This window comes from Colwellia sp. MB02u-14, from assembly GCF_014076915.1.
Taxonomy (GTDB): Bacteria; Pseudomonadota; Gammaproteobacteria; order Enterobacterales; family Alteromonadaceae; genus Colwellia_A.
The window spans coordinates 288,358-519,043 of the sequence record NZ_JACGUX010000079.1; the positions used below are offsets into that span (position 1 = coordinate 288,358).

216 protein-coding genes, 2 tRNA genes, 5 pseudogenes and 2 riboswitches (2 of these 225 running past the window's edge) are annotated in these 230,686 nt (G+C 38.1%); of the genes and pseudogenes, 108 read left to right on the forward strand and 115 right to left on the reverse strand.

The window, feature by feature from the left end; genetic code table 11:
• The 16 genes from murC to H4J52_RS11710 form a co-directional block, all read right to left on the reverse strand.
• Positions 1 to 589: the start of a UDP-N-acetylmuramate--L-alanine ligase gene (murC, locus tag H4J52_RS11635; RefSeq protein WP_182177112.1), read on the reverse strand. Its footprint begins 872 nt before the window's first position; 589 of the gene's 1,461 nt are visible here — the first part of the coding sequence; its start codon is at positions 587 to 589; the stop codon falls past the left edge of the window.
• Between the two features lie 8 nt (positions 590 to 597).
• Positions 598 to 1,707, reverse strand: coding sequence for an undecaprenyldiphospho-muramoylpentapeptide beta-N-acetylglucosaminyltransferase (gene murG / locus H4J52_RS11640; RefSeq protein WP_182177113.1), 1,110 nt, complete (start codon positions 1,705 to 1,707; stop codon positions 598 to 600).
• Positions 1,694 to 2,989: a cell division protein FtsW gene (gene ftsW, locus H4J52_RS11645; protein WP_182177114.1), complete on the reverse strand. Its 1,296-nt coding sequence runs from the start codon at positions 2,987 to 2,989 to the stop codon at positions 1,694 to 1,696. Before ftsW ends, murG begins: the two co-directional genes overlap by 14 nt.
• Entirely contained in the window at positions 2,989 to 4,407 is a 1,419-nt protein-coding gene (gene murD, locus H4J52_RS11650; RefSeq protein WP_182177115.1) for a UDP-N-acetylmuramoyl-L-alanine--D-glutamate ligase, read from the reverse strand. Before murD ends, ftsW begins: the two co-directional genes overlap by 1 nt.
• A gap of 44 nt (positions 4,408 to 4,451) precedes the next feature.
• Positions 4,452 to 5,534, reverse strand: a complete 1,083-nt coding sequence (gene mraY / locus H4J52_RS11655) for a phospho-N-acetylmuramoyl-pentapeptide-transferase (protein WP_182177116.1) — start codon at positions 5,532 to 5,534, stop codon at positions 4,452 to 4,454.
• Entirely contained in the window at positions 5,528 to 6,940 is a 1,413-nt protein-coding gene (gene murF, locus H4J52_RS11660) for a UDP-N-acetylmuramoyl-tripeptide--D-alanyl-D-alanine ligase (RefSeq protein ID WP_182177117.1), read from the reverse strand. Before murF ends, mraY begins: the two co-directional genes overlap by 7 nt.
• Entirely contained in the window at positions 6,937 to 8,520 is a 1,584-nt protein-coding gene (locus H4J52_RS11665) for a UDP-N-acetylmuramoyl-L-alanyl-D-glutamate--2,6-diaminopimelate ligase (RefSeq protein WP_182177118.1), read from the reverse strand. The genes murF and H4J52_RS11665 overlap by 4 nt, the downstream gene beginning before the upstream one ends.
• Positions 8,513 to 10,291 (reverse strand): penicillin-binding transpeptidase domain-containing protein, encoded by a 1,779-nt coding sequence (locus H4J52_RS11670; RefSeq protein ID WP_182177119.1) that lies wholly within the window; start codon positions 10,289 to 10,291, stop codon positions 8,513 to 8,515. The genes H4J52_RS11665 and H4J52_RS11670 overlap by 8 nt, the downstream gene beginning before the upstream one ends.
• Entirely contained in the window at positions 10,291 to 10,602 is a 312-nt protein-coding gene (gene ftsL / locus H4J52_RS11675) for a cell division protein FtsL (RefSeq protein ID WP_259366602.1), read from the reverse strand. The genes H4J52_RS11670 and ftsL overlap by 1 nt, the downstream gene beginning before the upstream one ends.
• A gap of 16 nt (positions 10,603 to 10,618) precedes the next feature.
• Positions 10,619 to 11,560 (reverse strand): 16S rRNA (cytosine(1402)-N(4))-methyltransferase RsmH, encoded by a 942-nt coding sequence (rsmH, locus tag H4J52_RS11680; protein ID WP_182177120.1) that lies wholly within the window; start codon positions 11,558 to 11,560, stop codon positions 10,619 to 10,621.
• Positions 11,561 to 11,667: 107 nt separating this feature from the next.
• Positions 11,668 to 12,126, reverse strand: coding sequence for a division/cell wall cluster transcriptional repressor MraZ (mraZ, locus tag H4J52_RS11685; RefSeq protein ID WP_182177121.1), 459 nt, complete (start codon positions 12,124 to 12,126; stop codon positions 11,668 to 11,670).
• Between the two features lie 256 nt (positions 12,127 to 12,382).
• Positions 12,383 to 13,264, reverse strand: coding sequence for a sulfite exporter TauE/SafE family protein (locus H4J52_RS11690; protein ID WP_182224892.1), 882 nt, complete (start codon positions 13,262 to 13,264; stop codon positions 12,383 to 12,385).
• Between the two features lie 12 nt (positions 13,265 to 13,276).
• The gene (locus tag H4J52_RS11695) at positions 13,277 to 13,762 is read right to left on the reverse strand and encodes a YcxB family protein (protein ID WP_182224743.1); all 486 of its coding nucleotides are present in this window, start codon (positions 13,760 to 13,762) and stop codon (positions 13,277 to 13,279) included.
• Positions 13,763 to 13,853: 91 nt separating this feature from the next.
• A complete protein-coding gene (parC, locus tag H4J52_RS11700; RefSeq protein ID WP_182177123.1) occupies positions 13,854 to 16,163 on the reverse strand; it encodes a DNA topoisomerase IV subunit A in 2,310 nt (769 codons plus the stop codon).
• 140 nt (positions 16,164 to 16,303) lie between these two features.
• Complete coding sequence (locus tag H4J52_RS11705; RefSeq protein ID WP_182177124.1) at positions 16,304 to 17,605, reverse strand: GGDEF domain-containing protein; 1,302 nt, start codon at positions 17,603 to 17,605, stop codon at positions 16,304 to 16,306.
• The gene (locus tag H4J52_RS11710) at positions 17,605 to 19,512 is read right to left on the reverse strand and encodes a GGDEF domain-containing protein (RefSeq protein WP_182223627.1); all 1,908 of its coding nucleotides are present in this window, start codon (positions 19,510 to 19,512) and stop codon (positions 17,605 to 17,607) included. Before H4J52_RS11710 ends, H4J52_RS11705 begins: the two co-directional genes overlap by 1 nt.
• 183 nt (positions 19,513 to 19,695) lie before the next feature.
• Between H4J52_RS11710 and H4J52_RS11715 the strand changes: the two genes are divergently transcribed.
• From H4J52_RS11715 to H4J52_RS11750, 8 genes are all read left to right on the forward strand, one after another.
• Positions 19,696 to 19,772, forward strand: a tRNA-Arg gene (locus H4J52_RS11715).
• Positions 19,773 to 20,088: 316 nt separating this feature from the next.
• Positions 20,089 to 20,268, forward strand: coding sequence for a hypothetical protein (locus H4J52_RS11720; protein ID WP_182224745.1), 180 nt, complete (start codon positions 20,089 to 20,091; stop codon positions 20,266 to 20,268).
• Positions 20,269 to 20,506: 238 nt separating this feature from the next.
• A complete protein-coding gene (gene tkt, locus H4J52_RS11725; RefSeq protein WP_182224747.1) occupies positions 20,507 to 22,495 on the forward strand; it encodes a transketolase in 1,989 nt (662 codons plus the stop codon).
• 113 nt (positions 22,496 to 22,608) lie between these two features.
• Positions 22,609 to 23,646 carry an erythrose-4-phosphate dehydrogenase gene (gene epd, locus H4J52_RS11730; RefSeq protein WP_182177128.1) on the forward strand — a complete coding sequence of 346 codons (1,038 nt, stop codon included), beginning with the start codon at positions 22,609 to 22,611 and terminating at the stop codon, positions 23,644 to 23,646.
• 40 nt (positions 23,647 to 23,686) lie between these two features.
• Entirely contained in the window at positions 23,687 to 24,865 is a 1,179-nt protein-coding gene (locus tag H4J52_RS11735; RefSeq protein WP_182177129.1) for a phosphoglycerate kinase, read from the forward strand.
• Between the two features lie 420 nt (positions 24,866 to 25,285).
• The gene (gene fba / locus H4J52_RS11740; protein WP_182223626.1) at positions 25,286 to 26,350 is read left to right on the forward strand and encodes a class II fructose-bisphosphate aldolase; all 1,065 of its coding nucleotides are present in this window, start codon (positions 25,286 to 25,288) and stop codon (positions 26,348 to 26,350) included.
• 123 nt (positions 26,351 to 26,473) lie between these two features.
• Complete coding sequence (locus tag H4J52_RS11745) at positions 26,474 to 27,304, forward strand: mechanosensitive ion channel family protein (RefSeq protein WP_182177131.1); 831 nt, start codon at positions 26,474 to 26,476, stop codon at positions 27,302 to 27,304.
• Positions 27,294 to 28,079, forward strand: coding sequence for a YdiY family protein (locus H4J52_RS11750; RefSeq protein WP_182177132.1), 786 nt, complete (start codon positions 27,294 to 27,296; stop codon positions 28,077 to 28,079). Before H4J52_RS11745 ends, H4J52_RS11750 begins: the two co-directional genes overlap by 11 nt.
• Before the next feature lie 88 nt (positions 28,080 to 28,167).
• On the opposite strand, the gene H4J52_RS11755 is transcribed toward H4J52_RS11750, so the two are convergent.
• The 3 genes from H4J52_RS11755 to guaB form a co-directional block, all read right to left on the reverse strand.
• The gene (locus tag H4J52_RS11755) at positions 28,168 to 31,050 is read right to left on the reverse strand and encodes a hypothetical protein (protein ID WP_182177133.1); all 2,883 of its coding nucleotides are present in this window, start codon (positions 31,048 to 31,050) and stop codon (positions 28,168 to 28,170) included.
• Positions 31,051 to 31,253: 203 nt separating this feature from the next.
• Positions 31,254 to 32,831, reverse strand: coding sequence for a glutamine-hydrolyzing GMP synthase (guaA, locus tag H4J52_RS11760; protein WP_182177134.1), 1,578 nt, complete (start codon positions 32,829 to 32,831; stop codon positions 31,254 to 31,256).
• Positions 32,832 to 33,068: 237 nt separating this feature from the next.
• On the reverse strand, positions 33,069 to 34,541 hold the full coding sequence (guaB, locus tag H4J52_RS11765; RefSeq protein ID WP_182177135.1) for an IMP dehydrogenase: 1,473 nt from the start codon (positions 34,539 to 34,541) through the stop codon (positions 33,069 to 33,071).
• A 349-nt stretch (positions 34,542 to 34,890) separates the two neighbouring features.
• Here guaB and xseA point away from each other — a divergent pair, with 349 nt between their 5' ends.
• A complete protein-coding gene (xseA, locus tag H4J52_RS11770; protein ID WP_182177136.1) occupies positions 34,891 to 36,234 on the forward strand; it encodes an exodeoxyribonuclease VII large subunit in 1,344 nt (447 codons plus the stop codon).
• Here xseA and H4J52_RS11775 read toward each other — a convergent pair.
• The 14 genes from H4J52_RS11775 to iscX all read right to left on the reverse strand — a co-directional run bounded on the left by H4J52_RS11775 (position 36,231) and on the right by iscX (position 51,350).
• Positions 36,231 to 36,914: a PilZ domain-containing protein gene (locus tag H4J52_RS11775; RefSeq protein WP_182177137.1), complete on the reverse strand. Its 684-nt coding sequence runs from the start codon at positions 36,912 to 36,914 to the stop codon at positions 36,231 to 36,233. The genes xseA and H4J52_RS11775 overlap by 4 nt on opposite strands.
• Before the next feature lie 105 nt (positions 36,915 to 37,019).
• A complete protein-coding gene (gene der / locus H4J52_RS11780; RefSeq protein ID WP_182177138.1) occupies positions 37,020 to 38,480 on the reverse strand; it encodes a ribosome biogenesis GTPase Der in 1,461 nt (486 codons plus the stop codon).
• A 133-nt stretch (positions 38,481 to 38,613) separates the two neighbouring features.
• Positions 38,614 to 39,819, reverse strand: a complete 1,206-nt coding sequence (gene bamB, locus H4J52_RS11785) for an outer membrane protein assembly factor BamB (protein WP_182177139.1) — start codon at positions 39,817 to 39,819, stop codon at positions 38,614 to 38,616.
• Positions 39,820 to 39,836: 17 nt separating this feature from the next.
• Positions 39,837 to 40,475 (reverse strand): tetratricopeptide repeat protein, encoded by a 639-nt coding sequence (locus H4J52_RS11790; protein WP_182177140.1) that lies wholly within the window; start codon positions 40,473 to 40,475, stop codon positions 39,837 to 39,839.
• Between the two features lie 9 nt (positions 40,476 to 40,484).
• Complete coding sequence (gene hisS, locus H4J52_RS11795) at positions 40,485 to 41,759, reverse strand: histidine--tRNA ligase (protein ID WP_182177141.1); 1,275 nt, start codon at positions 41,757 to 41,759, stop codon at positions 40,485 to 40,487.
• Positions 41,760 to 41,893: 134 nt separating this feature from the next.
• Positions 41,894 to 43,012 (reverse strand): flavodoxin-dependent (E)-4-hydroxy-3-methylbut-2-enyl-diphosphate synthase, encoded by a 1,119-nt coding sequence (gene ispG, locus H4J52_RS11800; RefSeq protein ID WP_182177142.1) that lies wholly within the window; start codon positions 43,010 to 43,012, stop codon positions 41,894 to 41,896.
• A gap of 68 nt (positions 43,013 to 43,080) precedes the next feature.
• A complete protein-coding gene (locus tag H4J52_RS11805) occupies positions 43,081 to 44,106 on the reverse strand; it encodes a RodZ domain-containing protein (protein ID WP_182223624.1) in 1,026 nt (341 codons plus the stop codon).
• Positions 44,103 to 45,326: a type IV pilus biogenesis/stability protein PilW gene (gene pilW, locus H4J52_RS11810; RefSeq protein WP_182177144.1), complete on the reverse strand. Its 1,224-nt coding sequence runs from the start codon at positions 45,324 to 45,326 to the stop codon at positions 44,103 to 44,105. Before pilW ends, H4J52_RS11805 begins: the two co-directional genes overlap by 4 nt.
• A 235-nt stretch (positions 45,327 to 45,561) precedes the next feature.
• Positions 45,562 to 46,734, reverse strand: coding sequence for a bifunctional tRNA (adenosine(37)-C2)-methyltransferase TrmG/ribosomal RNA large subunit methyltransferase RlmN (locus tag H4J52_RS11815; RefSeq protein WP_182177145.1), 1,173 nt, complete (start codon positions 46,732 to 46,734; stop codon positions 45,562 to 45,564).
• Positions 46,735 to 47,074: 340 nt separating this feature from the next.
• The gene (ndk, locus tag H4J52_RS11820; RefSeq protein ID WP_182177146.1) at positions 47,075 to 47,506 is read right to left on the reverse strand and encodes a nucleoside-diphosphate kinase; all 432 of its coding nucleotides are present in this window, start codon (positions 47,504 to 47,506) and stop codon (positions 47,075 to 47,077) included.
• A 292-nt stretch (positions 47,507 to 47,798) separates the two neighbouring features.
• Positions 47,799 to 48,344: a hypothetical protein gene (locus tag H4J52_RS11825; protein WP_182177147.1), complete on the reverse strand. Its 546-nt coding sequence runs from the start codon at positions 48,342 to 48,344 to the stop codon at positions 47,799 to 47,801.
• Positions 48,345 to 48,906: 562 nt separating this feature from the next.
• Entirely contained in the window at positions 48,907 to 49,059 is a 153-nt protein-coding gene (locus tag H4J52_RS11830) for a hypothetical protein (RefSeq protein WP_182177148.1), read from the reverse strand.
• Positions 49,060 to 49,296: 237 nt separating this feature from the next.
• A complete protein-coding gene (locus H4J52_RS11835; RefSeq protein WP_182177149.1) occupies positions 49,297 to 51,006 on the reverse strand; it encodes an NAD-dependent malic enzyme in 1,710 nt (569 codons plus the stop codon).
• Between the two features lie 143 nt (positions 51,007 to 51,149).
• Positions 51,150 to 51,350: a Fe-S cluster assembly protein IscX gene (iscX, locus tag H4J52_RS11840; protein ID WP_182177150.1), complete on the reverse strand. Its 201-nt coding sequence runs from the start codon at positions 51,348 to 51,350 to the stop codon at positions 51,150 to 51,152.
• Between the two features lie 228 nt (positions 51,351 to 51,578).
• Here iscX and H4J52_RS11845 point away from each other — a divergent pair, with 228 nt between their 5' ends.
• The 3 genes from H4J52_RS11845 to H4J52_RS11855 all read left to right on the forward strand — a co-directional run bounded on the left by H4J52_RS11845 (position 51,579) and on the right by H4J52_RS11855 (position 54,325).
• A complete protein-coding gene (locus H4J52_RS11845; protein WP_182177151.1) occupies positions 51,579 to 51,824 on the forward strand; it encodes a DUF2164 domain-containing protein in 246 nt (81 codons plus the stop codon).
• A gap of 128 nt (positions 51,825 to 51,952) precedes the next feature.
• A complete protein-coding gene (locus H4J52_RS11850) occupies positions 51,953 to 53,158 on the forward strand; it encodes an NnrS family protein (protein ID WP_182177152.1) in 1,206 nt (401 codons plus the stop codon).
• 222 nt (positions 53,159 to 53,380) lie between these two features.
• A complete protein-coding gene (locus H4J52_RS11855) occupies positions 53,381 to 54,325 on the forward strand; it encodes a D-2-hydroxyacid dehydrogenase (protein WP_182177153.1) in 945 nt (314 codons plus the stop codon).
• An 81-nt stretch (positions 54,326 to 54,406) separates the two neighbouring features.
• Here the strand turns inward: H4J52_RS11855 and ahpF are convergent, their stop codons facing one another.
• Both ahpF and ahpC read right to left on the reverse strand, forming a co-directional pair.
• A complete protein-coding gene (ahpF, locus tag H4J52_RS11860; RefSeq protein WP_182177154.1) occupies positions 54,407 to 55,972 on the reverse strand; it encodes an alkyl hydroperoxide reductase subunit F in 1,566 nt (521 codons plus the stop codon).
• Between the two features lie 119 nt (positions 55,973 to 56,091).
• On the reverse strand, positions 56,092 to 56,655 hold the full coding sequence (gene ahpC / locus H4J52_RS11865; protein ID WP_182177155.1) for an alkyl hydroperoxide reductase subunit C: 564 nt from the start codon (positions 56,653 to 56,655) through the stop codon (positions 56,092 to 56,094).
• A gap of 292 nt (positions 56,656 to 56,947) precedes the next feature.
• Here ahpC and H4J52_RS11870 point away from each other — a divergent pair, with 292 nt between their 5' ends.
• Entirely contained in the window at positions 56,948 to 57,850 is a 903-nt protein-coding gene (locus tag H4J52_RS11870) for a hydrogen peroxide-inducible genes activator (protein ID WP_182177156.1), read from the forward strand.
• A gap of 242 nt (positions 57,851 to 58,092) precedes the next feature.
• Here the strand turns inward: H4J52_RS11870 and H4J52_RS11875 are convergent, their stop codons facing one another.
• On the reverse strand, positions 58,093 to 58,275 hold the full coding sequence (locus H4J52_RS11875; protein ID WP_182223622.1) for a hypothetical protein: 183 nt from the start codon (positions 58,273 to 58,275) through the stop codon (positions 58,093 to 58,095).
• 184 nt (positions 58,276 to 58,459) lie between these two features.
• Here H4J52_RS11875 and H4J52_RS11880 point away from each other — a divergent pair, with 184 nt between their 5' ends.
• The 5 genes from H4J52_RS11880 to H4J52_RS11890 all read left to right on the forward strand — a co-directional run bounded on the left by H4J52_RS11880 (position 58,460) and on the right by H4J52_RS11890 (position 63,947).
• Positions 58,460 to 59,866 (forward strand): YdgA family protein, encoded by a 1,407-nt coding sequence (locus H4J52_RS11880; RefSeq protein ID WP_182223621.1) that lies wholly within the window; start codon positions 58,460 to 58,462, stop codon positions 59,864 to 59,866.
• A 375-nt stretch (positions 59,867 to 60,241) separates the two neighbouring features.
• The gene (locus H4J52_RS20005) at positions 60,242 to 60,604 is read left to right on the forward strand and encodes a hypothetical protein (protein ID WP_259367852.1); all 363 of its coding nucleotides are present in this window, start codon (positions 60,242 to 60,244) and stop codon (positions 60,602 to 60,604) included.
• 30 nt (positions 60,605 to 60,634) lie between these two features.
• Positions 60,635 to 60,850, forward strand: a complete 216-nt coding sequence (locus H4J52_RS20010; protein ID WP_259367853.1) for a hypothetical protein — start codon at positions 60,635 to 60,637, stop codon at positions 60,848 to 60,850.
• 45 nt (positions 60,851 to 60,895) lie between these two features.
• Positions 60,896 to 61,396 carry a hypothetical protein gene (locus tag H4J52_RS20015; protein ID WP_259367854.1) on the forward strand — a complete coding sequence of 167 codons (501 nt, stop codon included), beginning with the start codon at positions 60,896 to 60,898 and terminating at the stop codon, positions 61,394 to 61,396.
• 535 nt (positions 61,397 to 61,931) lie between these two features.
• The gene (locus H4J52_RS11890) at positions 61,932 to 63,947 is read left to right on the forward strand and encodes a methyl-accepting chemotaxis protein (protein ID WP_182223620.1); all 2,016 of its coding nucleotides are present in this window, start codon (positions 61,932 to 61,934) and stop codon (positions 63,945 to 63,947) included.
• Between the two features lie 178 nt (positions 63,948 to 64,125).
• Here H4J52_RS11890 and H4J52_RS11895 read toward each other — a convergent pair whose 3' ends face one another.
• The 3 genes from H4J52_RS11895 to H4J52_RS11905 all read right to left on the reverse strand — a co-directional run bounded on the left by H4J52_RS11895 (position 64,126) and on the right by H4J52_RS11905 (position 66,644).
• Positions 64,126 to 64,377, reverse strand: a complete 252-nt coding sequence (locus H4J52_RS11895) for a hypothetical protein (RefSeq protein ID WP_182223619.1) — start codon at positions 64,375 to 64,377, stop codon at positions 64,126 to 64,128.
• Positions 64,378 to 64,397: 20 nt separating this feature from the next.
• Positions 64,398 to 64,688 carry a phage integrase N-terminal SAM-like domain-containing protein gene (locus H4J52_RS11900; protein ID WP_182224749.1) on the reverse strand — a complete coding sequence of 97 codons (291 nt, stop codon included), beginning with the start codon at positions 64,686 to 64,688 and terminating at the stop codon, positions 64,398 to 64,400.
• Between the two features lie 585 nt (positions 64,689 to 65,273).
• A complete protein-coding gene (locus H4J52_RS11905) occupies positions 65,274 to 66,644 on the reverse strand; it encodes an FAD-binding oxidoreductase (protein WP_182224751.1) in 1,371 nt (456 codons plus the stop codon).
• A gap of 109 nt (positions 66,645 to 66,753) precedes the next feature.
• On the opposite strand from H4J52_RS11905, the gene H4J52_RS11910 reads away from it, so the two are divergent.
• Positions 66,754 to 67,359, forward strand: a complete 606-nt coding sequence (locus H4J52_RS11910) for a GNAT family N-acetyltransferase (protein ID WP_182224753.1) — start codon at positions 66,754 to 66,756, stop codon at positions 67,357 to 67,359.
• Between the two features lie 435 nt (positions 67,360 to 67,794).
• Here the strand turns inward: H4J52_RS11910 and H4J52_RS11915 are convergent, their stop codons facing one another.
• Together H4J52_RS11915 and H4J52_RS11920 are read right to left on the reverse strand one after the other, a co-directional pair.
• Positions 67,795 to 68,742 carry a class I SAM-dependent methyltransferase gene (locus H4J52_RS11915; protein WP_182177167.1) on the reverse strand — a complete coding sequence of 316 codons (948 nt, stop codon included), beginning with the start codon at positions 68,740 to 68,742 and terminating at the stop codon, positions 67,795 to 67,797.
• 370 nt (positions 68,743 to 69,112) lie between these two features.
• Positions 69,113 to 70,666 carry an aminotransferase class V-fold PLP-dependent enzyme gene (locus H4J52_RS11920; protein ID WP_182224755.1) on the reverse strand — a complete coding sequence of 518 codons (1,554 nt, stop codon included), beginning with the start codon at positions 70,664 to 70,666 and terminating at the stop codon, positions 69,113 to 69,115.
• 307 nt (positions 70,667 to 70,973) lie between these two features.
• Between H4J52_RS11920 and H4J52_RS11925 the strand changes: the two genes are divergently transcribed.
• Both H4J52_RS11925 and H4J52_RS11930 read left to right on the forward strand, forming a co-directional pair.
• Positions 70,974 to 72,779: a DUF885 family protein gene (locus H4J52_RS11925; RefSeq protein WP_182224756.1), complete on the forward strand. Its 1,806-nt coding sequence runs from the start codon at positions 70,974 to 70,976 to the stop codon at positions 72,777 to 72,779.
• Positions 72,780 to 73,197: 418 nt separating this feature from the next.
• Positions 73,198 to 73,578 carry a hypothetical protein gene (locus H4J52_RS11930; protein ID WP_182224758.1) on the forward strand — a complete coding sequence of 127 codons (381 nt, stop codon included), beginning with the start codon at positions 73,198 to 73,200 and terminating at the stop codon, positions 73,576 to 73,578.
• Positions 73,579 to 74,054: 476 nt separating this feature from the next.
• Here the strand turns inward: H4J52_RS11930 and H4J52_RS11935 are convergent, their stop codons facing one another.
• From H4J52_RS11935 to moaA (H4J52_RS11980), 10 genes are all read right to left on the reverse strand, one after another.
• A complete protein-coding gene (locus H4J52_RS11935) occupies positions 74,055 to 74,804 on the reverse strand; it encodes a HesA/MoeB/ThiF family protein (RefSeq protein WP_182177175.1) in 750 nt (249 codons plus the stop codon).
• Between the two features lie 40 nt (positions 74,805 to 74,844).
• Positions 74,845 to 75,915 (reverse strand): molybdenum ABC transporter ATP-binding protein, encoded by a 1,071-nt coding sequence (gene modC / locus H4J52_RS11940; protein WP_182177176.1) that lies wholly within the window; start codon positions 75,913 to 75,915, stop codon positions 74,845 to 74,847.
• Positions 75,908 to 76,567 carry a molybdate ABC transporter permease subunit gene (gene modB / locus H4J52_RS11945; protein ID WP_259366615.1) on the reverse strand — a complete coding sequence of 220 codons (660 nt, stop codon included), beginning with the start codon at positions 76,565 to 76,567 and terminating at the stop codon, positions 75,908 to 75,910. Before modB ends, modC begins: the two co-directional genes overlap by 8 nt.
• Before the next feature lie 40 nt (positions 76,568 to 76,607).
• Positions 76,608 to 77,426, reverse strand: coding sequence for a molybdate ABC transporter substrate-binding protein (modA, locus tag H4J52_RS11950; protein ID WP_182224762.1), 819 nt, complete (start codon positions 77,424 to 77,426; stop codon positions 76,608 to 76,610).
• Between the two features lie 2 nt (positions 77,427 to 77,428).
• Entirely contained in the window at positions 77,429 to 77,905 is a 477-nt protein-coding gene (gene moaE, locus H4J52_RS11955; RefSeq protein ID WP_182224764.1) for a molybdopterin synthase catalytic subunit MoaE, read from the reverse strand.
• A 10-nt stretch (positions 77,906 to 77,915) separates the two neighbouring features.
• Entirely contained in the window at positions 77,916 to 78,164 is a 249-nt protein-coding gene (locus H4J52_RS11960) for a MoaD/ThiS family protein (RefSeq protein WP_182224766.1), read from the reverse strand.
• A 3-nt stretch (positions 78,165 to 78,167) separates the two neighbouring features.
• Positions 78,168 to 78,713, reverse strand: a complete 546-nt coding sequence (gene moaC / locus H4J52_RS11965; RefSeq protein WP_182177180.1) for a cyclic pyranopterin monophosphate synthase MoaC — start codon at positions 78,711 to 78,713, stop codon at positions 78,168 to 78,170.
• Complete coding sequence (gene moaB, locus H4J52_RS11970; protein ID WP_182177181.1) at positions 78,713 to 79,255, reverse strand: molybdenum cofactor biosynthesis protein B; 543 nt, start codon at positions 79,253 to 79,255, stop codon at positions 78,713 to 78,715. The genes moaC and moaB overlap by 1 nt, the downstream gene beginning before the upstream one ends.
• A gap of 167 nt (positions 79,256 to 79,422) precedes the next feature.
• Complete coding sequence (locus H4J52_RS11975) at positions 79,423 to 80,103, reverse strand: molybdenum cofactor guanylyltransferase (protein WP_182177182.1); 681 nt, start codon at positions 80,101 to 80,103, stop codon at positions 79,423 to 79,425.
• 1 nt (position 80,104) lies between these two features.
• A complete protein-coding gene (gene moaA / locus H4J52_RS11980) occupies positions 80,105 to 81,076 on the reverse strand; it encodes a GTP 3',8-cyclase MoaA (RefSeq protein ID WP_182223613.1) in 972 nt (323 codons plus the stop codon).
• Positions 81,063 to 81,213: riboswitch (molybdenum cofactor riboswitch) on the reverse strand. It overlaps the preceding gene by 14 nt.
• Positions 81,214 to 81,432: 219 nt before the next feature.
• Here moaA (H4J52_RS11980) and moeA point away from each other — a divergent pair.
• The 12 genes from moeA to ung all read left to right on the forward strand — a co-directional run bounded on the left by moeA (position 81,433) and on the right by ung (position 94,666).
• On the forward strand, positions 81,433 to 82,668 hold the full coding sequence (moeA, locus tag H4J52_RS11985) for a molybdopterin molybdotransferase MoeA (protein ID WP_182177184.1): 1,236 nt from the start codon (positions 81,433 to 81,435) through the stop codon (positions 82,666 to 82,668).
• A gap of 60 nt (positions 82,669 to 82,728) precedes the next feature.
• Positions 82,729 to 83,427: an alpha/beta fold hydrolase gene (locus H4J52_RS11990; protein ID WP_182177185.1), complete on the forward strand. Its 699-nt coding sequence runs from the start codon at positions 82,729 to 82,731 to the stop codon at positions 83,425 to 83,427.
• Positions 83,428 to 83,742: 315 nt separating this feature from the next.
• Complete coding sequence (gene dbpA, locus H4J52_RS11995) at positions 83,743 to 85,125, forward strand: ATP-dependent RNA helicase DbpA (RefSeq protein ID WP_182177186.1); 1,383 nt, start codon at positions 83,743 to 83,745, stop codon at positions 85,123 to 85,125.
• Positions 85,126 to 85,297: 172 nt separating this feature from the next.
• Complete coding sequence (locus H4J52_RS12000; protein ID WP_182223611.1) at positions 85,298 to 85,654, forward strand: YebG family protein; 357 nt, start codon at positions 85,298 to 85,300, stop codon at positions 85,652 to 85,654.
• Positions 85,655 to 85,696: 42 nt separating this feature from the next.
• Complete coding sequence (locus H4J52_RS12005) at positions 85,697 to 86,410, forward strand: M48 family metallopeptidase (protein ID WP_182224768.1); 714 nt, start codon at positions 85,697 to 85,699, stop codon at positions 86,408 to 86,410.
• A 507-nt stretch (positions 86,411 to 86,917) separates the two neighbouring features.
• Entirely contained in the window at positions 86,918 to 87,283 is a 366-nt protein-coding gene (locus H4J52_RS12010; protein WP_182224770.1) for a response regulator, read from the forward strand.
• Positions 87,280 to 87,888: a chemotaxis protein gene (locus H4J52_RS12015; RefSeq protein WP_182177190.1), complete on the forward strand. Its 609-nt coding sequence runs from the start codon at positions 87,280 to 87,282 to the stop codon at positions 87,886 to 87,888. Before H4J52_RS12010 ends, H4J52_RS12015 begins: the two co-directional genes overlap by 4 nt.
• Positions 87,888 to 88,835: a sensor domain-containing diguanylate cyclase gene (locus tag H4J52_RS12020; RefSeq protein WP_182224772.1), complete on the forward strand. Its 948-nt coding sequence runs from the start codon at positions 87,888 to 87,890 to the stop codon at positions 88,833 to 88,835. The genes H4J52_RS12015 and H4J52_RS12020 overlap by 1 nt, the downstream gene beginning before the upstream one ends.
• A gap of 322 nt (positions 88,836 to 89,157) precedes the next feature.
• Positions 89,158 to 91,614, forward strand: a complete 2,457-nt coding sequence (thrA, locus tag H4J52_RS12025) for a bifunctional aspartate kinase/homoserine dehydrogenase I (protein WP_182224774.1) — start codon at positions 89,158 to 89,160, stop codon at positions 91,612 to 91,614.
• Positions 91,614 to 92,561: a homoserine kinase gene (thrB, locus tag H4J52_RS12030; protein ID WP_182177193.1), complete on the forward strand. Its 948-nt coding sequence runs from the start codon at positions 91,614 to 91,616 to the stop codon at positions 92,559 to 92,561. Before thrA ends, thrB begins: the two co-directional genes overlap by 1 nt.
• 42 nt (positions 92,562 to 92,603) lie before the next feature.
• Positions 92,604 to 93,899, forward strand: coding sequence for a threonine synthase (thrC, locus tag H4J52_RS12035; RefSeq protein ID WP_182177194.1), 1,296 nt, complete (start codon positions 92,604 to 92,606; stop codon positions 93,897 to 93,899).
• Between the two features lie 80 nt (positions 93,900 to 93,979).
• A complete protein-coding gene (gene ung / locus H4J52_RS12040; RefSeq protein WP_182177195.1) occupies positions 93,980 to 94,666 on the forward strand; it encodes a uracil-DNA glycosylase in 687 nt (228 codons plus the stop codon).
• 75 nt (positions 94,667 to 94,741) lie between these two features.
• Here ung and rmf read toward each other — a convergent pair whose 3' ends face one another.
• A complete protein-coding gene (gene rmf, locus H4J52_RS12045) occupies positions 94,742 to 94,915 on the reverse strand; it encodes a ribosome modulation factor (RefSeq protein ID WP_182177196.1) in 174 nt (57 codons plus the stop codon).
• Positions 94,916 to 95,157: 242 nt separating this feature from the next.
• The gene (locus H4J52_RS12050) at positions 95,158 to 95,400 is read right to left on the reverse strand and encodes a DUF3820 family protein (RefSeq protein ID WP_182177197.1); all 243 of its coding nucleotides are present in this window, start codon (positions 95,398 to 95,400) and stop codon (positions 95,158 to 95,160) included.
• A gap of 126 nt (positions 95,401 to 95,526) precedes the next feature.
• Between H4J52_RS12050 and H4J52_RS12055 the strand changes: the two genes are divergently transcribed.
• The gene (locus tag H4J52_RS12055; RefSeq protein ID WP_182224776.1) at positions 95,527 to 96,645 is read left to right on the forward strand and encodes a DUF3083 family protein; all 1,119 of its coding nucleotides are present in this window, start codon (positions 95,527 to 95,529) and stop codon (positions 96,643 to 96,645) included.
• Positions 96,646 to 96,648: 3 nt separating this feature from the next.
• Here H4J52_RS12055 and H4J52_RS12060 read toward each other — a convergent pair whose 3' ends face one another.
• Positions 96,649 to 97,218, reverse strand: coding sequence for a response regulator transcription factor (locus H4J52_RS12060; protein WP_182177199.1), 570 nt, complete (start codon positions 97,216 to 97,218; stop codon positions 96,649 to 96,651).
• Positions 97,219 to 97,230: 12 nt separating this feature from the next.
• On the reverse strand, positions 97,231 to 98,478 hold the full coding sequence (locus H4J52_RS12065) for a HAMP domain-containing sensor histidine kinase (protein WP_182224778.1): 1,248 nt from the start codon (positions 98,476 to 98,478) through the stop codon (positions 97,231 to 97,233).
• Between the two features lie 160 nt (positions 98,479 to 98,638).
• Between H4J52_RS12065 and msrA the strand changes: the two genes are divergently transcribed.
• Both msrA and H4J52_RS12075 read left to right on the forward strand, forming a co-directional pair.
• A complete protein-coding gene (gene msrA, locus H4J52_RS12070; RefSeq protein ID WP_182224780.1) occupies positions 98,639 to 99,190 on the forward strand; it encodes a peptide-methionine (S)-S-oxide reductase MsrA in 552 nt (183 codons plus the stop codon).
• Positions 99,191 to 99,464: 274 nt separating this feature from the next.
• The gene (locus H4J52_RS12075; protein WP_182177202.1) at positions 99,465 to 101,423 is read left to right on the forward strand and encodes a hypothetical protein; all 1,959 of its coding nucleotides are present in this window, start codon (positions 99,465 to 99,467) and stop codon (positions 101,421 to 101,423) included.
• Positions 101,424 to 101,723: 300 nt separating this feature from the next.
• On the opposite strand, the gene H4J52_RS12080 is transcribed toward H4J52_RS12075, so the two are convergent.
• The 5 genes from H4J52_RS12080 to folB all read right to left on the reverse strand — a co-directional run bounded on the left by H4J52_RS12080 (position 101,724) and on the right by folB (position 105,715).
• Positions 101,724 to 102,572 (reverse strand): tetratricopeptide repeat protein, encoded by an 849-nt coding sequence (locus tag H4J52_RS12080; protein ID WP_182223610.1) that lies wholly within the window; start codon positions 102,570 to 102,572, stop codon positions 101,724 to 101,726.
• 134 nt (positions 102,573 to 102,706) lie between these two features.
• The gene (locus tag H4J52_RS12085) at positions 102,707 to 103,861 is read right to left on the reverse strand and encodes an acyl-CoA dehydrogenase family protein (protein WP_182177204.1); all 1,155 of its coding nucleotides are present in this window, start codon (positions 103,859 to 103,861) and stop codon (positions 102,707 to 102,709) included.
• Positions 103,862 to 103,976: 115 nt separating this feature from the next.
• The gene (locus H4J52_RS12090) at positions 103,977 to 104,795 is read right to left on the reverse strand and encodes an undecaprenyl-diphosphate phosphatase (RefSeq protein ID WP_182177205.1); all 819 of its coding nucleotides are present in this window, start codon (positions 104,793 to 104,795) and stop codon (positions 103,977 to 103,979) included.
• 48 nt (positions 104,796 to 104,843) lie between these two features.
• A complete protein-coding gene (gene folK, locus H4J52_RS12095) occupies positions 104,844 to 105,341 on the reverse strand; it encodes a 2-amino-4-hydroxy-6-hydroxymethyldihydropteridine diphosphokinase (protein ID WP_182177206.1) in 498 nt (165 codons plus the stop codon).
• Positions 105,341 to 105,715 (reverse strand): dihydroneopterin aldolase, encoded by a 375-nt coding sequence (gene folB / locus H4J52_RS12100; protein WP_182224782.1) that lies wholly within the window; start codon positions 105,713 to 105,715, stop codon positions 105,341 to 105,343. The genes folK and folB overlap by 1 nt, the downstream gene beginning before the upstream one ends.
• Positions 105,716 to 105,960: 245 nt before the next feature.
• On the opposite strand from folB, the gene plsY reads away from it, so the two are divergent.
• The gene (gene plsY, locus H4J52_RS12105; protein WP_182177208.1) at positions 105,961 to 106,539 is read left to right on the forward strand and encodes a glycerol-3-phosphate 1-O-acyltransferase PlsY; all 579 of its coding nucleotides are present in this window, start codon (positions 105,961 to 105,963) and stop codon (positions 106,537 to 106,539) included.
• A gap of 176 nt (positions 106,540 to 106,715) precedes the next feature.
• On the opposite strand, the gene tsaD is transcribed toward plsY, so the two are convergent.
• Complete coding sequence (tsaD, locus tag H4J52_RS12110; protein ID WP_182177209.1) at positions 106,716 to 107,774, reverse strand: tRNA (adenosine(37)-N6)-threonylcarbamoyltransferase complex transferase subunit TsaD; 1,059 nt, start codon at positions 107,772 to 107,774, stop codon at positions 106,716 to 106,718.
• 349 nt (positions 107,775 to 108,123) lie between these two features.
• On the opposite strand from tsaD, the gene rpsU reads away from it, so the two are divergent.
• The 5 genes from rpsU (at position 108,124) to H4J52_RS12135 (ending at position 113,458) form a co-directional block, all read left to right on the forward strand.
• Positions 108,124 to 108,339 (forward strand): 30S ribosomal protein S21, encoded by a 216-nt coding sequence (rpsU, locus tag H4J52_RS12115; RefSeq protein WP_011045067.1) that lies wholly within the window; start codon positions 108,124 to 108,126, stop codon positions 108,337 to 108,339.
• A gap of 36 nt (positions 108,340 to 108,375) precedes the next feature.
• A complete protein-coding gene (locus tag H4J52_RS12120) occupies positions 108,376 to 108,822 on the forward strand; it encodes a GatB/YqeY domain-containing protein (RefSeq protein ID WP_182177210.1) in 447 nt (148 codons plus the stop codon).
• Between the two features lie 194 nt (positions 108,823 to 109,016).
• Entirely contained in the window at positions 109,017 to 110,774 is a 1,758-nt protein-coding gene (dnaG, locus tag H4J52_RS12125; protein ID WP_182224784.1) for a DNA primase, read from the forward strand.
• Positions 110,775 to 110,888: 114 nt separating this feature from the next.
• Positions 110,889 to 112,724, forward strand: coding sequence for an RNA polymerase sigma factor RpoD (rpoD, locus tag H4J52_RS12130; RefSeq protein ID WP_182177212.1), 1,836 nt, complete (start codon positions 110,889 to 110,891; stop codon positions 112,722 to 112,724).
• A 104-nt stretch (positions 112,725 to 112,828) separates the two neighbouring features.
• On the forward strand, positions 112,829 to 113,458 hold the full coding sequence (locus tag H4J52_RS12135) for a hypothetical protein (protein WP_182177213.1): 630 nt from the start codon (positions 112,829 to 112,831) through the stop codon (positions 113,456 to 113,458).
• Positions 113,459 to 113,461: 3 nt separating this feature from the next.
• Here H4J52_RS12135 and H4J52_RS12140 read toward each other — a convergent pair whose 3' ends face one another.
• Entirely contained in the window at positions 113,462 to 114,622 is a 1,161-nt protein-coding gene (locus H4J52_RS12140; protein WP_182224786.1) for an MbnH family di-heme enzyme, read from the reverse strand.
• Positions 114,615 to 115,451, reverse strand: coding sequence for an MbnP family copper-binding protein (locus H4J52_RS12145; protein WP_182224787.1), 837 nt, complete (start codon positions 115,449 to 115,451; stop codon positions 114,615 to 114,617). The genes H4J52_RS12140 and H4J52_RS12145 overlap by 8 nt, the downstream gene beginning before the upstream one ends.
• A 142-nt stretch (positions 115,452 to 115,593) precedes the next feature.
• On the opposite strand from H4J52_RS12145, the gene H4J52_RS12150 reads away from it, so the two are divergent.
• The 12 genes from H4J52_RS12150 to H4J52_RS12205 all read left to right on the forward strand — a co-directional run bounded on the left by H4J52_RS12150 (position 115,594) and on the right by H4J52_RS12205 (position 129,725).
• On the forward strand, positions 115,594 to 118,353 hold the full coding sequence (locus tag H4J52_RS12150; RefSeq protein WP_182223608.1) for a choice-of-anchor B family protein: 2,760 nt from the start codon (positions 115,594 to 115,596) through the stop codon (positions 118,351 to 118,353).
• Positions 118,354 to 118,517: 164 nt separating this feature from the next.
• Positions 118,518 to 118,594 (forward strand) — tRNA-Ile (locus H4J52_RS12155).
• A 966-nt stretch (positions 118,595 to 119,560) separates the two neighbouring features.
• Positions 119,561 to 120,622, forward strand: coding sequence for a methyl-accepting chemotaxis protein (locus H4J52_RS12160; RefSeq protein WP_182177223.1), 1,062 nt, complete (start codon positions 119,561 to 119,563; stop codon positions 120,620 to 120,622).
• A 432-nt stretch (positions 120,623 to 121,054) separates the two neighbouring features.
• A complete protein-coding gene (locus H4J52_RS12165; RefSeq protein WP_182177224.1) occupies positions 121,055 to 121,423 on the forward strand; it encodes a response regulator in 369 nt (122 codons plus the stop codon).
• An 18-nt stretch (positions 121,424 to 121,441) separates the two neighbouring features.
• Entirely contained in the window at positions 121,442 to 121,777 is a 336-nt protein-coding gene (locus H4J52_RS12170; RefSeq protein ID WP_182177225.1) for a lipid asymmetry maintenance protein MlaB, read from the forward strand.
• Complete coding sequence (locus tag H4J52_RS12175; protein WP_182224789.1) at positions 121,767 to 123,947, forward strand: chemotaxis protein CheA; 2,181 nt, start codon at positions 121,767 to 121,769, stop codon at positions 123,945 to 123,947. Before H4J52_RS12170 ends, H4J52_RS12175 begins: the two co-directional genes overlap by 11 nt.
• A 50-nt stretch (positions 123,948 to 123,997) precedes the next feature.
• A complete protein-coding gene (locus H4J52_RS12180) occupies positions 123,998 to 125,626 on the forward strand; it encodes a methyl-accepting chemotaxis protein (RefSeq protein ID WP_182224791.1) in 1,629 nt (542 codons plus the stop codon).
• Positions 125,627 to 125,634: 8 nt separating this feature from the next.
• Positions 125,635 to 126,177 (forward strand): chemotaxis protein CheW, encoded by a 543-nt coding sequence (locus tag H4J52_RS12185; protein WP_182177228.1) that lies wholly within the window; start codon positions 125,635 to 125,637, stop codon positions 126,175 to 126,177.
• Entirely contained in the window at positions 126,177 to 126,995 is an 819-nt protein-coding gene (locus tag H4J52_RS12190; protein WP_182177229.1) for a protein-glutamate O-methyltransferase CheR, read from the forward strand. The genes H4J52_RS12185 and H4J52_RS12190 overlap by 1 nt, the downstream gene beginning before the upstream one ends.
• Positions 126,989 to 127,570: a hypothetical protein gene (locus tag H4J52_RS12195; protein WP_220459972.1), complete on the forward strand. Its 582-nt coding sequence runs from the start codon at positions 126,989 to 126,991 to the stop codon at positions 127,568 to 127,570. The genes H4J52_RS12190 and H4J52_RS12195 overlap by 7 nt, the downstream gene beginning before the upstream one ends.
• Complete coding sequence (locus H4J52_RS12200) at positions 127,563 to 128,618, forward strand: chemotaxis response regulator protein-glutamate methylesterase (RefSeq protein WP_182177230.1); 1,056 nt, start codon at positions 127,563 to 127,565, stop codon at positions 128,616 to 128,618. The genes H4J52_RS12195 and H4J52_RS12200 overlap by 8 nt, the downstream gene beginning before the upstream one ends.
• A gap of 870 nt (positions 128,619 to 129,488) precedes the next feature.
• The gene (locus H4J52_RS12205) at positions 129,489 to 129,725 is read left to right on the forward strand and encodes a hypothetical protein (RefSeq protein ID WP_182177231.1); all 237 of its coding nucleotides are present in this window, start codon (positions 129,489 to 129,491) and stop codon (positions 129,723 to 129,725) included.
• Between the two features lie 158 nt (positions 129,726 to 129,883).
• On the opposite strand, the gene H4J52_RS12210 is transcribed toward H4J52_RS12205, so the two are convergent.
• The 9 genes from H4J52_RS12210 to H4J52_RS12245 all read right to left on the reverse strand — a co-directional run bounded on the left by H4J52_RS12210 (position 129,884) and on the right by H4J52_RS12245 (position 139,808).
• Positions 129,884 to 130,156, reverse strand: a complete 273-nt coding sequence (locus tag H4J52_RS12210; RefSeq protein ID WP_182177232.1) for a hypothetical protein — start codon at positions 130,154 to 130,156, stop codon at positions 129,884 to 129,886.
• Between the two features lie 79 nt (positions 130,157 to 130,235).
• The gene (locus tag H4J52_RS12215; RefSeq protein ID WP_310649638.1) at positions 130,236 to 130,490 is read right to left on the reverse strand and encodes an HDOD domain-containing protein; all 255 of its coding nucleotides are present in this window, start codon (positions 130,488 to 130,490) and stop codon (positions 130,236 to 130,238) included.
• 352 nt (positions 130,491 to 130,842) lie between these two features.
• On the reverse strand, positions 130,843 to 130,965 hold the full coding sequence (locus tag H4J52_RS20020; RefSeq protein WP_259366601.1) for a hypothetical protein: 123 nt from the start codon (positions 130,963 to 130,965) through the stop codon (positions 130,843 to 130,845).
• 375 nt (positions 130,966 to 131,340) lie between these two features.
• Positions 131,341 to 131,420: riboswitch (cyclic di-GMP riboswitch) on the reverse strand.
• Positions 131,421 to 131,665: 245 nt separating this feature from the next.
• On the reverse strand, positions 131,666 to 133,210 hold the full coding sequence (locus H4J52_RS12220; protein ID WP_182177234.1) for an EAL domain-containing protein: 1,545 nt from the start codon (positions 133,208 to 133,210) through the stop codon (positions 131,666 to 131,668).
• 311 nt (positions 133,211 to 133,521) lie between these two features.
• On the reverse strand, positions 133,522 to 135,807 hold the full coding sequence (locus H4J52_RS12225; RefSeq protein ID WP_182224792.1) for a xanthine dehydrogenase family protein molybdopterin-binding subunit: 2,286 nt from the start codon (positions 135,805 to 135,807) through the stop codon (positions 133,522 to 133,524).
• 5 nt (positions 135,808 to 135,812) lie between these two features.
• On the reverse strand, positions 135,813 to 136,307 hold the full coding sequence (locus tag H4J52_RS12230) for a (2Fe-2S)-binding protein (RefSeq protein ID WP_182177236.1): 495 nt from the start codon (positions 136,305 to 136,307) through the stop codon (positions 135,813 to 135,815).
• 28 nt (positions 136,308 to 136,335) lie between these two features.
• Positions 136,336 to 137,364, reverse strand: a complete 1,029-nt coding sequence (locus tag H4J52_RS12235) for an XdhC family protein (RefSeq protein ID WP_182224794.1) — start codon at positions 137,362 to 137,364, stop codon at positions 136,336 to 136,338.
• Between the two features lie 240 nt (positions 137,365 to 137,604).
• Positions 137,605 to 138,390, reverse strand: coding sequence for an oxidoreductase (locus tag H4J52_RS12240; protein ID WP_182177238.1), 786 nt, complete (start codon positions 138,388 to 138,390; stop codon positions 137,605 to 137,607).
• 86 nt (positions 138,391 to 138,476) lie between these two features.
• Positions 138,477 to 139,808, reverse strand: a complete 1,332-nt coding sequence (locus H4J52_RS12245) for an aldehyde dehydrogenase (RefSeq protein WP_182224796.1) — start codon at positions 139,806 to 139,808, stop codon at positions 138,477 to 138,479.
• 133 nt (positions 139,809 to 139,941) lie between these two features.
• On the opposite strand from H4J52_RS12245, the gene H4J52_RS12250 reads away from it, so the two are divergent.
• A complete protein-coding gene (locus H4J52_RS12250) occupies positions 139,942 to 140,298 on the forward strand; it encodes a helix-turn-helix domain-containing protein (RefSeq protein WP_182177240.1) in 357 nt (118 codons plus the stop codon).
• Between the two features lie 111 nt (positions 140,299 to 140,409).
• On the opposite strand, the gene H4J52_RS12255 is transcribed toward H4J52_RS12250, so the two are convergent.
• Positions 140,410 to 141,288, reverse strand: coding sequence for a DMT family transporter (locus H4J52_RS12255; protein ID WP_182224798.1), 879 nt, complete (start codon positions 141,286 to 141,288; stop codon positions 140,410 to 140,412).
• A gap of 347 nt (positions 141,289 to 141,635) precedes the next feature.
• On the opposite strand from H4J52_RS12255, the gene H4J52_RS12260 reads away from it, so the two are divergent.
• Entirely contained in the window at positions 141,636 to 141,884 is a 249-nt protein-coding gene (locus H4J52_RS12260; protein ID WP_182177242.1) for a DUF3297 family protein, read from the forward strand.
• A gap of 232 nt (positions 141,885 to 142,116) precedes the next feature.
• Here H4J52_RS12260 and H4J52_RS20500 read toward each other — a convergent pair whose 3' ends face one another.
• Complete coding sequence (locus H4J52_RS20500; protein WP_310649957.1) at positions 142,117 to 142,203, reverse strand: hypothetical protein; 87 nt, start codon at positions 142,201 to 142,203, stop codon at positions 142,117 to 142,119.
• Here H4J52_RS20500 and H4J52_RS20275 point away from each other — a divergent pair.
• Together H4J52_RS20275 and H4J52_RS12270 are read left to right on the forward strand one after the other, a co-directional pair.
• Entirely contained in the window at positions 142,169 to 142,453 is a 285-nt protein-coding gene (locus tag H4J52_RS20275) for a hypothetical protein (protein ID WP_310649639.1), read from the forward strand. The two genes, H4J52_RS20500 and H4J52_RS20275, sit on opposite strands and share 35 nt — an antisense overlap.
• A gap of 302 nt (positions 142,454 to 142,755) precedes the next feature.
• Positions 142,756 to 143,031 carry a hypothetical protein gene (locus tag H4J52_RS12270; RefSeq protein WP_182177243.1) on the forward strand — a complete coding sequence of 92 codons (276 nt, stop codon included), beginning with the start codon at positions 142,756 to 142,758 and terminating at the stop codon, positions 143,029 to 143,031.
• A gap of 43 nt (positions 143,032 to 143,074) precedes the next feature.
• Here the strand turns inward: H4J52_RS12270 and H4J52_RS12275 are convergent, their stop codons facing one another.
• From H4J52_RS12275 to mlaF, 10 genes are all read right to left on the reverse strand, one after another.
• Positions 143,075 to 143,623, reverse strand: a complete 549-nt coding sequence (locus H4J52_RS12275) for a TrmH family RNA methyltransferase (protein ID WP_182224800.1) — start codon at positions 143,621 to 143,623, stop codon at positions 143,075 to 143,077.
• A 129-nt stretch (positions 143,624 to 143,752) separates the two neighbouring features.
• Complete coding sequence (locus H4J52_RS12280; protein ID WP_182224802.1) at positions 143,753 to 144,355, reverse strand: flavin reductase family protein; 603 nt, start codon at positions 144,353 to 144,355, stop codon at positions 143,753 to 143,755.
• The gene (locus tag H4J52_RS12285; RefSeq protein WP_182224804.1) at positions 144,345 to 144,794 is read right to left on the reverse strand and encodes an SMI1/KNR4 family protein; all 450 of its coding nucleotides are present in this window, start codon (positions 144,792 to 144,794) and stop codon (positions 144,345 to 144,347) included. Before H4J52_RS12285 ends, H4J52_RS12280 begins: the two co-directional genes overlap by 11 nt.
• Before the next feature lie 306 nt (positions 144,795 to 145,100).
• Positions 145,101 to 146,363, reverse strand: a complete 1,263-nt coding sequence (murA, locus tag H4J52_RS12290; protein WP_182177247.1) for a UDP-N-acetylglucosamine 1-carboxyvinyltransferase — start codon at positions 146,361 to 146,363, stop codon at positions 145,101 to 145,103.
• Positions 146,364 to 146,391: 28 nt separating this feature from the next.
• Positions 146,392 to 146,649, reverse strand: coding sequence for a BolA family protein (locus tag H4J52_RS12295; protein WP_182177248.1), 258 nt, complete (start codon positions 146,647 to 146,649; stop codon positions 146,392 to 146,394).
• 24 nt (positions 146,650 to 146,673) lie between these two features.
• The gene (locus H4J52_RS12300; protein WP_182177249.1) at positions 146,674 to 146,976 is read right to left on the reverse strand and encodes a lipid asymmetry maintenance protein MlaB; all 303 of its coding nucleotides are present in this window, start codon (positions 146,974 to 146,976) and stop codon (positions 146,674 to 146,676) included.
• A 37-nt stretch (positions 146,977 to 147,013) separates the two neighbouring features.
• Entirely contained in the window at positions 147,014 to 147,646 is a 633-nt protein-coding gene (locus H4J52_RS12305; RefSeq protein ID WP_259366600.1) for an ABC transporter substrate-binding protein, read from the reverse strand.
• A 29-nt stretch (positions 147,647 to 147,675) separates the two neighbouring features.
• Positions 147,676 to 148,143: an outer membrane lipid asymmetry maintenance protein MlaD gene (gene mlaD / locus H4J52_RS12310; protein ID WP_182177251.1), complete on the reverse strand. Its 468-nt coding sequence runs from the start codon at positions 148,141 to 148,143 to the stop codon at positions 147,676 to 147,678.
• A gap of 55 nt (positions 148,144 to 148,198) precedes the next feature.
• Positions 148,199 to 148,975, reverse strand: coding sequence for a lipid asymmetry maintenance ABC transporter permease subunit MlaE (gene mlaE, locus H4J52_RS12315; protein WP_220459973.1), 777 nt, complete (start codon positions 148,973 to 148,975; stop codon positions 148,199 to 148,201).
• Entirely contained in the window at positions 148,975 to 149,781 is an 807-nt protein-coding gene (mlaF, locus tag H4J52_RS12320; RefSeq protein WP_182223565.1) for a phospholipid ABC transporter ATP-binding protein MlaF, read from the reverse strand. Before mlaF ends, mlaE begins: the two co-directional genes overlap by 1 nt.
• A 326-nt stretch (positions 149,782 to 150,107) precedes the next feature.
• On the opposite strand from mlaF, the gene H4J52_RS12325 reads away from it, so the two are divergent.
• The 12 genes from H4J52_RS12325 to mgtE all read left to right on the forward strand — a co-directional run bounded on the left by H4J52_RS12325 (position 150,108) and on the right by mgtE (position 159,512).
• Positions 150,108 to 151,085, forward strand: a complete 978-nt coding sequence (locus tag H4J52_RS12325; protein WP_182177253.1) for a calcium/sodium antiporter — start codon at positions 150,108 to 150,110, stop codon at positions 151,083 to 151,085.
• 51 nt (positions 151,086 to 151,136) lie between these two features.
• Positions 151,137 to 152,102 carry a KpsF/GutQ family sugar-phosphate isomerase gene (locus H4J52_RS12330; protein ID WP_182177254.1) on the forward strand — a complete coding sequence of 322 codons (966 nt, stop codon included), beginning with the start codon at positions 151,137 to 151,139 and terminating at the stop codon, positions 152,100 to 152,102.
• 1 nt (position 152,103) lies between these two features.
• Entirely contained in the window at positions 152,104 to 152,649 is a 546-nt protein-coding gene (kdsC, locus tag H4J52_RS12335) for a 3-deoxy-manno-octulosonate-8-phosphatase KdsC (RefSeq protein ID WP_182177255.1), read from the forward strand.
• A gap of 1 nt (position 152,650) precedes the next feature.
• Positions 152,651 to 153,217 carry an LPS export ABC transporter periplasmic protein LptC gene (gene lptC, locus H4J52_RS12340; protein ID WP_182177256.1) on the forward strand — a complete coding sequence of 189 codons (567 nt, stop codon included), beginning with the start codon at positions 152,651 to 152,653 and terminating at the stop codon, positions 153,215 to 153,217.
• The gene (gene lptA / locus H4J52_RS12345) at positions 153,198 to 153,740 is read left to right on the forward strand and encodes a lipopolysaccharide transport periplasmic protein LptA (protein ID WP_182177257.1); all 543 of its coding nucleotides are present in this window, start codon (positions 153,198 to 153,200) and stop codon (positions 153,738 to 153,740) included. The genes lptC and lptA overlap by 20 nt, the downstream gene beginning before the upstream one ends.
• The gene (gene lptB, locus H4J52_RS12350) at positions 153,737 to 154,468 is read left to right on the forward strand and encodes an LPS export ABC transporter ATP-binding protein (RefSeq protein WP_182177258.1); all 732 of its coding nucleotides are present in this window, start codon (positions 153,737 to 153,739) and stop codon (positions 154,466 to 154,468) included. Before lptA ends, lptB begins: the two co-directional genes overlap by 4 nt.
• Positions 154,469 to 154,541: 73 nt before the next feature.
• Positions 154,542 to 156,050, forward strand: coding sequence for an RNA polymerase factor sigma-54 (locus H4J52_RS12355; protein ID WP_182177259.1), 1,509 nt, complete (start codon positions 154,542 to 154,544; stop codon positions 156,048 to 156,050).
• A 23-nt stretch (positions 156,051 to 156,073) separates the two neighbouring features.
• Positions 156,074 to 156,361 carry a ribosome hibernation promoting factor gene (gene hpf, locus H4J52_RS12360; protein ID WP_182177260.1) on the forward strand — a complete coding sequence of 96 codons (288 nt, stop codon included), beginning with the start codon at positions 156,074 to 156,076 and terminating at the stop codon, positions 156,359 to 156,361.
• A gap of 45 nt (positions 156,362 to 156,406) precedes the next feature.
• Positions 156,407 to 156,862 carry a PTS IIA-like nitrogen regulatory protein PtsN gene (ptsN, locus tag H4J52_RS12365; protein ID WP_182177261.1) on the forward strand — a complete coding sequence of 152 codons (456 nt, stop codon included), beginning with the start codon at positions 156,407 to 156,409 and terminating at the stop codon, positions 156,860 to 156,862.
• A 30-nt stretch (positions 156,863 to 156,892) separates the two neighbouring features.
• Complete coding sequence (gene rapZ, locus H4J52_RS12370; protein WP_182177262.1) at positions 156,893 to 157,747, forward strand: RNase adapter RapZ; 855 nt, start codon at positions 156,893 to 156,895, stop codon at positions 157,745 to 157,747.
• A gap of 13 nt (positions 157,748 to 157,760) precedes the next feature.
• Positions 157,761 to 158,036 (forward strand): HPr family phosphocarrier protein, encoded by a 276-nt coding sequence (locus H4J52_RS12375; RefSeq protein WP_182177263.1) that lies wholly within the window; start codon positions 157,761 to 157,763, stop codon positions 158,034 to 158,036.
• A gap of 117 nt (positions 158,037 to 158,153) precedes the next feature.
• Complete coding sequence (mgtE, locus tag H4J52_RS12380) at positions 158,154 to 159,512, forward strand: magnesium transporter (RefSeq protein ID WP_182177264.1); 1,359 nt, start codon at positions 158,154 to 158,156, stop codon at positions 159,510 to 159,512.
• Between the two features lie 95 nt (positions 159,513 to 159,607).
• Here mgtE and pmbA read toward each other — a convergent pair whose 3' ends face one another.
• Positions 159,608 to 160,975: a metalloprotease PmbA gene (gene pmbA, locus H4J52_RS12385; RefSeq protein WP_182223567.1), complete on the reverse strand. Its 1,368-nt coding sequence runs from the start codon at positions 160,973 to 160,975 to the stop codon at positions 159,608 to 159,610.
• 107 nt (positions 160,976 to 161,082) lie between these two features.
• Between pmbA and yjgA the strand changes: the two genes are divergently transcribed.
• Positions 161,083 to 161,607 carry a ribosome biogenesis factor YjgA gene (gene yjgA, locus H4J52_RS12390; protein WP_182177266.1) on the forward strand — a complete coding sequence of 175 codons (525 nt, stop codon included), beginning with the start codon at positions 161,083 to 161,085 and terminating at the stop codon, positions 161,605 to 161,607.
• A 145-nt stretch (positions 161,608 to 161,752) separates the two neighbouring features.
• On the opposite strand, the gene efp is transcribed toward yjgA, so the two are convergent.
• On the reverse strand, positions 161,753 to 162,322 hold the full coding sequence (efp, locus tag H4J52_RS12395; protein WP_182177267.1) for an elongation factor P: 570 nt from the start codon (positions 162,320 to 162,322) through the stop codon (positions 161,753 to 161,755).
• Between the two features lie 56 nt (positions 162,323 to 162,378).
• Between efp and epmB the strand changes: the two genes are divergently transcribed.
• Together epmB and H4J52_RS12405 are read left to right on the forward strand one after the other, a co-directional pair.
• On the forward strand, positions 162,379 to 163,395 hold the full coding sequence (gene epmB, locus H4J52_RS12400; protein WP_182177670.1) for an EF-P beta-lysylation protein EpmB: 1,017 nt from the start codon (positions 162,379 to 162,381) through the stop codon (positions 163,393 to 163,395).
• A 38-nt stretch (positions 163,396 to 163,433) separates the two neighbouring features.
• Complete coding sequence (locus tag H4J52_RS12405; protein WP_182177268.1) at positions 163,434 to 163,745, forward strand: hypothetical protein; 312 nt, start codon at positions 163,434 to 163,436, stop codon at positions 163,743 to 163,745.
• 86 nt (positions 163,746 to 163,831) lie between these two features.
• On the opposite strand, the gene H4J52_RS12410 is transcribed toward H4J52_RS12405, so the two are convergent.
• From H4J52_RS12410 to H4J52_RS12425, 4 genes are all read right to left on the reverse strand, one after another.
• Entirely contained in the window at positions 163,832 to 164,341 is a 510-nt protein-coding gene (locus H4J52_RS12410) for a DUF3016 domain-containing protein (protein WP_220459990.1), read from the reverse strand.
• A 418-nt stretch (positions 164,342 to 164,759) separates the two neighbouring features.
• Positions 164,760 to 166,658: a bifunctional diguanylate cyclase/phosphodiesterase gene (locus H4J52_RS12415; protein ID WP_182177269.1), complete on the reverse strand. Its 1,899-nt coding sequence runs from the start codon at positions 166,656 to 166,658 to the stop codon at positions 164,760 to 164,762.
• Complete coding sequence (locus tag H4J52_RS12420) at positions 166,651 to 167,781, reverse strand: FIST signal transduction protein (protein WP_182224806.1); 1,131 nt, start codon at positions 167,779 to 167,781, stop codon at positions 166,651 to 166,653. Before H4J52_RS12420 ends, H4J52_RS12415 begins: the two co-directional genes overlap by 8 nt.
• A 1,570-nt stretch (positions 167,782 to 169,351) precedes the next feature.
• Complete coding sequence (locus H4J52_RS12425) at positions 169,352 to 169,810, reverse strand: SUF system Fe-S cluster assembly regulator (protein ID WP_182177271.1); 459 nt, start codon at positions 169,808 to 169,810, stop codon at positions 169,352 to 169,354.
• A 448-nt stretch (positions 169,811 to 170,258) separates the two neighbouring features.
• Here H4J52_RS12425 and sufB point away from each other — a divergent pair, with 448 nt between their 5' ends.
• From sufB to moaA (H4J52_RS12505), 16 genes are all read left to right on the forward strand, one after another.
• Positions 170,259 to 171,701 (forward strand): Fe-S cluster assembly protein SufB, encoded by a 1,443-nt coding sequence (gene sufB, locus H4J52_RS12430; RefSeq protein ID WP_182177272.1) that lies wholly within the window; start codon positions 170,259 to 170,261, stop codon positions 171,699 to 171,701.
• A gap of 91 nt (positions 171,702 to 171,792) precedes the next feature.
• Complete coding sequence (gene sufC / locus H4J52_RS12435; protein ID WP_182177273.1) at positions 171,793 to 172,566, forward strand: Fe-S cluster assembly ATPase SufC; 774 nt, start codon at positions 171,793 to 171,795, stop codon at positions 172,564 to 172,566.
• A 2-nt stretch (positions 172,567 to 172,568) separates the two neighbouring features.
• Positions 172,569 to 173,891 (forward strand): Fe-S cluster assembly protein SufD, encoded by a 1,323-nt coding sequence (gene sufD, locus H4J52_RS12440; protein WP_182223568.1) that lies wholly within the window; start codon positions 172,569 to 172,571, stop codon positions 173,889 to 173,891.
• A 2-nt stretch (positions 173,892 to 173,893) separates the two neighbouring features.
• Positions 173,894 to 175,141 (forward strand): aminotransferase class V-fold PLP-dependent enzyme, encoded by a 1,248-nt coding sequence (locus tag H4J52_RS12445; protein WP_182177277.1) that lies wholly within the window; start codon positions 173,894 to 173,896, stop codon positions 175,139 to 175,141.
• 30 nt (positions 175,142 to 175,171) lie between these two features.
• Positions 175,172 to 175,528 carry an iron-sulfur cluster assembly accessory protein gene (locus H4J52_RS12450; protein WP_182177279.1) on the forward strand — a complete coding sequence of 119 codons (357 nt, stop codon included), beginning with the start codon at positions 175,172 to 175,174 and terminating at the stop codon, positions 175,526 to 175,528.
• A 70-nt stretch (positions 175,529 to 175,598) separates the two neighbouring features.
• A complete protein-coding gene (gene sufT / locus H4J52_RS12455; protein WP_182177281.1) occupies positions 175,599 to 176,171 on the forward strand; it encodes a putative Fe-S cluster assembly protein SufT in 573 nt (190 codons plus the stop codon).
• Entirely contained in the window at positions 176,171 to 176,629 is a 459-nt protein-coding gene (locus H4J52_RS12460; RefSeq protein WP_182177283.1) for a SufE family protein, read from the forward strand. The genes sufT and H4J52_RS12460 overlap by 1 nt, the downstream gene beginning before the upstream one ends.
• An 81-nt stretch (positions 176,630 to 176,710) precedes the next feature.
• Positions 176,711 to 177,121, forward strand: coding sequence for a glutaredoxin (locus tag H4J52_RS12465; protein WP_220461090.1), 411 nt, complete (start codon positions 176,711 to 176,713; stop codon positions 177,119 to 177,121).
• Complete coding sequence (locus H4J52_RS12470; protein WP_182177285.1) at positions 177,115 to 177,225, forward strand: hypothetical protein; 111 nt, start codon at positions 177,115 to 177,117, stop codon at positions 177,223 to 177,225. The genes H4J52_RS12465 and H4J52_RS12470 overlap by 7 nt, the downstream gene beginning before the upstream one ends.
• 60 nt (positions 177,226 to 177,285) lie before the next feature.
• Positions 177,286 to 178,257: a lipoyl synthase gene (lipA, locus tag H4J52_RS12475; protein WP_182177287.1), complete on the forward strand. Its 972-nt coding sequence runs from the start codon at positions 177,286 to 177,288 to the stop codon at positions 178,255 to 178,257.
• Positions 178,258 to 178,278: 21 nt separating this feature from the next.
• Positions 178,279 to 179,061 (forward strand): ferredoxin--NADP reductase, encoded by a 783-nt coding sequence (locus H4J52_RS12480; RefSeq protein ID WP_182176399.1) that lies wholly within the window; start codon positions 178,279 to 178,281, stop codon positions 179,059 to 179,061.
• A gap of 312 nt (positions 179,062 to 179,373) precedes the next feature.
• Positions 179,374 to 179,709 carry a BolA/IbaG family iron-sulfur metabolism protein gene (locus H4J52_RS12485; protein ID WP_182177289.1) on the forward strand — a complete coding sequence of 112 codons (336 nt, stop codon included), beginning with the start codon at positions 179,374 to 179,376 and terminating at the stop codon, positions 179,707 to 179,709.
• Positions 179,710 to 180,056: 347 nt separating this feature from the next.
• A complete protein-coding gene (locus H4J52_RS20280) occupies positions 180,057 to 181,289 on the forward strand; it encodes a P-loop NTPase (protein ID WP_182177291.1) in 1,233 nt (410 codons plus the stop codon).
• Positions 181,282 to 181,941 (forward strand): NifU family protein, encoded by a 660-nt coding sequence (locus H4J52_RS12495; protein WP_182177293.1) that lies wholly within the window; start codon positions 181,282 to 181,284, stop codon positions 181,939 to 181,941. Before H4J52_RS20280 ends, H4J52_RS12495 begins: the two co-directional genes overlap by 8 nt.
• The gene (locus H4J52_RS12500) at positions 181,938 to 183,689 is read left to right on the forward strand and encodes a YdiU family protein (protein ID WP_182224808.1); all 1,752 of its coding nucleotides are present in this window, start codon (positions 181,938 to 181,940) and stop codon (positions 183,687 to 183,689) included. Before H4J52_RS12495 ends, H4J52_RS12500 begins: the two co-directional genes overlap by 4 nt.
• Before the next feature lie 130 nt (positions 183,690 to 183,819).
• Positions 183,820 to 184,833 carry a GTP 3',8-cyclase MoaA gene (moaA, locus tag H4J52_RS12505; RefSeq protein ID WP_404851833.1) on the forward strand — a complete coding sequence of 338 codons (1,014 nt, stop codon included), beginning with the start codon at positions 183,820 to 183,822 and terminating at the stop codon, positions 184,831 to 184,833.
• Positions 184,834 to 184,945: 112 nt separating this feature from the next.
• On the opposite strand, the gene ilvD is transcribed toward moaA (H4J52_RS12505), so the two are convergent.
• The 6 genes and pseudogenes from ilvD to H4J52_RS12530 form a co-directional block, all read right to left on the reverse strand.
• Complete coding sequence (ilvD, locus tag H4J52_RS12510; RefSeq protein WP_182224810.1) at positions 184,946 to 186,652, reverse strand: dihydroxy-acid dehydratase; 1,707 nt, start codon at positions 186,650 to 186,652, stop codon at positions 184,946 to 184,948.
• Positions 186,653 to 186,821: 169 nt separating this feature from the next.
• On the reverse strand, positions 186,822 to 187,082 hold the full coding sequence (locus H4J52_RS12515) for a hypothetical protein (RefSeq protein ID WP_182177301.1): 261 nt from the start codon (positions 187,080 to 187,082) through the stop codon (positions 186,822 to 186,824).
• Positions 187,083 to 187,192: 110 nt separating this feature from the next.
• Positions 187,193 to 187,684 (reverse strand): annotated as a pseudogene (locus tag H4J52_RS19685) (GGDEF domain-containing protein); the annotation flags it as partial.
• 15 nt (positions 187,685 to 187,699) lie between these two features.
• Positions 187,700 to 188,107, reverse strand: a complete 408-nt coding sequence (locus H4J52_RS19690; protein ID WP_220461091.1) for a two-component system response regulator — start codon at positions 188,105 to 188,107, stop codon at positions 187,700 to 187,702.
• Positions 188,108 to 188,159: 52 nt separating this feature from the next.
• A complete protein-coding gene (locus H4J52_RS12525; protein WP_182224812.1) occupies positions 188,160 to 191,645 on the reverse strand; it encodes a response regulator in 3,486 nt (1,161 codons plus the stop codon).
• 62 nt (positions 191,646 to 191,707) lie between these two features.
• Positions 191,708 to 193,864, reverse strand: coding sequence for a TonB-dependent receptor (locus H4J52_RS12530; protein WP_220461092.1), 2,157 nt, complete (start codon positions 193,862 to 193,864; stop codon positions 191,708 to 191,710).
• 1,483 nt (positions 193,865 to 195,347) lie between these two features.
• Between H4J52_RS12530 and H4J52_RS20035 the strand changes: the two genes are divergently transcribed.
• From H4J52_RS20035 to H4J52_RS12555, 6 genes and pseudogenes are all read left to right on the forward strand, one after another.
• Positions 195,348 to 195,452 (forward strand): LysR family transcriptional regulator, encoded by a 105-nt coding sequence (locus H4J52_RS20035; RefSeq protein WP_259367855.1) that lies wholly within the window; start codon positions 195,348 to 195,350, stop codon positions 195,450 to 195,452.
• 138 nt (positions 195,453 to 195,590) lie between these two features.
• A pseudogene (locus tag H4J52_RS20040) lies at positions 195,591 to 196,009 on the forward strand (substrate binding domain-containing protein).
• Positions 196,010 to 196,365: 356 nt separating this feature from the next.
• Positions 196,366 to 196,761 (forward strand): DoxX family protein, encoded by a 396-nt coding sequence (locus H4J52_RS12540; protein ID WP_182177315.1) that lies wholly within the window; start codon positions 196,366 to 196,368, stop codon positions 196,759 to 196,761.
• A gap of 80 nt (positions 196,762 to 196,841) precedes the next feature.
• Positions 196,842 to 197,861 carry a glutathione S-transferase family protein gene (locus H4J52_RS12545; RefSeq protein WP_182177317.1) on the forward strand — a complete coding sequence of 340 codons (1,020 nt, stop codon included), beginning with the start codon at positions 196,842 to 196,844 and terminating at the stop codon, positions 197,859 to 197,861.
• Positions 197,849 to 198,838, forward strand: a complete 990-nt coding sequence (locus tag H4J52_RS12550) for a glutathione S-transferase family protein (RefSeq protein ID WP_182177319.1) — start codon at positions 197,849 to 197,851, stop codon at positions 198,836 to 198,838. Before H4J52_RS12545 ends, H4J52_RS12550 begins: the two co-directional genes overlap by 13 nt.
• A gap of 259 nt (positions 198,839 to 199,097) precedes the next feature.
• Positions 199,098 to 200,645, forward strand: a complete 1,548-nt coding sequence (locus tag H4J52_RS12555) for a glutamate synthase-related protein (RefSeq protein WP_182224816.1) — start codon at positions 199,098 to 199,100, stop codon at positions 200,643 to 200,645.
• A gap of 126 nt (positions 200,646 to 200,771) precedes the next feature.
• Here H4J52_RS12555 and groL read toward each other — a convergent pair whose 3' ends face one another.
• The 3 genes from groL to H4J52_RS12570 all read right to left on the reverse strand — a co-directional run bounded on the left by groL (position 200,772) and on the right by H4J52_RS12570 (position 203,460).
• Complete coding sequence (gene groL, locus H4J52_RS12560; protein ID WP_182177325.1) at positions 200,772 to 202,415, reverse strand: chaperonin GroEL; 1,644 nt, start codon at positions 202,413 to 202,415, stop codon at positions 200,772 to 200,774.
• Between the two features lie 120 nt (positions 202,416 to 202,535).
• Positions 202,536 to 202,829: a co-chaperone GroES gene (locus tag H4J52_RS12565; RefSeq protein ID WP_182177327.1), complete on the reverse strand. Its 294-nt coding sequence runs from the start codon at positions 202,827 to 202,829 to the stop codon at positions 202,536 to 202,538.
• Between the two features lie 118 nt (positions 202,830 to 202,947).
• Positions 202,948 to 203,460, reverse strand: a complete 513-nt coding sequence (locus tag H4J52_RS12570) for an FxsA family protein (protein ID WP_182177329.1) — start codon at positions 203,458 to 203,460, stop codon at positions 202,948 to 202,950.
• A gap of 158 nt (positions 203,461 to 203,618) precedes the next feature.
• Here H4J52_RS12570 and cutA point away from each other — a divergent pair, with 158 nt between their 5' ends.
• Together cutA and H4J52_RS12580 are read left to right on the forward strand one after the other, a co-directional pair.
• Positions 203,619 to 203,930 carry a divalent-cation tolerance protein CutA gene (gene cutA / locus H4J52_RS12575; protein WP_182224818.1) on the forward strand — a complete coding sequence of 104 codons (312 nt, stop codon included), beginning with the start codon at positions 203,619 to 203,621 and terminating at the stop codon, positions 203,928 to 203,930.
• 5 nt (positions 203,931 to 203,935) lie between these two features.
• A complete protein-coding gene (locus H4J52_RS12580) occupies positions 203,936 to 205,762 on the forward strand; it encodes a protein-disulfide reductase DsbD (RefSeq protein ID WP_182224820.1) in 1,827 nt (608 codons plus the stop codon).
• A gap of 50 nt (positions 205,763 to 205,812) precedes the next feature.
• On the opposite strand, the gene H4J52_RS12585 is transcribed toward H4J52_RS12580, so the two are convergent.
• From H4J52_RS12585 to H4J52_RS12595, 3 genes are read right to left on the reverse strand one after another with little or no spacing between them, the layout of a single operon-like run.
• Positions 205,813 to 208,278 carry a bifunctional diguanylate cyclase/phosphodiesterase gene (locus tag H4J52_RS12585; RefSeq protein WP_182177335.1) on the reverse strand — a complete coding sequence of 822 codons (2,466 nt, stop codon included), beginning with the start codon at positions 208,276 to 208,278 and terminating at the stop codon, positions 205,813 to 205,815.
• Positions 208,279 to 209,463 (reverse strand): hypothetical protein, encoded by a 1,185-nt coding sequence (locus H4J52_RS12590; RefSeq protein ID WP_182177337.1) that lies wholly within the window; start codon positions 209,461 to 209,463, stop codon positions 208,279 to 208,281.
• 1 nt (position 209,464) lies between these two features.
• Positions 209,465 to 209,851 carry a hypothetical protein gene (locus tag H4J52_RS12595; protein WP_182177339.1) on the reverse strand — a complete coding sequence of 129 codons (387 nt, stop codon included), beginning with the start codon at positions 209,849 to 209,851 and terminating at the stop codon, positions 209,465 to 209,467.
• Between the two features lie 420 nt (positions 209,852 to 210,271).
• Between H4J52_RS12595 and aroQ the strand changes: the two genes are divergently transcribed.
• The 5 genes from aroQ (at position 210,272) to H4J52_RS12620 (ending at position 213,161) form a co-directional block, all read left to right on the forward strand.
• Positions 210,272 to 210,727 carry a type II 3-dehydroquinate dehydratase gene (gene aroQ, locus H4J52_RS12600; RefSeq protein WP_182177341.1) on the forward strand — a complete coding sequence of 152 codons (456 nt, stop codon included), beginning with the start codon at positions 210,272 to 210,274 and terminating at the stop codon, positions 210,725 to 210,727.
• Between the two features lie 79 nt (positions 210,728 to 210,806).
• Positions 210,807 to 211,244 (forward strand): acetyl-CoA carboxylase biotin carboxyl carrier protein, encoded by a 438-nt coding sequence (gene accB, locus H4J52_RS12605; protein WP_182224821.1) that lies wholly within the window; start codon positions 210,807 to 210,809, stop codon positions 211,242 to 211,244.
• A 32-nt stretch (positions 211,245 to 211,276) separates the two neighbouring features.
• On the forward strand, positions 211,277 to 212,623 hold the full coding sequence (gene accC, locus H4J52_RS12610) for an acetyl-CoA carboxylase biotin carboxylase subunit (protein ID WP_182177345.1): 1,347 nt from the start codon (positions 211,277 to 211,279) through the stop codon (positions 212,621 to 212,623).
• A gap of 172 nt (positions 212,624 to 212,795) precedes the next feature.
• Entirely contained in the window at positions 212,796 to 212,960 is a 165-nt protein-coding gene (locus tag H4J52_RS12615) for an oxidoreductase-like domain-containing protein (protein WP_182177347.1), read from the forward strand.
• A 30-nt stretch (positions 212,961 to 212,990) separates the two neighbouring features.
• A complete protein-coding gene (locus H4J52_RS12620) occupies positions 212,991 to 213,161 on the forward strand; it encodes an oxidoreductase-like domain-containing protein (protein ID WP_182177349.1) in 171 nt (56 codons plus the stop codon).
• Here the strand turns inward: H4J52_RS12620 and elbB are convergent.
• From elbB to H4J52_RS12635, 3 genes are read right to left on the reverse strand one after another with little or no spacing between them, the layout of a single operon-like run.
• A complete protein-coding gene (elbB, locus tag H4J52_RS12625; RefSeq protein WP_182177351.1) occupies positions 213,158 to 213,811 on the reverse strand; it encodes an isoprenoid biosynthesis glyoxalase ElbB in 654 nt (217 codons plus the stop codon). The genes H4J52_RS12620 and elbB overlap by 4 nt on opposite strands.
• A 1-nt stretch (position 213,812) precedes the next feature.
• Complete coding sequence (locus H4J52_RS12630) at positions 213,813 to 215,015, reverse strand: multidrug effflux MFS transporter (RefSeq protein ID WP_182177353.1); 1,203 nt, start codon at positions 215,013 to 215,015, stop codon at positions 213,813 to 213,815.
• Positions 215,012 to 216,460 (reverse strand): PLP-dependent aminotransferase family protein, encoded by a 1,449-nt coding sequence (locus H4J52_RS12635; protein ID WP_182177355.1) that lies wholly within the window; start codon positions 216,458 to 216,460, stop codon positions 215,012 to 215,014. The genes H4J52_RS12630 and H4J52_RS12635 overlap by 4 nt, the downstream gene beginning before the upstream one ends.
• Before the next feature lie 353 nt (positions 216,461 to 216,813).
• Here H4J52_RS12635 and H4J52_RS12640 point away from each other — a divergent pair, with 353 nt between their 5' ends.
• The 3 genes from H4J52_RS12640 (at position 216,814) to H4J52_RS12650 (ending at position 219,939) form a co-directional block, all read left to right on the forward strand.
• A complete protein-coding gene (locus H4J52_RS12640; protein ID WP_182177357.1) occupies positions 216,814 to 217,716 on the forward strand; it encodes a DMT family transporter in 903 nt (300 codons plus the stop codon).
• A gap of 205 nt (positions 217,717 to 217,921) precedes the next feature.
• Positions 217,922 to 218,683 carry an ABC transporter substrate-binding protein gene (locus H4J52_RS12645; RefSeq protein ID WP_182223573.1) on the forward strand — a complete coding sequence of 254 codons (762 nt, stop codon included), beginning with the start codon at positions 217,922 to 217,924 and terminating at the stop codon, positions 218,681 to 218,683.
• A gap of 146 nt (positions 218,684 to 218,829) precedes the next feature.
• Positions 218,830 to 219,939, forward strand: a complete 1,110-nt coding sequence (locus H4J52_RS12650; protein WP_182177360.1) for a M28 family metallopeptidase — start codon at positions 218,830 to 218,832, stop codon at positions 219,937 to 219,939.
• Positions 219,940 to 220,285: 346 nt separating this feature from the next.
• Here H4J52_RS12650 and H4J52_RS12655 read toward each other — a convergent pair whose 3' ends face one another.
• The 7 genes and pseudogenes from H4J52_RS12655 to H4J52_RS12685 all read right to left on the reverse strand — a co-directional run bounded on the left by H4J52_RS12655 (position 220,286) and on the right by H4J52_RS12685 (position 226,972).
• Positions 220,286 to 221,164 carry a sensor domain-containing diguanylate cyclase gene (locus H4J52_RS12655; RefSeq protein WP_182224896.1) on the reverse strand — a complete coding sequence of 293 codons (879 nt, stop codon included), beginning with the start codon at positions 221,162 to 221,164 and terminating at the stop codon, positions 220,286 to 220,288.
• Between the two features lie 454 nt (positions 221,165 to 221,618).
• Positions 221,619 to 221,761: pseudogene (locus tag H4J52_RS20045) on the reverse strand (transposase); the annotation flags it as partial.
• A gap of 70 nt (positions 221,762 to 221,831) precedes the next feature.
• Entirely contained in the window at positions 221,832 to 222,140 is a 309-nt protein-coding gene (locus H4J52_RS12660; protein WP_182177362.1) for a transposase, read from the reverse strand.
• Positions 222,141 to 222,242: 102 nt separating this feature from the next.
• On the reverse strand, positions 222,243 to 223,589 hold the full coding sequence (locus H4J52_RS12665) for a TAXI family TRAP transporter solute-binding subunit (protein WP_182176796.1): 1,347 nt from the start codon (positions 223,587 to 223,589) through the stop codon (positions 222,243 to 222,245).
• A gap of 413 nt (positions 223,590 to 224,002) precedes the next feature.
• Positions 224,003 to 224,473, reverse strand: a complete 471-nt coding sequence (locus H4J52_RS12675) for a transposase (protein WP_182224823.1) — start codon at positions 224,471 to 224,473, stop codon at positions 224,003 to 224,005.
• A gap of 187 nt (positions 224,474 to 224,660) precedes the next feature.
• Positions 224,661 to 225,992, reverse strand: coding sequence for a DUF2235 domain-containing protein (locus tag H4J52_RS12680; protein WP_182224825.1), 1,332 nt, complete (start codon positions 225,990 to 225,992; stop codon positions 224,661 to 224,663).
• Positions 225,993 to 226,228: 236 nt separating this feature from the next.
• On the reverse strand, positions 226,229 to 226,972 hold the full coding sequence (locus H4J52_RS12685) for a hypothetical protein (protein WP_182224827.1): 744 nt from the start codon (positions 226,970 to 226,972) through the stop codon (positions 226,229 to 226,231).
• Between the two features lie 505 nt (positions 226,973 to 227,477).
• On the opposite strand from H4J52_RS12685, the pseudogene H4J52_RS12690 reads away from it, so the two are divergent.
• Positions 227,478 to 227,825 (forward strand): annotated as a pseudogene (locus tag H4J52_RS12690) (transposase); the annotation flags it as partial.
• A 40-nt stretch (positions 227,826 to 227,865) separates the two neighbouring features.
• On the opposite strand, the gene H4J52_RS20505 reads toward H4J52_RS12690, so the two are convergent.
• The 3 genes from H4J52_RS20505 to H4J52_RS20515 form a co-directional block, all read right to left on the reverse strand.
• Positions 227,866 to 228,714 (reverse strand): IS3 family transposase, encoded by an 849-nt coding sequence (locus H4J52_RS20505; RefSeq protein WP_404851985.1) that lies wholly within the window; start codon positions 228,712 to 228,714, stop codon positions 227,866 to 227,868.
• 124 nt (positions 228,715 to 228,838) lie between these two features.
• Complete coding sequence (locus tag H4J52_RS20510) at positions 228,839 to 229,129, reverse strand: transposase (protein ID WP_404851983.1); 291 nt, start codon at positions 229,127 to 229,129, stop codon at positions 228,839 to 228,841.
• A 14-nt stretch (positions 229,130 to 229,143) separates the two neighbouring features.
• On the reverse strand, positions 229,144 to 229,365 hold the full coding sequence (locus H4J52_RS20515; RefSeq protein WP_404851984.1) for a transposase: 222 nt from the start codon (positions 229,363 to 229,365) through the stop codon (positions 229,144 to 229,146).
• Positions 229,366 to 229,423: 58 nt separating this feature from the next.
• Between H4J52_RS20515 and H4J52_RS12700 the strand changes: the two are divergent.
• Both H4J52_RS12700 and H4J52_RS12705 read left to right on the forward strand, forming a co-directional pair.
• Positions 229,424 to 229,723, forward strand: a pseudogene (locus tag H4J52_RS12700) (ISAs1 family transposase); the annotation flags it as partial.
• A 336-nt stretch (positions 229,724 to 230,059) separates the two neighbouring features.
• Positions 230,060 to 230,686, forward strand: partial view of a hypothetical protein gene (locus H4J52_RS12705; RefSeq protein WP_182224829.1) — the start only. It continues 2,316 nt past the right edge of the window; 627 of the gene's 2,943 nt are visible here — the first part of the coding sequence; it begins with the start codon at positions 230,060 to 230,062; the stop codon falls past the right edge of the window.

Here is a 230,686-nt window from a genome sequence, read left to right on the forward strand (position 1 = left end):
CAATATTGGTGATCACGGAAACCATCGGTTGAAGGTGTAAAAATGATGCGTCACTTTCATCAGCTTCAGCAATTAAGTAGCGACTGGTGCCTAAACGTGCATTGGTACCCGCACTGTTCAATAGACCGCCAATCACAAATGTTGGGTCTAAGTCACCTTCAGCAAAAATACTCGCGATTAAACTTGTTGTTGTTGTTTTTCCATGAGTACCCGCAATGGCAACACCATGTCGAAAACGCATCAATTCGGCTAACATTTCAGCACGGCGTACTACTGGAATACGTAATTTTTGTGCGTTCAACAATTCTGGATTGTTAGCGTTAATTGCGGTTGAAACAACAATAACGCTAGCGCCAATGATATTGTCTTCACCGTGGCCTATAGTAATCTTCGCACCTAAGGCTATAAGACGGGTAACTACTTGGTTTTCACCAATATCAGAACCGGTAATTTGATAACCTTCATTTAACAATACTTCAGCAATACCTCCCATACCTGCTCCGCCTATACCGACAAAGTGAATACACTTTACTCGTCGCATTTCAGGTATTTTCATCGGTGAGGTGTTATTGGCAATTTTGTTTTTCATTACATTACTCATTTAGGAACTAACTCCGCGCAAGTATTCGCAACACAATGCGTTGCATCAGCGTGAGCAGCGTCATGCGCGGCTTTCACCATAGATTGCACAACACTGTCAGAAACAAATAGGCTGTTAAGCATTTGCGCTAAAGTTGTTCCGTTAAATTCTTTTTGTGGTAATAATTTTGCAGCACCACGAGAGACTAAATACATCGCATTTTTTGTTTGATGGTCGTCAACAGCGTGTGGAAGTGGCACAAATATAGCGGGTTTAGCCGCCATCGCTAATTCTGAGACCGTTAGGGCACCCGATCGACAAACAACGACGTCAGCCCACTGATAAGCAGCAGCCATATCTTCAATAAATTCTGTTACTTTTACTTTGTCTGCTGACAAGCCAAATTTTTTATAACTTTCAAGTACAGCCGTTTGATTATCACGACCTGTTTGATGCCACACATCAATATTTTGCAGCTGGATCTGCTTTAATGCCTGTGGCACTGTATCGTTTAAAATTTTAGCGCCAAGGCTACCACCCACCACTAGCACTTTTTTACTGCTGCTAGGGTTTGTGGGAACAACCGGCGTTAAGGCGGTTATTTCTTTGCGTAACGGGTTACCAACCACTTGAAAAATGACATTACTTGCAAAAGCACTAGGGAATGCGCTTAAGACTTTTGTTGCGATCTTCGCTAAGTAACGGTTTGTCATGCCAGCAACCGCATTTTGTTCATGTAGCACTAAAGGAATATGCATTAACCATGCAGCAAAACCGCCTGGTCCACTCGCATAACCGCCCATACCTAGGACAACATCAGGCTTTATCTTACGTAATAACCTAATTGACTGTAAAACTGACTGTAATAATTTAAACGGTATTTTAACGCGCTCAAATAAACTTTTATTGCGAATACCCGCAATATTAATAAAAGAAATGTCGAAGCCGTGTTGCGGAACAATGGTTGCTTCCATACGCTTTTCAGTACCAAGCCAATGTATCGTCCAGCCTTGTGCTTTTAGCATTTCTGCAACGGCTATACCGGGGAAAATATGTCCACCCGTACCACCAGCCATCACTAATAAAGTAGGTGATTTCTTGCTAGTTTTTTCTTCAAATCCAGTCATATTGTTCACCCTCCTTATCATGTTCTGTTTTGGGTTTTTCTGCTGTTTTATTGTTCAAGTTATTTTTCTTTATTTTGCTTTTTTTTAATTTTTTCTTAGTGGTTGCCTGAATACTTTGCAAGCGGATCTCATGATCAATTCTCATTAAGATAAACACCGCCATTGTCATGACTATCATCGAGCTGCCACCGTAACTTAACAACGGCATAGTTAAACCTTTCGTAGGTACTGCGCCGACACTAGCCCCGACATTAACCGCTGCTTGAAAGCTAATCCAAATACCAATAGCGTAAGCGAAAAAACCTTCAAAATATTTTTCTTTTTGTAAAGCAATTCTGCCAAGTAATAGTGCTTTAACCACTAACAACATGCTCAATAATAAGATCACGCTTATACCAACAAAACCAAATTCTTCTGCTACAACTGCCATCACAAAATCAGTATGTGCTTCAGGCAAATACTCTAATTTTTGAATGCTATTGCCTAAACCTTGCCCAAATATTTCACCACGGCCATACGCCATTAATGACTGTGTTAATTGATAACCACTACCAAAAGGGTCTTCCCACGGATCTAAAAAGCCAGTAACACGCGCCCAACGATAAGGAGAAAAATAAGCGAGCGCGGATAATAAACTAATGCCAACGCCAGATACACAAGCAAATTGCCAAAGTTTAGCGCCCGCTAAAAATAGTAAGCCGAAAGTAGTCACAAACATCACAATAATGGTGCCTAAATCGGGTTGCATTAATAACAATGCGCCGAGTACACCAAAGACAATCAGTGGTTTAGCGAACCCTTTCACGTTTTCCATAACTTCATCGCGACGACGTACTAAGTAAGCCGATAAATAGCAAAAGAAAAACAACTTTGCTGGCTCTGCCGCTTGCAGGGTGATCGGCCCAACAACAATCCAGCGTGTTGACCCATTAACAGTTCGACCAATCACTAAAACCACCATTAAAAGCAAAATACCCACGAGCAACAAATGCCCACTGTGTTTTTGCCAAAGGCTCATTGGTATACTCATGGTAATAAAAGCAACCATAAGGCTTATACAGATATAGATAAAATGACGTTCTATAAAGTGGAATGGGTCATTAAACAATCGCTCTGCAACTGGCATTGATGAACTTGCTACCATGATTAAACCAATCATATACATACTGATCGCAAGTAATAAGTAGCTACGATCAAACGTCGCGCTACTTTGACTTTGCTCTATTAATAACCATTGTGGCAATTTTATATTATCGAGGCGCGATAAAACGGATGTAGGCATTAGTTCACCTCTCCCAATAATTGAGCTTTACTTTGTAAAGCAATATTATTAACGGCGTTAACAAAAACATCGCCGCGCTCAGCAAAGTTTTTAAACATATCAATGCTGGCACAAGCAGGAGAAAGTAACACGATATCACCAGATTTAGCGATATCACCTAACGTATTGACCGCTTCTTCAATACTGATAACTTGAGTATTTTTTGTTTGAGCTTGCTTTGCTAACAAAGCAATCTCATTACCGTCTTTACCTAAGGTAAAAACGTGTTCTACATATTTCGCTATAACCGCTTGTAAAGGGGAAAAATCAGCACCTTTACCTTCGCCACCTGCAATAACATATAAGTTATTCGTTGCAGACATCATTGCAGCTAAGCCTTCTATTGCCGCCAATGTTGCCCCCACATTGGTTGCTTTAGAATCGTTAATCCATTGGACATTTTTATAGGTTGAAACGAGCTGACAGCGATGTTCTAAGCTTTTAAATTCAACAAGATGTTCTACCATTTCGTTTATAGACCAACCTGCACAGTGTCCCAAGGCTAATACGGCCAAACAGTTCAATGCATTATGTAAACCTGCTATTGGCAGCTTATTCACACCAATAATCGCTGTTGAGCCAAACATACATTGTGTTTGCCCATCAATGACATCAAGTCCAAAGTGACCTTGCGTTGCGGGCCCACTTCCAAATGAAATAACATGTTGCACGTTACCCTTAACATGAGTGTTTACATCGTCACGATTAATAACAGCTGTTTGACACTGCGGGTATATACCTTGTTTTATTGCTATATAATTTTCTAAGGTTTTATGACGATCTAGATGGTCATCACTAATATTTAATACCGCTCCTGCAATCGCTTGCATACTGCGTAACGTTTCTAATTGAAAACTAGAGAGTTCTAAAACTAAGCAGTCGAGTAATTTTTTTGATTGGTCAAGAACAGGGACGCCAATGTTTCCACCTAATTCAACTTTTTTACCCAGTTTTTGTCCAATAAAAGTTAATAAGGAAACAACAGTAGATTTACCATTTGACCCCGTAACCGCGAGAATGGGCGTATTATTGTTTTGACAATAAAGCTCAACGTCACCTGCGACAATGGTATTTTTATTTATCGTACCAGCGATATCGGCAATATGGGTATCAATACCTGGGCTGACTAATAGAATATCGGCTGAAGCGATAAGCACTTTGTCCCATCGACCTAAAATTAACGGTATTGATGGAAAATCTTGTTTGAAAACATCAACATTCAACGCGTTTTTTCGACTGTCATTTACCGAGCATGTTAGGCCATTTTCTTTTAAATAACGCACACAAGACAACCCTGTTAATCCTGCACCGAGGACAACAATTTTTTTGGCTGTTAACTGCGCTAATGCTAGCGGAGCTTGTGAGGTTTCTTGTGTCATTTTATACTTTTATACCTATATTTTTTCACTGAGTTAATAAATAATTAACGAAGTTTTAATGTTGCTAAACCAATGAGTACTAACACTAACGAGATGATCCAAAAACGGACAATAACTCTAGGCTCTGGCCAGCCTTTTAATTCGTAATGATGGTGAATAGGCGCCATACGGAAAATACGTTGACCACGTAATTTGTATGATCCAACCTGTAAAATTACCGACACCGTTTCCATCACAAAAACACCGCCCATAATAAACAAGACTAATTCTTGACGAACTAACACAGCGATAACACCTAAGGCGGCGCCCAATGCTAAAGAGCCGACATCGCCCATGAAGACCTGTGCTGGATAAGTATTGAACCAAAGAAAACCTAAACCTGCACCCACAATAGCGGTACAAACAACAACGAGTTCACTTGCCATGGCTATATGAGGTATATGTAAATATTCAGAGAAATTTGCATGCCCTGTCATGTAAGCAAATATCGCAAATGCGCCGGCAACCATTATTGTTGGCACTATCGCTAAGCCATCTAAACCGTCGGTTAAATTCACCGCGTTACTTGTACCTACAATGACAAAATAAGTCATTGCCACATAGAAAATACCCAGTTGAGGTAAGACATCTTTGACAAAAGGAATAAGGAGACTCGTTTCTTCTGGACTTTGTGCAAGAGAATATAAAAACAATGCGGTCGCTAAACCCGCGACAGTTTGCCAAAAATATTTCCAGCGAGCGATTAAGCCATTGGCATCTTTTCGGATAACTTTTCTGTAATCGTCAACAAAACCAATAATGCCAAAGCTGGTGATAACAAACAGCACGACCCAAACATAGGTATTACTTAAGTCTGCCCATAACAAAACACTAACGACAATCGCCGCTAAAATTAAAATCCCGCCCATGGTTGGCGTACCCGTTTTGACCAAATGGCTTTGGGGACCATCGTCACGAACCACTTGACCCACTTGCATATTTTGTAAATAACGAATCAGTTTAGGGCCAAAGTATAAAGAAATAATTAACGCTGTTAAGGTACTAACAATGGCACGAAACGTCAGATATGAAAAAACATTAAAAAAACTGTAATACTGTGTTAAATATTCACTTAGCCAAACTAGCATGAACTTTTCTCCGATGAATTGTGTTCTAAAGTTGACGAAGAGAGATCTGCATTTTTACGCCAGTTAATAATATCTTGCACTACATTTTCCATACGGGCGCTACGTGAACCTTTAACTAAAATAGAGATCGTTTGTTGTTCATTTTCCAACAAAGAAATTAAGCAACACATTAATGGTGTTCTTTCACTGAAGTGGTGTCCCTGAAAAGCATCTGCTGAGCTTTGACTCAACACACCAATGGTGAGTAATTCATCAATTTTACAGTGTTTAGCATACTCGCCCACTTCTTGATGATAACCACGCGCTTGCGCGCCTAATTCACCCATATCACCCAAAATAAGGATGCGACGACCAGAATAACTTGCCAGTAAGTCGGTGGCGGCTTTTATTGATTCAACATTCGCGTTGTAAGTGTCATCAATTAATTTAAACGTTGGTGTTAACTGATGTAAGTTCAATCGCCCTTTCACTGTCAACATTTCTGCCAGGCCCAAACGAATATCATCAAGGCTTGCACCAAATTCTAAAGCAATGGTTGCTGCCGCTACGGCATTACAAACATTGTGTTTACCGGGCACTGTTAATTCAATAAATGTATTGCCGTAATAGGTATGTAAAGTGAAGCTTGCACAACCGTTATCGTCGAGCACCGCATCACTAGAAAAGCAGTCAGCGGCTTGTTCGCATGAAAATGTTCTCACCTTTTTATCGGTTAAGCGCCATTGCCATTTATTAGCCAATTTACAATCTTGATTATAAAGTGCCACGCCATTACTGTTTAGCCCTTCGAAAATCTCACCTTTAGCGCGCGCAACACCAGATAAATCGCCAAAACCTTCTAAATGAGCCGCCGCAATATTATTAATAATGGCGACATCAGGCTTCACTAATGCTGTGGTATAAGCTATTTCACCCATGTGATTTGCGCCTAATTCAACAACGGCAAAGTCATGTTGTGGTTCAAGACGTAATAAAGTCAATGGCACGCCAATATCATTATTAAAATTACCGTTTGTTGCTAATACGTTGCCTAAACGCGACAAAATAGCAGCGACCATTTCTTTAACCGTGGTTTTACCGCTACTACCAGTGATAGCAACCGTTTTAGGAGCAACTTTTTCTTTTACATAAGCCGCTATTTTGCCTAATGCTATGTGGGTATCGCTTACAATAATTTGAGGGATGTCAATTTCACATTGATGATCAACAATAACGGCTTCACAGCCGAGTAAAATGACCTGTTCAAGAAAGCGGTGAGCATCGAAATTAGGTCCTTTTAATGCAAGGAACAATTCACCTTTAACTAAAGCTCGGCTATCAGTATTGATACTATTAATAGTAATATCTTTTCCAACAAGCTTGCCATCAACGGCCAGCGCTATTTCAGCTAAGCATAATGGGATCATAAAATAGCTCCGACAATTTCATTTTTTTGTTGGTAACGTTCATAAATTGATTTGATAAATTCACGTTCGTTATAGTTAATTTTTTCTTTACCCGCAACGATATACTCTTCATGGCCTTTACCGGCAAGCAAGACCATGTCATCAGCTTTAGCTTTTGCTAATGTGGCTACAATAGCCAATTCACGGTCAAGTAAAACGGTAACATCCTCAGGTTTAATACAACCTGCAAGCATATCAACGACAATATCTTCAGCTTGTTCTGTTCTTGGATTATCAGTCGTAAACACGAGATGGTCAGCACACTTTTCCGCGGCTTGCGCCATCAGTGGCCGCTTACCTTTGTCTCGGTCACCACCGCAGCCAAAAACCACCCATAAATCGCCGATACAATGATGACGACAAGCATCTAATGCACTTTTCAAAGCATCAGGTGTATGTGCATAGTCAACGATAGTGGTCGCCTTTTCATGGGCTTTGAAGGTTTCCATACGTCCAACAATGGGGGTTAACGATTTAACCGCAACGGCTATATCACTTAATAAGATATTTTTGCTCATTAAAACAGCAATAGCAGCAAGTAAATTTTCAATATTGAAATCGCCAATTAATACACTTTCAATTTTTTGTTCACCCAGATGCGTATTCAGTGTGAATTTAACACCACTCGCATCCGTTTTAATATTGCAAGCTTGTGCATAAGCTGAAAATTTCGAAATAGCTAACGATTTACCATAAACAATAGTAGTTTGTTTATTTGACCAATGGGCTAACCAATACTGAGCTTGCTCGTCGTCACCGTTTATAATCGCTATTTGCGCAGCATCATGGCTAAAAATCTTGTATTTAGCGTTAGCATAGTTGGCCATTGTTTTATGGTAATCAAGATGATCGCGTGACAAGTTAGTAAATACCGCAATATCGAGTAAGTTGGACATAACACGTTGCTGTTCAAGCGCATGAGAAGATATTTCCATAGCCACATTTTTGCAATGGTCAGCCGAAAACTCAGCCATTAACTGATGCAACTGTGTCGCAGCTGGTGTAGTGTTCTCAACTGCTTGTAGTGATTCAATTTGTCCAGCGCCATTCGTACCTATAACAGCCGTTCTTTGTTGGCAGCTCGCTAATAATTTTGAAATTATTTGACTGGTACTGGTTTTGCCATTCGTGCCAGTAATACCTATTACTGTCATCGTTTGTTGTGGATTTTGATAATAAGCTTTTGAGAAAGCAAAAAGTTGTTCATTGAGCTTATAAAAATAGACTTGTGGTATTTTTTTGGCTGAGTCTGCTTTGGTTAGATAAACAATCTGACCATGCTGCGCTGCATCTGTGCATTCAGCGATAACGAAAGCCCCCTTTAAAGAGACGGCATTAGCAATGTAATCATTGCCATTTTGCTGACTTCCTATCACCGCACAAAACACGTCGCCTGCTTTTAATTTACGCGTGTCGTTAACTAAATCGCCCAAGCTAAGAGGAAAGTCTGTTTGTTCTGCCAACCGTTCTGTCGGTAAATTAAACGCCTTTAAAACAGCAAAAAATTTCGTTTGGCTCAATGAAAAAGTAAAATCAGGCATCTGCTTGCTCCTGTTTCGCTTTCGCTACCAGTTTACCTTTACTTTCTGTCGGTCTATTTTCAGCAACACGTTTTGCGTCAGGTGCAATATTCAATACCCGTAGTGCGCCCTTCATGACTCTTGAAAAGACAGGAGAAGCGACTTCACCGCCGTGGTATAAATCACCGCCAGGTTCATTGATCACCACCACAACAACAATAGCGGGATCAGAAATAGGCGCCATACCCGCAAAGAGTCCAACGTACTCATTACCGTAACCACCCGCAAAAGCTTTAATAGCAGTGCCAGTTTTACCACCAACACGATAACCTTCTACTTTAGCATTTGAAGTATGTTCATCAACAACGTGCTCTAGCATCCCTACAACTTCTTGACTAGATTGCTGCGAGAAAACACGTACATCACGTAGCGGTATAGTATCAAGGGTACCTTGCTTAATAATAGTCAGTGGTTTTTTAATACCGCCATTAGCTAATGTTGAATAAAACCTTGCCAGTTGTATAGGAGTAACAGCAACCCCATGCCCCCATGACAAAGTGGCTAGTTCAAATTCAGACCAACGATGGCGATTATGCATAATACCAGAGCTTTCACCGACCAAACCCACGCCAGTTTGTTCGCCAAACCCTGCATCAAAAAACTTATTAAGTAAAAATTCTTTTGGTACAGAAAGGGCTAACTTAGTGGTACCCATATTTGATGAATGCACTAAAATATCAGTAACACTTAATTTTCCACGGTTAATCGTATCACCTACACGACGTCCGCCTAAGCGCATCCAACCTGGGCTGGTATCAATAATGCTATCCGCTTTAACTGAGCCGAACTCTAATGCAGTTAATGCGGTTAATGGTTTTAAAGTAGAACCTGGCTCATAAAAGTCGGTAATCGCTCGGTTTCGAAAACGATGAATTGCCGTATTTCGGCGATTATTAGGATTATAAGACGGGCTATTAACCAATGCTAAAATTTCGCCCGTATGAACATTCGTAACAACAACGGACCCTGACGATGCTTTAAATGCTTTTACGGCACCTTTCAATTCTTTGTAAGCAATCGCTTGTATTCGTTGGTCAATACTTAATACGATATCTTTAGGCTGAGTAGATGCTTGTTCAGAAAGAATTTCTATTTTGCGACCTTTCGCATCTTTACGGTATTTTTTTTCACCATCGGTACCGGTGAGTAATTGATCATAAACATGTTCAACGCCCTCAATACCTTTATCATCAACATTGGTAAAGCCCACAACATGAGCACTAATTTCTCCTGACGGATAAAAACGTTTTGATTCTTTACGTAAATGAATGCCCGGTATTTTAAGTTCTTTGATATATTTAGCCATAGCGGGCGACACTTTACGTTCAACGTAGACAAATCGTTTGCTTGGATTTTTAATGATCTGTTCAGTCAATTTATTTACATTACGCCCTAAAACATCAGCAAGTGCTTGCCAATGTTCTTTCATTGCGAGGGCATTATTTTCCATAACTATTTTAGGATCAGCCCAGACGGTTTCAACAGGTACACTTATTGCTAATTCACGGCCATTACGATCGACAATTGAACCTCGTTGTACCGTATGAGCTGCAGTGCGTAATGAACGCATATCCCCTTGTTTTTTCAACATGTCAGGTTCAATGATTTGAATATATGCACTACGGGCCAGTAATCCCACATAGACAAACACAATTAAGCCTAGCACCACGTAAAAACGCCATGCCACCGAAATTTGCTGTTTGTCTGGTTGTTTCTTCACTAACTTGCTCATTATAGTTGAATGATGACTTCCGAATTAATATTCGGTCTTTTCATCTGTAATAATTTACTGGCTTTGCTTTCTATTGTGCTGTGCTCAGCTAGGCTGTTTTGCTCTAATAATAAATTCCGCCATTCAATATCTAATTCATCTCGCTCTGTTAATAATATTTCCAAACCACTGGTGGTTTGACGATTTAAATGGGTAAAGTAAATCACCGAAAATGCTGACATCACGACCACCAGCAACAACAAATATGTAAATATATATCGTTGAATGTCATAAAGAATATCAAGTGGCAGTACCATTTTCGAGTTTGCCATAACTATAACAACCACATTAATGCGGTAATCTCATTGCAACCCGCATGACTGAGCTTCGTGAACGTTTATTTTCTTCCACTTCACTTTCACTAGGTTTTAGTCTTCGACCAATCAAGGCTAATTTTTTACCTTTATTGAGTTCCTCTTCACTAATAGGTAAACCCCGAGGAACTTTCTTTCCTTGAGAGTGCTTTTTCATAAACTGCTTCACAAGGCGGTCTTCTAAAGAATGGAAGCTAATGACCACTAAACGGCCATTTTCAGCAAGTACGGAAAGCGATGCAGCCAGCACTTTTTCAATTTGCTCTAACTCACTATTAATATAAATGCGGATAGCTTGAAAGCTACGTGTCGCGGGATGCTTTTTGATTTCGCGTTGTGGCGCAGTCGTTTGAATAATCTTCGCTAATTGGCTGGTACGGGTATAAGGTGTTTCTTCACGAGTATCAACAATTGCGTTAGCAATTCGCCAGGCATGCTTTTCTTCACCGAAGGTACGTAGTACCCAAGTAATGTCTTCAACATCAGCCACCGCTATCCATTCGGCAGCTGTTTGACCCCGTGTAGTGTCCATACGCATATCCAGTGGGCCATCTTTCATAAAGCTAAAGCCACGTTCTGCTTCGTCAAGTTGCGGCGAAGACACGCCTAGGTCAAGTAAAATACCGTCAACTTTTTCAAGTAACTGATGTTTTTCTGCAATGCTTTCTAAATCAGCAAAACCTTCGTGCTCAATAGTAAATCGAGCATCATCAGCAAATTTCTCAGCCGCTTTAATCGCGGTGAGATCTCTATCAATAGCGATGAGTCGCCCATTTTCAGAAAGCTGAGAAAGAATAAGCGCTGAATGGCCGCCTCGGCCAAAAGTGCAGTCGATATAGGTACCATTGGGGTTAATAGCGAGTCCGGCTACTGCTTCGTCAAGCAATACCGAGATATGTGAATTATCTAATTTCATTTTGGGTAACACCATCTTACTGAATACCAAGTGATCAATTCGGTATCGGGTTTATTAACTATTTTTAGTTTTAATTTTAATTTTAATTTTAATTTTAATTTTGCTATTTACAGTGATAAGTCTAACAAGCGGTCAGTCAACTCAATTTCACCTGACTGAATTTGGCTAATGCCTCTTTGCATTTGCGCTTGCCATGCATTTTCACTCCAAATTTCAAACTTTTTCAATTGTCCAACCAGCATCACACCTTTTTCTAAATTGGCATGAAGACGCAACGGACCATTAATCAATAAACGACCACTCTTATCAATTTCACAATCAGAAGCATTACCTAAAAGTACTTGCTGTAACAATCGCTCTTGTGAGTTCATGCTAGACAAACTACACAATTTCAATTCTATTTCTTCCCATTCAGGAAGCGGGTAAAGGAGTAGGCAGGGATGTTGAATATCGACGGTACAAACCATTTTTCCTTGGCAATCAGCAAATAGCTCTTCGCGGTACTTGGTCGGTACCGTGATTCTATTTTTGCTGTCGAGCGTAATTGCGCTAGTGCCTCTAAACATAATCCTGCTTTATTATTTTAGTAATCCCTTAAGATCCACTAATTCCCACTTATTCCCACATTGATGTAGTTTAGTGAGAAAAGTAAAGCCATGTCAAGCAAATATTAGTATAAATGAAAAGGCCTAACACCAATAAAATTAAGGCTTTGAGCAAAGTTGATGAATTTGTGGGGTTTTGTGGATCATCACCCCAATATCTGCGTTAAAATTAATTTTTAAGCTGTTTTTGAGGAAAACATAGGCAGTTAGCGACCACTTACGTGATACCAACCAGCCCTATTATTAACAACCAAAAAGCGAAGAATAATTTCAACTTAGTTGCGGAGAAACGGGTGACTAACGTCTTAGCAAAAATGCCACCAAGCACCGCGCCAGGGCCAGGGCCAGGGCCAGCAAAAATGACGACTTGCCAGTAAACGTCAAATTGAATAAAGGTATGCTGCCAAATAGCTGCCCACACTGTAAAAGCTGAAACAATTACCGCTGCGGCAACCGCCAAGCTGATATCAAAACGGCGTAAAATCAAATATATGGCCAACAACTCACCTACGCCTACTGATAACCAAGCGGTTAACGCCCCGCCAAAAAAACCTATTGTTATTAAGGCGAGCCAATCAAAAAGATAAAGTTGGCTGCATTCGCGATGCGCCTTTAAAAAGAACACCGTAACAATAATAAATACCCCAAGTACCAAAGAAAACCAGCTAAAGCTTTGATATAAAGAGGATGGTGATGTGATTTGGTTACCATAAACCCACCAAATTCCAACAATTGAGCTAGCTGTGGTGATGCTAATAATACGTTTAAAACCTTGCCATAAACGTAATTGCGTTTTTTCATGCTTATAATGAAACCACCACGTGAGGGCACCTGCGGTCATACCAAAACATTGAATAGCAAAGCTAGTCGCTATCGATTGTTGTTCAGTAAAGTTGAGTTGATTAAACAATGGAATAAAGACAACACCACCGCCCGCACCTGTCGAATTCGCAAAAATAGCGCCAAGAACCCCCATAAAACTAAATACCCCATATTCATTGATGCTTTCAAGTGTTAACGGAGACAGAAAAAGCATGCCAAGCCAGATAGCAATAAAGGTAAAAATGAAATTAGGATTGTTTAAGCGAAGGAAACTCATCAATAATGAATGCTAGCTTTGCTGATCAAGTTTTTCAGTTAGGAATAAAATCGCGGCTGCTGATAAGTTTTTATTAGAGATATAGCTGCGCCCTTTAGCGTGTTTTATTAACCAACCCAGCTGGGTCGTTTCAATGAATAGCACATCAGGCCACAATAACGTTAGGCTGGCATAAAATGATTTACTCACAATCCCCTGTTCATCTATCGTCAAGTCAACATTACCTTTTGCTGCTTTACTGAGCATTTGGCGCATAACCCACCAAGGTTTTTGATAATAAGTACTCACAGCTTCGAGAATACCTACAGCAAAAACAAACCAAGCGAAATAGGGATTCATTTGCGTAAACAACACCAATAACATGCCCGCAATAGTTAAAGCGATTGATTTTTTATAAGCATTAATAGGGGTAACAATGACAACAGATTCACTAAAACATTCTTGAAAGTGTGCTTTGTCTAGTTCGTAAGTTGTTGAGTAGGAAAACGGCTGCGACATAGTGGTTATAAACTCAGATAAAATAATGGTGTTATTTTACCTGAGTTTCTCTCAAATGATGAAGTAAATAGTCATTAATAGTCGTGACTATTTACCCTTCTTCATTGAATGTTGGATTAACAACGTCTAACGTGATGTTTACTTCTGCAATCATATCAACTTCGACCCGATCAACACGTTGTAATCCTCGTGGTAATTTGTTGCCTCGACGACCGCGTTCCCCAAAGTAATGTTCAACATCACTCGGTTTAAGGGTTAATTTACGTTTACCCGCATGTAACGTTACTGAACTGTCAGCTGAAATTACGTTAAGTAACGAAACAAATTCTTCACGACTTTTCGCTCGAGCAGCAGATATATTAATAATTTTATTACCTTTACCTTTGCTTAATACCGGTAGGTCTTTGACAGGAAATACCAACATTCTACCTTCAGACGTAATAGCGAGTACTAACATATTGTCAATATTGGTGATAGGTAATGGTCTATTCACTTTAGCGTTTGCTGGCAAGCTCAGTAATGCCTTACCATTTTTATTACGACTGATCATGTCAGAAAATTTCCCAACAAAACCATAACCAGCATCACTACTGAGTAAGTATTTACTTTCATCACTCGCCATTAAGCTCGTGACGAAGGTTTCACCTGTTGATAAGCTAAAACGGCCACTTAAGGGTTCACCTTGGCTTCGTGCGGTCGGTAAGGTATGCGCATCGGTTGTATAAGCACGCCCCGTTGAATCTATAAAAACTACCGGATTATTACTGCGCCCTTTTGATGAGCATAAATAACTGTCCCCTGATTTATAACTCAACGCTTCGGGTTCAATGTCATGACCTTTAGCACAACGCGCCCAACCTTTGTGAGACACAACAACAGTAACCGCTTCACTGGGCACTAAATCTTTTTCAGAAAGTGCTTTGGCTTCACTGCGTTCAATAAGTACCGAACGACGGTCGTCACCATATTTTTCAGCGGCTTCTTGAATTTCCTTTTTCATCAGCGTGTTCATACGCGCTGTTGAATTTAAGATTTTTTCAAGATATTCACGCTCTATATTAAGCTCAGCTTGCTCTGCTCTTATTTTTATTTCTTCAAGTTTAGCAAGTTGACGAAGCTTAATTTCTAATATTGATTCAGCTTGACGTTCTGATAAATCAAAACGGGAAATTAATTCCTCTTTTGGTTTATCAAAATTTCGGATAATTTCAATAACTTCATCAATATTTAAATAGGCGATTAACAAACCGTCTAATAAATGCAAACGTGCCAAAACTTTGTCAAGACGATACTGTAAGCGACGACGAACGGTTTCGCGGCGATACTCAAGCCACTCAGATAAAATTACCCGCAAGTCTTTTACAGCAGGTTTATTATTTAAACCAATCATATTTAAGTTAACACGGTAACTTTTTTCTAAGTCGGTACTTGCAAACAAATGATTCATTAGTTGTTCTATATCAACGCGATTAGAACGAGGAATAACAACTAAACGTGTTGGATTTTCATGATCAGATTCGTCACGTAAATCTACCACCATGGGTAATTTTTTCGCGTTCATTTGCCCGGCAATTTGTTCGAGTATTTTTCCTCCCGAAGCTTGATGAGGTAAAGCAGTAATAACAATATCACCCTGCACTACTTCATAAATTGCACGCATTTTTATGCTGCCTTTACCGGTACGATATATTTTTTCAATATCGGCTTTAGGGGTAATTATTTCAGCATCTGTAGGGTAGTCAGGCCCCTTTACATATTCAAGTAAATCACCAATTTCTGCTTTAGGTTGCTCTATAAGATGAACACAGGCATTGGCAACTTCACGTACATTATGAGGCGGAATATCAGTAGCCATCCCCACCGCAATACCTGTAATACCATTTAATAATATATGCGGTAAACGAGCGGGTAAGGTTTTAGGTTCATTCATGGTACCGTCAAAATTGGGTGTCCAATCGACAGTGCCTTGCCCTAATTCAGCCAATAATATTTCACTAAAGCGTGATAGTCGTGATTCTGTATAACGCATCGCGGCGAACGATTTTGGATCATCCGGCGCCCCCCAGTTTCCTTGTCCATCAACCAATGGATATCGATATGAAAACGGCTGAGCCATTAGTACCATCGCTTCATAACAAGCAGAGTCGCCATGTGGGTGAAATTTACCCAACACATCGCCAACAGTACGCGCTGATTTTTTATATTTGGCGTTAGCAGACAAGCCTAATTCAGACATGGCATAAACGATACGTCTTTGTACAGGCTTTAAGCCATCGCCTATATGTGGCAAAGCTCGATCCATGATCACGTACATCGAATAGTTTAAATAAGACTCTTCGGTGAATTGTCGAAGTGGCCGCTGTTCAATACCTTCTAGGCTAAAATTAAGCGCGTCTGACATGAATTAATTCCTGAGTTGTCACCCTGTTAAGCGATAGCCCTAAAGGTGACTTTGATTATTATTTTTAGATTGTATTCGCTGAGCTCTAGCTTATATGATTATACGAGAGGGGAAAATACTTCTTTAGCAATATGTCTAAATTAGTCGTTATTATCTTGAGTTTGATCCTTAAACTGACAAACTTGATTGCGACCATTGCCTTTAGCAGAGTACATTGCTATATCAGCAGCATTAAGTAAATCGTCAAAATTTGGCGCAACTTGCTCCAAACAAGCGACACCGATGCTTACAGTGAGATTTTGTTTAATGTTAAATTCAGACAAGTCTTTGTTTGCCACTTTTTCGCGTAAACGCTCAGCTATAGCTTTAGCTTCAGCACAACCGACACCAGGTAAAACCCCAACAAACTCTTCGCCGCCTAAACGAGCAAACAGATCCCGAGAACGCATAGTTTCACTACCTAACTGGGCAATTATTTTAATAATTTCGTCACCAACATCATGGCCATAATTGTCGTTTATATTTTTGAAAAAATCTATATCAAGCAAAATAACACTTAAGTTTTTTTTTGCATCTGTTGCTTTACCTACCGCTTGAGCACCCTTTTCAAATAAAGTACGTCGGTTGTATAAGTTCGTTAAACTGTCAATTTTTGCTAAATACCTTAATTTTTTCTTCGCTTTGATTTGTCTAAATAAAAGTATAAGAAAAACAATAACAGTAATAAGCAAAATTGAAATATTACGTTGTTGGGCAAACTTTTTATTTTCTGCGGCAATAATGTTTAAACGTTTAATTTTATTTTGGTTGGCTAATAGTTCATTCTGTTTAATTTTTTGATCTGTGGCATAGGTTTTATTCAGATCTTTGATCTTTTCTGCTCGGGTCCCATCAAAATATTGATAACCATTTCTTATATATTGTTTCTTATAATCGAATGCTTGCTTAAAATCTTTCTGAGCAGAGAAAGACTTAGCTAAAATAAGGTTTACTTCTGAAAACTCAGGTAAATACAACTGTTTTTCGGGAATTTTATCTCGTAAAACCAATGTTTTTTCAAGCCAAATTATTGCCTGTTTGTCCTTGTTTGAGTAGTGTTCGATTAAACCATGTATAAAAAATATTAAATATTTTTCTGCAGCGTTAAAGGTTGAGTTAATATCTTCGAGTTGCAATAAAACATCTTCAACTTTAGCGGTATTCGTTGTAGATTTTTGTTGTACGAGAGATAACAAAGATAAAATTCGGTCATTAACGGGTAGAAGTTCTTTATTGTCTAAAATATTTTCGGGACCTGCTGATACGCTTAAACTATTATTTTCTTTATCGCTTACTTCATCCGCACCTAAAAAAGGCCGAGCTATTGCAGAAAATGCAGCACTTGCAAAACAAAGGCTCAGCAAGAAATTCTTTGAAATACCCATGAAAAAAGTATATCTCATTAAAAGTACACCCTGTTTTTACCTAATTTTTTCGCTTGATACATATTAATATCCGCATCTTTTATGAGTTGAGCAAAGCTTTTATCATTTTCTCTTTGGTTAGAAGATATACCAATACTTACTGTAACACCTGCAAGGTCTTTACAAGACCAGACTTGATTATAAATACTTAAGCGCAACCGTTCAGCAATCTCGTAAGCACTTTGTGATGACGTATCAGGTAACAAAATAATAAATTCTTCACCACCAAAACGGCCAAAACTGTCATTTTTACGCATAATACTATTTGCTAACTCAGCAATATTTTTAAGTATTTTGTCGCCAGTATTATGTCCGAAATCATCATTGATTGCTTTAAAGTTATCAACGTCAAGCATAAGTAAACTAAAAAAACTTTGTTCTTTTTTTGCGTGAATAAGCATTTGTTCGCCCAATTCCATTAAGCGTCGGCGGTTAGCAACGCCGGTTAAATCATCTACTTGGCTAATGCGAACTAAATGTTTTTGACTTTGTACCATTTTAAACAAAAACCAGGCTAGTGATAATACGATCAAAGCCACAAAAAAAATCAAAAATTGTAAGTTTTTTTCATGGTAGGTTACATCGCTCAGTTGTATTATTTGTACAGAACGCTCCTGCTCAAGAATTTTATTTTTTAGGTCTGCTTGTTTACTTTCATAACGTAGCCTAAGTTCTTCAACCTTTTCCATATTTACGTTTAACTGATCGTTAAATAAACGAGTGAGATATTGGGACTGTTTTTCGTAAGCTTGTTTATATTTTTCTTTTTTATAATAAATTTCAGACTGCAAATACATTAAATTATAATGTGAAAAGGTATTTTTAGTTTGACTGTTTCGTGCTAATAATTTTTCAGAAATGTCTAAACTTTCAAGTGCTTCATCGTAGCGTTCCATTGCTTCAAGTACGTATGCCTTGTTTACATTAAAATACAATAACGCGTTATGCTGCTGTACGCCTTTAAGGTACTTTTCTGCAAGCGTAATATACTGATAGGCAACGTCTAAATCAGGCGTTTTTTTCATAGCGTGCGACATAGATAAACGCGTGTAAACACCACCAATAAGTTCGTTATTACTTAATTTACTCGCGCTCTCTATAACTTCTTCAAACAAGGGAATCGCTTGTTCATAACGATTTTCTTCCATGTGATTTATCGCTATATTTTGTAAACTATTTAGCGCATAAAGTTCCATGCCTGCTTTTTTATAATGTTCATAAGATGCTTGGTAAAATTTTACTGATTTTTGAGAATTAAACATATAAGAGTATAAAATACCCAACTCACTATTAACCGACCCTTTAAGCTCCTCATTATCGAGTGTATTCGCAATGACCAAAGCATTATTGAGCATAGTTAGTGATTTTTCGAATTGTTCTGTTAAGTAATAAACCGCGCCTAAATTTATAAAGCCATCAGCAATAAATTTTTCGGCATCTAGTGATTCAGCGACCTCTAAACCATTCAGATAGTTTTCGACCGCGCCATTAGCATCACCTAAGCTTTCTAAAGAAAAACCACGTAAGTAAGAAAGCTCTGAAATTAAAAGGGTTGGACTAGTTAAATGCTGTGCAATTTTTAGCCCTTGAGACGCTGCATTATGCGCTAACCTATACTGCGAGGTTTCAATATATATTTCTGCCATTACTTGAAAATATTTCACCTGATTTTCAACAGTAAGCACATTGATATTTGTTTGATAAGAATCTAGCAGCGCAAGTGCACCGGCAATATTGGTATTTTGTAAGTGTTCAACGCGTTCTACAAAAAAGATGAAGTCACTATTTATTTTTTCATCGTTGGCAAATGTTTGCATGGATATGAATAAATAATTAATCAAGAACCAAAAAATAAAGGTAACTTTTTTGTAACGTTTATTTAACAAATTCAACCTCTTATTTATAGTTTCTATGATCCTTAGATCAACTTATCTTGCAGTATAAAACGATTTAAACCGAATAATAAACCGTTATTTGTAATTAATTATTTTTCATTTATGTCTATAAAAAATAAAACTAGAACAACAACAAGTTTTAATATAAATTAGTAACGTTTTCAGTATTATAAAGTCCCTGTAGCTCAGTTGGATAGAGCAAGCGCCTCCTAAGCGCTAGGTCGGACGTTCGAATCGTCTCAGGGACGCCACCTCCAAAGTATGCAAATAATTTTAGCCAAGCATTGGCCGTAATTCTTATTTTGCATGAATATGTTAATAGCAAGATTAGTCGAGCTATTTACGCAGTTTTCTTGAACAACAAACTAATAATTCATTGAAGTACATAAATGCATTTATACTTTGAAAGCAGACTAATTGGAAAATTCAGGTTGCTTTCTACTTCGCTGTAACCCTGAATACCCCCTATATTTCAAACATAAAAAAGCCTCGTAAAACGAGGCTTCTAAAATATATACGCCCACCATCAAATATTATTCACTGGTTGACTTTTCTACTGTAACATCCTTGTCTCCTACGATTGAGTTACTACTCAATGCTGCTGAAACAGCTAATACGATTACCGCAAAAAGCACTGTCGTCAGCTTAATTCCTCGTGAAGATGACCTGTTCATAAATGTTCCTGTGTCAGGTGTTTTTGTTGTTATTTTGACATCTGTACAAAACTCAACCAATCTATACGATTAATATCGACAATTCAACCATTTATCAGCAATCAATTTTGATGAAATAGAAACGCCCTCCAATTACATCGTGTTAACATTAGTGTTGTTTTTAGTGATTTAATCTAACTAATATTAAAAAAAACACTTATTTGCATAATATCGTTTGCAGTTTAGTGGTGGTCTAGGCGAAAATGGCACCACTTTCACCCTCATATACTTAGTTAATATAAGTATAAATATAATAAAGATTTGGAGTCAATATGCCGTCTCGTCAAGAACTGGCCAATGCAATTAGAGCTTTAAGTATGGATGCCGTACAAAAAGCGAAATCCGGACACCCTGGAGCCCCAATGGGCATGGCAGATATTGCCGAAGTATTATGGCGCGATTTTCTCAAGCATAACCCAACTGATCCGAACTGGACTGACCGCGATCGTTTCGTTTTGTCGAACGGTCATGGTTCAATGCTTATATATTCTTTATTACACTTAACCGGTTATGAATTACCGATTGAAGAATTAAAAAACTTCCGCCAATTGCATTCTAAAACACCTGGGCATCCAGAATATGGTTATACCCCAGGCGTAGAGACAACGACAGGCCCGTTAGGTGCTGGTATTTCTAATGCGGTTGGTATGGCAATAGCTGAAAGAACACTTGCCGCACAATTTAACCGTGATGGTCACAATATTGTTGATCACTTTACGTACTGCTTCTTAGGCGATGGTTGTTTGATGGAAGGTATCTCTCATGAAGTATGTTCATTAGCCGGTACCTTAGGCTTAGGCAAACTTGTCGCTTTTTGGGATGACAACGGTATTTCAATTGACGGTAAAGTTGAAGGTTGGTTTACTGATGACACTCCTGCTCGTTTTGAAGCTTATGGCTGGCACGTAATAAGCGTTGACGGTCACGACTCAGCAGCTATAGCAGCAGCTATATCAGCAGCTAAAGCCGTCACTGATAAACCTTCAATGATTTGTTGTAAAACGATTATTGGTTTTGGCTCACCTAATAAAGAAGGTACACATGATTGTCATGGCGCACCATTAGGCGATGAAGAAATTGCAGCGACACGTAAAGCGTTAAATTGGCCACATGCCCCTTTTGAAATTCCAAGCGATGTTTACGCTGAATGGGATCAAAAAGAAAAAGGTCAATCAAGCCAAGTTGCTTGGAATGACCAATTTTCAGCATATCAACAAGCTCATCCAGAACTTGCCGCTGAATACGAGCGCAGAGTTATTAAGGGTGATTTACCATGTGACTTCGAAGAAAAAGCCAGTGCCTTAGTGCAAGCTTGCCAAGATAAAGGCGAAAATATTGCTTCACGTAAAGCGTCGCAAAATACTATTGAAGCTTTTGGCGCTATCTTACCTGAATTATTGGGGGGGTCTGCCGATTTAGCGGGGTCTAACTTAACGTTATGGTCAGGTTCAAAAGGTATTGAGAAAGACGCTGCGGGTAACTACATCTATTACGGTGTGCGTGAATTTGGTATGAGTGGTATTATGAATGGCGTTTCATTGCACGGTGGTTTCATCAACTACGGCGCAACGTTCATGATGTTTATGGAGTATGCGCGTAATGCGGTCCGTATGTCTGCCTTAATGGGTATTCAAAATATTTTTGTCTACACGCATGATTCTATTGGTCAAGGTGAAGATGGTCCTACACACCAACCAATCGAACAGTTAACTAATTTACGTACGACTCCGAATATGGATACTTGGCGCCCGTGTGATGCAACAGAATCTGTTGTTGCATGGAAGTCAGCAATTGAACGTAAAAATGGCCCTACGTCATTAATATTCTCTCGCCAAGGTTTAGCTGCGGTAGCACGTAACAATGAGCAAGTAGCAAACATTGCCAAAGGCGCTTATGTATTACAAGACTGTGACGGCACTGCTGACGTAATTTTAATTGCGACCGGCTCTGAAGTTTCTTTAGCGCTTGATTCAGCAAAACAATTAACCACTGAAGGTAAAAAAGTACGCGTAGTCTCTATGCCTTCTACCAACACTTTTGATGCTCAATCAAACGAGTACAAAGAATCGGTATTACCTTCATCAGTGATAAAGCGTGTTGCTATAGAAGCGGCGCACACTGATTTTTGGTACAAGTACGTTGGTTTTTCTGGCGCTGTTGTCGGTATGACAACCTTTGGTGAATCTGCACCGGGTAACGTATTACTCGAGCATTTTGGCTTCACTGTTGCAAACGTTGTTAAAACAGTAAACCAACTTTAAGTATTAACCAAAGTCTATAAGCTAACACCCTTAAGCGACATCAATCATCGCTTAAGGGATTGTTACTTTTATTAATATCATAAATAATACTATCAACCTATGCCAATAAACTTATGTCTGTAAACATTGCTATCAATGGCTTTGGTCGAATTGGCCGAAGTGTAGCTCGTGCTTTATATGAAAATGCTGATAACAGCTATTTAAAGCTTGTTGCTATTAATGAGGTTGCCGAGCCAAAAGGCATCGCCCACTTACTAAAATACGATACCACCCATGGTCGTTTTCCTTTTTCAGTTGAGTTAATCGATGATCAATTAGTGATTGCCGGTGATGTAATAAAACTGAGTCATGAGAAGTCACTTGGCGATATGCCATGGAAAAAAAATAATATTGATATCGTCCTTGATTGCACCGGTAAATTTGCTAATCAACATGATGGAAATATTCACTTAAGTCAGGGGGCTGGTAAAGTACTTTACTCTTACCCTGGAGAACAAGACGTTGATGCCACCATTATTTATGGAATTAATCATCGTCAGCTCAGTGAGAAAGATAAAATAGTTTCAAACGGCTCCTGTACAACAAACTGTATTGTCCCTGTGATAAAAGTAATTGATGAAGCTTTCGGCGTTGAAAGTGGCAGTATTACCACTATTCATTCCTCTATGCATGATCAACAAGTTATCGACGCTTACCATCCAGATTTGCGCCTTAGTCGGGCAGCAAGCCAATCTATTATTCCGGTTGACACAAAATTGGCGGCAGGCATTGAAAGAATACTACCCAAATTTGCTGGGCGTTTTGAAGCGATTGCCGTTCGAGTGCCTACTATTAATGTTACCGCGATGGATTTAAGCTTAACCTTGTCGACTGATGTTGATATTAACGCGATTAACCAAGCGATTATTGCTGCCCAAAATAATGGCTTACAGGGTATTTTAGGTTATACCGAAGAACCACTGGTTTCTGTAGATTTTAATCACGACCCACATTCTTGCATTGTAGATGGTAACCAAACGCGTGTTAGCCATAAACGTCTAGTTAAAATGCTGGTGTGGTGTGATAACGAATGGGGCTTTGCCAATCGCATGATAGATACAGCAAAAGCCATGGCAAAAGATATTCAGCTTAAAAAAATAAGAACGATATAAATACCCGCAACTTTAAAATTTATTCAATAGGAAACAGCAAATGTCAGTAATTAAAATGACCGACTTGGCACTCGCCAATCAACGAGTTTTGATCCGAGAAGATCTCAACGTACCTGTTAAAGACGGAAAAATAACCTCTGATGCTCGATTAAGAGCAGCTTTACCTACCCTTAAACTCGCTTTAGAAGCGGGTGCAAAAGTAATGATCATGTCTCACCTTGGTCGACCAACAGAAGGTGAGTACAACGAAGAGTTTTCTTTACAGCCCGTCGCTGACTATTTAGCAGCTACATTAAATGCTCCAGTACGCTTAGCGAAAGACTACTTAAACGGCGTTGATGCAAAAGTCGGTGAATTAGTTGTTTTTGAAAACATTCGTTTTAATGTGGGCGAAAAGAAAAATGATGATGTTTTGGCGAAAAAATTAGCGGCACTTTGTGATATTTTTGTTATGGATGCTTTTGGCACCGCTCATCGCGCGCAAGCGAGTACACACGGCGTAGCAAAGTTTGCCCCTATCGCTTGTGCCGGTCCTTTATTGTCAGGTGAATTAGAAGCGCTTGGAAAGGCACTTGATAACCCTGCACGTCCTTTAGTGGCGATTGTTGGTGGCTCTAAAGTCTCAACAAAATTAACGGTGCTAGAGTCGTTAGCTAATATTGTTGACCAATTAGTGGTTGGTGGTGGTATTGCGAATACCTTTATTGCCGCAAATGGTCATAATGTGGGTAAATCATTATACGAAAAAGATTTGCTTGATGAAGCGAATCGCTTAACAGCACAAGCAAAAACAAATAATGGTGATATTCCGGTACCTACCGATGTTATTACTGGCACAGAGTTTTCAGAAACAGCCATTGCAACAATAAAATCTGTGAATGATGTGACTGATGAAGATATGATTTTTGATATCGGCCCAGATTCAGCACAAGCATTAGTTGAGATAATCAAAAATGCTGGCACTATTGTCTGGAACGGACCGGTAGGTGTTTTTGAATTTGACCAATTTGGTCGCGGCACCGAAACTATTGCTAAAGCTATTGCTGAAAGTTCAGCTTTTTCCATTGCCGGTGGTGGTGATACTTTAGCGGCTGTTGATAAATATAATATCGCCAACAAAGTCTCTTATATTTCAACAGGTGGCGGTGCTTTCTTAGAGTTTTTAGAAGGTAAAAAACTTCCTGCTGTCGCTATTTTAGAAGAACGCGCTCAGTCGTAAGTGATTATCTACAAAAAAAACAACTAATTAATGTTATTCAAGCCCTGATTTATTTTATAGATCAGGGCTTTTTCATTTTTAGATAACTATCATTGTATTTTAACTAATAAAGTTTTTATAAAACAAAAATATCACTTCATCATAACTTCTGCTCTTTCGTTGTAAACTTACAAAACAAAAGTATAAATTTCTCTCAAAAAGTGAGTTAAATGGGATTCTTGACGGTAATTATCGAACATTATTTAAATCAGACATAAAACAAACAAATAAAAACCACTGAGGCGACATTTTTTTCTTTTGCCATGTCAATTTCTTATCTGATATACTTACGTTACGAAAGCTTAAATTTCATAATGAAACTTGCGTTTTGAAATTAAGTAAAAACACTATATAACATCTTAAATACTTAGGAGTAATTCAATGGCTTTAATTTCTATGCGCCAAATGTTAGATCACGCAGCAGAATACGGATACGGTATTCCCGCTTTTAACGTTAACAACTTAGAACAAGTCAGAGCAATCATGATCGCTGCAGACAAAACCAATAGCCCGGTTATTTTACAAGGCTCTGCAGGTGCTCGTAAGTATGCTGGTGCTCCTTTTTTACGTCACTTAATTCTAGCCGCAATTGAAGAATTCCCTCATATCCCTGTTGTTATGCATCAAGATCACGGCACCTCACCCAGTGTTTGTCAGCGTTCAATTCAATTAGGTTTTTCATCCGTCATGATGGACGGTTCTTTGATGTCTGACGGTAAAACACCTTCAAGCTACGAATACAATGTAGATGTAACACGTAGAACTGTCGAAATGGCTCATGCTTGTGGTGTTTCTGTTGAAGGTGAATTAGGCTGTTTAGGTTCTTTAGAAACCGGAGAAGCCGGTGAAGAAGACGGTATTGGCGCAGTAGGTATTTTAACGAAAGAACAAATGTTAACAGACCCTGAAGAAGCCGCGGACTTTGTTAAGAAAACTCAAGTTGATGCTTTAGCTATTGCTTGTGGTACCTCTCATGGTGCTTACAAATTTACCCGTCCGCCAACAGGCGATATTCTAGCCATTGACCGTATTAAAGCGATACATAATCGTATCCCAAATACCCACTTAGTGATGCACGGTTCATCATCAGTCCCGCAAGAGTGGTTAGCAATTATCAATGAATATGGTGGTAATATTCCTGAAACTTACGGCGTGCCAGTAGAGCAAATTCAAGAAGGTATTAAAAACGGTGTGCGTAAAATTAATATCGATACTGATTTACGTTTAGCATCAACGGGGGCAACTCGTCGCTTCTTAGCACACAACCCAAGCGAATTTGACCCACGTAAATTTTTAGCTGAAACCACTAAAGCGATGACTGAAATTTGTATTGCGCGTTATGACTCATTTGGCGCTTCAGGTAACGCAGATAAAATCAAACCTATTTCATTAGATACAATGTTTGATTTATACGATGCAGGCAAGCTTACTGCTATTGTAAAGTAGTTAACATCTCATCGATAAAAAAGGGCTTAGGCCCTTTTTTTATGGGCATTTTTTATAATATAATTAGAAATCGTTATACAAGTTAACTATAATCATTGGGCTATTTTTCCACGGAGTATAAAAATGGACAATATCATTAATTGGTTAAATGAAAATCAACCAATGTTACAAGAAAACCTAATAAAATTTATTATTGCAGTAGCTATCTTTATCATCGGTAGACTTTTCGCAAAACTCATCAGTTCAGCAACAAAAAAAGTATTAACGCATAAAAAATTCGATAATACCGTAATTTCTTTTATCGCTAGCTTAATTTATGGCTTAGTTGTGATGGTTGCCTTTATTGCTGCAATTTCTCACTTAGGTTTTAATACCACCTCATTAGTGGCAATTGTGGGTGCCGCTGGTCTTGCTATAGGCTTAGCATTACAAGGCTCGTTATCAAATTTTGCTTCCGGCATCTTACTTATTTCATTAAAGCCTTTTAAAGCTGGAGATTTTGTAGAGATCGCAGGTACCGCAGGTATTGTTGAAGAAGTCCATGTATTTTCAACACAGTTAAGAACCGGTGATAACAAAACAGTTATTATTCCTAATGGTGGCATTACAAATGGCACAATTACTAACTACTCAGCAAAACCTACGAGAAGAATAGATTTAGTGATTGGTGTTGGTTATAGCGCAGATTTAAAGCTAACAAAAAAAATATTAAAAGATGTGGTTAGTCGCCATGACTTAGTTTTAAAAGAACCTGCTATTACCATAGGTGTTAGTGCATTAGCCGATAGCTCGGTAAACTTTATTGTGCGTCCATGGGTTAAAACAGCCGATTATTGGCCTGTACATTTTGATTTATTAGAAGCAATTAAAATGGCCTTAGACGATGCTGGCATTGAAATCCCATTCCCACAACTTTCTGTACATGTTAATCAAGAGACCAAAAATGAACAATAAATTAGTAATTCTTGCCTTATGCGGCAGCTTATCACTTAATACCTTTGCCGAAGAAGTAGAAGCTCCTAAAGATCCATTAAGTATGTCAGCGGAATTAGGCGCACTATTTAAAACGGGTGACAATAAAAGTACTGATATAAAAGCAGGCTTCGATTTAGATCATCAATTAGGCGAATGGCGAAGTACGGTTCGCTTTGACTTGCTTGCAAGTAAAGCTGAAATTGAAGATGAAGAGGGTGTTGAACGCTCTCAAACAACAGATCAACAATGGAAAATAGTCGGTCAAACAAACTATACCATTGGCACTAAAAAAACCAATTACGTTTACGGAAATCTATCACACGACGACAATCGTTTTGGTGGATTTGAAACTCAAAGTTCGATTTCTGCTGGTTGGGGTCGTCGTTGGTATGAAAGTAAAATGGCTACCTTTGATGCTGATATTGGACCGGGTTACAAAAAAGACGTCGTGCGTTTAGAAGATGAAAACGGTAATGAGTACACTGAAAACAAGGGCGCTTTCATTATTCAAGCGCAAGCATTGTACACGCGTAAGTTAAACGAACATGTTAAATTTAAACAGCTATTTGTTGCTAAATACGCAACAAAAAGTGGCGAAAACAGTAATTATCAAGCTGAAAGCTCTATTACAACAAAATTGATTTCTACTTTACAGCTAAAAGTTAGCTTTAAGATTGATCATAATACTGATGTTGAAGAAGGCAAAGAAAACACCAATACTCAAACGGCGTTAACACTGGTTTATAGCTTCTAATTAACTTTACTTGGTTTGATTTAACTGAGTATGATCTAGCCTACGATCGTTTATTTATATTCGCAGGCTAGTTTTTCTATACTTTTACTTACTTAAATTGATAAGTACCTGAAAGATAAAACTGACTTTGATCTTCAATTAAGTCAGTAAAGGTATTTTGCTCTTCATACCAAGAAAATCCTGCCAGTAAGGTTAAGCCATCAAGTAATGGTGTCATGTTTCCTGTCATTGATATTTTTAATTCAACACCATAAGCAGCAAGAGTGTCATTTTCGTCAGCTTCATGTTGTAAATAGAACAGTGTAAAATCGTTTACGTCTACTTCAACATTATGCTGTTTGAAGTGAAAGCCTGTTTGCCATGCAAGTGGCACTCTTGGATCTACTTTATGACTTGTTAATACTTGGCTCGTTGTTGTTGCTAATTGTCCACCTTGAGTCAATAACGCATAGAATGGTGTGTCATCATCAACTTCACTGTCTTGATAGCTGTATTTCAATGCGTAATCTTCAATACTTATAAAAGCTCCAAGCCCAACATCATTTCTTTGCCACGTATGCTTTTCTTGTTTTGAACTTTCATAATCAATAAGTGCAGCATTGAATGAAAAACCATAGTTAATTCTGCCTATATTATGCTGAAAAGCATATTGGCCTTGTACGCGATAATGATTAATTTCATCGTCTGCTTGCGTGAGTAAACTATCAGAAAAATATTCAATATCATCAGTACCCACGCCAAGTTGTACTTTCAACTGACTGCTGTCTGATATTATAAATGTTTTCGCTAAATCTATATTGAATAACTGGTTTTTACGCTTCAAAGAATCATTTTCATATTTGCTATCAATAAACTCAGCAAACCACTCGATATTTTGCCAGTTACTCTTAATTGATATCGCGCCATGATCTTGCTGGTCTCCATGAGTAACCGCCGCTTGCCAACGTAAGCGTCCTAATGGATCGCCACCACGAATGACGAGATCCAGACCATTATCCTCATTACTGATATAGCCTGTAGTCAATGTTATAATCCCTGTTTGCGGGCCTATACCGTAATTTTTTGTCGATAAGTCACTTGCTAAACTTATTTCTGGTACCGGTTTATCAAGTGTTAACAGCTCATAGTTACCTGATGGTAGCTTTTGCTCTGTTATACTTTTATTAAGATCTTGGCTATAAGTATCTTGCCCTTGGCTAGTGGTAGATAAGTAAATTAACTGGTCATTAATAGTAAAGGCATTGGTGGCAAGTTTCTCCCCTTGGGTAAGTTGCTGCCAAGATTTTGTCTCGGGTTGTAAACGATAAACATCAACCGCAACATTGTCTTTAACCCCCCTACTTACTTCTTGAGTGATATTATTATGGCTTTGTGAAAAATATACCCCCTCTGTTTGCCAACGCAAATGCGAGGTATAATTTCCTGTTAACGGTAAGTTGACAACTTGCCACTTTTGCGTGGCTAATTGGTAAAAGTGTATCTGCCAATGCTTTTCATGAATAGCCATTAACGCAAGTGTTTCACCATCAGGACTCAACGTTAAGTTGTCCATCGGTTGATTAAGTCTTTTGCTATCAAGAGACTGATAACTTCCGTCACCTAACGAAATTTTTATCAGTTGATTAAAACCAGCAAAATGCGAGGTCGCGATCACTGACTTTTTATCGGGCGTAAGCGTAAAGTCATGAAGACGCAAAGATTGTGTTATTTTTTCAACCTTGCCTGTTGTTAGTTCAACCTTCACTAGTTCAAAACCCAACTCTTGATTGTCTTGTAACTGAGATTGCAATACCAAGGCGTGATTATCGTCTAACCAACGTGCTTGTCGCCATTGCGACTTTTTAGCTGATTTTATGACGATTTCAGCTTCTCGATTAAAGACTTCAGGCGTGCTATTAGCAACATCTTCTTTATCAGCTTCAAGCAACTTTTCGTTATCTTCGATAAATTTATCTTTCGCTTTGTTATTTTCTGCAAACGAGAAAATACTGAGTGTTGTATAACCTTTGTCGTCTACTTCAAGTTGCAATAACTTATCTTGTTGCGGAGAAGGTTCACTACTGATCACTTTAAAACTATTGTTTTGCCACACACTTCCGGTGTTATCCGTGATAAGTTGTGTTTGTTTAGCGGATACCGTTTGTTCAACAACAAACTTTTTATATAAAGTTCTTGGACTATCTAGAAATAAGCCGGTAAAAGCATCGTCAAAGTCACGGTATTTTTTTGCTGTACTACGTTTCCATAACTGCTGCAGTTTTTCTTGACCATAATTTGCCTGTAACCAAAATAAAAATGCGCTACCTTGATAATACGCCATACGGTTACCTTCATAGCTACTATTACCATTTAAGGCATCATAACTGGGTAATTGGCCTTCTGTAGCCCACTGCTGCAACATCGCTTTGATATAATCACTGTTTACTCGCCCTTGCTGAGTATATTCTGTTTCGATGACTGTTGCGTATCCTTCTGTTACCCAACGAGGATAGCGGGAAAAATTAAGTATGTCGGAATCAAGTACGCTTGAATCTAACATTGAACGCCAACTACGGCTTGGCTGTGACATGTGAATTTTATGGGTAAGCTCATGACTTATCACTAAATCTAGCCAGTCGTTATATGCGCCAAGCGCTTCTTCAGAACGCGGAGAACTGGAAAAGACTTTAACTATTTTCCCTGCTGTTAAGGGAATTGCATAGCCATTCGCTTGGTGAAAATCGTCACCAATAAGGAAATCTAATTTATCGTTTTGCTCAAAACCCACTCGAGCACTCACATCAGCATAAATAGGTTCAAACTTACTCGCGACTTGTTGTGCAAAGGCTTGGTAGTCTTTATGGAAATGAATGCGTGCATGTTCTGTTTCAATAGTTTGTAATGAATCTTCTGCTTGTACTAGCGGAGAAAAAAATGATGATACTACGGTGCTACCTAATGTAGCTAAAAGTGCGAGCGTTATTTTATTCATAAACGTAAATTCTTCCTTTAATTTTTTACTAACTGTTTATCAGCAATAAAGAGTTAGTCTTTCTTTTTACAATTTTATTACAAAAAATATTAAATGAATGTTTTAAAAGTGGGGATACGCTATGTGGCAGGAATATATGATAAAAAAAACCTTAACATTTTTAGAAAATATTAAGGCTTTTATTATTTATACAGTAGAGGGGGTTATTCCCACTCAATTGTCGCAGGTGGTTTACCTGAAATATCGTAAACAACACGAGAAATACCATCAATCTCGTTAATAATACGGTTAGAGACTACCCCTAAGAAATCATAAGGTAAATGTGACCAACGCGCGGTCATAAAATCAATAGTTTCCACACAACGTAGTGATACTACCCAGTCATATTTACGTGCATCACCCATAACGCCAACTGACTTCACCGGTAAAAACACCGTAAACGCTTGGCTTACTTTGGTGTATAAATCATGTTTGTGTAATTCTTCAATGAAAATAGCATCTGCACGGCGTAATAAGTCAGCATATTCTTTTTTCACTTCACCTAAAATACGTACACCTAATCCAGGTCCAGGGAACGGGTGACGATAAAGCATGTCGTAGGGTAAACCAAGCTCTAAGCCTATCTTACGTACTTCATCTTTAAAGAGTTCACGTAAAGGCTCCACTAGCCCTAATTTCATGTAATCAGGTAAGCCACCAACATTATGATGTGATTTAATTACATGTGCTTTACCCGTTGCAGAGGCCGCAGATTCAATAACATCTGGATAGATAGTGCCTTGTGCTAACCATTTAGCATTATCAAGCTTGTTCGATTCTTCTTCGAAAACATCAATAAAAACATTACCGATAATTTTACGCTTTGCTTCTGGCTCACTTTCACCCGCTAAACGGTTTAAAAATCGATCTTCTGCTTCAATTTTAATGATATTTAAACCGAAGTGGTCACCAAACATATCCATGACTTGCTGGCCTTCGTCTAAACGAAGTAAACCATTATCAACAAATACACAAGTCAATTTATCGCCAATAGCACGATGTAATAACATAGCAACTACTGATGAATCAACTCCGCCTGAAAGACCTAAGATAACTTCGTCGTCACCGACTTGAGCTTTCATTTTAGCGATAGCATCATCAATAATCGATGATGCAGTCCATAATTTTTCACACTGACAAATTTCAACAACAAAGTTTTCTAAAATTCGTAAACCTTGTTTAGTGTGAGTCACTTCAGGGTGAAACTGTACACCATAAAATTGCTTTTCTTCATTTGCCATTGCTGCATAAGCACAACTTGGCGTTTGTGCAACGCTAACAAAACCTTCAGGGATAGCAGACACTTTATCACCGTGGCTCATCCAAACGTCAAGCAAAGCATTACCATTACCGCCAATACTGTCTTCAACATTATTAAATAATGCAGATTTTGTAATAAGTTCAACTGCAGCATAACCAAATTCTTTATGCGTTGAACTTTGTACGCCACCGCCAAGTTGTTCAGCCATTGTTTGCATGCCGTAACAAATGCCTAATACCGGAACACCAGCGCTATAAACATATTCAGGTGCACGAGGTGAGTTTTCTGCAGTGACCGACTCAGGGCCGCCAGCTAGAATGATACCTGTTGGGTTAAACCCTTTTATTTGCTCTTCAGTTACATCCCAAGACCAAAGTTCACAATAAACGCCTATTTCACGAACGCGACGCGCAATGAGCTGGGTGTATTGAGAACCAAAATCTAAAATTAGTATTCGGTGATCATGAATGTCTTTACTCATGTTGTTTTCCTACTTTATTTAACTATTTATAAAATGAACAGGCTGAGTTGTTATCTCATTAAGATGTCAACTCAGCCTGTTTGAATTTTTTGTTTTCTTACATCAATAAAAACGTAAGAATAGTTGAGTTTGATGCTAGTTAATATTCTGGCAAAGAAGAGGCACGGAGTTGACGTTAGTCAATGAGTACCGCTGATGCAGTCATTATGTTAACTAGCAATAAAATCAGCTGTTCGATTAGCCCATACGATAGTTAGGTGCTTCTTTAGTGATTGCCACGTCATGTACATGTGACTCACCCATACCCGCAGAGGTTATTTTCATAAACTCTGGTTTCGTGCGCATTATCTCAATATCTTTAGAGCCCGTTAAGCCCATTGATGAACGTAATCCACCCATTTGTTGATGAATAATGGCTGAAACTGGGCCTTTATAAGCAACTCGACCTTCAATACCTTCAGGTACTAATTTGTCTGCCTCGCCATCTGTCTTTTGAAAGTATCTGTCGCTAGAACCATCTTTTTGAGCCATAGCACCTAACGAACCCATACCACGATAAGATTTGTAGTAGCGGCCTTGATAAAGCTCGACTTCACCAGGAGATTCTTCGGTACCCGCTAACATGCTACCAACCATAACGCAGTGTGCGCCAGCAACAAGTGCTTTAGCAATATCACCAGAGAAACGAATGCCACCATCAGCAATAACAGGAATACCTGTGCCTTTAAGCGCTTCTACTGCATTTGATATAGCGGTTAGTTGTGGTACACCAACACCCGTAACAATACGCGTAGTACAAATTGAACCTGGGCCAATGCCAACTTTTACCGCGTCGACGCCAACATCGGCTAAGGCTTTTGCGCCAGAGCCAGTTGCAACATTACCCGCAACAATTTGTAAGTCAGGGTATTTGTCACGAGTTTCTTTAACTCGGTCAAGAACACCTTGAGAGTGACCATGAGAAGTGTCAATTAATAGAACGTCAACTCCTGCGGCAACTAACGCGTCAATACGTTCATCAGTACCCGCACCAACACCTACCGCAGCACCAACACGTAAACGACCAAGGTGATCTTTACAGGCATTTGGCTTATTTTCAGCTTTTTGATAATCTTTAGCGGTAATTAAGCCAACTAATTTGAACGCATCATCAACCACTAAAATTTTCTCAATACGGTTACTGTGCATTAAGCCTAGAATTTCTTCACGAGCAGCACCTTCTTTCACCGTCACTAAGTTTTCTTTAGGTGTCATCAGTGCTGATACTGGCTTGGTTAAGTCAGTTTCAAAGCGTAAATCACGACCCGTAATAATACCGGTAAGATTGCTATTTTTATCAACAACAGGAAAACCAGAAAAACCTAGGTCATCAGCTTTATGCATAACTTCTTCAATCGTAAAATCAGCATTGACTGTCACGGGATCTGAAACAATACCACTTTCGTATTTTTTTACTTTTAATACGTTAGCCGCTTGTTCAGCAATGGTCATATTTTTGTGAATAAAACCTAAGCCGCCTTCTTGCGCCAGTGTAATAGCAAGAGGTGCTTCAGTAACTGTATCCATAGACGCAGAAACCATAGGTATATTCAAATTGATTTTACGGGTTAATTTAGTTTTTAAATCAGCCGTGTGTGGGAGTACATTTGAATGAGCAGGTACAAGTAATACGTCATCAAACGTTAGTGCTTCTTGGGCAATTCTTAGCATCGCAACATCTCTCTAAAAAGGTTGGTTAGGGAGTGAATATTGCGGCAGAATTTTAACCGCTTTGTTGTTTGAGAACAACTTAAATTTAACGATAAGCTAAAATAAATATCTCTAAGTAGTTTGTAGAAATATATAACACACACGTTGCTCTTGAATATGCGGGATTCAGCTCGAATGATAAACGGCTTTAGGCAAGCTATTGATTGAAGATAATAGTTATTCTATTTTTGAAATCAATAACGTAGAATAAAGTGTTTACAAAATAACCCTTCGGGGAAACCTGAGCAAATTCAAGTAGAGCGAGTATATCGATTAAAATCGCTTTCACATTATAAAAAGTAAGTGATTTATGGCTACGCAGCACATTTTACAAGTAAGTGAACTCACAAAAAAAGTAAAGTTCATGCTAGAAAGTGAACTTAATACCGTATGGTTATGTGGTGAAATATCAAATTTCATTGCGGCTAGCTCAGGTCATTGGTATTTATCACTCAAGGACAGTAAATCACAAGTGCGATGTGCGATGTTTAAAGGCAACAATCGACGAGTAAGGTTAACGGGAAGTTCAACACCACGCAATGGTCAACAAGTTTTAGTGCGTGCCAAGGTTTCTTTGTATGAGCCTCGAGGCGATTTTCAATTAATTATTGAAATGATGGAAGATGCCGGTGAAGGCATATTAAGGCAACAGTTTGAGCAGTTAAAAAGCAAGTTGAATGCACAAGGGTTATTCGGCCAACAATTCAAGCAAAAAATTCCTCGAAACATTACAACTGTTGGTGTCGTTACTTCACCAACAGGCGCAGCAGTAAAAGATATTATTTCTGTTCTGCAAAGGCGTAACCCCACTATTGCTGTCGTCATTTACCCCGCCCTTGTTCAGGGCAAGCACGCCAAAGGTGATATTGCTGATGCTATTGATATTGCCAATCAACGTGAAGAGTGCCAAGTATTAATTGTCGGTCGTGGTGGTGGATCTCTGGAAGATTTATGGCCCTTTAACGAAGAAGACGTAGTCAATGCTATTTTTCACAGTCGTATTCCTGTGATCAGCGCTGTGGGTCACGAAATAGACACAACATTAAGTGATCTCGTTGCTGATTTAAGAGCACCAACACCGTCGGCTGCTGCAGAGCTCGTTTCACAAGACAATAGTGAATTACAAACGCGATTACGTGAGTTGTCAAAGCGAGCTCAACATTTATTTACTCAAAAAGTTAAACAAGAAAATTTAACCTTACAGACTTTAATACATCGATTAACGCAAGTTCATCCCGAAAGGAAACTTCAACAGTACCAGCAAAAATCAGATGAGTTAAACATCCGCCTAGATAAAGTAATAAAGCATCAGTTTGAACGTTTTAGGCAAGCCCCCGAAAAACTAGCCAGGGATTTACAATATTGCGATCCAAGTAAAGTTATTATTCAACATCAAAAGACACTTAGCCACTTAGATGAAAAATTACAAAGAGATTTTCATCTTATTGTAAAAAACAAAACTGAACATTTTATCAGTGTCATTGAACAGCTTAATATTGTTAGCCCACTCGCAACGATTGCTCGTGGCTATAGTGTCAGTAGAAATAGTCGCCATCAAATTATAAGAACAAAAGATCAAGTGAGTGTCGGCGATGAAATATCAATTCAAGTGAACGACGGCAGTATTTTTACAAAAGTTATCAGCAATGTTTAATTTTCAGCAATAACGGCATGCTGAAGTAATTTTATTACTGAGGCTTTGCTTTTCTCTTCAAATTTTAGTCCAATACAAAGACCATTGGCTTGTGGTTTATAACTACACGTTTGGGCTAAAAACTTTAAGTTGCCAAGTCCTTGGAAGTCTTCAACGACTAATTCGACAGATTTATCTTTTTCCATCACTAAAGATTCACCATTATTAATCAATACTTGGCAGCCGTTCACTGAAATATCAATAATTGTCGCTTGCCAATATTCTTTGGCGATTTTTATCTTTGCAATAATGTCGGTATCAATGCGCATTGCTGACCGTAAACTTTGTAAGCTCACTGAACGAGGGAAATCAAGCACGATTAATCGAGAGGGAATTTGTAACGTTTGTTTCACATTACTCACAAAAGCCACTACAGCACCTTCATGTCCTTCAATTAAACCACGAACAGTAATTACCGTTCCTTGAGTAATATGTTGCGAAAAACTGCCTAATTTTTTAGGGTCTGGAAATTGTATCAACACATAATTTTTTGGTAAATAACCAATAAAGGTGCTGCGAAATTTTGCTTTTTGTCCTGCTGGTGTTGCTATATCGATCGTGATGGTAGAGCCTGATTGCAATAAACCGAGGTTTCGATTTAAGCGGTTAACCAACGCAATTTTTTGAGGGCGAGCAGCCATAATGTTAACATTTAAGAATAATTCTTTTAAATGTAGCACTTAGCAAAAAGCCAATCAAATGATTGGCTTCAGTAATACGCATTTAATTTTAGAAAGAATAAATAATTAGTCTTTTTTATAACCTTGAGTCGCTCTTGCCATTTTCTTTTGCTCGGTATAGGTCAACTTCTTCTTACCTGCAAATGGGTTACTGGTTTCTCTAAACTCAATTCTAATAGGCGTACCCATTATTTTTAATGATTTACGGTAGTAGTTCATTAAGTAGCGCTTATAAGAAATAGGCAACTTCTTCGCCAAGTTACCATGAATTACGATGATAGGCGGGTTATAACCACCGGCATGTGCGTATTTAAGCTTAACTCTACGTCCTTGATGCATTGGCGGTTGATGATCAAACGCAGCCATATCTAATATCTTGGTGACCATTGAAGTCGAAATACGTTTAGTTGCAGAAATAAAAGCTTCTTCAACAGACTCGTATAAATGACCTACGCCTGTACCGTGTAATGCTGAGATAAAATGGATACGCGCAAAATCGATAAAGCCTAAACGACGATCTAATTCAGTTTTAATACGATCTTTAACATGCTCTTCTAACCCATCCCATTTATTAACCGCTAGCACCAAAGAACGACCAGCTTCTAAGATAAAACCTAATAAACTTAAATCTTGATCAGAGATACCTTCACGAGCATCAATAATTAATAAACACACATTCGCATCTTCAATAGCACGCAAGGTTTTAATCACTGAATATTTTTCAACAACATCAGTGACGTTTTTGCGACGACGAATACCCGCCGTATCAATAAGCGTATATTCACGACCATTATGTTCCATAGGAATATAAACACTATCACGCGTGGTACCTGGCGCATCAAACACAACAACACGGTCTTCACCTAATATACGGTTAGTCAGTGTTGACTTGCCAACGTTAGGCTTACCAATAATGGCGAGTTTGATTTTATCATTTTCAAAAGGTGCTTCAGCGATTTTTTCTTCATCAGTTTTACCTGAGAATTCTTGTGCACCATCAAATTCATCATTTTCGCGGGCTTCACCCAATGCTTCTATGTGCGGTGTTAAGGCCAGCGTTAATAACTGGGTAACACCGCGGCCATGAGCCGCTGCGATTTTATGCACCGTATCACCCAGTGACAACTCATAAAATTCAGCAACAGCAGAGTCGGCATCTATACCGTCAACTTTATTCGCCACCAAAAATATTTTTTTATTTTGTTTACGAAGGTAGTCGGCAATACCTATATCCGCTGATGTTAAACCATCGCGCGCATCAACCATAAACAATACGGCATCAGCTTCTTCTATCGCCATCAGTGACTGTTCAGCCATCAATGCATCAATACCTTGCTCATTGCCATTGATACCACCGGTATCAATAACAATAAACGGATGATCTTCTACTTTCGCTTGACCATATTGGCGGTCACGCGTTAAACCCGGATAATCTGCTACAAGCGCATCACGGCTTCGGGTTAATCGGTTAAATAAGGTCGATTTGCCAACATTAGGACGTCCGACAAGTGCAACTACTGGAAGCATGTTTACCTCTATAAATTCATTTGTAGAGTAAACACCGCTCTGCAAAATGCAAAACTTTTACTCTATGTAATAACAAACAACGGCTCCAATGCATTTTGCAATGGAGCCGTTTAATTCTAGCCGATAAAAAAACTTATGGAATTTTTATCGCTTGTAAATCACCATTACGTGATTGTGCATAAATAATATTTTCATGAACAGTTGGCGTAATATTTAAACCACTGCTGTCTACTTCATGACGAGAAACAATATCTCCTGTTGCTTGGTCTATAAAGTGAAGATAACCTTCTAAATCACCAACAATAATATAGTTACCTAAAACAGCAGGTCCTGTAACACCACGATTTGTTAATGAAAGCTGACTCCATTTTTCAAAACCGTTTTGGCGATCAACCGCATAAACGTGACCTTTAACATCGGTTAAAAAGATAGTATTACCATCGATAGACAAGTCATGATATGACGAATATTGACGTTCCCAAAGCATACGGCCTGTACGTAAATCAACAGCGGTTAAGCGACCTTTTACAGAGATACTATAAACTTTGTCGCCAAAAATAAGCGGCGTAGAATCAACATCAATCACACGTTCTAATTGTGTAGAACCTAACGCTTCACCGACTTCTATAGTCCAGCCTTGCTGACCACTTTCAAGGATATAAACACTCAGCGTTCCATCTGCTGAGCCAACCATGACTCCGCCAGAAGAAATAGCAGGAGAACTTACACCACGTAAAGTTAAAGCAGGAACTTCTTGCTCAATTTGCCATTCGTCTTGACCATTCGATGCATTAAATGCCTTAATAACACCAGAAGCGGTATTTACTACCAATATCCCAGCATCAATGGCAGGAGCCGCAATAACTTCTCCCTTCACTTTACCTTGCCAGTCAAGTTTACCAGTATCAGAGTCTAGTGCGAATACTTCACCATTTTCACTACCAATAAATATTTTCTGAATACCCGTAATTGGGCCACCATTTAATAAAGCAGATTGGCGACTATCAAAGAATCCGCGGTCACCTTTTATATCACTTAAATCTGTTGACCAAATTTCGTTACCATTTTTAAGTTCAAGCGCAACAACGTCTCCCTCTCGACTGGCACTATAAAGCTTGCCATAAGCAACATTAGGTTTAATACGCGAAAAGTAATCGCTTACACCATTACCAACACTTGATTCCCAAAGCACATCAGCCTCAAATGTTTGATTAATTTCTGTTAATTCAGCAACTTTTGTCGCCTCATCTTCTTCATCAGTTGACGAGCAAGCACTTAGTCCTAAAGACAATAGCGCTATCGCTAACAACTTTTTATTAAAGCGTATTTTCTTAAGCATATTAATGATCAGCCTCTTTATTTAGCAATAGATGATAATTGGGCTAAATCATTTAATTTCATTTGTAACGCACTGTTGTTTGCTTGGCCTTCAACGTCAAGCGCTGCTTGATAAGCATTACGAGCAAGTTCTATTTTACCTTGTTTAAAGTATGCATCGCCTCTAGTTTCTTCAACAGTGCCTTTGAATGATTCAGGTAGCGTTACAGAGATTGTTGCTAAAGCTTCAGTGTACTGTTCAAGTTGTATTTGTACACGTGCTAACCGAACACTGGCAATAGCTTTAACACCTTGATTTGTAGCACTTTCAATAGCTGTAGTTAAGTGTTTAGCCACTTGAGTCCAATCTTTATGAGTAGCCGCTTCTTTTGCTAAAGCAAAAGCGGTTAATGAAGCGTAACTCGAGTCTTTATTTTCAGTAATAAATTTATTCGCACTTGTCGAAAAAAGCTTTTCCTTTTTACCGGCGCTTTCCATAACAGTTTGATAAGCATCAGAAGTTTCAACTTCGTTAGCTAACTGTGCTTCTTTATAATAATTAAAACCAATAAATCCAGCAAAACCTAATACTAAACCAGCAATAACGGCAGTACCATTTTCTTTCCAAAAACCTTTAATGGCTTCTACTTGTTGTTCTTCTGTTTGATAAACGTCCACTACTTCACCTTAAATTAAACTGTTTAATAAAGCTGGCACTTGTTCAAGCGACACCTTTTGCTGTTCATGTTGTCCACGCAAATACTTTATCGTTACGCTTTGCTCAGCAAGTTCATCTTCACCGATGATAATTGCCACTTGCGCACTCGATTTATCTGCCCGTTTCATTTGTTTTTTCATATTACCACCACCGCAGTGGTTTTGTATGCGAATATCTTTAACTTGATTGCGCCATTCTTCACTTAGTAGTGCGGCTTGAATATCAACACCTTCACCTAAACCAATAACATAAACATCAACTTGTGCGCGAATGTCATTGACTTTTTCCAAGCTCGTTAACATTAATACTAAGCGTTCTATACCTAAGGCAAAGCCAAATGCCGGCGTTGCTTTTCCACCCAACTGCTCGACTAGGCCGTCATAACGGCCGCCTGCACAAATAGTACCTTGTGCGCCTAAGCTGTCAGTTACCCATTCAAAGACGGTGCGATTGTAATAATCTAGACCACGAACTAAACGATCGTTAATCACATATTTTATACCTGCAGCATCTAAACGCTGACAAACACCCGCAAAGTGGGTTGTAGATTCTTCACCAAAATAATCACTTAGTTTTGGTGCGCCAATTAAAGCGGCTTGTACATCTTTGTTCTTACTATCTAAAACGCGTAATGGGTTGGTATGCATTCTACGTTTAGAGTCTTCATCAAGTTGATCTTCTTTTTCAGTCAAGAAAATCACTAAAGCGTCACGATAATTTGCACGTTCTTCATTTGAACCTAATGAGTTTAGCTCTAGTGTGACAAACTCATTGATGCCAAGTTCCCGCCAAAGACGAGAAGTTAACATAATAATTTCTGCATCTATGTCAGGTGTCGCAATGCCAAAGGCTTCTAAGCCAAATTGGTGAAACTGACGATAGCGACCTTTTTGTGGGCGTTCATGCCTAAACATCGGCCCCATGTACCATAAACGTTGTTCTTGGTTGTACAATAAGCCATGTTGATTACCGGCACGGACACAACAGGCAGTGCCTTCGGGTCGAAGCGTTAAACTGTCGCCGTTACGATCATCAAAAGTATACATTTCTTTTTCAACAATATCGGTAACTTCGCCAATAGAACGTTTGAAAAGCGTTGTAGATTCAACAATTGGCATACGTATTTCAGCAAAACCATAGCTACTAGCCACTCGACGTAAAACTGTTTCAACCATTTGCCAAATAGGAGTTTCAGTGGGTAAACAATCGTTCATTCCCCTGACGGCTTGTAATGTTTTACTCAAAGTAAGGTTCTCTCTTATCTACTGTAAAATAGGTAATTATAAAAAAAGGGAAAAATTAAATACAGCGCGCATTATAGGTAGTTTGAGACGAAACGTAAATAGTATTACGTTTCTCTCTTTTATGGTTTGCTCGACTATTCGATTTCTTTAACATCTATTTTATAAGCGGCGTCGAGGAGTCTCGCTTTTGCGCGAATTCGTTCTTCAAGTTGATCAACCAAGTTGTTATTATCAAAACGCTCTTTCTGTCGAATACCATCTAAGTAGTAACCACTTTTTCGACTACTACCGGTTAAGCCTAAATCAGAAATAATCGCTTCACCTGGGCCATTAACAATACAGCCGATAATTGACACATCCATCGGTGTTAAAATATCTTCAATACGTTCCTCTAAAGCGTTAACTGTTGCTATAACATCAAATTCTTGACGTGAACAGCTTGGACAAGCAATAAGGTTGATGCCTCGGCTACGCAATTTTAACGATTTTAGAATATCAAAACCGACTTTGATTTCTTCAATAGGGTCTGCCGCTAAAGAAATACGCAAGGTATCACCGATCCCTTCCGCTAATAATAAACCTAAACCTACTGACGACTTTACTGAACCCGAGCGTAAGCCACCCGCTTCAGTAATACCCAAGTGAAGTGGATTATCAATCTGTTTTGCTAATAATCGATACGACTCGACTGCAAGAAAGACATCAGAGGCTTTAACACTGACCTTGAACTGATTAAAATTAAGTCTATCTAGAATATCAACATGGCGCATGGCAGACTCAAAGAGGGCTTCAGGCGTTGGCTCAGTATATTTTTCTTGGATATCTTTTTCTAAAGAACCACCATTCACACCGATACGAATAGGTATATTCAAATCACGAGCACATTCAACCACACTGCGAACTCGGTCTTCACGGCCGATATTACCAGGATTAATACGTAAACAATCTGCGCCATATTCAGCAACTTTTAAGGCAATTCGATAATCAAAATGAATATCAGCAACCAACGGGACATTGACGAGTTTCTTAATTTCACGAAAGGCTTCTGCTGCATCCATGGTCGGTACACTCACACGGACGATATCAGCGCCCACCGCTTCTAATGCTTTAATTTGTGCAACAGTTGCGGCAACATCCGTGGTCAGGGTATTCGTCATTGACTGCACGGTAATCGGTGCATTACCACCTACAGGAACATTTCCCACCATAATTTGACGAGACTTACGGCGGATAATTGGGGATTCTTTAAACATAATAATTCACAATTTTTGTGGTTGATCACTTAAACGTGATTAACGTTATTTATACAAAATACCCATGACTAATTCGAAACAGGCAAAGTAAACTTAGCGATATTGCCCATGTTAAATTGGCTCATATCAATGACTTCATCAGCAAAATTTATTGCCACTAATTCAGGTTTACCTAAAGTAACATCAAAAGGTGCTTGTCCAGATATTGTCATGACGTAACCCAGTTTTTTAACACCCCAAGCAATGCGCTCGCCAGTTGCATCAGAAATATTTACCCAACAATCTCCTGAGAAAGTAAAAGTGACATTGGTTAAAGTCACGTCTGTCTCATCGGCTTCACTTACTAATGTAGTGTCAGCTCGAGTTTGCTCTGCAACTTTTATGCTTTCTGTGTCTGCTTCTAATGTTGATGTATCTATGATTTCTTGATTTAACACAATAGAAGGGGCTGCTGATGCTTCGCCAACATTATCATTATCGACGTCAACCTCGGCCACGAGTGACTCAGTGACTTGCGGCACAGCAAGACTATCCGGCTGTTCATTTTTTTCAGTGCCAGATTTTGTTATTTTTATTTCAACATCTTCTTGAAAGGTTTGGGGTTGACCTTGTTCGTTATTATTTTGCATCCACCATACGACAGTAGAGCCAATGAGAATGGCTAAAATAAAATAACTGATCCACATAATACGATTACTTTCTGCTAATTTTTCAGTACCTTTAGAAAAGCTTTGCAGTTTAGATGCCTCTGCTTTAGCAATATTTAATTGCTGATAACTAACGATGACATTTTCTTGGGATACATTGACTAACTTTGCATAGTTTCGTAAATAGCCCCGGTTAAAAGTTTCTGGCAAACGGGTATCAAATCGCTCACTCTCTATTTCATCAACTAAAGAGAGTCGAAAATTTAGTTTGTCTGCTACATCTTGCTGAGTTAATCCCGCCTTATTCCTAGCTTCGCTAAGAATTTGTCCTGGCCCCATGACGTCAACCTCTGCATAAGGCTCTTCTAGGACATTGTTATGCACTTCGTCTGACGCTGCATCTGTTTGTGACTTGTTAATGTTATTCGCCTTTTCAACATGGGTCATTGAGTTTTCTCTTGTTCGATACTTTTAGTCGCGTTGTGTGCTGGTGAAGTATTCATATGTTCAGGAGCAGATATATAAAGCTTTTGACCGAGTTTTAACGCATCGCTACGTGAAAAGTTATTCCAGTGTTCTAGTGTTTTCATATGAATATTGTACTGCGTTGATATACTAAATAAGCTTTCTCCCGGCCCTACCGTATGTATTATAGGATTAAGCTCTGTTTTTAAATCACTCACGGGATTTTTCATAGTAATAGTTTCGTCAACAAGATTTTTAGCGCCTATTATTATCTTATTTATTTTTTCAATACGCTTTTTTCGAGATTTATTGGGTGATAAAACAACAACACGTTTAGTTGAAGGTTTTACAGCTAAAACGAGTGTTGTAGTTTGGTAAGCCGTTGCTAAATCATCCGCTTCAATATGGGCAAGCGCATTCAAAATATATTGTTTAGCCTGGTAAGAGTTTGGAAACATTTTTACCAGCATGCTCGCGTAATTCTTAGCGATACGACGGTTACCTTGCTTTTCAAAAACTTTATAAGCTAAGGCAAGCGCTTGCGGACTAAAGCGACGTGTTTCTTTTTCATAGCGACTTAAATAATTTTGTGCTGTTTTATAATCTGCAAAAGCATACTGTAAACGCACCATTTGTAATAATGCTGACGCTCGATTAGGGCTATGCTGAATAGATTTTGTGAAGTATTGCTCTGCTTTAACAAATTCATTCGCTTTTAATTGACAGAGCGCTAGATTTTCGTAACTTTGCGATACCATCAAATAAGTAGGAATTTCTATCGCTTTTAACGTATATTTTTCAGAAGCTTGATACTTTTCGTGTCGGCAAAGAAAAACACCGTAGTTATTTAACGTGTCAGGGTTTTCTGGATCTATTGACAACGCTTTTTCATAAGCATTAGTCGCAAGCTCTGACTCACCGACGACATCATAATAGTGGGCAAAGGCCGTATAAACTTGTGACAAATTAGGAGAAAATCGCTTTGCTTTTTCTAAGTTTAATTTCGCTTGCGTCGTGTTGCCCATTTTTAAGTAACCAAGACCTAACGATATCCGAGTCATCGCCATTTCGTTATTACTAGAATCGCTTTCTACGACCGGTGTGGTGCTGTTATTCTCATAGCTTTGTGTTACACATCCAGAAAGGACTGTTAACAAAGCGATAACGCTCGTTACCAATAACCGCGGTATAAATTTAATCATATTGCAGAATGTCACTTATCTTAATGTAATAGTTACAGATTATACCTATACCCGCTCTACTTCAAGATGCTTGTTCAGGAACATGTATAACTTCGCGGTTAAGAATATCAATGAAGTCGTCGCGCACCCTTACAAATTATTTTATTGTAAAGGTGAAGCTATCAGTATAACGAGTATCTGCTTCCTTTGGCTAGCAAGACAATAGAACAGGTGCATATACCGCAAGTATAAGGCGTTAGACCAACTTAACTGAAATCTCTTGGTCATTAGACATTTCAGTTTTTGAAGAATTCATCGCTGTTCGCTTTGTTCTATCAAAAACATCACCCGCTAATTGGCCACAAGCTGCGTCGATATCATCACCACGAGTGCGACGTGTGATCACGGTTAAACCGTATGACTGTAAAACTTTATCGAAACGGTCAATTCGTGAATTACTTGAGCGTTTATAAGGCGAGCCTGGGTAAGGATTAAACGGTATAAGGTTAATTTTACTGGGTAAGTCTTTCAATGCAATTGCAAGTTCATGCGCTTGGTCAGTACTGTCGTTAACGTGATCTAACATCACATATTCAATTGTTGCTTGTTTATTCGCTTTTGAACCCTCGATATAACGCCCCGCTGCAGCAATAAATTCTTCTAACGGATATTTTTTATTGATCGGCACTAAGACATCACGAAGTTTGTTGTTGCCGGCATGAATGGAAATAGCTAATGCACAATCTATTTTTTCTTTCAACATATCAAGCGCAGGAACAACACCTGAGGTACTTACCGTTACACGACGTTTTGATAAGCCGTAGCCTAAGTCATTCAACATAGTATCAAGCGCAGGAATTAAATTTTTCATATTCAATAACGGTTCGCCCATCCCCATCATTACAATATTCGTAATCGGGCGTTTGCCAGCAATACGGGTCGCGCCAATATCATTAGCCACACGCCATACCTGACCAATAATTTCACTCATTGATAAGTTACGGTTGAAACCTTGTTGCGCTGTCGCACAAAAAGTACATTCAAGTGCACAACCTACTTGTGATGACACACATAAAGTTGCACGATCGTTTTCAGGGATCCACACCGTTTCAACTTCTTGACCCCCTTCTAGGCGTAAAGAGTATTTTATCGTACCGTCTGTTGACACCTGTTTTTCTGAAATTTCTGGTGCACTGATTTCGGTATCACGTTGGAGTTTTTCACGAAGTTTCTTATTTAAATTAGTCATTAATTCAAAATCAGAGTAACCAAAATGATAGATCCATTTCATCATTTGATCAGCGCGAAATGGCTTTTCGCCAATTGAAGCAAAGTATTCACGCATCCCTTGATGATCTAAATTTAATAGATTTACTTTTTTCTTTACCGCAGATACGGTTGGGCTTACTACTTCAGTCACTTCACTCATGATTCACTACTTCTCAAACAACAAAATTACAAAAAAACAATTGTACAACTTTCATACAAAAAATGACAATTTACAGATTAAATCATATCAAATCTTAACACTTTTAATTAAACTTCTCTTTATGTAAAACAAAGGCTTAGCAAACTAAAAATTTTAAGGTTTATTATAAGTCTAAAAATAACAAAAGGATTTTACTGAAAACAGTAAAACCCTTTCATATTTCGATTTCTACTTTAATCACAGCAAATGAAGTGAATTCAAGGAGATTGCACGGAGCTTACGTTAGTAAGTGAGTACATTCGACGAAGCATTCGCAAAATTTGTAAAGATTAAAATCAGATTAACGAGTGCGTGGGCAAATTTCGTCGTCTGAGAAGAAGTAAGCAATTTCACGTGCAGCAGATTCTAAAGCGTCAGAACCGTGAGCAGCATTTTCGTCGATGCTATCAGCAAGATCAGCACGGATAGTACCCGCAAGTGCTTCAGCTGGGTTAGTAGCACCCATGATTTCACGGTTTTTAAGAACAGCGTTTTCGCCTTCTAAAACCTGAACCATAACTGGACCAGAAGTCATGAAAGAAACTAAAGCGCCAAAGAAAGGACGTTCGCTGTGTTCAGCGTAAAAGCCTTCCGCTTTTTCTTGGCTTAAGTGAACCATTTTTGATGCAACGATTTTTAAACCGGCAGTTTCAAAACGGTTGTAAATTTGACCAATGAAGTTTTTAGCAACTGCGTCTGGTTTTACGATAGAAAAAGTACGTTCGATAGCCATGATAAGCCCTTATATATATTTTAAATAAAATAGGTGTATAAATTTTGGCGCGATTATAGACGAATTCACACAGAAAAACTAATATTATTCACGAATAAACGGTTTTGCTTTTAATGTAGCGAAAGCAGATAAGTATGGCATTAACCATTATATTACCGCTTAATCTTTAACAAGGATAAGGTGATAATAAGCAATGCAGCTATTCGTCGGTGGTCAACCTAGGGGGTAACCCATTAGGGCATTTCATCAACAGCGTTACTTAATTGTCACCCTCAAAAACAATGTACAACGTTTAGTTAATAGCAGCTCGCAATAAAGTCATATAATTTAGGTAGCCAACGTTATTAAAATTACTAGAGTGATGATTCATAAAACCATGTAAGTATTCAACTTGTGTTATTTTTACATTCGGTTTTTGTTCAAGCTTGTTGATGAGTTCAAACACATCAAAGTGTGATTCATGTTGAGGAAACACTAAATTTATTTTATAACGCGGCGTTATCTCTGTGAAATTCCTGATTTGTGAGCCATAAAAGCAATAGGCTTGTTTAACAAAGTGATGATTGCTTAGTGAAAGCTTCCAAATAGCAGAAGCCCCAATACTAAAACCAATCAGTGTTGTCTTAGTATCAAGTGAAGCCAAAACGTTTAAGACTTTTGAAAAGTAAGCGTCAAGCCCAACCGTCGCAATGAAATAATTATAGGCATTTTCTTCATTATTAAAGCCCATACTCTTCCCTTGGTATGGGTCAACAATAATATTCGCTCCGAGTTTATCTTTGAGTTTTATTAATTGAGGAGTGAGGCCAAAGACATCTGAAACGATAATGATATTCATAATTCTTTTGTGCTCCTGCGTCTATTATTCTGTTTGTAGTTTTATCTTGAATATATCCTTTTGGCTAAGAAGACACGATATCAATGACAAGTAGTACTAAATGCTCTGCTGACTTTTCCCAAAAGCCTTTTTCAGACTCTTTTTTTTGATAATGTTTCTCTAGACATGCTTTGAATAGATCATCACCAAGTTTACCTCATGCTTTTCTGCGGTATTAACGACATGAATGCAACGAGTGCTGTCGGCTAATTGCGTAGATGTGCAACCAGAGATAACACTTAAAGTTAACAAGATCCGTATTCATTTTTTTGCTTTGATCTAACCTTACATTTAATATGCGCTAGAGTGCCTAAGCCAACTGCATATTGACATCCTTGCGCAATAATTTCACTTGCGTTTATTATAATGGTCTAATTAAACACACAGTAAATATTGAAATAGTACTCTCCTGATAATAGGTACTTTGCCTGCTACAGGCGACTAGCTGTGGCTTTATCAACAAACTAAAAAAGATCAGTAGGGATAAATCCACGACAATAAGTGATGACTAAGCAACTCTTTATTAGTGGGGAAAACCAATTTCTAAATTGAATTCTTCAGAGCTTTTCCAAAGGTTAAGCAGTATGTAAAATTCTTCTATTTCACTTGTGGAGGCGGTTAAGGTAAGTACTGTTTCAGAGAGGGTATTCATGCGATTAAATTCATTTTTTGTCATTATTAACACTCCTTGTTATTTGTTAATCAATTATGACTTAAATGTTATAAAAATCAAAGCTTGTTGGCCGTTAGTTTATAAATTTTTAAAGACAGGTTCGCTATAACAACTAAGATTATTAGCGGTGTTGTGCTTTATTAATAAAGGTTTTCATTAAAATCGCATATATTTTTTGGCCCTACAAAAAAATAGACCTAATACGGTCTATTTCTCAAATACGTATGTAATATAAGCTAACTAAACACTACTTCTACGATATTTTCTATATTCTGGCTTCCAAAAATTACGCTCTATTTTTGCCAGTAAACTTTCATCATCAATGCGCAAAGCTAAGTTTTGATCAAAAGCGACTTTAGCGACGGCAAAGGCTATTTTTCGACTTAAGCTCGCAATTTCGGTTAACGGTGGTAGTAGTTCACCTTGGCCTGTATTAGCAAGTGGTGAGGCTTCAGCAAGCGTTTCACTGGCCACCATTAACATTTCATCAGTCACTCGATTGATGTTCGCTGCAACAATACCTAACCCTAAACCTGGGAAAATATAACTGTTATTACATTGCACGATTGGAAAGGTTTTACCCTGATATTCAACCGGTTTAAATGGACTACCCGTAGCAACAATGACTTCACCTTCCGTCCAATGAATCACTTGCTCTGGTGTAGCTTCCACTTGTTTAATAGGATTACTGAGTGGGAAAATAATAGGCATAGGGCAATGTAATTTCATCGCTTTAATAACGTGTTCGTTAAATAGGCCAGGAACACCTGAAACACCAATAAGAATATCTGCCTGGGCATTATCCATCACTTCTAATAATGTCGCGTATTTACCTGAAATATCCCAGCTTGAAATTGCACAAGGAGATTGTACTAATTTTTGCTGGAAATCACGTAAATCAGCCATACCATCCGTTAATAAACCAAAACGGTCAACCATGAAAATTTGACTACGTGCTTGTTCTGCAGAAATACCTTCGCTGATCATTTGCGCAATAATTTGTTCTGCAATACCACAACCCGCCGAGCCACTGCCGACAAAAACAACTTTTTGGTGTGATAGTCTCGTTTCTTCACCTAGCTTGCGGCCTTTAATGCGACATGCCGCTAATAAAGTGCCAACCGTAACCGAAGCTGTTCCTTGAATATCATCGTTGAAACAACAAATTTGATCACGATACTTAGTAAGCAATGGCGTTGCGTTAGGTTGAGCAAAATCTTCAAACTGCAATAATACATGTGGCCAACGACGCTTCACTGCTTGAATAAAGATGTCGACAAACTCGTTGTATTCTTCTTGATTAATCCGCTTATGTCGACGTCCCATATACATAGGGTCGTTCAATAGTTTTTCATTGTTCGTGCCAACATCCAGCATGACTGGCAAGGTATATGCGGGACTAATGCCTCCACAAGCAGTATAAAGCGATAGCTTACCTATAGGAATTCCCATTCCTCCTATGCCTTGATCACCTAAGCCAAGAATTCGCTCACCATCGGTAACCACAATGACTTTTATTTTATTCTTTGTCGCATTGCGAAGAATATCATCCATGTGGTGTCTATCTTCATAAGAGATGAATAACCCGCGCGAGCTACGATAGATATCTGAAAATTGCTCACAAGCATCACCCACCGTAGGCGTATAAATAATCGGCATCATCTCAGTCAAATGTGCTTGGACTAATCTAAAAAACAAGGTTTCATTATTATCATGAATAGTACGCAAATAAATGTGTTTGTTTAAGTTGGTTCGAAACTTATTATATTGCATAAATGCACGTTCAACTTGCTCGTCGATAGTTTCATAACGAGGAGGCAAAAGGCCGATTAAATTAAAGTTGGTGCGCTCTTCTTCATCAAAAGCACTACCTTTATTTAATAGTGGCGTTTCTAACAGACTTGGACCGGCATAATGGATATATAATGGACGTTTTATTTTTATTGTCATAATAATTTTTTATCTGGACTATAGGGTTGATGAATAGTGAAAATTCATAATGATGATATAAAACGGTAGTATAGGTCAAATCAGGCTTATAAAACAACCAATTACCGATGAGGAGTAAAAAAACATCTTTAACTTACCGGTCTTCAATCAATCTCAGAAATCCACGCGAGTTGTATGGCTTCTAGCACTCTTTCGCCACAGTGCTTTGGATCATCATCAAAATTTTCAAGGGCGACTACCCATTGCATCAATTCTGGAAAATGTAAGGTCAGGGGATCAACATCCGGATGTTGTTCCATTAAATCTAATGCTAACTCTAATGAGTCTGTCCAACGATATCCCATAAATAATTCCTATGTTTAAAAAAGATTAAAATAACAGGTTAAACCACAATGCATCTATTGCAATCATAATAATTAACCAAATAAACATTCTTCGGTATTTCAGGCAAAACTGACAATCGGTTTGCCACCATTTTTTCAATGTTTCTTTCATTAAAACAATTCACCTTCGTGCTTTGCCATGAGTATAATCTAGCAAACAATATTTATCTAAAATAGTAGAGAATAGAGATGAATGAAATTAAATTTACATCTGCCCAAAAAGAATTACTGATCCATAAGCTACAGCAGTACTTTTCAACCGAACTCGAACAAGATCTTGCTCAATTTGACGCTGACTTTTTACTTGATTTTTTTACTAAAGAAATGGGCAATCATTTTTATAACCAAGGTATTTATGATGCGCAGCAATTACTAGCAGAAAAACTCGACGACATTACAGATGAAATGTTCCAATTAGAAAAACCAGCCAATTAATTATCCGCTTAAAAAATAAGTGAAGATGCAGTAACTTTTTATATTTTTTCACCACTCGTTGATTTATCGCAACGATTATTATAGTAAATGCGCTAAAATGACATTAATGTTCCTTTGAAACAACAACTATGATGCAAATTACCGATTTAAAAGAAGCGCAGAAAACTCTCCCCATATTTCGCTTAGGCTTTCGTCCCTTTTTTTTAGGGGGTGTTATTTTTAGTTTAATTGCCATTACCTTGTGGTTATTGATTTATAAAGGGGCCGTTAGTTTTATTCCTTACGGTGGAGGGTATTGGTGGCATATTCATGAAATGATTTTTGGCTTTGGTAGTGCAATTATTGCCGGTTTTTTACTCACTGCAGTACAAAATTGGACCGGACTTCCTAGCGTAAAAGGTAAGCAGCTTGCGGTACTATTCTTTTTATGGCTGTTAGGCCGTGTTGTTATGTTAATGCCTGATTTATTAGGTCACTCATTAAGCGCGTTTATAGATTTAAGCTTTTTGTTAGCGGTGGCTTATACCCTAGCAAAACCTATCTTAGCGATAAAACAATATCGAAATTTATTCTTTGTGCCTTTATTAGTCTTATTCACGATCGCCAATAGTGAAATGCACTTAGCCAGTATTTATCCACAAAGTGTTTCATTGAACTACTCTGGTTATGCTGGGGTTTTATTAGTCGTGTTTTTAATGTCTGTAATGTCAGGGCGCGTTGTACCTATGTTTACCGCTAACGGCACTCAAACGACTAAAGCGACACCTACACCATTACTCGACAAACTCGCCAATGGCAGCTTAATGCTTGCTATGCTGATGTTATTGTTACATCCATTAATTGGTTTTGTTCCAATGCTTTTTGGTATCATATTAATTTTTGCTGGCTTGTTTCAGTTGATCCGGTGGTTGAGATGGCGTCCTTGGATAACACTCGGTGTGCCCCTTTTATGGTCATTACATTTTGCGATTAAATTCATTTGGTTTGGCCTTATCTTACTTGGATTTAGCTACATTATTGATGATATACCTACCCATCATATTTGGCATTTATTAACCATTGGCGGTATGGGTGGTATTGTCTTATCAATGATTTCTCGTGTTTCTTTAGGACATTGTGGTCGCCCTTTAACGCCCCCTAAAATGATGTCGTTCGCGTTTGCATTTATAACACTATCAGCAATGGCTCGAGTCTTTGGTCCTTGGTTGATGCCAGAAAGAACCCTGTTATTTGTTGATATAAGTGGTTTTTGTTGGTTAGTTGCTTTTGGACTCTTTACTTTTTACTACGCGCCAATGTTATTAAAAGCAAGAGAAGATGGCCGCCCTGGTTAAACAAAGTCACGCTAATTTTTATCGAGGTAAAACAAATAAATACAAGGTATAAAATTTAGTAAGTTGTTATTCTACTTATCAATTTTATAATGAAGTCGTTATTCGTTTTACCCCTTAAAAATGAACAGATATATAATCAACTTGGTTATGTCTGTGATTGTCGTTTTTTTTCACCTTAAATTAACTTAAGCTACCCCTCTCACTTTATTTTTGAAGATAGCCATGCAAACCGTTTTTTTAGATCAACAAACTTTTAGCCCAAACATTTCTTTGGCAAGTATTGAATTTCAGGTCAGCAAGTTAATTTGTTATGCAACAACGACAAACGACCAAGTGCTTGCACGTTGTAAAAATGCTGACATTATTATTACCAATAAAGTGGTTTTATCTAAAAATATACTTGAGCAATTACCTCAGCTGAAATTAGTTTGTATTGCCGCAACAGGCATGAACAATGTTGATCTGGCTGCAGCGCAAGTGCTTGGCATTAGTGTTAAAAACGTCAGTGGTTATTCACAAGCTTCCGTGAGCCAATATGTGTTTGCGCAAATGCTTGAATATTTCAGTAATACCGCACACCACAACAACAATACTAAACAAGGGCATTGGCAAAACAGCGATACTTTTTGTTTTCATGGTAAAGGCAGTCAAGAACTTGCCGGAAAAACGATAGGCATTATTGGCTTTGGGTGCTTAGGTAAGGCCGTGGCAACTATTGCCGAAGCTTTTGGTATGAAAATACTGATTGCTGAGCGTCAAAATGCAACAAAAATAAGGGAAAACCGCCAGAGTTTTAACTATGTATTACAAAATGCTGATGTCATTAGCTTACACTGCCCGCAAACAGATGAGACAACAAATTTAATAAACCGTGCAAGTTTATCGCTAATGAAACCCTCTGCACTGTTAATTAACACCGCTCGTGGTGCCTTGGTAAATAGTGAAGATTTATTAGAGGCATTAAAGAATAAAGTAATCTCCCACGCGATACTTGATGTTTTAGAACAAGAGCCTCCTGCGGCTAGCCACCCTTTAATAAGTGCCCTGATGAAAAACGACATAGATAATTTATCTTTAACCGCACATATTGCTTGGGCAAGTATTGAATCACAGCAGCGATTAATTAATTTAGTTGCTTTGAATATTAAAAACGTTAACCCCCTATAAATTTTTATTTATAGGGGGTTGATAAAGCATCACTGAACTTAGTGCTATTCAGTAAATTCAGCTGGCACTTAATAGTAACAGTTAACTTTCTCTAATAAGGTAATCAAATGCTGATAATGATGCTTTAGCGCCTTCACCCATAGCAATTACAATTTGTTTGTAGGGCACAGTTGATACATCTCCTGCGGCAAATATGCCGGGTTCCGAAGTATGACATTTCTCATCAATAATCACTTCGCCATACTTTGTACATTCCACAACACCTTGTAAAAAGTCACTGTTGGGTAATAAGCCTATTTGGATAAAAATACCCGACAAGCTTTGCTGCTTCATTTCACCTGTTGCTCTATCTTCATAAGCCAGCGCAACAACCTTACCATTTTCTGCAATTACTTCTTTGGTCGCAACATTTTTGATAATCGTAATCTTTTTATGTGCTTCCGCTTTTTCTACCAAGATGTTATCTGCTTTTAACCCCGGTAAAAATTCAAATACAGTCACATGATTAACCATGCTCGCCAAATCTAACGCAGCTTCTATGCCTGAATTACCACCACCAACCACGGCGACATCTTTACCTTTAAAGAAAGGGCCATCACAATGTGGGCAATAAGCAACACCTGAACCTATATTCTCTTTCTCTCCCGGTATACCCAGCTCACGCCATTTAGCACCGGTAGCAATAATAACCGTTTTAGACTCAATAACCTCACCACTAGAAAGGTGTAACTTTTTCGGTGCTTTACTTTCTGGCTGCCCTTTTTCAATTTTTTCGACACGAACAAACTCTTTTGTCGTTATCTCGTAATCGTTTAAGTGAGCTTGCATATTACCCGTGAGTTGTGTGCCTGTTGTTTTAGATACCGAAATTAAGTTTTCAATACCCACTGTATCTTTAACTTGACCGCCAAAACGGTCAGCAATAATAGTGACATTTAGCCCTTTACGCGCAGCATAAATAGCAGCAGCAACGCCAGCAGGACCTGCGCCGATGACAGTAACATCTTGTAAGGGCAACTGTTCATTATCATCGCCATCTATAATATAAGGAAAACGTTCAATAAGTTTGTCAACTAACTGCGCCGTATCTATTTTTCCGTTCGCAAATAACTTACCATTTAAGTAAACACTGGGCACACCTTGAATATTGCGTTCATCAATTAACGTTTTAAATAAACCACCATCAATCATTTCACTGCTAATGCGGTCGTTTAATAAAGCAAACTGATTCAACGATTGCACAACATCAGGACAGTTATGACAGCTTAAAGAAATGAAGACTTCAAAATGTAAGTCTTCAGTGATTTTCTGCACCATTTTAGTCAAGGTGCCATCAAGTTTAAGATCAGTACCTGATGACTGTAATATAGCAAGTATCAATGAATTAAATTCATGACCACTGGGGATGCCAGAAAAATGTATACCGTTATTTTTGCCTTCAACCTCTAAATAAAAAGTAATTGGACTACGTAAATTTTCGTCACGTTCAACGACAATGAGGTTGTCAGATACGGAAGATAATTCTGTTAAAAATTCTTTTAATTCGTTGCGTTTTTGATGTTCACCCGTCTGTAAAACAAGTGATACTTTGTTGGACATATTCTGGGTATAAGCTTTTACTGCATTTAAAATATCTTCACTTAACATGGGGCTACCTCATTATTTAGATTGTTTGATTAACATAAAACATGTCATCTTATTGGATGGAATGAAGCGGAAGTCGTTAACGGTGATAACGACTTCCGCCAATTTAGAGCGTGCCTGACTTAAATTTTACCAACTAAGTCTAAACTAGGTGTTAAAGTGGCTTCGCCTTGTTCCCAAGCTGCAGGACAGACTTCACCATCGTTTTCACGAACGTATTGTGCAGCTTTAACATTACGCACCATGTCTTTCGCACTGCGACCAATACCGCCAGCATGTATATGAGCGACTTGAATAACACCATCGGGGTCGACTAAGAATGTACCTCGGTGTGCCATATGATCTTCTTCAATCATCACATCAAAACCACGGGTAATTGTGCCCGTTTGGTCACCGATCATTGGAAATTTAATTTTACCAATTGCTTCTGAAGAATCGTGCCATGCTTTATGTGAAAAATGGGTATCTGTTGATACGGAGTAAACTTCAACACCTAAGCCTTGCAACTCTTCATACTGGTTTGCCATATCTTCTAATTCAGTAGGACAAACAAAAGTGAAATCTGCTGGGTAGAATAAGAAGATTGACCATTTGCCTTTAGTGCTCTGTGATGTTACTTCAACAAACTCGTCGTTATGAAATGCTTGAGCTGTAAATTCTGGGATAGTTTTGCCTATTTGAGCCATGTGTAATTCCTCTGGGTTATAAAAATCTTTAGTTAAAAGGTTTTGTTTTAAAAGCATGTTTGCTTTCGATGTGGGTATACTAAAGTTAACTCAGTAATAAATAAATTTGATTAAATTGATTTTAATGTTCTAAAAAACAGAACTATTGAAATGAGCAGGCGCAATAGAGGGTGAATCCCCTGTTAAGATAATAAAGTTGAAATCGTAATTAAAACAGCAGCAAAGAAGATGACTAATTCCATAATTCTGATTAAAATAGCCTTTACGTTCAATAAAAATTATCATCAACAACATGATCTCAATAAAACAATTACACTATGCACTCGCCGTTGAAAAGACCTTACACTTTAAAAAAGCCGCAGAGGCATGCAACGTATCTCAATCAGCCTTAAGTACAGCAATCAATGAGCTTGAAAAGCAATTAGGGATGATCATATTTGAGCGTAATAACAAGCAAGTCTTAGTCACCCCAAAAGGGCAATTGATACTTAATAAAGCCAAAAGAGTAAAATTAGAACTAGACGAATTGCTGCAATTATCACAAAGTGATAACCAACCGTTTTCCAGCCCAATGACCCTAGGCGTTATTCCAACTATTGGCCCATACCTTTTACCTAAAGTACTGCCCGAGGTAAGACATCAATATCCAAATTTCAAATTAAGAATATTAGAAGAACAATCACATACTCTGATTGATATGGTTAGAACCGGAGCGATTGACGCAGCAATACTTGCGCTGCCTTATCCTGTAGAGGGGTTAATGAGCTTTGATTTCTGGCAAGAAGACTTTTATTTAGTCTGCCATAAAGATGAATGCCCTCAAATGATGGAAGAAATTACCAATGATGAGCTAGAGACGGAAAAACTAATGTTATTAAAAGATGGTCATTGCTTAAAAGAGCATGCATTAGCCGCCTGCCAATTACAAAACCCAAAACAAGGCTCTGATTTTGGTTCAGCAAGTTTACATACACTCATTCAAATGGTTGCGGGTAAACTGGGTACAACACTCGTACCGCAAATGGCATTAGACCAATTAACTCATAATGAATCGGAACTAAGAGCGATTCATTTGAATGAACCTGGGCCACATAGAACGATTGCCTTAATCATTAGACCTAATTATGTCAGAACTAGTGAATTAGGCCTGCTCAAAGCTATTTTTACAGCACAACTCACGCAAAAGTGTAGCTAATATTACCGGTTAGATACTTCAATTAAATAGAACTATATATTAAATTTTATCAAATTTACTGAATGTCGATGTTAGGCCACAATGGTTTTATCTTAAATACATCAGGTAGCCAAAATGAAAAACATTATTAATAACATCAAAAATATTTTTAATACAACAAGTGATAAAAAATCCGAGGTTAATTGTAACTACTCAAACAACTATTATGGTGATCAGTATTGCCAAGCAAATAAAAAATAGGGTTAATCAAAATCAATGACCCCTTCCTCATGCTCGGCTCGTTTAACAATACACGCTTTTAAACAAAACGCTGCAGACTCACCATCGAAGGTGGTGGTCTTTGCACTCAAAAAGTAAGATGGAATATACCATGGGTATTTTTCAACATCATCAGCAACCTTGACGATATCGTTTAAATAAAACATTTTAAAATTGCGAGATTATCTAAGAATCATTCACAGCAACATCAATGAAAGAATAAAGCTTTATTAGAAATAACTACTTTAAATACAATCAATTAAAAACATGAGATGATGGTTTATCTATGGAATCGGATATCATTTACAACAAATAATTTAACCATCCACACTATTAATATGGACTTACCTCATGAAAAAAACACTCTCAATAGTTATCACTATTATTCTATCGATTGGCCTCGTAGCCCCTAAATTGGTAGGGAATCAATTTTCGACAACACTTAATGTGATCGCTGAGAAAATGAATAATACGCCGAGTTATACTGTAGAAATTCAAACCATTAACTCACACTGGTTTTCTACCGACGCACTAGTTACCCTAAGTTTAGATACCACACACTTAACCGGGTTATCGGATCCAGCCCTTAGCGATGATGACTCTGTAGTTTTTGAAATAAATGCCCAACATGGTCCTTTCCTTTTTAATGAACAAAGTAACTTAGCTTGGTTATCATGGACTGCAAATGTTGATGGTGAAACACTTCGAAACAATCTTGATTGGTCAGATAATACAGACTTTTTCCAAGCTAATGGCTTAATAGACCTCCTTGGTGATTACGACTACCAAGATACCGTAACGGCATTCACTGCAAACATAACAGATGAAAACGTTAATTTAGTGTTTAGTGGTTATCAGGGAAATGGGCAATATAATGGGCAAGATCTTACCTACCAAGGTAATGTGGCAAAGTTAACAGCAACGTCTAATGAAGGTGATTTTTCCATGAATAATTTCACTGTAGATATGTTAGTTAACGCCTCATTAGAAGAAATATTTAATAACAACTTCTATGACTCTGCAACAACGGTCAACTTCTCTTCGATTAACTTTAACAATAATGAAAGTGAAATCATCAATCTTACCGACCTATATGTCTCTGCTTCATTATTATTAAATAAAGCAGAAAAATCAGCTAATATTCAGGTTGCTTATGGGATTAAAGCCGCAGATGTTAATGAGTACCAAGTTCAAGATTTAGCACTTGAACTAGCGATTAATAATATCAGTGGACAGTTTATTAAAGCCTACCAAGATTTTAGTCAAACACTAAGTGATAGCAGTGCGGAAGACATGCAAGAAAAAATGTTTAACTTTACACAAGAAAATTTACTTTTATTGCTCAGTGCTGGACCAGAAATTAATATCACTAGCTTACGAGGTACTTTTCCTGAAGGCAAAATGAATGGCACAATGCACACCAGTTTAGTTAATGTATCAGCATTACCAACGCCAATAGAAGATCAGCAATTTTGGTTTTCTCATGCACTCATGAATGGGGAAATAACGGGCGATAAAGCCATTATTGAATTGTTCGCTGAACAATTTATGAAGAAACAGCTACAAGCTAACCCGCAAACACAAGATATGACAACAGAAGAAATAGACAAAATGGCCGCTCAACAAGTGCCTCAAATGTTAAATATGTTAGTGGAGCAAGGCTTGTTAGTTGTAACAGACACCCATTACACAACTGATTATATTTTGAAGGACAGTCAATTTAAAGTGAATGAAAAGCTTATTCCACTGCCTTTTTAAACTGATTAGCCGCTATTATTTGTGGATCGTCAAACATAATGAGAAATGCGTCACACGATGAGAAAATTTAACATTTAAGTTACACCGGAGAAAATTTTTGTAACTCGTCAACGATCCAATAAGGTCAGCAAAGATACGATCAATGTCATTAACTTAAGGTTAATTTATTCATTTACAATAAGTTAGCTAATTGCTAACCTGCCTATGAATTAAAAATAGAGAGAAATCACCAATGAGCTGTTCAGTATTTAATTCAAATAGTACAAAAACTAACCAATGAAATTCATTCAACTGAGTTTTTAGAAAATCACCGCAAAAAACCTACCGATTTCACTCGAAACCGAACGCTGACTTTTCCTCGTTTAATGAGTTTTTATGTTGAATGCTCTTAACGGTTCAATTCAAGCTGAACTTTGTCGGTTTTTCAATGTTATCGATGATAGCTACTTGTCAAAAAAGTCAGTGAGTACCGCTGCTTTTTGTAAAGCTAGAATGAAACTATCTCATCAAGCATTTATTGAATTAAACGACGATTTAGTTCAAACGTTCTATGAAGCGGCAACCATTGATAAATGGCAAGGCCATAGACTGCTAGCTGTTGATGGCTCAGTCACACAATTACCTAAAACTGACAAACTACTTAAGCATTTTGGTAAAGCTCGTTCACATGCTGATATGCCTGCCGTGCGTCTTTCTCAACTTTATGATGTTAAGAATAATATTACTCTAGATTTATAGGTAGAAAGTCATTCAACAGGAGAGCGTGAAATGGCACTGAGGCACTTAACTAAAACCCAAGCAGGCGACTTAGTCGTTTATGACAGAGGTTACCCTGCCGTTTGGTTTTATAAATACCATAGGCTAAAAAATGTTGATTTCTGCATGCGCATTGTTAAAGGCTCTAATGTTGTTAAAGCCTTCTTAGAAAGTGGGAAATATAGTGATATCGTTGATTTTCCTTGTCTTGAAAAGTCTCTTCAATGATGCCGAAAAGATAAAATATCGACAGAGTCACTACAGTTAAGATTAGTGCGAGTTGACCTGCCATCAGGTGAGCCAGAAATTTTGGTTTCATCATTAACAGATATACAAGCTTATCCTACTGCTCTTTTCGCTGATTTATATTTCCAGCGTTGGGGGGTTGAAGAAGATTACAAAGTATTGAAAAGTCGTCTCAATATTGAGAATTATTCTAGTGTTTCTGTTGAAGGTGTTTTACAAGACTTACACGCTAAGCTATTGACTAAAAACTTTGCTGCTTCTGCAATCCATGATGCAAAACGAAAAATAAAGAAGCCAAAAAAAAATAGGCTCTATGAATATAAAATCAATTTCACCTTTGCGATAAGTCAACTGAAAGATAATATTGTTCGGTTCACAATGAAGTTAGCTGAGTTTAAGTTATACGAACTACTGATAAGTAAAATATCAAAAAATTTAAGTATTATTCGACCCAATCGTAAATTTTTTAGACAAGACCGTAGAAAAAAGACAAATAAGTACCCAATGAATTATAAACGTATGTGTTAAATCCTTAAGTTAATGACATTGAAGATACGATAGTGGACGTTCCCAAAAGATAAAAACATGGTCTATTGATGATAACTTTTTGCCAATAACCTGTTAAGGCTGAATGAGAAAAAAAACAACATTGCCGCCAGTCATTAAGTCGCATTGGGATGACTTCAAAGTGATCGTTATAGTCATCAATACATAGCTTTATGCCCTATATTTGCTGAGACACTATTTATGCCATGTTACTGAAAGTCTCATTAATATATGTCAGACAGTTAAGCTCAACTGTCTCACTATAGCAGAGCACTTACAATACAGGGCTTTGCAAGATCCAAAATACCAATATAGGAATTTGATATATTCTATGTGTATTTTTATTTAATTTCTATAAAACACTTCCCTTAGCCCCTTTCAATCAAAAAACAAGGTTTAACAAAACAATGCGCATTAACAAAAGCGTGTTAGATGTCAAATCCTCGCTAAATCAATAATGTCATGCTAATTTTAATAATAATGATAATGATAATGATAAGTTGAGGTGTGAACAGTTATGATTAAAAAACTTAAAATAAGCTCAAGGTTAGCAGTAGGCTTTTTACTGCTAATATTGATATTTACAATATCATCCGTTAATTCAATATTTGAAATTACCACTATTACAAAAAGCGCCAATAAAGTTGTTGAGTTACGCATACCTACCGCACAGGCAAGTGCTAGTGTATTAAATGGTGTCAATCATGCCCTTGCTGCATTAAGAGGGTGGATGCTATTAGGTAAAGATAAGTTCAAAGATGAACGACAGTCAGCCTGGGACATTGAAATAACCCCCGCAATAGCAACATTAGATAAAATGTCGGCTAATTGGACAAATCCTAAAAACATAATTAAGTTAAAAGAAATAAAAGCCTTGTTAAAAGACTTTAATCAAGAGCAGAAAAATATAGAAAATATAGCACAAACTCTTCAAAACATACCTTCAATTGAAATGCTATATCAGCAAGCCGTACCCCAAGCGTCTATTATGTCTAAAGAAATAACAAAACTCATTGATATCGAACTAAATCTTAAAGCAAATAGTGAAAGGAAAGCTTTACTAGGAATGATGGCGGATGTTCGTGGTTCGTTAGGTTTAGCACTTGCTAATATCCGTGGTTACTTATTATCAGGGGAGACTCATTATCGTATCACTTTTGAGCAGTTATGGGATAAAAATCAACGCAGGTTTTCAGATTTAAAGACACAACAAGCCATATTGAATGCTGAACAAAAAAAATCACTAACAATATTTTCAGAAGCAAGGGCTGTTTTTTCACCTTTACCAAAGCAAATGTTGGACTCTAGAGGACAAGATGACTGGAATTTAGCTAATCATTGGTTGGCATCGAAAGCAGCTCCCTTAGGATTTAAAATAAAAATAATTTTAAGTGATATGGCTATTAATCAAAAAACGCTATTAAAAAATGATGCTAGTATTTTGGTTGCTAGCAGTAATAGAGCTGTATCAATGGCTTGGGTATTACTTGTTGTAGGTGTTATTGTTGCAATTAGCTTAGCCGCAATAATCATTAGAAGTATTATCCCTCCCCTTAATTCCATATCTAAAAAATTATTTCAAATAAAAGACAATAATGATTTAACCATTAGTCTTGATAACCAAGGCAGTGATGAAATTTCAGCTATGGCTGATGCTTTGAATGATTTATTTAGCACATTTAAAGTGTCTTTACATGAAGTTTCAAGTGCAAGTAATCAAATATCAGTAACCGCAAAAGAAACATCAGTAATTTCAAATCAAATAGTAAATTCTATTCAAAATCAAGCAGAGCAAACAGAGCTAATTGCAACAGCTATGAATGAAATGACCGCGACAACGAAAGAAGTAGCTCAAAGTATATCTATTTCCGCTGATGCTTCTGATGAAGCTCATGAGCATGTAAGTACCGCCACAGAAATCATGAATAAAACTATTCTTACTATTAATGATTTAGCATACAAAATATTGAACACCAGTCAAACGGTTAATGAAGTAGAGCAAAATAGTATTAAGATAGCTAATGTACTCGAGGTAATTAATTCAATAGCTGATCAGACCAATCTATTAGCATTAAACGCTGCTATTGAAGCAGCTAGAGCAGGTGAACAAGGCAGAGGTTTTGCAGTGGTCGCAGATGAAGTGCGAGCGTTAGCGGCAAGAACACAAGAGTCTACTGGTGAGATCAGTTCCATTATGAATGACTTACAACAAAGTGCTAAAAATGCTGTTACCTCTATTACCCAAAGCAAAGAGCAAGTTGATGAAGTTGTTAATCAAGCTCAGTTATCTAGCGAAGTACTTGTTACTATTTCAGAAGTTATTACAAATATAAATGATATGAGTAACCAGATAGCTACTGCATCAGAGGAACAAGGTGTTGTAGCAGAAGAAATAAATATGAATGTTGTTAATATTAATGATAAAACCCAAGAAAATGTTGAGGCTATAACGGAATTATCAAAAGCAGGACGTGAATTGGCACAGTTATCTGTACAGATGCAAACTTTAGTATCAAGGTTTAAAGTTGTATAACTATAGCGTCAAATTTCATCTCAAATATAACAATATGTATCTGTACTAGCGTTTTTTTTGTGTATAAATATTAGTGATTAGATTACAAATATCAGCATTATATCTGAAATTAATGTATTCCACTCGTTATGTGGGCATTGGAATACAACTATGCTGGTCATTAAAGAGAGTTGTTTTATTAAATGTAATCAAGCCCCTTAATCACAGAATAAAGTGAACGTATGATTTTATGTGTCTTAAGCTCTTGCGCTATTTGACTAGCCGAAAAATCCTTAGGCATCTTTTTTAATTTGGCTAAATCGGTAAAAGTGCTACTTGATTCAAGTAACTTAAGTAACGTTACTTTTATTGCTTGGTTTAAGTTTTCATTAAGAAGTATCTCGATACGGCTTCGTTCATTTGATAAAGCGGTTGATATAGTGTCTTGCATTGCTGTGTAACCACCACAGGTCAGACCCTTGCAGCAACCTCTGACTTGTCTAGGGTTATCTCGAAAAAGAACTTTAATGCGGTTAGCGTGGCATTGACTGTGATGCTCGAAACACCGTGATTAACCATAAAAAGTTGAAATTCATGCAACTCTTCTTGGGTGGTGGCTTTAGGTAAGTGTTGTAAATATTGACAGAGTTTGTTATCACCACGGACATACGCAATTTGTGTTTTAGTGGCAAGTTTACACATGATCATGTCTTCGTTAAACCGTTTGCGTAGTTGTTCTGAAAAGTATGGGCTGATGTTCATAGGATATTCTCCAATCTAAGATGAGGCGACATGCATCAAGACTTAGTGTAGGAAAAAGTGAATGTGTATAGGGATGAACGATGCTAACCAAACACACCGTTACCGCGGAGCGGTTTAGTTCTTAGAGCTTAAACCAGCCCAACAAACAACCAGTAAATTTTGGTTGGAATTGTCTTGAATTTGATCGTGTATTCACAAAACATTAATGTCCGCAATTGGCTAATAAGTGACCATTCAGTACATAGCTTAAGAGGTTTTTAAATTTTCTTATTTGTTGTGACATTTTTTATAGTTTTCTCACGACTTTTGACGTAAATTTTTCAGTTGATTTAACTCAATATAGCTACAGCCAAGAAAGTCCTGAACGAGAATTCTCATTATTAGTGAAGATCCACATATTGACTAAAAGCCGTTAAGCTATTGAGTTATTTATACGTGTAACTTAACGCCTAATGTAGAAGAAAAAATAAGGGCCGCTTTGAAACAAGCGGCATAAACTCTCACTAAAATCTTTCAGGTTGATCAATTTTAGACAACCTGAAAATCACTAATGCTCTGCATAATGACATGAGATAGCATCAATCACTAAAACCATTCATCTTTTACTTTTCCATAATGAAAATATCCCCATTGTCCAACACGTCTCAAAGGCGCGAATGGAAATTTAGGTAATTCACAGTTATACAGTGGAAGATTTTCTATTGCGGAGTCGATAGCTTTTCCAGCCACTTTTTCAGCTAAACGCTTACCTGCTTGCACCGAAAATGACACACCTGATCCACAATAGCCCATGCTATAAAAAATATTTTTCTTCGTGTTTTGGTAAATATGAGGTAAGTCGTCTAAAGACATACAGATCCAGCCTGACCAAGCATACTGGTAATTTAGCTTAGCTAAAGGTGGAAAACTTGTTTTTAATACCGCTAATAAGCGCTGAGCGTAATAAGGATCATCCGCAGACTTACCCGTTATAGCGCCACGGCCACCAAATAAAATACGGTTGTCTGGTAGCTTTCGGTAATAGTATTTGAGCGCACGCGTATCCATCACAACATTCGACGTTAAGAAGTTACACTCTGCAAGCTGCTGTTCTGACAGTGGTTCCGTGACAATAATTTGTGAAAGCACCGGTAAAGTTCGATCCGTCGTTAATGAATGAAATCCTTTGGGTGTATAGCCATTAGTTGCAATAACAATTTTTTTAGCATTAACCACACCTTTAGGTGTAATTAATTTTTGTTGATGTCCTTCATCTAGTATTTCTAATACGGGTGAACTGGTGTGAACTTTAGCGCCAGCTTCACGTACTAATCGTTGATAACCCCATGCCAGTTTTAACGGATTCAAGCCAAAACCATCTTGATAACGAATAGCGCCATAAGCATTTTTATCGTCCATGTATTGTTGACGAACTTCGTTTTTTGTTAAAATTTCTACATCACTATTTTTGATACCCGCAAAGGTTTTTTGTTGAAGTTTTGCCTGAATAATAAGCTCAGCCAATTTACTTGGTTTATGGGCAACTTTTAAAAAACCACGTGTTTGTACGTCGCAATCAATGCCTTCTGCGATGAGTGACTTTACTGTTTCTACGCCTGCACACATTTCATCATAAATGCCGCGCATTACTTCTTCACCCCATTTCTGCGCCATATCACTATAAGATTTACGACCTGAAGACTTTAAAATAAAACCCGCATTTCTGCCGCTACAACCCCAAGCTGTTTGATTAGCTTCTAGCACATGCGCTTTAATACCATGCTCACGCGCTAAATATAATGCACAAGAAAGCCCTGTATAACCTGCACCAATGATTGCAACATCAACGTCGACATCTTGACTAATTTGTCCATCACTTTGTGGGGCATTATTTTGTATATCAGCATTTTCAGCCCAATAGCTATCAGGGTATGCTTCGCCGCAACCGGGCGATTTGTCATGTAAAGGATCGTACATCTTTTTAACACTGCTCTAATAAAGAAAACCACGGAAACCTTACCGTATTTATTATAAATTTGCTAAGCTGAATGTCTAAAATACAATTTTATTTAAATAAATAGTCAACATGAAAAAACAGAGCAAAGTGGAAAACCCTCAAGTGTCTTACCGTGAGATGTTACCTAACGATTTTTCAGCAATAATCGCTTTGGGTACGGCTGTTCACGGGGCGGGTTATATTGATGATTCAAACATGAACATCTGGTATAACAAAGGCTTATTGAAACCGCACGGTGGTGTCGAAATAAACGCAAACTTTGTTGCTTACCTTGGTGAGAAACTGATTGGTTTTCGATTAACTTACGCGATTAATCAATGGGAAATTGACTCATGGTGTAGCCCTAAACTGTGGCTGCACCCTACCGATAAAGTCTGTTATTTCAAATGTAATACGGTTGATGAAAACTATCGAGGTTATGGCGTGGGCAGTCAGCTACTCAAATTATCAACACAAGCAGCGATTAAACAAGGTGCAACTGCTGGCATTAGCCATTTATGGAAACAAAGTCCCGGTAATAGTGCCGTAAAATACTTCACAAAATGTAGTGGCGTATTAATTAAAGAGCATCCTGAACGTTGGAATGAACTCAGTAAACAAGGTTATGAGTGCCCTGCTTGTAATGATGAGTGCCACTGTGTTGCAGCAGAAATGATCATCAGCTTTGAAAAATGATCCTTGTTGTCATAGAATAATAAAGCAGTAAACGAAATGCTTATTTATGCTGCCGGTAGTTTATACAAATATTTGAGTAAACTTCCGTCGATGGCTTTCAAATTCCCCCTTACTTATCACAAAAAGCAACGATGTTAATGTTTGAGTGTCATCAGTGGTGTTATCAATGGGATTGTCGATAAACAACAGGGTAAATATTTTATCCGTACTACTGACAATATTGATAAAAGTCATGGTGACTTATAGATATTTATCGAATAAAAATTGATTAAGGTATGACAATAAAAGAAAAGATCATTTTCTGTATAAAAATGATCTCAACATGAAGGTTTACATACAACGACTTACGTTAGACTTGCTTGATGCCTGTACTCAGAAAAAGTAAGTTGAAGGTTGCTTTGTTACTTATGCTCCTAACTTGTGCTACTAAATGTATTAAATTTTTTCGAACACGGTCACTCTTAGCTTTCGATCAACATTATCATCAGGAAAATCACACTCACTGGTAAAGCGCTCAGTCATTTTCAATGTATCTGACGATGACGCTATAATCTCAGCATCTGATTGATCCCACGTAGCGTCATAACGATGAAATAAGCAAATTAACCAACCTCCAGGGTTCAAAAGCTTTGAACAAAGACTGACTAATCGTGAAAAGTCTTGTCCCTTAGGCTGATGTTCTGAATAAGGTGATTTATATACTTTCGGCGGAGGGTCTAAAATAATACCATCGAACCGCTGACCATTCTTTATCGCTTTAGGTAAATGCTTATAGATATCACCCTGTATAAAGCTGCGAGTTCCAAAATCCATGCCATTTATTTCATAACTGTTTTGGATACGTGGTAACAACGCTTTCGATTTGTCGAGATGAATAGCTGCTTTTGCACCACCTTTTAAAGCGGCTATACCAAGACTTCCCGTAAATGAAAATAAGTTAAGTACACGGCGTCCTTCACTATTATGAGCTAGCCATTTACGAACAGGGCGCGCGTCGAGATACAAACCACAGTTATGCATCGCATCAGGCAGTAACCCATAAGATATGCCGTATTCTTTAGCGAACTTTGGTGCATCTGAAATGTCACCATGCAACGCATACATTCTATCTTTCAACCGCAAACCGATTGATTGATCGCCTTTAGCCAGAATAAGTGTGAAGGGAAAACACTGTAAAAGCGCATCTTTAATCTCATCAAGGTCATCACGAATGTCATCTTTATATTCAACGATAACCATTGTGCCAAATTTTTCAATAACGACACCTGACGCGCCTTCTGTGTAACCATGGAAAACACGCCAACAATCAAATTCATCAGACTCAAGTAAGTCTTTTCGATCATTCCATGCTTTTTCGATTAGCTCGTGCCAATTTAGTGTCAAATCTATGCCCTGCCCGTAAGTATCTTTTCGTGTTTATTGTTGGTATTCGTTAACAAGTAAGTTAATAAATACCGACAATCGCTTAAATATTGTAAGAACGGATGGCTCCCCATAAACATCCTAGAAAATCAAAGTAATAACAGGACTCAGGAACTCGAACTTATTAATTGGCATTATAACGAACTACCCATGTGTTAACACTGATATCGACACAGAAACAACGCGCTTAATAAAACAGAACGTACTTAGATATATCCATTTAACATACATAGTATATAAAAACGAAAATGTTTTACTTCCTAATAGGGCTAACTATTGAGTAAGCACTTAATCTTCAACACAACCACCATGCTATTTACATAAGTAAATATTAACCGAAGATTTTTTTGAGCAATGAAGGTGAGGCGTTAAGTTCAAGCACCTTTTCTTTTGCGGTTGGCATAACGTCAACATTGGTTAGCGCTAAGGCATTAAAATCAGTAAGACTTGGATAGTTCACCGCAAAATTTTTGTGCTCAAAATCACCGGTAGCAGGGTTAAATCGATATTCTTTTGCCCACTCAATAATGTTTTCAGTCACTTGGTTAATCGCTTCAACAATGTATCTTACTTCTTTGTCAGAGGTGGTAGGATGAAATGAAGCACGGATCCAACCGGGTTTTTCTGCGTAGTCACCCATATTTATTTTTTCAGTGATCTTATTTGAAGTATCGTGATCAACATTTAATAATATATGGCCATAAGTCCCAGCACATGAACAGCCTCCACGTGTTTGAACACCAAATTTATCGTTAAGTAAACGCACTACTAAATTATAATGAACATTGGGTATATAAAAAGAAACAATCGCTAAACGGTCTTTAACATTTTTCTCTAACATCACTACGTTGTCATTTTTTGCTAATTCGTCCATTACATAATCAGTAATTTCTTTTTCGCGAGCGGTGATCTTATCAACACCCATGGCGTTTTTAACTTTTATCGCCAACGCGGTACGAATACATTGTAGAAAACCCGGAGTACCACCGTCTTCACGCATTTCGATGTTATTAAAAAAGCTATGCTCGCCCCACGGATTTGTCCACGTTACCGTTCCGCCACCAGGATGATCTGGCACTTTATTTTTATAGAGCGCTTTATTAAAAATAAGAACACCTGAGCTACCTGGGCCACCCAGAAATTTATGAGGAGAAAAAAAAATGGCGTCTAAACTCTGTTTTGAATTTGTTGGATGCATATCAATATCGACATAAGGCGCCGAACAAGCAAAATCAACAAAACATAAACCGCCATGTTCATGCATTATTTCTGCTAACTCATAATAGGGTGTTTTAATACCGGTAACATTTGAACAAGATGAAAATGAGCCTATTTTAACTTTTCGATCTTGGTATTTTTCAAGTAATAAATTCAAGTGTGCTAACGAGGGTAAGCCGCTGCTGTCAGGGTCAACAATTTCTAAAGTTACGTCACACTCATACCATGTTGTTTGGTTTGAATGATGTTCCATATGGGTAATAAAAACGACTGGCTTATCGCAGTCATCAAATGTCACTTGATCTTGCATACGCTCAGGAATGCGCAAACCCAAAATGCGTTGAAACTTGTTAATAACACCGGTCATTCCTGCTTCTGCTGTAATCAGTACGTCATTGTCACAAGCATTTACATGACGCTTTATTATTTTTTGCGCATCATGATAAGCATTCGTCATCGCACAACCTGTTAAATTAGTTTCGGTATGCGTATTCGCAACAAAAGGACCTAGGGTATTCGTAATATAGCTTTCAATCGGCGCGTAAAGTCGACCACTTGCTGTCCAATCTGCATAGACAATATCTAATTGCTGGCCATTAATTTCATGTGTTAACGACTGACCAATAATATTATTTCTAAAGGGAAGAAAGTGATTTTCAAGTGACATGATTTTTAGCTCGCGGGTTGTTTCGATAAAATAATTCTAACAAAAAACCAAATATGAGCAACCATAAACCAAGATAAACAACAATTACGCAAAATAATTTCAAATAACAGTAATTAGGAGAAATACAGTCTACATTGAACACTTATATGTTCGGCTAACGAAAACTCATTTTTTAACAAAAATGATAAAATGCTTGAGTTTATTTGTATTTAAGCTGATTAGTAAAACAATTCGTCGTACAAAACTGTTTACTTGCAGAAAATTACGTTACGTTAAGGGTCGTTTTTTCACGTCAGAATGTATAAACATGAACTTTTCTTTAGGTCAATTGCTCGTTGTACCCGCGATTATAATTACCCTTAGCGCTTGCCAAATAGCAAGTAACAATGCAGCTTCAACTCAGAACACAGCCAATAAAAAATTTGATGCTGCGGTTCAGCAACTATTAAATCATCGTTCAAGCAAAGGACTTTATAAACAAGATAATGTCGAAAATGAAGTCGAGAAGAAAGAAAATTTATGGCCTGATTTATCACCGCAAGCCTTAGAGAAAAAATACCAAGAACGCCTAGTAATAGCATCGGTATTTGAAGCGATCAATCAAGATGCCCTTTCAGACGATAACCAGATTAATTATTCAATTATCAAGGCTCAACTCGATAATAATATCGCTAACTATCACTTTAAATCACATTACATGCCATTCAAATCTGAGTCTGGTTTTCACTCAAATTTAAACTTTTTCATCAACAATACAAAATTTAGAAAAGAAAAAGATATTGAATTATATCTAAACAAGCTATCGGCGCTTCCTGAATATTTCGATCAAAATATTTATTGGATGCAGCAAGGGTTGGCAACAGGTATTACGCAGCCTCAAGCAGTGTTAGTTGGCTATGAGCAATCGATACTTGCTTTTATTCCTGAGCATATAAATGATTCTGAATTTCTTAAACCTTTTACCACCGCATCTAATTTAATTAACGCTAAAGTGCTAGATGATAAAAAGCAGCAGCTTATTACAATATTAGAAGCCCAAGTGATTCCTGCTTATCAGGGCTATTATGAATTTTTTACCCAAGAATATTTCCCCAAGGCACGTAAAAGCATCGGTGTTTCCGAAACGCCTAACGGTAATGAGTTTTATAGCAACCGTGTAAAGCATTACACCACAACAGACATGACACCTGAGCAAATTCATGTATTAGGCTTGAGTGAAGTTAAACGCATTCGCCAAGAAATGGCTGAGATTATTGCAAAAACGGGATTTGAAGGGTCTTTCACTGAGTTCACGCATTTTCTACGTACAGATCCACAATTTTACGCGAAAACACCATTAGCGTTAATTAAAGAAGCTTCATACATAGCAAAACAAATGGATGCAAAATTACCCACCTTATTTAAGCATTTACCACGGTCACCTTATGGGGTTGCACCTGTGCCAGAAAGTATTGCACCTAAATATACTACGGGCCGTTATATTCGTGCACAAAACGATAGTCAGCCGGGTTATTATTGGGTAAATACCTATGCATTAGATAAGCGCCCTCTTTATGTATTACCTGCCCTTACATTACATGAGGGCGTGCCGGGACATCACTTGCAAATATCACTTAATAGCGAATTAGATAATTTACCATCATATCGCCAAAATGCTTACATTTCGGCCTTCGGTGAAGGCTGGGGTTTATATGCTGAATGGTTAGGCATTGAAGCGGGAATTTATAAAGATAATTACAGTAACTTTGGCCGATTAACCTATGAAATGTGGCGTGCCGCTCGTCTTGTTGTTGATACGGGTATGCATGTTAAAGGCTGGTCAAGAGAGCGCGCGATTAACTTTATGACTGATAACACTGCACTCTCAACCCATAATGTAACAACAGAAATTGATCGTTATATTTCTTGGGCAGGACAAGCGTTATCTTACAAGATTGGTGAGATCACCATCAGAAATCTACGTAAAAAAACAGAAACTAAATTAGGAAAAAACTTTGATGTGCGTGAGTTTCATCATCAAATTTTGAAAAATGGCTCGGTACCTTTACAAGTGCTAGAAGACCAAATTAACGCTTATATTAAAGCAACATTAGTAATGTTTGCTGAAAAATAGACTTTTATTTTTCTATGGCATCCCACTCTAGATAGTAAAAAAATGTAATAAATGTTAATTTAAAATCAAAAAAGAGTAAAATAAAATATCGAAGCGGTTAAAAGGCGATGTCAATTTGAGTTAGGCATTGATTTTTTGATATTTCAGAAGTTACCAATACAGTTATCACCTTATTTATCAAAAAGTTATTGGTGATTAATTTGCTCTATCTTGGTTGTTAGATATAACGGTGAATTAAATATTAATACCGATGAGGTAAAATCTACACAATGGATTCATTGGAAGAATTGGTTACAGCAAATTGAAACTTCATCTAACCTCTATTCACAATGGTGTATTGAAGAAAGTTACATACTGACAAGGTCAAAAACTTTTAAAGAATGGCTTTCACAAATCAATAGTTATCCACCCGAGAGTAATGAAACTGACTTTTTTTAATAAAAACTATATAGCGCTCACTGCTTCTGTTGTTATTCACGTGATTATTTTACTTTCATTAAAAGGGGTCGTGCCCTCTTTACCTGAAAAAAAATTAGAACAAAAAAAAATCATCAAAAGTTATTTATATAATTCATCAATAGATGAAATCAAAATAATCAAAAGTAAAGACATAATCGATGCTCAAAAAACTAATAGCTACATTGTAAAATCAACTAAAGTTGATAAACATGAATTGCCAAAACCAGAAACAAGTAAAACGATTACAAATAACGGTCCTGCTTCAAATAAGATAAAAAACACACTAAAGTCAGCCACAACGGTGAGTACTTCAGTATCAAAAAAACCTGAAGAAAATTAGAATAAAGTAATTGATTTTTCTGCATATGAACAATTGAATAAATTAAAATTGTCTATTAATAATAAAGTAATTAAAGAAGCGCTAGTTGAGTCTCAACGTTTTGAGTCCATGTCTTTAATGCATGCAGATCCTGAACCTGTCCCTCACTCAATAACAAAAACTGAAAGCGTACTTGAAGGGGCGAAAAAAATGAATATGAGGACCTCTCATTATGGTAATACCACAGTATATAAAGATAACAATGGTCTCTGCACTAGCGTTACTGATATGAGTTATTTAGGTCTTGGACCCATGAAGAAAACTCGAATACGTCGATGTAGTGAATCTAAATTTGACAAAACATTTCGCCTTCATATGAAGGACGTTTTAAGAAAACTAGGAAAATAAACTTATTAAAACTCTCAGTTATTGATATAGAAAATTATAAGTTTACCGTTTAACCAAGCAGGTAAACTGCCTGACTAGTAAGATATAACTTAGCAATCGCCACAAACTGGACAATCGGGCTGTTTTTTCAAGCTAAATTGTTGCCATTGGTTTGATAAACCATCAAACATATTTAGCTGGTTAATATGTATCGCATTGCCTGTTAATAACTTTATGGCTTGCAACGATTGCATACCTGCAACAATCGCTAATACAGGTCCGACAATACCTACGGTTTGGCAGTTATTTGTTGGCGCTTTTTCACTGGCAGGAAATAAGCATTGATAACAGGCACTTTCTGGGTCACGAGGGTCAACCACTAACTGTTGACCGTCAAATCCCGTAGCTGCCCCCACAATTAATGGCGTTTTTTTATCAACACACACTTGGTTCAATAAATAACGCGTCGCGATATTATCAGTACAGTCGATTACCACATCGACCTGCTCAATATAATAGTGAGCTAATTCTGTATCGAGCATTTCATCAATCACCTCAACCGTAATATCACTATTATGCTGTTGTAATTTTTCTGCGCCAATATCCGCTTTATTTGTACCAACATCACTTTCGGTAAATAATATTTGCCGTTGTAGATTAGTTATATCAACGTTGTCGCCATCAGCAATAAACAAAGTACCAACGCCTGCTGCAGCTAAATATAAGCTCACTGGGTTACCTAAGCCGCCCATACCAACAATGAGTACTTTAGCATCGCGCAAAGCTAACTGGCCATTCTCACCTATTTTTTTTAGCATAATTTGGCGACTGTAACGTAGTTGTTCGTGTTGAGATAACATAAGCAGCATAGTTTCCTAAAGAAGATTAATAACGTTTACATTAGCGCAGTGAACGCACTGCATTCGCTTTAAATTGAATAAATATACTTTGGCCTATCGTTAACGATAAACGTTTAGCTGACCATGTAGTGATCGTCACAAAGAATTTTTGCTCCGAACAAGTTACAGTTAACAGCACTTGCTTATCACTTTTGTCAAAACAGGTTATGGTCCCAAACAAATGATTAACAATAGAGCTTTCGATAGGCTCATGTAAGGTGATACTAATATCACTTGCCGCAATAATACAGCGTACTTTTTTTGCTTTGTTAGGCTCATGATCACAAGCAATAAATATTTGCTGTTCGCCCAATGCTAAGCTTGTTAAACCGTACTCAGGTAAGTGCGATTTTACAGTTAACGACAAACTGGTTTGGTGCAATATTTCGTTATTTGTTGTCAATTGATGAATAACTTCGTGGATATCACCATGATGACTCACTTTGCCAGACGATATCACCAACAAATTATCAGCAAGCTGTTGAAGCTCGTCTAAAGAATGGCTGACGTATAGCATGGGTAAATTAAGCTGCTGTTTCACTTTTTCGAGTACGGCTAGTAATGTTATTTTATTTCTATCATCGAGAGCACTCAGCGGCTCATCAAGTAATAATAATTGGGGCTCTGCTAACAAGGCTCTTGCTAACGCTACTCGCTGTTGTTCCCCCCCAGACAGTTGAGTAACGGCTTTACCAAGCAAGGGTTTTAATTGCGTTAATTCGATTATTTCTGAGAAATCAAGGACACAATTCTGATTACGTTTTTGACCGTAATGCAGGTTATCTTCAACACTTAAATGAGGGAATAAACGACTATTTTGAAAGACTAAGCCGATATTACGTTGCTGCGGAGCCACAAAGGTTTTTGTTGCACTGTTAAGTAGTTCATCGTTATCAATAGATAGTGTGCCGTGTGCCTGCTTTTCAAGCCCTGCGATCACTTTTAATAACGTCGACTTTCCTGAACCTGAATGCCCAAAAACGCCGGTAATACCACACAAGGATATTTTTTCGTCGACAGACAATAAAAAGTCGTCATGTTGAACAATAAAATTAAGCGCTAATTCAGCCATCAATTAAGCCTCTTTGATTTATTCGCTTATTTTTAGTTGGACGATTAAGTAAATAAATCAACGACAATAAAACAAGAGAAGAGATGACTAAACTGATTGAAATAATATGCGCTTGAGCATAGTCAAACGCTTCAACATGATCAAACAAGGCGATTGAAAGCACACGTGTTTCACCGGGAATATTACCGCCAATCATCAAGACCACACCAAACTCTCCTACCGTATGAGCAAAGCCTAAACTAGCTGCGGTAATAAAACTCGCTTTGGTAATCGGTAATACAATCGTGAAAAATCGATCAAAGGCGCTAGCGCCTAACATAGCTGCCGCTTCTAATAAGTCGTCACCCAATTGCTCAAAAGCCTTTTGCAGGGGCTGAACAACAAAGGGGAGTGAATACAACACTGAACCAATAACAATGGCCGAAAAACTAAAGGCGAGTTGTTGTCCCGTTGCTTGTTGCCAAATTTGTCCGGGCAAATATTGCGGCGAAAATAGCAGTAATAAATAAAAACCCAATACGGTTGGAGGTAAGACTAAAGGTAAAGCCACTAAAGCCTCGATAAAAACTTTCGCTCGACTTTGCATTTTAGCGAGAAACCATGCTAGCGGAGTACCGATTAACATCAGAATAATGGTGGTAATACCTGCCATTTTAAGTGTGGTGATCAGCGCAAGAATATCAGGATGGGTATTATTCACTGCTGTTACCTTCATCTTTCATTACATTGAGTTTCGCATACCCTGATTCAGCAATAAATTGCTGAGCTTGCTTGCTCATTAACAATGAAACAAAACGCTGGGCTTGTTGAATGTTTTTACTGCGCTTTAAAATCACTAATTGCTGTTTTATTGGCTGATGGAAATGAGAAGGTATTAACACGCCCTTAAAATGGTTCAACACTAATTGGCTATTACTGACGATACCTAAGTTTACCGCTTGTGAACGTGTTTGCTGAAACGTTTGAATAATATTAATACCTTGAATGAGCCTTGTTTTATAACTGTCCCACAGTTGTAAATGTTCTAACACCTGTTTTGCCGCTTTTCCATAAGGTGCAATTTTAGGATTAGCGATAGCCAAACGGTGCTGGTTATTTTTCAAAGCAGTCAACACATCAGTGGTGATCTCTTTTTTGGCAGACCAAAGCGCTAACGCCCCATAAGCATAGGTTTGCTGACTATCTTTAACCGCTAAATCGGCTGTAGTTAATAATTGTGGTCGCTTAGTATCAGCAGATAAGAATACATCAAAAGAAGCGCCATGTTTAATTTGAAGAAATAAGGTACCGCTAGAAGCAGCAATAATTATAGGTTTAGGAAAATGCTCTTGATTGAGGTTAAAACGCGCTAATAGTTTTGTTAAGGTCGGGGCGAAGTTAGAAGCTACGGCAATACGTAAAGGTTTATCATCGAATGTTAATACATTTTTAGCTTCAACGAAACGAGATGAAAACAGCATGAGTCCAAAAAAGATTGCGCTAATTAAAATACGACCTAGCCATAAGTTCACTGCTATTTACTCCACGCCTGTGCTTTTTCTTTATCACTGGTTTTCGCTTCAAGCCATGATTCACCCAATTCAGTGAGTTCTTTTTTCCAAAACGGCGCGTTAACTTTCAAAAAATCCATAATGAATTCGTTAGCGGCAAAGGCATCTTGACGATGCTTGCTGGTTATACCCACAAAAACAATTTGTTCACCAATGGCTAACTGACCTATACGATGAATAACTTTTACGCGGCCAATATTCCAACGTTGTTTCGCTGTTTCAATAATTTCAGCTAACAGCTTTTCAGTCATGTCTGGGTAATGCTCAAGGAATAACCCTTTTACTTTTAGCCCTAAATTATTATTGCGCACGCGACCGCTAAAAGTCACTACTGCGCCATCTTCAACGTTATTTTTTTCTAAAAGATTAACTTCAACACCGTGATTAAAGTCTTCGGTTTGAATACTAATCTCTGGGTACTTATTAATGAGACTCGTCATATTAACTATTTTATCCTCCGGTGACGGGTGGAAAGAAAGCGACTTCGTCTCCTGCTTTCACCGAAAAGTCACGACTAACCATTTGATGATTAACCGCACAAAGTAATGAATTATTCGTTAAATAATGTTGCCAGTCATTATTTTTTTGCCCTAAAGCCAATTTTACTTCTGCAACGGTATTAACGTTCGTCGCACTTATTTCAGTGCCGCCACAGCCGAGTTCTTCACGTAGAGCAGCAAAAAATATCACTTTGATCATGCGTTATCCTTCATTCTTGTGTTCCTGTAAAGCTTGCTCAGCTTTTGCTTGCCAAGAGCCTGATTTACCCCCTTCTTTGGTCATGACACGAATACCATGAATTTCCATTAAAGGGTCTGCCGCTTTGCACATATCAAATAAGGTTAAACAAGCCACTGAAACAGCGGTTAATGCTTCCATTTCAACACCCGTTTGCCCAGTTAACTTACACAAACTGGTCACATGCACTTGGCTGTTTTCTTCATCAATAGTGAAATCCACTTTTACTTTTGTCAACATTAACGGATGACAAAGCGGAATTAAATCACTGCATTTTTTGGCAGCTTGAATGCCAGCAATACGAGCGACAGAAAACACATCGCCCTTTTTATTGTCACCTTGAGTGATTAACGACAAAGTGCGCGCCGACATTTGAATATAACCTTCGGCAGTCGCCGAGCGTGACGTCATGGCTTTTTCAGTAACGTCAACCATATTCGCTTCACCACGTTTGTTTACATGGCTTAACGTTGGCTCGTTTGTATTAAGCTGTTCGCTAGGATGGCTCATTAATCACGTGTCTCACACACTTCTGCCATTTTTAAATGTGGCACAAAATTACAAGGGCGATGGCTCGCATCAAGTTGTTCTTTTATCAGCTTATCCCAAGCCGTTCGACAAGCATTGGTTGAACCCGGCACACACATAATAACAGTGCTATTTGCAATACCACCAAAGGCACGCGACTGAATCGTTGATGTGCCAATTTCATCAAGTGAAATAGCACGAAAAACTTCACCAAAGCCTTCAACATTTTTGTCAAATAAGGGCAATAATGCTTCAGGTGTATTATCACGAGCCGTAAAGCCAGTACCGCCAGTAGAAATTATCGCCTGCACAGTATCATCAGCTATCCATTTTGAAACGATGGCGCGTAATTGATAAACGTCATCCTTAACAATCACTTTATCGCTGAGTTTATGACCGGCCTCTATTAAGCGTTCAACCAGTACTTGCCCAGAAGTATCATTAGATTCATCGCGGGTGTCAGAAACCGTTAGTACGGCAATTGATAAGGGAATAAAAGCGTTACCGCTATGTAAAGAGCTCATGGTTTTTCCTAAATTTTATTAATATTTAAATTATCTTCTAGATCAATGAATACTCATCATTTTGCACTCGCCTACATGGATGTAGGTATTTAGGCTCAGTCGGCAAAAATAGCCTGCGTTTCAGGGTCTCGTGACTGGAGACAGAGACAAGTTCAGTATGACAACTTTTACATTTTTTTACTTAAAGAATTAATGCCCAACTGTGCTTGTTGCCATTCTTGCGGTGTGTTGCTATTAAATAAGCACTGTGACGACTTTATTGCTAAAGCCTGATACGGTACTTGTGCAAACATAGAACGAATAGAAGGGCCCTTTTTTATCTTGCTATTACTTTTGGTTAAGCCACTGGTATTACCTTGTAAGTATTGCATAAAGTGCGTAGTAAAAAATTGCTCAACAAAAGCATTATTAGGTAAATAAAGCGGTAGAAAATGATCGATGAAAAAGCAGGCTTTTTGGGCTAATTCACCTTTGATTTTTAACTGCGCAAGTGTTTCCTTGGTCATTAAAGGTAAATCAACCGGTAAAATGAGTAATGATTTAGGCTGGTATTTTTTAATCACGCTATAAATGCCACCCATTGGGCCAAGGTCGGCAAATTGGTCAGTAACATAATTTACGCTGTTCACATCAGTTCCATCAACATAACCACTGACAACAATATTATTTACACCTATATTTTTCAGCAAGTTTTTACTGTAACTAAGCATATTTTCTTTGCCACGTGCTTGCCCATTCACCGCAGTATTTTCACGCATTAACAAGGCTTTATCAGTGCCCATCCGAGAAGATTTCCCGCCAGCTAATACCACGCCTAAACACGCTTGATTATACAAAGTTGTACTCATCTTAGCCGCCCAACATCGCTAGGTTTTTGGTGGCACCGGTCAGTTTGTCCTGCAAGAAATGTGTGGCTTTTTTATCGGTCATCATGGCGCGAATTTGTTCTTTTAACGGTTCGACATCATCTTGTTGTAAGTATGCTTTGAGTGGTAAACCTTCTTCGGTAAATAGGCATAAATGCAATTTACCTAATGAGCTTACTCTTAAACGATTACAGGTATTACAAAAGTCTTTACTGTACGGCATAATTAAACCAATTTTTCCTAAATAATCAGGATGATAAAATTCTTGTGCTGGCCCTGCTGCTTTATCATTGACGACCGGCAACCAACCATCGAGTATTAAATTTTGTTTAATGCGTGCACCTTGTACATGTTGCGCATCAAAAAATTCCTGGTTATCACCGGTTTGCATTAACTCAATAAAACGTAAAGTCACTGGAGTCACTTTCAGCCAATCAAGAAAGGTTTTAATATCGTGACCGTTGTATTCACGCATTAATACCGTATTAATCTTAATCGTTGTACGACCATCGGCCAACGCCATATCAATACCTTTTAAAATATGGGGTAATTTATTATGACCGGTGATCGAATGAAACATGCGCGGGTCGAGACTATCAATACTAATATTAATCGCGTCGATCCCGGCATCTAACCAACTTTGTAAATGCTCAGGTAATTTATAGCCATTGGTCGTTATCGCAACTTTTTTAATACCCGGAGTTTGCTTACATGCAGCGATAATTTCAGGTAAATCTTTGCGCAGTGAAGGTTCCCCGCCCGTGATACGAATTTTCTCTGTACCCATTTGAGCAAAAGCATTGGCTACACGCTTAATTTCGTCAAAGGATAAAAAGTCACGATCATGATCGCACGAATAACCATCAGGTAAGCAATAGGTGCAACGGAAGTTGCAAACGTCAGTTATAGAGAGGCGCAAGTAATAAAACTTGCGACCGAAGTTGTCTGTTAACATCTCACCTTTCCAAATGTAGGGAGGCTAACAAGTTTCCTTGTTAACCCTGGTGGTTATAGCAAAATTACTATGAACCACGGCTTAAATAGCATTCTAAAAAAAGATTTAGCTAGAAAAGCTCGGCGAATAATTCAATTAATAAATGGTAGTATAGTAAACTATTTCACTATTAAAATACGCCTTGGTAATAAGTAATTTGATTTGCATCAAAAAATGATGACTTAAAGCATGTTCTTTGGCCGCAGATTTGCGGCATAATAATATATTCTTATGCCACTAAGTGACTCCCATTGAGCACTTATGGGTATTACACGCAAGCGGCGCTAATTTAGCGCATAATAAAAAAAGAGTTACCTATGGTTGATTGTTGTTCTGCTCCCGGACTATTACCTTTCGAACAAGCGATGGAAAAAATGTTATTGGCTATAAAACCAATAACTGAGTCTGAATCTATTCCTTTAGCGCAAAGCTTAAATCGCGTGTTAGCCAGCAATATATCAAGCCCATTAAATGTACCTCCTCATCATAATTCAGCTATGGATGGTTATGCGTTTACCTTAGCAAGTTTACAAGCGAGTAATAAATTAACAATGGTCGGTCGGTCGATGGCTGGCGCCCCTTTTCAAGGGGAATGTAAAGCAGGTGAATGTATTCGTATTATGACAGGTGCAAAATTGCCAAGCGGTTGTGATACTGTAGAAATGCAAGAAAACTGCCAAGCAAACGATACCAGCATTACCTTTCTAGAAACGCGAGAGCTTAACGATAACATACGTTTTTCTGGCGAAGATATTGCCATAAACCAACAAGTATTTACCCAAGGTAAAAGGCTCTCTGCAATTGATATTGGCGTACTCGCCTCTTTGGGTGTACCCACAGTAGAAGTTTTTCGTAAAATTACGGTGGCGGTATTAGCAACCGGTGATGAACTAAAATCTCCTGGGGAAGCGCTCGCTGAAGGTGATATTTATGAAAGTAACAGTTATGCGCTAATCGCGATGTTAGCTAAGCTCAATATCACGGTTATTAACTTTGGTATTATCGCCGATGACGAACAGGCAATACGCACAGCCTTCGAGCAAGCAGACCAGCAAGCCGATGTGGTTATTTCTTCGGGTGGCGTTTCTGTAGGTGACGCCGACTATACTAAACTGATACTTGAACAATTAGGTGAAATTGGTTTTTGGAAAATAGCCATGAAACCAGGTAAACCTTTTGCCTTTGGAAGACTCCCCAACAGCTACTTTTTTGGTTTACCCGGTAATCCAGTTTCTGCTTTGGTTACAGCGCATCAATTAGCGGTCCCTGCGTTATTAAAATTGCAGAATGCCCAACCCAAAAAAATGCCTTTATTGAGAGTAAAAACAGCAACGCAATTAAACAAACGTGCCGGACGCATGGATTTTCAGCGGGCGGTCTTGTCAACAAATGAGCAAGGTAAAATGACCGTTACCAGTACAGGTGGTCAAGGCTCTGGCATCTTAACCAGTATGTCCTCAGCTAACTGCTATATTATTTTACCGGCGAGTCAAGGAACGGTATTCGCAAACGAAATAGTGAATGTGCAATTATTTGATGACGTTATTCAATAACAGCCTTTAAAGGCGAAGCGAGCTTTAACATCTTGATGAAAAATACGGCTAAAAACCATTATGACCGTTAAAATATATTGCCTGCCAGGTACCATGTGCGATCAACGTTTATGGCAGGCTTGCGCTGAGCACTTACCTGAAAATATTGAGCTTATTCACATTGCCATCCCGGTAAAAAAAAATATTGATGAAATAGTTACGGCACTTAAGCAACAATTCCCTGCAGGAAAAATAAATTTAGTTGGGTTTTCTTTAGGCGGTTATTTAGCTTCGGCTTATGCATTGAAATACCCAGAAAAAATCAACAAATTACTGCTTATTTCTAATATGTCTTACTCGTTAGCAGAGGCTGAATTAAAACAGCGAAGTCGAACGATCGCTTATTTAAAAACTCATGGTTATTCAGGGATCCCCACAAAACGAATCATCGCCCTGCTTGATGTTAGTAAACAAAAAAACCATGACATCATTAACTGTGTGCATGAAATGGATATAAACCTTGGTAAAGAAACGCTTATTCATCAATTAACAGTAACCACCCAGCGTGAAAATTTATTAATAAAACTACCAAACCTGCATTTTCCTATTCAATTCTTAATTGGCGATAACGACTTACTGGTTAAGATCAGTCGTATTGAAGCCATTGCAGCACAATCACCACTTATTTCTTTATCAGTACTTAACAACACTGGCCATATGTTACCGCTTGAACAGCCAGAAAAATGTGTACTTAACATCAAGCGTTTTTTTATCGAGTAATGATACCAATTCTACTTAGTTTCTTCCCGCTCAGCGATATTTAGAAGGTTTAGAGGCAAGGCATTGATTGATGAAAATGGTTATTCCCTTATCAAAATCAATAACGCAGCCTGTAAGCCTTGTAAACTCGCCCTTCGGGAGTTTTCCAGCGATTCGATAACTACAGACAATGACTTTCATATAGAATAGCTATATACAAAATAATTCTATTTGTTCTCAAAGCGCTGGGAAAATCTGAGAGGGAACTAACTAAGTAGACTTGGTATAAGTAAACAAGGTAAAATAACGCATTATTTTTATGCCAAGGAATTCCCGTTGAGCCAGCTTAGTTTTTCCACCTTAAAACTCAAACCTGAGTTAATTCAAAATTTAGAATCTATGGGTTATCAACAGATGACCGACATTCAAGCACAGAGCTTACCCACCATTATTGCCGGTGGCGATGTTATTGCCCAAGGTAAGACTGGCTCAGGAAAAACAGCGGCATTTGGCTTAGGTGTTTTAGAGAAGCTTGACGTAAAACGTTTTCGTATTCAATCACTTATTCTTTGTCCAACGCGTGAATTGGCTGACCAAGTAGCGAAAGAAATTCGTAAATTAGCCCGTGCTATTCATAACATCAAAATACTGACCCTGTGTGGCGGTATGCCTTTTGGTCCACAAGTTGGCTCACTAGAACATGGTGCTCACATTATCGTTGGAACACCTGGCAGAATCGAAGATCACTTAGGTAAAGGTACGTTAAAGTTAGACGATGTGAACATGCTCGTACTCGATGAAGCCGATCGTATGCTAGAAATGGGCTTTCAAGCGTCTGTTGATTTTATTATTAGCCAAATTCCTCAACAACGACAAACCTTATTATTTAGTGCGACTTACCCACCAGAAATTGCCGATATTGCTAAAAAAATAATGCAGTCGCCAACGAAAGTAACGGTTGAAGGCAACCATGAAGAAAGCACTATTTCACAGCACTTTTATAAAGTAGAAAATGACAGTGAACGAATCGATGGTATTCGCTTATTATTATTAAAGCATCAACCAGAATCGAGTATCGTTTTTTGTAATACCAAAAAAGACGTACAAATAGTTGTCGATGAGCTACGCAATTATGGTTTTAATGTACAAGATTTACATGGCGATTTAGAGCAAAGAGATCGTACTGAAGTATTAGTGCGCTTTTCTAATAAGAGTATCTCAATTTTAGTCGCGACTGATGTTGCCGCGCGTGGTTTAGATATTGATGCCCTAGATGCAGTTTTTAATTATCATATCGCTCGCGATAGCGAAATACATGTGCACCGTATTGGCCGAACAGGACGAGCAGGCAGCACCGGTATTGCTTGTTCTTTTTTTAGTGAAAAAGAAAGTTACAAAATAGGTTTATTAGAAGATTATCTTGACCGTACTATTGAAGGTGAATTACTGCCTGATGCTAGCGTATTAAACGCTTCAGTGTATGCGCCTAAAATGGCGACGATACAAATAGACGGCGGTAAAAAGCAAAAAGTTCGTGCTGGCGATATTCTTGGCGCACTTACTGGCGATAAAACTATTTCAGGTAGCGAAGTCGGTAAGATCCAATTATCAGATAACTGGGCTTATGTGGCGATTAGCCGAAAATTTGCCAAACAAGCCTTTAAAAAACTCAGTGACGGCAAGTTAAAAGGCCGTAAGTTTAGAGTGAGGTTGTTATAGTCACCACCGTAAAATAGTGCTTAAGAATAACGAGGTTTTATAAAACGATTGTATTTAATTAAAAACCTCGTATAGTACTGTATTCATATACAGCTTAAATTATATTGTATAGGCCGTTTTATCATCTATGATAAAACTATCAAGCGTAATAGTGATCAGGTAAGGAAAAGTAATGGCAGTTGAAAGTCGATTTGTCGTCATTAGACAAGGTGTGGAGGTAGAAACATTCATGGACAAAAAAGCAGCAGACGAGTATGACAAAATGCTTGATATGGCTGATAGCTTAGCCGAAATGTTTGAAGGAACCACATTAAATATTGATGAAAAAGTGCGTGAAGAACTTTGTATTTACTTAGCTAAAAATCGCGAAGAAGTGCTTGTTGCATTGCAGGCCAAAAAAGCTAAGCCAGAGACCCCAGCAAAGAAGAACGTAACCGCACCTACTGAAAAAGTAAAAAGTAGTGAATTACCTTTAGAAACTGAAGCAGTTGTAAAAGTAAAAGCACCACGAAAAGCTAAAGCAAGTTAAATGACTTGAATTTATGCACACCAACTTTAAATATATTTAGTTATGTTGCCATATCAGCTTATTCGTAGTGTCAAAAGAAAAACGGTTGGCTTACAGGTTAAGCACGGAAAAATAATTATCCGTGCGCCAAAATATGTATCCGAGCAAGATATTGCTTACATTGTTAAATCAAAAAGCATTTGGCTACACAGAAAAATTGCCGAACAAAACGCCCAACCTGCCGCTAGAAATGATCATTATCAACAAGGCAGCCAATTACTGATTAATGGTGAACGTAAGACCCTTGATATTCATTATGGGTTATTTCCTGACGTCACCTTTGATGAAGATATTATCATTGTCACGCTTTCTGACAAATTAAAAACAAAAATTGCAGCTGATCTAAAACAGCAAGATAAATATGTGAAGCAGCAACTTCAAGCTTGGTTAAAGCAACAAACTCACATTTATATTGATCAAAACCTGTGTCACTACGCAGAAAAGATTGGCGTTTTACCTAAGTCATTTAATGTAAGATTATATAAATCACGCTGGGGAAGTTGTAATAGTAGAAAAGAACTGAGTTTTAGTTCTTTATTAGCAATGGCACCTAAATGGATCATCGATTACGTAATAGTTCACGAACTTTGCCACCTCCGGCACATGAATCATTCAGCTGAGTTTTGGCAATTAGTTGTCTTGCACTATCCTAACTACTTGTTAGCAAAAGCTTGGCTAAAATCTAACCAAAATCAATTGCAATGGCCTACGATTTAACCACCACGTTCCCCTCACAGTAAAAAATAGGCACACAGATAAAGACTGTTCTAAGCTCAATTTAAAAAGTTTCAGTATAATAAAAATGAAAAAACCTAAGAATACCTAACCTTACAATAAATTATTGGCACGAATATCGCTTATCTTTTACCCACTAATTTAAATTCACCAGAGAATGACAACCTACTATCCATTGTTATTATCAAGAGATGAAGAGAGAAGAAATGAAACTAAAAACCTACAACTGGAAAGCAGCGGTAATTTATACCCTTTCTGCGATAATGTCGATTATGCTAATTACAGTGATATTTGGCGTATAATGAATGCAGGAAAGAAAATAATACATACAATAAGATTTCCTATTTTTTGTTAAATTAAGCTTTTGTTGATGTACTTTGTCAATAAAAGCTTAATTTAATGACTTTTTATGCTTTATTCATTAACAGTGCACATAATTTAAGGTAGATTAGTATTATAAAATAAAAATAATAAAGGAATACCAATCACATGAGCTTTTCAGTTCTCGTTTGTGATGACTCTAATATGGCGCGTAAACAAGTTTTACGAAGCTTACCAGAGCAACTATCTGCCAACGCACAATTAGCAAAAAATGGCCAAGAGGCCGTTGAACTTTTGCGAAGTCAACAATTTGACATCTTATTCCTTGATCTTACTATGCCTGTTTTAGACGGTTTAGGTGTTCTACAAACACTAAAAGATGAAAAAATCACACCAGCAATTTTTGTTATATCTGCTGATATTCAACCAGAAATGCAAAATAAAGTACTTGAACTAGGCGCGAAAGCTTTTATGCGCAAACCTGTTCAATTAGATATCCTTAATACTAATTTGAAAAATCACGGTTTTTTATGAGTGAACTTAATTTAAATGAAGATCAACAAGATTGTTTACAAGAAATAATCAATGTTGCTATGGGTCAAGCAAGTGACCAACTTGCAAGGTTCTTAGACACCTTCGTTTATTTGAAAGTACCCAGTATTGAACAAGTCAGTACGCTTAGTCTTATTGAAACCTTAAGTAATAACGAAAACTCTGCTGCAGTTGTCAGTCAGGGTTTCTTTGGTTATGAAGGTATTCGTGGTGAAGCGTTATTAGTTTATAAACCCAAAGATTCTGATCGTCTTGCCGACTTACTGGGTTATGAACCTGATGAGTTATCAGTGGAAGAACAGATTATTGACTTAAGTTCGATTTTAACAACCACTTTTTTAAATGTTTTTGCTAAGCAAATAGATAACCAAATGTCTTACAGTGCACCGCGTTTATTAGCCGGTTCACAAAGTGCTGTATCGGATCATCTTGCTCAACAATCTTTTAATTGGGATTTAGCATTAAAAGTTAAAATAACGTATCAAGTTACTGACTATTCATTTAATTGCGATATGATTTTGTTTATACCTGAATTGGCAATTAACAACATCAAAGCTGTTATCGACAGAATTTTAGAAGAATTTTAATGTCTCCAAATGATATTTGTACCGATATTACCAACAAAATAAACACCGGTATTTTGATTATTGATAATCAATACAACATTGTATTTTGGAATAGATACTTAGAAATTCATGCGAATAAAAAAACAGATGATGTCGTTGGACATAACCTTTTTCAAATTTTTCCTGAATTACCTCAAAAATGGCTGAAAAGAAAAGTTGAGAGTGTATTTCAATTGAAATCACAATCGTTTTGTTCATGGGAACAAAGACATCACCTTTTTGAATTACCCCATACTCGCCCTATTTCGACAAACAGTCATTTTATGGCACAAAACTGTACATTTCTTCCGCTTGAACGAAAAGATGGAAGTGACAACGTGTGCATCCTTATTGAGGATGTTACCGATGTATGTCATTACCAAACAATGCTCAACAAAACATTAGAAGAGCTTGCACAAGCAAACCGTATTGATGGTCTTACACAAATATTTAATCGTAAGCATTGGGAAGAATGTTTAGAAAAAGAATTTTCTCGTGCTCGTCGATATCAGCATGGTTTAGCACTCATCATGTTCGATTTAGATCATTTCAAATTACTTAATGATACTTACGGACACTTAGGTGGCGACTTGGTGCTGATTGAAACGGCAAGAGTCATTAGCTCACTACTACGTTTAGGTGATTTATTTGGACGTTACGGTGGTGAAGAGTTTGCTATTATTTTGCCAAATACCGATATAGTCGGCGCTTTAGATGTTGCTGAAAGAATTAGAGTCGCTATCAGTAAAAATGTAATTAACTTTCAAGAATCTGAAATAAAAGTTACAGCAAGCGTTGGCGTCGCTGTTATTAGCGAAGACGATAACCGTTACGAAGACTTGATATCGAATACAGACCTTGCCCTATATGATGCTAAAGCTTCTGGAAAAAATATTGTTTGCGTTGCAAAACAGCTTGTTGAAACTTAAAATACTGAATAAAATCTTTTTAATATACAAAAAAAACAACCAATCCCCATTTTTATGAATAAAGTATAACTTTTTATTCATAAATAACTGTTGACAGTAAAACACTGCTCAGGCATTTTATACTCATGAAAACATTTATCCGCCGAATTACCATTATTATTACTATCACCCTCAATGGGATGATGGTCATCGGCTGACGTGTAAAAAACACATTAAATAAAAGCCCGTGACCTTCTAGGTAACGGGTTTTTTTTGTTTTAAGGTTTTAATCATTACAAAACGTTTTGGCTCGCAAAGCATGGTGTAATAAAGAGGAAGTAAAATGCGTGTATTAAAATTTGGCGGTTCGTCTCTAGCATCAGCAGAACGCTTTGTGCAAGTGGCCAAAATCATATCTGACCAAAGTAACGACTCTCCGGTTGCAGTGGTTGTTTCAGCGCCTCAAGGCGTAACAAACCATTTAGTTGCTATGGCAGAAAACATTAGTGATGAAATAAAATTACAAAATGATCTAGAACACTTTAGAAAAGCTATTAATAGTATTATTGAAGATCTTGATGCAACAGTGCCAAATTTTAGTCCATTACACGCAGAAAAAATGCTCGTAAATTGGGATCATAAACTGTCGCGTTATTTGCAAGGCGCGACAATGCTGTCTTATTGTCCAGATCATATCCGAGCAATTATTATCAGCATAGGTGAACGATTAAGTGTTGCCTTACTTGAATCAGTATTAAACACACAAAATATTGAGACATCTGTACTCGTTCCAGAAAATTTTTTAATCACTAATGATGCTTCACTCAATGCCGTTGCAGACTTAGTGTTATCAAAAGAAAACTTTCAACACCATTACAAAAAACTCAATAAAGTCGCCCTAATGCCCGGTTTCATTGGTGTAAATAAACAAGGGCAAGTCACTACGCTTGGCAGAAACGGTTCTGATTATTCTGCAGCCGTTCTCGCTGTTTGCGCTCAAGCGGATTGTTGTGAAATATGGACGGATGTAGACGGGGTTTTTAACGCAGATCCTCGCCTAATTAAAGAAGCAAAATTACTGGATTATTTGTCTTATCAAGAAGCAATGGAACTTTCATACTTTGGTGCTAGTGTGCTGCACCCTAAAACAATTGGCCCCATTGCTCAATTTCATATTCCTTGTTTGATTAAAAATACGGGTAACCCTTCTGCGCCAGGGACATTAATATCGAATGAAGATGACAAAACTAAAAAAGTTAAAGCGATATCTAATCTTGATGACTTAACCATGATTAATGTTTCAGGCCCTGGCATGAAAGGCATGGTTGGCATGGCGAGTCGTGTTTTTGCAACTATGAGCCAAGAAAACATTTCTCTGGTATTAATTAGTCAATCATCAAGCGAATACTGTATCAGTTTTTGTATTCATACCAGTGATGCTGAATTAGCACAACACAGCCTTCAACAAGAGTTTGAATTAGAATTGCTCAACGGTTTACTTGAGCCACTTAAATTACAACACGAGTTATCAATCGTGTCGTTAGTGGGTGATGGAATGCACCATCAACAAGGCGTTGCCGCTAAGTTTTTTAGCTCGTTAGCGCAAGCTCGTGTCAATGTTATTGCCATCGCACAAGACTCGTCTGAGCGAAGTATTTCTGTTGTAGTAGAAAAACGTAAATGTACTGATGCAATGAAAGTCAGTCATCAAAACTTCTTCACCCATAAACCGACTATTGATGTATTTCTTGTTGGCTGTGGGGTTGTTGGAAGTGAACTTATTGCACAAATAGCGCGTCAACAACCTAAACTAAAATCACAAAATATTTCCTTAAAAGTTTATGGTATTGCCAACAGTAAAGGCATGGTCTTTAATAAAGAAGGCGTTGATTTAGAAAACTGGCAAGCAGAAATGAATAATGAATCAGTACTAGTAAGTGTTGAAAGTATAAAGGCGTTTGTCCGTGACAATCATCTGATAAATCCAGTTTTAGTTGATTCAACTTCAAGTGAATCTCTAGCCATGAGTTATGTTAACTACCTTGAAGAAGGTTTTAATATTGTGACACCCAATAAAAAAGCAAATACCGATTCTTGGGAATATTATCAAGCGCTTCGAAGTGCTGCACAAAAAACAAACCGCCGTTTCCTATATGAAACAACCGTGGGTGCAGGCTTACCCGTAATTGACACATTACAAAGCTTAATTAAAGCAGGCGATGAGCTTGTACGTTTTGAAGGCGTACTATCGGGTTCACTTTCTTATATATTTGGTAAGTTAGAAGAGGGTATGACTGTTTCTCAAGCAACCGCTATTGCAAAAGAAAATGGCTTTACAGAACCAGATCCTCGTGATGATTTAAGTGGAATGGACGTTGCCCGTAAGTTATTGATCATGGCACGAGAAGCTGGAATGCAACTAGAATTATCTGACATCTCTATAGAATCAATACTCCCAGAAGATTTTGACGCAAGTGGCGAAGTAAGCGACTTCATGAATAACTTACCAAAAATCGACGATGAATTTTCTCAACGTATTACTCACGCAAAAAGTGAAGGAAAAGTTTTACGTTATATCGGTAATATTGTTGATGGTCAATGTAAAGTAGCCATAGAAGCAGTAGCAACTGACCACCCTCTATATAGTGTTAAAGAGGGTGAAAATGCGTTAGCTATCCATAGCCGTTATTACCAACCATTACCCTTCGTATTACGTGGTTATGGTGCAGGAGCTGCCGTAACAGCTGCTGGCGTTTTTGGTGATTTATTAAGAACATTAGCATGGGAGCAACAACACTAATGGCTCTTTCCGTTTTTGCGCCAGCATCAATTGGTAACCTCAATGTAGGGTTTGATGTATTAGGCTTAGCTGTTAGACCTATTGACGGCACATTACTTGGTGATATAGTTTCTATTGAGTCAGCTGCAGACAATAAACTTATCGTCATCGGTGAATTTGCCAATAAATTGCCGGGTAAGCCAACAGATAATATTGTTTGGCATTGTTTGGTTTTATACAACCAAGCGCTTGCAAAAGCACAGCAACCGATACAGAACGTACAGCTAACATTAGATAAAAAAATGCCAGTTGGTAGTGGGTTAGGGTCAAGCGCATGTTCTGTTGTAGCTGCATTGGTTGCACTCAATGAATATTATCAGCAATATTTTAATGAAAAGACTCTATTGTTCATGATGGGTGAAATGGAAGCAAAAATAAGTGGCAGTTTACACTACGACAATGTCGCTCCTTGCTATCTAGGAGGGCTAAAATTAATGGTGCCCGACAAACAGGTCATTTGCAGAGACTTACCTCAATTTGATGATTGTTATTACGTAATGGCTTATCCTGGCATTAATGTCTCAACAAAAGCAGCACGAGACGTTTTGCCTGCTCAATACAGTCGCGCTGATGCCATTACTTTCAGCCAAAACTTAGCCACTTTTGTTGATGCTTGTCACCGTCATGATAAAGAACAAGCATTTTCAGTGCTTAAAGACGTGATTGCAGAACCATACCGTAAACACTTGTTACCTAAGTTTGAACAATCTAAAATTTATCTCGAAGAGCAAGGCCATTTAGCGATAGGGATTTCAGGCTCAGGACCCACGCTATTTTGTGTCTGCGAATCACTTGAAAAAGCTAATAGCGCTGCACGTTGGTTACAGAAAAATTATTTACAAACAGACTCTGGTTTTGTCCATGTCTGTCAGGCTGATTTAGCGGGTGCGAGTAAATTACCTACTTAGTCACTTTATTAAAAGTAAAAAGAAATTTATTAGGAATATGTTGTGAAATTTTATAATCTAAAAGAAAACGATGAACAAGTCAGTTTTGCAGGTGCCGTAAAGCAAGGACTGGGTAAAAACCAAGGGCTTTTTTTTCCAGAAACAATCCCTGTTTTAGACAATATTGACGAATTACTTGCTATGCCATTGGTAGAAAGAAGCGTACAAGTACTTTACCCTTTTGTTGAAGGTGATTTAACCAAAGCTCAATTAACCGACATTGTCACGAGTGCTTTTAACTTTCCCGCACAAATTCAACCGATCAATAAAGACAGAGCAATACTCGAACTTTTCCATGGCCCAACGCTCGCCTTTAAAGATTTTGGTGCGCGCTTTATGGCTAAATGCTTACAAGTATTTAGCAAAGACAAAAAGATCACCATATTAACAGCAACGTCTGGTGATACAGGTGCTGCTGTTGCCCATGCTTTTCATAACGTTGAAAATATTCGCGTAGTTATCCTATATCCAAAAGGCAAAATCAGCCTGCTACAAGAAAAAATGTTTACGACCTTAGGTGGTAACATCGAAACGCTTGCTATTGATGGCAGTTTTGATGATTGTCAGGCTTTAGTAAAAAAATCATTTGATGATAAAGAGCTCGCCACTACCATAGGATTGAACTCTGCTAACTCAATAAATATAAGCCGCTTATTAGCTCAGGTATGTTACTACTTTGAAGGTTTTGCTCAGTTATCTCGTCAAAAGTGTAAAACGGAGTTGAATGATGTTGTCGTTTCGATTCCCAGTGGTAACTTTGGTAATTTAACCGCAGGCTTATTTGCTAAAGCACTCGGTTTACCAATAAAAAGATTTATTGCAGCAACAAATGCCAACGATACTGTACCTCGTTACCTAAAAACAGGTGAGTGGACACCCCACACTACGGTTGCAACGATTTCAAATGCGATGGATGTTAGCGATCCAAACAACTGGCCACGCGTAGAACATATGCTAAAATCGGGCATTGTACCCCGCGATTGTGTTAACGCTGTATCTATCGACGAAGAGCAAACACAGTCAGCCGTTTTACAGCTTGCTAAGCTTGGTTATATTAGCGAACCACACGCGGCTATTGCCTATAAAGCCTTACAGTACAATGCCAACGAAGACGAATTTGGCGTATTTTTAGGAACAGCACATCCAGCAAAATTTAAAGACGTTGTAGAAAGTATTTTAGGTCAACCTATTGGCTTACCTAAAGAACTTGCTGACTGCGCCAGCGAAACTATTTTATCAAAAGATATGGCCGCTAACTTTAGCGACCTACATGACTATTTATTATTAAACGATCACTGATATCATCATTAATTAAATGGCTATTGCTCTGTTAAAAACACGCTTATAATGGCTGTTAATTTATATTAACGGCCTTTTTTATGACTACGAAGATCAAGCCGCAATGGCAAAAACTCATCAATGAACAACAAGCTAGCCCTTATTTCATTCAATTAAGCCAAGAGATTTCTCAACAAAGAACTGACGGTGAAATTATCTTTCCTGAACAAAGTGATGTATTTAATGCTTTTTGTTATCAAGATCTTAAAGATATTAAAGTCGTTGTTTTAGGTCAAGACCCTTATCACGGAGAAAATCAAGCCCATGGTTTAGCTTTTTCTGTGCAAGCAGCTATCAAAGTTCCTCCCTCTTTAGTTAATATTTATAAAGAACTTGCCAATGAATTCAGTGATTTCAATAAACCCAATCACGGTTGCTTAACGCAGTGGGCAGAGCAAGGTGTTTTATTACTTAATACGGTATTGACAGTAAAAAAGGCACAGGCACACTCTCATGCTAAATTAGGCTGGGAAACGTTTACTGATGCCGTTATAAAAAGCATTAATGAAGAAAACAGGGGGTGTGTGTTTTTACTTTGGGGAGCTCATGCACAAAAAAAGGGGAAAAATATTAATACTGATAAACACTTAGTATTAAATGGTCCGCATCCTTCGCCATTGTCAGCCTACCGAGGTTTTTTTGGCTGTCAGCATTTTTCAAAAGCAAATGAATGGTTATCTTCAAAAAACAGACAAGCGATAAATTGGCATTTAGCCGAAAAATATTAATTTTTACATCACAATATCAAGCCCTTTAAATACGCATAAAAAGGGCTGTTTTTATTCACACGGTTATTTACCCTATTACTTGAATAATCCTAAATTTCTATCTGTAACGGCATCACGCCAACCACCTAGCCATTCTGATTTAGCATCAGTATTTTGATAAGGACATTTTTCTTTCGTTTTACCGGTAAGGCCTGCTTGATAGCCATTAGAATTTGCTCTACCTAGACGATCTCTTTTCTTTCTTTGCATGGTTAACTCTCCGTCATTGCCTTGTTATATATTTTATTACTGTCGAATTAAACAGCACCCGACAATTCAGTTAAGATGAATCAAGAGACTAAATCAAGTTAGGAAAAGGTTAAAAAAGTGCTTAATAATAAATTATTGAGGGATGAAAAAAATTAACTTTTAGATTAAATAAATAAAACAATTTGTTACCGAAAACGTTATTACCTATAAATATTAAAAATTTATTTTTATAAAAAATTATTTTAATGTTCTGGAATACCTAAACCGCTTGAACGTAAAAGAGGTTCTAACATACCTTCAAGACCATTGAGTTTGACTTCATAAATTAATTCCAATTGCTGCCCTAACTTCCCCTCTGGAAAGCCTTTTGATTTAAACCAAACTAAATAAGGCTCTGGCAATTTTAATAAAGGCCTGCCTGTATATTTTCCAAAGGGCATTATTTGATTCACAGCGTCGAGTAAAGCTTGTTGATCTGAAAACATATTTTTCTAACCATTAAATTTTCCAGCGAAGATGATAACCCATAAAGCTTTTGACATCATAAAAGTGTCACACGCTCTATTTATAATCAATACGAAATTATCGACAACTTCACACAAGGAACGGATATGTCCATAGTAAGAAAACGTAGTGCTGCACACAAAGCTTATATTCCTTCAAATGCGCGAGACAACCAATATATTTTAGCTGAATTTGCAGTTACTGATGAATTGATACAGTTAGTTTCTCCAAATATTTCAACTAATAGCGCTCAACCTTACTATAATTTTTATCAAAACTTGTCACAGTTATTATTTACGCTCAGCAATGATTATGAAATAAAAAGTACCTTGTTTATTGCTAACGACAAATTAGTACGTGTTCGCTACAGCCAAGAAATGCATCAATGGCAAACTAATCAGCAAATTTTATTTTATTACGATCCACAAAACCATGAACTACAGAACTCTTTTTTTGATGCCTGTATTCGTGTAAAAAAAATTACGTTGTTATTCTTAGCTTCAGGCGACGATATTCGTTTCAACGCTGCCATATTCCATCAGAAAGTAACAACATTACTTCATAGCTTTTCTGAGCAAATAAATTTACCGAATAAGGCTATTCGCCTGCGTGACCATCAGCATCTCACCTATGATTTATTTGCTAAGAATAAGGGCTGTTTAGGGACACAAGCGCATAAGTTACGCCCCATTTATGACCGTTATAATGCTCATAATGTCGTGATATCACCTGACTGCTCGGCAATCAGTTATGCGGTTATTAACTTAACCATTGATAATCGTTTATTGGGTTTAGTTGATATTGATGCTAATTCTAAAGACCCCTATAATCCACTTTATACCTACTTAACTGATACTTTTTCACTGGTGGCAAAGCGATTTAATTTAAACAACGGCGCCTTAATTGCTAATGGTTTAGTGCCAATTGTTCGTCATAGTTTGCATGAAATAATTTCAAAAATAGGTGAACTACAAATGTTAGGTTATAACCCTAAACAAAGCCCTTGTGGCTTGGTTAGCAAATGGAAGGCGGATGAACTGGTTGATAATGTACAGTTGATTTTTGTTGCTACCACAGAGGATTCACAACATAGCGGATACGGGAGATTTATGAATCAAATAGAGCAAGCCATGCGTTTATTAGCAACAGAGCTTGAAATTCCAATCAATAAAGATGAACTAACCGTAAGGTTTCATCAACATATTGCTTATGACTTTCAAGAATAATGCTTAACGAGCGCCGGTATTAACCGTTGGTTTTTTTTGCAGCTTCCTTTGTAACGTTCTGCGGTGCATTGAAAGCTGACGTGCGGTTGCTGAAACATTACCATTATTAAATTTTAATACCTGTTGAATGTGCTCCCATTCAACTTGCTCAGTTGAAAGCGTTGGCTCATTGTTAATATCTTCCCCTCTATTGAAAGTAGGCATTGAGTGTTTTATAGAAGAATTATTATTTTTAGCTAATGCCGATAACAACGTTTGTGTATCTACCGGTTTAGTGAGGTAATCATCAGCGCCAAGTTTTATTGCGTCAACAGCGGTAGCAATACTCGCAAACCCAGTTAAAAGAATAATGCGACTATGTGGTAGCAATTTTCTCATGGGAGTAATCAAATTCAAGCCACTCTCATGATGAAGCTTCATATCCAGTAATATAAATTCAGGTAACTGACGATGACAAGTCAATAACGCATCATTAATATTATTGGCTAACCAACAGCTATATCCATATTTTTCCATACGCCGTTTAAGCATACTTGCAAAGGCGCTATCGTCTTCAACAATTAATAGTTTCATTCACTTCACTCCTTACATACCATCAGTAATTAAGGGTAATTTTAACGTTACTAAAGCGCCACCATCAAGATGATTGGTTAAGGTTAATCTTCCACCTAATCGCTCTAAACTTGCATGACTCAAAAATACAGCCATACCTAAACCATGCTTGCTATTGACAGGTTTAACGCCTAACTCACTTAACGTTGAGGGAGTAAAACCCCGACCAAAATCACGAATACTTAGCTGCCAGTTTATGTGATCACAGGCACTGGATAGTTCAATTCTATCACTATTATTCATTTTAGTTGCTTGGACGGCATTATTGACTAAATTTAAAATCGCCGGTAATAAAGAGGAATCTGCTAATATTTCTGCGTTTTTACCTAATGGAGACTGATTATTATTAGGTAAAAAATTAGCACTAATCTCTGGGTAATTAAGACTAATATGTTCAGCTACCTGTTTAATAATGTCAGTACAATAAACTACCTTTGATTTTTGCTCTTTTATCTCAAAAACCATTTCACGAAATTCAGCTAAACTTTTACTACAGCGTAATAATTGTAATTGAAGGTCTGCCACCACCGGGTGTTCTGGTAACTCATCACTGAGCTCATCGACCAGTAGCTGTACTGTAGCAATAGGCGTGGCGAGCTGATGCGTTATTTGTGCTGAAGCAACACCTAATGACATGACTTTTTCTTGCTTTAATTGCTCTTCCCGAAAAGCTGCTATCGCTAATTCTTTTTGGGAAATTCTTCGAGCCATTCGCCCAACAACTGTAGCAACGACAATGCTAGAAAATAGAAAGTTAATCCACATACCAATAAAGTGACTTTCCATATTGCCATGCATAACTGACATGGGTAATAACCAAAGTAAAACACTGTAAGAAGCAATAGCTAGTAACGCAACACCTCCTAACATTAGCGGGGGTAATGTTACAGCTGCAATAGCAATAGGGATAAGCAGTAAAGAGACGAAGGCATTAGTTGCTCCACCACTGTAATAAAGAATGAGTGCTAGAAATAAAATATCAGCACAAACTTGCCCAAGTAAAGCAAACTTATCTGCTTCTTTACCCGAACGATAATATAAATAGCTCGCTAAGGTAAATAAAATTTCGCTTAAAATAACAATGATTAACGGTAACCAAGGAAGCTGATATGCCAAAACTACGTTAACAAAAAATATCAATATAAGCTGAATGATAATGACCACACTGCGCAGTAATAGAACCGTGCGAACTTGATTGAATTTTCGAAAAAATAAAGACATAACGTTTGTTCTAGTTAATAGTATGTGTTGATATTACGCTAATTTTGACCTTTAAAACGGATCAAAAGTAGTTTTTTTAAATTTCAAATAAAAACATATAGACATCTAAACGTCTATTGCTGTACAGTTATTTTAATTACATATATTACGGTTAATTTTAATGTCATCACATGAAGAAAAAATCACACTAGCTGGCGGTTGCTTTTGGTGTATTGAAGGGGCATACAACCAATTAATAGGAATTAAATCTGCAATCTCAGGTTATATGGGGGGGAGTGCCGCACTAGCAACCTATGAAGATGTTTGCTTAGGTCAAACGGGTCATGCCGAAGTTGTGCAACTAACTTTTGATAACAGCGCAATTACGAGTCGTGAAATCTTAGAAGTTTTCTTCACACTGCACGATGCCAGTCAGTTAAATCGTCAAGGCAACGATATAGGTACTCAGTATCGTTCAGGAATTTTTTATCACAATAAAGATCAACAGCAAACTGCTAAAGATATTATTAAAGAAGTCGACGCTAGTAATATGTACAGTTCAGCTGTCGTGACCGAAGTGACCAAAGCATCAGTGTTCTTCTCTGGTGAAGACTTACATCAAGACTATTTTAATAACAATCCTGGTAACCCTTATTGCCAAACGGTTGTTTCGCCAAAATTAGCAAAATTTAGAAAAACCTTTGTAGGTAAACTAAAACCTACAGAGACTTAGACTAAATAGATAGCTGATGTAGCTTAAACTTTATATTAAGGCTTCATCAATATTTTTTATCTGGGTATAGGCCACGTTTTAAGTCCCTCCTATAAATAATAAGTGAGACTTTTAATGGTTTACATACCGATGATTAATGACTTAATACATCAAGGTGTATAATTTTATTCAATATTTGTTCGCTAATGGACGCTGTCTGGCAAGGCTTTAACTTGCCAAACAGAAGCGAGGTGTGCTTCTTGGTGGCCTTTATTTAAAACTACAGGAAAGTTTAATGACCAATAAAGTCTTATTCATTTTGGCAGTACTTTGCAGCACTCTAGTTTACCTGATGTTTGATAGTGGTAGCTCAACAAACAGAAATTCGGAAAATCTCCTTGTAAGTAATGAAACAAAAGTAACCAATGATTTAAGCACTTCTAAATTAAATCGCCATGCTATTCAGACCAAAAACACAACGAACACTTTAAGCCTATCAAAATTAGGAACATGTCATTCTGCACTTTATGTATCTGATGTAATGAGTAACCGCACCCAATATAACAATCAATCACTAATTAACTTATTAAATTTTTATAAAAAAAGCGGCTTTAACAACCAAGAAATACGGAATATTTTAATCGATTCAAAACTCTATGATCGCACTGAAGTAGAAACTGCATCCATTTTATTCGAACCACCAATTTATATATCTGAAAAAGTAAACAAAGAACAGTTACTGTACAATTTTAAACAAATAGATAAATTCAAAGGAGATTACCAATCCATAGCTGATGCAGTAAAGGCGGGCGAGTTGGATGTACATATGAACTTGTCTGCTTTTTATGGTCACCCTAAATCTATAATCGAGTTTTTACTTGAGAAAAAAGGAACTTTACCCGATATTTCAATCTTTCAGAGCTTAGTCGACTCTGGTGTACCTATTAGACCCAACACCATATTAAATGCACTTTCTCCGAACGTTGAAACAAATGTTTTATTGCTTATGATTAAGCACTTACCAGATAGTGAACGTAACCATCATTGGAATGAATTTTTTAATGGTGGGGTTAATTATTCTTATACCAGCTTTGCAGCAAAATACTCAAAACAAGAATCTTTAAAGATTATACTAGAAAAGTCTTTGGGTGATCGTTCAGATGCTATAAATGTCCTACTAAAAGATAAAATGCAATATGACCAAAGACCGAAACCGGTAAATATATTACAATTGGCCGAGGATAGTAATATCTTTAATACTAAATTGGATATGTTACTTGAACATGATATTCCTGTTGACGCAGATATATTGTCATCATACCTGAGCAGTAGAGGTTCTTTAAAAGAAGAACAAAAAATAGCATTAAAACAGAAAGTTACAAATACAACTCTAGAAGCATTTGATAAAATAGACGATGACTTACGCAACGCTGTAATTACTTACGCGGAGCGACTTCAAATAGCACAAAAAGCATGGCCAGAATTCATATTCTCTTATGACCCATCATGTAAGAAAATTCCTAAAAATTCTCATTATCGATTTGATAACTTGTTAGAAAAAAAAATCTTGCTCGATTTAATAGCTATAAAGAAAGCTACAGATACAAAACCTATGATTGAGCGAATGAAACTAATGGGTGATATATATGTTGACTGGTATATCAAAAGTTATATTTTTCCTAATATGCCTCTAGAACCAAAAGTTAAAGCCGATAGAACAAGCAAAAAATTCAGAAATACATCAACCTTAATGAATACTAATATTGTTTTAGGGAACTGGTCAAAAATCGGAGATTCGTTAAACAGTAGAAGTATACCTCTAGACTACTTATATCGAAACAATAGGTTTCTTATCGAGATAGGGATACAAGAAAGGGTACCACAAGACATATTATTTGATTGGTTTAGCCTAGGCGTACCAATACATAATTCATCCCTAGATGAATTACTAGCAATACCAGAATACAGTGAGTTTACAATTGATCTTTTAAAAAAAGGAAAGTTAATCAATAAAAGTCATAAATCAGTACTCTTCCAAGCCGTTAGACAAAAGAACATCCAACTAATTAAATTATTGCTTGAGCCAACGTTTGAAAGTGAACCCTTTAATAATAATTTAGGTTTAACAGCACTAGACTGGACATTATTAAATTATAGCTCTGGCATCAAGCCTCTATTAAACTTGTTATTAAAGCAAGAGACTCACTTATCATCTGAGCAAAAGGACTTGTTAACCAAATTAAATAATCTATAAGTTCACTAATCATTTTATTTTTTAATGGCCTAATTATTATCAACTACTTTAAATAATTAGGCCATTAGATATTTAACAAAAAATTGAAGGGTAATATAAGGGCAAACACACATAATAATAAGTAGTCCTGAAGTTTTTGGTTTTCAGTTTACTTCTAATCACAATTAAATTATCGACCTGCCTTTGAGCTTTTAAACCATGTTGAATCAAATTTGCGCATTAAGTAAGAAAGTAGTTCATTCCTATGCTATTTTTCAAATTAAGTAATAAATAAAACTTTGCATTAACTGTTTTATGCAATTAATACATCAAGGTGTATAATTTTCTTCGATATTTATTCGCTAATGGATCGCCATCAGGCAATGCCTTTAGCACATCAAGATATAAATCTTTGCTCGCCGTGTCTGCACTATCTTTTTGCATGAGTCTAAATAATAATACCAACGCTTCTTCATGACGATTAACTTGGCTGTACTGGGCAACAAGTTGATGTTGTAGTTCTATATTATCCGTATCATTTGCGAGTTGAGCTTCTAGCGCTTTAATTTCAGGTGAATCGGCCGCTTGGCTCGCGAGTTCAAGCTTAGCGATAAGTGCATGGTAGTAGCTGTCTTGATCAACCATCATAATCGTGGCTAATAATGACTCAGCTTCCACTATTTTACCTGTTTGCAAATAAACATCCGTCAACATTAATTTAATATCAGCACGTTCACTGTTAAGTTGATAAGCATTATTGATCACGGTAAAAGCATCATTAACATGATTATCTGCTAATAATTTTTGGGCCTGAGTAAGCAGTAAATCTTCTTCTTTAGGTAAATGATTCGCTAAAAACTCTTTGATATGCTCATCGTTTTGTGGCCCAGTTAATCCGTCAAGTGGCTGACCATCTTTCACTAAGATAGCGGTAGGTAGCCCTTGAATACCAAACTGTTGGGCAATTTGTTGCTGAGTTTGACAGTCAACTGTGGCATATAATATATACTCTTCAAAACCTTGTAAGCCATGGGCTAACTTATCTTTTAGCTCTAAACTTTCCGGTACCTGCGCCGCCCAAAAGTCGACTAAGACTAACTTCGTTTTTGATTCGTCTAAAATAACTTGTTGAAAATTTTCTAGGGTAATTTCAATGGCATTTGTAGTCACATTCAGTTCCGTTTAGTTTATTGATGAGCGTCTATAATCTATATTTTGGGGCGATTATAGAAAGCTCAAGTGCCTTAACGCAAAAAGCTGAATTCCAGCAGGAATTCAGCTTTTTGCGTTAAGCGTGATAATAATTAGACTTCGCTCAATAACTCACGAGCAATAATTATTTTTTGAATTTCGCTCGTACCTTCATAAATAGTGGTAATGCGGACATCTCGTGCCATACGCTCTAATGGATATTCTTTAATGTACCCTGCGCCACCCATCAATTGTAATGCGTCGTAACAAGCAATATTGGCTTTTTCAGCAGCAAATAACTTCGCCATAGAAGCTGACTTACCAAACGGTAAGCCTTGTTCTTTTGTGTAAGCCGCTTGCATAAGTAACAGGCGGGCAGCTTCTAAATCAGTGTAACGCTCAGCGAGCTTCCATTGTAAACCTTGGAAATTTGATAATGCTTGGCCAAATTGCTGACGTTCAGTAATAAATGCACGGGCGTAATCCATAGCGGCTAAACCTATACCTAACGCTAATGAGCCAATACCAATACGACCACCAGCAAGTTCGCCAACAGCAACGCCAAAGCCTTTATTTTCTTTCCCCATCATAGCTGATGCAGGTATACGACAATCGTTAAAATTCACTTCATTGGTCGGTGATGCTTTTTGTCCCATTTTGTCTTCAGGTTTGCTTACTGTGATACCTGGCGTGTTTGCTTCCACTAAGAAACATGAAATGCCCTTCCCTTTTCGCGCTGTAGGGTCAGTTACCGCCCAAACGACAAAGATATCGGCAAAGCTAGCACTGGTAATATAAAGTTTACTGCCATTTAACACGTATTCGTTACCATCAAGTACCGCTGAGGTTTTCATACCTGCTGGATCAGAGCCTGCACTATTTTCGGTTAAACAAAAAGCACCTGCTTTATATTCACCACTACAAATTTTAGGTAAATAATTTTGCTTTTGATCCTCATTACCCACCGCTTGAATAACCTCGGCAACCATATTGGTTACTGAAGTAGTAACCGCAGTTGAGGCACAGGCTCTTGCTATTTCGGTTATTGCTAAACTAAAAGCAACCGTACCGGCTTCTACGCCGCCATATTCTGCTTTAATATTTAACCCCATAAAGCCCAGTTCAGTTAGTTGCGCAAGCTTATTGAGAAAAAGTGTTTGATCTTGGGTTTCATCAAGTTCGGCCGCTACAGGAGCTAATTCACTTTCAGCGAATTTTTTTGCCATATCTTGAATCATCATCTGTTCTTCGGTTAATGATAAATTCATTACTTACTCACTTTTGTATTTGTATAGGATGAACATTTGAAAATTATTTCTCATGTAATATCTTTATTATTATTTCTTTTGTGTCTTAACTAAACGATATCAAAATCGATTTAGATCAATTAACCATTATAAACCACAGTAATGCGACGCCAAGTACTAACCGGTAGATGACAAATGGCATCATACCTACTTTTTCAAGTAATATGAGAAAGTAATGAATACAGGCATAAGCACTAAAAAAAGCTAACACACTGCCTAACCCGATAGCGTTCCAGTCAACAGGACCCGTTTCAGTAATTAATTTTAGCGTTAAATAACTCCCCGCCATAGCAATAGCAGGAATGGAGAGTAAAAAAGAAAATCGTGCGGCATTTTCTCGGCTTAAACCTAACATCAAACCAATGGTCATCGTGATACCTGAACGCGATGTACCAGGAATTAATGCGACAGCTTGTGCCAAACCAATGAGCATGGCACCTTTAAACCCTAACTTTTCAAAATCAATATGCTCAGTCGTTTTTCTTTTACCCGCTCTAATATCAGCATAGCCAAGTAAAAAGCCAAAAATCAAGGTGGTAGCAGCAATCACCGCGGCAGTTCGCAAATGCGCTTCAATAAAGTCTTTGCCAAGTAAACCAAAGATACCTAATGGGATAGTGGCAAATAATATCCACCAAGCAAGCTTGCCATCAAAGCGGGTATTATCTCCCTTAATACTGCCAACCCAAGCAACCGCCATATTGGCAACGTCTTTACGAAAATATAAAACAACAGCAAGTAACGTCCCCACATGTAAAGCAACATCGAGAGCTAAACCTTGGTCTTTCCAGCCTAAAACAGCTGATGGCAAGATTAAATGTGCTGAACTTGATACGGGTAAAAACTCCGTTAATCCTTGTAAAATAGCTAAAATAAATATTTCTGTAATGGTCATTGCTTATTATATTCCTTATGTATAATTCAATTTTTTAATATTTAACTTTTATAATTGGCTTGACCACGAAAAGTCTACTGTGGTTATTTGTTGTTGTGTTTTATCGTAAGCTTGCCAAAGTTGTTGGTACGATTTTTTTAAAATGGGGTGTTTAAGATCTGGGGCTACTTCAGCCAATGGCCATAAAACAAAGGCATTCTCGGTGATTTCGGCACGTGGAATTTGTGCTGGAGTGTTTAACACTAAATCGTCAAACAGTAATAAATCTAAATCTAAGGTGCGTGGGCTATATTTTTTAGCATCAATTTCTCGACCGTTGTTAAGCTCAATTTCGCGGAGTGCTTTAGCAACTTGTACTATATTAAGTTTGGTCGTCGCACCGATCACCATATTATAAAATTCCGCACCGTCGAATCCTACGGCTTGACTAGCAAATAAAGATGATAGCGTTAACTCACCCAGTAGCGCTTCAAGGGCAGTCAATCCTCTCTGTAAATAGTGCTGACGGTCGACATTACTGCCAAGCGAAATATATAAACGCGCCATTACCCATGATTACTGTTATTTGATTGGCTACCACGTTCAATTTCAACACCAACTGTGATGGCATTATGCACAGCATTAGGCTTTCCAACTTTCAACTTAAGCCAAGGGATATGATAAGTTTCCATTAGAAACTTAGCTAAACGCTCGGCTAATGTTTCAAGCAAATCTACAGGGTTTTTATTAGCAAACTCAGCAATTTTTATTGATATTTCAGCGTAGTCGAGTGTTTTAGCTAACTCATCATTTTCAGCGGCTCTAGCGGTATCCCAGCCCATCACTAGATCAATCACTAAAGTTTGTTTGATCCCTTTTTCCCATTCGAAAAAACCTATGGTGGTTTGAATGCTCAAGCCTTCAATATAAACTTTATCCATTGACGTATACTCATTCTTTAATGAAACAACTAAAAATAGAGGCCGATTTTACCTGTGCAAAACTATAAAAACTAGGGTTCACTGATCAATTAATATTTTTTATTGCTATACATGTAAAAAAACTTATTTGCATTGCGATTACGACACGCTAGAATATCAAAAGTTATTAAAATATTTGTGATAAACCGTATATATTTTAATAATGTACTAGGAGGTTTTTTATTAGCGCTTTATTAATAACACTGATGATTATGATTGCTGCCTATTTAGTCGGCTCGATTTCTAGTGCTATTTTATTGTGTAAATTATTTAATCTACCAGACCCTCGAACTGCAGGCTCAAACAACCCCGGCGCAACCAATGTTTTGCGCATAAGTAATAAATATATCGCTGCATTGGTACTTACCTTTGATGTTCTCAAAGGGACTATTCCGGTGTGGAGCGCATATTTCCTTGGCTTAGCCCCCCTTAATTTAGGACTTATCGCACTTGCTGCTTGTTTGGGGCATATGTACCCGATATTTTTTAACTTTAAAGGCGGGAAAGCGGTTGCAACGGCACTTGGCGTTTTACTCCCTATTGGTTTAGATTTAGGCGGCCTGCTAATTTTGACTTGGGTAAGTGTGATATATTTTACGCGGTATTCAAGTTTAGCCGCGATTGTTACGGTATCTCTGGCTCCTTTTTATATTTGGCTACTAAAACCTTTATATATGTATCCGGTCATGATGTTATCGGTGTTAATTATATTTCGCCACAAAGATAATATTTGGCGTTTAATTAAAGGACATGAAAGTAAGGTTTCTTTTACTAAAACCCAGTAAATCATTCGTTGAACCGCATGGTTACTTTCGGTAACTGCTCTTACATTCCCCTAATGTCCTACCGCGGCTTAGCCACCTTGTAAAATCAAAATTAGTGGCGTGTACAACTACTGAATGCAAAAGGCAGGGTCACTCAGGCAACAAAACCAAGAGTGACTATATTTAGTTAATGTTACTTAAACAGCAGGTAAAGTATCTAATGGCCAACGAGGCGTGGCTTTAAACGATAAATCTGCGTCAGTTCCGGCTTTTAAACGTTGTAAACCTGCATAAGCGATCATCGCACCGTTATCTGTACAAAACTCAGGACGTGGATAAAAAACTTCGCCGCCAAGCTGCTTAGTGATTTGCCCTAATTTTTCTCGAAGAGACGTGTTGGCACTAACGCCACCAGCAATCACTAAGCGCTTTAACTCACATTGCTGCAAAGCTCGGCGACATTTTATTACTAACGTATCAACAACCGCTTCTTGGAATGCATAAGCAACATCAGCATGGGTTTGCTCATCCATACCATCATTGCCTTGTGCTTTTTGTAACGCTATTTCTTTGCGAATAACCGTACCGGCAGCTGTTTTTAAACCACTAAAACTAAAATCTAAACCAGGACGGTCGGTCATAGGGCGTGGTAACTTGAAACGTCCTTGGGTGCCTTTTTCAGCCATTTTAGACAACGCTGGTCCACCTGGGTAGTCAAGCCCGAGTAGTTTTGCGGTTTTATCGAATGCTTCACCGGCGGCATCATCAACCGATTCACCTAACATTTCATATTGACCAATACCGTCAACACGCACGAGCATGGTATGTCCACCAGAAACGAGCAAAGCAACAAAAGGAAATTCGGGTACATTTTCTTCTAACATGGGTGCCAATAAATGCCCTTCCATATGATGAACAGGCACGGCAGGTAGACCCCAACCATAGGCTAAACTTCTGCCAATTGAACAGCCAACTAATAAAGCCCCAACTAACCCAGGCCCTGCAGTATAAGCAACACCGTCTAAATCAGCAGGAGTTAAATTTGCCTCTTTTAAGACTTCTTTAATTAGTGGGATAGTTTTACGGACATGATCTCGTGACGCTAATTCAGGAACGACGCCGCCATAGTCAGCATGAACAGCAATTTGGCTATATAAACGATGCGCAACGATACCTTCGGGTAAATCACCTTCGCCGTCGTCATAAATAGCAATGCCTGTTTCATCGCAAGATGTTTCTATACCTAAAATTCGCATAATACCCTTAACCTAAAAATCTAAATAACGTTTACTTTCATTTTATCGAGCGATTTTAACGCCCCCTATGTAAGTATTATACCCATTTGATTAAGGTTTTGATCTACTTTTTTATGAAAAAACAGATAAAGGTAAACGAAGTTTTTATTCATTTTAGCTATTTAAAATGAGCAGATATATAATAAAACCAGTATTAAATTAACTAATTTTAGTTTTAGAAAATATTACACTTTACTTTAACTAGTGGTTAGCTTTAAAATACGTCACCCAATTTTGATAGAGTGGGTGTTTGCGAAGCAATAATGTTTAAGCAATACACCAATCATATAGATACATACTAAGGTTATACATGCCAGTAATTAAAGTTAGAGAAAACGAACCATTTGACGTTGCATTACGTCGTTTTAAACGTTCATGTGAAAAAGCAGGGATCCTTTCAGAAGTTCGCCGTCGCGAATCTTACGAAAAGCCTACTTGGGAACGTAAACGTAAGAAAGCTGCAGCAGTTAAACGTGCCGCTAAAAAAGTTTCTCGTGAAAACGCTCGCCGCGTTCGCATGTACTAAGATACCTTAGTAGTATTTAAGACTATCGAGTAATATATGAGTTTAATAAATCAACTCAGAGATGAAATGAAAGTTGCTATGCGTGCTAAAGACAAATGTCGTCTTGGTGTTATTCGCATGGCTATATCAGCTGTTAAACAAGCCGAAATCGATCATAACCTCGAAGCAACTGATGAGAACGTCATTGCGCTTTTAACCAAAATGGTTAAACAGCGTAAAGAGTCAATCAAGATGTTTACTGAGGGTGGTCGAGATGAATTAGCGGCTAAAGAAGCTGAAGAAGTAACCGCGTTAGGATTTTTTCTTCCGCAACCTCTTTCAAGCGAAGAAGTTAGTCAGTTAATTACGAAAACTATTGCCGATACCGGTGCAGCTTCAATGGCTGACATGGGTAAAGTAATGGCGGTATTAAAACCTTTAATGCAAGGTAAAGCAGACTTAGGGGCCGTAAGTGGCCAAGTTCGCAATACATTAAACGCATAAAGGGTTGTAACAAAAGCTTACTCACTTAATCTTATAGAAAAATATTTTAAAGCCGTGAATTTATTTCACGGCTTTTTTGTTTATATAAAGCTCACTTAACGTTTCATCTTAACGAGAAACTAAAAAACACCTACCCCATCAGGTAAATTCAGTTTAAAATAAACATCGCACAAACAACCAAAGATAAAGTAGTAATGACTGGTATGATCCCTCGACAATTTATAGATGACTTATTGGCTCGCGCTGATATTGTCGAATTGATCGATTCTCGGGTTCCCTTAAAAAAAGCAGGTAAAAATTATCAAGCTTGCTGCCCCTTTCATACCGAAAAGTCTCCTTCATTTAGCGTTAGCCAAGATAAACAGTTTTATCATTGCTTTGGTTGTGGCGAACATGGCAATGCCATTTCTTTTTTAATGGAATTTGATCGTTTAGAGTTTCCTGACGCGATTGAAGAACTTGCTTCTCATTATAATATGGAAGTGCCTCGCGAAAAAAACAACCATAGTCCTGCACAACTTAAACAACAGCAACAAGCACATCAACAAAAACAAGACGATTATGAGCTAATGGAAAAAATCAGTCGTTTTTATCAACAACAATTAAAAGTTGCCCAAGACAAAGATACCGCCATCGAGTACCTAAAAGGTCGTGGACTAAGCGGTGAAGTCGTTAAGCGCTTTGGTATTGGTTATATCAGCGATGCTTGGGATGGCATGATGAACATTTTTGCTACAAATCCTTCAGCAACGCAACAGCTTGTTGATTTAGGCATGGCGATTAAAGGAGATAAAAACCGTCCATATGATCGATTTAGAGGCCGAATTCAATTTCCTATTCGAGACAAGCGTGGACGGGTTATCGGTTTCGGCGGACGGGTTTTGGGTGATGGTACGCCAAAATATTTAAACTCTCCAGAAACACGTATTTATCATAAAGGCCAAGAATTATATGGTTTATATGAAGCGAAACAAGCCAATAAGCAATTAACACGTTTAGTCGTTGTTGAAGGCTATATGGACGTTGTCGCCCTTGCACAACATGGGGTTGACTATGCTGTTGCATCGCTTGGTACATCAACAACGCCAGAACAATGCCAAACATTATTTAGAACCGTTAAAGAGGTTATTTGTTGTTATGATGGCGACCGCGCAGGACGAGATGCTGCTTGGCGAGCCATGGAAAATGCTCTTCCTTTAATTAACGACGGCACTAGCTTAAAATTTGTATTTTTACCGGATGGCGAAGACCCAGATTCATTAATTAGAGAAAAAGGTCAACAGGCTTTCGAAGAAATTTTAGATAACGCCACGCCTTTATCAGTATTTCTATTTGATCACCTTTCTTTGCAAGTGAATATGAATACGCTGGAAGGTAAATCAAAAATGATTGAATTATTTCAGCCTTATTTAAATAAACTTCCTGACAGCACGTTGAAAGATTCAATTTTAACTGAATTAGCCAATAAATTTGCACGTGGTAACGAAAAACGTTTAGAAGAATTACGTAAAAAAAATGTCCAAAAAAATAAGGCGAGTGCAGTAAAAAAACAAAGTAAGATCACACCATTGCGTCTTGCTATTGCATTATTACTTGAGCACCCCCATATCATTAGAGCGTTACCCGATATTACCATTTTACAACAGCTCGATATGCCAGGTATCCCCTTGCTAAATAGTCTGTTAGTACTATGTAAACAAAATTCAGATATTAACAGTGGTCAATTGATTGAACATTTTCGAGGGACGACTGAAGGTAGTCAATTAACAAAGTTGATGTGCTTACAGCACTATGTCGAACCTGAAAATGCTGAATCAATGTTTATTGATGTAATAGAAAGTTTTTTAAACAAATTTATTGAACAACGCACAGAGCAATTGCTTGCTAAAGAATATGAAAGTGGTTTAAGCAAAAGTGAGAAACAAGAATTGCACAGTTTGTTAAGTGCGTAGCAAGTAAAAATAAGTTGAACTTAGTTTAACGCTGGCAATATACTAAGCAATTAGCTATAATTTCCGGCTTACTGTTTTCATTTTGATAGCCATAATTTAGGTGGACACTCGTCAATGAATCAAGCCCCACAATCTAGACTTAAAGAGCTCATTACCAAAGGTAAAGAGCAAGGTTACTTAACTTTTGCACAAGTTAACGATCACCTTCCACAAGACATAATCGATTCAGACCAAGTTGAAGACATCGTTAGAATGATCAACGACATGGGTATTCAAGTATTCGAAACTGCTCCAGATCAAGATACTTTGATGATGACAGAAGGTAATACTGATGAAGATGCTGCTGAGGCAGCAGCCCAAGCACTTGCTACGGTTGAAAGCGAAATTGGTAGAACAACAGATCCTGTCCGCATGTACATGCGTGAAATGGGTACGGTTGAACTATTAACACGTAAAGGCGAAATTGTAATCGCTAAGCGTATTGAAGAAGGCATTAAAGAAGTTCAGCGCAGTGTTGCTGAATATCCGCCGGCAATCAATTTCTTACTCGATATGTGGGACAACTTTGAAGCGGAAGAAGTACGCTTAACTGACATTATTGTTGGCTTTTTAGACCCTGATGCCGAAGAAGAAGAAATTCCAGCGGCAGCGACTCATATTGGCTCAGAGCTCTCGAAAGAAGATCTAAGTGATGAAGACAAAGCTGATGATGAAGACGAGGAAGAAGAAGATACAGGTCCTTGTCCTGAGCTTGCTAAAGAAAAGTTCACACTGCTTCGCAATGCCTATGAGAAAGCAAACAAAGTTATTGATGCAAAAGGTCGTGGTCATAAAGACGCACAATCAGCAATTGATGATCTAGCTGAAGTATTTAAAGAATTCCGTTTAATACCTAAACTTTTTGATAAGCTGGTTAAAAACATGCGTAGCGTAATGGATAGATTACGTATTCAAGAACGTTTAATCATGAAGCACTGTGTTGTTGGTGCGGGCATGCCTAAAACAACGTTTATTAAGATATTCCCTGGTAATGAAACCTCTAAAGATTGGTTTAACGAACATAAAGCTGCAGGTCATGCTTACTCAGCAAAAATGTCTGATATTGAACTAGACGTTGAACGCTGTATTTATAAATTAAACCAATTAGAAAAAGAAACGTTCTTAAATGTACACGGTATTAAAGATATTAATCGTCGTATGTCTATCGGTGAAGCTAAGGCTCGTCGTGCGAAAAAAGAAATGGTTGAAGCTAACTTACGTCTTGTTATTTCAATTGCGAAAAAATACACCAACCGTGGTTTACAATTCTTAGATTTAATTCAAGAAGGTAACATTGGTTTGATGAAAGCGGTTGATAAATTTGAATACCGTCGTGGTTACAAATTTTCAACGTATGCAACGTGGTGGATCCGTCAAGCGATCACTCGTTCAATTGCTGACCAAGCCAGAACGATTCGTATCCCAGTACATATGATTGAAACGATCAATAAATTGAATCGTATTTCACGTCAAATGTTACAAGAAATGGGACGCGAGCCAACACCTGAAGAATTAGCAGAACGTATGATAATGCCTGAAGATAAAATCCGTAAGGTATTAAAAATTGCTAAAGAGCCTATTTCAATGGAAACCCCTATTGGTGATGACGAAGATTCACACTTAGGCGATTTCATTGAAGATGGTAACGGTGAGCTACCTGTTGATTCTGCTACTGCAGAAAACTTGAAATTTGCTACACACGAAGTATTAGCTGGCTTAACCGCTCGTGAAGCTAAAGTGCTAAGAATGCGTTTTGGTATCGATATGAATACCGACCATACTTTAGAAGAAGTAGGCAAACAATTTGATGTTACACGTGAACGTATTCGTCAAATTGAAGCAAAAGCGTTGCGTAAACTACGTCACCCTTCTCGCTCTGAACAACTCAAAAGTTTCTTAGACGGCGAATAAATCTTTCATTTTTAAATGATAACTTAAAATCCAGTAATGACTTACTGGATTTTTTTTACCTGAAATTAACTCGACTTAACCCATATTCTATAAAAGGACTTTCAATGCGCTTTATCATTCTATTACTTTCTTTATTTTTAACACTACCGACGTTAGCGTCTAAATCTGAGCCTATCGAAGTAACTCCCTTTGCAGGTTACCGTTTAGGGGGGGACTTTACTGTTGCAGGTGACTTTTATGATATGAGTGAACCCCAATCGTTAGAAGTTGAGATAGATGAAAGTTCAAGTTTTGGCGTAATTGTCGCTTGGCCTTATGATGATAAACGCCAAGGAGAATTACTGTTCAGCCACTATGAGAGTGAACTAATACCTGCAAGCTTATTAACACCATATACGAGTGATCTGTCAGTAAGCTACCTACACATCGGCGGTAATGTACCCATTTCAAACACCTTAATACCCTTCTGGTTTTCTGGTGGCTTTGGTATTACGCATTTTTCACCTGATGCAAAAGAACTTGATGATGAAACCAAACTGTCGGTTAATTTAGGGTTTCATAGCAAATTACAATTAAGTGAACAGGTAGCTATTCGCTTAGGTGCAAGAGTCTATGCAACACTTATTGACGCTAAAGATGCAATATTCTGTGATAACAATACCTGTGAAGTCGCAATATCAAGCGACATGTGGGTGCAAAGTGAATTATCAGCAGGTTTAACCTTCACGTTTTAAGACTTACTTATCAACAATAATATGCTTGGGATCAGATAAAAATGTTTGGTCCGTGAGTGTTTTCAAGAAAGCCAGCAAATCGTTTTTTTCTGCGGTGGTCAAAGTAAATCCTTTGATAAACTGACTTTTTAATGGGTTTTTTCGACCATCTCCTTGATGTTTTCCTGTTGTAATATTTCTTCCACCTGCCGCATAAAAATCAATAACGTCGGATAAATTCGCCATACTGCCATCATGCATATAGGGAGCACTGACTTCAATATTACGTAAAGTGGGCGCTCTAAACCGACCATCGTCCCTTGCTAAGGTTGAAATTTCTGCTAAACCTGTATCATTTTTTGGGTAACCTGATTTGTGACTATTACTTACATTATACAAACCCGTATTATGAAAAGGTCTGCGATCAATTAGCTGTTTTTCATGGCTGGTAGACTGCGTAAAATTAAATCCACCATGACAATGATGACACTCGAGCCTTTCTGAGAAAAACAGATTCATCCCTCGTAAAGCTTCTGCGGATATAGCATTGTCGTTAGCCAAATATGCGTAGCTATCAAAAGGCGAATCTAAAGAAATTAAACTGCGTACGTAACTCGCTAATGCTTTAACAATTAAATCGAAACTTATGGTTTTTTCTGGGAAGGCTTCAGTGAATAAACGCTGATAACTCTTGGTATTAAATCGCGCTAAAACCTGATCTTCATGGCCAGTTATACCTAATTCAACCGGTGATTCACCAAACATAGGTAATAGTATTTGCTGTTCAATAGAGGTTAAACCGTCATGGGCCCACGTTAATGTTTTGTTGTACGCTATGTTAACTAAAGCAGAGGCATTACGTCGATGTGGTTGTGCGGTGCTACCAAATGAGTGTGGGATATTTTCACCAAAAGAAAATTCTTGATGATGACAACTGGCGCAAGCTTGTTGTTGATTGGCAGATAAACTTTTATCAAAAAAGAGTTGTTTACCTAAATTAACTTTTGCTTGGGTCATCGGGTTATCTTGCGGCACTTGTGGTTTAGGGAATCCCGCGATAATTGGCCACTGATAATCACTTTCTAGCTTCTTATTCTCACTACATGATTGCAAAACCAAAAAAATGCCAAAAGTGAATAAGCACTGAAGTGTTAATTTAACCCGATGTAGAAGCCCATTATTCATTATTTTTTGTCTTAAATAACAACGATTCATTACTAGTATTCGCTCCCAAACCTAAATTTTTAAATAACATTTTACAGCTTTCTTCGTCGGCTGCCGATTGACAACTATTTTTGCGTGCTAACCTAACATCTCGCACTAACAACGCTAAATTAAATTCAATGGTAGAATTTTCCAAGGTAAAAGGTAAAGAAACAGACACGCGATTAGGATACAAACATTCATTTTTTGGTGCACGTACAGGGCTTAATGCTTTACAACCGGTAGAGCCTAGGTGAAATAGCCAGTCATCGTTTTGAGAGACTAACTCGGCCCGCATAAATTTATGCCCCCCTTGCCATCCCCAAAACATTGAAGCCTCATTTAATGGACTAGGTTGGGTTAATGGATTCAGGTGATTAAGTGCAAATGGTACACCTAAAGTAAAACGAATATCAGTAACAACAACCGCTTCATCTAAGGGTATTAATTCGAGTTGCCAATAACCTTTGCTATTTTTTCTATCACATACCTCTCCCAATAAAGCGACATTGTCTGCTTGATTTGCATTTGTTGTCATCAGCCAAGGCTGCCAACCATTACTGCTGGTATTCACCTCAACGCCATGGATAAAAAACTGTAACTGCTGATATTGCCACTGTTGTGGTTCGCTACTTTTTAATTCATGAACATCAGAAAAACTACTCGCACAGTTGATGGCAGTATTTTTATAAAAAGCTTGAAAGGTAATTTTTGTGGGGTTCGCCTTTTGAAAACATCCTGAAAGTAAGGTTATACTTAACCCAAAAATAGGTGTGATAGATAAAAAAAATTTTAATATATAACGGTTCATTTGAATAAGGCTTAATCGTTGAATGCAAAGTAATATTTACATGAAGTTAAGGTAATGTTAACGAGTCAGTTTTAAATTGTACGTTAACTTGCTATGGTAAAGCCATCAAATATTGAACAGCTAAATAAAAAACGAGCACATTATGGCTAAAATATCATTACCTCTTAGCATTGCAATTATTTCAATATCCTATTTTTTACTCTCTTCAAATACATTAGCTCATTCAGAGCATGATAAGTCGAGATTTGTTGCTATTAATGGCGTAGATAAAGACCGCTGTGATAATGTTCTTAGACCCTGCAAAACAATTGCTTATGCTGTTAGCCAGGCAAACAAGGGTGACAACGTACTTGTTGCTTCAGGCGACTTTACAATCACTTCAAGCGAAGAACTATTTTATTTAAAAAGTGCTCTTGTGTCAGTCGTTGGAGGCTATAATCAATTTGATCATTACCAATCACAAAGCCCTCAGTCAAATGTGACCACTTTACATAATATTCCAATTGAAATGGTTGATGAGCTTCGTAGTAACGGTTTTCGCGTTATTGCTGATGGTAAAGCCTTTGCTAATGATAAAGATTTAAAACAAAAACTTGCAAGTTATTATCAACTCAGTGAAAGCCAAGCAAATGAACCTTGTGTTAATGGCAAAGCTGATATTTTTGACTGTAATAACATTGATTTGCTCGCTCATCTCCCATTAACTGCAATGTCGAGTGATCCTGTTGAAGGCAACGACATTTGGGGACATGTCGATTTAAATACGGGTAATGAATTTGCTATTATGGGCGTAACCAATGGTGTCGTTGTAGTTGATGTAACCGCCCCCATGACTCCTGTAGAAGTAGGAACTATTGCAGGTGTAACATCTCAATGGAGAGATGTAAAAGTTTACCAATACTTTGATGAAACTATCAATTTATGGCAAGCCTATGCTTATGTTACAACCGAAGGTGTTCGTAATGGTCCAACAGACTATGTGACTATTATTGACCTTAACACTCTTCCTCATTCAATAACCTTAGTTGAAAAGAATAAAGTGGTCAGTAGAGCCCATAATGTTTATATCACTAATGTTGATCATACCCTTAATATAACGCTTCCAGATCAAACCGCTTCACTACAGCTTATTGGCACAAACAGTAGAGGTGGGGCTTTCCAAAGCTATTCATTAGAAAACCCAAAAACATTAGTCAACGTTGCTGCTAACAATTTTGGTATTGGCTACACCCATGATGGGGCCTCTCTCGTTATAGATGACCAACGTGCACTTAATGATTGTGGTTTAACATCTGGTAGTTGTACTATTTTCATTGATTTTAATGAAGATGTTATGAAGTTATGGAATATAACCGATCCAAACAACTCAGCCCAGTTAGGTACAGCTGAATATAACGATGTAGCTTTGAACAATAAATATGTACATTCTGGCTGGGGCACTGAAGATAAGCAGTTCATTTTATTACATGACGAGTTTGATGAATTTCGTGGTGGATTAAACACCACCGTTAGAATATTTTCAATTGGGGATCTAACGAACCCAACACAGGTTGGCCAATGGACCGGCCCCACACAAGCGATTGATCACAATGGTTTTGTTCGAGGTAATAGATACTATATGTCTAACTACGAACGTGGCTTAACCATTTTAGACATTACAGATCCAACAACGCCTACTGAAGTTGGGTTCTTTGATACTTTCACACCGAGTAACTCAGCGAGCTTTAATGGTGCATGGGGCGTGTATCCATTTTTACCGTCAGGAAATATTCTTGTTAGCGATATTAACAGTGGTCTGTATGTACTAAAAGATAACGCTAAAGCTTCAACGAAAGGAATGTTCAGCTTTACCAGTAAAAGCACGAAAATTGCTCAAGGAACAACACTGAACCTCATTGTGCAACGTAATGGTTCAAACATTACAGAAAGTACTGCGGTAAGTTACCAAGTTATTCAAGGTAGCGCTAAAAAAGGTACCGACTTTGATGTAGAAAACAACACACTCACTTGGGCTGCAAACGACAATGCGAATAAGACAATAAGTATTGATATTGCAGATGACCTAACAAATACCGAATTGTCAGAGTCTTTCTTTATACGTTTATATAATCCAACTAATGGTGCAACACTTGGCTCAAACAGTTACAACACCATCAATATTAATGGGTTAATAGATAAAGGAACGGGAAGCTTTGAATTCGACGAACAAACAATCGCAGAGAATGTTGGTGAATACGCCGTAAACATTAACCGAATGGGTAGCACATCGGGCAGTATCTCATTCCAATATCAACTGACTTCAGGACAAGCGATTATTGGTAGCGATATCATTGATGTATCGGGGCAAGTATCTTGGGGCGAAGGTGAAAGTGATACTAAAAAAATTATATTAACCATTATTGATGATATGGAAGAAGAAGATGATGAAACGTTCACCTTAACCTTATCAAGCATAGATAATAGTCGATTAGGTGGCAATGCAGAAATCATATTCACGATTGCTGATGATGATAAAAATACAGCACCTGTAGTTACTCTAAGAGAGAATTTTGAAGTAAATACTAATCAAGGTGTAACGTTAACGGCTCAAGCCGTAGATGCAGAAAGCGACAGTATGACCTACTTATGGGAGCAAACAGCAGGCTCAGCCGTATCGATAACTAACGCTGATATGTTATCAGCAAGCTTTACGGCCCCAAATACTTCTACTGCGTTAACATTTAAACTCACCGCCACTGATTTCAGAGGTGCATCAAGTACAGGAAGTGTTATTGTTTCAGTAGTCGCCCCCGTTGTAATAACACCAACCCCCAATACAAAAAGTAGTGGCGGCACAATATTATGGTTAACAATCCTTTCATTATCTTTATTAACCAAGAGAAAAGTCATTATCAATAAATAGTAGCTAGGCAATGGTGATATAAAATCACCCATATCGCCTAATAATTAAGCGAACGATGTAAAATTTAGCATTTTTTAAAAATACGCTAGTGACAACAAAATAAAAAATGCTTATACTTCACGCCGCTTTAAGTTGAAGTCTCAATTTAAAGCGGATAAAAAGATGGCCCCTTAGCTCAGTTGGTTAGAGCATTCGACTCATAATCGACAGGTCCCCTGTTCAAGTCAGGGAGGGGCCACCACTTTTTGTTTTCAACGAATTACTTTCAAGTTAAAAATTCAAAGTACACTTAGTCCCTCCTCCGCTGGTCCATGGCTGGGGAAAACAAAACAATCAGTACTCCCCAAGAAAAAGACACCGTAAAAAATAGCTACCAAAGCGATAAATTTTGCCTACTTCCATAGTTTTCCCAACTACTTAAGCGAAAATTAAAGAGCTGAAGAGACCAAACTACTCACGTCAAAAAAAGTATGTTTTTACATATGGTCCTAAATTAACTCCATAAGCCTATTTATTAAATAAACATCTAATCACTATAATAAATTTTATTTAATTAACATCCATGAAATTCACTTAAATGTAAAAATTCACTACGTTATTAAAGTAATATTTAAACCTTATTAATAAACCTTTCTTTCATTAATATAATCAGCTCTTGTAGGCTATTTTATCTTTGTTTAATAGCGTAATAACGATGTAATAAAACCTTGATAAAATTAATCAAAATAAAGTGTTTAAAAATTGATCTGCTATTATTTTTGATACGTATACCTCATAACATTGCTATTAATAGAGCATATGTACAATAAATGTGACGTATTATTAACAAATAGCATACATATTACATAACGTTAATTTAATATTTTATGACATTGACAAACGGATAATGCAAGTGATAGGTTGAAATATAACAGAGGTGTTGGCTGAGAATTAATACAATCAACGTTATCACCCGGTAGTTATCTTCGATGATATTTTCACATACTCAGTGTTGATAGTTCGCACTTATGTTGGCATAAGCTATTTTATTTTAGATATAAGTAATGAATACTTTCGTGATTATTTATGTTTAGAACATTAAAATTTTACAGATAATAGGGGAAAAATTATTAAACGGATTTTCAGTAGTATTTTTTTAGCACTCACTTGTATCGTCCTTTTACAATTTAGTGATGGTTCCATTTTATACAAGGTAATAGCGAGTGTAATGTTATTATTACTTGCTTGGTACATTGACAAGCAAATAATAATCAAACATAAAGAAGCTATTCGTCTGTCGATTATTGAATGTAACGAGCAGCATGCCGTTCAGCAGACAATAGAATCAAACAACAGGGAAAACGCAATTCACACTCTTTGTCAAAGTGCTTTACCGCTTTGGCAAAAGCATATCAACACAGCCAGAATACACTCAGAACAAGAAATAGGAAAACTTTGTCACCAGTTTTCAAATCTGATTAGCGGAATGGAAAACGCAATGCATGTATCAACGCAAACTATTGGTTCAGAAACAAACCAAAATAAAATTTCTCTGATGCAAGTTATCCAAAATAGTCAGACGGAATTGGCAGAAGTGTTGGAGTCACAACGTAAAACCATGGAGAGCAAAGAAACTATGCTCAGTGGCATGTCTCAGCTAAAGGGCATTACCAAAGAATTAAACAGCATGGCAACAATCGTTTCCAGTTTAGCAGATCAAACGAACTTGTTAGCACTTAATGCCTCTATAGAAGCCGCACGTGCTGGTGAAGCCGGCAGAGGTTTTGCCGTAGTTGCAGAAGCAGTGCGCGAGTTAGCACAAAAATCCGGAGATGCAGGTAATAACATTCAACGACGCGTTGCTCTCGTTAACGAGACAATTAATCATACGTTAGACGCTACAGATGATTACTCTAAGCAAGACGATATTGCTATGCAAGAAACAGAAATTGCAATTAAGGGAAGTATGAATCACATCGCTGATTCAGCAGAGCAGGTTGAATTAACAGCAACTCAATTAAGCATAGAACAGCAAAACATGCATAAGGAAATCAGTCGAGTATTAGTTTCCTTACAATTCCAAGATAGGGTTAGCCAAATACTCAGCCAAGTGGAACAAGATGTTGGAAGCTTAGTGGCTTCGCTTAATGAAGAGCAGTGGCATACTTTTATTGATGTCAAAGATTGGCTTCATAAAATGGAAAAAAGTTATACCATGCCTGAGCAATATGATAACCATTTAGGTGTTGATACAAGCAATAGTGAACCTGAAGAAATTACATTTTTCTAAGTAAATAAAGGCAAAAATGTAATCTTTTATATTGATATTAAATTACTTACAAAATTTTTATAAAAAAGTGAACCGTCAATATGTGTTATACGTATAAGTTATAATTATTTGATCTAACATTTGCGTGTAAGGGTTAAATCACCTTAATATTTACAATTGATAGTAAAAGGAAGTATGGGAAATGGATGATAAAAGATTTACTCACTATATAGCCATCTCGAATGGCAATACAAATAACGACAGTGCTCAATATAAGCATCGATTTTTCTCTACATTACGAAGCTTAGTCAAACAGAATTAAATCACAGCAAATCACAGCAAATCACAGCAAACCACAGCAAACCACAGCATCGTAGTAATAGTACGATTTATCCCCGTATTAATAAAAATTAATACGGGGGTAAATCAATATTTTTTAATTAGGAGTAGATCGTGGCGAAAAAAATAATGATAGTGGATGACTCAACCTCTTTAAGGCAGTTGGTCATCATGGCACTAAAAAGTCAAAATTACGATGTAATCGAAGCTTGTGATGGTATTGACGCCCTTTCTAAACTATCAGGGTCAAAAATCCATCTTATTATCAGTGATATAAATATGCCCAACATGGATGGCATTAGCTTTGTAAAAGAATTAAAGAAAAATCCATCTTACAAATTTACGCCCGTAATAATGTTGACGACTGAATCACAAGAAGGGAAAAAAAGAGAGGCACAAGCTGCTGGTGCTAAAGCTTGGATAGTTAAGCCGTTTCAACCCCAACAGATGTTGTCGGCCGTAGCCAAACTTATACTGCCATAAAAATAAAAAGGACTGATCATGTTGAAATATGAAGATAATAAAAATCTTATCAGTATATCAATCATAAATGAGATGAACATCTACAGTGCAGCCGAGCTTAAGACTTTGTTAGATAAGCTAATAGACGACAAGCGAGATATGGAAATTAACCTTGATGGGGTATCAGAAATTGATAGCGCAGGCATCCAGTTATTAATGTTGATTAAACAAGAACGTAACAATAATAATCTGCGTTTATCATTAGTACAACATAGTAATGCCGTGCTTGACGCCTTCGAATTTCTTGGCTTGGTTTCGTATTTTAACGACCCAGTTTTACTGACCAATAGAAAAGGAGATTTACATGGAGCTTGATTTGAGTGTGGTATTACCAACATTTTTAGATGAGTCACGTGAGGGACTCGATGAATTAGAAACAATATTATTACATCTTGAACACAACAATGTTGACCATGATAAGCTAAATTCTATTTTTAGAATAGCCCATACCATCAAAGGCTCTGCTGGTATGTTTGGGCTTGATGAGATCGTAAATTTCACCCATGTTGTAGAGAATTTCTTAGATAAATTACGTGAGGGTAATACAAATATTACGGCTGAACTTGTTGAGCTACTTCTAGCTTGTGGCGATCATATTCGGCTATTAGTACAAATAGCCGAAACACAAGATCCACTCGATGATTTACTCGTCAAGAATGGCAGTGCTTTGATATCAAAATTATCAATATTGAATGGCCCAGATGAAGATAGCAATGTAAAAAAAGACATGGTGCCATTGCCAGATACTGACACTGAACGCATTGATAGCGAACACGCTAAAAATGACAATTGGCATATCTCGTTACAACTTTCTATTGACACATTACGTAATGGTATGGAACCCCTGTCAATGTTGCATTATTTGGAAACACTTGGTGAAGTTATCAGTATCACTACGCTTGGTGATGCTATTCCACAAAATGCCGAGATGGATCCAGAAAGTTTATATCTACGTTTTGAAATTATCTTTAAAACAACATCAGATAAACAAACAATTGATGATGCCTTTGAATTTTTTAAAGAGGGTAGCCATATTGCGATTTTGCCACCGAACAGCAAAGTGTCAGATTATATCGCGCTTATTGACTCGAGTGATGATGATGAGCGTATTGGTGAAATATTAGTGCATGCAGGAGCAATCACACAAACTGAATTAAACGATGCACTTAGCACACAATACAGTTTACATATGACTTCGATAGAGAAACCACTGGGCGATATTCTTGTTGAGCAACGAATGTCTTATCAACCAGTAATAGATGCTGCCATTGTAAAACAAACACAGATCCGTAGTGATAAATCTAGAGATGCTGCCTCGGTAAGAGTCGACTCCGCTAAGCTCGACCTACTGATTAACTTAGTGGGAGAATTGGTCATTGCCAGTGCGGGTACCGCACTTAATGCGCAAACGACTGAAAACACAATGTTAATTGAGTCTGTATCGACATTAACCACTCTAGTTGAAGAAGTAAGAGACAGTGCCTTGTGTCTGCGAATGATACCCATTGGTGCTACTTTTACTCGCTTTAAACGAGTGGTACATGATATGTCAAAAGAACTCGGTAAAGATATTGAACTGATAATTACTGGCGCTGATACTGAGCTTGATAAAACGGTGGTCGAAAAAATTAGTGACCCATTAATGCATTTGGTACGCAACTCCATAGATCATGGCATTGAAAATATTGATACTCGACAAGCAAACGGGAAATCAGCGACGGGCTTAATCAAACTCAATGCATACCATGACTCTGGCTGCATCATTATTGAAGTCAACGACGATGGAGCTGGGCTGGATAAGCAGCGAATACTCAATAAAGCGATAGATAAGGGTTTAGTGCAGGAAGGCCAACAACTAGAAGATAGTGATATATATAACTTAATCTTTGAACCCGGTTTTTCAACCGCGAATGAAGTAACCAACATCTCTGGGCGCGGCGTGGGTATGGATGTCGTTAAACGTAATATTACTGAACTACGCGGTGCTATAGAGCTGGACAGTAAACCTGGACTAGGTACTAACTTTAGAGTGCGCTTACCGCTCACTTTAGCGATTATTGATGGTTTCCTTATTGGTGTTAGCGCAGACACCTTTGTCATTCCACTTGATTTAGTCATTGAATGTATTGAATTAAAGGAGATGAATAACTCACTAGACACGAGCAAAGATTATATTAATTTACGAGGCGAAGTATTACCACTCATCAACCTACGAACATTGTTAGCCATAGAAGGAGGCTTAGGAAAACGACAAAACATAGTTGTTGTGAAATATGGCAGTAATAAAGCAGGCATTGTTGTTGATGAGCTCATGGGCGAATTTCAAACCGTCATCAAGCCACTAGGAGATATTTTTCATAATGTTAGAGCCGTCAGCGGTTTTACGGTACTGGGCAATGGCGATGTTTCATTGATCCTCGATATTCCTGGTTTAATACAAGGAGCCATAAGCAATCAACCTCACATTTTACCTATAACGGCTTAATCTTAAATAACAATAAACAATAACTAAATTATAAATAACGGAGTATTAACATGTTTAAAGATCAAAAAATTGGCATAAAATTAATTGGAGCATTTCTGCTCGTCTCAATGATTACTGGACTGGTTGGCTTTATTGGGGTCTCCAACATGTCTGAACTCAATGACGCTGCTGACGACTTGTATCAAAAAGAATTACTGGGTTTGTCTCGTATTAAAGAGGCCAATGTCAACTTGATGGGTGTGGCACGTTCGCTTCGAAATTCAGTGTTAGCGACCACAGAAGAGGAAAGACAAAGGTATATCACGCAAACATCTATTAATGCCGATGCCGTTCAAGCGAGCTTTGATAAAGCTAGGTCGCAATTTACCACCGAAGAAGGTAAACAATTACTTAACGCTTTCTCTCGAGAGTGGGGGGAATATAAAGTTGCCCTAATAAAGGTAAAAAAAATCATTAATTCAGAAACGCTCGTGAATAATGACAGGCAGTCAATCATCTTTATTCAAACAGATTTACGCGTTATCGCTAACACAGTAGACGACTTACTGACTGAACTGTCAGAAGTGAAAGAAACCAATGCCGCAGATGCCTCACAATTCACCTCTAATCTGTATGACAATAGTCGAGTATTAATGATCAGTTTTTCTGTCGGTGGTGTCATTATTGGTATCATTTTAGGGTTCTTTATTTCACGCGCTATTACCACACCACTTGTTCAAGCTGTTGCCGTTGCAAATCTTCTTGCTGAGGGAGATCTTACCGTCGACATAGAAATTAATAGTAAAGATGAAACAGGTCAACTTTTGTCCGCGATGAAATCTATGGCTAACAGGCTAACAACAACGATCACTGATGTCAGATCTGCCACAGAAAATTTAACCTCTGCTTCAGAGCAAGTGTCGGCAACGGCACAAAGTATCAGCCAAAGCACCAGCGAACAAGCCGCCAGTGTTGAAGAAACGTCGGCTTCGGTAGAGCAAATGTCAGCGTCTATTAATCAAAATACTGAAAATGCTAAAGTAACGAATGCCATGTCAACAAAAGCAGCGAAAGAAGCTGGTGAAGGTGGCGCTTCGGTTAAAGCCACAGTAGTCGCTATGAATAGTATTGCAGGGAAAATCAGTATCATTGATGATATTGCCTATCAAACTAACCTATTGGCACTTAATGCCGCAATTGAAGCAGCTCGAGCCGGCGAACATGGCAAGGGATTTGCGGTAGTCGCAGCAGAAGTACGTAAGTTGGCAGAACGCAGTCAAATAGCCGCACAAGAAATAGGTGAGTTAGCCCAAAACAGTGTAGGTACTGCAGAAAAAGCAGGAAAATTATTGGATGATATAGTACCGTCTATCTCAAAAACATCTGACTTGGTTCAGGAAATTAGCGCGGCGTCAGAAGAGCAATCTTCTGGAGCCTCACAAATAAACAACGCCATGGAACAACTCAATAAAATAACTCAGCAAAGCGCTTCAACGTCTGAAGAGCTTGCAGCTACTGCTGAAGAAATGAGTGGTCAGGCTGAGCAGTTACAGGAAACCATGAATTTCTTTTCACTGCCTAGTGCCGGTAATTCATCAGTCACATCAATGAAAAAGACCACACCAAAAATGACGGTGGTTAAAGACAATGATGATTACTTACCTAAAGCGGTTGGCGACTCAGAATTTGTTCGATTCTAGGAGACATTATGACTTTATCAAAAATTGAAACGTTTAAAGAAAATGAGTTAACACTCAACAAAACTGAAGATGATGATCAATTTCTAACGTTCAAACTTAGTAATGAAATGTTTGCTATCGGTATTCTTAATATCAAAGAGATATTAGAATACGGCAACTTGACCACCGTGCCTATGATGCCAGCGTTCGTGCGCGGGGTTATCAACCTGCGCGGCGCCGTAGTACCCGTAATTGATTTAATTGCGCGCTTTAGCAGTAATCGGAGCGAGGTAACAAAGCGTACTTGTATCGTGATCATCGAAGTCACTACGGATGATGACTGCCATGTTATAGGGGTAATGGTAGATGCAGTCTCAGCTGTATTAGAAATTCCGGCTAATGAAATTGAACCCCCTCCTGCATTGGGCGCTAAAATACGCACGGATTTTATCCATGGTATGGGTAAGGTAGACGGTGACTTTGTGATTATATTAAATGTAGATAACGTTCTCTCAGTCGATGAATTAGGCATGCTAAATCAAAATACCGAATCACCGGCTTTGGAAAGATAATGACTGAACAAAGTATTGATCATATTGTCATGGATGATAGCGAATTTACGCTGTTTCAAAAAATGCTCTATGACATAGTAGGGATCAATATGACGGGGGCAAAAAAAGCTCTCGTCACTGGACGGCTTGCTAAGCGCCTAAGGCATTATGGCTTAGCAAGCTATGCAGATTACTTTCAACTCTTAAAAAAGGAGGATAATGGTGAACGGCAAATTGCGATTGATCTGTTAACCACTAATGAAACCTACTTTTTCAGAGAGTCGAAGCATTTTGATTTTTTGCGTGAGGTGATACTCCCGAAATGGAAAACAGGCGCACGACGTATATGGAGCGCAGCAAGTTCTAGTGGAGAAGAAGCATATACGTTATCTATGGTTCTGTCTGCACACTGCTTAGTCAATGAGTGGGCAATAGTGGGGACAGATATTTGTACTGAAGTGATTGACAAGGCTCGACTGGCACAATATCCCATTGAGCGAATAGACAACATCCCAAGTACTTATTTAAAAAAATATTGCCTTAAGGGTATTGGCAACCAAGATGGTACTTTTATTATTGCCAACGAACTACGTTCACGCGTAGGGTTTGTGCACGCTAACCTAAAATCTGACCTGACACGTTTGGGCAGTTTTGACGTAATATTTTTGCGTAATGTCTTGATCTATTTTGACATACCAACTAAAAAGCAAGTCGTTGATAATTTATGTAAACAATTAAAACCTGGCGGTTTTTTAATTGTTGGACATTCAGAGAGCCTTAATGGCATAACAAACGACTTAAGAGTAGTAGCGCCATCAGTATATGAAAAAATATGTTAAATAAGGACTTAATGCAGCACACGAGTTTATTACCGTTAATTTCCCCAACAAGGGATGAAAGCCCTGATGCGGGTGATAACACAGTAGAGGTCACGCTAGCACCGGGAGAATTTTATTTTGGTGATGCCAACACTACCATTTATACGTTATTAGGCTCTTGTATCGCCATAACGTTGTGGCATCCATTAAAGCTTATTGGTGGAATGTGTCACTACCTTTTACCCGTTCGTGGTGAAAACAAACAGCTCAGTTATGGACATTTTGCAGATGATGCTTTGGCACTTTTTATGGAACACCTAAAATCAACTGAAAGCTCTCCTGATGAGTATGAAGTAAAATTATTTGGTGGTGGCAATATGTTTGCCTGCTTACAACCCACAAATGTCGGCATAAATGTTGCTCAAAACAACATCGCTGCTGGCATAGACTTACTCGCTAATCATGGATTTAAAATAAAAACAACCGATGTTGGGGGCACTAATTATCGAAAGATTCATCTAGAACTTGATACGGGTGACGTATGGGTCAAACGTGGTCAAATATCGCTTGATAAAGGAGGGATGCAAGATGTCTAAGATAAACGTATTATTGGTCGATGATTCTGCAGTCGTACGTCAAGTTTTACAGGTCGTCTTGTCAAGTGATCCTAATATAAATGTTATAGGTGCTGCCTCGGACCCACTATTTGCGATGAATCGAATGGCAAAGCAGTGGCCAGACGTAATTGTGCTCGACGTTGAAATGCCACGTATGGATGGTATTTCATTTTTGAGAAAAATAATGACTGAACATCCAACGCCCGTGGTAATTTGCTCCTCTTTAACTGAACAAGGCGCTGAAACCACCATGCAGGCACTGGACGCTGGAGCCGTGTGTGTTGTCACTAAACCCCAGTCTGGTGTTAAAGCTTTTTTGGAAGAGTCCGCAAAAAATATTATTCAAGCCGTAAAATCGGCCGCACATGCTAATGTAAGTAATTTACGCACAGCCGCCATAAAGCCAAAGTTTAATGCCGATGTAATATCGAAGCGAACAGACCAAGCCATGAGTAAAACAACGGAACATGTTGTTGCTATAGGTACCTCAACAGGAGGTACACAGGCATTAGAGTTAGTACTGACAGCACTTCCTAGCACAGCACCAGGAATGGTAATAGTACAACATATGCCAGAAAAATTTACGGCACTCTTTGCACAAAGGCTTGATTCATTGTGTGATATTAATGTAAGAGAAGCAAAAAACAATGACCGTGTATTACCTGGATTAGCCCTCATTGCACCTGGTGGTAAACATATGTTACTAAAACGCAATGGTTCACAATACCATGTGCAAGTTATTGACGGGCCTCAGGTTAATCGTCATAAACCATCGGTTGATGTGTTATTTCGTTCTGTTGCTAAGTTTGCAGGGAAAAATGCTGTTGGTTTTATCATGACAGGCATGGGAGATGATGGCGCACGTGGATTAAAAGAAATGCAAGAGGTGGGTGCTGTGACTATTGCCCAAGATGAGCAATCTTGTGTGGTCTTTGGTATGCCTAAAGAGGCGATTGCTTTAGGCGCTGCAGATAAAGTCATACCGTTACAATTAATCCCTAAAGAAATAATGCGTTACACACATTAACGTCAAGATAAGATAAGTAAATGACAGGTGTTAAAGAGCATGTTGATAGAGTACACCGTGCTAACTTAATATTTACTTATAAAAACATGATGTTTATATAACGAGTTATTTTAACTTTCATTACTATTAATACACTATGGCGCATTAAAAATTAAGCACATGGAGTAGGTTGCTTTTAATTACAAAGAAATTTTATTCTGGGACTCATTCTCAAACCCTCGAATTTACGTAAATATAGGTAAATATAGGTAAGTACTAAACTTTATTTTGTTAAAAAATTATAACGTTTATTACAATCACTCTCACTCAATTTTGACAAGTTTTACTTAAAATATTAATTTACGAATCTCATCATATGTAGGTGCTAATTTTACATATATAACGAAGGGATAAGCCTAAATGAATTAGAAAGAAGGTTTGAGTTAAGCTAAAAAACTGAGGGGGAGTATTACTTGACCACTTAGCACCAAGTGAAGTAATGAAGTAATGAAGTAATGAAGTAATTATAACAACTTGATCTATGGTTAACAAAAGTGTCAAAATAATGTATATCTAACAGAGTAAAGAGCCAAAACTACAGGCGTTATAGATGTATATTTGAGCTGACGATAATAAAGTGTAAGGTTGTAAAGGGATTTAGATAATAATAAATAAACTAAACTTTTCAAATAGCATAGTCCTTCGTACATCTTCGTCTACCGTTATTTTTTACCAAATCACGGGGCGCGGTTTGAGCTATGACTAATATTAAAAATAGTGATACCAGTCGGTCTATTGGTCTAGGGGGGTAACATTACCAACAACTGGATCGCAGCACTAAAATATATTGATTTGGGAGACGGGCCTTCAACCGTCAAGGGTGATGCGCTTATGGCTGGTGAATACCACTACAGAGTCTCTCAGGTGGTGCCTATTTTAGTAGAGGGCGTAACAAGTGATGCCCATTATTATGTATTTCAGGGAGAGCCGTTTACTGCCGGTGTTTTATTGGGTGTGATCACTTGGAAAAATAATGTTACCAGCACCTGTCAAGAGCAACGTATTGTGTATGATAAAACGGGCGCTGACATTTATTGCGGTGTTGAAGCAGTGTATAAAATAAATTAATGATTAAAAATAATTATTTAAGGCCCATTATTGTATCTAAGCGGTGCCTTAGGAGGGAAGGATTATGGATGACCAAAACCAACCGTTTAACGGCAATAGTGACGGTTATTTCTATCTAAGAAGCGGCATAAAGTATCATAGACTTTATTCAAATCGGTTTACTCAAAATCTGTCACAGGTTCGTCATTATATTTACATGCCAACACCAATCCATTTTGATAGTAATCAGCTAATTCTTCATAATTAACATTAATACTTTCCGCATTTCTTTTAGTGTTATACCAACGGCCTTTTTCATAATAGCTAATCGTGCTAAGAATATATTTTAACGTAGAGGATTTTTCGCTTGTTAGTGCTGAGACTACCTCAGCAGGTAACGATAAGCTATTCACTATTTTATCAAGTAGTGCATCTAGCATTGCATCTAACAAAGAAAACAACCCAACCAGAAAAATCACCTCTGTATGTTCAGGTATCGTTTTCTCTGCGATTAATTCACAAAATCTTGCTCTAATAATAGCGAGTCGAGTTAATTATTTTGGCTTTTGTAGCTAACGACCCAGCAAATAAAAGTAGAATTAATTTCTTGGTTTGGGCTTCGCCTAAATATCTTAATGCGCTTTTTATCTCTTGGCTTATCGGTAAGATACCAGAATTAATAAATTTAAATAACTTAAAGGAAAGCCCTACATCTCGCTCAAAATAACTGGTGATACGTTTAATATTCAATGTTATTCTCAGGCATTCTTGAATCAAACTTAACAAAATGGGTTGGTGGCTATCTATTTATTACTTTCTGACATTTAAGGTCGACAAAAGTAATACCCTTGATAAAATTAAAACCTAATTTTTTTCTTGTAAAAATTATTCTTTAGGCTCGACTTTTTGGCCAGAATATTAAGATTTTTTCTCGCTTTTAGCTTCTTAATTAATGGAGATATTTTATCAAGTAGCGTAGCTTGAGTATCAACTTAATCAGTTTCATTAAATTGAAAAAACAATTCCATTCAGGCTTATAAACAAAGTCATCTCAGACTAAATGGTAACCTTGGTGATATAAATCTTTACATACTTGATAAACGTCATCAGAAGGGGAAAACGGTCTCAAGTATTTCTATCACGACTCCTTTGGCGGTAAAATTAAAGGTAACCCCTTTAAAATAGACTCTTCAGGGAAGTTAATTAAGGCGAGTTTATTATCAGTTATTAATCCTAACACTTGATTGAGATGAGTTTTCATAATTAATGTTGACGTTGCTTTATGGGGATTAATTGATGAAAAGGACTTTTCAGGTCCGCCTCGATATAGCTTGAGTATAAAAAATCGAAGATTTTAAACGTGTTGTTAATATGTCGAGCTGATCCAATTCTTCTTGTACATCAGCAAAACTTATATTTTTTTAACCAAAGCAAACGTATTTATAAATAAGTTTGCTTTCGTTAAAACGCTGATAATGAAGTAAATAAACCAAGTGTTTTAGTATAAAAAAATAGAAATCCATTTATGATTTACACGTAAATTTGAATAAACAAGAAAAGCGCATAAAAGAAAGTTAGAACGCGAGAGAAAGTCCCTCTGGGAAACGTATAGTAGAAAATAAATATACGTAATAACCTTGGTAGCCCCACTACCTAATCTGCAGTAGAATGCTAGCTTTGCGTCCTGCTCTCACGATCAGTTTGCTATTAATCTGTTATCTTTGCATTGAAGATGAAATTACAATAAATCACCAGGGAAAATAAAAGTATTAAATAACAATAGCTAACAATGAAAAAAGTTTCTACTTTTAAAAAATAGAAATTCATTACCCCAGTATTTACTGAGGCTTTATCAATGAGCATTGGAAAAAATTGTCTTTCTTCAAACTTTTATACATGAATGGTAAATGGGTCACAGTGAAATTTCACTATTTGTGTCAAATTAAGCTCATGCTCCTATGCTATTCAGTAAACTTGTAATCACTATTACTGAGTAAATAATATTTAAACTCTTTAAAGGGTAAAGCTTTTGCGTAATACCAACCTTGTCCAAGTTCAATATCCATTTTCAATAACTCATCAACTTGCAACCTATTTTCAATGCCTTCAGCAATAATAGTTGCTTCTAATTTTTCTGCTATCGAAACAATATTAGGGATTAATGTTGACCGAATAGAACCTGTTTCCACTTCATCAATAAATGACTTATCTACTTTTAATGTATCAATATCTAACAACTTTAACTGAGACAAATTAGAGTAACCTGTACCAAAGTCATCGATAGATATTTTTATATGGCTTTTTGAAAGTTTTTCTAATGTATCTCCTACCTTACTATAATGTAACTCTTCGTCTTCTGTTACCTCAAAGCAAATTTGCAAGTTAGGCGTTATATTTTTTAACAGCTCAACACCTTTAAGAATATTGCCATTATTAATATCTTTTGGAAAAACATTAATTGAGAGGTAAAATGGTTTATCAATCACTTTAATCTCTTTAAAATCATGTATTGCTTGTAAAATAAGATGTTCCGTCATAAGCCAAGACATGTCTAATTCACTCACGACAGAAATAAATTGATCAGGGTAAATGGGACCAATATGATCTTCAAATCGCGCAAGTAGCTCACACCCCATAACTCTCCCTGTTTTTAGTTCAATTATAGGCTGATAATGAGGTTTAATGCCTTTAAAAGATAAGCCTAATTTTATTCTTCTTTTCGTACTATAGATGTAACTGTAAATCGATTGATAAGCATGCAAAGTAGCAACGCCTGAGACTAAAGATATAAACATTAAAATTAATAAAACAGAACCAACTTGAAATTCTGAAAAGTTTTTCTGCTGAATAACCACACATATTATCCCTTTAGGGGCACATAATTCTAAAGAGTGTAATAACAGTCCCGTACTGAAATGAGGCTTACCCGTTTTTGCTTTTTGTTGATAAAGACCCTGTATTCCGAAAAGGTGTGTTATTTCATTACCCTTAACAGCTAATAACTCATACTCTTTAAATTTTCTGTGTTCATATAAAAGCCCTTTGAACGACGCGACTATATTGTACTTATCCTTACGTATAACAATACCTTGGAGTGTTCTATCAAAGGTAATCAATTTATGATTAAACCAAAACTTATGGCCGTCGATTATCAGATTAGGTGAGGTTTCTTTTATAGGTTTCGTTAAGAGGCCGATACCCGTTGTACAGGTTAATAAATCATTGCTAAGGAAACCAATATCTTTAATATCGTTCGATTCAAATTGATATTTTCGCATCGCCAATAAGTTTTCAGTGGAGCAGTTAGAAAAACCTTTGTTATTTAATGACGCTAAAACACTATATCCTTGCTCTGTGGTATGAACTAAATCGGCAAGTATATTCTCTCCCTGTTCAAAAAGCTGACTTTTTAAGATGTAGGAATATATGAAAAATATGATCATTAAACTAATAAGTACACCAAATAAAAATGCTAAATACTTTGTAATTGAACCCATTCGTTGCATTTAATCGACCTCAAAAAATTCCATAACATAATGATAATAAGGATTTAATATTTTATTTTATTTTATTTTTAGTTATAGATTACTTTTTATCAAAACGCGAGAGTTTAATATTATGCATGTAGCTACTCTGTAATCTCGCTGAGAAATAAACCCTTTATAGTGCAATAGTCTGCTGTGACTTGCTTAACCTTTATGACCTTTCATAAAAAAAGCCCTTAGTGCGTATTAGCGACACTAAGGGCTTTAATATATCAACGAATAAAGGTTAGTTTACTTATCGCCATTACTGTAAAGTAATAATGAACGATGGCTTAAGCACCTTTTAACGCTTCAGCGCTAATAGGAAGATCTCGCACTCTAACTCCTGTTATTTGAAAAATAGCATTGCCGATGGCAGGCGCTATCGCTATCACTCCAGGCTCACCCAAACCAACAGGAAACTCATCACTTTCTACAAATTCAATATCCAACTCAGGCATATCATTCATACGCAATGGTGAGTAAGTATGTAGATTAGTATTACTCACCTGACCATTTTCTATTGGGCTTTGCTCATGTAATGCTAAGCTCGTTCCCCAGAGCATAGAACCTTGTACTTGCGCTAATGCGCCATCGGGATGAACAATAACACCTGCATCAGCAACCATAGTGAGTTTTTTAACCGTTACTTTCCCTGAGCTTGGTTCAACATGTACCTGTGCCGCACAAGCCATCCAAGCTGGCATAGTTCTTTCTTGTCCTGCACTGATTGCAATACCAACACCTTCATTTTTTGCTAGTTTAACATTCTTTGTTTTTTGCTTAAGTATGTTCAACACATTCGCTAATCGCTTGGCACCACCTACACTTTCAGGCGCTTTACCTGCTTGTTTACCTAGACCATCGAGCATTGATAAACGAAAATCAATCGGATCAGCTTTCATTTGATGCGCAATTTCATCAATAAACGACTCCACTCCCCAGACAATCCAACCTTGACCCACTGATCTTAAAAATCCAGGTAAAATAGTTTGCTGTGCTAGATCATTATTAATCGCTCGTACACGATCATTTTCTATGCTGTACCAGTGATCAGCACCGCTTGTTGAAAAAGGGTCTACACGAATCTTTTTATCTAGACTTTCAGGCATAAACCCTGGCGCCATTGTTAAAGTTGGCCAGCCAGCAGCAAAGACATGCTCCATACCGGTCAGTTGATTCTCTTGGTCAAATGAAGCTCGAAATGAAGCAACAGAGGGTGATCTAGGTTGATCAAATCTAGAATCATCTTCTCGAGTAAAGACCATTTTCACTGGTTTACCAACCGCTTTAGAGGTCAGCACAGCAGGAATGGCATAATCGCCAAACAAACGTCGACCAAAGCCGCCCCCTAAATATTGCTGGTGCATAACGATTTTATCGTCAGCAACTTGTAGTGCTTTGGCGATCGCTGGCAAAGTTAACGATTGCCATTGATTACCTGTGTAAACGTGCCAGAGACCATCTTTCTCTTCCACTGTTGCATTAACTGGCTCTAAAGCAAAGTGTAACGCGGTATGCGTACGATAAGTCGCTTCGATAGTTTTAGCGGCTTTCGCTCTCGCTGCTGAAAAATCGCCCTCATTAACAAACAAGCCACCTTCACTCTCATCAGCAACTAAACGCTCACCTTCTTTGATAATATCTTCTTCACTGACTTTAGCGGTTTTACCCGCTTGATAACTGACCTTTAAAGCATCACCGGCTTTTATCGCGCCATAATATGTATCCGCTTGAACACTAACCCAACCCTGAATCAGGTCACTGGGGTCTTTTAAAATATGATAGCCAAGATAACCTTTTACCTTTTTGGCAGCACTATCATCAACATTTGTCACTTTACTACCGTATCGGGTAGGCGGAAGAATAGGCCGAGCATAGACCATACCAGCCAATTCAACATCAATACCATAAACGGCTGAGCCATTAGTCTTAGCAGGGATATCAAGCGCTAAACCAGGTTTTCCAACGAGCGTTCTTTTACTTGCTGGCTTAAGTGGTAATGCGTCAATTTCTTCTGGAGTAAAAGCACGGTTAAACGTACCTTTGGCAACGATATCACCAAAACTAATTGAACGGTCTTGGTAAACAACTGCTCCATTTTCAGCACGACATTGGTCAGCAGGGCAATTTAATATTTTGGCTGCGGCTTCTATTAATGCAATACGACCTGCGGCACCGGCTTGAGAAAGAGGTTTAAAGGTTTGAAATACAGACCACGACCCCCCTGTAACCATATACCCCCATTTAGGATCAGTATCTACATGAGTTATCGATACTTTCGACCAATCAGCACCTAATTCATCAGCAACAACGCGAGCAAGCGCAGTACCAATATGCTGTCCCATTTCAGCCTTAGCGATGTTTATATTAATTTCACCCATAGGATTAATTTCAAACCAGACGGTGGGTGAAAACAATTTACTTTGTAGTGTTTCTTGTGGGCTTAGCGTTAAACTCGCTGCGCTAGCCAGTGGCGCAAAAGCCATAACAAGTGAACTGCTAACGGTACCCACTAAAAAACGACGGCGAGATAAGCTGATATTATTTTTTGCATCTTTAATATTTTGCATTGTCATACACCCTATGATTGTTGTGTTGAAGAGGTGGGATCAAAATACTGCACATCAGCTGACATAACATCTGCAGCACTGCTAATCGCACTTTTAATACGAGCATATGCCATACAGCGACACAAATTACCGCTCATATGGTCAACTATTTCTTGTTCACTCGGCGATGGATTTTTTGCTAGCAATGTTGCTGCTTGCATGATTTGTCCCGATTGGCAGTAACCACATTGGGGGACCTGTTCATCAATCCATGTTTTTTGTAATGGATGATTGTTATTCAACCCCTCTATTGTGGTTATATTCTTATTCATCGCCGCTTGTAATGGAAAAGAACATGTTCTAACTGCAGCGCCGTCAATGTGTACAGTACAGGCCCCACACATGCCAATACCGCAACCAAATTTTGTTCCTTTAAAACCAAGTTCGTCACGAATAACCCATAACAACGGTGTGTCGCCCTCGGAAGTAGAGGAAACATCTTTCCCATTTAACTTGAATGCAATCATATTTGTCTCTCCAATAAGTGAGTTGAAATTAACAACTCATAAATTTATTAAGTACACCACTTATTGAAGTGGCTGTTTTTTTATTTAAGCTTGCTTGGCACTCACTAATAATCGATAAAGCGATACTCTCAGGACACTCATCACCTAAGTCAAGCCCCGCAGGACCAGACAACGTAACCGTTAACGCCTCTTCTTTAAGTTTTGCAACGTCCAACACCTGATTTTTTCGGTGGGTGGGGCCCAACAACGCCATATAACTGATTGTTTCTTGTTGTAATACCGATAAACATGCGGCATCTAAAGAAACACTATGGCTCATTAAAATGACCGCATCAACAAGCTTGTTACGCGCATACTCGCCGACTGATTCAACGCTCCCCTTAAGAATAGTATCTGCGGCTGTAAAGTAATTTTTTCTTGCATTGGCCGCTCTAGGGTCCCATAAACTTACTGTCCAACCTAAAGTAGATGCTATATCAACAACTGGCCGAGCATCAACACCGCCGCCAATAACCAATAAGTGTGGCACAGGTTTAATTGGAGTAGATAACCATTGCTGATTATTTTTTTCTACAAGTACGGGCTTAACTGATGGTGTCGTTTGTATTGTATCTGTTTGTTCGGTGAAATAAGCTTGCGTACTGCTTGCTGATATTTCTTGAAAATAAGTACCTGATTTACGTTTAGCTAATGCCTGATAAACAACTAATAATGAAAGGTAATCGTTTTGTTGATTAATTGCTTGCAGCAATATATAAACTTTACCACCACAACCAATACCTAACTGAAATGATAAATCATCTTCATCGCTGCCGTCATAAGTTAACAGACTGGGCTTATTACTGCTCATACACGCTTTAGCATGAATCAGTATGTCTCCTTCAATACAGCCACCACTTAACATACCAAATTGTTGACCTAGGCTGTTAAACAACATCATCGCACCGGTTTTTCTATAACTAGAGCCTTCTGTTTTGTATACAACTCCCAGAACCCATTCATAGTTGTCTTTATTTTCTTGCCACTTTTCCAACAAATGAAATAGCTGACTAGCCATACATTGACACCTTTCTACTGTGTATATTTACATTAATTGCTCTTTAGCATGGACTACAAAACAATTGTAGTACAAAATAAACCCAGTTCACTGTTTTAATTTGTGAACATTACCGCTAAAGAACCTCTGATAAACCAAGTATTACCAAACGGTTTATCTAAGGCTAAATCACTAAAAAAAATCATCTATTTAAATTTTAGATGATTGGTGTATTTAGCCCTGTTGTATAATTAAGTCTGCTTAAAGTTCAAACAAAACATCACTGCGAATTATATATTTAATACCTTCCGTAATTGGCACTGAACTGTGTATACAATGCAACGGGTGCATGCCATGAGGAAAGCACAATATACCACCAGCGGGGGTGCGAATATCAACGTTTTTAACTTTGTCGTTCCTCATTGCTGGTTTAGTTGCATCATCAGCATTCACTAAGAAACGTGTTTCTCCCCCTTGAAAATTTTCACTTAAGAAGATTAAACAAGTCATTTGACTATAAAGTTCAGGGTAAGCATTAGTAATCAACTGGTCGTTAATAACACGGCTTCCTGGCCAAGAGCCATCAGAATGAGGCTTGAAATAATCATCAGGGTTATATCGATAAAAGCGAAAACGCGCATTAATACCTAACGCTTTACTGCCAGCAAAAATAGCCTGTCGGTCATCCATAAAATGCGCCATACGCTGCCAAATAATACCATCTGTTTGCTCATCAACTATCCAAGTTAAACTGTCATTGTGGCGAACACTTCGTGGCAAAGAAACAGCCGCATCAGGCAAGAACGTTAACTGTTCACTAATACTGATCAGCGCTTCACATTCCTCTTTGCTCAATACATTCAATAACTGAAATGCACCAGGCACCTGCGCCAAATCATGTCGTTTAATATGACTGGTATCAAATTTATCATTCAATTTCGCTGGGTTTGATTGACGGTTACCCCATGCAGGTAAAGCAGGGTGTTCTGCGCCAGGCTCTAAAGCCGCGACAAAAAAATCAGCGACTGTGTCTATTTTTACATTCATATTTTACTCTATCAGTAACAGTTGTTAGGTATTGCTGCATATCTTTTGTTAAGCAATCGACAATTAAACTTATTGAGTTAAAACACTTATTTGCTAATAATTCTCAATTGCGAAAATTGTCGATGACCAGCAGCTGTGCCATGAAAGCCAAAGCCACTTTGCTTGGCGCCAACCCATGGTCCTGGACCACCTGCACCTTGATTAATTGCCACCATGCCTGCTTCCATTTGCTCAGCAACGTTATTTGCGTCTGAGCCACCAAAGACCACCGCACCTAAACCATATGGGCTGGCATTGGCACGATCAATCGCCTCAGATAAAACGTTAAAACGACTTATAGCTACAATTGGACCAAAGGTTTCATCTTGCTCTAAAAGCATATCTGGCGTTATACCGGTCACGACAGTTGGCTGTATAAAGGGCAGTTCATAATGATGGCTTCCCAACAAAAACGCCGCGCCTTTGGCATGGGCATCTTTTAATTGAGACAGCACTTTCGCATGCTGTTTAGGGTTAACAATTGGACCAATATTGACATTTCCTTCATCCCAAGCTCCGGCTTGATAGCGAGATGCAAAGGCAACGACTTTATGCTCAAACTCATCAGCTATACGTTCGTCAACATAAATACGCTCTGTAGAAGTACACATTTGTCCAGTATTTTCAAAAGAGCTCGCTACGGCAAATTGTACTGCCTTGTCAATATCAGCACTTGCCATCACAATGAGTGGGTCGTTGCCACCCAATTCCATCACTAAACGTTTAAGCCCTGAAGCAGCGCTTGCCATAATATGCTTACCTGCACCAAGGGAACCGGTGAAAGCAACCATATTGATATCGGCATTAACTAAAGCTTTGCCCGTTTCTGCATCGCCATGCACCACTTGTAATACGTTTTCAGGTAGTAGCTGGTTCAATGTTTTAATAAAAAGATCAGCAACTAACGGTGTTTCTTCCGACGGTTTTAGCACAACACTATTACCCGCGATTAGTGCGGGCAACAACAAGTTGTTTGCCATAGCCAATGGATAGTTCCAAGGTGAAATAACAGCAACAACACCTAAAGGTCGGTATTGCATTTTAGTCTCGTGTCCGATTGACTCACTCGTTAGCGCTTGAGCGATTTCTTGTGTAAAATATTTCACATTCTGAATAGTGCCCGCTACTTCATACTTTGCTCTGCGGTGGTCTTTACCCATTTCTTTGCTGATCAATAATGCAAGCTGATCTTCAACTGAAATAAGACGTTCATAAGCCTGAACGACTTTTTGTTGACGTACTTCAAGAGGAAGTGCCGACCAATATTTTTGCGCTTTTTTTGCTCGCAAAACAACCGCTTGCATCTGCAAAGGTTCAGTAAGAGGAACATCACCCAATGGCGATCTGTTAATGGCATCATAAGAGGTGAGTGTTGGCATAAAATTTTTCCTAAAATGGCATTAATATTAATGCCTCTTGATAAGTAGCTCTATGGAGCAGTATTATGCTAGTGTGGTTAATAAAATCAACTAGTATACTTTTAGTAACCACTAAGATTATAAGTGAAATATAATGAAAAATACTATAAAAACAAAGGACAACGTAAATAAAATAAATCCTAAAAGCTGTGAGCAACCTTGTCTTATTGAGCGGGGTATGAGAGTACTAGGGGGTAAATGGAAAGCGTCTATTCTTTGGCATCTAAAAGATGGCCCGGTACGTTTTAACGAATTATCGCGGATGTTAGGTGGGGCAAGCAAGAAAATGGTTGATCAACGTCTAAAAGAGTTAGAAGTCCAAGGCTTAGTTACGCGAGAAGTCATTAGCGATCGTCCTATTGCTGTTGCTTATGAAATAACTGATTTTGGCCGCACAGCATTGGATATTCTAGAAAGACTCAAAGATTGGACCGAAGAAAATAATATTTAGCGATGCAGAGCGCTCAGTCATTAAGCCCTATCTTGTGCTGGCTAATAATAAATAAAGTCCCTCAAGTAAATTCATTGAGAACCTATAAATTTACTGGACAATCACTTCCCATTAAACGATTTTTTTCTTTTTTAATGCCAATTGAACAAAGTAATATCTCCCCAGAATAACCATCAAAATACCACCAAGAACCAACGCAGATGACTCAATTAACCGATGTGTAATAAGTTCGTTGGTAAAAATAACACCTCCTACGGCAGCAATAACTGGTACGAACAACTGAACAACAGCCGCTTGCGTGACAGAGAGTCCTCTAAGTGCGATATACCAGACAAAATAACCTATTCCAGAGGCTATAGCCCCAGACAAAATGGCAAATAAAATCCCTATTGAAGTTATATGAACATTATCAAGGCCAAAAATCACCAGTATTAAAATAAAAGGAGAGGTACGCAAAAAATTATAGGCCGTGTCGCTCAGAGGGTTTTTCGAGGTTCTGCCTACCAGAGTATAAAGCCCCCAGGCAATACCTGAAATGGCCATGAGAATAAACCCAACAAATGATGGCGTCACTAAGCTTGGAATAATTAAATAAACAAAGCCTGTGAAGGCAATAACTAGGCCTGTCCATTCAGTAAAGTGAAGTTTATTTCCTGAAATAACATTCACCATAATCATCGTTATTTGAACGGCGCCAAAGAGAATAAGTGCTCCTGTTCCTGTATCTAATGACACATAGCCAAATGAAAAAGCAATAGCATAAATAAAGAGCATACTTGCCGCTAACCAACTTCCCTTCGTTGTCGGTTTTTTCTCATTTGATTTACTTGTTAGTTGCATTACGAGGATCAAAATAACAATGCCAGAAAGCAATCTTATAACGGTAAAACTCGTTGCATCAATCGCATTCTCGCCCAATGCTAATCTACATAGCACTGAGTTGGCTGCGAATGCCAAAAGCGCAAAGAGCGTACTCGCCAGAGTTTTCATATAATGTTTTTCAAAAGAGAAGGTCCTACTGTTTAGAACAACAACGTATGTAGCCAAAATTAAACGGGTGTATATATGTTTAATTGTTTATCAATGTTCAATAAAAGAGCAATAACAGGTGTTGTAAACACCATACTATTTTGACTTTTTCAAAAAAAACTGTTTTTTATCGACTTTATAATGAATGAAATCTATAACGACCCCACGTTAACACTTTTATCGGCGTTACAAACATTAATTTTATCAATTTTATAACGCTTGGTGCTAACATTTATGACTACGGCTATTGAGGGGTGTGCCTATATTGCCTACAATAGCGCCCTATCTATTTACTACAGGTCATGAACATGAACGACACTAAATCGCTACCTGATTTACCAGATCACCTTTCGGGTAATCCCCGCAGCCCGCATCATGTGGAAGAAATTTTTGAACACGATATTGGTATTCGTCTTAACGGTAAAGAGCGTTTTGATGTTGAAGAATATTGCATCAGTGAAGGTTGGGTAAAAGTTCCGATGAACAAAGCGTTAGACCGTCGTGGCCAACCACTTTTGGTAAAGATAAAAGGAACTGTTGAAGCATTTTATCGTTAATACCTATCAATGAAAACTGCACACTTGGTTAGCCTGGTATAAACAACTTAAAAGGGGTCAGTTAAGCTCTATGCTGACCCTATTTAACTTTAAAAATCAGCCAAACTTTATTTACAGGTTGAACTTACATATCTGCGGTTAAGTAAAAGAGGAGTAAACCTTTACAGGTATCATTAGTACCTGCACTTTTTAAAAATGGCCAATAACCAATCACTCTCTTTGTAATCTTTTTTTATTCATCTTTCAAACCCATTCTTTTTAGCAAAAAAATAATAGGACACCATTTGGTGAATGCCGATCGTATTAAGTTACCGCCAATAAAAGCGGTAAACCATAACCAATTAATTGATAATGAAACCGCTAGTCAGCGTTCCTGTGTTCAGTCGCAATGCATCGTTTATAGTCATGTTAACACCTTACAATATGATGAAAACAAACAACTCAGTATTATTACCTCGAATTTACTCACACCAAATCGCAATGCAAATAAATTAATACCGTTGATTAAACAGCGTAAAATGCCCACTGTTACCTCTATGGTATGCATATTTTTTCGCGATTGCCTTTAGTGGAGCAAGAGATTTGCTATTTAATTGAAAAAGAGGTGCCATCGATACATACAACAGTATAGTTACCCATAGGAGACAAAGTTCGTGTATATTTTCTACACCCTGCTCCACCAAGCCCAACCGATAACACTAAATCGGCACAGCGAGATGCTAAGTTGCTTGTTGTCGCGATGAGCGATGAGCATCGCTGACAGTAATCAACCCGTTATCGTGACTGGCGACCATAATCATGTTGCTTGATCAGCCACAACTGAATGTTTGGTAAAGTTAGTGGTTTACTTGACCCACGCGTTGGGCGATGAGTGTTCAACACTTTTCATGTCGATTACCCACTAGTTCGATGGCCTTTAGATCATTTATTTCACAGCAAAAATTTTACGCTACAAAAAAGTAAGCGTTTACCGTCAATGGGTTCAGATCATTTTCCTTTGCTCACTCGATTATCATTTACTGCGTTAAAGTGTAATAACCAAACAGGTATAAAAGCGAATAAGTCCAAGCATGAATGGGCGAAAGATAGATCAAAAGAAAACAATGTTAGGAAGAGTGATATGTCAAAGCCCAGCCAAGCTGACTAAAAATCATCACTCTTTTTACTTTCCCCGCACTTTGAATATCATCTTACAGCGCTAATTTCTTACGAATTTGATCAGTACATTCAGCTAAGACAATAGCGCCAGCAGTTGAAACATTCAAAGAGTTACCCATGCCAAACATAGAAATGTGTATTTGATGATGACTGAGCGTTAATGCTGCTTCGCTGACGCCCTTGCGTTCATTACCTAATACTAATGCACAAGAAGATGGATACGTAATATCTTTATAGTCAACCGACTGCTGGCAGAGTTCAACACCAAAAACAGTATAACCATCGTCTATTAATGTTTGTAAGCTTTCCGTTGTGCTATTGCTGTATTCAATATCTACCCATTTAGCTTCATTTCTAGAAGCTTTTTTTAATTTTTTATCTGAAATAGTTAACTCGCCACAGATAATGATTTTTTCAATAGCAAAAGCATCCGCTAAACGAATGAATGCACCGATATTGTAGCTATTGGTGACATTGTCTAAAACCAATACTAAGGGAATTTTTGCCTGCTTTATGTATTCATCGCGGGTCGGTTTATTTTGTCTGATGTCTTCTTTACTTAACTGAATTTTTGAATGCATGTACATGGCTCTTATTGAATACACTAGACTGACGCAGTCGCGTTGATCAATCCATTAAGGTAATATTTTTTGGTACGGTAAATTATTACTAGGTAAACCCGCTATTTCAGCGAGTTATTAGTGATGATTTCAAGGACGATTAAGCGCTAAATATTTTGTCGTGAAGGAATAACCATCCCCCCCCATTTTACCTACTGAGTCGATAAGTTCTTGGTTTATACCTTCATCAGTGTATATATCATCTCTCACAAAAACAGACTTCACATCTAATAGCACAAGAGTGCCTCCTGCGGGTAAATCACCTAAACTGATAATTTCCCTCAAAGTGCACTCGTAACGAATAGGTGACCCTTTAACAGAAGGCGGAGCGACTGTGCGACTGGTACTTTGCTCAATACCGGCAAGATCAAACTCACTTTCATTAATGCTAATACTCGCACTGGTCTGGTTCATTTGTTCCAGTAAGTGGCTATTCACTATATTGATCACACATTCACCCGTTTCTCTTAAGTTCTGTAAGGTATCTTTATCAACGCCAGTTCTTTGATTTACTTGTGTATAAAGAAGCACAGGAGGATTACAACTTGCCACGGTGAAGAAGGAATAAGGAGCAAGGTTATCAACCCCCTCTTTTGAGCGTGTACTGATCCAAGCAATTGGTCTGGGGGTAACTCCACCATTTAGTAGACGATATTTTTCCTGAACACCAAGCTCTGTAATATCAAAGTTCATTAAACGCCTCCAGCCATTCGGTAAAAGAATTAGCGACTTTTTTAACGGTTGAAGCGCCATGGTCATAGAACCAAACGGCACTGTCAACTTGCCTAGCTAAACAATCACTAAGCTTGAAGCAAAACATGCTGCCCTTACAGTCAGAGGCGAATAATATATGACCTTTCGGCATACCACTCATTTCATACAGCTTTGAAAGTGAGAAGACATCATCTAAGCTTAAAAAGTCTTGTACCTCAGTAATATCAACACCTAAATCGCAGATTTTAGTAAGAACATTAGGCGTGTGAACTAAACCGTAATTTGATATTAAGTACTTATATGAATCAGGTAAATAAGCCGCCAACTTGACTTCAAGCTCATTAATATCTTCAATGGCTATTGGCACCATAGCGTTTTTACTGCCCCAATTTTTTACAAAAAGATCAATGCTATTCATCTGAATACTCTCATTCTGTTGCGGTGTTATTTGTGTTGAACGCTTTATAATTTGCCAATATATTGTGCTTTAACCAAACTTGTCGACAAATAAATATAAAAATTTATACATGCTCAATATCTCGTATTCTAACAGTTTACGTAAATAGGATGTGATTAATTAATGGGCTAAATAGTTTTGCTTGTTTAATAATTTCAGCTAAAAATAACACCGATAATCTGCAGCCAAGCCATTCATTTTATGAAGTGATAAAAAAAGCACCTAAAAAGGTGCTTTGATAAAACGTATATTTTATTTAACTAAAGACTAACTTGCTTTTATACGCGTAATATTAGCGCCAAGTGCTTGCAGTTTATCTTCAATATTTTGATAACCGCGATCGATATGATAAATACGATCAACCTGTGTCTCTGAGGTCGCCACTAACCCAGCAATAACTAAACTTGCTGAAGCACGTAAGTCTGTTGCCATCACTTGTGCGCCATTTAACGATTCAACACCACAAGAAGTAGCCGTATTACCTTCAAGGCTGATATCAGCGCCCATGCGTTGTAATTCAGGAACATGCATGAAACGATTTTCAAAAATAGTCTCTGTTGTGGTTGCTTTGCCTTCAGCAATCACATTCAAGGTAACAAACTGTGCTTGCATATCAGTAGGAAAAGCAGGATGAGGAGCTGTACGAATATTGACCGCCCTTGGTCGTTGATTCATCGTTAACTCTATCCAATCATCACCTGTGGTAATTTCAGCACCTGATTCTTGCAGTTTACTTATTACTGCTTCCAATGCTTTAGGATCAGTATTTAGACATTTAACCTTGCCTTGAGTAACCGCAGCAGCAACTAAAAAAGTGCCCGTTTCGATACGGTCTGGCATAACTCGATACTCAACACCTGATAACTCAGCAACGCCATCAATCGTTAGTGTATCTGAACCTGCACCTGAAACTTTTGCGCCCATCGCGTTTAAGCAATTAGCTAAATCAACAATTTCAGGTTCACGTGCAGCATTTTCAATCGTGGTAATACCTTCTGCTAACGCTGCCGCCATCATTAAGTTCTCAGTACCCGTAACGCTGACCGTATCCATAAAGATAGTGGCACCTTGCAATCGCCCTTTATTACGAGCGATGATATAACCATTTTCAACGTCGATATCTGCACCCATTAGTTTCAAACCGTGAATATGTAAATTCACCGGTCTTGCACCAATAGCACAACCGCCGGGTAATGAAACTTCCGCATGGCCAAAACGCGCTAGTAGTGGCCCTAGAACCAAAATAGATGCACGCATCGTTTTAACTAATTCGTACGAGGCACGGCATTGATCAATAGTACTGCCATCAATCACTAATTGATTATCACCCGACCAATGCACTTTAGCGCCTAATTGGCTTAATAGTTTAATGGTGGTTTCAATATCATTTAACTTAGGTACGTTACTAAAAGTAATAGGTGTTTTAGAGAGAATGGCTGACATTAATATAGGTAAAGCAGCGTTTTTAGCGCCTGAAATGGTCACTTCACCGTTAAGAGCCGTACCACCTGTTATTTTGAATGCGTCCAATAGAATATTCTTATCTAGTTATGAAAATTTAAAGCGGGAGATTAAACATTTTTTCACGTTGCCAAACTGACGTTGTGAACGTTTTAATCGATACCGCATGAATTGCACCCGCTTTAATTGTTTCGGCTAAAGGCGCATATATTGCTTGTTGTTTCTTTACTCGGCTTAATTCGCCAAGAAAGTCGGCAACTGCGATCACTCTACATTGTGATCCATCAAATGCAACATGTAACTCATCAAGTTCAAGGGCATCATTAAGTAATCTTTCTATATCTGAAACTTCCACATTTATCTCCGGTTACTGACTAGACTAACGATCAGTTTTTGGTAAAAACATATCAACACAACTTAACTGGGCTAATTTTATTAAATCTTTTGGTAAGTTATCAAAAGTTAATTGGCAGTTAGTCTTATTACTTAATTCTAGCATGGCCAGTAGCCAGGCCAAACAAGCCGTGTCAACTTTTGAAACATTTGATAAATCAAAGATCAAGTTCCCTGATTTAATCAACTGCTTCGATTTTTTTTCAAATGAATTATCAATAGTTAATAAGGTTAATTCACCACTAAAAATAACCCGTGAATCTTTTTCAATAAAACTAATTTGCTTCACTTCAATTCCTAATTTTCACAGAAATAGCATAATAACGCTACTTAAAAACGATTTTTTGATCACTTTTTGTTTTTAACATTTCAGTAACGTACGGCAAACCTTTTTGACGGATCAAGCCACTCAGTTCTACTTCTTTACTGTCAAGTAAGCTAACGCCTTCTGCAACCATATCGTAAGCTTTCCATTCGTTCGTTGTGGTATTTCTTCTCACTCGAAACGAGATATCAATAGGAGGTCTACCTGGGTCTAAGACTGATGTTCTAACAGCAACTACTTTTGCTTCATCAAAATCTCTTTCAGGCTCAAATTCAACTGCTTGTTGCTTATACAAGGTAAAAACTTGTGCGTATGAGGTAACCAAATACTCTCTAAATACATCAACAAAATCAGCTCGACTTTGTGTAGTAGTTTGTTTAAAGTTTTTATAACCAATAACTTTCAATGCAGCATACCGGTAATTTATATAAGGCATCAGTTCTTCACGAACAATAACCTTTAGTATTTCTGGGTTCTTGCGAATCTCAGTTTGTTCATCAGAAAAACGTTTAAAAGTTACTTTTGCCACAGTTTCGATCATGGCGTATGGGTTTTTCTTGTCAACGTTATTTGCTGTCACGCTAAAACTACTAAATAAAGCGACCGCTATTATTGCTGTCAATAATTTTTTCATGATATTAATACTCTCCATATGTAAACTTACTAGTCACTTCCCTGACTAAATAAAAATTGTCCAATTAACTCTTCTAGCACGAGTGCCGGTTTAGTATCTTCAATAAAGTCACCTGCCACTAGGGTACCTACCGATTCATCAACGAAACCAGGGCGTAATCCAACATATTGCTCACCCAACAAACCCGCCGTTAAAATAGATACTGACGTTGCTTCTGAAAAATTAATATACTGTGTATAAATATCTAAAGTGACTACCGGCGTATAATCTTTTGCGTCAATGGTAATGTGACTAACACGACCAATAACAACACCACCCACTTTTATCGCTGAACGTACTTTTAAGCCACCGATATTATCAAACTTAGCATAAAGTTGATATGTTTCACTGTTTCCAGAAATACCACTATCCGCAACCTTTAGCGCTAGTACCAGTAAAGCTGCGATACCTATAGCAGCAAATAAACCAACCATTAATTCAATTTTCTTCGACACCATGTCTTTCACCAAACCTAAAAATAAAAATTATTATAAAATTAACCAACAACAAAAATTAATTTGTAAACATTAATGCTGTTAATACAAAATCTAAACCTAAAACTAATAACGATGATTGAACAACTGTTGACGTTGTCGCACGACTGATGCCTTCTGACGTTGGAATACAATCATAGCCTTTATAAACCGCTATCCAAGTTACAACAAAAGCGAAAACAACAGACTTTATCACCCCATTAAGAATATCTTTTTGAAAATCTACTTGGGACTGCATGACTGACCAGAATGTTCCACTATCAACACCTAACCATTCGACACCGACGAGATGCCCCCCAAATATGCCTACCGCAGAGAAAATGGCAGCAAGCAAAGGCAAACTAATAAATCCGGCCCAAAATCGTGGTGCAATTACGCGACGTAATGGATCAATCGCCATCATTTCTAAACTCGACAATTGCTCGGTCGCTTTCATTAAACCAATTTCAGCCGTTAATGCAGAGCCTGCACGACCCGCAAACAGTAATGCAGCAACAACGGGGCCTAATTCACGGAGTAACGATAACGCGACCATGGGTCCTAGACTACCCTCAGCGCCATAACCCACTAAAATAGTATAACCTTGTAACGAAATAACCATGCCAATAAATAAGCCTGACACGACGACTATTAAGAGTGAAAGTACACCAACAGAATATAACTGCTGAACCAGTAGTGGGAAGCCTTTACGAATATTGGGGACATGTAACAGTGCAGAAAGTAACAAGATTATCGCTCGCCCTAGGCCTGCAATAGTAGCAATAATATTATGCCCTAAACTTTGTAAACTATTCATTATATCGGTTCCTTACCCAGTAACTCATCTTGATAAGATGCCGCAGGGAAATGAAAGGGTACGGGACCATCCGCTTCACCTTGGATAAATTGCTGAACCAACGGTGATGTTTGTTTGCTGATTTGTGATGGTGTGCCATGGCCGATAATTTTCTTTTCAGCGATGATATAAATGTAATCAGCGATACTCATTACTTCGGTAACATCATGTGAAACAACAACTGATGTTAAACCTAACGCTTCATTTAAATCTTTTATTAAGCGAACAATAACGCCCATTGAAATAGGGTCTTGTCCCGCAAAAGGCTCGTCGTATAAAATCAGTTCTGGGTCTAAAGCGATTGCACGGGCAAGAGCAACTCTGCGCGCCATGCCGCCAGAAAGCTCCCCCGGCGCTAAATTGCGAGCGCCACGCAACCCCACCACTTCAAGTTTCATCAATACCATTTTTTCAATTAACGACTCTGACAACGTGCTATGTTCGCGCATCGGAAAAGCGATATTGTCATAAACACTCATATCGGTAAATAATGCACCACTTTGAAACAGCATGCTCATTCGTTTGCGTGCTTCATAAAGTGCGCTACGAGATAATGTCGGAATATTTTGTCCGTCGAAAAGTATTTTTCCAGCGTTAGGTCTGAGTTGCCCACCAATTAAACGTAGTAAGGTAGTTTTACCAATACCACTAGGGCCCATTATCGCGGTCACTTTTCCTTTCGGGATCGACAAACTAATATCATCATAGATCACTCGTTCATCACGTTTAAACGTAAGGTTCTGGATATCGACCAAGTTTTCAAGCATAAGATTCTTATAACATCACTGTTTGTTATTATTAAAGTCAGATGAATTTTACCTGAGCAATCAAAAAACGTCATTAAAATTGCGTTAGAAATGTAAATAAAAATCGTAATAAAGCGTGTAAAAATGTAATAAAGTGTAAAATCCTCATCCCAGCTGATATTTTTTGCTTTAATGAAATATTAACTTTCGCTGCTTTTTTAACAACTCAATACAAAAAAACAGCCTTTTATGCACTTTTTTACTTATTTTTCCTTAGATCCGATTATTTCTCTTTGTTTTTCTTTCACAACCAGCGACAATTTACCCTCTCAATATAGGAGCCCTTAATGTTAATACAGATTCTAATTTTGCTTATTTCCCTTGTTACCTTAGTATGGAGTGCAGATAAGTTCGTTTTTGGAGCCTCATCACTCGCGAGAAATTTTGGTATTTCTCCTATGATTATCGGTTTGACTATTGTCGCTATGGGTTCTTCAGCCCCAGAAATGATGGTTGCTGCAACCTCATCTTTAGATGGAAAACCGAATTTCGCTATAGGTAATGCAATAGGCTCAAACATTACCAACATTGCTTTAGTTTTAGGTATCACGGCGCTATTTCAACCATTAAGCGTTTCTTCTTCAACAGTAAGACGAGAAATCCCGTTAATTTTAATCATTACAGCGCTCGCTTATTGGATGTTGTCTGACAGTTATTTTGGTTTTAACGAAGGTTTATCTCTCTTTATTGGCTTTTTTGTTTATATCATTGCTTTACTATTAATTACACTAAGAGCATCTAAAAGTAGACCTGTTGATGATCCTCTTATCATTGAAGCAGAGAAAGAAGTAGCCGATGCGGTAAGTAAGCCCGAATCAATACTTTGGTTAGCAGTTGGTATGATTCTCTTACCAATGAGTGCAATTTATTTAGTAGAGTCTTCTGTTTTTATAGCACAAGCTTTTGGTATTAGTGATCTTGTCATAGGCTTAACCGTTGTTGCCATTGGTACGAGCTTACCAGAACTTGCTGCAAGCATTATGAGTATCATTAAAAAAGAAGATGATTTAGCGTTAGGGAGTATTATTGGCTCTAATATTTTTAATATTTTAGCGGTACTCTCCCTTGCTGGTCTTATTGCACCAGGCGAAGTAGACTCAGATGCTGCAACACGCGATGCGCCGTATATGTTAGGTGTTACCGTCTTACTATTTATTTTGTGTTTCACTCGCCGAGCTGGCAGTTTTCGTATAACCCGCATGAAAGGCTTATTATTGATTGGCGCTTTTGTTGCTTATCAAATCTTACTTTTTAGCCAAATATAACAAAAAACGCGCTATAAATAATGATTAATATAAAATAGAAATGGGCTAATAATGAACAATTTTAAACAACTGGCGTTAGACGTTATTCATATAGAACAACAGGCTATTGCAGAGTTAACCCAGTACGTTGATCAAAAGTTTGAAGAAGCTTGTCAGTTAATGTTCAACTGTAAAGGTAGAGTGATCATTGTTGGTATGGGGAAGTCAGGCCATATCGGTGGAAAGATTGCTGCGACCTTAGCTAGCACCGGCACGCCTTCATTTTTTGTACACCCTGGCGAAGCAAGTCACGGTGACTTAGGCATGATCACTGGCGATGATGTCGTACTGACTATTTCTTACTCTGGTGAAACTGGTGAAGTTTTAGCCATAGTGCCGGTGATAAAACGCATTGGCGCTAAACTTATTTCGATGACGGGCAACCCTGCATCAACTCTAGCAAAACTTGGCGATATTCATTTATGTGTCGCCGTTTCACAAGAAGCCTGTCCACTTGGCTTAGCGCCGACATCAAGCACTACAGCAACCTTAGTGATGGGTGATGCTCTCGCTGTCGCCCTGTTAAATGCTCGTGGCTTTACCGCCGATGACTTTGCACTTTCTCACCCTGGTGGTAGCCTAGGAAAACGCCTATTACTGCGATTAGGTGACATTATGCACAGTGGTGAACGTTTACCTACAGTAAATGCTCAAGCCAAAATTAAAGACGCCTTAGTGGAAATGTCATTAAAAGGTTTAGGGATGACTGCAGTTATTGACAAAACAGGTTGCTTACAAGGGTTATTCACCGATGGCGATTTACGCCGCATCCTTGATGAACGTCTTGATATTCATCAAGACACGATTGAGTCTGTGATGACAAAAAATCCGACGGTTGCTCATCAAGACATGCTTGCTGCTGAAGGTTTGAAGATTATGGAAGACAAAAAAATTAATGGCTTAATCATTGTTGATAGCAATAACATGCCAATTGGCGCAATGAATATGCACGATTTACTTAAATCAGGTCTTATCTAATATGCACACATACTATGGCGAAATTACTGACCCTGCATTTAATGCGATGAAAAAAATCAAGCTGCTGATTTGTGATATCGATGGTGTTTTTTCTGATGGTCGTATTTATTTAGGTAACCATGGTGAAGAATTAAAAGCTTTTCATACTAAAGATGGTTATGGCGTAAAAGCATTAGGCGCTAGCGGTGTCGATGTTGCTGTGATCACGGGTCGAACGTCAAATATTGTTGCGACACGTATGTCCGCCTTGAATGTTAAATACATAGTACAAGGTGAGGAAAACAAATTACCCGCTTTGAAAAAGATGGTCCAGCAATTAAATTTAGCGCTCGATGAAATTGCCTATATTGGTGATGATATGCCTGATTATGAGTGTATCGACTATGTCGGCTTTGGTATTTCCGTACAAGATGCTCATCCAAGCATTTTATCAATAGCGAATTACACAACCTTTAATCGTGGCGGTTTTGGCGCTGTTAGAGAAATTTGCGACTTAATCATGCTTAGCCAAAATACTTTAGAAAATGCTAGTGGCGCGAGTATATGATATGAATCGACTGTATAGTTTAACGTTAGTATTTTTTATTTTGGCGGGCGCTATTTATGGGATTATTGAATGGAGAAATGCCTCAATACCACAGTTACAAGCGATTGACAAAACACTCACGCCTGACTTTATTGCTGAAAATTTACACAGTAATGTCTACAAGAATGAAGGAAGTTTAGCTTATGTTGTTGATGCACAGCGTATGGAACATTATCCTGAGTTAAACATTACCAATTTTGAGTTTCCTCAATACACCCTTCATCCAAAAAATAATGCGCCCACATGGAAGGTATCTGCCAATGAAGGCATATTATATAACAACAACCGAGTGAAGTTAGAAAAGCATGTGCGCTTGGTAGCAACCGATCAAAATAGCTTATTACAAGAAGTTCAAGGAAAATACTTTGAACTTGATTTAAAAACTAACATCATAAGTTCAGAACAAGAAATTAAAATTATTGGTAAAGGATTTACCATCGATGGTAAGGGTTTAATTGTCGACTTAAACACCAACCAAATGACACTAACTAAACATGTGAAATCCATTTATGAAATTGTTAAAAAATAGCCTACTGTGCTTAATATTATCAGGCGCCTTGCTTTCATCAGCTTTCGCTGAAAAATTTGATATATCACAAAAAATTGAAATTGATGCATCAAGACAAGCAGCAGATCTTAAAAATAAAATTTTCAGCTATATCGACAACGTAGTTATCACCCAAGGTTCATTAATTATTCGTGCCGACTTGGTTCAAGTGCTAACGCAATCAGGTAGCGAAGAAAAAACCTATATTGCGAAAGGGAAACCAGCAACATTTGAACAAACGTTAACCGATGGTACTCTGCTTAATTTGCAAGCAGATGAAATACGATACGAGCCTGGAAACAATTTAGTGATCATTTCAGGAAATGCATTATTACAACAAGAAGACAGTGAAGTCAGTGGTAGTAAAATCACTTACAATATTGATACTCAGTATGTAAATGCTGAGAGTAAAACTAATGAACGAACGAAGACAATTTTTCAGCCTAAAGAAAAAGTACAAGCGAAAAAAAATGACACTAATACTCTGGAAAAAGGTAACTTATGAGTACGAGCACGCTAATGGCGAAAGGTCTTGCTAAGGCTTATAAAGGCAGAAAAGTTGTTAAGAATGTCAGTATGCAAGTCTCAGCAGGACAAATAGTGGGTTTACTCGGCCCTAATGGCGCAGGAAAAACCACCTCTTTCTATATGATTGTTGGTTTGGTTGAAAGTGATAGTGGCGATATTATTCTCAATGATGAAAACCTCACGTTAGCACCTATGCATGAACGCGCAAGAAAAGGGATAGGGTACTTGCCACAAGAAGCCTCTATCTTTCGAAAACTGAGTGTTTACGATAATATTATGGCCATTTTGCAAACACGAAAAGAATTATCTAATGCAGAACGTGAAGAAAAGCTAGAACATTTAGTTGAAGAATTTAACATAGGTCATATTAAAGATAATTTAGGCATGAGCTTATCAGGTGGTGAACGTCGCCGAGTAGAGATTGCTCGAGCTTTAGCCGCAGAGCCCAAATTTATTTTATTAGATGAACCTTTTGCGGGTGTTGACCCAATTTCAGTAGGTGATATCAAAAAAATTATTCTACACTTAAAAGAACGTGGTATTGGTGTTTTGATCACCGACCATAATGTAAGAGAAACCCTTGATGTGTGTGAACATGCTTATATTGTTAGTCATGGTGAACTTATTGCAGAAGGTAATGCAGATCAAATTCTTGCAAATCAACATGTAAGAGATGTATACCTTGGTGAACAATTCACGCTATAGTAGCTAATAAGTTAATAATATTTTCGTATATCGACAATATTCAATTAAAAATAATAGGAAGTTAATGACCTAAATGCGCCCTACTCTACAACTCCGCATAGGACAACAATTAACCATGACGCCTCAATTGCAGCAAGCAATCAAATTGCTGCAATTGTCAACGTTAGAGCTTCAGCAAGAAATTCAAGAGGCCTTAGAAAATAATCCATTACTAGAAATGGATGAATCGTCAAACAATGCTGAAGATAAAAGTACTGACAATCTTGAAGAAGCTCACACAGCTGGTGCAGGTGATATTAAAGAGAAAGCCGTTTCTGATGGCAGCGAAGACTCTACACCCACCATCGATGAGATCACCACCACTGAAGCAATGGATAAAAATGATATCCCTGAAGAATTAAACATGGATACGACCTGGGATGACAACTACACCGCAGGTGCAGCGAGTTCTAATTCGGGACCCGCTTCAGAAGATTATACTTACCAAGGCGAAACTCAAGATTCTATTCAAGACCACTTACGCTGGCAAATGGAATTAAGCCCTTTCACCGAAACCGACCGTGCTATAGCTACCGCAATCATAGATGCCGTTGACGATGCTGGCTATTTGACCGTTTCCAGTGAAGACATTCTAGACAGTGTTGCCATTGAAGGTGTTGAACTTGATGAAATAGAGGTGGTACTAAAACGTATTAACCTCTTTGACCCTGTTGGCGTTGCTGCACGTTCTATTTCAGAATGTTTAATTATTCAACTTAACCAATTTGACCCCGCAACGCCGTGGTTAGCAGAAAGTAAGTTGGTGTTACGTGACCATATTAATCTGCTGGGTAGCCGAGATTATCGTACGTTAATGCGTAAAACTCGACTAAAAGAAGAGCAACTTCGCGAAGTCGTCCGCCTGATTCAATCACTTGATCCTAGACCTGGCGACAGTGTTATCAAAAGTGATGATCAATACGTTATTCCTGATGTTTCTGTTGAAAAGAAAAATGGGCGTTGGGTTGTTGAACTAAATCCTGATACAGCACCAAAGCTGTCTGTCAATCAGCAATATGCTTCGATGTCTCGTTCGATGAAGTCAACGGCAGACACACAGTTTATTCGCTCAAATTTACAAGAAGCTAAATGGTTTATTAAAAGTTTAGAAAGTCGTAACGATACCTTATTGAAAGTGTCAAACTGTATTGTTCAACGACAAATTGGTTTTTTCGAACATGGTAATGAAGCCATGCGTCCTATGGTTCTAAATGATATTGCCGAAGCTGTCGATATGCATGAATCAACCATTTCTCGGGTAACAACACAAAAGTATATGCATACGCCACGAGGAATTTTTGAACTGAAATTTTTCTTTTCAAGTCATGTAGGGACAGAAAGTGGTGGCGAATGTTCATCAACCGCTATTCGTGCATTAATCAAAAAATTTGTCGCGGCTGAAATACCCGCAAAGCCATTAAGTGATAGTAAAATGGCTGACTTATTAGCCACTCAAGGAATAAATGTTGCTCGGCGTACTATTGCAAAATATCGCGAGTCACTTTCTATTCCCCCTTCTAACCAACGAAAAAGTTTACTTTAACGAAAAGATGAGGAATTAAGCTTATGCAAATTAATCTTTCTGGTCACCATGTTGAAATTACCGAAGCTTTACGAGAAAATGTCAATATAAAAATGGCAAAGTTGACCCGACATTTTGACCATATCAATAATGTTCATGTTGTTCTCACCGTTGAGAAATCAAACCAAATTGCAGAAGCGACGATTCATCTTAGTGGCACTGATTTACATGCTAAAGCTGAAAATCCAGATATGTACGCCTCTATTGACAGTCTTGTTGATAAACTTGATCGGCAAATATTAAAGTACAAAGGCAAAACGAATCAGCATTAATGCTGTTTTTTATCTTTTCTCTAATCAAAGAATGTAAGTAGTGTAATGAAGTTGCAAGATATCCTAACCCTTGACTGCACACTCTGTGCCGTTAAGGGGACTAGCAAAAAAAAACTCCTTGAAATAATTAGCGCCACTGCGGCAAAAAAAATTGAGAACCTTGATACACATCAGCTATTTGAAAGTTTAATGGCGCGTGAAAAAGTGGGTTCTACCGGCATCGGTAACGGTATAGCTATCCCTCATGGGCGTTTGTCAAATACCTCACAAGTCATTGCCGTTTTACTGACCAGTGAACAAGCGGTGGAATTTGACTCTATAGATAATCGCGGGGTAGATATTATTATTGCGCTGTTTGTGCCCGAAGAGAACTGCCAACAACATTTAGAAACGCTACAAAGTATTGCACAAGTATTTAGTACCAAACAAATCGCAAAACAAGTAAGAAAGTGTCAAAATTCGCAAGAGCTTTTTAATTTAATAAAGCAAGCTGCACGTTAATAAATACAATAAAAAGTCAGGAAAATTCAAATGAAACTCATGATAGTCAGTGGTCGTTCAGGGTCAGGTAAAAGTGTTGCATTGCGTGTGCTCGAAGATTTAGGCTACTACTGCGTAGATAATATTCCTGTTAACTTGTTGCCTGCGTTAGCCCATACCGTCATCAATGACTATGATAAAGTAGCCGTTAGTTTAGATGTCCGTAATTTGCCCAATGACCCTAATGATGTCTCAGAAATATTAGATTATCTACCTAAAACAGTAAAGCTCGATATACTTTATTTAGACGCCGATGATTCTGATCTTATTCGCCGTTTTAGTGAAACGCGTCGTTTACATCCGTTAATAAAACAAAATATTCCACTCGACCAAGCGATTTCTTTAGAGAAAAAACTGCTTGAACCTATTTCTACACGTGCGGGATTGTATATAAATACCAGCCAGTTATCACCTCATCAATTATCTGACTTAGTGCGCGAGCGAATTTTGGGTAAAACGTCTGCCTCAATGGTTGTGGTATTTGAATCTTTTGGCTTTAAGCATGGTGTACCTCAAGATGCAGACTATGTATTTGATGCCCGCTTTCTTCCTAACCCTTTTTGGGAAAAAGACTTAAAAGGTTTTACTGGCTTAGACCAACCTGTTCAAGACTTCCTTGCGAGCCAGCCGATAGTCACTAAATTTATCTGGCAAATTAACAGTTTTATGATGACGTGGTTGCCCCACTTAGAAAGGAATAACCGTAGCTATATTACTATCGCTATTGGTTGTACTGGCGGAAAACACCGTTCGGTTTATATTGCAGAAATATTAGCGAACAATCTACGTAAAGAGCGTGAAGATGTTCAATCTCATCATCGCGATATTAAAATACAAAGTACCTAAGAATAGTTATCGCATGCCAAAATTTAATAAATTATTAACCATTAGCAATAAGTTGGGTTTACATGCGCGTGCTGCCACTAAACTCGCCCAGTTAAGTCAAAAGCTTAATGCTAATGTAACGGTTTGCTTAGACGGTAAAGAAGCTGATGCCAATAGTATTATGGGCTTAATGTTACTGGCGGGGGGGTATGGAAAAACTGTTGAAATAATCACCCAAGGAGAAGATGCCCAGCAAGCCCTCTTTGATGTTTGTCAGTTATTTTCTGATAAGTTTGATGAAGATGAATAATAAAAATACTGAATAAAAAATAAAGTTAAGTTATCATTCATTACAACATCTTAGCCAACACATCCTAACTAAGATGAAAAATATAATTTTCGTATTACTGCGGCACAGGAAAATTTTATGCCGGAAATTTCAGAGCAACAACAAAACCACCAACGCCTGCAACAAGTCAATAAAGCACTTGGTAGCGGCATGTTTGTGCATGTTCGAAAATTACTACAGAACATGCCAGCTTATGATATTGCTTTAATATTAGAGTCATCTCACCCTAAAAGTCGTGCCGTTTTATGGCAACTCATTGACGTAGACAACCACGGTGAAGTCCTTGAAGAACTCAACGAAGAAGTTCGTAAAGGTATTTTAAAAACCATTCGCCCTGAAAAATTAGCAGAAGTTGCTGAAGGGATGGATGTCGATGATTTAGCTGAAGTTTTACGTACTTTACCTGATAGTGTTTATCAAGAAGTATTAAGTGCTATGGACTCGCAAGACCGAGGTCGTGTAGAAGCGGCTTTATCATTCGAGGAAGATACCGCAGGCGGTATCATGAATACCGATACCATAACAATCCGCCCTGATGTGACGGTTGACGTGGTATTACGTTATCTGCGATTACGCGGTGACTTACCAGAAGCTACCGATTCGTTTTATGTGGTTGATGATAACAATCATTTTATTGGCGCCGTTTCTTTAGCCGCGATAATTACCGCTAAACCTGAAATTATAATTTCAACGTTAATTGATAAAGATATTGAAGCCATTCAAGCCCATTTATCTGATAGTGACGTTGCACAGATTTTTGAAAAATTTGATTGGTTTTCTGCCCCTGTCATTGATGATAAAGGCCGGTTACTTGGACGTATCACTATTGATGATGTTATCGATATTATTCGTGAAGATGCTGAGCACTCTATGATGAGTATGGCCGGTTTAGATGATGAAGCTGATACCTTTGCTCCAGTATTAAAAAGTACCCAGCAACGCTCTATTTGGCTGGGAGTTAACCTTATCACCGCGTTATTAGCGGTTGCTGTATCGAGTATGTTCGAAGGTGTTTTAAGCCAACTGGCGATTTTAGCCATTTTAAATTCTTTAGTACCCAGCATGGGCGGTGTTGCTGGTAACCAAACATTAACACTGGTTATTCGCGCCATTGCCTTAGGTCATGTTGGAGACTCGAATGCCAGAATATTACTGCAAAAAGAACTGGCTGTTGGTTTTCTTAATGGCATTATTTGGGCAGTATTAATTGCGGGTGTCGTGGCTATTTGGCAACAAAATTTAATGCTTGGTGGTGTCATCGCTTTTGCGATGTTGATGAATTTAACCGCTGCGGGAGTTGCGGGAGTTGCCATTCCTCTGTTTTTAAAACGAATGAACATTGACCCAGCATTAGCTGGCAGTGTGATATTAACAACAATTACTGATGTCGTGGGGATATTTGCTTTCTTAGGAACAGCAACGTTATTACTGACTTAACACTTACCTAAATATTGATGTATTGAGATCTTGCACTTCCTCAAGATCTCATCAATGCTTAGTTTTTATCTTATCTTTAAGATGAAAATTGCTAATTAGTTTCCTGCAACCTGCATCTCTTCAATGAGCAATGAACCCGTTAAAATACTGCCTCGTAAATCGACATCACTACCAACAGCGACTAAGCCTTTAAAAATATCAGATAAATTACCCGCAATGGTAACTTCTGATACCGGGTAAGCAATTTCGCCGTTCTCAACCCAGAAACCGGCAGCGCCTCGTGAGTAGTCGCCATTAACCACATTAACGCCTTGTCCCATTAATTCAGTGACCAAAAATCCGGTACCGAGCTTTTTCAACATAGCATCAAAGTCACCACCATTGGCAGAGCCTTTGGCATTAATTTGCCAATTATGAATACCGCCGGCATGGCCAGTAGATTTAAGTCCTAATTTACGTGCTGAATAACTGGTTAGTAGATAGGTTTCTAAACAACCATCAACAATAATTTCACGGTCAACAGTTTTAATTCCTTCACTGTCGAAAGCACTACTCGCTAACCCCTTTAAAATATGAGGACGTTCGCTGATATTTAAAAAGTCAGGAAAAACTTGTTTACCGATTGAGTCCATGAGAAATGATGACTTACGGTATAAATTACCACCGCTGATCGCCGCAATAAAATGTCCAAAAATTGAATTGGCAATATCAGCACGAAACATCACTGGCACTTTTCCTGTGGGTAGTTTCTGCGCATTTAATCTCGATAGCGCTTCTTTTGATGCTTGCACACCAATATCAATGCCGTTGTCCATTAAATTAAAATCACGATTTACAGTATAAGCGTAATCGCGTTGCATATCATCTCCCTCAGAGGCGATCATTACACAACTCAAACTATGTCGAGAGCTTGGATAACCAACAATTTGTCCATTACTATTACCATAGACTTTATAACCCTCAAAACTATCGAGAGATGCCCCATCTGAATTAGTAATACGAGGATCAAATGCTAACGCACTGTCTTCACATTCTTTGGCTAATTGAATCGCTTGGTCTGTTGATAATACTTTTGGATGATATAAGTCTAAATCTGCAGGCGACATTTCGAGCATATTCTTATCGGCTAAACCTGAACAGTCGTCAACAGAAGTATATTTAGCGATATTAACGGCCGCTTGTACCGTTTGTTTTAATGCAGCTTCAGATAAATCAGCGGTTGAAGCACTCCCTTTTCGACCTTGCTGATAAACCGTAATACCCAACGCACCGTCATTCGTAAACTCAACGGTTTCTACTTCACCAAAACGTGTGCCAACACTTAACCCCTGTTGACGGCTTATAGAAGCTTCTGCCGCGTCTGCTCCTAGCGATTTTGCTAAGTCGAGCACTTGTGCTACACGTTGCTCAACTTCTCTTAATTGTTCTTTCATCGATTCTTTAGCGTTCATCGTTTGAGTCATAATTTATTGTTTTCTTCTATAAATGCAGGAAATTAGAAAATATGCGCTGTATACCATAAGCACTTACGAGTATAATAGCGATAATTATCACTTTAATAACGAATATTATGCCCGACTCTGCTAACGATATCGATGAATTAGATGAAGAATTAAAAAGTAAATCAGAAGTAAAGCGTGAAATGATCCAGTTACAAATCTTTGGACAGTCGCTCATTGATTTATCTAAACATCAGCGCAGTAAAATTCCTTTTACTGAAGATATTAAAGACGCCTTAATTTTGGCGGATAAAATTAAAAATAAACATGAAGCTTTACGTCGTCATGTTAGACACTTAGCTAGAATGTTATCTGAAGCTGATTTAGAACCCATTAAGCATGCGCTTGATGTTATGGCTAATAAACATCAACAAGAGACAGCCAAATTTATTAAACTTGAAAAAATGCGTGATGACGTTATTGATCAAGGAAGTGATTTTGTAGAAGGTTTACTAAGCGAGCATGAGTCAATGGAAAGACAAAAACTCCGTCAATTAGTGCGCCAAGCGGCAAAAGAGAAAAAAGCAGAAAAGTTGGGTAAGTATCATAAAGAGTTATTTGATTATTTAAAACTGCATACTAGACAAATAAACTAGTCGTTTATCTATAAAAAAACCTGCAAAAGCAGGTTTTTTAATATAAATTTTTGGGTGTTATCAAATAATGATAAATATGAGTCACTAAATAACGCTAGCTACTCATGAAAACACTTATTTAAATCAGTAAAATAGTTAAAAACGTTTATTTGCTTGCGCGTGATACATATTCACCGGTACGAGTATCTACTTTTACTGTTTCACCAATTTGAATAAATAAAGGTACGCGAATAACAGCACCAGTGTTTAATGTGGCTGGTTTCCCCCCTGTACCGGCAGTATCACCTTTTAATCCTGGATCTGTTTCTGTAACATCTAGATCAACAAAGTTAGGTGTTGTTACAGTGATCGGTGAACCATTCCATAAAGTAATGGTGCAGATATCGCCTTCTTTTAACCACTTAATACAATCCGTAACTGCTTTTTCATCAGCTGCAATTTGCTCAAAGGTCTCATTATTCATAAAATGCCAGAATTCACCATCAGCATATAAATAAGCTAGTTCGGTTTCCATTACATCAGCGCCTTCACAAGACTCGCCTGATTTAAAGGTTTTTTCTAAGACTTTATTAGAAATAAGTTTACGAATTTTTACACGACTAAAGGCTTGACCTTTACCCGGTTTTACTAATTCGTTTTCTAAAATGTTACAAGGTTCGCCGTCAATCATTAATTTAAGGCCAGCCTTAAATTGGTTTGTACTAAAATTAGCCATATTAATGTTCTCTTATACTCAGACAGATAACGCAGAGATTTAAATTGAAATTACAAATGCCGCAGATAATAACCCAAATAAGCGAACAATTGCACACTTCTTGGCAAAAAGAGTTAAGTAATGTAGTGACTGATCCAAAAAAACTTTTACAAATGCTAGAAATTAACAGCCAAGATTACTTACAACACTTTTCAGCACGAAAATTATTTCCTGTGCGCGTCCCACAGCCTTTCATCTCTAGAATGAAAAAAGGTGACTTTAACGATCCGTTACTTAAACAAGTGATGCCACTGTCTGATGAGTTTATTAACACAGAAGGCTACTCGACCGACCCCCTTGAAGAGCACGATACCGTTGCTGAAGGCTTATTACATAAATATAAGCATAGAGTATTAATGATTATAAAGTCAGGTTGTGCGGTTAATTGTCGTTATTGTTTTCGCCGCCACTTTCCTTATAGTGAAAATAGTCCCAATAAAGTTCGTTGGCAACCCGCACTAAAATATATTGCAGACAACCCTGAAGTTAATGAAGTTATTTTTAGTGGCGGTGACCCTTTAATGGCCAATGATGAACACTTAGAATGGCTTATCGAACAACTAGAGCCTATTAAGCATGTTACACGCCTACGAATACATACACGCTTACCTGTTGTTATTCCACAGCGTATAACAACATCGTTAGTAGACATGTTGTCTCGAACTCGCTTAAAAGCAACGATGGTTTTGCATGTCAATCATCCCAATGAAATAGATGCTAATGTCAAACAGGCACTTGAAAAATTACGTGTTGCGAGAATTCCTTTATTCAATCAAAGTGTCTTACTAAAAGGTGTAAATGATGATGCCAAGCTATTATGCCAACTCAGTGAAACATTATTTGATAGTGGTATTCAGCCGTATTACTTGCATATGTTTGACCCCGTGCAAGGCGTCGCGCACTTTGATGTTTCTGAAAACCAGGCGAAAATAATTGTACAAGAAATGATGGCAACCCTACCCGGTTTTCTCATGCCAAAATTAGTGAGAGAAATTGCTGGAGAGGCTAACAAAACCCCAATCAATTTGGCATAATAGTGTAATATCAAAACAATATTTTATATAGAGACACCATGAGCGCAACTGTCAGTAAGCAACTCGTTGATAATATTTCAATTATTTTAAAAAAATCGTTAACCGCTGATGCGACTTTAGCTGATTTAAGAAAAAACAAGCAAGCAAGCTTTGAAGCTATATTTAAAAAGGACGCCGGCTTCAAGTGTTCGGCAAATACTTTTCAGCCTTATGTTGAAGAAGTCGCGAACGATTTGATCTTTTGGCAAAAAACCTCAGATCAACAAACATTAATAGATACGGTAAAAAAAATAGAGAAACTCTTTACGGTACTCGCTAATTTTGAAGAAAGTGCAACCGTTACTCATTAAGCCATTTATTTAAAGCACCTCTAAAAAAGCCACCTTTAGTAGATGATAAAGGTGGCTTTTTTTGGGTTACTTTTAAAAGTTGAGTCTTACTTTTCCACATTATTTTTGAACGTGTCTTTAAACCACTCATCAAGCAATTGCTTTTCATAACCTAACGCTTGATTCCTATACCTTAAGCTACCCCCCGCCATAAAATTCATATCTTTTAAATTAACAATATCGCTATGAATTATGGCTTTATTGGCATTGATTAATTTAAATGAAAATTTTATTCTTGGAAAATAAAGATCTTTAATAATTCTTATTTGATTCATACCACTCGCATGGACATCCCCCGCTAAATCAACATCGGTCACTTCTATGTCAAGTGTCTCATCTTCAGGTAATGCTTTAGCAAGTTTTGAAAAGTGTTTTTCAAATTCGCTAAACAGATTTTCTTGAAAGCGCTTTCGACCCTCCGTTCCCGCATCAATATCTCGGTATTTACTAGGATCGCTCCAAATTACATTTACCTTAGCAGCGTGCGCTGAAGGTAGCGCTATAAACATGCTGCCCAGTACTAAAATAGTCAATAAAGTAAGTAGTTGTTTAATCATCATTTATCCTTAACCATAAAGTTTTTAATGCCGATAAGTTTATGTATATTTACCATAAATAAAAATCAACCTTAGAATTATCTTAATTATAGTTCAATAAACGTTGTTCACTTTACGCTTTTAATATCTGTTATAAAACGCTATTACCTTTTTATTACGTATTTTTACTGCGGAAAACTTTAAATGACAAATATCAGCTATTTGACTGTTAAAGAAAAGATGATTAAATAAGGCTGAGTCATTTTATCTACGTTATTTAAAAGGGGGAGTATGTTTATACCCCCCTTTCTTGTTTAGTCTTTGCAGCATTTTAGGAAAATTAATTTAATTGATCGGACTTCCCAAATAACGTCGTGTAACGAAAAACTCTGCGTTATCCTTAACTACATGATCGATTTTTATGCACAACTTATCAGGACTATGGCAACATTTTAACAGAAAACTGAAAAAGCATTTCTTCAGTAACCGGTTTGCTCATATGATAACCTTGGCCAATATGGCAACCTTGCTTAGTAAGTAACGCCATTATACTCTCAGATTCAATGCCTTCAGCAACAACCTTAAAGCCAAGGTTAATACCTACATCGATAATACTTTTAACAATCGCTTTAGATTTTTCATCCTTATGCATACCAAGTACAAAGCTCTTATCTATTTTTAAAAAATCTAACTCCATATCACGTAAATAAGCAAATGAAGAGAATCCCGTACCAAAGTCGTCAATGGCTAACTTAATCTTTTTTGACTTTAATTTATCAATTTTTTCCTGCACTGACTTTATATCATTAAAAAAAGTTGATTCTGTTAACTCAAGCTCTATCAATGCTGGGTTGATTTTATACTGATCAATAAATTGAAACACTTGTTCAACGAAAAGCGGATCAGCAAAATCTATTGCTGAAATATTTAATGACATTGGAATGTTAGCTAACGCAGTGTTTTCCCAACTTTTTAATGTTTGGCAAGCTTGGTTTAGTAGCCAATGGGTAATGTCTCGTATTAAACCGTTTTTCTCTGCTATATGTATAAAACAGTCAGGATAAACAAGTTCATTAGGTGTTTTTTGCCAACGAATAAGCGCTTCGACACCACACAAAGAATTATCTTTTAAACACATTTTGGGTTGATAATGCAGTACAAAATTTTCTTCTTTGATCGCTTCACGTAATTGGCCGTCAATCATTACGCTATTAAGGGCAATTTTCTCTAATTTTTTATCAAAAAAGTGGTACGTATTCTTCCCTGATTCTTTGGCTTGGTACATTGCCATATCAGCCTTACGAATAAGTTCTTCCGAGCTAACTGAATCATCAGGCGATAAACTCACCCCGATACTGCACGACATATAGTATTTTTTATCTTTAATATAAAAAGGAACTTTACATAACGCTAAAATGCGTTCATTAATTTGAACGACATGTGAAATATTATTTATGTCTTCTAGGATCACGACAAATTCATCCCCTCCTAAACGACCTAAAATATCACCCGTCTTTAATGCTGATTTTATACGATTTGCAAATTCTATAAGGTACCGATCGCCTTCTTGATGCCCTGCAGTATCATTAATTTTTTTAAAGTCATCTAAATCAATAAATAATAAACCTACCTTTAGGTTATGTCGTTGCCCCATGGCGATGGCATGGTTTAACACATCTAAAATTAATGAACGATTGGGTAAGTCAGTTAATGCGTCATGGTTAGCTCGATACTTTAACAGTGCTTCATTTTTTCTAACATCAGTGATGTCACGACAACACCAAACTCGACCAAAAAAATCACCATCTACAACTTCGGGAACAGAGTAAAACTCGTAAGAACGGTGATCTATGGTCTCAAAGAAGCCATGCACTACCGCTAATTCATTGTCTCTTATTGGCTGAATATCATTAGAAAAACTATCATGATTTACTAATCTTGCCAGAAATAAATCACAGGTAAGTACTTCGCCGTTATTTAAGCGATCAACATCTAAATCCAAAAAATCAATGGCTGCTTGGTTAAGTTTTTCGATGATATTATCAGGACTAAAGCTAAAAATAGCTTCTGTACTTGCATTAAATAAAGCATCTTGCTTAGCAATAAGCTTTTCTGAATGGCGCTGAATGTTTTCATTTTTTGCGAGATTTTCTTTTAAACTGACATTAATTTCATTGAGTTCAATAGAAGACAGCGTTAGTGTTCGCTCCATAAATTCACGTTCGTCTTGCTGTTGGGCAAAAATATCGTCAATACCACTAATAAAGTCTTTAATACTTTTATGATCATCATATTCATGTAAATGTCTTTTTATCAGACGCTTTAGTAACCTATTCATCTGTTTCGCATAGAGTAGTAATGGTCATCGTTTGATTGTGTAATGCACAAGCCTCACTGTTTAACATTGGAGAAAGCTCTCCATAAGAGTAGAAGCCTGTATATGCCCATTTTTCACCCAGAATATCTTTAACAACCTCAACTTCTTCTTCACAGTAATTACCCAAGACTATTCTTCTACCTACGCAACTGATCAGTATGGCTAAGCCATTACTGTAATTAGTGGGTATTCTACTTAACGCATGCTCTGCAGCGATTTCAGCACCATCAATTAAGCTACTAGTATTAGCACGCATTAATTGTACTGTTGCGCCTTCAGGCACATCACCTGCAAACGTCATCGAACCATCTTCTTCATTAATACTCAAAATGGTTCTTGTCATTCTTTTATTATCAATTTTCAAGACTAGAGGGAATAATAAAGCTGAGGCGGGTAAATCATCTGCGTGTGGACCCAAATATCTTTTATATAAAGCTAGAGCAGGAAGGTTATCTAATTCATAAAGCACATTACTTTTTGATTTAGTGATAGTTCTGTCAGGGCCAAACGCATCCCATCCACCTATGCAACCATAGCCCAACGACAACCTCTCACCATAAAAACCCACTAAAACAATTTGGCCTAATTCAGTCGCACTATTATGCCAGACAAGTGTTTCATTAAAGTTGGTGCCATCACCTGCTAAGCCTCCTGTAATCAATATATCTTCAGGTAAAGAAGCCTGTAAAGCATTGACCAGTTCAGTACCATTTATTTGATGCCCATCTGACAATACCATTACATAGCGAAGCCCTTCTTTATCAAGACCATCAGCAAGATTTTTTACCACTTCAAGTACAGAGCTATTAGTAATTGATGCGCTTTGAACGGAGATAAAAGAATGGTCAAATTCGATAGCTGTTAAACATAAGCTGTCGTCATAGATTTTTATTCCTTGAATTTCACCTGCTGTTGTACAACCGATAATATCTGCTTTGGGGTAGTGGCAGCGTATATCTGCCATTATCGCTTCATTTTTAACAAGGTCTCGGTTCCCAAAAAGTAAAACAAGATTCGCTTTTTCAATACTCTCGATGGGACTTTCCCATCTGCCTGAAAGATAAGTGTTTTGATGAAACTTCATGCTACGCCTACTAATTAACTATAAAAACGGGTGATATCACAGTACTACAAACACCGATTAAATGTTTCATACTGACGCGTTAGATGTTGCGCCTAATCATTTGTATAAACTGATATTATTTCATATGACTCCTTTTAACTATAGCAAACAAACTTAATAGGATAATTTTTTATTTTCAGTAAAATTTATTGATACGTTCACCGATATTAAAGGCCTATATAACTTTGGGCGAGTGATTTACTTTTACTGGACTGCAATATGCTTAATATTTAGTTGGTTTTCATTAAATGTTCATGAGGAATTTTTATAAGTTTTAGGGGGTTTATCAGCTTGTAATAGGAAAATATGGATTCTATTCTTGTGACCATCACCATATCATTGGCCATTGCTGATAATAAAGAAGATTTATCATTAGGGATTCCCTATTAAGTGAGCAATGCAGTTTCTTTTAATCTTTTTCATTGCCTATTTATTACTTATTTATGCACCTAAAGATCTCATGGTTTGGTGTGAACTAAACCATTATATTGTTCCATTTTGATCTCCCCCCTGTGAAATAAGTTAGTGTTTTTATAACCACTATTTTAAACTGACACGAAGGGAGAGTCCTATATGATTTCCCGTGGCACTTGAGAATAGAATTCATTTAATTTCTACTTACTTTTTTCTCGAAGGATATTACCGTTAACTACATGAGTGATACCCACTTTATACCCCTGCCAACTCACGACTAAAGTTAACCAACTGAATATTAAATAATTTACTGGCTTATTTAGTATTCATAACGCTTTATCAGTTTTCAAAGCAATCCTAGTTCAGAAGTATATTTTTCCAAAGAGTAAATATAGAGCAGAGCTATCGCCCAATGAAGCTAAACAAGAAAAGCAGAAGGTGCACGAAAATAGGATGACGCTACCAAAAAATACCCGTCAATAACTTGGGCGCAAAAATTCAAATGAGCTTTTAACATCAATATTGAAACCTTTCAGCAATCTGTATGGCGGTTAAAGTTATAGCGAGTAGCGAGGATTCTTTGGCAATCAAAAAGATCCTCTGTTACCTAAATACAAAACATAATGAATTACCCAAATTATTGCCCACACAAAGTAGAACAACGCCTCAGATAAGTCTGTTTGAATAAAAATAATAAACCATCATAAGCAAAAGCAATATTCAAAACTATGTTACACATAGTAGGAGGCGCTTGTTTTAAATTCTAAATAATGTAAAAACAGTTTAATAAGCGATAAATCGCCAATTTACACTCCCCCAAGGATATAAAAGATATATCAATATGGAAAATAGATATCGTCATTTTATTTTTCATTATATTAAGTACTTAGAAAATTAATATAAGAACAATAATCAATAAAATTGCTGATAATGATAGATAAAACTATTGATTGATGAGGTTGGAACGCTCTATAGTTAAAATGTGTAAATATTCTTTTAACCTTAACACAACTGAATTAATGTCTTTATCTAAAGAGCAGGCGAGGCAGCTAATAACACTTATCAATTTGGCGAGCTGGTTTAAAAAATATATTATTGCTTGTCTATTACTGAGCACTTATTCGTTTTGGTCACAGACCTCTATGAATGTTGACTTCAGGCGTTTAACATCCATAGGCTCTTGCCCCATTGCATCCAGTGTTACGTTGTGCAACGCATTGGAAATCAAACGATTAACGATATTCCAATTTCCTTGTAATCCACACGTATCTGCCAATTCACAATCACCGCCATCCGACTTAACACACTCTGTTAATGCAATAGGCCCATCGATGGCTTCAATCACTTCTGCAATCGATATTTGATCAGATTGACTACTGAGTTTATAACCCCCATGAGATCCCCTAACTGATTCCACTAAATTGTTATGGATGAGTGACCGCATCAATTTACGCACGGTAGGTAGAGATAATGTCGTTAACTGACACAATCTGTCTAGTGTAATTAGCTCATCGCGACCACACATTTTTAATACCACCAACAGCGCATAATCGGCCATGCGGCTAATTCTTATCATAAGTATTCTCTTGAAAATTTACTCACCTCATCTGGTCAGTAATTATATTTACTAGTATACCTCAATAGTATTCCTTTTTATTCCTTAAACCACTCAGTAAATTAGATAAACGCTAAGATACTTCTGAAATAAAACTAAAAAATGGACGTTGCAACATTTTCTATAATATATAAAACAAAGGTTAAGCGTTATCTCACCAAGTAAACATCCCACTCTCCCAAACAACAATAAATACTAATTTAGTATTGTATTAAATTTACGTGTAATATAAACTGACATACATTACTAAATCAGTATTCTTTATGGTGTTAGCGTTTCACAAAATACAATCGAGATCATCTACGCGTCTAAATAACCGTTAAAGATAGATCCATGCCAAATTAGTGTTTTTTAGGATTTGGTCTGTAACACCGTACTTTGCAAACCTATAGAAAGAGAGTTAATCATTATGAGCGAAAGCAATGTTATTGATGAGCGTATTAATTCCAGCTATGACGCGGGTTTTATCACCGATGTTGAAATGCAAACATTTGATCCTGGGTTAAATGAAAATGTCATACGAAAAATATCAGCCAAAAAAAATGAACCAGAATACATGTTGGAATGGCGTTTAAAGGCCTACAAACAGTGGCTAGAGATGGAACGTCCAGAATGGGCGCAAGTCAATTACCCTGAAATTGACTTTGAAGCTATTGCCTACTATTCCAGTCCCAAAAGTCAGGACGATGCACCTAAAAGTTTGGCAGAAGTTGACCCTGAACTGCTTCGCACCTACGAAAAATTAGGCATTCCATTGCATGAACAAGAAATGCTGGCTGGTGTCGCCGTTGATATAGTATTTGATAGTGTTTCTATTATTACCACCTTTAAAGAAAAGCTTGCTGAGTCTGGCGTGATTTTCTGTTCACTGTCAGAAGCAATCATCGAACATCCTGAATTAATTAAAAAATACCTGGGCTCTGTGGTGCCCGTTAAAGATAATTATTATGCCGCTTTAAACTGTTCGGTATTTAGTGACGGTTCGTTTGTTTATATACCTAAGGGGGTTAGGTGTCCGATGGAGTTGTCGACCTACTTCCGGATTAATGAGATGAACACGGGTCAGTTTGAACGTACCTTGATTATTGCTGATGAAGGTAGCTATGTGAGCTATCTTGAAGGTTGTACAGCCCCATCACGAGACGAAAATCAGCTGCACGGAGCAGTGGTTGAGTTAGTCGCACTAGAAGGCGCGCAAATTAAATATTCTACTGTTCAAAACTGGTATCCCGGGGATGAAAACGGTAAAGGAGGTATCTATAATTTTGTCACCAAACGCGGTATCTGCCATACCAACGCAAAAATATCATGGACTCAAGTAGAAACAGGCTCCGCCATCACATGGAAGTACCCGAGCGTAATATTAATGGGCGATAACAGTGTGGGTGAGTTTTATTCTGTGGCCTTAACCCGAAACGCACAACAAGCGGATACTGGGACCAAGATGATCCATCTAGGTCGTAATACTCGCAGTACTATTATTTCAAAAGGCATTTCAGCGGGCAAAGGATCTAATACCTATCGAGGATTAGTCAATATATCACCAAAAGCAGAAGGTGCACGTAATTTCACCCAATGTGATTCACTCTTAATCGGTGATAAATGTGCTGCACATACCTTCCCCTATATTGTTAGCAAAAATCCAAGTGCGATTGTCGAACATGAAGCGACAACATCAAAAGTCAGTGAGGATCAGTTATTCCTATGCCAACAACGCGGTATCGATCCTGAAAAAGCGGTATCCATGATTGTTAATGGTTTTTGTAAATCAGTTTTCAAAGAGTTGCCAATGGAGTTTGCTGTTGAAGCGGGGAAACTATTAGAGATCAGCTTAGAAGGTGCCGTTGGATAATGCGCGTCGAAGGATCAAAAAATTCATGAAACAGACATCAGTCGTATTACCACACTGATAAAACTTGATTAAAAGATAATAAGGTCAATAGATGCTAAACGTTAAAAATTTAAAAGCCAAGATTGATGGAAAAGAGATCCTCAAAGGGTTAAATATTGAGGTTAAACCTGGTGAAGTTCACGCCATTATGGGACCTAATGGGAGCGGAAAAAGCACGCTATCCAATGTACTAGCAGGTCGTGATAACTATGATGCGACCGATGGCACCGTCATGTTTGAAGGCAAAGACTTATTAACACTTTTGCCTGAAGACCGTGCACGGGAAGGTATTTTCCTTGCCTTTCAGTACCCGGTTGAAATCCCGGGAGTCAGTAACCTTGAGTTTTTAAAAACATCCCTTGAGTGTCTCCATACATATCAAAAAAAGCCTCTTTTGAGTGCGGTAGAGTTTATGAAGCTGGCGCGTGAGAAATGTCGACTGGTTGATTTAGATACTGGCTTTTTAAAGCGTGGTGTGAATGAAGGTTTTTCAGGTGGTGAGAAAAAACGCAATGAAATTATGCAGATGCTGATGTTAGAGCCAAAGTTATGCCTACTTGATGAAACCGATTCAGGTTTAGATATCGATGCACTTAAAGTAGTGGCTGATGGGATCAATCAGTTACGCAGTCCCGATCGTTCCTTTATCTTGATCACTCATTACCAACGATTATTAGATTACGTGCAACCTGATTTTGTACATGTATTGGCCGACGGAAAAATCATTAAATCTGGTGGAAGTGAGCTGGCGTTAGAGTTAGAAGAAAAAGGCTACAGTTGGTTAGAAAGTGGAACTGAGCAATCAGCAAATCCACTTAAGGTTTAACCATGAATAATCTACAGCAAATAACGACTGACTTTAGCAACGAGCATACCTCTCAAAAAAATCTGTGGTTACAAGGTATTCGTGATGCGGCAAGTGAACGCTTAAAAGCGCTGCAATTACCAACCCAAAAAACCGAAGATTGGAAATATCTTAAACTTGAAGAATTGTTAGCTGATGAGCAACTTGACGTACAAAGTATGCAAGTACGCAATTCAAAAAGTGACGACGACATTGATGAATTACTTTCGCAGTCTTTAATAAAGGACCTTAATGCGTATCGTTTAGTTTTTGTCAACGGTGTGTTTGTGAATGGATTATCACACCTTGATAGTAACCCTTACAGCACTTTATTCTCTGAGGCTAATACTGCTCAGCAGCAACTCATTGTTGATCATTTAGATACCAGTCATAACTACTACCACGACTATTTTTCTAGCCTGAACAGTGCGCAACTTGAAGATGGTTTACTTATCCATATCCCAGAGCATTGTGAGGTCGACAAGCCCTTTTACATCGTAAATCTGACACAAGGTGATCAGCCAAAAACAAACATGATGCGATTATTAATTATTGCTGAAACCGGCAGTAAAGCGACAATAATCGAGCATGAAGACGCACCACTCAAACACACGTCAATGGTTAATACTGTGATTGAATGTTTTGTAAATGACAAGGCGCATATCACCCATAGCCGACTGCAACTTGATGAGAGTGTCACGAGCATATGCAATCATCGTGTAAAACAAGGGCATCATAGCACTTATCAACAACATCAAATTAGCCTTGCCTCTAAATTGAAACGTAATGATCTTACGGTGTCCTTGCAGGGAGAGTATGCGAGTAATGATATTCGAGGCAGTTTTTACGGTCGCCATCAACAAACCATTGATAACCATATTTGTATGCAACATATCGCGCCAAATTGTAGCAGCAATGAAGTATTTCGAGGTTTAGTGGATGACCAAGCTAATGCTGTCTTCAATGGCCGCATTCATATTCATCCAAACGCTCAAAAAACATTGGCCGAGCTCAGTAACAAAAACTTATTACTTTCAAGCACTGCCACCATCAATACTAAACCTGAACTAGAGATTTATGCTGATGATGTGAGATGTTCACACGGTGCCACAGTGGGTCAAATCAATAGTGAAGCATTATTTTATTTACAATCTAGGGGTATTCCAAGGGTCGAAGCTAAACGTCTATTGAGCCTGGCTTTTATTGCCGAAATAGTCGAACAACTACCACACAATAGTGTGCGAGAGTTTGTTACACAGCGTTCATCTAGCTTACTTTCCTCATTACACCACGAAGGAGAAAGATAACGATGTCTTCTATAGATGCCGTTGAGCAAGACAATACGTTTAATATTGCAAAAGTTCGGCAAGATTTCCCCATATTAGATCAAAAAATTAAAGGTAAACCTTTAATCTATTTGGATAACGCGGCAACCACTCAAAAGCCACAGATTGTCATCGATGCTATTAATCAATTTTATAATACGAATAACGCCAATGTGCATCGAGGTGCCCACACGCTAAGTGATAATGCCACTGAGCTGTTTGAAAATGCACGCAGTAGCGTGCAAGGCTTTATTCATGCAAAGCATGCTCATGAAATAGTGTGGACAAGGGGTACAACTGAAGCGATCAATACAATTGCCAGTGGATTAGCGCAAAGCTTTTTAAAGCCGGGTGATGAAATTATTATTTCAGCAATGGAGCACCATGCCAACATTGTGCCTTGGCAAGTGGCAGCACAGCAAAGCGGTGCCAAACTTGTGGTGGCGCCGATAAATGAGAAAGGCGAGCTGAATTTTTCAATTTATAAGACGTTACTCAATAAAAATACTGCGGTTGTTGCGATGACACATGTCTCCAACACGCTTGGTACGATAAATCAGGTTAAAGAAATCGTGCAATCTGCACAGCAAGTTAATGCCATAACAGTGATAGATGGCGCTCAAGCCATTGGTCATGGTTTTGTTGATGTCCAGGACCTGAATTGTGATTTTTACGTCTTCTCAGGGCATAAGTTATTTGGCCCTACGGGTATTGGTGTTTTGTATGGTAAAGAAGCTTATTTAGAGCAATTACCCCCGTTTCAAACCGGCGGAGAGATGATAAAAACGGTCACATTTCAACAGTCAACTTGGAATGAATTACCCTATAAATTTGAAGCTGGCACACCGAATATTGCGGGTGCAATAGGACTCGCAGCAGCTATCGATTACGTAAACAGCATTGACCGAGTTGGCGCTATAGCACACGAACAGCGGTTGACTAATTATTGCTCAGCGTTAGCCAATAGTATGGATGATATTCGTATTTATGGCACGGCAGAAAATAAAACGGCTATTTTTTCTTTTCTCATAGGAGATACGCATCCAAGTGATGTAGGTACTTTACTCAATCAACAAGGTATTGCTGTTCGAACAGGTCATCACTGTACGATGCCGTTAATGAATGAACTGGGCATTTCGGGTACGGTACGCGCATCATTTTCTATGTATAACACCGAAGAAGAAGTGGCAAAGTTATTTGCTGCATTGACTAAATTGAGAACATTCCTTTAACGAAAGATTGACATTAACAAGGGTAATATTATGACTGTAATGACGTTTGAACCAAATAAGCCACGTGTGTCTTTAAGTGATAGTGCTCGTGTTTTTTTGTCTCAAAAAATAAAAAAAAAGCAGGCAGTTGGATTGTGTTTTTCAGTAACGAAAAGTGGCTGCAATGGTTTTAAATATGTGTTGGATTTTATTGACAAACCCAGCACGGAAGAACATTTAGTCACCATTAATGACGATGAACTAAAACTCTACATCACTCAAGAAGCCTTACCCTTTGTTAATGGTACTGAAATTGATTGTGTTACTGAGGGATTGAACAAAGTGATTAAGTTTATTAATCCGAACAGCTCAGCAGAATGTGGTTGTGGTGAAAGCTTTTCAGTCTAATTATTCACTCAAAAAAATTGAAGAATACTGATAAGTCGTTAATAAATAATGGGGCATACAGAAGCATATTATGGAAAGAAAAATAATTTTAGTGAACAGAGAATGTCCCGCACGATTAGTGCCCGACGGAACGCCTATCACCATTAAAAAAGATACCTTTGTCACCCTAACTCAATCATTAGGTGGAGCATATACCGTGCTGATTAACGGTAATATGGCACGCGTTGACGGTACTGATGGTGATGCGCTCGGCTTTGAACCTATTGTCTTGGTCTTTGAGTTGTCAGAAGAGAAATCAGGCGATGACTCGGATGATCAATCAGGGAATAACTCTGATAATAACACCGTGCTGGAAAGCAATGTCTGGAAGGCAATATCTGCTGTTTACGATCCAGAAATGCCAGTCAATATTGTTGATTTAGGTTTGATCTATGACTGTAAAATAGATGGTCATACCGTCGTCATTACCATGACATTAACCGCGCCAGCTTGTGGTATGGGACCCGTATTGGTTGAGGATGTAAAATACAAAGTTGGGCTAGTGCCTAATGTCGATACAGTAAACGTGATTCTAGTGCTTGACCCACCATGGAGTCGTGAAATGATGACGGAAGAGGCTCAATTAGAGCTAGGGTTATTCTGATGACTAAATTATCTATTGCTCGCTTATCAGAAAGTCCTTTTGGTAGTAAAATCAAGTCGGGAGATATCAAAGACACGCTAAGTTTCTTTGATGATTGGGAAGATCGTTACCGTTATATCATCGACCTTGGCAAAGAGCTTCCTACCGTACCCGTATCCTATCGAACAGACGAAAATCTTATCGTTGGTTGTCAAAGTCAGGTATGGCTAATATGCGAATATGATGAAATAAATAATATGTTGTTGATGGCTGTCGATAGCGAAGCTCAAATTGTTAAAGGATTAGCGGCAATTGTCCTCAGTGCCTTTAATAAAAGCACCCCTCAAGCAGTAACCGATTTTAATATCGACGCCTTCTTTACTGACATTGATTTATTCAGTCATTTAAGTTCGATGCGTGGTAATGGTTTACGTGCAATGGTAAAAAAAATATTACACATCGCCAAGCAATATAGTTGAAGCACATTTCAATTAAAACTCAATTAACAAATATATCAATAAGTTAATAATAAAGGTTACGAGGAGTGAGACATCGATATCATGAAAGAAATTGAAGAACATATCGATAATCATGCCGTTGTCATTTTTATGAAGGGTACGTCAGAACAACCCCTATGCGGGTTTTCTGCTATCGCTGTAAAAGCCTTAATTGCTTGCAATGAAAATTTTGTTTCTGTGGATATATTAGCTAATCAAGAAATTCGAGCGGCATTACCCGTCTACGGAGATTGGCCTATTTTCCCTCAAGTTTGGGCTAATGGTCAGTTGATTGGCGACGGCGATATTATCAGCAAACTCAATCAGAATGGCGAGTTAAAAGTCATTATTTCAGCAGCCGTGAAAAGTGCTGCTACAAAGCAGACTAAAGCGAGCACTATACCCGTTCCACTTGAAGATGCAGTTTCAGCCTTTGTGTCGTCACAGCAGAATTTGAGGGAAAAAGCATGTTAGCTAAACATAAGTTGGTACTCTCAGCCATTGCACCTTTAATGTCTGAGAATAATACGCCTTTCCACGCAATTGATAACTTAGAAACACAGCTGCCAACAACATAATCAATAGCGTATATTATAAACGTAGGAGGTCACTTTTTGGCCTCAAGGTCAATCACTATCATGAGTAACATTAAACAATCACTATTGGTCGCTGGCGAAAAACTTCGTGATGCGGATAAGTTGGCTTTTATTCCAGTAAAAATTATTGCGAGTAAAAAAGCAACTACCTTAAAAAAACCTAGTTGGTTAAAAATAAAGATACCGAGTAACACCGCTAAGGTAACAGAAATTAAACAAGCGATGCGTAAGCATAATTTAAACTCAGTGTGTGAAGAAGCGTCATGTCCTAATTTACATGAATGTTTTAACCACGGCACAGCAACTTTTATGATCTTGGGTGCTATTTGTACTCGCCGCTGTCCATTTTGCGATGTCGCGCATGGTAGACCCTTACCAGTGAGTGCAGAAGAGCCAGAAAAGTTAGCCGCAACAATACGTGACATGAAATTAAAGTATGTGGTAATCACTTCGGTCGACAGGGATGATCTTCGCGATGGCGGTGCTCAGCATTTTGTTGACTGTATTAAAGCCATACGTAAAGAAGTACCTCATATAAAAATTGAAATTTTGGTGCCTGACTTTAAAGGTCGAGTAGAACGAGCACTCAACATTTTAAGTCAGGCACCGCCCGATGTGTTTAACCATAACTTAGAGACTGCACCACATATGTATCGTGAAGTTCGTCCGGGGGCAAGTTATAAAAATTCATTGGAATTGTTAAGTCGTTTTAAAGCCATGCATCCACAGGTCGCAACAAAATCAGGATTGATGATGGGGCTTGGCGAGACAAATGATGAAATTTCCGCCGTATTAAACGACTTGCGTAAACATAATGTAGAGATGCTAACGTTAGGGCAATACATGCAACCGAGTAAGCATCATCTTGCGGTTAAACGCTATGTACCTCCAGAAGAGTTTGATGAGCTGGGTATTATCGCTAAAAGGCTTGGTTTTACTCATGCTGCCTGTGGTCCTTTGGTACGTTCAAGTTACCATGCAGATCTTCAAGCCTCGGGTAAAGAAATAAAATAATAAAACTGTATAGGATAAAACATGAATAAGAAATTTAATCCCGAAAAAGTCATCGATGTTGTTCACTGGAATGATAGCCTGTTTTCTTTTAAGACCACACGCAGCCAAGGACTCCGCTTTAGGAATGGGGAATATATCATTATTGGCTTAGCGCAAGATGATGCTAGGCCGATCTTACGTGCTTATAGCATCGCTAGTGCAAACCATGAAGATTATTTGGAATTTTTCAGCATTAAAGTTGAAGGCGGTGCTTTCACCTCTAAATTACAACATTTAACGATTGGTGATGAAGTTATTATCGGCAGTAAACCAACCGGAACTGTGGTTATTGATGATTTACGCGATGGTCGAAATTTATTGTTAATCGGCACTGGCACAGGGCTAGCTCCCTTTTTAAGTATTATCAAAGATCCCGAAACTTATGAACGTTTTGAAAAGGTTATATTGTTCCATGGCGTAAGATATGCCAATGAATTGGCATATAAAAACATACTCACTGAAGATCTGCCTAATCACGAATATCTGGGTGAAATGATTACTGAGCAGCTCATTTATTATCCATGTGTCACACGAGAGCCTTATAAAAATCAAGGACGAATAACGGATTTGTTGCGAACAGGAAAGTTATCTCTTGACCTTGGTATAGCTAAACTTGACCCAGAGTTTGATCGTGTGATGTTGTGCGGTAGTCCTTCAATGTTAAAAGATACCTGTGCCATTCTAGATGAAAGAGGCTTCAAAGAAAGTCCTAAAAAAGGAATACAAGGCGACTACGTTGTTGAAAGAGCTTTTGTTGAAAAATAACAGCTTTATTCCATTAAAAAATAAGTAGCAAGGGTCTAAATATTATAGGTTGTATTTATCAAATCATCTAAATTTGGTCATATAAAAATGAATAAAAATCAACCAGTAACAGATGTTTTTTATGTCTGTAAAAAGAGTAGTGGTCCATTGCATATTCTCATGCGTCACAATGGAAGTTGAAGTTGAACATCGAACTAACCGATAAAACGATCGAAAATATTATTTGAGTGATGTACTAAACCTAATTCGCAGACCACCACTATCTATTACATAGGGCATAAAAAATCAGGAAAACATGCAGGAAAAAATACAATGAAACCTACGCGCGATAGCTTGTTAGAATGTTTAACTCAGGCCTTTCCCGAAGCTATTATCGAGATTGAGGACGAGAGTGAGTGGCATACTTATCATCTAGATTCTGATCATTATCGAGTAAGAGTGCACGACGCCAAATTTAATGGATTACATCGTATCGCTCGGCATTGGCTTATTTATAACACAGTATCTAACTGGAAGTCAGATCACGTGTATGCACTTAATATTATTCCTATGACGCTAAAGGAAGCCGCACAGGCAAAGGATAATCCGCTCATAGCCGCGCGGCTTGATATCGAGTATGTCACCAATGTGTTTTATATCGATTACTAACCAGTGTGCTCGATTAACTTAATTTTCGCAATAGATGACCTGCCCATTGACCACTGCAGATAATCAAATGTAACTCACACATGATTTGCACACCATTATCGGTAGGAAAGGGGATATTTTAGACAAACCACAGAATTTGGAACACTGAAGAAGCTACTCAGGTAAATCATTACTAAGAGGAATCGTTATGACAACCAAAATTAATTTTTATACGGCTGAACATACGCATGATGGGAGAGATTTTGACAATACCTAATAGGTACAGAAATTGGAATTGGTTATTTTTCTGGCGGAAGAGCTCCCCATTATATACCCCACCATTAGTTGAAAATAGCAGGAATTCAGTCATGGACACTCCTGACCATAATCAACACCAAATATCGAGTGGGTCATCCCTGACTTCCAAAAAACTGCCTGGGATACGTCACATCATTGCTGTCGGTAGCGGTAAGGGTGGCGTTGGAAAATCTACAGTAAGCGTTAATCTGGCGCTCGCGCTAAAACAACTAGGGGCGCGTGTAGGACTCGTAGATGCACATATCCTTGGACCCACTATTCCAGATATGCTGGGTATAAAAACGAATAAACAGCAGCTGATGACACCGGACGGTAAAATGATCCCTGCACAAGCGTACGGTCTGAAAGTGCTGCCAATGGCCATGTTTACTGGAGATGACAACCCGACCGTTTTACGCGGGCCGATGGTAGGAAAATATCTAAAGATGTTCATCAGTGGTGTGCAATGGGGACAACTGGATTATTTGATCCTTGACCTCCCACCGGGCACAGGCGACACTCAATTGACGCTAGCACAGAGTATTCCGTTGTCCGGGGTGGTTATAGTGACAACACCACAGGCGTTGAGCCTCAAGATCGCACGCTTAGGCTTGCAGATGTTCGAGAAGGTTAAGGTCAATATCCTTGGTATTGTAGAGAACATGCACACCTTCACCTCTCCTCACTGCGTCGAAAATACGGGTATCTTCCGTTACGGTGGTGGTGAGCAAATGAGCCAAGAGCTTGGCGTGCCATTTCTGGGTGCCTTACCTATTGATGTTATCACCTGCGCTAATGAAGGTCGCCCAATCGTGGCTGACCAGCCAATGTCTGTTAGCGGCAAGATGTATTCTGCTATCGCCACTACGCTTGTTGATCAGGTTGAAACGGAGATCACAATACCGAATCCCTTTGTATGGCATTGGGACAGTAACGAGGGGACGCCTGGTTGGATTGAAAATGCAGCAAAACCGGTAGGATCGCAAACGAATCCCATTGGTTTTCTCCGTCACGATCTGCGTACTTTATCAATTCTATGGGAGGACGGTCATCGTGATAATTTTGACGTGCGAGATCTGCGTTTAGCCTGTGAGTGTGCCCTCTGTGTCGAGGAGATAAGTGGACGTAAACTGCTTAATCCAAAAAATATTCAATTTGATGTGAGCCCACGAAAAATAACGAGCGTAGGCAACTATGCGATCCAGTTCGATTGGAGCGATGACCATAACAGTGGGATATATACGTTTAAAAATTTACGTACATTAGGTGCGTACACTACAAAAGAGAATATTGAAAATGTCTAATGTGATAATTGCGGAGCAGCCAATCATTATTCGCGCGGAGAAATCACTCACCGATCCAGATATGTGTAAATTTTTTGTTAACCACTCAGTACATACCGGTGGCGTTTTCTTTTTTAGTAGCGCAGAGCGAGCAGCTAAATTACCGCTAGCCAAGCGATTGTTTACACTGCCCGGTGTGAACAACGTGCTTATTGCACAAAGCGTGGTGACGATCTGCAAGAACCCAAACGCCTATTGGTCAGAACTAAAAGCTTCCATCGGCACAACCATCTGCACTCAGTTGTTGACTGGCGTGCCAGCTATCTTGGGGATGTATATTCATACTCGCACACAAGCTAGTATACTAAACGGCACACAAAGAAGATCAGATACAGAGCTGATGACCGTTATTCAGGTACTACTGGACAAGGAAATAAACCGTTCCATTGCTAATCACGCCAGCAAGATATTGATAGGAAAAATCTGTCAAGGAACACTTTACATCAGTATGAGCGATGGTTACCAGGGATGTGCATCTTCTCAAGTAAGACTACGGCAGGAATTCGAAGTCATGCTTAAAAAGATCGCTCCGGAAATCGAGGAGGTTGTCGATACGACCAACCCCTCAGCGGGAAAACAGCCATTATACCCATGTCATGAGGAGGCCCTATGACCAATCAACTGCCCCTGCAAACTACTCCGACCATAGTTACGCTAGGCGATCTCGCCAAGCTGGCAGACTACTCGCTCATGGATACGCTCAACTGTGATCCTGATGCGAGAGAAAATGGCGTAGACCATAGTCCACGACAAGTATTTACCGGGCACTATGTTCCCGTCAAGCCCACACCTATCCAAGACCCTGAGTACGTTACTCATAGTAAAACCTTTTTCCGTGAACTGGGTTTTTCCGACAGCATGGCGCAGTCGGCTGACTTCGTTCGACTGTTCTCTGGCGACCTAACAGAGGTTCCAGCGCCGCTGCGCAAGGTTGGTTGGGCTACAGGCTATGCATTGTCTATTTACGGTAGCGAATACTATCAACAGTGCCCTTTCCAAACGGGTAACGGCTACGGAGACGGTCGCGCAATGTCTGTGCTTGAGGCTGTCATTAACGGTCAACGCTGGGAAATGCAACTAAAAGGCGGAGGACGTACACCTTACTGCCGTGGCGCTGATGGTCGCGCCGTGCTGCGCTCAAGTGTGCGCGAGTTTTTAGCACAAGAGCACATGCACGCGCTTGGAGTAGCCTCGTCGCGGTCGCTTAGCTTATACGTGTCGAAAACAGAGCAGGTTAATCGACCGTGGTACGCTGAAGGCTCACGTTCACAGGATCCCGATAGGCTTATATCTGAGGCGGTCGCCATTTCTACGCGCGTCGCACCATCATTTATTCGGGTGGGTCAGCTAGAACTGTTCAGTCGCCGTGTTCACAAGCAGGAACACCCTCAAGCAATGGCAGAGCTTGAGGTGATTGTACTGCACTTGATCGATCGTGAGTACAGCGACATCATTGACAATATACTTTCCATGGCTGAAAAAGTGGTGCTGCTCGCGCGCGCGTTCCGCAACCGTTTGACTTCACTGGTAGCCAACTGGATCCGTGTCGGTTATTGTCAAGGCAACTTCAACAGTGACAACTGCGCGGCTGGAGGCTTTACACTCGATTATGGCCCCTTCGGGTTTTGCGATGTATTCAACCCGCAATATCAACCATGGACAGGAGGCGGTCATCACTTTTCGTTTATGAATCAGCCTGTGGCAGCAGAACGAAATTTCAACATGTTTTGTAAAGCGTTGCAGCCACTAGTGGCATCACATCAGGATGCTATAAAAAATCTCGACGAGATTCGAACGGGTTTTACAACCGTAATGCAAGAAAAAATGGAAAAAATGTGGGCTGAAAAACTTGGGCTGCATACATTTAATGCGGAATTATTGCGCGAACTCGAAACACTGATGGCGCAAACTGCAGTTGATTACACCATTTTCTTCCGAGAACTATCAACGGTGCCTAGCGATATTGGCCCACTCAAAAAAAGCTTCTACAAAAACGCGACGTATAATGCAGATCCCGAAGGGATGGACAATCGTTGGTCAGCGTGGCTCACAACATGGAAATCTCTTAACGCCAATTCGACCAACCCTAGCACTACCGAAGTAAATAGTGCCCGTTCTCCAGTTGAGCTCTCTAGGCAGATGAAACTCGTGAATCCAAAATATAATTTGAGAGAGTGGTTCGTTGTGCCTGCGTATCAGCAAGCGAGCATAGGGAATTACTCTCTAGTGCGAGAATTGCAGGAAGTCATGACGCAGCCATATGCCGAGCAATCAATTGATATGGAAGAAAAATACTATCGGCTTAAGCCACTTGAATTCTTCGAAACCGGTGGGTTATCCCATTATAGCTGCTCGTCATGACTTATCGCTTAATGATCAATTTATCTATATCGAGTGCCCCATGAGCATAAACATAATCCCTACTATTGACCTGCTTTACGCTGGCCAAGTACCGCTAATTCCCGCGTACGCGCCTGCCCCCAATGGTCAGATGTCAGATACACGCGGAAGGCTCTTGGGCGATCTACGCATTTCAGTAACCGACCGATGTAACTTCCGCTGCACTTATTGTATGCCCAAGGAAGTCTTTGGAAAAGGCTACCAATACCTGCCACAATCCGAACTATTGAGTTTCGATGAGATCACGCGCATGGCGCGACTGTTTGTTGCACACGGTGTTACAAAAATTCGTCTTACAGGTGGCGAACCCCTACTACGTAAAAACCTCGAGGTGTTGGTTAAAATGCTGGCCGCCTTAAAAACACCAGACGACAAGCCACTTGATATCGCGCTTACTACCAATGCCACGTTATTACCCAAGAAAGTAAAAGCGCTTAAAGCCGCAGGCCTTAATCGGATTACCGTTTCGCTCGACTCTCTTGATGAGGTGACATTCCGGGCTATGAACGACGTTAACTTCCCTGTAGCCGATGTATTAAAGGGGATCGATGCGGCACATGGCGCTGGTTTTAGCGCCATTAAAATTAACATGGTGGTTAAGAAGGGTGTTAATGATCAAGATGTCGTTGCTATGGCGCGGCATTTCAAAGGCAGCGGACATATTGTCCGCTTTATCGAATTCATGGATGTGGGTTCTTCTAATGGTTGGCGCATGAAGGATGTTATTTCTTCGGCTGAGATTGTACGCATGGTCAATGCTGATATGCCGCTTGTCCAAGCACAGTCCAACTACAGCGGTGAAGTTGCCAAACGTTGGAATTATGCCGATGGTAGCGGCGAAATTGGGGTTATATCCAGTGTAACGCAAGCCTTCTGTTCTACCTGCACACGCACCCGACTTTCAACTGATGGCAAATTGTACACTTGCCTATTCGCGCAGTCTGGTCATGATCTACGAGCACTTATGCGTTCAGGTAAAAGCGATATGCAAATTACCCGTGCCATAGGGTTAATTTGGAATCAGCGTGAGGATCGCTATTCACAACTTCGAACAGAAGAAACGACAGGCAGAAAAAAAGTGGAGATGTCGTATATCGGTGGCTGATATTTTCAGCCATAACGACACTTTAAAACCATGTAAATTTTTTAAAAGTAATATAAAAAACCCAAACAGAAAATACTGTGCTGAGCTTTTTATGCACTAACAAAGATTATGCTTAGAAGTCGTCGAGTACTGCACCTTTACTGGCACTGGAGGCGTTAAAAGCAAACTTGGCTTGCACTCCACGGTTATAACGTGGCGTTGGCGCTTGCCAGCCTTTTTTACGCTCAGCAAGCTCATCATCGCTGATATTCAGTTGCAGTAGTAACTGTTTAGCATCAATGGTGATGGAGTCGTCTTCTTCAATGAAGGCGATGTTACCACCTGCAGCGGCTTCAGGCGCGACATGTCCGACGACCATCCCCCAAGTACCACCAGAAAAACGGCCATCAGTAATTAAGCCAACGCTTTCTCCCAAACCTGCGCCAACAAGAGCGCCTGTCGGTGCTAGCATTTCTGGCATACCTGGGCCACCTTTAGGACCTAAATAGCGCAGTACCATGACATCACCCGCTTTAATTTTACCCGCCAATATGGCCGCGAGAGCAGTTTGTTCGTCGTTGAAGACACGAGCTGGGCCGGTCATTACGGGGGTTTTTAAACCGGTGATCTTAGCCACACAACCTTCCGGTGACAAATTACCCTTAAGAATGGCCAAGTGACCCTGCTGATACATAGGGTTGCTGATAGGACGAATCACATCCTGATCTGCTCGTGGCACCTCAGGCACGTATGTCAGTACTTCTGCAATGGTCTGTCCTGTTATAGTCAAACAGTCGCCATGCAGTAGACCGGCCGTCAATAATATTTTCATGACTTGTGGGATGCCACCAGCTTGATGCAAATCGACAGCCAAGTATTCTCCGCTCGGTTTGAGGTTGCACAGTACGGGGGTCTTTTGGCGGACTCGTTCAAAATCGTCAATAGTCCATTCCACTTCAGCCGCATGGGCGATGGCTAAGAAGTGAAGCACGGCATTAGTCGAGCCACCAGTGGCCATGATGACCGCCACAGCGTTTTCAATTGATTTACGGGTCACAATATCACGCGGTTTGATATTCTGGCGGATCGCTTCAATCAGTACCTTGGCAGACTCTGTCGCGGAATCTACTTTCTCATCATGCGGGTTAGCCATGGTTGATGAGTAGGGCAGAGAAATACCCAGTGCTTCAAATGAGCTCGACATAGTATTCGCTGTGTACATACCACCGCAACTACCGGTGCTTGGAACAGCTCGGCGTTCGATTTGCAACAAGTCTTCATCGCTCATTTGTCCAGCAGCATGTTCGCCCACGGCTTCGAAAACACTGACAATATTAAGTGCTTTCCCCTGATACTTTCCGGGCAGTACGGTACCGCCATAAACATAAATAGAAGGCACGTTGGCACGCAGCATACCCATTAGGCCGCCAGGCATATTCTTATCACAACCTCCAATGACTAATACGCCATCCATCCACTGACCCTGTACGCAGGTTTCAATACAGTCAGAGATCACTTCGCGGCTGATTAATGAATACTTCATGCCCTCGGTACCCATGGCCATACCATCAGAAATAGTCGGGGTACCAAAAACTTGAGCATTCCCCCCCGCTTCTTTGATCCCCGCTATTGCGGCATCAGCCAACTTTTGCAGGCCACTGTTACATGGAGTAATAGTGCTGTGCCCATTGGCGACACCGACCATAGGTTTATTGAAGTCTTCTGCCTTATAACCCATAGCATAATACATCGATCGGTTCGGTGCGCGTGAAGGCCCTTCTGTAATATTTTTACTACGACGATTGATTTGGTCGCTGGTATTTTTGCTGTTTTGCGTCATGATGTTTCTCGTCGGAAATAAATGTGGGTAGACATAAAGTATGCACTAGGGAATAAAGCTATTCCAGATATTTAGCATGACTCAATCCCTCCAAAAGCCAAGTTAATATATAAAATATGGTATTTACATTATTACTCTCTAAATGAAATACCCCACCTTTGCATTGCCCTCAACTTTCGTAGGCCATCATTAATGCTTGCATCGTTAACCCCCTATCAGCGATCAATTTAGCAAGTAATTCAATATGCTCATTTCTTTCGGTAATCACAATGACTAAGCTGCCATGGTTTACGGATTTTTTGATGCTGTTAACAATCATTTCATTTCTAGCTTGGTCACAAACTAAGTGTTCGGCTCTGTTATAGGTTAGCTTCACCAGATAGCAAAAGTACTTTTCTCTATAACACCCTATCAAAAACAGATAGTTCATCGACCCATCTATTAGGTAATTCCTTTTACATATAGCGTCCAGTTAATGAATACAAAATTTTGAAAAAAATAGTGACAAAAAAGCAGAAACCAACGATTTTTTCCTGAAGGCTAATTGCGCCATATAACACAATTGCGTCCCTCTTCTTTTGCTTGATACAGCATATCGTCAGCCAACTTAAACGTCGCTTCAGAACACATTTGCTGCGTTGGAAAGCAATTGACCCCACCAATACTGATTGTCAGGTATTTATTACTGGTATTTTTTTTGTGCTCTATTTTCAGGTTTTCCAAAGCTTGGCAACAAGATTCCATTATACTAAAGGCATCTTGAGCTGGCGTGTTTGGCAGCAATACCACAAATTCCTCGCCTCCATAGCGAGCAACAAAATCAAAAGGTCTTTTTAATTGCTTAAAAATGACTTGTGCCACCTTTTTTAAAGCTTGATCTCCTGCCAAATGCCCGTATTGGTCGTTATATTGTTTGAAATAATCTATATCAATCATAATCAGAGATAAAGATGTATTTTTTCTGACGGACATTCGCCACTCAAGAGCAAATATTTCGTAGAACTTTCGACGATTAGCGACACAGGTTAACGAATCTACATTTGCTAACTACTCAAGTTGTATGCGCTGCGCTGCCAATTTCAAATGTAAATTAACACGCGCAAGTACGATATCAATATGAAAAGGTTTTTGAATATAATCGCAGGCACCTAATGCCAAGCCTTGACTTTCATCGACTACATCTGTCAGACCGGTAATAAAAATGACAGGGATAGCAGAAGTTTCCTTATTCTTTTTCAGTTGCTTGATAACTTCAAACCCACTCATACCCGGCATGATAATATCCAATAAAATAAGATCAGGCTTAAATTTTATTATTTTTTCAATGCCCTGCGTACCATTTTTTGCCAAAATAATATTAACCTTTGACTTAAAAAGTTCACTTAAGATTTTAAGATTAGCTTTTTCATCATCAATGACTACGATAGTTTGTCGCTCAGGAATTGAATTTTTCATAATATTTTCTCCAGCGATACTCAGATATTAGACAAAGATAAATTCTACATGGCTAATGGCTAATTTGAGCATACAGTTTATCGGCATATTCCGATGCTTCTTCATATTCAATACTATCCACAAGTTCAATTATTTTGTTAATAACAAATGAATACTCACTATCCTTACACATTGCTTGTATTCCGGGTAAATATTTTTCCACTGAAAAATCAGAAGCTTTCAGCAACGGTCTTATTTTATCCAAATCGTTGATGAGATTTTTAATTGAAAATGAAACTGTCAGCTCAGTTTGAGTAGCATTAACTATACAAGAAAGTTCTGTAAGTAGTGTATCCAATTCCTTTAATGTTATATCGAATAAAGCCCTGTTTGGCGATCCTTCGAGTAAGTTGTATTCCAGCTCATCACATAATGTCGATAATTCAACAGCTCCTATGTAGGCAGCATTCGACTTTAGCGAGTGTATAATACGATGGAGAGTCTCCCAATATCCCTTTTGATACAAATGTTCAAGAACTTCTTTTCCTTCTTGAACATTCATAAAATCATTTACTAAACCTAAGTAAAGCTCAACATTGCCTTTTAAATTACCTAAGGCTAAATCAAATTTAATGCCTTTTACCTGCTGAATTAAGGATAATTGATCTTGAATATTTTTAGGGATATCAGCGAGTAAAACAGCCGTATTATCAATATTGAGTTCTGCCTCTACAGATGTGCTTACATGTGTTTCAATCTTCACATTCAAAAAACTGACCAATGTTTTATACAAAATATCAAGATCAATCGGCTTAATTAGATGTGTATTCATGCCAACCTCTCTGCTTTTTTCTACATCACTTTGCATCGCATGGGCTGTCATCGCGACTATAGGTAAGTTAACCAATTTCAATGTCTGGCGGATTTCTCTAGCGGCCGTTAAACCGTCCATTTCCGGCATCTGAACATCCATCAGAACTAAGTCGTAAGTCGATTGTTGTAACTTTTCCAATGCAATCAAACCGTTTACTGCAATATCCACTTGAACATTCGTATCCTTCAAAAACCCTAACATTACTTTACGATTAAGAAGATTATCCTCCACTAATAAAATATGAAACGAAGCTAAATTCGGCGCAGTAACTTCGGTTTTAACCGCACGCGGATTTACTTCCATATGAGGTGAGATAACTTTAATAATAGCATCTATTAATATTGATTGATTAACCGGTTTTTCAATGAATCCTTGAATAGGTGTGTCACAGATGAGTGGTTGAGCCACGTATTTGTCATAAGCTGAAACCATTAAAATATGTGGTGATTTTTTGATACTCAACTTACTAATATGACGCGCAGTTTCAATACCATCCATATTGGGCATTCGCCAGTCCATAAAAATAACATCATAGTAAATATCATCGTTTTCAGAGCGCTTAATAAACTCAAGTGCCTCTCTACCTGATCCAGCTTCATCAGCATGAATACCGAGGTCATTTAGAAGAGACTGTAATACAGTTCTAGCCAGGGGTGTATCGTCTACTATAAGTACTTTCAGGCCTGATAACTTATTTTTATCAACCAATATTTTCCAATTGAAATCGACTTTTTCTACTATTACTGTAAAGTGAAACGCTGTACCTTTACCCACTTCACTTTCCAACCAGATTTCTCCATCCATTAATTCACTCAGCTGTTTTGATATCGCTAAGCCAAGACCTGTTCCCCCATATTTTCGTGTCACAGAATCATCGGCTTGAGAAAAAGACTGAAATAATCTAGATTGCTGCTGCTCAGTCATGCCAATACCGGTATCAATAACAGAAAATTGCAACAGTAACTGTTGTTTCCTGTCTTCTTTAATCTGTAATTTGATACAGATGGTGCCTATTTCAGTAAATTTAACGGCATTACTAATTAAATTAACAAGGATTTGCTGGAGCCTATAAGAATCTCCTACAAGCTTGGGAGGTATGTTTTTATCTACATGCAGAATTAACTCAAGGCCTTTATCATGGGCCTTTAAAGCACTAAGATTGATTGCTTTACTTAATAACTTTTCTAATGAGAATGAACTTTTTTCAAGGGTTAGCTTACCCGCTTCTATCTTCGAAAAATCGAGAATTTCATTAATTAATATTAAGAGATCTTCACCTGACTCCAAAATACTTTTAATATTATCTTCTTGTTCATTATCCAATTCTGTTTTAAGTGTTAAGCGGCTTAAACCAATCACCGCATTCATCGGTGTACGTATTTCATGACTCATTTTTGCTAAAAAGTCAGACTTAGCTTCACTGGCTGCTTTTAACTTTAAGTTAGAGACTGCAAGCTGTGAAGTTCTTCGATCAACCTTAACCTCTAAGCTTTTATTTAATTCTATATTTTCTTCATTAATCAAACTAAATTTATTGGCCATCGCAAAAGCAAGTAATATAGATTCCAAGGCAAAACCAATTAGCCCCAAAAGATATCCCGTAATACTTATAGGAGGTAATAGATCAAACGTAATCAAATTATTAAGCATATTCGGCACGGATAGCGTTATATATGCCAATACAAAATATCTTGCCGGCCTAAAACCAAGTCGCCAAGAATAGATACCCGCATAAAAAGCTAAAAACACATAAATACTACTTACTATTGTCATTAACCAAAAGCCTGTACCGGGATCTGCCATAACAACAGGTATGCAACAAATAACAAAGCGAGCAAAGTAAATGGAAAGTTTATTTAGTTTTGGATGAAATTCTTTCAACTTCAAAAAATGTGAATAAAAATAAATACCAAAAACTATCATCAGAGCAACACCTAACCAATGTAGGTGTGGATACGAGTCGCCTGATATTCGAGGAAAAATCAATTGAAAATGAGTCCAATAGAAAACCCATGATCCTGTAAATAATGAATAGTAAAGATGACTGAGATCTTTAAAAGCCATGTATATCAAAAAATTATAGATGCACAACGAGAGTCCGATCCCCAAACACAGTACAACAATTAAATTTTCAAGTGTCACTTGATCTTTAAACGCTTCAACCGGTGTGACACGTATATTAAGTGATAAGTAAAAATAGCTACTTTCAATAAAACCAATAATATAGTGTGGTTCACCTCTATTTAGCGTGATGTTATTACCGTAATGAAAATCGTATTCAGTTGGATAGTTTTCTCCTGAGAATACCTGCTGTACTCCGTTTTGAGAATAAATGGAGAAGCGCATTTCCTCAATTAACGTATTATAGGGGTACAAAACAAAGTCACTGTATTCAGACTGGTTATAAATTTTTATCACAAACCAGAATTTATCTCCACTGGCGCTGATTGCTGTAGGAGGTAATACTTTTTTATCTTCAAGCCACCCAGGTATGTCATCTAAACCGGCAGGAAACTCTACGTCGTCTGCTTGGTAATATGTGACAAGATCGCTAAAGTCTCGATCAACGGTAGAAGAATTTAATATTAGCGGCTCTACCTTTGTAGCACTTACACTAAATGACACGACACACAACAGAGCGACACACAACAAAGCATTAGCATATATGAATGTTTTTCTTAACATAAAGTCAATCAACCTAATAAGACTAGAAGCGCTAAACAGCAATAGTTAAATAGCAGAGGTTTTTAAAATCGCCAATTTACATCAAGACCAAAATGCCGAGGCATTGGCATAATATAATAATCAAACATAAACGTTTGCTGTGCATTAATGGCATAAACGGGCTCATTGTTTTCTTCAATATTTTTAATCCACAGTGATACATCATAACTTTCATTTGCAGACGACCAAGTAAACCTAGCATTTGACTGCATATAACCGTCTGCTTTAATGCCCTCATACCCATAGTCATCATTGTAAGCAGAGAACCACTGTTTACTCACATATTGACTATTAAAGTGTATTGATACCTCTCCCCAGCTCCCCCTAGCCGCAATGTAATCCACAGAAATGTTCATATTTACACTGGGCGCCGAAGGTAATTGGTTACCAGAAAGGTCAACGGGTAAACTTGTAGCCGGGTTTGTTAAGCTAAGTTCATCATACTCTGTATCGAGTAAACCAAGACCTATATTAATTGATAAGTCTTCGGACAGTAGCGCACGAAACTCTAATTCTGCACCATCAATGTACGAGCTACCTGCATTTTCCAGAAATCGTACAGCACCAACAATATTAACCAGTTGTTGATTCTTATAATTATTGTGAAATAGCGCACCATTAAACTGTAAGCGGTTATCCCACCAACGAGACTTTATCCCAATTTCGTAAGCCTCTACCGTTTCAGGCTCAGCTATTGTCAATTCAGTTGTGCTGAAGGTTGCACCACCATTGAAAGCACTACTGCGATACCCCTGACTATAACTACCATAAAGCATAAACTCATCGGATAATTGATATTTCAACCCCATACTACCGCTTACTTTGTCATCGTTGTAACGCTTAGATGGCTGATCTACAATTAAGTCATAGGCGTGATTAGCATCATAATCGCCCACCCATGAATGTACATTAGAAAGTCTTCCTTTATCCTTGGTATAACGCACGCCCAAAAAACCTTCTAAAAACTCATTAATGTCGTAGGTTAAATGCGTATAAATAGCCTGAGAATCACGCTGTTGTTGATAGCGTTGACCCACTGTAAAACCACTGGTCGCTAGAGAAGGATCAAAAGGCACTCCTAAAGACTCAGTGAATAACAAAAAGCTCAGGTCATTTTGAATTTTCATTTTATCGTGACTAACAAACACACCAACAATAGCATTAAGATCGCCCTCAAAATTGGTCGTTAAACGTAGATCTTGTGACCACTGTTCAATCTTACTACTCCAATCTATTTCAAGAATTGAGACAGGTGAACCATCGCCGTTTTCATTTAACGCTTTACCCTTCGACCATGCTGTCACGGAGGTATAATCAATATCTTTTGTCAATGCACCTTTTACGGTTAAATTAAGACTATCTGTTTCTGTGTTATAGGTACCCACTTTATCTTCAGAGCCTTCAAAGTCATCATAGTTCTGTTCAATACGTTGTTCTATTACGCCACCACTAAAAAAGCCCGCCACATCATAACCATTTGGGCCTCGCCCTTTAGCAATAATACCCGCCGTATTACCAAGCGTTTTACCCGACTGTAAACGTAATATTGCATCAATCGACTCTGTTTTATAACGTAACGAGGTTCGAAGCGCCCAATTGTTAATTTCTCGCAAATCTTCAGCGCCTTCATAGTTATTTTCATAAAACCCATCACTGTCGCTGTAGGTAAAAGCGGTTCTTAGTCCCAAAGTATCATCAAGAAATACGGTTTCACCTGCGCCTGAAACGCGAAGGTTATTATTATTGCCGTAGGATAAATACCAGCGTGCATTTCGCTCAAATTCAGGGACTCTACTCGTAAAATTGATAGCGCCAGCGGTCGTGTTTCTACCATATAACGTTCCTTGAGGACCACGTAAAACTTCGGCACGCTCAATATCAAACAACTGTGAAGCTTGCATAAAAGATGCCTCAACTGGTGACTCATCAACATAAATACCAACAGGGCTAGATTGATTGGTATTAAAATCCGTCATACTAATGCCACGTAATGTGAAAATAGGCTGCGCATCTCCATAAGGTTGTGATACCTGTAGATTTGGCGTTTGTTGAGCAATGTCTGATGGCAAGAGAATACCCAAGCTCGACAATGATTGGCTATCAAAAGCCGATATTGAAACCGGCACCCTTTGAATATTTTCAGTGCGTTTATGTGCCGTTACCACGATGACTTCCAACATCGGATGTGGCTTTGGGATTATATTTGATGGTTCTGATAATACTAAAACTACGTTTGACGCCGATTCGCTCTGTTCATTTACAACTAGTACGTCCTGCATCTGGGCAGAAGAGAAAAAAGATAATAGAAAGAAAGGAGCTACAAACGTTAAAGAAAAGCGTGAAGGAAACACCTGCATATTATATTGAAGTCCACAAAAAACCTTAGCATTAACTATAAGCATGCAATAGATTAATTTCAATGAACAATACCTCTATTCAACGGTATAGGCTCTTACATTACGCTCTTTCTTATGAATAACATGAAAAATTATAATGTTTTTATTTTTAATATATTATCAAAGACCTATTTCATAAATATTTTATCATTACCCATAAATATAATTTTCTGAATCTTGATACTTAATACGACTATAAAAAAGCCTAGTTGTTACTGATTGTAGGTCTACATCTAGCAGAAATATTAACTAATAACAGAAAAAATATAGTATAGATCTTATTTATATTTTCCAAAAAGTTAAGAGTCAGTAAGGATCCACATGGATGATATTTATCTCTACCAAAAAATTTGTTTTTACAAAATATAACCTTTAGAGTTTATGACGTATCAACTTGATATTTTTTCATTTGATATCATAAAGTTATATTAAGGACATAAGTATGAATAATCCCCCTCCCTATATTAATTACTCAGGCAACATAATTATACATCCACCTGCAATATGGATAATGCCGATATGTATGGTTTTTTGTAAAAGGAAAACTTGATTAGTTGATAAAAATAGAAGATCCCTTTTCGAAATCAATAACGTAGCATAAACGTTTATAAACCAAGCCCACAGTGAGCACCTGGGTAGTTTATACTTTTCATTTTCTCCTTCTTTAGAGAATGATCATTTGACAATATATGCTTTTACCAGAAAACTAGATAGGGTTGAAAAAAACAGAATATCGCTATTCGGGCTTTCATCTAAATGATTAGAGCTGTATAGATTTAGAGTTTAGACCTTACTTTACATCATGCCGTCCATTAGGCTATAGAACATTGAAAATGGCACCCCACTTTATCCCCTTTGAATCATGCAACCCTATGCAATGCATATAGATGATTTCATAGTTCGATGAATAGAGAAAGTGATACTAAGGATATTTTATGTAAAGTATGTATGTTCAAGTTAGTCTGTATTTTGCGCTCTCACAATAGGAATAAGCGCTCTGATGGTTTTTTTGAATGGTTTGAAACATATTAATACTCATGCTTATTTTAATAAACCTGTTTTTAATCGCAAGTTAATGCTTAGAACTTGATGAAAAGCTGATAATTATTAGCATATAAGGAATAAACACTAGTTAACTGGGAATATAGTTAACTAAAAGGAAACACTAATTTCGTAAACGCCTTGGAGGTAATATGGGACAGCTTGAAGATATACATATTTTTCTGCGTATTGTTGAAACGGGCGTCATTACAAAGCTGCTGAGCAAATGAATATTGCTAAATCAGCGGTGAGCACACGTTTAGCCTCACTAGAACACAAACTTGGTATCAAGTTAATAAATCGCACCACCCGCATGGCTAGTATTACCTAAGCTGGCCAACATTATTATCAACGCAGTAAATTAATTCTTGATGACGTTGAAGAGTTAAATAGCCAAACTTATAAAAGAACAAGAGCATTACAAGAAACGCTAAATATTGCCGTACCTTTATCATTTGGGCTTAGTCACTTGGCTCCGGCACTTGATCTTTTTCTGAAAGAGCATGCTGATTTAAAATTGAAGATTAATTTTTCTGATCAAAAAATAGATATTATTGAGCAGGGCGTAGACTTGGCATTTCGTATTGGTCAATTAGATAATTTTTCCATGCAGGCCAGAAAAGTAGCCCTATTAAATATGTATTATGTGCTAGCCCCAAATATTTAAAATTACATGGCGAGCCAAAGAGCCCTGAAGATCTCAGGCGACATAAAATACTTAAATATGGCAGCCCCAATCAAAATGGCCTTATATCCTTAACTCAGGACGGTAAAGAACAAGTTGTGTATCTTGAGCCGCATTTTATCGCTAATAATGGAGACTTTCTTAAATCTTTAGCTGAATCCAATCACGGGACCAGTTACTTACCCAACTTTATCGTCTGGTAGTCGCTGGCAACGCAAACTTTAGTCCCTGTGTTAAAACAGTATCAACTGCAAACCATACATGCTTATGCCGTTTACCCACCCAATAGGCATTTACCGCTTAAAGTACGTAGTTTGATCGACTTCCTAATTGAAAAATTTGGTGACAAGCCTTATTAAGATAAGTCTTAGTCAAAAATATGTTTACCACCGCACCAAAATATTATTCTCAAAATGGAAACAATGATTTCTTTTATCTTATGTTTATCCACTTTTAGTTTACTAATAAGATTACCTCATCAACACAACAAGTCGTTTTGAGCAAGACCTAAAACGGCCGCAATAAAAAAACTTTAGTAAACTAAATTTGGAGATTTATCATGAATACATTACAAACTTTTGCAGCACCAACAGGTCGTTTTTTCTTAGCCATCATGTTCTTTATGTCAGGACTAACAAAGATATCACAGTATGCAGGCACTCAAGGTTACATGGAGGCAATGGGCGTTCCAGGCTTTTTACTACCACTGGTTATTTTAACTGAGGCACTTGGCGGCTTAGCGATTATTTTAGGTTGGAAAACAAAATATGTCGCCCTTGCATTAGCTGGTTTCACTGTGTTGTCTGCAATACTTTTTCATGCCGATTTTAGCAATCAAGCAGAGATGACTAACTTCATGAAAAATATCGCTATTGCAGGTGGTTTCTTAACGTTATTTGTTCATGGTGCAGGTGATTATTCACTTGATAATCGTGCTAACAAAAAGTCTGCTTAATTGATGAACTACGAAGGGTGGTAATTTCTATTGCCCTTGATATAGCTAATTTTATATTCGAAGAATTTTAGGAGTAGACAATGGGACTTTTAGTTGAAGGCAAGTGGCAAAATGAATGGTACGACACAAAATCAACCGGTGGCCGCTTTGAGCGCAAAGCCCCCAGTTTTCGTAACTGGATAACAAAAGATGGCAGTGCTGGCCCATCAGGTATTAGCGGTTTTAAAGCTGAGCCCAGCCGCTACCATCTATATGTATCATTAGCCTGCCCTTGGGCACATCGCACCATTATCTATCGCAAACTTAAAGGCTTGGAAGGCATGATTTCAATGTCGGTAGTGAATGCTTTTATGGGCGATGAAGGTTGGACATTCGCACCCGGTGAAGGCGTAGTAGCTGATCCAATTCATAATGCCTTGAACGTCCATGAAATCTATACGGCGGCTCAAGCGGATTATACGGGTCGTGTAACGGTTCCCATTTTATGGGATAAGAAAACCAATACTATTGTCAGTAATGAGTCTCCTGAAATTATTCGCATGTTTAATTCAGCATTTGATGAAGTGGGCGCATTACCTGGAGATTTTTCACCGCCAGCATTATTAGCTGAAATCGACGAATTAAATGACTTCATTTATCCAACCATTAATAACGGTGTTTATCGCGCTGGCTTTGCTACCACTCAAGAAGCGTATAACGAAGCGGTGGTTGAGGTCTTTGATGCCCTTGATACCTTAGAAGCACGTCTAGAAAACCATCGTTACTTAACCGGAAATACTATCACTGAAGCCGATTGGCGACTATTTACGACATTAGTGCGTTTTGATGCGGTTTATGTGGGTCATTTTAAATGTAATTTACGCCGTATTGTTGATTACCCAAATGTTTGGGGTTATCTACGAGATTTGTACCAAGTACCGGGCATTGCTGACACTGTGGCAATGGATTATATCAAAGCGCATTACTACGCAAGCCATGAAACGATTAATCCTACGCGCATCATACCTTCAGGGCCATTAATTGACTTTAATACAGCGCATGGTCGTGAGCATTTTTCTGCCGAAAAAAAACATACAGAGCGTAAATCATGGGTCAATTAGTTGATGGTAAGTGGTTAAATGACGAACAGCTGCTGGCGTTTGAGCAACAGCAATATAAAACTGCCAAGGGTCGATTTCAACGAGGCACGGCAAAATGTCGAAACTGGATCACCGCTGATGGCAGTGCCGGAATTTCAGGAGAAAGTGGTTTCAAGGCAGAGGCCGATCGTTATCACCTTTTTGCTGCACTTAACTGTCCGTGGGCGCATCGCACTTTAATTTATCGAAGTGTTAAGCAACTTGAAAACGTTATTTCGCTTTCACTGGTTAAGCCGTTACGCACCGAAAATGGTTGGGTATTTACTAGTGATGATACAAGTGCTAACCCTCGCTTTACAGATACCCTGCTGGGATTATCGGCCCTACATGAATTGTACGTAAAAGCTGTCCCTGATTATAGTGGTCGTGTGACCGTACCGGTGCTTTGGGATAAACAGCAGAATAAGATTGTTAGTACGGAATCATCGGAAATCATTCGCATGTTTAATCGTGTTTTTGATGAAATTACTGGTGACGCTCAGGACTTTTATCCAGACGCATTAGCCCAGGAAATTGATGAGCTTAATGACTACATTTATCAAAATATTAATAATGGGGTTTATCAAACAGGTTTTGCCAGAACACAAGGTGCTTATGATGAGTCTGTTGTCAAAGTCTTTACCGCCCTTGATAAACTTGAGCAGCGTTTATCGACTAACAAATACCTTTTAGGTGACAATATTACCGAAGCTGATTGGCGTTTATTACCCACCCTGGTACGTTTTGATGTTGGGTATTTCACTGCGTTCAAATGTAATTTGCGAGCGTTAAGGGATTACCCTCATTTATCTCGATACCTTCAGGATGTAGTTAACTTACCCAATGTTGGCAAAACCATTGAACTTGATGTGTATCGTAAAGGCTATAACTCGGCCAGCCCATTACGCAATCCACACGGTATTGTGCCCATTGGATTAAAGCCCGCTTTTTCTTATTAAAATACTTAGAGGCATAGTAAAGGTCGATAATAAATACGTTATTAATACTGAGCGTTAACTATGAATATGCTTAAACCGGATAAACAAAATAGCGTTGTCACTGAGACTCGTAGCTTGTGTGGCTATTAATACTTGGGCATGCAATGGCAGCGCTATATCATCATTTTGTTAAAAAAGACCGAACGTTAAAGAAAATAACCTTTGATAAGCAAAGCTAAAATTAAGTAGATATAGACAACAACTAGAAAAGGAAACAACAATGACTAACCCTATAATTGCAGCGATAGTGCCCAAAAAAGTGAGCCTTAATAAAGGGGAAGAATATTACTTTTGTAGCTGTGGCCAATCAAATAACCAACCTTTTTGCGACGGCTCTCATGCGGGAACTGACTTTACACCCAAACCTTTTACCGCCCAAGAAAGCGGAGATGCCTATTTATGCCAATGTAAACATACGGGTAATAGCCCTTTTTGTGATGGTAGTCATAAAAAGTTTGATAAAGAGCAAGTGGGCAAAGAGGGGCCCGGTGTTCAAATTCAAACGAGCAACGTAAGTAGTATGCCGACAGCTAGCGTAACGAAGGAAGAGCCAACTGTTGAATTGATTCATCAACTGGCTCGAGAAGGTTTATCTAAGATGGGACATCATGGTCCTATGACATCAATGGGGGTACCACGTTATCAACTGCCACACTGGGATGACCTACAAATAATGGTAGCACAAATGGCCAACAAACCATTGATGGAAAATGTGCCTGTGAATACCGAGTTAGTCATCGGTCCTATGGCTAAAAGACCACTTAAACTCGATATCCCATTGTTTGTATCGGACATGAGTTTTGGCGCACTCTCTGAAGAAGCTAAAATTGCTCTGGCAACCGGGGCGGAACTCGCAGGAACAGGTATTTGCTCAGGAGAAGGTGGAATGTTACCTGAAGAGCAGGCAGCGAACTCAAAATATTTTTACGAGCTGGCAAGTGCAGGATTTGGCTATGATGAGTCTACACTCAAAAATGTTCAGGCATTTCATTTTAAAGGCGGACAAGGTGCAAAAACGGGAACAGGTGGTCATTTACCCGGTAACAAAAATACAGGTAAAATTGCCGAAGTGCGCGGTATTGAGGAAGGTACCCCCGCCATTTCTCCACCAACGTTTAAAGATTTACATACGGCCGCAGACTTTAAAAATTTTGCCAACCGTGTGCGTGAAGTCACCGGCGGTATTCCCATTGGATTTAAACTCAGTGCCAATCATATCGAAGAAGATATTCAATTCGCATTAGATGCCAGTGCTGATTACATTATTTTGGATGGCAGAGGTGGCGGTACAGGTGCTGCACCTGAAATGTTTAGGGATCACATTAGTGTACCAACAATTCCAGCCCTTGCTCGTGCTAGAAAGTATTTAGACGAACAAGACGCGAGTGGACGAGTCACGCTAATTATTACTGGTGGTTTAAGAGTTCCTATCGACTTTGTTAAAGCGTTAGCTTTAGGTGCAGATGGTGTCGCCGTATCAAACAGTGCTATGCAGGCTATAGGCTGTGTAGCCGCAAGAATATGTAATACCAATAATTGTCCTGCGGGTATTGCTACGCAGAAAAAAGATTTGCGCCAGCGCTTAAATGTTGAAAAATCCGCAGTTCAGCTGAAAAACTTTTTCGAAGCCTCCACCGAACTAATGTCAGTCATGGCAAGGGCATGTGGCCACGATTCTTTTGAAAAATTCAATAGCCATGACTTAGCTACTTGGCACAGGGAAATGGCACTACTTGCTGGCGTAAAGTATTCAGGGATGGGTAGTTAAAGATGAACTAGTCAAGGTGGAATTAAACAAATCATTAGCAATGAAAAATCATCAAAAAAGCCCGCAGATTATAAAACCTGCAGGCTTTAAAAGTGTCACATCGCAAGCTTATGCAATGCTACGCATTTACATCATGCCGCCCATTCCACCCATACCGCCCATATCAGGCATTGCAGATGCGCCGGCATCTTTAACTGGTGAATCAGTGATCATAGCTTCAGTTGTTAACATTAAACCGGCTACAGAAGCAGCAAATTGTAATGCACTACGTGTTACTTTAGTTGGGTCAAGAATGCCCATTTCTAGCATATCACCGTAAGTAGAGTTGCCAGCATTGTAACCGAAGTTACCTGTGCCGTTACGCACTTCGTTTAATACGACTGAAGCTTCATCACCACAGTTAGCAACGATTTGACGTAATGGCGCTTCCATTGCACGAATCGCAACGTTAATACCATGTGTTTGATCTTCGTTAGCACCTTCAAGGTCTTTAATAAGGTCAGCAGCGCGAACTAAAGCAACACCACCACCAGCAACAACACCTTCTTCTACCGCAGCGCGAGTTGCATGCAATGCATCTTCAACACGGGCTTTTTTCTCTTTCATTTCAATCTCTGTTGCTGCGCCAATTTTAATAACCGCAACACCGCCAGCTAATTTAGCTAAGCGTTCTTGTAATTTTTCTTTGTCGTAGTCAGAAGATGAGTCTTCGATTTGACCACGAATTTGCATTACGCGACCTTGAATATCAGCTTCGTTACCAATACCGTCAATAATCGTTGTATTATCTTTGGTGATAACAACACGCTTAGCTTGACCTAAATCTTCTAATGTTGCTTTTTCAAGCTCCATACCGATTTCTTCAGAAATAACCGTACCACCCGTTAATGTCGCAATATCTTGTAACATTGCTTTACGACGGTCACCAAAACCAGGTGCTTTAACCGCGGCTACTTTAACGATACCGCGCATGTTGTTTACGACTAATGTTGCTAAGGCTTCGCCCTCAACATCTTCAGCAATAATTAATAATGGCTTACCTGCTTTTGCAACACCTTCTAAAGTAGAAAGTAATTCGCGAATGCTGCCTACTTTTTTGTCTACTAATAAAATGAACGGGCTTTCTAATTCAACAGTGCCACTTTCTTGGTTATTAATAAAGTAAGGAGATAAATAGCCACGGTCAAATTGCATACCTTCAACAACGTCTAATTCGTCAGTTAATGCCTGACCTTCTTCAACAGTAATTACGCCTTCAGTACCGACTTTTTCCATCGCTGTTGCAATAATTTTACCCACTGTTTCGTCAGAGTTAGCAGAGATAGTACCTACTTGTTCAATCGCTTTGTTATCACTACATTCTTGTGACAAACCTTTTAACGCTTCAACAGCAGCAATAACAGCTTGGTCAATACCACGTTTTAAATCCATTGGGTTCATACCCGCAGCGATCGATTTCAAACCTTCGTTAACGATAGCTTGCGCTAAAACAGTTGCAGTAGTTGTTCCGTCACCGGCTTCATCATTGGCTTTAGAAGCAACTTCTTTCACCATCTGTGCGCCCATGTTTTCAAATTTGTCTTCTAATTCAATTTCTTTTGCAACAGTAACACCATCTTTGGTGATAATTGGACCACCAAAAGATTTGTCTAATACAACATTACGACCTTTAGGGCCTAATGTTACTTTTACCGCGTCAGCTAAAACATTTACACCACGTAGCATTTTTGCTCGTGCGTCATTACCAAATAATACGTCTTTTGCAGCCATGTTGTTTCTTCCTATATTTTGTTAGTTTGTCGAACATCGTTCGACTACAATAATTTATGCACTGTAAGTTGAGGCTTAGCCTAACGAATTCCTACAGTTTATATAAAGTCAGTAGCGTTACTATGACTCAACAATCGCTAGAATGTCTGATTCAGAAAGGATCAAAACTTCTTCGCCATCAATTTTTTCAGTTTTAACGCCGTAACCTTCACTAAAAATAACTTGGTCACCTACTTTTACGTCTAAAGCACGTACTTCGCCATTTTCTAAAATGCGACCGTTACCCACAGCAATAACTTCACCGCGCGTTGATTTTTCTGCAGCACTTCCTGTTAAAACAATACCACCTGCTGATTTTGATTCTATTTCTTTACGTTTAATTATTACGCGGTCATGTAATGGACGAATGCTCATTAATTTTCTCCTGAGAGTTTGTTCGCTCTCAATAAATTTAAAATAAAAGGTTATAAAACTTTGTTGCAATTAAAGATGGGGCTAATTTAATACTTCACAAGCCCCGTTAAAACATTTTTTATTCTTTGCGCTCATACTCACCTTCAAGCGTTTCACCTTGGTGGTGTTCAATCGGCTTCTTAGTGCCTAAACCCTGTTCAAATGGATCAGACGTAACTGGCTGTTCTTGCTGAGTATGCACTGAACTTTGATAAGTAAAACCAGCCGCGCTTTGATTCATGACTAAATGTGACTGCACTGACTTGATCAACATACTTCTCACACTAGGGATCAGCAGTGATAATCCAAAAATGTCAGTAACAAACCCTGGGGTCACCAAAAGTATGCCAGCAACCAGTAACAGTAATCCGGCAACGATTTCATCTGACGGCATGTCGCCTTGTGCCATTTTGGTTTGTACTGAGTTTAAGGTGGCAATCCCCTGCTGCTTAACATTTTTTGCGCCCAACCATGCGGTAATAATAACAATAGCAATCGTTGGCCATGCACCAAGCCAAGCGCCAACATTAATCAGCACCATAATTTCGATAATAGGCACGGCAATAAAAAGGATAAATAAAAATCGAAACATTTAAAATCTCTTCATTAAAAAAATGGATATAAGATGAAACATATATGGGGTTGAGCAGGTCTTTTTCAAGCATCAGGTAATAACAAAGGATTTCGAATAATGACGAGTTACTCATTTAAATTAAAAGCACTTAAGCTTTTGTTAAGGAAAGTTAGTTAATGTTTCAAGTAATAATGTGTACTTGCCCTGATATAAACAATGCAAAACTTATTGCACAACACTTAATAAAAGAAAGGCTTGCCGCTTGTGTCAATATTGTTCCTAACGTTATCTCTATTTATCGCTGGCAAGATGCGATTGAATGTGACAAAGAAATACAGTTAATCATAAAAACACAAAGCGACAAATTTAACGAGGTAGCTAATGAAATAAAACGCTTACATCGTTATGATACCCCTGAAATTATCGCCATGAACATCCAGCAAGGCGACAATAGTTATTTAAACTGGATCAATGAGTCTTTAAAATAGTTGTTATGAAAAAAATTGTCTTACTTTTTTGGTTGGTCTTAACCAGTATCTTTTTACAATTACCGCATACTCAAGCTCAGGAATCAATTTTTGACACTTCATCTTCGTCTTTATTTAGTAACGATGATGAGTTCCTTAGTGTTGAGGAAGCCTTTGAATTTAATTTCCATCAAAAAGAGGATCAACTAGAGGTCACCTTTACAATAGCTGAAGGCTATTATTTATATCGTCATCAGTTTAAGTTCAGCATTGAAAACGCAGAGATAACCCCCTTTGAACTGCCTAAAGGTGAAGACCATGAAGATGAGTTTTTTGGTGTTCAACAAATATTTACTGAGCAACTTAACTTTACGATTAAGCTGGTTAATGTTGAAAATGACGCCAGTATAAAAATACGTTATCAAGGTTGTGCAGCAAAAGGCTTATGCTTTCCACCAAAAAGTAAAGTGGTCGAGTTATCAAAATTTAGTCATCAAAAGGCCAGTGATGCTAACAATGTTTTAGCGGCTATCTCGGCTAATAATGAAGCTGAAACAACATCGTTAACTGTTGAAAGTGCTAGCGAGCAGCATCAACTAGCTGATATGTTAAAAAGTGATAATATTTGGCTAACGCTATTAGCTTTCTTTGTAGGTGGTTTACTGCTCTCCTTTACCCCTTGTGTCTTTCCTATGTACCCTATTTTGACCGGTATTATTGTTGGTCAAGGCGACAAACTTTCTACAGCAAAAGCCTTTCGTTTATCGTTTGCTTATGTGCAAGGTATGGCAATAACGTACACATTATTAGGTATTGTAGTTGCATTAGCTGGCGCACAATTTCAAGCAATGTTTCAGCACCCTGCTGTATTAATTGTGCTAAGTGTTTTATTTATATTTTTAGCACTCTCTATGTTTGGCATTTTTAACCTTGCACTACCAAGTAGCTGGCAAAATAAATTAAATAACATCAGTAACAGCCAAAAAGGAGGTTCATATTTTGGTGTTGTTGTTATGGGCGCAATTTCTGGCTTAGTGGCATCACCTTGCACTACAGCTCCTTTAACAGGTGCTTTATTATATATATCGCAGTCTGGTGATATTTGGCTAGGTGCTTCAGCGTTATACGCGTTAAGTTTAGGTATGGGTATTCCGTTACTTGTCTTAGGAAGTTCTGGTGGTAAGTTACTACCAAAAGCAGGAACTTGGATGACCGTAATTAAGAATGTTTTTGGTTTATTACTATTAGCTGTACCTATCTTTTTAATGGAAAGATTTTTACCAGAAGTTGTGACACAAACCATGTGGGCAATATTAGTCTTATCAAGCGCAGGTTATTTTTATACGGTTAATCAACAGACAAAAAATAATTTTTGGTTTGGTGTTAGAAGCATTGTGATATTTGTAATGATATTTTTTGGCGCTAATCAAGCTTATCAATTAATCAATCCTAGCCAACAAGTTGCCGCAATCAATCAACAAGTGTTACAAAAACACTTTACGAAGGTAGTAACACTGACTGAATTATTAACGGAAGTAGAGCAAGCGAATAAACAAGGAAAAACCGTGATGGTAGATTTATATGCTGACTGGTGCATCGCTTGTAAAGAATTTGAAGAATATACGTTCAATGCACCTTCAGTACAGGAAGTGCTCAACAATACCCTGTTACTGCAAGTTGATATGACTGAGTTTGATTCTGTTAATAATGCGGCGTTCGCTAAAAAGTACCAAGTCTTAGGTTTACCTTCTATTTTATTTTTTAATCAACAAGGTAAAGAGTTAACTCAGCAGAGGGTAACGGGCTTTATGGGCGCTGAAGAATTTACTGAACACTTACAGAAAATTCTCTAACCCCTCGCCTTCAATAAACAAGCACACTTTAACTCGCACAGCTCTGCGGGTTAAAGTGCTGATACTTTCCAATAACCGTTGACAATTTTTGTGTCAATAAATTCCATCAGTTGTATTTCAGGAATAGGTTTAGAAAAGTAGTAACCTTGAATAATATCACAGTCGTTTTCCGTTAAACTGCGTAACTGGGCACTCGTTTCAACACCTTCTGCGATGACCTGCAACCCTAAGTTTTTCACCATAGCAATGGTTGACATAATAATTTGATAATCAGCTCGATTTTCTAACATGCCAAAAACAAAGCTTTTATCTATTTTAATAACGTCGACTGGCATTTTTTTCAAATAAGCTAAGGACGAATAACCGGTGCCAAAATCATCAATAGCGAAGCTAAAACCGACATCCCTCAAGCCATTCATCATTTCAATTGCACTATCAATATTTTTTACTAAAGTTTGCTCGGTCAGCTCTAGCTCGAAGTGACTTGCTTCGAGCGAAAACTCAGCAAGTAAATCGATTAAATAAGGGGTTAGATGAGGATCGGCAAATTGCCCTGCCGACAAGTTTATCGCAATACGAACATCTGTTAAGCCCTTATCGATAAATGTTTGGCAGAGCTCAAAACAACGCCTGATCACCCAATAACCCAGTTCAACCATATGCTGAGAATTTTCAAGAAGAGGAATAAAATCTTCTGGCGAAACCATACCTCGCTCAGGATGCTGCCAACGAAGTAACGCTTCAAAGCCGTATAGTTTTTTTGTTTTTGCATCTAACTGAGGTTGTAAACTTAAACTAAATTGATTTTTGGCTAATGCCTGTCTGACTTCACTTTCCATCATCACCCGAAGCGCAACTTTTTTATACATTTCCTCATGGTAAATATGATATTTGGCGCCACCGTCATCTTTAGCTTCGTACATAGCAATATCTGCATAGCTAATGAGATCTTCTGACTTAGTCATTTCTTCAGGAGCAAAAGCGATTCCAATGCTTGTACTCACATAAAAAAGGCTATTTTGTATTTTTATCGGTGCTTTAAACGCCTCTAAAATTTCTTCTGCAACAAGCACTGCGTCATTTTCATGGTCTATATGCCCAAGAACGACAACAAACTCGTCGCCACCAAAACGACAAGCCATATCAACTTCCCTAATACTCGAGCGCAAACGATTAGCCGCTTGAATTAACAACTTGTCGCCATCGGTATGACCATGGCTATCATTTACTTTTTTGAAGTCATCGAGATCTAAAAATAAAACGGCAATTTGTCCATCACTGCGTGATACATTGAGAAACGCTTTACGAAGTTGGTAGTTCAACATATTACGGTTAGGTAACCCCGTTAATAAATCATACATGGCAATATTTTCGAGTTCCTTCGTTTTTTGATCAACTTCAATGTTTAATTGTTCAAGTTCAAAACTTAACTCGGTGGCCGCATTTGCCAAAATATCTAGTTCATCAATATATTTACCATTTCTTTGAAGGTCTGTTTGACGAAATCGATCAAATTCTTTTTTTGCCAGTAAAGGTAGAACATCTGATAACACCAGTAAACGGCGTGTAAAGGGACTCGCAACAAAGTGGACAACAATAGCTAATGCAATAAGAATAACGAGCGTAAAAATCAAAAATTGCTGGCGATTATGTTGAAATTTTCGAGTAAAGGCGGTGACATCATCAATAAGAGCAAGGTAGTAGTATCGTTCATTAACATTAGCGATTGGAATTAAATTAATAAGATAACTGTTATCATCTACAGAGGCTTCTATCCCTTGGGTTTTAATGGTTTCGCTGTTAAAATTTTTCTGGTTAGCAACAAACAATTCGCTCACAAGTAAGGTATTTGTAGAGGTGATAAACTGAGCGTCTGCAAGTTTAAGCGTCACCGCACTATCTGTTGCTGATAAAAGGTTATCAACACGAGAAAAGCTGACAATTGCCAACTCATTTTCAAGCGCTTGATTAATATCAAAAATCATATCAACAAGTGAAACTGTCATCGCGACAACGGCCATATCACCTTTGCCATTTAATACCGGTACGGTTATTAACTGCACGCATTGCGCTTGGCAAAATAATGAATGTTCCGGTTGTTGAAGTTCGAGTACATTTTCGATACTCGCCTGAACAAACCTAGGGATCGGATTAGACAGATATAGTTGTTCATTATTGTCAGAAACTAACCAAACATTTTCAACATTTTGATTCATTTGTAACGTATCAAATTGTGCATAAAATTCTTGGGTTAACACATCAAAATTTTGTTGCTCTTTTAAACGGACAATGTCTGAAAAAGATTCCAGCCATATACGTCGTTGCTGCCGCAAAACGTTATTTTGTACGGTAAATTGTGCATGCCCTTTTCTTAAGGTGTCACTTTGATATTGTGTAAATTCTTGATTTAATCTTGATAAAGACTGATAAGAAAAAATAGCGCTCAATAGTATTAAAGCACCAATGACTAACACTAATAATTTAATAGGAACACTAATAAATATTTTTTTCATCATTTAAAACCAATACATTAATTGTACAGCCCACATTTTCCAGTGTTCACTGTTTGCTTGAGGATTGGGTAAAACAATAGGGTTAAGTCGAGCAGTGCCTTTTACCCAGTGGTATTCAGCATTAACTCTAAAGTTATCAGAAAAGTTGTATGAAAATCCTATCATGGCGTCATCTTGATAACCAAAATAGCTCGGCACTAATCCAGCACTTTGTTCTTGTAACTTATTACCTCTTTTATCATCTTTATCTGTATAAAATTTTTCGTAGCGACCAATCAGTGTGAGTTGTTGATCAGCTTTGTAGCGAGCTTGAAAGTAGCCCCCTTGACCCATACTGTCTTGATTAAATGGTTGAGCATAAAAGCCTTCCGTTAAAAACCTTGTTTGCAAAATCTCTGAAGTAAATCTCCATTGCTCCCCTTCAAAAACAGCATTTATAGTATAGTTTTGAAATCGAAATCGACCATCAACAAAAAAATCAAAAGTTGCACTTTTATAGTTAAACTCTGAATCTAATAAAGTTAAACCAAACTTCCATTGTGAAAATCCTGGCCGCCAATAAACACTTGCTTGTGTATCAAGCTCATGTTTGATATTACCCTGAGAAAATTCACTAAGCATAACTTCTGCATCCTTGCTTTTAATAGGACTTTTACCACGACTAAAATTAAAATCGAATTCACCATATTCATCATTGCTATAGGCTACCTTTAATGCGGCGCCATCACCTCCAACGGCGATGTCACGAAAACCGTCAAAATAAAGGCCTTGTGGTAAAATAATTGAAGGTCGTTCAAAAGGAATATCACGCGTACTTGAATGAAGCCAGTGAGCGTTTTTAAAGCGCCCTACAAAAAAATTAACCTGTAACTGCTCTGAACTATAGGCGTTCCAATCTACTAAAAAATAATCAACACGCAAACCTTCGTTGTAGCGATTACCACCATTTAAATAGACAGCTTGTGCAGCAAAGCGAAAGTCATCAGACAATTGATAAGAGGTGTTAAGTCCAATTTCAGTTAACTTTAGCGAAAGTTCACCATCGTCATTTACAAAATTACTGCCATCAACATCGATAACACCTTGAGCAACAAAACCATGTATTTTTAAAGGCTCCGCTGAATGGTCATCTTCAGCAATGACATTGAATGTCAGTAATACTAATAAACATATTAATTTATAATTCACTTTATTCATCAATTTCAAGCCGATTGACATCACTTACCTCATTAATATTTTCAATATAACCAATAGCACCTGTTGTTGACTTAACAGCCTGTATTAATTCTTGTTCACTCGAAACAATGGTGGGTGCAATGCCCATACCTGAGAAAGTTAACTTGTTCCAAATACGGTCAAGTTGATAAGGGAATAAACGCAGGGTTTCTTTACAAAATTGTTGGTGAATTTTAGTTGTGCTCGATAAAACAAAAATGGTAATTGGAACACCGTTTGCCCATTTGACTTGACGCATAGAATATATACGGCGCAGCTGAGTTGTTTTTATTGACGCAATATCAGCGCTGTTATTGGTAATAACTTCAACAGCAGAGATTGTAGGACTGCCAAAAAGCATGACAAGCACCATTAACCTATAGATAATTTGGTTGATAACTAAATCCTTGTTAATGGAAGCGGATAGTTTTTTACCTAGCCAAGTACACAGTAGTAACTATTTATAATAAGTGACTTAATACATAACAGCATACTTCCTGTTACTTTTTATATAAAAACTCTAAGCCAATGAATTAACTAATAAATATAGACAGTTATAGTGTAGTAAATTTTTACTAAAATACAAAACTTTATTGTTGGCTTATCAATAAAAAATGTCCTCTAAGTGATCAGACCAGTATTTTGCTGCTATATTCTGCGAAAACACTATAATAATCGCCTAACAGCAGAAATGTTCGATTTTGTTATTATCTATTCCATCACTGTAGTTTTTATGTGATGATATTTGTTAATTTGCTATTTAATAGGTTTTTCTCAGAACATGACCACAAAGTTTAAAGTTTTAGTGATAAATGGCCCTAACTTAAATATGTTAGGAAAACGTGAGCCTGAAATTTATGGTGCGCAATCATTAACCCATATTATTGATAATTTAACGTTACAAGCTTTACCACTGGGAATTGAGTTAAGCCATTTGCAATCAAATGCCGAACACCTGCTTATAGAAAAAATACATAATGCTCATAATGAAATTGACTTTATTGTGATCAACCCAGCCGCATTCACCCATACGAGTATAGCGATACGTGACGCTCTTCTTTGTGTAGACATTCCATTTATTGAAGTTCACCTTTCAAATGTCCATGCCAGAGAGTCATTTAGACATCATTCGTATCTATCAGACAAAGCTATAGGTGTTATTTGTGGTTTAGGCGCAGATGGCTATAAATATGCATTAGGGTCTGCGTATGCATGGTTAACTCAACATAAAAGTTAACGCATAAACAACAGAGAATGGCTGATATTCAGTGGTTCTATTGACAATAAACATTACACATTGATAAAAAGGTATTCAAATGGATATTCGTAAAATAAAAAAATTAATTGAATTAGTAGAAGAATCAGGTATTAACGAGTTAGAAATCTCTGAAGGTGAAGAGTCAGTACGTATTTGCCGTGGTGGTACCTTAGTACAAGCCGCGCCAATGATGCATTCAGCTCCTGCTCCAGTTGCTGTTCCAGTTAGCAATGATACGCCACCTGCACCTGCTGTTATTTCAGGTCATGTAGTGCGCTCTCCAATGGTAGGTACCTTCTACGCTTCAGCCTCTCCTGATTCGCCCTCTTTTGTAGAAGTGGGTAAACATGTAAATGCGGGTGATACTTTATGTATTCTCGAGGCAATGAAAATGATGAACCAAATTGAAGCTGACAAATCGGGGGTTATTAAAGAAATTCTAGCGAGTAACGAAGACGCTATAGAATTTGACCAGCCGCTATTCATCATTGAATAATCCTATATATATCAAAACAAAAGGGTCATTCCATGTTAGATAAAGTTGTTATCGCCAATCGAGGCGAAATTGCACTAAGAATATTACGTGCATGTAAAGAATTAGGTATAAAAACTGTTGCAGTACACTCTACGGCTGACAGAAACTTAAAACACGTTTTATTAGCTGATGAAACTATCTGCATTGGTAAAGCACCAGCACCTGACAGTTACCTTAATATTCCTGCCATCATAACGGCAGCAGAAGTAACAAATGCGGTAGCTATTCACCCTGGTTATGGTTTTTTAGCAGAAAATGCTGATTTTGCTGAACAGGTTGAAAAATCAGGCTTTGCCTTTATCGGTCCAAAAGCAGAGAGCATCCGTATTATGGGTGATAAAGTTGCGGCAATTAAAGCGATGAAGATAGCCGGTGTTCCTTGTGTTCCGGGTTCAGATGGCCCACTTAATGACAATGAAGCCGCAAATAAAGCCCATGCTAAACGTATCGGTTACCCGATTATCGTTAAAGCTGCCGGTGGTGGTGGCGGTCGTGGTATGCGTGTTGTGCGCAGCGAAGAAGACTTAGTAGAATCGATTGCTTTAACGAAAAGAGAAGCAGGTACTATTTTCAAAAATGACATGGTTTATATGGAAAAATTCCTTGAAAACCCTCGTCATGTTGAAATTCAAATAATGGCTGATGGTCAAGGTGGCGCAATTCACTTAGGCGAGCGCGATTGTTCAATGCAACGTCGTCATCAGAAAGTTGTTGAAGAAGCTCCAGCACCGGGAATCACCCCTGAAATGCGTGCTAAAATTGGTGAGCGTTGTTGTAAAGCTTGTCTTGATATTAATTATCGTGGCGCTGGTACTTTTGAATTTTTATACGAAAACGGTGAATTCTACTTCATTGAAATGAATACCCGTATTCAAGTTGAGCATCCAGTCACTGAAATGATCACCGGTGTAGATTTGATTAAAGAGCAATTACGTGTTGCTGCTGGTCAACCGTTATCTTATACCCAAGATGATATTAAAATCGCTGGTCATTCAATAGAATGTCGTATTAATGCTGAAGACCCACGTACTTTTGTTCCTTCACCGGGAAAAATCACTCGTTTCCATCCTCCTGGGGGTTTAGGTGTACGTTGGGATTCTCATATTTACGCTGAGTACTCAGTTCCACCAAATTATGACTCTATGATTGGGAAATTGATTACTTGGGGTGATAACAGAGATGTGGCAATCGCACGTATGCGTAATGCCTTAGCCGAATTAGTGATTGACGGTATTAAAACCAACATTGCCTTACATCAAGATATTTTAAATGATAAAGGTTTTGTTAATGGCGGTGCAAACATCCATTATTTAGAGAAAAAATTAGCTGAATCTGAATAACTTTCAGTAGATTTAATGATAAGCCCTGCATCGCAGGGCTTTTTTATGTCAGGGATGAGCGTTCAGATCTTAACCTGATAACAAAAGTGAAGTCCCGACATCCAAATAAGCGATGTCGTGGTATCATGGCTGACAATGAACAACCTATATCTTACTCACTGAATTTTAAAATATGACTGAATTACTTGAAAAACCTTTACCACCTGCCGATGGTGAATGTTGCGACAGCGCTTGTACACCATGTGTTTGGGATAATTTTTATGCGAAACGCAAAGCATGGCGCCTGCAACAAGTTGCCTTAAAAGAAAAACAGGTTCAAAAAAGCGAGTCGAATTAATATTAATCGATTTTGTAAGCGACATTTCTTATGAGTGAATTACTTAAAAAACCTTCAGTCCCTGCCGATGATGATTGTTGCGGTGGTGGCGCTTGTTGCCCTTGTGTATGGGACCATTATTATAGCGAACACGAAAAGTGGCGTTTACAGCAAGCTGAATTACACGCTAAAGAGCAAGCAGTAAACGCTGAACAACCTTAGCTCAAGGCAATCACTTTTTTCACCAGTTTATTAATGCCACTGGCCGCTTCAACAAGCGACGTGGCCAGCATATAGGCCGGTGTTGAGACAAGTTTGTGTTTTCCATCAACAATAATATCACCCACTTCGCAATCAACGTGCGCTAAACCACGATTCATTAATGATTCTGCAATATCACGATCTTTACCAATGGTCCCTTGCGTATCTTCACCATAAATAAGGGGGATCATTGCGGGTGCAATACACATAAAACCGAGGGGTTTATCTGCTTTAATAAAACATTGTGCCACAGCAAGCACTTCAGCATTGATTTGATAATTTTCTGCATCAAGGGCAAAGTCACATAAATTTTTTGCTGCACCAAATCCACCTGGAAAAATTAATGCATCAAATTCGTCTTGATAGAGCTCGGTAATATCTTCAATATCACCACGAGCAATACGTGCAGACTCGACTAAAACATTACGTGTTTCATCTTCACTAACAACGCCCGTTAAATGATTAATCACGTGATGCTGATTAATATTAGGTGCAAAACACCGGTAAGTTGCGCCTTGCTGCTCAATAGCGAGAAATGTCAAAACACTTTCATGAATTTCGCTGCCGTCGTAAACGCCACAGCCAGATAAAATAATCGCTACTCTTTTCATGTTAATCCTTAATTACTATACTTTTTGTCATATTCGGTAATTGACATAATAAAACGACTATTATCGAACACCACATTAATAATGCAAACGGTAAAGCACTACCATCGTAAAAATACGCTAATATGGGTCCCGCCAAGGCGCCAATACCAAAACGTAGTGTACCAATTACAGCGCTTGCTGTACCTGACTCACGGGTAAATTCTTGCATAATAAGTGCATCAGCATTTACCGCTATCATCGATAAACTCCCCATTAATGGCAACACAGCAATCGCTGTATAAACGAGCGAAAGTTGTAAAAAGTTAACCACAACTAATAAAGACGAAAAGCATAGAGCAACCATTAAACCGTAGGCCAGCATTTTTGTTGAGCCTTTACGGCTTACTAAACGCGTATTAATAAAATGTGCCATCATCAACGCGACCACATTAACCGCAAAAAGCAGACTGAATTCAAACTCAGAGACCTTAAAGACGGTCAGATAAACAAAAGGGATTGCGGTGATATAAGCAAAAAAAGCCAGCGATATAACCATTGAACTCACAATATTTAATTGTGATTTTTTGTTGGACAGCACAGTTTTATAGCGTTGAATAAAACTAACTGCCGCTAAATTCTGTTCTCGTTTAACTTCCGGTAAAAAGCGATAGACCAACAGTAAAATAATAAAGCTATAAGCAGCCAAACTTAAAAATATAAGTTCCCAACTGTGTAGTAACAACACCGAGCCAATACTGGGCGCTATCATAGGTGCAATCATCATGATCATTGATACGTAAGAAAACCCTTTCGCTGTATCTTTGCCATAACGCTCTTTTATCGTACCGGGCACAACGACCGTTGCAGCACTACTAATAAATGCCTGCAAAAACCTGAATGACAAAAACTGCTCAATACTGGTCACAAAAGCGATGGCAATGCTCATGACAATAAAGCCGGATATACCAAGCATAACGAGTTTTCTTCTGCTGCGCTTATCCGCTTGAGGGCCAAAAAACAATAAACCTAGGGCATAACCTAACAAATAAATACTTAGGCTATTCTGCACCGTTGGCATATCTGTAGACAGTTGCTCAGCCAATATAGGCATTGCTGGTAAATACATATCAATTGCCAGAGGAGAAATAGCAATAATTGCTGCTAATAATGGCAAGAGTAGCTTTAAGGACAGCTCTGCTTGTTCGCTAATTTTTAAGTTACTCATGATTTTTCCGGATAATCGTGAACAAGTTTACCAAGGTCGGCAATAGCTTTATCTATTTTTTCACACCATTTTACACCATAGCTGATGCGCATAAAGTTTTTGTATTGCCCGGTCGGTGAAAATATTTCACCGGGAGCAAAGCTAACGCCTTTCGCAATCGCTTGGCTAAAAAATTGACTAGTATCTACATGAGAACGACAACGGATCCATAGGACACTGCCTCCTTGAGGTTGTGAAATGCATACTTCATTTGGAAAATGGTTGGCGATTAAAGCGCGCATCCGTTCACAGTTATAGCGTAAGGTTTTTCTTAACACTTGTAAGTGGCGATCGTACTCCCCGCTCATCAAATAATCTGTTAGTGTCCATTGTTGTAACATTGGGGTTGAACAAGACTGAGCGCGCTTAATACGCTTTGCTGCTTCTTCAAATTTCCCCGGTAATAGCCAGCCAACACGATAACCAGGCGCCGCTGTTTTTGAAAAAGACGAACAAGTAAGTACTAAGCCTTTTTCCGAATAAAGCTGGGCTGGCACAGGACGATTTTCACTGAAATATAAATCGCTATAAACTTCATCTTCAATAAGAGGAATATCATGCGCTTCTAACAAGCTGACCATGTTCTGGCGCTGTTGGTCGGTCATCATAGAGCCAAGAGGGTTAGAGATAGCAGTAGAAAACAAACACGCTTTAACGGGATGCTGCTTAATAACCTTAGCGAGTTCGTCAACACAAACGCCCTCTTCAGTACAGGTGTAAACTTCTAAGGCTTTCATGCCAAGGCTTTCAATTAATTCAATTAACCCAAAGAAACAAGGCGATTCTACCGCGATAATATCACCGCGTTCCGCGACGCATTGTAAGGCAATTGACAACGCCTCTTGAGCACCACTGGTAATAATTATGTCGTCATGATTAATGGCAACACCCTGTTCCTGATAACGAAAAGCAAGGTTTAAACGTAATTTTGGATCGCCATTTACAGGGCCATAGCTCACCGCTTTCTCAGCATGTTTACTTAACACCGTTCGCATTAAGCGTGCTAACGCTTTATCTGGTGGGTGCGCATTAACCGGATTAGAAATTCCCAACGCAACCGAGTCCGGTAGATGAACAGCATCGTACACTTGCTCGATTAAACTTCGACAAGAAATTTCAACAGGCTCGCAACTTGCCCATATAGCGCGCATCGGCTTTAAAGTACGTGCTTTTTTTGCTTTTAAATAATAACCAGACTGTGGCCTTGCAGAAATAGTACCTTGGCGTTCTAATTCAATATAGGCTTGCTTCACGGTTGGAATACTAATCTCAAACTGTCTACTGAGCTTTCGTAAACTAGGCAGTTTATCTCCAGCTCTTATGGCACCACTTTTTTCTTGGAACTCAACAAAGTCGATAACTTGCTGATAGAGGAACTCTGAGGAAGATTTGTCTAAAAGACGCATTTTATCTAACCATTGCAAACTGTACAGGTTGCATTTTACATTTTCTGTATCTGTTACACAACAGTGTGTACTATAAACTATCTACAGTAGAGTCATTCAGTTAAACATTCAAACAGTGTGAAAAAGAACACCATGACTTTACTTTACATTGTAAGAAATCATTAGTAGCTAGACAAACATTTGATTAAATAATTATCGAATATAAAGCCCTGTTGTTATTGAATACACAATATATAAATGTGTCTAAACTGAGTAAAATAACGAAGTAATAAAACGTCAACAAAAATGATGTTAACGTTATTAAGTTAAATGCCGTGTAAAAAAATGATCGTCTAAATTTTCAGGAAAGAATAATGAACAACACACTATTATATGTGATCACCGTGCTTATCTGGGGAACAACTTGGATCGCCATTAATTACCAATTGGGTGACGTTCCACCTGAAGCTTCAATTGTTTATCGTTTTGGTTTAGCGGCAATACTTTTGTTTGCCTATTGCCGTTTTAAAAAGCTCTCACTTGCCTTTAATAGAAAGCAGCACTTACAGTTTTTATTTTTTGGCTTAATGCTATTTGGCTGTAATTACTATTTTTTATATTCCGCACAGCAACATATAAACTCTGCCCTTACCTCAATCGCTTTTTCAATGATCATGTTTTTTAATATCATAAACGCACGAATTTGGTTCAAAACTAAAATTACTCAGCAGACTTACCTCGGTGCTTTTCTGGGTTTAATGGGTATTGTTGTTTTATTTTGGCCACAAATTAACGATACAGAATTAGGCACAGAAACGTTACTTGGTTTATCACTTTGCTTTGTCGGTACTTTATTTGCTTCAACCGGCAATATGGTTTCAATGAAAAATAAACTCATGAACTTACCGATGATGCAAGCCAATGCTTGGGGTATGTTGTATGGCTCGATTTTTATGACAATACTGTTATTAGCACAAGGTAAATCGTTTACGTTTTCATATACTTTACCTTATATCAGCTCACTCATTTACTTATCTATTTTCGGTTCGATTATCGCCTTTGCAAGTTACTTAACACTACTAAATAACATCGGTGCTCATAAAGCTTCATACGCCAGTGTGATGTTTCCTGCTGTCGCTGTCGTCATATCAACAATTTTTGAAGGCTTTAGCTGGAATGTTTATACCGTAATTGGCTTATTAATTATTGTTGCTGGTAATGTTGTGGTGTTAACAAAACCGAGAAAAGAAAAGATAAATATACCAACAACACCCTAAAAATAGGTGGTGTTAACAAGAGACAAGCGGCATCAATCTATTTAACCGCGATTAAACTTTAGTGCACCATTTTTAGAAAAAACAGTAGCACAACAGCGTACACCTTCCGGTTTACGCTGTTTTTTTTAGCATAAATTTATTTAAAATAAAGACATATTTTTATTCAAATGCTACTATTTTTAAAAGATCATTAATTAGGGACAGCATGTTTAATAATTCATTGTGTCAATTTTTAATCTTAGCGTTATCGTTACTTCCTTTGAAGAGCGTAGCATGCCAACAAGCTGATGTTGCTTGTAATTCGCCTATCCCAACGTTAAAGTTTGACCCTTCGGGTTCCAGTGCTTGGTACCCTTATTATATTAACACGGGCGAAAAACGTGGCATCGTAACTGATGTGGTTGACGTTATACTCGTCAATGCCAATATCAACGGCCAAGAAGTTATTTTACCGCCAATGCGCACTAATTTATCGCTTGAAAATGCGGTGGTTGATTTTGATTTAATTAATCCTGATTGGTTATCTGAAGAGAAAAAGTCTAGCCGCTATGTTTTTAGTGATACGGTTATTCCAATCAAAGAGCATATTATTTATTTGGCAGGTACTCCTATCCCCAAAGATCTAGGAAAAGATGAACAATTAAAAGGTCAAAGTTTAGGTACTGTTAGAGGTTATTACTATCACAACGATCATTTATTTAATCGGCTAGATTACCCTTCAGAAAAAGAATTGGTGAAAGCACTTTTTAGAAAACGAATTACCTTTGCCATTAGTGGCGACAAGCCTGCACAGTATTGGGCAAAAGCGTTATCGGTACCTATTATTTTAGGCCCAATACATTCTGATGGTTTTTTAAGAGTAAGACTTCGAAAAGAACTAGAGTACCTACTACCTCAAATCAATCATGCGATTCAAACTTTAAAAGTGAATGGAAGTATTACCCGTATTATTGACTCTTATATATAAAGGTTATTATTGGCGCCTAATATTAATTGACGTTCTTTATGGTGATTAATTTTTTTCATTCTCTGTTATTGTTAATAATAAGTAACTCTATTATTCTATCACCATAAAATAATCAGCCCTTTTTCGTCCTCCCCTTAAGGATAAACATGAAATATTTCCACCCTTTGGCGTTACCTTGTTTCCTGACCAGTTCGCTATTACTCGTCACTCCTTGTTCTTTAGCAGCAAATCAAACCAATACAGATATTAATGAAAAACGAGCCTATACCTATCTTAAACAACTCGCTTCACCTACCGAAGGTATTGGCGCTCGCGAAGCTGGAACTGAAAAAGAACAGCAAACAGCAAGTTATATTAAAACCATGTTTGAAAAATTTGGTTACCAAGTTACTGAACAAAAATTTTCATTTCAAAGTGGAGAAATGGAAGGTGAGTCAAACAACATTATTGCCCAATGGGGTGATTCTACTAAACCTACTATAATTTTGGGTGCTCATTATGATTCGACCGCGATGAAAACAGGTTCAATGGGAGCAACCGATAACGGTGCTGGGGTAGCAGCAATGCTGGCAATAGCCGAAGCACTCACCACTCAGCTTCCTAAAAATTATAATATTCGTTTCGTCGCGTTTGGCGCAGAAGAAATAGGTTTAAAAGGCTCTAATCACTACGTTAGCGATTTATCCGCACGTAACGAAATTGGTAATATTGCTGCCATGATAAACTTTGACACCATTGCCGGTGGCGATAAAGTTTATGTACACAGCGCACATTCAACCCCTTATAAGCGTTGTAAAAGTGATGAGTACAACAGCGACACATCAATGCGCAATGCTTTACTCAGTGCATCAATTAACGTTTTAGGTGAAGACAATAAGTATGTTATTCATCCTGATTATGCGGGCTACCCTGAAGGTGTAACAGGTTCTTGGTCTGATCATGCGAGCTTTGCCTGTGCTGGCGTGCCCATTGCTTATGTTGAGTCAACAAACTTTTCGATTAACGGTAAGGATGGCTTTGATGGTTATTCTCAATCGACCAAAGAAAAGCTGTGGACTTGCTATGATCAAAAGAACGTTACCGCTTGTGATAAAAAGACCGAAAAAAACTGGGGAAATATTTGGCACACGCAATTTGACCGTTTAGATAAACTAAACGAAATATTTCCTGGCCGTGTAAAACAACAACTTGATAATAATGTTGAGGTGTTAATTGAATTGTTAACTGATCCTGATAAATACTTATCTTTAAAATAAAATTTCAACATAATACCTGAGGTTTGTGAGTGACTTTATAAAGACTAAAGCCACTCACGTCATTTGACCCGCAGCAGTCAACTTCCTTTGATTAGAGTCAAAAAGACTAATAGCTTTGCGTTCCCCAACCATACTGTATTTTCGATACAACCCAATAGCATGAACACTTTTGTCTCCTCGAATGATCAAAATATGGTATCGGGCATCTTGTACCAATACTTTTTTTGCTATTTCTCTTGAAGATGTAACCCCATAATTTTTTTACTTCCTGCGTTATTAATAAATAAATCATTTTCCTTCAAAATATTACGACCATAGCGACTAATTGGTCAAAGAACCTCAACTGCTACAAACTGAGATTAATTCTGTCTCTTCCTTCTGCTTTAGCGCGGTACAAAGCGGTATCTGCTGAACAAATAAGGGCTTCTGGGGTACGGTATTGACCACTATGTTCGCATGATATACCTTGGCTAACACTCACTCGTAGAGTTGAAGGCAGACCCAGATCGCTAAAATTAATGATGTTTATCTGTTGCTGAATTTGTTTGGCAATTAACTCTGCATCTGCTGTATGGTTGCGGGGTAGAATGACGGCAAATTCTTCGCCACCATAGCGTGCCGCTAAGCTATCATTCGAAGGTAAACAAGTATCGATAACCTTCGCTATTTTTTGCAAACATTTATCGCCATAAACATGGCCAAATTGATCGTTAAAGTGCTTGAAATAATCCACGTCTATAAGGATTAAACTAATGGGTTGTCCATTCACAATGCTATCAGTCCAACTTTTATTCAGCGTTTTTTCAAGATGATACCGATTCGCCAAACCCGTTAAATGGTCGATACTGGCTTGTTTGCGAAGTTCGCTATATTCAGCCTTATGTTCTGTTAAATTATGTAACACGCCAACAAACATCGGGCTACCTTGTGTTAGTGATTCTGGCAAGCGAGAAATCGATAAGTCCGCCTCCAACCAAGTGCTATCCGCACGGGTTAATAATACCTCTTTGGGACCATGACTTAATGGTTGCTTTTTGTTTTTTTTCCAATTTAGGAAGATATACTCATATTGTTCGCGATGGCGATCATGTAGAAAGTGAAACCAACGCTGCCCCACTAAAGCGTCTTGAGAATTGCCCAAAAATTTCGCAGCCATTGGGTTAATGAATTCGATGACACCATCAGCATTGACTACAAAAATACCTTCCGCAATAACATTTATCATCTCAATAAAGGCACCTATTTTTTCGTTGGAAAGGGAAATAGAGAATTTCTCAATCACTGAACATAAGTCCAGATTATGGCTGTTAGCCTCTCTTGAATTGTTAGCTGGAGTCATTAATAAATCCTTCGTGTGTTTACGGCATCAACCTGATGTCAAACACTCTAAAGAAAAAACTCATTCGCTACCTTCTGGTAACCTTCTTATTTTAACTCATTGTTTTAATTTGATTTATTGTCATCTTCAGACTTAAACTCAAGGTTTTTATATAACGGATTTTAAACCTGCAAGATAAAGTATCAACATTCAAGTCTCTGATAGGTATGAAAAAACTCGTTTTAGTTGGAAAAATCAATTAATGACACGGAGTATTTATTCTAAATTATTTAAACTTTTCGGAGTAAGGGACATATACTATTTACCGTTTAAGATCTCAAGCCATGCCTACACCCCCATGTATTACCACATACACATAGTTACTCATCACTGCGTAAGCACAAATTTCAGTGGCAAAGGCACCGGCCAAAATTAAACGACCGTCACACAATGATAATAAGGTGTATCAATCAAACTTACTTGGCTTTTTCGAGACCGAGGCATAATAACGCGCGCTATCGTCATTACCCAAACGACGATAAATATCGTGCATAACCCATTGACGTTGCGGTTTTTATCTACGTTCCCATAATGTGCCCGTTCGCCAATACGTTTTGTTGATATATTGTACATAACGCCGACCTACCGATTGCATTACTTTGGGCATAGACATTAGTTCACTGGGTGTCATGAGTAGGTGAACATGGTTTGTCATCAGCACATAAGCATGTACTGAAACTGCATACTTTACACAGGCATCACTTAGGCATTCGAGATAAAATAAATAATCATCGTCGGCAAAAAAACACACATTATGATTATTGCCGCGACTAATGATATGGCAAGCAACGTTTGCTAAAAAATGGCGTGGCTTACGGGGCATTATCGACTCCTTTCGTCCCTAAATACGCCATCAAGTATAGCTAATTTTTAAAAAATTCAAATGAGAATAGTTATCAAGTGTTACCGATCCCTTTATTTCTTTTCAAGTAACAATCAACTCAATTTGGTTTTTAAGGCTTATAATGCCGTTGAGTAAGTCGAAATAATTGCCTTCACTTCCTCTTGGTACACAACACTCATGAGCATCCGAATTCATACGAACCAAATGCTTGAGAAATTCTAATTTTTGATTTTCACTTATATTGTTTCCGTACAAACTATTTTCTATTTCTAGAAGTTCTTTATAATACGATTGTAGTTTAATATCAAAACGTCTTGTTCTGACGTTAATATTCAGTTTTGATAATGGGTAATAAATTGAAATCAAACCCAAAGCAAAGAGCCAAATTCTATCAATAAAACCAGCGATCAAAAAAGGGAAAAAACGTGCAGCCTTTGTAGGGCCATAATTATAAAATTTCTGCGCAATGGGACTTATCGGTATTAAAGTATCAATATATTTTGGAAATTCATTGCGTTTAGCAAAAGATGTAAGTGGACTGCTGTGAATCAAATTTTTTATCTCCATCAGCAAGGCTAACTGAAGATCTGGATGCATATCTCTGCTAACTATCAAACTAGTTGATGTAGATATCAATGAAACATCCTTTGTGGGAATATGCTTTAGTAAATCAATCGAACCAGCCGGTAAAGTCATAGCTTCAAAATAACTAAAATGCTTTTTATAAGCTAATGCATTTGTGAAACTATATAGAGCCATATTGGGATCGTCAAACAAGGGGCGAATTAAAGGATCATTAATATTGGTCACAATAATCACAGCATCTACATTTCCCTTCAATAAACGTTTCCTTATCTTTAAAAACTCTCCCAAACTGAAGTTCTGATTCTCATTCACATTGACATCTAAAGCCATGAATAAATCTTTAGCGATAACAAAAGAACCACTATTGGCTGGTCCTAGAGCAACCTTATAATTAGCCAAATCTTTCAAGTTTTTTAAAACCGGAATTTTATTTTTATTATAAAAAACAAATAAAGTTTCATACGCAATGCTGCCTAGTGAATAAATCCCATCAATCTGACTCTCGTCCAAAGCTGCACCATAAGTTAAACCAGCGTTAATTTTAGATGTTGGATTGTTAATTAGAGTCGCATTTTCGACAGCACCGCCTGTATTAAAAATGGTCATATTAATTCCTGAATTTTGTAGTTTTAACCTAGTATCTTTAGCAAATGAATACCATTGCGACTGATTAGTATCACTACTAAAATTAATAACTCTATTAGGAACAGGGTCTAGATAAAATATTAAGCTAATAATGGAAATAAAAATTACGCTCATTAAAATCTTTGACTGTCTAAATTCATCTCGAATAGCATGTAATTCATCTATAATATTGGTAGCAACATACTTAAATGTATTCATAAAGTACCGCCATATGAGACGTGTACGAAATGCTGTGCTCAACCCCACAATAATTAATATAGCTGGCGGGATTAACTTGGAGTGTACACTTCCAAAACTTTGCTTTTGTAACAATACTATCGTTCATAAAAAAACCTAGGGTACGATTGTGTAGTCTTTTCAGTAAACACAAAACTCAAGAAAATAATCAGAAAGATAACCATTATAATAAATAAAAACTATTTTTGGAATTGCTCATTATCATGGGTTGTTAACTTTATTAATTTGCATAACGCCGACCTGCCGATTGCATTACTTTGGTAATAGACATTAACTCACTGGTTGACATGAGCAGGTGAACATGGCTTGTCATCAGTACATAAGCATGTACTGATGCTGCATTTTTTAGACAGGAAATCAACGTTGACGTTGATTTATACTATGCCTCTAAAACACTTGGATTTTCTATCCCCACCTCTGGCTAGTGGCACTGCTCTTCTTCCCGTTTGTTGCTCAACTTGTTGTTTGAATCGATTTTCACCCAATACCCACGCTTTATTTGTCGCATCCCGTATTTCCTGTAACGTAAGTTCAGGTATGTGGTGTTCAAACAGGTATTTATAAGCCTGTTTGCGTTCCTCTTTGTTCGTGCCAAGTGATTGATAACAGTAATGGGCTGACAGTAGTGCTACATCTTTATCCAGTGCATTGCCGTGGTAACTTGACCAAGGATATTCCGCAGGGTGCACCACCATATGAGCTCTCACCGGATTAAGTTCGATGTAACGACTTACCAACAAAAAGTAGTTATCACTATCGACTAAGGTAGATTTATATCGACCTTCCCATAACGTACCTGTACGTTGATAGGTTTTGTTGATGTACCTAACATAATACCGCTCCACAAGTTGAGGTGGGTGTTCAGGTAATTATAGGTAATTAACGAGTCGATAACCTCGTTCTACCAAGCGTAGCGCAACTTCCAATACTCCCTGTTCAACACCTCCAGCAGCATCATAGCTAGGAAAGCCTTCAGATCCGGGAATGGCGACAGATTTTGGTCGATTTAAATGACTTTTTGAAGCCTTAATATTATTGACCTGTACCTGTAGCTACTTCGGAACATAGAAAATCTGTAAATTCATAACTGCCAACGAGTGGATATATGAGGTTTTCTGGCCGATATATGGAATCTGGCTCGCGTTCGTGGGGTTCGGGCAAATCTAGAATGTTATAGCGACACAAGACACTACCATGCATGATATCCCCTAGGTCAGGTGTACGCCAGTGGATACCAAACCGGCCAAATGTATTGTTGTTATCGAGAAATGCGTCATGAAGCTGACCCGCTTCACACAAACCCCTTTGGTCTTCACATCCAAGGCCTTGAGCGACGTCCACAAACAGGCCATATTGGCTGAAGTTTTCCAACATCCAGTCCCGACTTAGCTTTTGCAGACCGTAGTCAGAATCTGGATACCCTCCACCAACGTCAGAATGAGCCCCAGCAAACCATATCTGGGACAATGCCTGTTCCTTGATGTTAAATTTATCAAACATAAGGGGACGAAAATCATTCCTTTGTTCATCTATGGCTAATGCATGGTAACCATAACTGGCATAGAGGCCAGTGCGATGGTTGTCTGGATTATCATCACGCCCAATACCAAGAGCAGGTACTGTGTCAAACACGCCTATAGCCTCAACATTAACCTTTTCCAAACCACGATAAACAGGTATATCCCCTACTTTATTTTCTATCATCCCATAGAGCCTCTGTTCAAATTGAGGCATTCCATCATTGAGGTGATGATAAGCAGTAAAAAGACGGGTAGTTTGCTCACGAATATCGCTCTCTTGAATATTTTCCCTATCCACTTTTAACAGGCCGGCGAATTCGATCATACCATTGAGTGATCGGGCAATATAAGCGCCGCGGCTGAACCCGAAAATAAAGATCTTGTCGCCTGGCTTGTAAGTTTGCGCAATCACCTGATAATTTCTTTGAATGTAGTTATCTACACCATCTCCAAACACACCCCCAAGCAGTTTATTACCGAATCTAGTACCAACACCCTGTTGGTAAAAAGGGATGACTGCATTTGTGCAACCCTGCTCTACCGCAAGCGAGTAAAGCTTCCATATATTGGTCTTACTAAGTTCCGTATTTCCCGTACCATCAATAAAAATGACAATACTTCGGTTTTGCTCATCTTGATGGCGCGCACGAAAACTACGCCAAAGATCGTCGAGTCCTGATTCCTTTAAATGATCCCAGGAGGGTATCGAATTATCTTCAAACGCCATACAAACCGAATCCAGCGCCTGTATCGACTCTGCTGTTGCAGTTGTTGTCAGTGAGTTTGCACAACTGGTCAGTAGTAAGGCAATAATTGGCGTTATGAGTATTTTAATTTTTGTCATTTTTATTAGACCTTTGTGATGCTGACAGCCCTTGTATTACTAAGCCACAATCCAAAAAAGTGCTACCTTTCTAAAAATTCTCTATCGTCTATTAATCAATATTTTTTACATGATTAAGGATTCAAAACAGGCGATATAGTTAATTCATCGTGGGTTTCTTAGTACATTCTGGTAAATTGAACACACCTCAATTAGATTATTTTAAAATTGAAGTGTCTGTATTTATTTAACAATTGTTATTGAGCTTTCTTACATAAATTACTCGGCCAATCTGAGCCACTTTTTATTTCTGTGAATCCATTTCCTGTTGTTGAAGGATCATAAGTAAACACTTTTAGTGTCAAAGAGTTATCTTCGTTACATTCAAAAATGTAGATAACTTGTCCTTTATACGGACTATGTTTAGATATCAGGTGATGATTTTCAACTTTATGATCTCCAGATCCGCAATGCCCCAGTTGACCTAATAGTGAGTCTTCTTGAAAACCACCATCGCTATGGCGCCACATGCCCTTTGCCTCCCAACTTACAATAGTTGAATACTGGCCTTTACCATCTTGCAATAAAGCATCAACGGAAAACACTTTTGGGTCTTTGTATGAATCGTTGTCATAGAGGTCCAGACTTAAGTTTTTATTGGTCAAATGCTTAAAACTAGCGGCAAGTTTTTTGGCTGCATATAGGATCGTGTATAGTGGGTTTGGTGTACCGTCATGCCCATCGCCAGGTCCTTCAGTGATGATCCGACTGACCGGGCAGTAAGCACCCAATAAATCTGGTAATGCATCACCTAAACCATGTGCTTGTTTAAGACCTAAGTCGCCCAACCAGTTGGTAACAATGGTTACTTTGTTATCTTTTACTTTTCCGCGAGACGAGTGATTGGTTACTGTGATGTCAGGATTAAAATCAATTTCTTCTTTGGCCCCATCCCCCCCATCACATCCATGTCGTAATACAACAATTACAGATTTACTCATTTTTAATTTACCTTTAATTAAAGTATAAATCCCACTAACGTGAACCAGTAGCTACTTTCATTATTAATTTATGTTCTTCAAATGGATCGGTGTAAGTGCTGCTTTAAAGTGCACTTTGTTTGATTTTTTCAAATTCTTTCATCGCATTATCTGCAACTTGGTAAATCAGAAGGAAATAAAAAAGTCAACCATAGTAATAAATTAAAAAAATTTTTCTTTGCTGCTCGCTACCATGGGTGTTTTTAATTCACTACTTTATAAAACCAATATACAACCCTAGAAATTAATAAACCTTTGCCTAATCCCCTAATTCCTTTGTAAGGAAATTAGAAAGACATCCAGTGCGCCGAGATAAATCGGTAGAAGAGCGCAGGGGTATAAATAGGCGGGTATAAATAGGCCACCCGGGTATAAATAGGCCACTCATAATTATTTGACTGTTTTTTGTACTGCACTAAGCTTTGATAACACTCATTGAAATAGCAACAATTGAAAGGAGTCACTTATGCCCAAGCCTCGTTCATCTCAGGTCAGTCTCATCGATACCCCCTATTACCACTGCGTATCACGGTGTGTCAGACGTGCCTTTTTATGCGGTACTGATAAATATTCAGGTACGAGTTACGAGCACAGACGGGCCTGGGTAGAAGATAAGGTATTGTGGTTATCGTCAGTATTTTCCATTGGTATATGTGCTTATGCGGTAATGAGCAATCATGTGCATTTGGTGTTGTGTGTGGATAAAGACAAAGCCATGTCTTGGTAAGATAAACAAGTGGTAGGCCGTTGGCATCGTTTACATAGAGGTACGTTACTGAGCCAGAAATTCATGCGTAATGAGTTGTTAAGTGAGAGCGGCGTTTTTCAAGCTAGTTGTCGCCTAAAGTTTAAATTTATGCCGCCTTGTTCTCTACTACCTCTGATTTCCCTTTTTCAGGGTTAAGGTAAACTTCTTCAATATGATCCCAGTTTTTAATTTCACCTGACCATCTATTGGGATTTTCTAACTTAGCCTTTTTATACACCAACGTTCGAGCCACTAATATTTCAATATCTTTACCTGTATGGCGCTCAACGGGGGTAGTAAATTTAATACCGCTATGGCGGTGCTCATGGTTATACCACTGCACAAAACACTTAACCCAATCTCTTGCTACGCCTATATCTGCAAAAGGTTTTTCAGGATATTCAGGTCGATATTTTAACGTGCGAAATACGGATTCTGAATAGGGGTTGTCATTACTTACTGATGGTCTACTAAACGAAGGAACCACCCCTAACTCGTGTAAAGTAGCTAACATGGTCGCTCCTTTCATAGGGCTACCGTTATCCGAGTGCAAGGTCACTTGGTTTTTTTCTACTTTTTCTCTATTACATATATCGGTCATTAAATCAGCCGCTAATACGCTGAGTTCTTCATGGTGAATTTGCCAGCCAACAATTTTACGACTGTAAATATCGAGCACCAAATATAGGTATAAAAAGATACCTTTAACTTGTGTTGGCAAATAGGTGATATCCCAGGTATAAATTTGATTAGGCGCTGTTGCGGTTAAGGCTCTTGGCTTATTAATCTTTCGGTTAGGTTTGCTTTTATCTCGATGTTTTAACTGTTTACACTCGTTCAATACACGATAGAAACTGGCTTCTGAAGCAATATAAATACCCATATCCGCTAACCTTGGTACTATTTGGCAAGGGGGTAACTTGGCGTATTCTGGCTGGTTAGCTACTTTGATAATACGTTGGCGTTCTAGCGCTGAAACGTTTTAGTACTGATACCAATGATGTTACAAGCCTTTTCTTGCTTGGCTCCTGTGTTACAAGCGTCAGTGACTAAACCGATAATATCTTCTCGCTCTACGTTCATAGTGAGCTGTCCTCGTCGCTTCCCCAAATCTCGTGGACTTTTTTTTGGAGAACGAGCAAAGCAGCAGTTTCGGCGAGAGCTTTTTCTTTGCGATTTAATTCTTTTTTTAACACTTTATTTTCATGTTTAAGATTTTTGATTTCAGTACGAGAAATAGGTTTATTAAGCTCAGTATTTCCACTAACAAAATCTAACTTCCATTGAGTTATATGATGAGGATAAATACCATGCTCGCGACAATACTCACTTAATGCTTCACCATCTAATGAGTTACAACTTAACACCATGTTAAATCGTTCTTCTAAAGTCCAATCTTGTGGGCGTTTTCTTGAGTCAAAAGAGTTTTCTCGTTTGTTGACGTTGTATTAAGTTTTTGCTGTTTAGCTTCAACTCTCCATCGATTTAAAGATGAAAGATTAACACTTAAAGAATCAGCAACTTCTTTGATTGTCACATTATCTGCTTTAAGTAATGTCTTTTCTACTGCTTGTATTTTAAATGCTTGTGAGTAATTTCGACTCATATTTATTACCTCTAACTAAAAAATTAGAGGCGACAACTAGTCTGACACAGGGGGACAACGACTCTATATTACGAGTCATAGAAATAAGGATGCCGACTTTATTGCCAATGCCATACGTAGTCACTGGTTTGTTGAGAATAAGCTCCACTGGTAGTTGGACGTGAGTTTCAATGAAGATCAAAATCGTTTGAGAAGTGGATATGCCGCAGAAAATTTTTCAATGATGAATAAAATAGCACTTAACTTATTGAAAAATGAGAAGAGCGTAAAGGTTGGCGTTAAAACAAAACGGCTAAAAGCAGGGTGGGATGAAGATTATATGATGAAAGTATTAACTGTTGGCTTTACATCTGTATAATTTAAATCCGCTTGCCCTACCCTTAACGCAGCAAGTTGCGTGTCATTCACCCTAAGAGATTAAAGCATTAGGCTATTGATTGGTAACAAGTCAACAGAGTCTACGAGATTGACAAAAGTGTCTGTTCGAATTTTATGACGAACACGAGATTGGGTCACTACTTCAAATAATTGAAACCCAAGGTAACACTTGTACTGACTATAATCGAAGCCGTATTTGAGATGTTAATTGCCCCCTAGAAGCAACGACATTGCTCGTAATGATCGAGTGTCGCTCGATTGCCCGAGGTTGTTTTCTCAAGCAAATGAAGGTTGGTAGAAATATAGTTTACTTTCAATGGTTATTGATTATAATCAATATTCTCTCTATTTTAATCATGAACGGTTGAGTATAAATATGTTTGATTTTTCTAATAAAAACATCTTCATTGACGATAAAGGCTACGAGTGGGAGTATTTTGGAGACACTAGCAACCACAGTCTTTTTTATATTGCGCCTCATCCTACTATTTTTGCTGAAAATAAAGTTCCGCATATCGATCTGATTGAATATCAAACCAATGATTCAAATAATGGCAGCGGCTATCTGCATCTGGATATCGAGCTTGTTGTGCCTGAAGAGATCAAGAGATCTATTGCCCTCAAGATTGAAAATGATCTTAATCTAAACCCAAGCATAGAACCAATACCTTTTGAACAGGGAGGTACGGTCGACATTGATTATCAGGTAGAAAACAAATCTTTTATTCTCACGGCACCTGTTATCGCGGTTAATGGCAATTTCATTGCCTCTTTTGTTGAACGGTTGGATGGCCAAAGCATGCTGGTCTTTATTTCAGCGCTGAGCGATAGTCAATCTCATGACCTTAAGGTTGACTACCACGTTAAGGTCAATACTCTGCTGCAAGGCGTAGATTGCACGCTTACGCTTAATAGTGCCCAAACGTTTGTCAGTCAAATTGGG

What these genes read in the sequence shown, in the direction of transcription:
- murG (WP_182177113.1), bottom strand. Translation starts at nt 1,707, where the DNA reads ATGACTGGATTTGAAGAAAAAACTAGCAAGAAATCACCTACTTTATTA.
- ftsW (WP_182177114.1), bottom strand. Translation starts at nt 2,989, where the DNA reads ATGCCTACATCCGTTTTATCGCGCCTCGATAATATAAAATTGCCACAA.
- murD (WP_182177115.1), bottom strand. Translation starts at nt 4,407, where the DNA reads ATGACACAAGAAACCTCACAAGCTCCGCTAGCATTAGCGCAGTTAACA.
- mraY (WP_182177116.1), bottom strand. Translation starts at nt 5,534, where the DNA reads ATGCTAGTTTGGCTAAGTGAATATTTAACACAGTATTACAGTTTTTTT.
- murF (WP_182177117.1), bottom strand. Translation starts at nt 6,940, where the DNA reads ATGATCCCATTATGCTTAGCTGAAATAGCGCTGGCCGTTGATGGCAAG.
- H4J52_RS11665 (WP_182177118.1), bottom strand. Translation starts at nt 8,520, where the DNA reads ATGCCTGATTTTACTTTTTCATTGAGCCAAACGAAATTTTTTGCTGTT.
- H4J52_RS11670 (WP_182177119.1), bottom strand. Translation starts at nt 10,291, where the DNA reads ATGAGCAAGTTAGTGAAGAAACAACCAGACAAACAGCAAATTTCGGTG.
- ftsL (WP_259366602.1), bottom strand. Translation starts at nt 10,602, where the DNA reads ATGGCAAACTCGAAAATGGTACTGCCACTTGATATTCTTTATGACATT.
- rsmH (WP_182177120.1), bottom strand. Translation starts at nt 11,560, where the DNA reads ATGAAATTAGATAATTCACATATCTCGGTATTGCTTGACGAAGCAGTA.
- mraZ (WP_182177121.1), bottom strand. Translation starts at nt 12,126, where the DNA reads ATGTTTAGAGGCACTAGCGCAATTACGCTCGACAGCAAAAATAGAATC.
- H4J52_RS11690 (WP_182224892.1), bottom strand. Translation starts at nt 13,264, where the DNA reads ATGAGTTTCCTTCGCTTAAACAATCCTAATTTCATTTTTACCTTTATT.
- H4J52_RS11695 (WP_182224743.1), bottom strand. Translation starts at nt 13,762, where the DNA reads ATGTCGCAGCCGTTTTCCTACTCAACAACTTACGAACTAGACAAAGCA.
- parC (WP_182177123.1), bottom strand. Translation starts at nt 16,163, where the DNA reads ATGTCAGACGCGCTTAATTTTAGCCTAGAAGGTATTGAACAGCGGCCA.
- H4J52_RS11705 (WP_182177124.1), bottom strand. Translation starts at nt 17,605, where the DNA reads ATGAGATATACTTTTTTCATGGGTATTTCAAAGAATTTCTTGCTGAGC.
- tkt (WP_182224747.1), top strand. Translation starts at nt 20,507, where the DNA reads ATGCCGTCTCGTCAAGAACTGGCCAATGCAATTAGAGCTTTAAGTATG.
- epd (WP_182177128.1), top strand. Translation starts at nt 22,609, where the DNA reads ATGTCTGTAAACATTGCTATCAATGGCTTTGGTCGAATTGGCCGAAGT.
- H4J52_RS11735 (WP_182177129.1), top strand. Translation starts at nt 23,687, where the DNA reads ATGTCAGTAATTAAAATGACCGACTTGGCACTCGCCAATCAACGAGTT.
- fba (WP_182223626.1), top strand. Translation starts at nt 25,286, where the DNA reads ATGGCTTTAATTTCTATGCGCCAAATGTTAGATCACGCAGCAGAATAC.
- H4J52_RS11745 (WP_182177131.1), top strand. Translation starts at nt 26,474, where the DNA reads ATGGACAATATCATTAATTGGTTAAATGAAAATCAACCAATGTTACAA.
- H4J52_RS11750 (WP_182177132.1), top strand. Translation starts at nt 27,294, where the DNA reads ATGAACAATAAATTAGTAATTCTTGCCTTATGCGGCAGCTTATCACTT.
- H4J52_RS11755 (WP_182177133.1), bottom strand. Translation starts at nt 31,050, where the DNA reads ATGAATAAAATAACGCTCGCACTTTTAGCTACATTAGGTAGCACCGTA.
- guaA (WP_182177134.1), bottom strand. Translation starts at nt 32,831, where the DNA reads ATGAGTAAAGACATTCATGATCACCGAATACTAATTTTAGATTTTGGT.
- guaB (WP_182177135.1), bottom strand. Translation starts at nt 34,541, where the DNA reads ATGCTAAGAATTGCCCAAGAAGCACTAACGTTTGATGACGTATTACTT.
- xseA (WP_182177136.1), top strand. Translation starts at nt 34,891, where the DNA reads ATGGCTACGCAGCACATTTTACAAGTAAGTGAACTCACAAAAAAAGTA.
- H4J52_RS11775 (WP_182177137.1), bottom strand. Translation starts at nt 36,914, where the DNA reads ATGGCTGCTCGCCCTCAAAAAATTGCGTTGGTTAACCGCTTAAATCGA.
- der (WP_182177138.1), bottom strand. Translation starts at nt 38,480, where the DNA reads ATGCTTCCAGTAGTTGCACTTGTCGGACGTCCTAATGTTGGCAAATCG.
- bamB (WP_182177139.1), bottom strand. Translation starts at nt 39,819, where the DNA reads ATGCTTAAGAAAATACGCTTTAATAAAAAGTTGTTAGCGATAGCGCTA.
- ispG (WP_182177142.1), bottom strand. Translation starts at nt 43,012, where the DNA reads ATGTTTAAAGAATCCCCAATTATCCGCCGTAAGTCTCGTCAAATTATG.
- H4J52_RS11805 (WP_182223624.1), bottom strand. Translation starts at nt 44,106, where the DNA reads ATGACCCATGTTGAAAAGGCGAATAACATTAACAAGTCACAAACAGAT.
- pilW (WP_182177144.1), bottom strand. Translation starts at nt 45,326, where the DNA reads ATGATTAAATTTATACCGCGGTTATTGGTAACGAGCGTTATCGCTTTG.
- H4J52_RS11815 (WP_182177145.1), bottom strand. Translation starts at nt 46,734, where the DNA reads ATGAGTGAAGTGACTGAAGTAGTAAGCCCAACCGTATCTGCGGTAAAG.
- ndk (WP_182177146.1), bottom strand. Translation starts at nt 47,506, where the DNA reads ATGGCTATCGAACGTACTTTTTCTATCGTAAAACCAGACGCAGTTGCT.
- H4J52_RS11825 (WP_182177147.1), bottom strand. Translation starts at nt 48,344, where the DNA reads ATGAATATCATTATCGTTTCAGATGTCTTTGGCCTCACTCCTCAATTA.
- H4J52_RS11830 (WP_182177148.1), bottom strand. Translation starts at nt 49,059, where the DNA reads ATGACAAAAAATGAATTTAATCGCATGAATACCCTCTCTGAAACAGTA.
- H4J52_RS11835 (WP_182177149.1), bottom strand. Translation starts at nt 51,006, where the DNA reads ATGACAATAAAAATAAAACGTCCATTATATATCCATTATGCCGGTCCA.
- iscX (WP_182177150.1), bottom strand. Translation starts at nt 51,350, where the DNA reads ATGGGATATCGTTGGACAGACTCATTAGAGTTAGCATTAGATTTAATG.
- H4J52_RS11845 (WP_182177151.1), top strand. Translation starts at nt 51,579, where the DNA reads ATGAATGAAATTAAATTTACATCTGCCCAAAAAGAATTACTGATCCAT.
- H4J52_RS11850 (WP_182177152.1), top strand. Translation starts at nt 51,953, where the DNA reads ATGATGCAAATTACCGATTTAAAAGAAGCGCAGAAAACTCTCCCCATA.
- H4J52_RS11855 (WP_182177153.1), top strand. Translation starts at nt 53,381, where the DNA reads ATGCAAACCGTTTTTTTAGATCAACAAACTTTTAGCCCAAACATTTCT.
- ahpF (WP_182177154.1), bottom strand. Translation starts at nt 55,972, where the DNA reads ATGTTAAGTGAAGATATTTTAAATGCAGTAAAAGCTTATACCCAGAAT.
- ahpC (WP_182177155.1), bottom strand. Translation starts at nt 56,655, where the DNA reads ATGGCTCAAATAGGCAAAACTATCCCAGAATTTACAGCTCAAGCATTT.
- H4J52_RS11870 (WP_182177156.1), top strand. Translation starts at nt 56,948, where the DNA reads ATGATCTCAATAAAACAATTACACTATGCACTCGCCGTTGAAAAGACC.
- H4J52_RS11875 (WP_182223622.1), bottom strand. Translation starts at nt 58,275, where the DNA reads ATGTTTTATTTAAACGATATCGTCAAGGTTGCTGATGATGTTGAAAAA.
- H4J52_RS11880 (WP_182223621.1), top strand. Translation starts at nt 58,460, where the DNA reads ATGAAAAAAACACTCTCAATAGTTATCACTATTATTCTATCGATTGGC.
- H4J52_RS20005 (WP_259367852.1), top strand. Translation starts at nt 60,242, where the DNA reads ATGTTGAATGCTCTTAACGGTTCAATTCAAGCTGAACTTTGTCGGTTT.
- H4J52_RS20010 (WP_259367853.1), top strand. Translation starts at nt 60,635, where the DNA reads ATGGCACTGAGGCACTTAACTAAAACCCAAGCAGGCGACTTAGTCGTT.
- H4J52_RS11890 (WP_182223620.1), top strand. Translation starts at nt 61,932, where the DNA reads ATGATTAAAAAACTTAAAATAAGCTCAAGGTTAGCAGTAGGCTTTTTA.
- H4J52_RS11895 (WP_182223619.1), bottom strand. Translation starts at nt 64,377, where the DNA reads ATGCAAGACACTATATCAACCGCTTTATCAAATGAACGAAGCCGTATC.
- H4J52_RS11900 (WP_182224749.1), bottom strand. Translation starts at nt 64,688, where the DNA reads ATGAACATCAGCCCATACTTTTCAGAACAACTACGCAAACGGTTTAAC.
- H4J52_RS11905 (WP_182224751.1), bottom strand. Translation starts at nt 66,644, where the DNA reads ATGTACGATCCTTTACATGACAAATCGCCCGGTTGCGGCGAAGCATAC.
- H4J52_RS11910 (WP_182224753.1), top strand. Translation starts at nt 66,754, where the DNA reads ATGAAAAAACAGAGCAAAGTGGAAAACCCTCAAGTGTCTTACCGTGAG.
- H4J52_RS11920 (WP_182224755.1), bottom strand. Translation starts at nt 70,666, where the DNA reads ATGTCACTTGAAAATCACTTTCTTCCCTTTAGAAATAATATTATTGGT.
- H4J52_RS11925 (WP_182224756.1), top strand. Translation starts at nt 70,974, where the DNA reads ATGAACTTTTCTTTAGGTCAATTGCTCGTTGTACCCGCGATTATAATT.
- H4J52_RS11930 (WP_182224758.1), top strand. Translation starts at nt 73,198, where the DNA reads ATGAAACTGACTTTTTTTAATAAAAACTATATAGCGCTCACTGCTTCT.
- H4J52_RS11935 (WP_182177175.1), bottom strand. Translation starts at nt 74,804, where the DNA reads ATGTTATCTCAACACGAACAACTACGTTACAGTCGCCAAATTATGCTA.
- modC (WP_182177176.1), bottom strand. Translation starts at nt 75,915, where the DNA reads ATGGCTGAATTAGCGCTTAATTTTATTGTTCAACATGACGACTTTTTA.
- modB (WP_259366615.1), bottom strand. Translation starts at nt 76,567, where the DNA reads ATGGCAGGTATTACCACCATTATTCTGATGTTAATCGGTACTCCGCTA.
- moaE (WP_182224764.1), bottom strand. Translation starts at nt 77,905, where the DNA reads ATGACGAGTCTCATTAATAAGTACCCAGAGATTAGTATTCAAACCGAA.
- H4J52_RS11960 (WP_182224766.1), bottom strand. Translation starts at nt 78,164, where the DNA reads ATGATCAAAGTGATATTTTTTGCTGCTCTACGTGAAGAACTCGGCTGT.
- moaC (WP_182177180.1), bottom strand. Translation starts at nt 78,713, where the DNA reads ATGAGCCATCCTAGCGAACAGCTTAATACAAACGAGCCAACGTTAAGC.
- moaB (WP_182177181.1), bottom strand. Translation starts at nt 79,255, where the DNA reads ATGAGCTCTTTACATAGCGGTAACGCTTTTATTCCCTTATCAATTGCC.
- H4J52_RS11975 (WP_182177182.1), bottom strand. Translation starts at nt 80,103, where the DNA reads ATGAGTACAACTTTGTATAATCAAGCGTGTTTAGGCGTGGTATTAGCT.
- moaA (WP_182223613.1), bottom strand. Translation starts at nt 81,076, where the DNA reads ATGTTAACAGACAACTTCGGTCGCAAGTTTTATTACTTGCGCCTCTCT.
- moeA (WP_182177184.1), top strand. Translation starts at nt 81,433, where the DNA reads ATGGTTGATTGTTGTTCTGCTCCCGGACTATTACCTTTCGAACAAGCG.
- H4J52_RS11990 (WP_182177185.1), top strand. Translation starts at nt 82,729, where the DNA reads ATGACCGTTAAAATATATTGCCTGCCAGGTACCATGTGCGATCAACGT.
- H4J52_RS12000 (WP_182223611.1), top strand. Translation starts at nt 85,298, where the DNA reads ATGGCAGTTGAAAGTCGATTTGTCGTCATTAGACAAGGTGTGGAGGTA.
- H4J52_RS12005 (WP_182224768.1), top strand. Translation starts at nt 85,697, where the DNA reads ATGTTGCCATATCAGCTTATTCGTAGTGTCAAAAGAAAAACGGTTGGC.
- H4J52_RS12010 (WP_182224770.1), top strand. Translation starts at nt 86,918, where the DNA reads ATGAGCTTTTCAGTTCTCGTTTGTGATGACTCTAATATGGCGCGTAAA.
- H4J52_RS12015 (WP_182177190.1), top strand. Translation starts at nt 87,280, where the DNA reads ATGAGTGAACTTAATTTAAATGAAGATCAACAAGATTGTTTACAAGAA.
- H4J52_RS12020 (WP_182224772.1), top strand. Translation starts at nt 87,888, where the DNA reads ATGTCTCCAAATGATATTTGTACCGATATTACCAACAAAATAAACACC.
- thrA (WP_182224774.1), top strand. Translation starts at nt 89,158, where the DNA reads ATGCGTGTATTAAAATTTGGCGGTTCGTCTCTAGCATCAGCAGAACGC.
- thrB (WP_182177193.1), top strand. Translation starts at nt 91,614, where the DNA reads ATGGCTCTTTCCGTTTTTGCGCCAGCATCAATTGGTAACCTCAATGTA.
- ung (WP_182177195.1), top strand. Translation starts at nt 93,980, where the DNA reads ATGACTACGAAGATCAAGCCGCAATGGCAAAAACTCATCAATGAACAA.
- rmf (WP_182177196.1), bottom strand. Translation starts at nt 94,915, where the DNA reads ATGCAAAGAAAGAAAAGAGATCGTCTAGGTAGAGCAAATTCTAATGGC.
- H4J52_RS12050 (WP_182177197.1), bottom strand. Translation starts at nt 95,400, where the DNA reads ATGTTTTCAGATCAACAAGCTTTACTCGACGCTGTGAATCAAATAATG.
- H4J52_RS12055 (WP_182224776.1), top strand. Translation starts at nt 95,527, where the DNA reads ATGTCCATAGTAAGAAAACGTAGTGCTGCACACAAAGCTTATATTCCT.
- H4J52_RS12060 (WP_182177199.1), bottom strand. Translation starts at nt 97,218, where the DNA reads ATGAAACTATTAATTGTTGAAGACGATAGCGCCTTTGCAAGTATGCTT.
- H4J52_RS12065 (WP_182224778.1), bottom strand. Translation starts at nt 98,478, where the DNA reads ATGTCTTTATTTTTTCGAAAATTCAATCAAGTTCGCACGGTTCTATTA.
- msrA (WP_182224780.1), top strand. Translation starts at nt 98,639, where the DNA reads ATGTCATCACATGAAGAAAAAATCACACTAGCTGGCGGTTGCTTTTGG.
- H4J52_RS12075 (WP_182177202.1), top strand. Translation starts at nt 99,465, where the DNA reads ATGACCAATAAAGTCTTATTCATTTTGGCAGTACTTTGCAGCACTCTA.
- H4J52_RS12085 (WP_182177204.1), bottom strand. Translation starts at nt 103,861, where the DNA reads ATGAATTTATCATTAACCGAAGAACAGATGATGATTCAAGATATGGCA.
- H4J52_RS12090 (WP_182177205.1), bottom strand. Translation starts at nt 104,795, where the DNA reads ATGACCATTACAGAAATATTTATTTTAGCTATTTTACAAGGATTAACG.
- folK (WP_182177206.1), bottom strand. Translation starts at nt 105,341, where the DNA reads ATGGCGCGTTTATATATTTCGCTTGGCAGTAATGTCGACCGTCAGCAC.
- folB (WP_182224782.1), bottom strand. Translation starts at nt 105,715, where the DNA reads ATGGATAAAGTTTATATTGAAGGCTTGAGCATTCAAACCACCATAGGT.
- plsY (WP_182177208.1), top strand. Translation starts at nt 105,961, where the DNA reads ATGATTATGATTGCTGCCTATTTAGTCGGCTCGATTTCTAGTGCTATT.
- tsaD (WP_182177209.1), bottom strand. Translation starts at nt 107,774, where the DNA reads ATGCGAATTTTAGGTATAGAAACATCTTGCGATGAAACAGGCATTGCT.
- rpsU (WP_011045067.1), top strand. Translation starts at nt 108,124, where the DNA reads ATGCCAGTAATTAAAGTTAGAGAAAACGAACCATTTGACGTTGCATTA.
- H4J52_RS12120 (WP_182177210.1), top strand. Translation starts at nt 108,376, where the DNA reads ATGAGTTTAATAAATCAACTCAGAGATGAAATGAAAGTTGCTATGCGT.
- dnaG (WP_182224784.1), top strand. Translation starts at nt 109,017, where the DNA reads ATGACTGGTATGATCCCTCGACAATTTATAGATGACTTATTGGCTCGC.
- rpoD (WP_182177212.1), top strand. Translation starts at nt 110,889, where the DNA reads ATGAATCAAGCCCCACAATCTAGACTTAAAGAGCTCATTACCAAAGGT.
- H4J52_RS12135 (WP_182177213.1), top strand. Translation starts at nt 112,829, where the DNA reads ATGCGCTTTATCATTCTATTACTTTCTTTATTTTTAACACTACCGACG.
- H4J52_RS12140 (WP_182224786.1), bottom strand. Translation starts at nt 114,622, where the DNA reads ATGAATAATGGGCTTCTACATCGGGTTAAATTAACACTTCAGTGCTTA.
- H4J52_RS12145 (WP_182224787.1), bottom strand. Translation starts at nt 115,451, where the DNA reads ATGAACCGTTATATATTAAAATTTTTTTTATCTATCACACCTATTTTT.
- H4J52_RS12150 (WP_182223608.1), top strand. Translation starts at nt 115,594, where the DNA reads ATGGCTAAAATATCATTACCTCTTAGCATTGCAATTATTTCAATATCC.
- H4J52_RS12160 (WP_182177223.1), top strand. Translation starts at nt 119,561, where the DNA reads ATGTTATTATTACTTGCTTGGTACATTGACAAGCAAATAATAATCAAA.
- H4J52_RS12170 (WP_182177225.1), top strand. Translation starts at nt 121,442, where the DNA reads ATGTTGAAATATGAAGATAATAAAAATCTTATCAGTATATCAATCATA.
- H4J52_RS12175 (WP_182224789.1), top strand. Translation starts at nt 121,767, where the DNA reads ATGGAGCTTGATTTGAGTGTGGTATTACCAACATTTTTAGATGAGTCA.
- H4J52_RS12180 (WP_182224791.1), top strand. Translation starts at nt 123,998, where the DNA reads ATGTTTAAAGATCAAAAAATTGGCATAAAATTAATTGGAGCATTTCTG.
- H4J52_RS12185 (WP_182177228.1), top strand. Translation starts at nt 125,635, where the DNA reads ATGACTTTATCAAAAATTGAAACGTTTAAAGAAAATGAGTTAACACTC.
- H4J52_RS12190 (WP_182177229.1), top strand. Translation starts at nt 126,177, where the DNA reads ATGACTGAACAAAGTATTGATCATATTGTCATGGATGATAGCGAATTT.
- H4J52_RS12195 (WP_220459972.1), top strand. Translation starts at nt 126,989, where the DNA reads ATGTTAAATAAGGACTTAATGCAGCACACGAGTTTATTACCGTTAATT.
- H4J52_RS12200 (WP_182177230.1), top strand. Translation starts at nt 127,563, where the DNA reads ATGTCTAAGATAAACGTATTATTGGTCGATGATTCTGCAGTCGTACGT.
- H4J52_RS12205 (WP_182177231.1), top strand. Translation starts at nt 129,489, where the DNA reads ATGGCTGGTGAATACCACTACAGAGTCTCTCAGGTGGTGCCTATTTTA.
- H4J52_RS20020 (WP_259366601.1), bottom strand. Translation starts at nt 130,965, where the DNA reads ATGAAAACTCATCTCAATCAAGTGTTAGGATTAATAACTGATAATAAA.
- H4J52_RS12220 (WP_182177234.1), bottom strand. Translation starts at nt 133,210, where the DNA reads ATGCAACGAATGGGTTCAATTACAAAGTATTTAGCATTTTTATTTGGT.
- H4J52_RS12225 (WP_182224792.1), bottom strand. Translation starts at nt 135,807, where the DNA reads ATGACAATGCAAAATATTAAAGATGCAAAAAATAATATCAGCTTATCT.
- H4J52_RS12230 (WP_182177236.1), bottom strand. Translation starts at nt 136,307, where the DNA reads ATGATTGCATTCAAGTTAAATGGGAAAGATGTTTCCTCTACTTCCGAG.
- H4J52_RS12235 (WP_182224794.1), bottom strand. Translation starts at nt 137,364, where the DNA reads ATGGCTAGTCAGCTATTTCATTTGTTGGAAAAGTGGCAAGAAAATAAA.
- H4J52_RS12240 (WP_182177238.1), bottom strand. Translation starts at nt 138,390, where the DNA reads ATGAATGTAAAAATAGACACAGTCGCTGATTTTTTTGTCGCGGCTTTA.
- H4J52_RS12245 (WP_182224796.1), bottom strand. Translation starts at nt 139,808, where the DNA reads ATGCCAACACTCACCTCTTATGATGCCATTAACAGATCGCCATTGGGT.
- H4J52_RS12250 (WP_182177240.1), top strand. Translation starts at nt 139,942, where the DNA reads ATGAAAAATACTATAAAAACAAAGGACAACGTAAATAAAATAAATCCT.
- H4J52_RS12255 (WP_182224798.1), bottom strand. Translation starts at nt 141,288, where the DNA reads ATGAAAACTCTGGCGAGTACGCTCTTTGCGCTTTTGGCATTCGCAGCC.
- H4J52_RS12260 (WP_182177242.1), top strand. Translation starts at nt 141,636, where the DNA reads ATGAACGACACTAAATCGCTACCTGATTTACCAGATCACCTTTCGGGT.
- H4J52_RS12275 (WP_182224800.1), bottom strand. Translation starts at nt 143,623, where the DNA reads ATGCATTCAAAAATTCAGTTAAGTAAAGAAGACATCAGACAAAATAAA.
- H4J52_RS12280 (WP_182224802.1), bottom strand. Translation starts at nt 144,355, where the DNA reads ATGAACTTTGATATTACAGAGCTTGGTGTTCAGGAAAAATATCGTCTA.
- H4J52_RS12285 (WP_182224804.1), bottom strand. Translation starts at nt 144,794, where the DNA reads ATGAATAGCATTGATCTTTTTGTAAAAAATTGGGGCAGTAAAAACGCT.
- H4J52_RS12305 (WP_259366600.1), bottom strand. Translation starts at nt 147,646, where the DNA reads ATGAAAAAATTATTGACAGCAATAATAGCGGTCGCTTTATTTAGTAGT.
- mlaD (WP_182177251.1), bottom strand. Translation starts at nt 148,143, where the DNA reads ATGGTGTCGAAGAAAATTGAATTAATGGTTGGTTTATTTGCTGCTATA.
- mlaE (WP_220459973.1), bottom strand. Translation starts at nt 148,975, where the DNA reads ATGAATAGTTTACAAAGTTTAGGGCATAATATTATTGCTACTATTGCA.
- mlaF (WP_182223565.1), bottom strand. Translation starts at nt 149,781, where the DNA reads ATGCTTGAAAACTTGGTCGATATCCAGAACCTTACGTTTAAACGTGAT.
- H4J52_RS12325 (WP_182177253.1), top strand. Translation starts at nt 150,108, where the DNA reads ATGTTAATACAGATTCTAATTTTGCTTATTTCCCTTGTTACCTTAGTA.
- H4J52_RS12330 (WP_182177254.1), top strand. Translation starts at nt 151,137, where the DNA reads ATGAACAATTTTAAACAACTGGCGTTAGACGTTATTCATATAGAACAA.
- kdsC (WP_182177255.1), top strand. Translation starts at nt 152,104, where the DNA reads ATGCACACATACTATGGCGAAATTACTGACCCTGCATTTAATGCGATG.
- lptC (WP_182177256.1), top strand. Translation starts at nt 152,651, where the DNA reads ATGAATCGACTGTATAGTTTAACGTTAGTATTTTTTATTTTGGCGGGC.
- lptA (WP_182177257.1), top strand. Translation starts at nt 153,198, where the DNA reads ATGAAATTGTTAAAAAATAGCCTACTGTGCTTAATATTATCAGGCGCC.
- lptB (WP_182177258.1), top strand. Translation starts at nt 153,737, where the DNA reads ATGAGTACGAGCACGCTAATGGCGAAAGGTCTTGCTAAGGCTTATAAA.
- H4J52_RS12355 (WP_182177259.1), top strand. Translation starts at nt 154,542, where the DNA reads ATGCGCCCTACTCTACAACTCCGCATAGGACAACAATTAACCATGACG.
- hpf (WP_182177260.1), top strand. Translation starts at nt 156,074, where the DNA reads ATGCAAATTAATCTTTCTGGTCACCATGTTGAAATTACCGAAGCTTTA.
- ptsN (WP_182177261.1), top strand. Translation starts at nt 156,407, where the DNA reads ATGAAGTTGCAAGATATCCTAACCCTTGACTGCACACTCTGTGCCGTT.
- rapZ (WP_182177262.1), top strand. Translation starts at nt 156,893, where the DNA reads ATGAAACTCATGATAGTCAGTGGTCGTTCAGGGTCAGGTAAAAGTGTT.
- H4J52_RS12375 (WP_182177263.1), top strand. Translation starts at nt 157,761, where the DNA reads ATGCCAAAATTTAATAAATTATTAACCATTAGCAATAAGTTGGGTTTA.
- mgtE (WP_182177264.1), top strand. Translation starts at nt 158,154, where the DNA reads ATGCCGGAAATTTCAGAGCAACAACAAAACCACCAACGCCTGCAACAA.
- pmbA (WP_182223567.1), bottom strand. Translation starts at nt 160,975, where the DNA reads ATGACTCAAACGATGAACGCTAAAGAATCGATGAAAGAACAATTAAGA.
- yjgA (WP_182177266.1), top strand. Translation starts at nt 161,083, where the DNA reads ATGCCCGACTCTGCTAACGATATCGATGAATTAGATGAAGAATTAAAA.
- efp (WP_182177267.1), bottom strand. Translation starts at nt 162,322, where the DNA reads ATGGCTAATTTTAGTACAAACCAATTTAAGGCTGGCCTTAAATTAATG.
- epmB (WP_182177670.1), top strand. Translation starts at nt 162,379, where the DNA reads ATGCCGCAGATAATAACCCAAATAAGCGAACAATTGCACACTTCTTGG.
- H4J52_RS12405 (WP_182177268.1), top strand. Translation starts at nt 163,434, where the DNA reads ATGAGCGCAACTGTCAGTAAGCAACTCGTTGATAATATTTCAATTATT.
- H4J52_RS12410 (WP_220459990.1), bottom strand. Translation starts at nt 164,341, where the DNA reads ATGATTAAACAACTACTTACTTTATTGACTATTTTAGTACTGGGCAGC.
- H4J52_RS12415 (WP_182177269.1), bottom strand. Translation starts at nt 166,658, where the DNA reads ATGAATAGGTTACTAAAGCGTCTGATAAAAAGACATTTACATGAATAT.
- H4J52_RS12420 (WP_182224806.1), bottom strand. Translation starts at nt 167,781, where the DNA reads ATGAAGTTTCATCAAAACACTTATCTTTCAGGCAGATGGGAAAGTCCC.
- H4J52_RS12425 (WP_182177271.1), bottom strand. Translation starts at nt 169,810, where the DNA reads ATGATAAGAATTAGCCGCATGGCCGATTATGCGCTGTTGGTGGTATTA.
- sufB (WP_182177272.1), top strand. Translation starts at nt 170,259, where the DNA reads ATGAGCGAAAGCAATGTTATTGATGAGCGTATTAATTCCAGCTATGAC.
- sufC (WP_182177273.1), top strand. Translation starts at nt 171,793, where the DNA reads ATGCTAAACGTTAAAAATTTAAAAGCCAAGATTGATGGAAAAGAGATC.
- sufD (WP_182223568.1), top strand. Translation starts at nt 172,569, where the DNA reads ATGAATAATCTACAGCAAATAACGACTGACTTTAGCAACGAGCATACC.
- H4J52_RS12445 (WP_182177277.1), top strand. Translation starts at nt 173,894, where the DNA reads ATGTCTTCTATAGATGCCGTTGAGCAAGACAATACGTTTAATATTGCA.
- H4J52_RS12450 (WP_182177279.1), top strand. Translation starts at nt 175,172, where the DNA reads ATGACTGTAATGACGTTTGAACCAAATAAGCCACGTGTGTCTTTAAGT.
- sufT (WP_182177281.1), top strand. Translation starts at nt 175,599, where the DNA reads ATGGAAAGAAAAATAATTTTAGTGAACAGAGAATGTCCCGCACGATTA.
- H4J52_RS12460 (WP_182177283.1), top strand. Translation starts at nt 176,171, where the DNA reads ATGACTAAATTATCTATTGCTCGCTTATCAGAAAGTCCTTTTGGTAGT.
- H4J52_RS12465 (WP_220461090.1), top strand. Translation starts at nt 176,711, where the DNA reads ATGAAAGAAATTGAAGAACATATCGATAATCATGCCGTTGTCATTTTT.
- H4J52_RS12470 (WP_182177285.1), top strand. Translation starts at nt 177,115, where the DNA reads ATGTTAGCTAAACATAAGTTGGTACTCTCAGCCATTGCACCTTTAATG.
- lipA (WP_182177287.1), top strand. Translation starts at nt 177,286, where the DNA reads ATGAGTAACATTAAACAATCACTATTGGTCGCTGGCGAAAAACTTCGT.
- H4J52_RS12480 (WP_182176399.1), top strand. Translation starts at nt 178,279, where the DNA reads ATGAATAAGAAATTTAATCCCGAAAAAGTCATCGATGTTGTTCACTGG.
- H4J52_RS12485 (WP_182177289.1), top strand. Translation starts at nt 179,374, where the DNA reads ATGAAACCTACGCGCGATAGCTTGTTAGAATGTTTAACTCAGGCCTTT.
- H4J52_RS20280 (WP_182177291.1), top strand. Translation starts at nt 180,057, where the DNA reads ATGGACACTCCTGACCATAATCAACACCAAATATCGAGTGGGTCATCC.
- H4J52_RS12495 (WP_182177293.1), top strand. Translation starts at nt 181,282, where the DNA reads ATGTCTAATGTGATAATTGCGGAGCAGCCAATCATTATTCGCGCGGAG.
- H4J52_RS12500 (WP_182224808.1), top strand. Translation starts at nt 181,938, where the DNA reads ATGACCAATCAACTGCCCCTGCAAACTACTCCGACCATAGTTACGCTA.
- moaA (WP_404851833.1), top strand. Translation starts at nt 183,820, where the DNA reads ATGTCAGATACACGCGGAAGGCTCTTGGGCGATCTACGCATTTCAGTA.
- ilvD (WP_182224810.1), bottom strand. Translation starts at nt 186,652, where the DNA reads ATGACGCAAAACAGCAAAAATACCAGCGACCAAATCAATCGTCGTAGT.
- H4J52_RS12515 (WP_182177301.1), bottom strand. Translation starts at nt 187,082, where the DNA reads ATGAACTATCTGTTTTTGATAGGGTGTTATAGAGAAAAGTACTTTTGC.
- H4J52_RS19690 (WP_220461091.1), bottom strand. Translation starts at nt 188,107, where the DNA reads ATGAAAAATTCAATTCCTGAGCGACAAACTATCGTAGTCATTGATGAT.
- H4J52_RS12525 (WP_182224812.1), bottom strand. Translation starts at nt 191,645, where the DNA reads ATGTTAAGAAAAACATTCATATATGCTAATGCTTTGTTGTGTGTCGCT.
- H4J52_RS12530 (WP_220461092.1), bottom strand. Translation starts at nt 193,864, where the DNA reads ATGTTGGAAGTCATCGTGGTAACGGCACATAAACGCACTGAAAATATT.
- H4J52_RS20035 (WP_259367855.1), top strand. Translation starts at nt 195,348, where the DNA reads ATGAATATTGCTAAATCAGCGGTGAGCACACGTTTAGCCTCACTAGAA.
- H4J52_RS12540 (WP_182177315.1), top strand. Translation starts at nt 196,366, where the DNA reads ATGAATACATTACAAACTTTTGCAGCACCAACAGGTCGTTTTTTCTTA.
- H4J52_RS12545 (WP_182177317.1), top strand. Translation starts at nt 196,842, where the DNA reads ATGGGACTTTTAGTTGAAGGCAAGTGGCAAAATGAATGGTACGACACA.
- H4J52_RS12550 (WP_182177319.1), top strand. Translation starts at nt 197,849, where the DNA reads ATGGGTCAATTAGTTGATGGTAAGTGGTTAAATGACGAACAGCTGCTG.
- H4J52_RS12555 (WP_182224816.1), top strand. Translation starts at nt 199,098, where the DNA reads ATGACTAACCCTATAATTGCAGCGATAGTGCCCAAAAAAGTGAGCCTT.
- groL (WP_182177325.1), bottom strand. Translation starts at nt 202,415, where the DNA reads ATGGCTGCAAAAGACGTATTATTTGGTAATGACGCACGAGCAAAAATG.
- H4J52_RS12565 (WP_182177327.1), bottom strand. Translation starts at nt 202,829, where the DNA reads ATGAGCATTCGTCCATTACATGACCGCGTAATAATTAAACGTAAAGAA.
- H4J52_RS12570 (WP_182177329.1), bottom strand. Translation starts at nt 203,460, where the DNA reads ATGTTTCGATTTTTATTTATCCTTTTTATTGCCGTGCCTATTATCGAA.
- cutA (WP_182224818.1), top strand. Translation starts at nt 203,619, where the DNA reads ATGTTTCAAGTAATAATGTGTACTTGCCCTGATATAAACAATGCAAAA.
- H4J52_RS12580 (WP_182224820.1), top strand. Translation starts at nt 203,936, where the DNA reads ATGAAAAAAATTGTCTTACTTTTTTGGTTGGTCTTAACCAGTATCTTT.
- H4J52_RS12585 (WP_182177335.1), bottom strand. Translation starts at nt 208,278, where the DNA reads ATGATGAAAAAAATATTTATTAGTGTTCCTATTAAATTATTAGTGTTA.
- H4J52_RS12595 (WP_182177339.1), bottom strand. Translation starts at nt 209,851, where the DNA reads ATGCTTTTTGGCAGTCCTACAATCTCTGCTGTTGAAGTTATTACCAAT.
- aroQ (WP_182177341.1), top strand. Translation starts at nt 210,272, where the DNA reads ATGACCACAAAGTTTAAAGTTTTAGTGATAAATGGCCCTAACTTAAAT.
- accB (WP_182224821.1), top strand. Translation starts at nt 210,807, where the DNA reads ATGGATATTCGTAAAATAAAAAAATTAATTGAATTAGTAGAAGAATCA.
- accC (WP_182177345.1), top strand. Translation starts at nt 211,277, where the DNA reads ATGTTAGATAAAGTTGTTATCGCCAATCGAGGCGAAATTGCACTAAGA.
- H4J52_RS12615 (WP_182177347.1), top strand. Translation starts at nt 212,796, where the DNA reads ATGACTGAATTACTTGAAAAACCTTTACCACCTGCCGATGGTGAATGT.
- H4J52_RS12620 (WP_182177349.1), top strand. Translation starts at nt 212,991, where the DNA reads ATGAGTGAATTACTTAAAAAACCTTCAGTCCCTGCCGATGATGATTGT.
- elbB (WP_182177351.1), bottom strand. Translation starts at nt 213,811, where the DNA reads ATGAAAAGAGTAGCGATTATTTTATCTGGCTGTGGCGTTTACGACGGC.
- H4J52_RS12630 (WP_182177353.1), bottom strand. Translation starts at nt 215,015, where the DNA reads ATGAGTAACTTAAAAATTAGCGAACAAGCAGAGCTGTCCTTAAAGCTA.
- H4J52_RS12635 (WP_182177355.1), bottom strand. Translation starts at nt 216,460, where the DNA reads ATGCGTCTTTTAGACAAATCTTCCTCAGAGTTCCTCTATCAGCAAGTT.
- H4J52_RS12640 (WP_182177357.1), top strand. Translation starts at nt 216,814, where the DNA reads ATGAACAACACACTATTATATGTGATCACCGTGCTTATCTGGGGAACA.
- H4J52_RS12645 (WP_182223573.1), top strand. Translation starts at nt 217,922, where the DNA reads ATGTTTAATAATTCATTGTGTCAATTTTTAATCTTAGCGTTATCGTTA.
- H4J52_RS12650 (WP_182177360.1), top strand. Translation starts at nt 218,830, where the DNA reads ATGAAATATTTCCACCCTTTGGCGTTACCTTGTTTCCTGACCAGTTCG.
- H4J52_RS12655 (WP_182224896.1), bottom strand. Translation starts at nt 221,164, where the DNA reads ATGATAAATGTTATTGCGGAAGGTATTTTTGTAGTCAATGCTGATGGT.
- H4J52_RS12660 (WP_182177362.1), bottom strand. Translation starts at nt 222,140, where the DNA reads ATGCCCCGTAAGCCACGCCATTTTTTAGCAAACGTTGCTTGCCATATC.
- H4J52_RS12665 (WP_182176796.1), bottom strand. Translation starts at nt 223,589, where the DNA reads ATGAATACATTTAAGTATGTTGCTACCAATATTATAGATGAATTACAT.
- H4J52_RS12680 (WP_182224825.1), bottom strand. Translation starts at nt 225,992, where the DNA reads ATGACAAAAATTAAAATACTCATAACGCCAATTATTGCCTTACTACTG.
- H4J52_RS12685 (WP_182224827.1), bottom strand. Translation starts at nt 226,972, where the DNA reads ATGAGTAAATCTGTAATTGTTGTATTACGACATGGATGTGATGGGGGG.
- H4J52_RS20510 (WP_404851983.1), bottom strand. Translation starts at nt 229,129, where the DNA reads ATGGTGTTAAGTTGTAACTCATTAGATGGTGAAGCATTAAGTGAGTAT.
- H4J52_RS20515 (WP_404851984.1), bottom strand. Translation starts at nt 229,365, where the DNA reads ATGAGTCGAAATTACTCACAAGCATTTAAAATACAAGCAGTAGAAAAG.